This is a genomic window from Ornithinimicrobium panacihumi (assembly GCF_052073805.1).
GTDB classification, from domain to species: Bacteria; Actinomycetota; Actinomycetes; order Actinomycetales; family Dermatophilaceae; genus Ornithinicoccus; species Ornithinicoccus panacihumi.
Genome location: NZ_JBQGWG010000005.1, coordinates 1 through 195,358, shown reverse-complemented (window position 1 = coordinate 195,358; position 195,358 = coordinate 1). Strand labels below are relative to the sequence as shown.

The window sequence follows — 195,358 nt, the reverse complement described above, 5'->3', positions numbered from 1 at the left end:
GAGGGACCGGAGCTCTTGTTAGGGTGGGAGTGGGGTGGTTTGTCCCCCCCCCCCCCCCCCCCCCCCCCCCCCCCCCCCCACAACCCGGGGTTCCCTCGGAAGACTGTCGCTGCCTCACGCGGGGGACTCCCCGGAGCGACCGTCGCTGCCTCACGCGGGGGACTCCCCGGAGCGACCGTCACTGCCTCACGCGGGGACTCCCCGGAGGCGACCGTCGCCGGCTCACAGGGGCTGGCCGGTCCTGGCGGCGAGACGCGGGTAGGCGAGTAGCCGCATACCCGCAGAACCTGGTGGGGAGGACGCGGACGGGCCGCTAGAGTAGCCAGGTCCGTCTGACCCCTGGTGAGGAGACCATGGAAACCGCCGAGATCCGCCGCCGCTGGCTGTCCTTCTTCGAGAGCAAGGGCCACGCGGTGGTGCCCAGCGCCCCCCTGGTCCACGACGACCCCAACCTGCTGTTCGTCAACGCCGGCATGGTCCCGTTCAAGCCCTACTTCCTTGGCCAGCAGACCCCGCCGTGGGAGCGCGCCACCAGCGTCCAGAAGTGCGTGCGGACCCTCGACATCGAGGAGGTCGGCAAGACCACCCGCCACGGCACCTTCTTCCAGATGAACGGCAACTTCTCCTTCGGCGACTACTTCAAGGAGGGCGCGATCCGCGCCGCCTGGGAGTTCGTCACCGGCTCCCAGGCCGAGGGTGGTCTGGGCTTCGACCCCGACAGCGTCTGGGTGACGGTCCTGGGCCCTGGGCTCCTGCCGCACCTGCCCGAGGGGGACGAGGAGGCTGCCCGGCTCTGGAAGGAGATCGCCGGCCTGCCCGAGGAGCGCATCCAGCGCCGCGGGGTGGAGGACAACTACTGGCACATGGGCGTGCCGGGCCCCGCCGGGCCGTGCAGCGAGATCTACATCGACCGCGGCCCGGAGTACGGCCAGGACGGCGGCCCGATGGTCGACGAGGAGCGCTTCCTGGAGATCTGGAACCTCGTCTTCATGCAGGAGGAGCTCGGCGCGGTCCGGTCCAAGGCCGACTTCGACGTCATCGGTGAGCTGCCGAGCAAGAACATCGACACGGGTATGGGGCTCGAGCGCGTCGCCTACCTGCTCCAGGGCGTCGACAACCTCTACGAGATCGACGAGGTCTATCCCGTCATCGAGCGGGCCGAGGAGCTCTCGGGTCGCTCCTACGGGAGCAACGAGGAGGACGACGTGCGCTTCCGCGTCGTCGCCGACCACGTGCGCTCCGGCCTGATGCTCATGGGTGACGGGGTCACCCCGGGCAACGAGGGCCGTGGTTACGTCCTGCGCCGCCTGCTGCGTCGGGCGGTGCGCTCGATGCGTCTGCTGGGCGTGCAGGACGCCGCCCTGCCCGAGCTGCTCCCCGTGAGCAAGGACGTCATGAAGGCGTCCTATCCCGAGCTGGAGCGTGACTGGGCGCGGATCAGCGAGGTGGCCTACGCCGAGGAGGAGGCCTTCCGTCGGACCCTGGCCAGCGGCACCACGATCCTGGACACCGCCGTCGCCTCGGCGAAGAAGTCCGGCTCCAGCGTCCTGGGCGGCCGGGAGGCCTTCCAGCTGCACGACACCTACGGCTTCCCGATCGACCTGACCCTGGAGATGGCCTCCGAGCAGGGCCTGTCGGTCGACGAGGACGGCTTCCGCACGCTCATGGCCGAGCAGCGCGAGCGTGCCAAGGCCGACGCGAAGGCGAAGAAGCACGGCCACGGGGGCACCACCTCATACCGTGCGGTCGCCGACCGGCTGGGCCGCGAGGTCGAGTTCACCGGCTACGGCGAGATGGCGGGGGAGTCCACCGTGCTGGGCGTCTTCTCCGGTGGCGAGGAGGTCCAGCGCCTCGAGGCGTCGTCGCAGGACCTCGAGCAGGGCGGCGCCGAGGTCGAGCTGGTCCTGGCCAGCACCCCGTTCTACGCCGAGGCGGGCGGCCAGCTCGCCGACCACGGCACCATCCGCCTGGCCAACGGCGCGCTCGTGGAGGTCACCGACGTCCAGAAGCCCATCCCGGGGCTGATCGTGCACCGCGGACGGCTCCTGGAGGGTGAGGCGGTCGTGGGCCAGGACGCCCGGGCCGAGATCGACGTCCTGCGGCGCGCCTCGGTGTCCCGTGCGCACACCGCCACCCACCTGGTGCACAAGGTGCTGCGAGAGACCCTCGGTGACACCGCGACCCAGGCGGGGTCGGAGAACGCCCCCGGCCGGCTGCGCTTCGACTTCAAGGCCAACCGCGGCCTGTCGCCGGAGGAGCTGACCGCCGTCGAGGCCCGGATCAACGAGCGGCTCATGGACGACCTGCAGGTCACCGCCGAGCAGATGCCCCTGGAGCAGGCGCGCGAGATGGGCGCGATGGCGCTCTTCGGCGAACGCTATCCGGACATCGTCCGGGTCGTCTCCGTCGGCGGCCCCTGGAGCCTGGAGCTGTGCGGTGGCACCCACGTGCTCAACTCCGCCCAGCTCTCGCTGGTCAAGATCATGGGAGAGGCCTCCATCGGCTCCGGCGTGCGCCGGGTCGAGGCACTCGTCGGCGCCGACGCCTACCAGCACCTGGCGCGCGAGAACATCATCGTCAACCAGCTGACCGACACCCTCAAGGTCCGGCCCGACGAGCTGCCCGACCGCATCGGCGCGCTCGTGGCCCGGCTCAAGGACGCCGAGCGCGAGATCGCCAGGGCGCGCTCGCAGCAGGCCATGGCGGCCGCGTCCGGGCTCGTCGAGCAGGCGCGCGACGTGGCGGGCGTGCGCTTCCTGGGGCACGACCTGGGCGAGGGCGCCGGTGGCGACGACCTGCGCACGATGGCTCTCGACCTCCGTTCGCGGCTCGGCAACGATGGCCCTGTCGTCGTGGCCCTGGTCGGTGCGGCCGGTGGGCGCCCCAACGTGGTCGTGGCCACCAACGAGGCCGCCCGCGAGCGGGGCGTGCGGGCCGGTGACCTGGTCAAGGTCGCCGCCCAGACCCTCGGCGGCGGTGGCGGCGGCAAGCCCGACCTCGCCCAGGGCGGCGGCCAGGACGCCAGTCGCACCGGTGAGGCGCTGGCCGTCGTCGAGCAGGCCCTCCGGGGCTGAACGACGCCGGTTCGCATGGACGACGGAGCGACGCGGCAGGCACGTCCCGGGGTGCTCCTCGGGATCGACGTCGGCGAGGCGCGGGTCGGGGTCGCCGCCAGCGATCCCGAGGGGCTCCTGGCCCACCCCGTGGCCACCCTGAGGCGGGACCACGAGGGCGAGACCGACCTTGACCAGATCGTCTCGACGGTGCTGGAACGGTCCGCCGGGACCGTCGTCGTGGGGATGCCCCGGTCCCTGGACGGGTCGGAGGGGTTGGCGGCCCAGCGCGCTCGCCGCTACGCTATGTCGTTGCAGCGGCGTCTGGACGTGCCGGTGCGTCTGTGGGATGAGCGTCTGACCACCGTCGATGCCCATCGTGCGCTCCGGAGCAGCGGCGTTCGTGGTCGTGAGCAGCGTGGCGTCGTCGATCAGGCCGCAGCCGTGCTTATCCTCCAGGCAGCGCTGGACGCCCGCCGCTCCGGCCAGCCGGTCGGAGCCCCCCTGAGGGCTCGAAAGCCCCGGACCCGCCGGTCCGGCCGACGTGAGGACATCGATTGAGCCTGCCCCCTGAGCACGAATGGGATGAGTACGATGCCCGTGGGCGGGGGGCGGCATCCGGTGGCAACGACGGTTTCCTGGGTCTGGGCGACCCCCACGAGCACGACGAGACCCTGGCTGACGACGTCCTGGCGCCACCGCCGGAGGAAGGGACCTTCCGTCCCCGGAGGCGGCGTCGCCGCAACCCGGTCCTCAAGGCGATCGCCCTCGTCGTCGCGGCGGCCCTGGTGCTGACGGCCTCGGTCTACGCGATCGGCTCGTTGCGCGACCTCGTGCCGGACATCTCGTTCGGCGGCGAGGCGGCCCCCGAGGACTACGAGGGCCCGGGCACCGGTGAGGTCCAGATCGAGATCCCCGAAGGGGCCGGTGGCGGCCAGATCGCCGAGATCCTCGTCGAGGAGGACGTGATCGGGTCGGTGCAGGCCTTCACCGCCGCACTGTCGACGCACCCGCAGGGCGGCAGCATCCAGCCGGGCACCTACCGGATGGCCCGCCAGATGAGTTCCGAGGCCGCCATCTCGCGCCTGCTGGACGGCAACTTCCGGGAGATCAACGGGGTCACCATCCGTGAGGGCCTGTGGGTGGACGAGACCTTCGCGCTGCTGGCCGAGGCCACGGGCCACGAGGTCGCCGACTACGAGGCCGTCGATCCGGCGGAGCTGGATCTTCCCGAGGCGGCCGACGGGGAGCTCGAGGGCTATCTCTACCCGAGCACCTACGAGTTCGCCCCCGACGCGACCCCCACCGAGCAGCTCCAGCTGATGGTGCGCACGGGCAAGCAGGTCTACGAGCGCCTCGGCATCTCCGAGGGGGACCTCAAGGACGTCATCATCAAGGCCAGCATCGTCCAGGGCGAGGGCATGTTCGCCGAGGACCTGCCCAAGGTCGCCCGCGTCATGGAGAACCGCCTCGAGGGCGACTCCGAGACCAACGGCAGGCTCCAGATGGACTCCACCGTCCACTTCATCAAGCAGGAGCGCGGCAGGGCCGGCACCAGCGATGCGGACCGTGAGGTCGACGACCCCTACAACACCTACGTCCACCAGGGTCTGCCGCCCGGACCGATCAACAGCCCTGGCGAGGCCGCCATCCAGGCCGTGCTCAGCCCGACCGAGGGCGACTGGATCTACTTCGTGACGGTCAACCCCAGCACCGGCGAGACCAAGTTCGCCACGACCTTCAAGGAGCACCAGGCCAACGTGTCCGAGTTCCTCACGTGGTGCGAGGACAACCCCGGGCAGTGCTGAGTCAGGTCGTCCCGTCCCCGTGGAGCCGCGACCGAGGATGAGTGCCCCGCAGAGACGGGCCGGCGTGGTGGGCTCGCCCATCTCGCACTCCCTCTCGCCCCTCCTCCACCGGGCGGCCTACGCGGCCCTCGGGCTCGACGGCTGGAGCTATGACGCCTTCGAGGTCCGCTCCGGCGAGCTCGCCCGCTTCGTGGACACCCTCGGCCCCGAGTGGGTCGGACTCTCGGTGACCATGCCCGGCAAGGAGGAGGCTCTCGCGCTGGGGACGACGACCGGGAGCGCGGCCGAGCTGACCGGTGCGGCCAACACCCTCGTCCGGTGTCCGCAGGGCTGGTACGCGGACAACACCGACGTCCACGGACTGACCGAGGCCCTGCACGAGGCGGGGGTGAGCCGGCCTCGACGTGCCACCGTCCTCGGGGGCGGCGCCACGGCCAGATCCGCCCTCGTCGCACTCTCGGGCATGGGTGTCGAGGACATCACCATGGTGGTGCGGGACCGACCCCGCGCGGAGACGAGCGCGCTCGCCGAGCGCCTGGGCCTGGGCCTGCGGGTTCGCCGTCTCGGGGACGGGGCGATCGCACTGGGGCAGGACCAGGACGTCCTGGTCGGGACCCTGCCGGGCTCGGCCCCCGCGCCGGCGGTCACGCTCACCGGGGGTGCCGAGCCCCGCCCCGTCGTGCTCGACGTGGCCTACTCGCCCTGGCCCAGCGCGCTGGCGTCCGCCGTCAGCGCGCTGGGGCCCGGCGCGCCGACCGTCTGCCGGGGCACGGGGATGTTGCTCCACCAGGCCGCCCGACAGGTGCAGCTGATGACCGGCCATGATGGTCCGGTGGAGGCGATGAGGGACGCGCTGGGCCCGGGGGAGGGCATCGATGGGTGACCAGCTGCAGGACTGGGCGCCGCCGGTCGTCATGGCTGTGGTCGCGCTCGGCGTGGCGCTGCTCGGCCTGCCCGTTCAGCGCTGGCTGGCGGAGACCACCTACCGCAAGCCCGACGAGGTGGACGAGCCTGCACCCGGGCGACGGTGGTGGGTGCCTCCGGCTCTCGGGCTGAGCGCCGCGCTGGTCGTCCATCGGATCTGGTTCGTCGGTGACGAGGCGATCCCCACCGTCTGGGTCGCCGCCGTCCTGACCGCGACCTTCCTGCTCGTCGTCCTCGCGTGCGTGTGCCTGGCCGCCATGGACATGGACGTGCACCGCCTCCCGGACCGGATCATGTGGCCGACCATGGGCTTCCTGGCCATCGGGATCTCCGTCGCGGCCCTCGTCGGCGGCGGCGTCGAGCCGTGGGCACGGGCGCTGGGCTGGGGCGTGGGCAGCAGCGTCTTCTATCTCGCGCTCGCCCTGCTGGCGCTCGCCCGTGGCTCGGTGGCGCTGGGCCTGGGCGACGTCAAGCTGGCGGGGGTCCTGGGCGCGGCCCTGGGCTGGTTCGGCTGGCCCGAGGCCGTCACGGGGATCTACGCGGGATTCCTCGTGGGCGGCGTCGTCGCCCTCGTCCTGCTGCTGAGCCGCCGCGTCGAGCGCGGCGGGCACCTGGCCTTCGGACCGCCCATGATGGTCGGTGCCCTCCTGGGTCTGACCCTGGGCCCCGGTGTGGTCGCGGCCTTCGGCTGAGCGGCGACCCCGCTGAGACCCTCGCCGCGTCGAGGCCCCCGCACGGCCGAGGCACCGCACCGATCACCGGGAGCGAGGTGGGAGAATCGGGCGCATGCTGCGCTGGTTGACCGCCGGGGAGTCCCACGGCCCTGCCCTGACCGCCCTCCTGGAGGGACTTCCCGCCGGGGTCCGCATCGAGCGTGCCGCCGTCGAGGGTGCGCTGGCCCGTCGACGCCTCGGCTACGGCCGCGGGGCCCGGATGAGCTTCGAGGCCGACCGCCTGCACTTCCTCGGCGGCATGCGCCACGGGCAGAGCATCGGCTCCCCCCTGGCCCTGCAGATCGAGAACACCGAGTGGGCCAAGTGGGCCGCGGTGATGAACCCCGAGCCGGTCCCCGAGGACGACCTGCGCAGGGCGGACGACGTCGGGGCGCCGCAGGAGCTGGCGCGCAACCGCCCCCTGACCCGGCCCCGTCCGGGGCACGCCGACCTCGTCGGCATGACCAAGTACGGCTTCGACGAGGCCCGGCCCGTCCTCGAGCGGGCCTCCGCACGCGAGACCGCCGCACGCGTCGCACTCGGCGCGGTGGCCGCGGGCTTCCTGGAGCAGGCCGTCGGCATCCGGCTCGTCTCCCATACGGTGAGCATCGGTCGGGCGGGTGTCGCGGACCTGGACGCCGACGCCCCGGTCACCGACACGCTCCCGAGGCCCGAGGACGTCGAACGACTCGACGCCGACCCGGTCCGGACGCTGGACACCGACCTCTCGGCCCGGATGGTCGCGGAGGTCGACGCCGCCCGCAAGGACGGCGACACCCTGGGCGGAGTGGTCGAGGTCCTGGCCTACGGGCTCCCGCCCGGGCTGGGCTCCCACGTGCACTGGGACCGTCGCCTGGACGCGCGGCTCGCGGCGGCGCTCATGGGCATCCAGGCGATCAAGGGCGTCGAGGTCGGTGAGGGCTTCCGCACGGCCGCCCGCCGGGGCAGCCAGGCCCACGACGAGCTCGAGCGGGACGCGGACGGGCTGGTCCGACGTCTCACCCACCGCAGCGGTGGCACGGAGGGCGGGATGAGCACGGGAGAGGTCCTGCGCGTGCGGGCCGCGATGAAGCCGATCTCCACCGTCCCCCGGGCGCTGCGGACCATCGACACCACCACGGGCGAGGCGGCCACGGCCATCCACCAGCGCTCCGACGTGTGCGCCGTGCCGGCCGCGGGGGTCGTCGCCGAGGCGATGGTCGCCCTGGTGCTGGCTGACGCCGTGCTGGAGAAGTTCGGCGGCGACACCGTCGCCGAGGTGGCCCGCAACCATGCCGCATACCTGGAGACCGTGCCCACCCACCAACGGACGCCGGCGACCGAGGGGAGGGAGCGGCCGTGACGCTGGGTCGTCTCGCACTCATCGGCCCTCCGGGCTCCGGCAAGTCCACCGTCGGCGCGATCCTCGCCCAACGCCTGGGCGTCCCCCTCATCGACACCGACCAGGTCGTCGAGACCCGCGCGGGACGGGCGATCTCCGACATCTTCGTCGACGACGGCGAGCAGGCCTTCCGCGACATGGAGCGAGCGGCCGTGCTCGAGGCGCTCGACGCCGAGCAGTCGATCGTCTCCCTGGGTGGTGGCGCCGTGATGCAGCCCGAGATCGCCGACGCGCTCCGCGACAGCGACCACGTGGTCGTCTTCCTCGACGTCACCATCGCTGACGCGGCCTCCCGCGTCGGTTTCGACGCCTCGCGCCCCCTGCTCATCGTCAACCCGCGAGCCTCCTGGACCCGGTTGATGAACGCCCGCCGCCCGACCTACGAGGCGCTGGCCGACATCACCGTCGCGACCGGTGGACTCACGCCGGAGCAGGTCGCCGACGAGGTGCTCGAGGGGCTGGATCCGTGACCGCCCCCGTCGCCTCGCGGACGGTTCGGGTCGACGGACCGCAGGGGTATGCGGTGCACGTCGGCTCCGGGGTCCTCGCCCTCCTTGCCGAGCATGCGCGGCCGGAGCGGCGGGTGCTGGTGGTGCACCAGCCCGGTCGGGAGGCGCTGGCGGGCGAGGCCGCGTCGGTGCTCACGGCCGGCGGCGCCCGCCCCGTGGTGGTCGCCGTCCCGGACGCCGAGCTGGCGAAGTCGGCCGAGGTGCTCGTCTCCCTCTGGTCCAGGCTGGGGCAGGAAGGGTTCACCCGCGACGACCTGGTCGTGGGGATCGGCGGGGGAGCGGTCACCGATCTCGCCGGCTTCGTGGCGGCCTCCTGGCTGCGCGGCGTCGAGTCGGTCGTGCTGCCCACCTCCCTGCTCGGGGTCGTCGACGCCGCGGTGGGAGGAAAGACCGGCATCAACACCGCCGAGGGCAAGAATTTGGTCGGTGCCTTCCATCCTCCGCGGGCCGTCCTGTGCGACCCGACGTGGCTCCGGTCGATGCCGGAGGCCGACTACGTGTCCGGACTGGCCGAGGTCATCAAGTGCGGCTTCATCGCCGACCCGGAGATCCTGCGCATCGTGGAGGAGGACCCGGCTGCCGCGGCCGACCCCCTGGCAGCTCCCGAGCTGGTCGTCGAGCTCATCGCCAGGGCGGTCCAGGTCAAGGCCGACGTCGTCGCGGCGGATCTCAAGGAGGCCTCGCTCCGGGAGATCCTCAACTACGGGCACACCTTCGCGCACGCCATCGAGCTGGTCGAGGACTACACCTGGCGTCACGGGGACGCCGTCGCCGTCGGCATGGTCTACGTCGCCGAGGTGGCCCACCGGGCCGGGCTGATCGACGGGGCGCTCCTCGCGCGCCACCGCGCCGTCCTGTCCGCGGTCGGGCTGCCCATCTCCTACCGGTCCGGCAGGTGGGACGAGCTGCGGGCGGCGATGGCCAGGGACAAGAAGTCGCGCGGCAGCACCCTGCGCCTCGTCGTGCTGCAGGGGTTGGCCAGCCCGACGCGGCTGGAGGCCCCGTCGGAGAGCCTGCTCGAGGAGGCCTACGCGGCGATCACCGGCTGAGCGTCTCGCGAGGGGTGGGGATCATCCGTCGTGCAGGGCCTTGCCGACGACCACGGTCGAACGCTCCGTGGCCATCTGCTCCGGCGTCCGGTCGGTCGGGTGGTGAGGAGTCCTGCCCTTGGCCGACGTGGAGGGGGCCACCGAGCCACCCTGGGGTGCGGAGGCCATGAGCGCACGGATCTGCTCCTGCTGCTCCGGCGAGGGCAGACCCCACGAGGGGTCTTCGTAGCCGGCGATCTTCCACAACGGGGTGGACTCGCGGGTGCCGAGCAGGATGTCCACCATGTCGCCGCGGATCAGGCCGGGGTGCTCGACCCCGCACGCCTCGGCGACCTTGAGCATCTCGCGGCGCCAGGAGCGCAGGTAGTTGGTGGCCCGCACCGACTTCAGGTCCGGGTCGAGGCCGCTGGTGAGCCAGCGGTTCTGCGTGGCAACCCCGGTGGGGCACCGGTCGTCGTGGCAACGCTGCGCCTGGATGCAGCCGATGGACAGCATCGCCTCGCGGGCCACGTAGACCATGTCCACGCCCAGGGCGAAGGCCACGGCGGCGTTGTCGGGCAGGCCCAGCTTCCCGGCCCCCATCCAGACGACCCGGTCGGCGATGCCCCGGCGGGCGAAGGGCGCGTAGGCCGCCGGGAAGGCGAGGCGGAAGGGCAGGGAGACCGAGTCGGAGAAGGTCAGGGGGGCCGCGCCGGTGCCTCCCTCACCGCCGTCGATGGCGATGAAGTCGACCCCGCGGTCCCCGCGCTCCATGAGCGTGGCGATCTTGTCCCACACGCGGGGTTGACCGACCGCAGCCTTGATCCCGACCGGCACCCCCGTCGCCTCGGCGACCATCTCGACCCAGTCCAGCATGCTGTCGGGGTCGGAGAACTCCGCGTGCCGGGAGGGGGAGTGGCAGTCCTGCCCCATGGGGATGCCGCGGATCTGGGAGATCTCCTTGGAGATCTTCGCCGCCGGCAGCAGGCCGCCGAGCCCGGGCTTGGCGCCCTGGGAGAGCTTGACCTCGATAGCCTTGACCGGGTTGGCCGCCACCAGGTCCTTGAGGCGCTCGAGGTCGAAGCGGCCCTTCTCGTCACGGCAGCCGAAATAGGCGGTGCCGATCTGGAAGATGAGGTCCGCCCCGTGGCGGTGGTGGTCGGAGATCCCGCCCTCCCCGGCGTTGTGGAGCGCCCCGGCCTCGGCGCACCCGCGGTTCAGCGACTCCACGGCCGGCCCTGAGAGTGCGCCATAGCTCATCGCCGAGACGTTGATCGTGGACTCGGGGCGGAAGGCACCCCGGCGCCCTCGCGCCTCCCCGAGCACCTTCGCGCACGGCAGCGGGGTCTCCTCGCCCGCGTGGGGCATCGCGGCCGGCTGGACCCTGGCGAAGGTCCGGTGCTTGATGATCGCGTAGCCCTCGTTGTTCTCGACGTCGTTGTCGGTCCCGAAGCCGAAGTAGGGATTCTCCTTCTTGGAGGAGGCGTAGACCCAGCGGCGCTGGTCGCGGCTGAACGGGCGCTCGGAGTCGTTGTCGGTCACGATGTACTGGCGCAGCTCAGGCCCGATCGTCTCCAGGACGTAGCGTGCGCGGCCGAGAACCGGAAAGTTGTTCCGGATGGCGTGCTTCTTCTGCGTCAGGTCCTGGACGGCGAGTGCGGCGAGTGCGATGGCAGGGACGGCGATGGCCTTGCTCCACTTCATGGGCTCCACTGTGCCCCAGGGCAGGTGCGCCCGGCCAACCGGCCCTCCCGGCGCAGGTAGAATCGTCCGAGTTCGCACCGCATACCCGCAAAGGAACCCGAGAACGTGGCAACCACGAACGACCTGAAGAACGGCATGGTCCTGGACATGGACAACGGGCTGTGGCAGGTGCTGGAGTTCCAGCACGTCAAGCCCGGCAAGGGCCCGGCGTTCGTGCGCACCAAGCTCAAGAACGTCACCTCCGGCAAGATCATCGACAAGACCTTCAACGCCGGCACCAAGGTCGAGACCGCCACGGTGGACCGCTCGGACTACCAGTACCTCTACAACGACGGCACCGACTTCATCTTCATGGACGAGAAGACCTACGAGCAGGTCCCCGTCACCCCCGAGGCCATGGGCGACGCAGCCAAGTACCTCCTGGAGAACGGCCGGGCCATGATCGCCCAGCACAACGGTGCGGTGCTCTACGTCGAGCTGCCCCCGTCGGTGGTCCTGGAGATCACCCACACCGAGCCGGGCCTGCAGGGTGACCGCTCCACCGGCGGCACCAAGCCCGCCACCCTCGAGACCGGCGCCGAGATCCAGGTGCCGCTCTTCCTGGAGACCGGCACCAAGGTCAAGGTGGACACCCGCGACGGGTCGTACCTCGGTCGCGTGAACTGACGTGGCCGCACGCACCAAGGCGCGCAAGCGTGCCCTGGAGCTCCTCTTCGAGGCCGAGCAGCGGGGCATCAACATCGGTGCCCTGCTCGAGGAGCGCATCGCCGCCCCCACCACGCAGCACCCTCTTCCGGAGTATGCCGTGGAGCTGGTCCGCGGGGTGCTGGGGCACTGGACGGTCATCGACGAGGCCCTGACCACCTACTCCCAGGGCTGGTCCCTGGAGCGGATGGCCGCCGTCGACCGTGCCGCCCTGCGCCTGGGCACGTGGGAGATCGTCTGGAACGACGAGGTGCCCGACGCGGTCGCGATCAGCGAGGCGGTCGCTCTCGTCGAGACCATGTCCACCGACGACTCCCCGAAGTTCGTCAACGGCCTCCTGGCCCGGATCTCGGACGTCAAGGCCACCCTCCTCTGAGTGGGCCTCGCCCCAGCCGGGCGACAGGCTCTGCTGTCCACGGCGGCACATCCTGTCCCGCACCGGGTGGACCTCCCTTCTTAAACCTCCCCTTTTCGACCTCCCGTTTGTCCGCCATGGCAGACAAACGGGAGGTCGAAAGGCGACGGTCAGCTTGGGAGAGGGCCAACGGTCAGCCCAGGGGGAAGGGCCAACGGTCAGCTCGGGGGAGGGGGCCAGGCAGGGGTGAACTGGTTGTAGGGTGGAGCGACCGCGTTCAATCCTTTAACCACCGTCCTGCGAGGCGGGGAAGGAGCCGGGCCGTGAGTGTTGCCCACGCCACCCATCCACCGGGCCGTGAGGTCCTCACCAGCGACGACATCGCGCGCGCCCTGCGGCGCATCGCCCACGAGATCCTCGAGGGCAACAAGGGCGCCGACGGGCTCGTCCTGATGGGCATCCCCACCCGCGGCGCGCACCTGGCGCGCCGCCTGGCCGCCACCCTCCACGAGGTGGAGGGCGTGCAGATCCCGGTGGGGATCCTCGACATCACGATGTACCGCGACGACCTGCGCCGTCAGCCCACCCGCACCGTCGAGCCGGTGCTCGTCCCGCCCGGCGGGCTGGACGACAAGGTCGTGGTCCTGGTCGACGACGTCCTCTACTCCGGCCGCACCGTCCGGGCCGCCCTCGACGCGCTCGCCGACCTCGGACGCCCGCGCATCGTCCGCCTCGCCGTCCTCGTCGACCGGGGCCACCGCGAGCTCCCCGTGCGCGCAGACTACGTCGGCAAGAACCTGCCCACCTCGCACAGCGAGCGCGTCATGGTGCGGCTGGCCGAGATCGACCCGGCCCCCGAGGGCGTCACGATCGCCGGCCCCGCCGAGCCGCCGGCGCCCTCCGCATCCCCCGACTCCGGCGAGGAGGACCGAGCGTGAAGCACCTGCTGTCCATCGCCGACCTGAGCAGGGAGGAGATCGGGGCGATCCTCGACACGGCGGTCTCGATGCACGACGTGCAGAAGCGCGACGTGAAGAAGCTGCCCACCCTGCGCGGACGCACGATCATCAACTTCTTCTTCGAGGACTCCACCCGCACCCGGAGCAGCTTCGAGATCGCCGGCAAGTGGATGAGCGCCGACACCATCAACCTCACCGGCAAGGGCACCTCGGTCTCCAAGGGCGAGAGCCTGCGCGACACGGTCCTGACCGTCGACGCCATGGGCGTGGACATGATGATCATCCGCCACCCCGCCAGCGGCGCCCCCAAGCAGATCGCCGACTGGGTCCGCTGCTCGATCGTCAACGCCGGCGACGGCACCCACGAGCACCCGACCCAGGCCCTGCTGGACGCCTACACCCTGCGCAAGGAGTTCGGCGACCTCGAGGGGCGCCACGTCGCGATCGTCGGCGACCTGACCCACTCTCGGGTGCTGCGCTCCAACCTGCTGTGCCTGCGCACGCTCGGCGCCCGGGTCACGTTGGTCGCCCCGCCCACCTTGATGCCCAGCGGGATCACGGCCTGGGCCGAGCGCGACGGCTTCGCCACCAGCTACGACCTCGACGAGGTGCTCCCGCACGTGGACGCCGTCATGATGCTCCGGGTCCAGCGCGAACGGATGTCGGGGGGCTACTTCCCGACCGCCAAGGAGTATGCGGTCACCTACGGACTCTCGCCCCGCCGCCTCGATCTCCTCCCGGACCACGCGGTCATCTGCCACCCCGGCCCGATGAACCGTGGGCTGGAGATCTCCGCCGACGCCGCCGACGCCGTCAGCTCACGCATCCTGGACCAGGTCTCCGCCGGAGTCGCGGTCCGGATGTCGATCCTCTACCACCTGCTCGCCGGAGAAGACGCCCAGTGACCACCGATCCCCAGCCCTCGTCCCTGCTCATCCACGGCGCCGACGTCCTCGGCGAGGGCGTCCAGGACGTCCTCGTGGTCGACGGCGTGATCGCCGCCGTCGGTGCCGACGCCGGGAAGGACACGCCCCAGGGCACCCAGCGCACCGATGCCGACGGGCTCGTCCTCCTGCCCGGCCTGGTCGACCTCCACACCCACTTGCGCGAGCCCGGCCGGGAGGACGCCGAGACCGTCGAGTCCGGCTCCCAGGCGGCGGCCCTCGGCGGCTTCACCGCGGTCTTCGCGATGGCCAACACCACCCCCACGACCGACAACGCCGAGGTGGCCGAGCGCGTGCTCGACCTGGGCCGGCGTGCCGGCTACGTCGACGTCCACCCCGTGGGCGCGGTCACCAAGGGGCTGGCCGGCGAGGAGCTGGCCGAGCTGGGCCTCATGGCCCGCTCCCGCGCCCGGGTGCGCGTCTTCTCCGACGACGGGAAGTGCATCCACGACGCCCGGCTGATGCGCCGCGCGCTGGAGTACGTCAAGACCTTCGACGGCGTGATCTCCCAGCACAGCCAGGACCCCCGTCTGGCCGACGGGACCGCCTGCTGCCACGAGGGCGAGCTCTCCGGGCGCCTCGGGCTGCCGGGCTGGCCCTCCGTGGCCGAGGAGGTCGTCGTCGCCCGCGACGTCATGCTGGCCCGTCACACCGGCTCCCGCGTCCACGTCGCCCACGTCTCCACCGCGGGCAGCGTCGAGGTCATCCGCTGGGCCAAGCGCCAGGGGATCGACGTCACGGCCGAGGTGACCCCGCACCACCTCATGCTCACCCAGGACCTGCTCGGGGACTACGACCCCGTCTACAAGGTCAACCCGCCCCTGCGTCCGACCGAGGACGCCCAGGTCCTGCAGGAGGCGCTGGCCGACGGCACGATCGACATCGTCGCCACCGACCACGCCCCGCACGTGCGCCAGGACAAGGAGCACGCCTTCGTCGACGCGGCCTTCGGCATGCTCGGCCTGGAGACGGCGCTGCCGGTGATCAGCACCCTGATGGTCACCTCCGGCCGGATGAGCTGGGCCGACGTGGCACGCACCATGTCGGGCGCACCCGCCCGCATCGCCCGCCTGGACACCCAGGGGCAGGGCGTCGTGGCCGGGGCGCCGGCCAACCTCACGCTGGTCGACCCGACCCGCACGACCACCGTGGACCGCGCGCTGAGCCGCTCGCTGTCCCGCAACAATCCCTGGCACGGCCGTCAGTTGACCGGCGGGGTCCACATGACCATCCTGCGGGGCCGTGTCACGGCCCGCGAGGGACTGGTCTGGGGAGAGGAGCAGAAGTGAGCCAGGAGACCGCATACCCCGCGCAGCAGCGTGCGGACCTGCCCCAGGATGCGGTCCTCGTCCTGGAGGACGGCCGCACCTTCCGCGGCGAGTCCTACGGGGCCGTGGGCCGGACCGTCGGCGAGGCGGTCTTCGCCACCGCGATGACCGGCTACCAGGAGACCTTCACCGACCCCTCCTACCACCGCCAGGTCATCGTCATGACCGCGCCGCACATCGGCAACACCGGCGTCAACGGCGCCGACATGGAGAGCCAGCGCATCTGGGCCGCGGGCGTGGTCGTCCGCGACCCGGCGCTGCGTCCCTCCAACTGGCGCTCGCAGGGCGACCTGGGGTCGGCGCTGGCCGAGGCCGGTGTCGTCGGCATCAGCGGCGTCGACACCCGGGCCCTGACGCGCCACCTGCGCGACCGGGGTGCGATGCGGGCCGGGATCTTCTCCGGCGAGGACGCGCGCGCGACCACCGACGAGCTGCTCGAGGCGGTGCGGACCGCCCCCGAGATGACCGGCGCCGCCCTGGCCGCCGAGGTCTCCACCACCGAGACCTATGTGGTCTCTCCCCCCGAGGGGACGCCCGTCCGGTTCACGGTGGCGGCACTCGACCTCGGCGTCAAGGGCCGCACCCCGGCGCTGCTGGCCAAGCGCGGGATCGCGGTCCACATCATGCCGGCGGCCACGACCTTCGAGGAGCTCATGGCGATCTCCCCGGACGGCGTCTTCTTCAGCAACGGGCCCGGCGACCCGGCCAGCGCCGACCACGAGGTCGGGCTGCTGCGGCAGGTGCTCGACGCCGGCCTGCCCTTCTTCGGCATCTGCTTCGGCAACCAGCTGCTCGGCCGAGCCCTGGGCCTGGACACCTACAAGCTCGTCTTCGGCCACCGCGGCATCAACCAGCCGGTGCTGGACCGCACGACCGGCAAGGTCGAGGTGACCAGCCACAACCACGGCTTCGCCATCGCCTGGCCGCAGGGCGTGCCCACCAGCGAGCCGGTGCAGACCCCCTACGGCGCCGTGCGGTGCAGCCACGTCGCCCTCAACGACGACGTCGTGGAGGGCCTGGCCTGCGAGGACGTCCCGGCTTTCTCGGTGCAGTACCACCCCGAGGCCGCGGCCGGCCCGCACGACGCCGAGTATCTCTTCGACCGGTTCGTCCAGTCGCTGACCACCTACCACGACGAGCGGAAGAAGGACGCCAGTGCCCAGGCGTGAGGACATCAAGAGCGTGCTGGTGATCGGGTCCGGCCCGATCGTCATCGGCCAGGCGGCCGAGTTCGACTACTCCGGCACCCAGGCCTGCCGCGTGCTGCGCGAGGAGGGCGTCCGCGTCATCCTGGTCAACTCCAACCCGGCGACGATCATGACCGACCCGGGCGTGGCCGACGCCACCTACGTCGAGCCGATCACCCCCGAGATCGTCGAGTCGATCATCGCCAAGGAGCGTCCGGACGCCGTCCTGGCGACCCTGGGCGGTCAGACCGCGCTCAACACCGCGATCGCGCTGCACGAGTCGGGTGCCCTGGAGCGCTACGGCTGCCCGCTCATCGGTGCGTCGGTCCGGGCCATCCAGCTCGGCGAGGACCGGCAGCTCTTCAAGGACGTCGTGACCCGCTGCGGCGCCGAGAGCGCCCGCTCGATGATCTGCCACTCGATGGACGAGGTGCTGGCCGCCGCCGGGGAGCTGGGCTACCCGGTCGTGGTCCGACCCTCGTTCACCATGGGTGGGCTGGGCTCCGGCTTCGCCTACGACGAGGAGAGCCTGCGCCGCATCGCCGGCGCCGGTCTCCAGGACAGCCCCACCACCGAGGTGCTCCTGGAGGAGTCCATCCTGGGGTGGAAGGAGTACGAGCTGGAGATCATGCGCGACCGCGCCGACAACGTCGTGGTCGTCTGCTCGATCGAGAATCTCGACCCGATGGGCGTGCACACCGGCGACTCCATCACCGTCGCCCCGGCGATGACGCTGACCGACCGCGAGTTCCAGCGGCTGCGCGACATCGGCATCGCGGTCATCCGCGAGGTCGGCGTCGAGACCGGTGGCTGCAACATCCAGTTCGCCGTGAACCCGGTCGACGGCCGCGTCATCGTCATCGAGATGAACCCGCGCGTCTCCCGCTCCTCGGCGCTGGCGTCCAAGGCCACCGGCTTCCCGATCGCCAAGATCGCGGCGAAGATGGCCCTGGGCTACACCCTGGACGAGGTGCCCAACGACATCACCTCCCCGGCCAAGGCGCCCGGCGGCGACCAGCCGTTCTACTCGGCGGCGTTCGAGCCGACCCTGGACTACGTCGTGGTCAAGGTGCCGCGGTTCGCCTTCGAGAAGTTCCCGCTCGCCGACGCCACGCTGACCACCACTATGAAGTCGGTGGGGGAGGCCATGTCGCTGGGCCGCAACTTCACCGAGGCCCTGCAGAAGGCGCTGCGCTCGGTCGAGCGGAAGAACAGCTCCTTCCACTGGCGGGTGGAGGAGGAGCCGACGGCCGAGATGGCCCGCGCCCTGCTCGACCAGGCGCGCACGCCGACCGACGGCCGCCTCATCCTCGTGCAGCAGGCCATGCGCGGAGGCTGCACCGTCGAGGAGGTCCACGAGGCCACCGGCATCGACCCGTGGTTCCTGGACCAGATCGAGCTGATCAACCAGATCGCCGACCAGATCCGCAGCGAGGCCCGGGCCGACTCGGGCGGGCGGCTCACGCCGGAGCTGCTCCGGCTGGCCAAGCGCCACGGCTTCTCGGACGCCCAGATCAGCGAGCTCACCGGCCTGGTAGAGAGCGTGGTCCGCGGCGTGCGGCACGCCCTGGGGGTCCGCCCGGTCTACAAGACCGTGGACACCTGCGCCGGGGAGTTCGCCGCGCTGACGCCCTACCACTACTCCAGCTACGACGAGGAGACCGAGGTCGCGCCGCGCCAGCGTCCGGCCGTGGTGATCCTCGGCTCGGGTCCCAACCGCATCGGCCAGGGTGTCGAGTTCGACTACTCGTGCGTGCACGCCTCGCTCGAGCTGCGCGAGGCCGGCTTCGACACGGTCATGATCAACTGCAACCCCGAGACGGTCTCCACCGACTACGACACCTCCAGCCGGCTCTACTTCGAGCCGCTCACCCTGGAGGACGTGCTCGAGGTCATCCACGCCGAGCGGCAGGCCGGCCCCCTGGCCGGGGTGATCGTCCAGCTCGGTGGGCAGACCCCGCTGGGCCTGGCGGCGGCGCTCAAGGCCGAGGGCGTCCCGATCGTGGGCACCTCGCCCGAGGCGATCGACCTGGCCGAGGACCGTGGCGCCTTCGGCCGCGTCCTGGCCGAGACCGGGCTGGTCGCACCGCGGCACGGCATCGCCTACACCGTCGGCGAGGCGCTGGACGTGGCCCGCGAGATCGGCTACCCGGTCCTGGTCCGCCCCTCCTACGTCCTGGGCGGGCGGGGGATGGAGATCGTCTACGACGACCAGTCACTGGCCGAGTACGTCGGTCGCGCCACCCGGGCCATGCCCGACAACCCGGTGCTGGTCGACCGCTTCCTCGACACCGCCGTGGAGATCGACGTCGACGCGCTCTACGACGGGACCGATCTCTACATCGGCGGGATCATGGAGCACATCGAGGAGGCCGGGATCCACTCCGGCGACTCGGCCTGCGTCCTGCCGCCGTTCACCCTCGGCCGCAGCGAGATGGAGGAGGTCCGGGCGGCGACCCTCAAGCTGGCCGAGGCGATCGGCGTCCGCGGCCTGATGAACATCCAGTTCGCCCTCGCCCAGGACGTGCTCTACGTCCTGGAGGCCAACCCGCGCGCCAGCCGGACCGTGCCCTTCGTGGCCAAGGCCACCGGCGTGCCGCTGGCACGGGCCGCGGCCCGGGTGATGCTCGGCACCTCCATCGCCGAGCTGCGCGAGGAGGGCCTGCTGCCAGCCGAGGTCGACGGCGGGGCGATGCCGGGCGACGCGCCCTTCTCGGTGAAGGAGGCGATCCTGCCCTTCCGGCGGTTCCGCACCCAGACCGGCCAGGCGATCGACTCCATCCTCGGCCCCGAGATGCGCTCGACCGGCGAGGTCATGGGCATCGACGCCGGCTTCGGCGCGGCCTTCGCCAAGAGCCAGCTGCGCGCCGGCTCCGGGCTGCCGACCGAGGGCACGGTCTTCGTGTCGGTGGCCAACCGGGACAAGCGGTCGATGATCTTCCCGGTGAAGCGGCTGGTCGACCTGGGCTTCACCCTGATCGCGACCGAGGGCACGGCGGACGTGCTGCGCCGCAACGGTATCCCGGCCGAGGTGGTCCGCAAGCACAGCCAGGGCCACGGCGAGGACGGGGAGGCGACCATCGTCGAGCGGATCACGGCGGGCGATGTCGACATGGTGATCAACACGCCCTCGGGCCGGGACGCCCGTGTCGACGGCTATGCGATCCGCGCGGCCACCACGAGCCTCGACAAGCCGATCATCACCACGGTCCAGCAGCTCTCGGTCGCGGTGCTCGGCATCGAGGCCATGCGCGAGGGTCCGCTGCAGGTCGCCTCCCTCCAGGAGCACGCGGCCGCCCTGGACCTCTACAGCCGGCAGGCCGTGGGCACCGCCTCGGCGTGAGCGCTCACGAGCACGGGGTGAGGACGCCTCCTGGGGCTGGTCGGGCGGGCGTGACCGCCGTCGTCACGGCGGTCCGCCCGGCCGGCAGCCACGACGTCGTCAACCTCGTGGTGCCGGAGGACGACGCCAGGTGGAGCGCCGCGCGCCCGGGGCAGATCGTGGTCCGCCCGATCGACCCGGCCGCAGGGCGCCTCCTCCCGGAGGTCTTCTGGCTCGGTGGCGTCACGGTCGACGAGATCCACGGCACCAGCATCGAGCTGGTGCTGCCGCTCGAGCGCGAGACCTCCGTGGGGGAGCGGCTGCGGCTGCTGGGTCCCTTCGGCCGGGGCTTCGCCCCGCCCTCCCAGCCCGTCGACGCACTCCTGGTCGCCCACGAGGGCGGCGCCGTGCCCATGCGGTGGCTCGTGGAGATCCTCCGCGCCCGCGGGTGCGCCGTGCACGTCATCCTCAGCGCCTCCGACGCCCAGCACCAGATGGACCTCGCCCACCTGCGACGCCACGCCCGCACGGTGATCCTGGCCCTCCCCGAGGACCTCACGGCCACGGTCGACCGGGCGCTGGACGACCCCGTGATCGACCCTGCGGTGGTCTACGCGGCGGCGCCAGTCCCAGCGCTGAGGCAGATCGCCAGCTCCGCGGCGGCGCGCGGACGCAGCACCCGGGTCGCCGCCCTGGACCTCGCGGCCGGTGTGGTGTGCGGCACCGGCCTGTGCGGCGCCTGCGACCTCGACGTGCACGACGGGCGGTCCGCCTCCGTCCTGCGCCCCTGCCTCGAGGGGCCGGTCGTCCCGGGGGAGTGGCTCCTGCGAGGGGAGGCCGGATGAGCGGGCTCGAGCCGCATACCCTCCCTCCCGTCTGGTTGGGGCCCGGCGCCGTCAGCGACGCCCGTCCGTTGGCGCGCTGCGCCGACCTGACGGACGTGCCGGTGGTGGTCGGCCCCGTCGCCGCCGGCGCGGGGCGGGTCCGGACCGGGCGGACGGACCTGTTCTCCCTGGGGGTGGGAGGGGTCGAGTATGCGGACGCGCACCCGGTCGCTCCGGGCGCGGCCGAGGCGGTCCTCGCCTGGGCGGCCTCCCGCGGACTGTCGGTCGTCGTGGCCGTGCAGGGCGGGCGCACCACGGAGCTGGCCGCCGTGGTCCAGGGCCTGCGTCGCTGCGTGGACGCCGAGGCTCTCGTCGCCGTCGAGGTCGACCTGCGCACCGCGGACGACCAGACGGTCCTGCGCTCCATGGCCCGGGTGCGGGAGGCGGCTCCCCGGGACCTGCTGCTCCTCGCCCGCCTCGCCAGCGGCGAGCCGGACCTCGTGGGCCGGGCCCGGGCCGCCGTGGCGGGCGGCGCCGGTGTGGTCGTGGTCTGCGGGCAGGTGCGTCTGGGCCCAGACCGCTGGTGGGCCGGCCCCTCCACCCTGGCCCACACGCTCGCGGGCCTCAGAGAGCTCGCCACCGCCGCGGGGGAGCAGAGGTGGCCCGGTGCCCCGCTGGTCGCCTCGGGCGGCGTGCACGACACGGCGTCCGCCGAGGCCGCGGTCCGCGCCGGCGCGGACGCCGTCCAGCTCGGCACGGCCCTGTGGGCCGACCCCACCCTGCTCGACCCTCTCCGGGACGCGACCCTGCGGGCCCGGGAATCCCTGAGGAGAGATCGATGACCCAGCGCGTCGGCACCCACCACGCCGGGCCCCAGCACTTCGGGGCCCGCCTCGTCTCGGCGATGGCCAGCGCCGGACCCCTCTGCGTCGGCCTGGACCCGCACGCCGACATCCTGCGCGAGTGGGGCCTGCCCGACGACGCCGACGGCGTGCGGACCTTCAGCATGACCGTCCTCGAGGCGGTCACGGGGGCGTGCGTGGCGATCAAGCCGCAGTCGGCCTTCTACGAGCGCCACGGCTCCGCCGGGGTCGCTGTGCTGGAGACCGTCCTGGCGGAATGCCGGGACCGGGGCCTGATCTCCGTGCTGGACGTCAAGCGGGGTGACATCGGTTCGACGCTGGGCGCCTACGCCGAGGCCTACCTGGCCGAGGGGAGCCCGCTGGCGGCGGACTCCGTCACCGTCAGCCCCTACCTGGGCTACGGCTCGCTGCGTCCGGCGGTCGAGCTGGCCCGTCGGGGCGGCCGAGGACTCTTCGTCCTCGGGCTCACCTCCAACCCCGAAGGGGCGGACGTGCAGCTCGTCGGCGACCCCAGCGTCGCGGCCCGGGTGGTCGCCGACGTGGCCAGGGACAACGCGGGGCTCCAACCCTGCGGAGACATCGGGCTCGTGGTCGGAGCCACGCTGCCGCGCACGCCGGCGGAGCTGGGCATCGACCTGGTCTCGTCGGGGGCCCCGATCCTCGCCCCCGGGGTGGGCGCCCAGGGCGCCGACGCCGACGACGTGGCACGCGCCTTCGCCGGCGTGACCGAGCGCGTCCTGGTCCCCATCAGCAGGGGGATCCTGCGCGCCGGACCCGACCCGGCCTCGCTGCGGACCAGCGCGTCCACCTGGACCGAACGTCTCGGCGCGGCGCTGGGGCGCTGACCCGGGCCCGGCGCAGCACCTGGGTCGGTTGGCAGTGGCGCACGGAACTAGATAAGTTCGCTCACGTGGGCCTTCGACGCCCGCGCCCGAGCAATCCAAGGAGTGAGACCGTTGGCCCTTCCCCAGCTGACGCCCGAGCAGCGAGCCGAGGCGCTCGCGAAGGCTGCCGCTGCCCGTCGCGAACGCGCCGCCGTGAAGAATCGCCTCAAGAACGCCCAGGGTTCGCTCAAGGACGTCATCGCCGAGGGCAAGGCCAATGACGTCATCGGCAAGATGAAGGTCTCGGCGCTGCTCGAGTCCCTCCCCGGCGTGGGCCGCGTGCGTGCCCGCCAGGTGATGGAGGAGATCGGGATCTCCGAGAGCCGGCGCGTCCGAGGGCTCGGTGCCAACCAGATCGCCGCCCTGCTCGACCGCTTCGGCGACAGCTGAACGGCCAGCCAGCGCACGCTCCTGCGGACCCGGCGTCGGGGGAGCGAAGGCTGGTGGTGCTGGCCGGGCCCACCGCGGTGGGCAAGGGGACCGTGGCCGCCCACGTGCGGCAGCACCACCCCGAGGTGTGGCTCTCCGTCTCGGCGACGACCAGGCCACCTCGCCCGGGGGAGGTCGACGGGCACCACTACTTCTTCGTCGACGACGCCGAGTTCGCCCGCCTCGAGGAGGAGGGTCAGCTCCTGGAGTCGGCGGTCGTCCACGGCCGGGCGCGCTACGGGACGCCACGTGGCCCGGTGGTCCAGGCTCTGGCCGAAGGGCGCCCCGCGCTGCTGGAGATCGATCTGCAGGGGGCCCGTCAGGTGCGGGAGGCGATGCCGGAGGCGCTGTTCGTCTTCCTGGCCCCGCCGTCCTGGGACGAGCTGGTCCACCGTCTGGTCGGTCGGGGCACCGAGAGCGAGGAGGAGCGGGAGGTCCGGCTCCGCACCGCACGCACCGAGCTGGCCGCTGCGGACGAGTTCGACGTGATCATCGTCAACGACGATGTCGCCCGCGCGACCGAACAACTCGTATCATTGATGGTTGACCCCAACCCCGATAAGGATTCGTGACAGACGTGACCGGCTCCATCGCCCACCCGGACGGCATCACCAACCCCCCGATCGACGCGCTCCTGGAGCACGCCGACAGCAAGTACGCCCTGGTGATCTACGCCGCCAAGCGGGCCCGCCAGATCAACGCCTACTACGCCCAGCTCTCGGAGGGGCTGCTGGAGTACGTCGGCCCGCTCGTCGAGGCCGACGCCACCGACAAGCCGCTCTCGATCGCCCTCCAGGAGATCGAGCAGGGCAAGCTGCACGTCAGCCAGCCCGAGAACTGACCCACCGACGGCGGCCCCCAGCGTGCGCATCGTCCTCGGTGTCTCCGGCGGGATCGCGGCCTACAAGGCCGCGCTCGTCCTGCGTCTCCTCACCGAGGGCGGGCACCAGGTCCGGGTCGTGCCGACCGCGGCCGCCCTCCACTTCGTCGGCGCCGCCACCTGGGAGGCCCTCAGCGGCCAGCCGGTGACCAGCGAGGTCTGGGACGAGGTCCCCTCGGTCAACCACGTCCGGCTGGGCCAGGAGGCCGACCTGGTGCTCGTGGCCCCCGCGACGGCCGACCTGCTCGCCCGCGCGGCGCACGGCATCGCCGACGACCTGCTCACGAACACCCTCCTCACGGCCCGCTGCCCGGTCGTCATGGCCCCGGCCATGCACACCGAGATGTGGCAGCACCCCGCGACCGTCGCCAACGTCGCCCTCCTGCGCGAGCGCGGTGTCACCGTCATCGAGCCCGACTCCGGGCGTCTGACCGGCGTCGACACCGGCCCCGGACGGCTGCCGGAGCCCGAGGAGATCGTGCGAGCGGCCCTGGAGCGGGTCGAGGCAGGCACTGAGGGAGGCTCCGCGCACGAGCTCGACGGAGCCGCTGGGCAGCAGGACCTGTCCGGCCGGCACGTCCTCGTCTCCGCGGGTGGCACCCGCGAGGCGCTCGACCCGGTGCGCTTCCTCGGCAACCGCTCGTCGGGCAAGCAGGGGTATGCGGTGGCGGCCGAGGCCGCACGACGCGGCGCCCGGGTGACGCTCGCCTCGGCGAACGTCGAGCTGCCGGTGCCCGAGGGATGCACCGTCGTGCCGGTCGAGTCCGCCCGTGAGCTCCAGGAGGTCGTGACGGGGGCCGTGGCGGGGGGAGACGTCGACGTCGTGCTCATGGCCGCCGCCGTCGCCGACTTCCGTCCTGCCCACTACGTCGGGACCAAGATCAAGAAGACCCACGGCGAGGGCGACGAGAGCGCACCGGTCGTCGAGCTCGTGCGCAATCCGGACATCCTCGCCGGCCTGGTGACGGACCGCGGAGGCGCCAGCACCCCATACATCGTCGGCTTCGCCGCGGAGACGGGCGACGAGAGCGGTGACGTGATCACCCACGCCCGGGCCAAGCTCCGACGCAAGGGCTGCGACCTGCTCGTGGCCAACGAGGTCGGGGTGGACAAGACCTTCGGCGAGGACTCCAGCACCGTCCACATCCTGCGCCCGGGCAGCGAGGACGTCGTGAGCGTGGGACCGGCGCCGAAGACGCAGATCGCGCAGGCCATCTGGGACGCGGTAGCCCCCGAGCTGCCGTAGCGGCCCGCACCACCGCAGCCCCTCGACCACGACATCCACCTCCACCACCTCCACCACCTCTACCTCCTGGCCGGGTCTGTGGGAGGCCGGACGTAGACTTCTCACCTGTCAGTCAGCAGCCGCTGCACGCCGTCGAGGAGACCCATATGGCACGCCTGTTCACGTCCGAGTCCGTCACCGAGGGACACCCCGACAAGATCTGCGACCAGATCAGCGACGGGATTCTCGACGAGTTGCTCCGTCAGGACAAGCACTCCCGGGTCGCGGTCGAGACGATGGTCACCACCGGTCTGGTGCACGTCGCCGGGGAGGTCCGCACCGAGGGCTACGCGGACGTGGCGCGGATCGTGCGCGAGACGATCCTGTCGATCGGCTACGACAACTCCCACAAGGGCTTCGACGGCCGCACCTGCGGCGTCGAGGTCTCCATCGGCGAGCAGTCGCAGGACATCGCGGTCGGCGTCGACACGGCGCTGGCGAGCCGCTCCGACGACGCGGCCCACCGGTTCGATCTGCAGGGCGCCGGCGACCAGGGGTTGATGTTCGGCTACGCCTGCGACGATACCCCCGAGCTCATGCCGGTGCCGATCTTCCTGGCCCACCGCCTGGCCGAGCGTCTCTCGGAGGTGCGCAAGAGCGGCGAGCTGGACTACCTGCGCCCCGACGGCAAGACCCAGGTCACCATCGCCTACGACGGCGATCGCGCCGTGCGCCTGGACACCGTCGTGCTGTCCACCCAGCACGCCGCCGGCATCTCGCTGACCGACCAGCTCACCCCCGACATCCGCGAGCGGGTCATCACCCCGGTCCTCAACCAGGCGCGGGACACCGGGATCGACCTGGAGACCGACGGTTACCGGATGCTGGTCAACCCCACGGGGATCTTCACCATCGGTGGCCCGATGGGCGACGCCGGCCTGACCGGGCGCAAGATCATCGTCGACACCTACGGCGGCATGGCCCGCCACGGCGGCGGCGCGTTCTCCGGCAAGGACCCCTCCAAGGTCGACCGGTCCGCCGCCTACGCGGTCCGCTGGGTCGCCAAGCACGTGGTGGCCGCCGGTCTGGCCCGGCGCTGCGAGATCCAGGTCGCCTACGCCATCGGCACGGCCCAGCCCGTCGGCCTCTACGTCGAGACCTTCGGCACCGAGACCGTGCCGGTGGACCGGATCCAGGACGCCATCACCAAGGTCTTCGACCTTCGGCCTGCCGCCATCGTCGAGGAGCTCGACCTGCTCCGTCCGATCTACGCGCCGACCGCCGCCTACGGCCACTTCGGCCGGACCTCGGCCGAGGGTGTGGACGACGCCTTCACCTGGGAGCGTCTGGACCGCGTCGAGGACCTCCGCGCCGCGGTGTGAGCGCTGGCGAGCAGCTCTCGCTCGTGCCCGTCCCGCAGCCGCGGTCGGGCACCCGCTCCCGCCGCTCCGGGCCGGTCTCCGACCGTCCGGTCGCCGAGCGCGACCCGATCGCCAAGGTCCTGGTCGACACCGGCCTGGCCCACCTCGACCGGCCCTTCGACTACCTCGTCCCTGCGGACCTCGACGCGGACGCCCGGCCCGGTGTGAGGGTCAGGGTCCGCTTCGCGGGCCGGGACCACGACGGTTTCCTCGTGGAGCGTGCCGCCGCGGCCGAGCACGGGGGACGCCTCCAGCCGTTGCGCTCCGTCGTCAGCAGCGAGCCGGTGCTCACGCCCCCGGTCCTGGCGGCCGCCGAGCTGGTCGCCGCCCACTACGGAGGCAGCGTCGGCGACGTGCTGCGCCTGGCCGTCCCACCCAGGCACGCCCGTGCCGAGCGCTCGGTCCCGCCCGCCCCGGACGGGGCCGTCGGGCCGGCACCGGTTGAGGCTGACGTAGAGGGTGACCAGGCCGGGGCCGCTGGCCCCGAGAAGGTCCGCGACGCCTGGGCGACCTACCCGGCGGGCGAAGCCTTCCTGCGTCGGGTCGCTGCCGGAGAGGCGCCTGCGGCGGCCTGGACCGCGCTGCCCTGCCAGGCTCCGGACAACGACTGGCCGGCCGCGCTCGCCGAGGCCGTGGCCGCGGCCCGCGCCGGTGGCCGCGGCGCCGTCTGCGTCCTGCCCGACCACCGGGACGTCGACCGCGTGGTGAGCGCCATCGAGGCCAGGCTGGGGGAGGGATCCTGCGTCAGGCTCACGGCCGACCTGGGGCCGGAGGCGCGCTACCGGGCCTTCGTGCAGCTGCTGCGGGGCCACTCGCGGGTGGCGGTGGGGACACGGTCGGCGGCCTGGGCCCCGGTGACGGACGTCGGGCTGTTCTTCTGCTGGGACGATGGCGACGACCTCCATCAGGAGCCGAGGGCGCCCTATCCGCACGTCCGCCAGATCCTGCGGGCGCGGGCGGAGACCGAGGGTGCGGCGCTGCTCCTCGGTGGTCTGGTCCGCAGCGTCACGGTGCAGTCGTGGGTCTCCGAGGGCGTGGTCGCGGATGTCTCGCCCGCGCAGGCGCCGCTGCGTGCCGCGGCGCCCCGCGTGATCGTCGCGGGGGAGGGCCGGGCCGACGAACGGGATGCAGCCGCCCGCACGGCAAGGCTCCCGTCCGTCGCCCTGCGTGCCCTCCGTGAGGGTCTTCGCTCCGGACCGGTCCTGGTCCAGGTGCCCAGGGCGGGCTATCTGGTGTCGGTGGCCTGCGCGGACTGCCGCACCCCGGCCCGCTGCCCGGAGTGCCACGGACCCCTGGGCCTGTCGGCGGGGGGTTCACCGCCGACGTGTCTGTGGTGCACGCGCACGCCTCCGGGACCTCCGGGCTGCCGCAGCTGCGGGTCGACCCGGCTGCGGTCCCGAGGGGTGGGGGAGGAGCGGACGGCCGAAGAGCTGGGCCGCGCCTTCCCCGGCACCACGGTGATCCGCTCAGGTGGTCCGCAGGTCGTCGCAGGGGTGGGCAGCGCTCCTGCCCTGGTGGTGGCGACACCTGGTGCCGAGCCGGTCGCGGAGGTGGGCTACCGCGCCGTGGTGCTCCTCGACGCCTGGCGGCTCCTGGACCGGCCCAGCCTCGACGCCGGTGTCGAGTCGCTGCGGCGGTGGTGCGCCGCGGCCGGGCTCGCGTGCCCGGGAGCCGAGGTCGTCCTCTGCGGCGCACCGCCCCACGCGGGCATCCCGGCGGTCGAGTCCCTCGTGCGGTGGGACCCCGTCGGGCTGGCCGCCCGTGAGCTGGCCGAGCGGACGTCGCTGTCCTTGCCGCCCGTGCTGCGGCATGTCGGCGTCCGGGGCCCGGAGGACGCGGTGCAGCAGGTCGTGGCCCACCTGGACGCGGCCGGCCACCGGGCGCTGGGCCCCCAGGCAGCCGCTCCCGACGGCTCCTGCCGCGCGGTGATCCGAGAGGGTCCGGCGGGCGAGCTCGCCCGGTCCGTGCGTGAGGTGCGCGCGGGGCTGAGCCTGCGCAAGGCGGGCGAGGGCGTGCGCATGGTCCTGGACGCACCCGATCCGCTGGCGTGATCACCATCGGGTCACGGAACACTGAGTCAAGTCTCAAATACGTAACGATCCAGTCAACCTCCGGACGCATGGCTAGACCTGCGCGCGACAACGTGCCTAATGTCGTCAGCGCAATCCCCCCGGTTCGTGCTTTCAGGGGTGCGGCCATGGTGGCCGTCCCGGGGCACGGGCTACTCACTAGGAGGAACATTGAAGATCAGGCGCGCAACCATGGCGCTCGTTGCTGCCGGAGCCGTCGTGCTGGCCGGCTGCACGTCCGACCCCGAGACCGAGACCCCCGCCCCCGCCGCCACCGATGAGGGTGGCACCGACGAGGGCAGCACCGACGGGGGCGGCGCCACCGACGAGGGCGGCGCCACCGACGACGCGGGCTCCACCGACGGCGCCGGCTCCACCGAGGGTGGCGAGGGTGCGGCTGCTGGCTCGACCGGCAAGTCCGACCAGGAGTTCGAGACCAACGACGACACCGTCGTCTTCTCCACCGGTAGCGAGCAGTACAACGCCTACAACGGCGCGACCTCCTCCACCAACTCCACCTACAACTCGGTCGTCAACAACCAGCTGTTCGGTGGCTTCTGGTACTGGGGCACCGACGGTGCCATCTACCCGAACGAGTGGTTCGGCTCCTACACCGTGGAGTCCGAGGACCCGCTGACCGTCAAGTACACCATCTCCGACGAGGCTGTCTGGTCCGACGGTGTCCCGGTCACCGCCAACGACTTCCTGCTCGAGTGGGCCTCCAGCAACCCCGAGGCCCTCGGTGGCGTCGACGCGCTGGGCTTCGACCCCGTCTCGGACACCTTCGGCAAGTACGTCCCGGAGGCCCCCGAGACCGAGGTCGACTCCAAGGAGTTCACGATCACCTACCCCGAGGCCTACCCCGACTGGGAGCTCATGGTCTCCGGCGCCCTGCCCTCGCACATCGCGGCGCAGGAGGCCGGTCTGGAGCCCGCCGAGCTGGCTCAGGCGATCCTCAACGGCGACGGCGAGACCGTGGCCCAAGTCTCGGAGTTCTGGAACAAGGGCTGGCTGTTCCCGGACTACACGGTCACCGACCCCGCGCTGGTGCCCTCCTCGGGTCCCTACACGCTGGACGGTTCCACCTGGGAGGTGGGCGAGTCCCTGACCCTGGTCCCCAACGAGCAGTTCTACGGCCCGGCCCCGGCCACCGGCAACCTGCGCTTCGCGTTCGCCGCCCCGGAGACCCACGTCCAGGCGCTGCAGAACCTCGACATCCACGTCATCGAGCCGCAGGCCACGGTCGACACCCTGACCGAGCTGGAGGGCATGCAGGACACCGTCGGTGTGCTCACCGGTGACGAGATGACCTGGGAGCACCTCGACTTCAACTTCGCCGAGGGCAGCATCTTCTCCGACGAGGAGGGTGGCCTGGCCGCCCGCGAGGCCTTCGCCTACTGCGTCCCCCGCGAGAACATCGTCCAGAACCTGATCCAGCCGATCAACCCCGAGGCTGAGGTCATGAACCTGCGCGAGAAGTTCCCGTTCCAGGACGACTACCAGGAGGTCCTGGACGCGGCCTACGACGGCCGTTACGACACCGTCGACATCGAGAAGGCCAAGGAGAAGTTCGCCGAGGCCGGCCTCGAGGACGGCGTGGAGGTCCGGATCGGCTACTCCGGCCCGAACCAGCGTCGCACCGACGAGGTCACCGCCATCAAGGCCTCCTGCGACGAGGTCGGCTTCAACATCACCGACGTGGGCAACCCCGAGTTCTTCGAGGACGGCGGCACGCTCGCCAACGGTGACTACGAGGTCGCGCTCTTCGCGTGGGCCGGCTCGGGTCAGATCGCCTCTGGTCAGCCGATCTACTCCACCGGCGGTGGCCAGAACTTCGGTCAGTTCTCCAACGAGGAGGTCGACGCGGCCTGGGAGGCCCTGGCCACCTCGAACGACCCGGCCGTCCACCTGGAGCAGACCAAGATCATCGAGAAGCTGCTCTGGGACAACCTGTACGGCATCCCGGTGTTCGCGCACCCGGGCGTCGTCGGCTACGACCTGACGCTCGAGAACGTCCGCCACACCTCGGTCCAGACCGGTGTGTCGTGGAACGCCGAGCAGTGGGTCCGCGCCCAGTGATCTGACGGGACTTTCCCGCAGCCTGTGGTGAGGCTCTGAGCCGCACCACGTGTGCGCAACCAGCACGGGGCGGGAGGGCATGGCCCTCCCGCCCCGCCGCACGCCCAGCCCCTCCCGACACGCGTCCGACTCGTCGTCGACCCGGGTGACCACCACCGACGCGCCGCAGACTCCAGTGCTGTAGTCATCGCCCGCGAAGTGAAGTAGAGTCTCCCGGTCACACGCCACGCCGACGTGGCAACACCTGCAGGAAGGCCAGACCTCTCGTGCTCCAGTTCATTCTTCGCCGGATCGCCATCTCCGCGGTGGTCCTGCTCTTGGGATCAGCGTTGATGTTCTTCGCGACCATCAACGCCGGTGACCCGCTCGCAGACCTGCGGGAGAGCCGCAACGAGAACCGCGAACAGCTCATGGCGGCGCGGATCCGGAACATGAACCTCGACATGCCGTGGTACCAGCGGTACCTCACCTGGCTGGCCGGCGCGAGCAAGTGCCTGGTCCTGTCCTGCGACCTGGGCAGCTCCCGGGACGGTGCCAACATCAACACGCTCCTGGTGAACTCGGCGGGCGCCAGCCTCCGGCTCGTGAGCCTCTCGGTCGTGCTGGCGATCATCATCGGCATCACGCTGGGCGTGCTGTCGGCGATCCGGCAGTACTCCGGTTTCGACTACGCCATCACCTTCCTGGCCTTCATCTTCTACTCGCTGCCGGTCTTCTGGGCGGCCGTCCTGCTCAAGGTCTACGGGGCGGTCCGCTTCAACAACTGGATAGCCGATCCCGCCTTGAGCCTGACCACCATGGCGGTGATCGCGCTGGTCTTCGCGATCCTCGTCGCCTCCGTCCTCGGTGGCGACCTCAAGCGCCAGGTTCTCACCTTCCTGGTCACCGCAGGGGTCGTGTTCGGGGCCGTCTACTACTTCGACCAGATCGGCTGGTGGCGCCGTCCCGCCCTGGGCCTGCCCCTGATCATCATCGGCGGCGCCCTGGCCCTGGCCTTCTTCCTGACCATGACGGTCGGCCTGTCCCAGAAGAAGGTCACCACGGCCGGTGTCATCACCCTGGGGCTGGGCATCATCGCCTACTTCGTCACCGACCCGATCCTGGAGAACCCCACCTGGCTGGTCGTGCTCGGCCTGCTCGCCGTCGCGGTCCTCGTCGGGGCTGCCGTCGGCTGGTTCTTCGGCGGCTTCGAGCGCCGCACGGCGATGGCCGTGAGCATCGGCACCGCCGTCGCGTTCGGCTTCCTCATCTTCATGGACAACCTCCTGCGGGCCTGGTCCGGATTCCTCAAGCTCAAGCCGCGTCCGATCTCGACCATCGGCTCCGGCGTCCCCGGCTTCCAGGGGACCTTCTGGGAGGAGATCTTCAACTGGGGCGTGCAGCTCATCCTGCCCACCATGGTGCTGACCCTGGTCTCGATCGCCGGCTACTCGCGCTACACCCGCGCCTCGATGCTGGAGACGATCAACCAGGACTACATCCGCACGGCACGCTCCAAGGGCCTGTCGGACCGCGTGGTCTACACCAAGCACGCCCTCCGCAACGCGCTGATCCCGATCACCACGATCGTGGCCTTCGACTTCGCGGCCCTGCTGGGCGGCGCCGTCATCACCGAGACCATCTTCGGCTGGAAGGGCCTGGGGGCGATGTTCCGCGAAGGCCTGGACACCATCGATCCCGGTCCCGTCATGGCCTACTACCTGGTCGCCGGCGGCGCCGCCGTGCTGATGAACATGCTGGCCGACCTCGCCTACGCCTTCCTCGACCCACGGATCCGCCGGTGAGCGCCGCTGACGCCAGCGCTCCCCAGATCCCCCGACCGGCTCAGACCCGAAGGAACATGAGATGACCGACCGGCCCACCCCGCCCGAGGACAACCGTCCCGAGCCGCCGATCACCCCGACCGTCACCGACGTCGACAGCAAGTACTCCGTCGAGAAGCAGCTCGACCTCAGCCAGAAGTCCTACTCCCAGGGCCAGCTCGTCTGGCGGCGCTTCCTGCGCCACCGCGGCGCGATGGTCTCCCTCCTCATCCTGGTCGGGATCACCGTCTTCGCGTTCACCTCCATCGGCTACGGGATCATCCCGGGCTGGTGGGACAAGAACTTCTGGGAGGGTGGCCTGGTCGAGAACCGCGGCAAGCCGACCCTGAAGCTGTGGCCCTTCGAGGTGGGGGAGTATCCATTCGGCCAGGACAACGCCGGCAAGGACTACTTCGCCCTGACCATGCGTGGGACCCAGCGCTCCCTCATCGTGGCCTTCACCGTCGGCATCGTGTCCTCGATCCTGGGGACGCTCATCGGTGCGCTGGCCGGCTACTACCGCGGCTGGATCGAGTCGGTGCTGATGCGTCTGACCGACCTGTTCATCGTCATCCCGGTCCTGGTGCTGGCCGCCGTCTTCGGCAAGATGAGCGACGGCGGCATCTGGCCGCTGGCGATCCTGCTGAGCTTCACCGGCTGGGCCGGTCTGGCCCGTCTCGTGCGCGGAGAGGTGCTCTCCCTGCGTGAGCGCGAGTTCGTGACTGCGGCCGAGGCGATCGGCACCGGCTCCGGTCGCATCATCTTCAAGCACATCCTGCCCAATACGATCGGCACGATCATCGTCAGCGCCACGCTGGCCATCGCCGCCACCATCCTGGTCGAGTCAGCGCTGTCCTTCCTCGGCTGGGGCGTGCGGGCACCCGACACGTCGCTGGGCAAGCTGATCTCGGACTACCAGACCGCCTTCCAGACCCGGCCGTGGCTCTTCTGGTGGCCCGGCATGATCATCCTGTCCATCGCCCTGTCCGTGAACTTCCTGGGTGACGGACTCCGTGACGCCTTCGACCCCCGTCAGAACAGGACTGCTGACTGATGACGACCACCACTGACAACTTCTCCGGCCAGCACTACACCGGCTCCGGCACCCCGGGTGCCGACGAAGAGGTCGTGCTCGCCTTCGACGATGTCGACGTCCGGTTCAAGACCGAGTTCGGCAGCGTCCACGCCGTCAAGGGAGTCGACCTGAAGGTCCGTCCCGGCGAGGTCGTCGCCCTCGTGGGCGAGTCCGGCTCCGGCAAGTCGGTGACCTCGATGACCGCCATGCGCCTGCTGCCCAGCAACGCGCGCATCGGTGGCCAGGTCAACGTGGCAGGCAAGGAGGTCGGCCGCCTCTCCGAGCGCAACATGCGCCGGCTTCGCGGCAACGACGTCGCCATGGTCTTCCAGGAGCCGATGACGGCGCTCAACCCGGTGCTGACCATCCAGACCCAGATGATGGAGTCGATGGAGCTGCACGGCGTGGCCCGCGGCCAGGCGGCGGCGGACCGCGCGGTCGAGCTGCTGGGCATGGTCGGCATCCCCGAGCCCGAGCGGCAGATGAAGAAGTACCCGCACGAGCTCTCCGGCGGTCAGCGTCAGCGCGTGGTCATCGCGATGGCGATCAGCTGCGACCCCAAGATCATCATCGCCGACGAGCCGACCACGGCCCTCGACGTCACCGTGCAGGCGGACATCCTCGACCTGCTGCGGTCCCTGAAGGACAAGCTCAACACCGGCATCCTGCTCATCACCCACAACATGGGCGTGGTGGCCGACATGGCTGACCGCGTGGCCGTGATGTTCAAGGGCGAGATCGTCGAGCGCGGCACCGTCGAGGAGGTGCTCCTGCGCCCGCAGCACGAGTACACCCAGATGCTGCTCGCCTCGGTCCCGCGCATGGGCGCAGGCCGCGGCCAGATGGGGATCAACGTCAAGGAAGAGGTCGATGCGGACGCCCCGCTCGCGATCGAGCTGCGCAACCTGGTCATCGAGTACCAGCGCCTGGGCAAGCCGCCGTTCCGTGCCGTCGACGACGTCTCCTTCGACGTCCGCAAGGGCGAGATCGTCGGTCTGGTCGGCGAGTCCGGGTCGGGCAAGTCCACGATCGGCCGTTGCGCGCTGGGTCTGATCCCCGCAGCCAGCGGCGAGTTCCGCCTGCTCGGCCAGGACGTCACGTCCCTGGGCAAGAAGGAGAAGAAGGCCCTCCGCAAGCGGATCGGCGTCATCTTCCAGGACCCGGCCGCCTCGCTGAACCCGCGTCTGCCCATCGGTGACTGCATCGCCGAGCCGATGGTGGTGCACGGGGTGGGTGACCGCAAGAGCCGCCAGGACAAGGTCCACGAGCTGCTCGAGGCCGTCGAGCTGCCCCGCGAGGTCTACAACCGCTACCCGCACGAGGTCTCCGGTGGCCAGCGCCAGCGCATCTGCGTGGCCCGCGCCCTGGTGCTCGAGCCCGAGCTGCTGGTCGCCGACGAGCCGACCTCCGCCCTGGACGTGTCGGTCCAGGCCCGCGTGCTGAAGATCTTCGCCGACCTCCAGGACCAGTTCGGCTTCGCCTGCCTGTTCATCAGCCACGACCTCGCGGTGGTGGACCTGCTGGCGCACAAGGTCGTCGTGCTGCAGAACGGCAAGGTCGTCGAGGCCGGGCCGCGCGCCCAGATCATGGAGGACCCGCAGGAGGACTACACCCAGCGCCTGATCGCCGCGGCCCCGGTCCCGGACCCGATCGACCAGGAGCGCCGTCGCCGCGAGCGGCACGAGCTCCTGCGCGCGCAGGGTGAGGAGATCGCGGTCCTGCAGGTGGACGACCCCTCGCAGTTCCGCAGCTCCATCTCCGACGAGGCGGACCAGCTCTGACGGGGCCCGCGCGCTCGATCCGTAGGGCACGGCCGTCCGGCACGGCCCGATCGATGCGCACGGCACGATGAGGGTCGTCTTCGCCGGCACGCCGGAGGTCGCCGTCCCCTCGCTGCAGGCCCTGCTGGGCTCCCGCCACGACGTGGTCGGTGTGCTCACCAGACCCGACGCCCGGGCCGGGCGCGGGCGCAGCACGCGTCCCAGCCCGGTCAGGGTCGCGGCCGAGGAGGCCGCGGTGCCCGTCGCGACGCCGACGACGCTGCGCGATCCGCAGGCGCGCGAGGTCGTCGAGGCGTGGCAGCCGGAGGTGTGCGCGGTCGTCGCCTATGGTGGTCTCGTGCCGCCGGCGCTGCTCGACCTGCCCCGCCACGGCTGGGTCAACCTTCACTTCTCGCTGCTGCCCGCCTGGCGCGGAGCCGCACCCGTGCAGCACGCCATCCTCGCCGGCGACGACGTCACGGGTGCGGTCACCTTCCTCCTCGAGGAAGGCCTGGACACCGGTCCCGTGCTGGGACGGCTGACCGAGACCGTGCGCCCGGACGACACCAGCGGCGACCTCCTGGGACGGCTGTCGAAGTCCGGCGCCGGCCTGCTCGTCGCCACCATGGACGGTCTGGAGGACGGTGTGCTCGTGCCCGAACCCCAGCCGGCCGAAGGCGTCAGCCATGCGCCCAAGCTCGAGGTGGAGGACGGGCGGGTCGACTGGGGGCAGCCCGCCTTCGCGGTGGACCGCCGGGTCCGGGCGACCACGCCCGCGCCGGGCGCCTGGACGACCTGGCGTGGCGACCGGCTGAAGATCTTCCCCGTGGGACTGGTCGACGAGGCCGGTCCCGGCCCTCTCCCGGAGGGTATGCGGCTCGCGCCCGGCCAGGTGCACGCCACCAAGCGGGAGGTCGTGGTCGGCACCGGCACCGGTCCCGTGCGGCTGGGCCAGGTCCAGCCGCTGGGCAAGAAGACGATGGCTGCTGCGGACTGGGCCCGTGGCGTCCGTCCTGAGCAAGGAGAGCACCTCGGTGGCTGAGCGTGAGGAGCGCGGACGGCGCGGCCCCAGGCAACGGTCGGCGCAGCGGCCCGCCGCGCGGGTGCGGCAGGGGGACCCGGCGCGGGACACCGCATACCGGGTGCTGAGGGCCGTCGACCAGGACGGGGCGTATGCCAACCTCGAGCTTCCCCAGGCGCTGCGCAGGGCCAAGGTGCGGGGCAGGGACGCGGCCTTCGCGACCGAACTGGCCTACGGGACGATCCGGATGCAGGGGCTCTACGACGCGGTCATCTCCGTGGCCGCCGACCGGCCGGCCGAGCGCATCGACGGCCCCGTCCGTGACGTGCTCCGCCTCGGTGTCCACCAGCTGCTGGCCATGCGGGTGCCCGACCACGCCGCCGTGAGCGCCACGGTGGCGCTGGCCCGGCAGCACGTGAGCCAGGGGGCCGGTGGCTTCGTCAACGCGGTCCTGCGCCGGGTGGGCGAGCGCAGCCGGGAGGACTGGCTCGAGACGGTCGTGGCCGGCGTCTCCGATCCGGCCGAGGCGCTGGCGGTCGAGCACTCCCACCCGGTGTGGATCGTCCGCTCGCTGCGCGCGGCCCTGATCGCGCACGGTGCCACGGCGGCGGAGGCCGACGCCGAGCTGCCGACCCTGCTGGCCGCCCACAACGACCCGGGCCCCCTCACGCTGGTCGCCCGGCCCGGGCTGGTGCAGGACGACGCGCTCGAGCAGGCCGGGGCGACCCCGCACCCGATCGCACCCACGGCATGGTCGTTGCCCTCCGGCGACCCAGGTCAGCTCTTGGCCGTCCGCGACGGTCGTGCGGCGGTGCAGGACGCCGGCTCCCAGCTCATCCCGCTCGCCCTCGCCGCGGTCCCGCTCCACGATGATCCCGCCGCGGAGCCCGACCCCGCCCGTAGCCCGGAGCGCTGGCTCGACCTGTGCGCCGGCCCCGGCGGGAAGGCCGGCCTGCTGGCCGCCCTGGCGCTGCAGGCCGGGGCGAGCCTGCGCGCCAACGAGGTCAGTGCGCACCGGGCCGAGCTCGTGCGGCACACGCTCCAGGGCGCCGTCGCGGCCGGCGCGCAGGTGGAGGTCACCGTCGGCGACGGCCGAGAGGTCGGGGCCGAGGAGCCGGCTGCCTACGACCGCGTGCTCGTCGACGCCCCCTGCACCGGGCTGGGCGCGCTGCGGCGTCGACCCGAGGCCCGGTGGCGCCGCAGCCCGCAGGACCTGGCCGGGCTGGGGCCCCTGCAGCGCGAGCTGCTCGACTCGGCGCTCACCGCGGTGCGGCCCGGGGGAGTGGTGGTCTATGCCACCTGCTCGCCGCACATCGGGGAGACGACGCTGGTGGTCAAGGACGTGCTGAAGAGGCGCCCCGACGTCGAGGCGATCGACGTGCGCGAGCATCTGCGCGACCGCGAGGGGCGTCCGCTGGAGGGCGTGGGGGCGGCGGGTGAGTTGTGGGCGCAGCTGTGGTCGCACCGGCACGGCACGGACAGCATGTTCGTGGCCCTGCTCCGACGCCGCGCGGACGCCTCACTAGGGTGAGCGCCATGCCGGATCCCACGTTGCAGATCAGCCCGTCCATTTTGTCCGCCGACTTCGCCAACCTCGAGCGCGAGCTGGCCCGGATCGCCGACGCGGACTGGGCGCACGTGGACGTCATGGACAACCACTTCGTGCCCAACCTCACGCTCGGGCAGCCGGTCGTCGAGGCGCTGGTGAAGGTCAGCCCGATCCCGATCGACGCCCACTTGATGATCGAGGACCCCGACCGGTGGGCACCGGGCTACGCCGAGGCGGGGGCCCGATCGGTGACCTTCCACATCGAGGCTGTCCGCGACCCCGTGGCCACCGCGCGCGCCATCCGCGCGGCCGGTGCCCGCGCCGCCTTCGCACTCAAGCCGGGCACGCCCTTCGCGCCCTACGAGGAGCTGCTCCACGAGGTCGACATGGTGCTGGTCATGACGGTCGAGCCGGGCTTCGGGGGCCAGGCCTTCATGGCCGACCAGATGCCCAAGGTCGCCCAGGTCCGTGAGGCCGTGCGGCGCAGGGGCGGCGAGATCTGGGTCCAGGTCGACGGCGGGGTCTCCGCCGACACCATCGGTCAGTGCGTGGAGGCCGGGGCGGACGTGTTCGTGGCGGGCTCGGCGGTCTACGGGGCCGAGGACGTGCCGGCCCGGATCGGGCAGCTGCGCGACCTGGCGCGGACCCACCGCTGCGGCTGAGCCCGGGGGGCTAGACTGGCGGGGCAACACGTGCTCCGGGGTCGGTGAAATTCCGAGCCGGCGGTGATAGTCCGCGACCCGGCCGCAGCCAGCGGCCGGTTGACCTGGTGAAACTCCAGGACCGACGGTGAAAGTCCGGATGGGAGGCAGCACGCGAGCCGTCGCGCAGGCGGTGCCGGTATGAGGCGAACGTTCACCGCATACCCACCCGAGCCGTGGCGGACTCGTCCGCTTCACACGCACACCCCGGCGCCCACACCGTTCGTGGCCCGGGGTGTTCTCGTCCCGGCCACCTGATCCGCAAAGGATGCACGTCGTGGACGTCTGGAACGACCTGTTCAACGCTCAGCTGACCATCGCCGGTCACTCCATCGCCTGGCGCGAAGTCGTCGGCAACCTCTTCGGCCTGGCCTCGGCCATCCTCGGGATGCGCCGCAAGGTCTGGGCCTGGCCGGTGGGCATCATCGGCAACGCCCTGCTCTTCACCGTCTTCATGGGGGTCTGGTTCGCCAACCCCCAGGAGCACAGCCTGTTCGGGCAGGCCGCCCGGCAGGTCTTCTTCATCATCACCAGCGTCTACGGCTGGTGGGCCTGGAACCAGTCCCGCAAGGGACGCGCCAAGGACGCGCCGGCGATCACGCCGCGGTGGGCCACGGTGCGCGAGCGCACCGCCTACCTGCTGGCGGCCGCCGTGCTGGTCGTGGTGAGCCAGTGGGTCTTCGTCCAGGTCGGTGCCGGCTGGCCCGCCCCGCGCTGGTACTACTGGACCGACGCCTGGATCTTCGTCGGATCGATGCTGGCCACCTACGCCATGGCCCGGGGCTGGGTCGACTTCTGGCTGGTGTGGATCGCCGTCGACCTCGTCGGTGTGCCCCTGCTGTGGCACTCGGGCTACTACCCCTCGGCGATCCTGTATGCGGTCTACGGCGCCTTCGTGCTCTGGGGCTTCTTCGTCTGGAAGCGGGCCGCACGGGTGGAGGCGCCGACCGGGGCGGGGCCCAACCTGGCGGACGAGGACCGTACCCTGGTGGGGTGACCCAGCCTTCGACGCCGCGGCGCGCCGCCTACGACACCTTCCGGCCCAGCACGGGCCGGTGGGTCGCGGGCGGCGCCGCCCTGGCGACGTTGGTCATCTTCACGCTGGTGGCCGTCTACAGCCCGATGCCCCTGCGTTCCAACCCCGAGATGGAGCTGATGAACCGCATCAGCATCGCCCTGATCGGCCTCGGCATCGCCTTCTTCCTGAGCCGCTACGCCGTCATCCGGGCCGTGCCCTCGCGCGAGGGCCTGCGGGTGGTCAACCTCATCCGCAGCCACGACCTGGAGTGGGCCCAGATCATGCGCGTCGGCTTCTCCGGCGGCGCGCCCTGGGCGGTGCTCGAGCTCAGCGACTTCGACGAGATCTCGATCATGGCCATCCAGCGCGCCGACGGCGAGCGGGCCCGGGCCGAGGCCTCCCGGCTGGCGGCCCTCATCGAGCACCACTCCCGGCCCTCGGGCCCGACGCTGGACTGACCTCGCGCCGAGCGCGCCGGCCCACCCGCCGGGCGGCGCCGCACGTCAGCGGTCGGCCGAGTCCGGTCCGAGCTGGTCGCGCGTGGGCGGCACCCGTCTGCGGGCGTCGGCGGTGCTCATCCCGGAGAGCACGAGCAGGTCGACCACGGTCGAGCGGACCTGCCCGCGGATGATCTCGGCCGACAGGCCCGCACCCGTGGCGCTCCAGGTGGAGTCGCGGGCCAGGAGGACCAGGTCCTCCTGGGCATCCTCGAGGCGCTCGCGCTGCTCCAGCTGCTCCAGGATCCCGGCGCTGGCCTCCGCCAGCCCGGTCACCAGGTCCGTGTAGCGGTCCGGCACGGGCTGGTCCTCGAGCAGGGCCAGGTGTGCCTGACGGACCAGCACCCGCACGTTGCGGATCGCCAGGTCCAGGGGGTTCATCAGCGCGTGCACCTCCTGCACGTCGTCGCGGCTGTCGCGGGACAGCAGCGGCGCCAGCCGGGCGGCGGCCAGCGCCTCGGCGGTGGAGTCGCGCAGCGCCTCCAGCTGGGTCGACAGATCCCGGGCCCGCCCGAGGGCGGCCCGGGCACGCTCCGCGTCCCGGTTGCGCAGCGCCTGGGCGGTGTCGGTCAGGACCTCGACGAGGTTGCCGAGCACCATCGTGGCGCGCGCCCGGGGCCGCTCGGTGGTGGAGCGGACCGGGGCCAGCATGGCGATCCCGAGAGCCACCCCGCCGCCGACGACCGCGTCGAGCCAGCGGTTGAAGGCCTCGCCCTCCCCGGCCACCAGGGTGGTGACGATCACCCCCTGGATGCCGGCCTGCATCATCAGCATCTGGCCCGCCCCCGCCAGCACGGCCAGGGCCATGGCGACCACGCAGACGGCGAGGATCTGCCACACGCCGGATCCGAAGACGTGGACGAAGATGTCGGCGGTGAGGATCCCGATCGCCACGCCGATGGTCAGCTCGGCGATCCGCCGCACGCGGTCGCCGTAGGTCATCCCGAGGCAGATCATCGCGGTCACCGGGGCGAAGAAGGGCAGGGGATGCCCCAGCAGGTCGCGGGCGATCCACCAGGCGAGGGCGGCGCCCAGCGCAGCCTGGAGGATCAGCCACACGCGGGACCGGAGCCGGAGCACACGGGTCTGGGCCGCGGCTGGGGTGAGTTCGTCGCGCACCGGGTCCCAGACCAAGTGCCCGACGTCACGGGCGCGCCGCCAGCCGGAGGTCACCGTCCCAGTCTGTCCCAGGTGGCGATGCCCGTCTCGGTGTCGATGCGCACGTCGGCACGTGGTTGCCGCTCGGCCAGGAGCTCCTCCTCCTGCCGGGCCCACTGCTCCCAGTGCGGGGCGAAGACGTCCCCGTCACGCGCCAGCGCACGCTCCCGGCGGACCGGGGCGGGGGCGTCGAGCCAGAGGGACAGGTCCAGCAGGTCCGAGCAGGGGACCGCGTGGGCACCCACCCCCTCGACGATCACCACGTCGCAGGGCGCGATCTCGACGACGGGCCCGGCCTGGTGCCGGTGCCAGTCCCAGGACTCGTAGCGGCCCGGCAGCCCCTCGGACAGGGGCGAGAGCACGCCCTCGCAGAGCGGACCCAGCGCGGCGGCGAGGCCGGACCACCCGTGGTAGAGGTCGTCCAGGTGGACGGTGGTCACGTCCAGGCCGGCGGTGGTGAGCGGTCCGGTCAGCGTGGCGGCCAGCTCGGTCTTGCCGGACCCGCTGCGGCCGTCGACGGCCACGAGCACCGGCCGGCCCGACACCTGGGACCGCAGCGCCAGGATCGGCTGGACCAGGGCCCGGACGAGGTCGAGCTGCGTGGGGTCCGCGTCCGTGAGCCAGCCCGGGGCCGGTCGACGGTCAGACGGCACGCCGGTGACGACCGAGAGCGGCCACGTCCTCGGGGGCTCCCTCGACGTCGACCTGGGCGACCCGGTCGCGGCCGAAGGCGTGGAGCACCAGCTCCAGGGGCGTCCCCCGCAGGACCACCGTGCCGGCGCCCGAGGGCGGGCGGCGCAGCGAACGGCGCCCGTAGCCCTCCGCGACGGCCACCACGCCGACGGGGGCGCCGCGGTAGAGCACCGGCCCGGCCTTGGTCAGCGTCGACCACAGTCCCTCGAGGGTGGCCCGGTCCAGCGGGGTGGGGGACCAGTCGGGCTGGGCCCGGACCATGTCCTCCAGGTGGATGCTCAGCTCGGCGGTGTTGACCAGCCGGTCCAGCGCCGGGACGCGGGTGGGCCACCAGGACGGTGGGCCGGTCCGGACCTGCTCGGCGAGCTCCTCCATCGAGCTCTCCCGTGCCGTGGAGTCCTGCACCTGCCCGGTGTGCCGGGTCAGGGGCCCGAGGTCCAGGCCGATCCCGGGCAGGACGTCGGGACGGGACTCCCGTACCACCAGGTGGGCCAGGAGATCCTTGACCATCCAGGGGTCGCAGAGCGTGGGGGCCTCCGGCCCGAGGCGGAGCGCGGTGGTGGCGATGAGGTCTCGCAACGGTGAGGTGGACTGCATACCTCCATCTCATCACGGAGGTGCCACAATGGGTGGTTGCTCCCACCCGTCGTCGCCGGAAGGCTCTATTCGTCGTGACTGTCACCACCCCGGTCCCGCGCCCCAAACCCTCGCGAGCAGTGCTGCGGCGCGGTCTGAAGGTGATCTGGGGTGGCATCCGCACCGAGCCCCGCCCCTTCGCGTGGGCCGTGCTGGGCTCGGTCCTGTGGGCCGCAGCCACCGTCGGCACGGCCGGCGCGATCGGCTGGCTGACCGACAACGTCATCGAGCCGGCGGTGCTGGAGCGCACGGTGACCGCGACCGGCCTGTGGCTCATCTTCGGCGTCCTGGTCCTGGTGCTCCTGGTCAACGTCATCGGCGTCATCCTGCGGCGGGTCTACGCCACGATCGCCGGGTTCAACCTCCAGGCCCGCTACCGCCGCGACGTCACGCGGCAGTATCTTCGCCTGCCCCTGTCCTGGCACCACGCGCACCCCTCCGGGCAGCTGCTGTCCAACGCGCACGCCGACATCGAGGCGACCTGGCAGGTCTTCAACCCCCTGCCGATGGCCATCGGCGTCATCTTCATGCTGGTCATCGCCGGCACGATGATGGTGCTGGTCGACCCCTTCCTGGCCTTCATCGGCCTGCTCGTCTTCCCCGGCCTGTTCGTGGCCAACCTGGTCTTCCAGCGCTTCATGTCGCCGCGGATCACCCTGGCGCAGCAGCTGCGCGCCGAGGTCGCCCAGGTCGCCCACGAGTCCTTCGAGGCGGGCCTGGTCGTCAAGGCGATGGGCCGTGAGGACGAGGAGACCGAGCGCTTCCGGGTGGCCACCCACGACCTGCGGGACAGCCTCATCCGGGTGGGCCGCACCCGAGGGACGTTCGAGCCGGTCATCGAGATGATCCCGACGCTGGGCACGCTGGCCGTGCTGGGCACCGGGACCTGGCAGGTGGCCCGGGGCGAGCTGGGCGCCGCCGACGTGGTCCAGATGGCCTATCTCTTCTCCGTCCTCGCCTTCCCGGTCCGCGCGCTGGGCTGGGTGCTGGCCGAGATCCCCCGGTCCGTCGTGGGCTACGACCGGGTCCAGCACGTGCTCCGCTCGGAGGGGGGTATGGCGTACGGCACCACCACCCTCGCCGAGGGCACCGGCCCGGCGAGCAGCACCCTGGAGCAGGTGGTCTACACCCACCCGGGCGAGGAGACCCCCGCCATCCACGCCGTCGACCTCGACGTCCCCGCCGGTGCGACGGTGGCGCTCGTGGGTCCGACCGGGTCGGGCAAGTCGACCCTCACCAACATCGCGCTGCGCCTGGTCGACGCCGACTCGGGCACGGTGCTGCTCGACGGCGTCCGGGTCCAGGAGCTGGCCCAGGGGCAGATCCCGGCCCACGCGACCCTGGTCGCGCAGCAGACCTTCATGTTCGACGACAGCGTGCGCGGCAACGTCACCCTGGGCGCCGACTCCGACGACGAGTCGGTGTGGCGTGCGCTGCGGATCGCCCAGGCCGACGGCTTCGTGGGCGAGCTGCCCGACGGGCTGGACTCGGTGATCGGCGAACGGGGCGGGACGCTCTCCGGCGGCCAGCGCCAGCGCATCGCCCTGGCCCGCGCCGTGTGGCGTCAGCCGCGCCTGCTCGTGCTGGACGACGCGACCAGCGCCGTGGACCCCTCGGTGGAGCAGGCCATCCTCGCCGGCCTCCGCTCGGCCAGCGAGGGCATGACCGTGCTCGTGGTGGCCTACCGGATGGCCACGATCATGCTGGCCGACGAGGTGGTCTACCTCGAGCGGGGCACGGTTGTGGACCGGGGCTCCCACGAGGAGCTGGTGGCGCGCTGCCGCGGCTATGCCGACCTCGTGCACGCCTATGCGCGGGAGGCGGCCGAGCGCGCCGCCGTCGAACGCTCCGAGGAACCCGGCCGGGTAGGGGAGGAGGGCGCATGAGCACGAACGCCGACGCCCACGAGACCGGCAGCAGCCGGATCGACACCCAGAGCACGCTGGGCACGGTGCAGACGCTGCGCCGCGGCCTGCAGCTCTCGCCCGAGCTGCGCCAGGGCCTGCTCCTGACCGTCGTGCTCGCGGTGGTGGCCACCCTGGGCCGCGTCCTGATCCCGTTCGTGGTCCAGCAGACGACCGACCACGGGATCCTCGCCGCGGGCGGCCCCGACACCGGCTTCGTGGTCCGCGCGATCCTCATCGCCGCCGTCGTGGTCTTCGTCACCGCCTCGGCGCAGTACTTCGTCAACGTGCGTCTGTTCACCGCCGCCGAGAGCGGCCTGGCCACGCTGCGGATGAAGGCCTTCCGGCACATCCACGACCTGTCGGTGCTGACCCAGAGCACCGAGCGGCGCGGCTCGCTCGTCTCGCGCGTGACCAACGACGTGGACACCATCTCGATGTTCGTCCAGTTCGGCGGTCTGATGCTGCTGATCTCGACGGCCCAGATCGCGCTGGCCACCGCGCTGATGGTCTTCTACAGCCCGGTGCTGGCCCTGGTCGTCTATCTCTGCTTCGTCCCGCTGGCCTTCCTGGTGCGCTCCTTCCAGCCCGTGCTGGGACGTGCCTACGGTGCCGTGCGCGAGCGGGTCGGCGACATGCTGGGCGCGATCAGCGAGTCCATCGTCGGCGCCGTGACGATCCGGGCCTATGGCGTCGAGCAGCGCACCGCCGAACGCATCGACACCGCCATCGAGGCTCACCGCGCCTCGGCCGTCAGGGCCCAGATCCGCTCCGTCATGGCCTTCGTCTCGGGGCAGGCCTTCGCCGGCCTGACCACGGCGATCGTGCTGGTCGTGGGCACGGTCATGGCCACGCGGGGCCAGGTCAGCCTGGGCCAGCTGGTCGCCTTCCTCTTCCTGGTCAACCTCTTCACCCAGCCGGTGCTGATGGCCACCGAGATCCTCAACGAGATGCAGAACGCCGTGGCCGGTTGGCGCCGGGTCATCGGTGTCATCGACACCCCCGCCGACGTGTCGGACCCGGGCGACGACGGCGTGCGGCAGGAGCGTGGCCCGATCCGGGTCGCCTTCGAGGGGGTGGGCTATGCCTATCCCGGCGGCGAGCCGGTGCTCCAGGACGTCGACCTGGTCCTCGAACCGCATACCAAGGTGGCCATCGTCGGCGAGACCGGCTCGGGCAAGAGCACCCTGGCCAAGCTGCTCACCCGGCTCATGGACCCCACGGAGGGTCGCGTCCTGCTCGACGGGGTGGACCTGCGCACCATCGCCTTCGACTCGTTGCGGCGCCGGGTGGTCCTCGTGCCCCAGGAGGGCTTCCTCTTCGACGCCGACCTGGCCGAGAACATCCGCTTCGGCCGCCCCGAGGCCACCGACGACGACCTGGCGCTGGCGATCACCGAGCTCGGCCTGGACCCGTGGGTGGAGTCGCTGCCGCACGGGCTGTCGACCCAGGTCGGCCAGCGCGGCGAGTCGCTGTCGGCGGGGGAGCGGCAGCTCGTCGCCATCGCGCGCGCCTACCTGGCCGACCCCGACCTGCTCGTGCTCGACGAGGCCACCAGTGCCGTCGACCCCTCGACCGAGGTCCGGGTGCAGCGGGCCCTGGAGGGCCTGACCCGCGGCCGCACCTCGGTCGCGATCGCGCACCGGCTGTCCACGGCCGAGGCCGCCGACGTCGTGGTCGTCGTGGACGCCGGGCGGATCGTCGAGACCGGGCACCACCGCGAGCTCGTCGGGCGCGGTGGCGTCTACACGCGGATGCACGCCTCCTGGGCGGCCCAGCAGCGCTCGGGCGGATGAGACTCGACGCGCGGGGGGCCCGGCTCGCGGCGCTGGTCTGCGCGTCGTTGCTCCTCCTCGCGACGACGCAGCCGTGGCTCGACCTCGTCGTGCGCCTGGCGCCGGGGCTGCCGCGCACCGCCACGCAGGTGCAGCCCCCGCAGGTCTCCTGGGTTGCCGCCACCGCCGTGGTCGGAGCCCTCGGGCTGCTGGGGTCCCTGGTCCGGGCGCCCCGGCTGCTCCCCACGGTGGCGAGCCTGGGCCTGCTCGCCTCCTGCGCGGGCGTGCTCCTCGCGCGTGGGGCGCGGCCCTCCGGCGCCGGGGAGGTCCTGTCGGCCACCACGACCCCCTGGTATGCGGTCGCCCTCGCCTCCTCGGTCCTCGCCGCAGCCCTGGCCCTGCTCGCGCAGGGCCTGGCCCGGTCGGGTCGGCCGGTCAGGGGCGGCGACCGCACCGGGGACGGGCCGCGCGCGACGGCGACGCTCGACCCCCACGAGCTCGCGCGCCGGGCGCAGGCCCGCGCGTGGTCCGAGCTGTCCGAGGGCCGGGATCCGACACTCGGAGCCTGAGGGGGTCGTGCCGCCGGACCGGCCTGCTGGCACAATAGGTCCGAACCTGGCGCCGGGAGTTTTCACCCGGACGCCGCACCGACAGCATCTGGACGCACAAGGAGCACGCATGGACGCGCACGACAGCCACGGGCACAGCACCGCAGCCTGGATCGGCGTCACGGTGATGCTGATCGCCACGGCCATCGCGTGCTACGGCGTCGTCTTCGGTCCGGGCATGCTCCTGTGGATCGGCCTGGCGCTCTTCGCCGTCGGCGCGCTGGCGTGGTACATGCTGGAGCGCAACGACAAGAGCGGCGGCGCCCGTCACGTCGACGCGCTGGAGAGCCCCAGCACGCGCGCCTGAGCGTCCTGTCCCACCCTCCGGCTGCTCCGACCCGTGGTCGGAGCACCGCTTCTGGTCGCCTACCCTGGTGGGGTGTCGACCGTCCTTGAGCAGATCATCGAAGGGGTCCGCGAGGACCTCGCGCAGCGCCGTGCGGCCCTGCCCCTGGAGGAGCTGAAGGAGCGCGCGGTCACTGCCGCGCCGGCTCGTGACGTGCTCGCGGCCCTGCGCTCGGAGGGGATGCACGTCATCGCCGAGGTCAAGCGCAGCAGCCCCAGCAAGGGCGCGCTCGCGGCGATCGCCGACCCCGCCTCGTTGGCGGCCGACTACGAGGCCGGCGGGGCCAGCGTGATCAGCGTCCTGACCGAGGAGCGCCGCTTCGGCGGATCCCTGGCCGACCTGGACGCGGTGCGCGCCCGGGTGGACATCCCGATCCTGCGCAAGGACTTCGTCGTCGACCCCTACCAGGTGTGGGAGGCGCGCGCGCACGGCGCAGACCTGGTGCTGCTCATCGTGGCGGCGCTCGAGCAGGAGGTGCTCGTCGGGCTGCTGGAGCGGGTGGAGTCCCTGGGGATGCAGGCCCTCGTGGAGGTGCACGACGAGGGCGAGCTGCAGCGTGCGATCGCCGCCGGGGCGCGGATCATCGGCGTCAACAACCGCAACCTGCGCACCCTGGAGGTCGACCGGGACACCTTCGCCCGTCTGTCCCCCCTGCTGCCCGAGGGCGTCGTGCGCGTCGCCGAGTCCGGGGTGCGCGGGCCGTTGGACGTCATGGCCTTCGTGGCCGCCGGGGCCGACGTCGTCCTGGTGGGGGAGGCCCTGGTGACGGGGGAGTCGCCCCGAGAGGCCGTGGCCGAGATGATCGCGGCCGGGTCGCACCCGGCGGTGCACGGCGCGCCGGAGCAGGTCGAGGGTCGGTCGGGAGGAGCCCAGGCATGAGCGAGATCGGCAGGTTCGGCGACTTCGGCGGCCGGTTCGTCCCCGAGGCGCTGGTCGCGGCCCTCGACGCGCTGGAGCGGTCCTGGACCGAGGCGATGGCCGACGAGTCCTTCGTGGCCGAGCTGGAGCGTCTTCAGCGCGACTACACCGGACGTCCCTCGCCCCTGACGGAGGTGCCGCGCTTCGCCGAGCATGCCGGCGGGGCCCGGATCTTCCTCAAGCGGGAGGACCTCAACCACACCGGCTCGCACAAGATCAACAACGTCCTGGGCCAGGCCCTGCTGACGGTCCGGATGGGCAAGAAGAGGGTCATCGCCGAGACCGGGGCCGGCCAGCACGGCGTCGCCACGGCGACCGCGGCGGCGCTCCTGGGTCTGGAGTGCACCGTCTACATGGGCGAGGTGGACACCCGGCGCCAGGCGCTCAACGTGGCCCGGATGCGCCTGCTGGGCGCCGAGGTGATCCCGGTGTCGACCGGCAGCGCCACACTCAAGGACGCCATCAACGAGGCCATGCGCGACTGGGTGACCAACGTCGGCCACACCCACTACCTGCTCGGCACGGTCACGGGGCCCCATCCCTTCCCCACGATGGTCCGCGACTTCCACGCCGTCATCGGCCAGGAGGCCCGCGAGCAGGTGCTGGAGCGGGTCGGACGCCTGCCCGACGCCGTCTGCGCCTGCGTCGGCGGCGGCTCCAACGCGATGGGGATCTTCCACGCCTTCCGCGACGACGCCGAGGTGGCGCTGCACGGCTTCGAGGCCGGTGGCGAGGGCGTCTCCAGCGGTCGTCACGCGGCGCGCTTCTCCGGCGGCGTCCCCGGCGTGCTGCACGGGGCCGCGACCTACGTGCTCCAGGACGAGGACGGCCAGACGCTGGAGACGCACTCGGTCTCCGCCGGCCTGGACTATCCCTCCGTCGGACCCGAGCACGCCTTCCTCCACGACACCGGCCGGGCGACCTACGCGCCCGTGACCGACGACGAGGCGATGGAGGCCTTCTCCCTCCTGTGCCGGACCGAGGGCATCATCCCCGCGATCGAGAGCGCCCACGCGCTGGCCGGCGCGCTGCGGGTCGGGCCGGAGCTCGCGTCCCGCGCCGACGGGCAGGCGCCGGTGATCGTCGTCAGCCTGTCCGGGCGCGGCGACAAGGACGTGGACACCGCCGCCCGGTGGTTCGGCCTCATCGACGGGGCCGACCTGGTGGCGGCCGAGGAGCTCAAGGCCGCCGAGCCGGTGGCCGAGGCGGAAGGGAGCGGCTGGTGAGTGCGCTCGAGCAGGTCTTCGCCCGGTGCCAGGAGGAGGACCGGGCCGCCCTGGTCGCCTACCTGCCCGCGGGCTATCCCGACCTGGACGGGTCGCTGGCCGCCGCCCGGGCCGTCGTCGAGGCAGGCGCCGACGTCGTCGAGGTGGGCGTCCCCTACACCGACCCGCTCATGGACGGGCCGGTCATCCAGCAGGCCGCCACGCAGGCCCTGGACGGAGGCTTCCGTCTCGCGCACGTCTTCGAGGTCGTGCGGGCCGTCGCCGAGGCCGGCGCCGTGCCGGTGGTGATGTCCTACTACAACCCGCTGCTGCGCTACGGCCCGGACCACTTCGCCCGTGACCTCGCGGCGGCGGGCGGGGCCGGCGTCATCACTCCCGACCTCATCCCCGACGAGGCGGGGGAGTGGCTGGCGGCGGCGGAGCAGCACGGGGTGGACCCCATCTTCCTGGTCGCCCCCAGCTCCACCGACGCACGCATCGCGATGACCGTCGACGCGTGCCGTGGCTTCGTCTACGTCGCCTCGACCATGGGGGTGACCGGCACGCGCGCCCAGGTCGGCGACGGTGCCTCGCACCTCGTGCGGCGGGTCCGGGCGATCACCGGCACCGAGCTGCCCCTGTGCGTGGGGCTCGGGGTCAGCAGCGGCGCGCAGGCGGCCGAGGTGGCCGCGTTCGCCGACGGCGTCATCGTGGGCTCTGCGCTCATCAAGGCCCTGGGCGAGGACCCCGGCCTGGAGCGGCTGCGAGAGCTCACCGCCGAGCTGGCCGAGGGATGCCGCCGATGACCGCCGAACAGGACGTCCGCGCCTCGGCAGATCCCAGCGCCAGCAGCGCGGCGCGCGCGGGGATCCTGGCCGACCGTGCGGGCCTCGTGGGCCTGGTCGCCCGCCTCGTGCTCGGGGGCGTCCTCCTCGTGGCCGGCTGGCTCAAGGTCACCGACCTGACCGGATCGGTCCAGAGCGTGATGGCCTACGAGCTGTTCGACTACGAGACCTCGCGGCTGGTCGGCACCTTCCTGCCCATCATCGAGATCGCGGTGGGGCTCCTGCTCATCGTCGGGCTGCTCACCCGAGGGTCCGCCATCGTCGCCGGCATCCTGATGGTCGTCTTCATCGCCGGCATCGTCTCCGCCTGGTCCCGGGGACTGTCGATCGACTGCGGGTGCTTCGGCACCGGCGGCCCGGTCGCCCCCGAGGACACCGCATACCTGCCCGAGATCCTCCGGGACCTCGGTCTCCTGGCCGCCGCCGCCTGGCTGACCGTGCGTCCGCGCACGCCCCTGTCCATCGATGCACTCCTGATGAAAGGTCGCTGACCATGCCCCGTCCTCCCGCACCCCAGGTGAAGCCCGTCTCCCAGCGCGGACCGTCGATGGGACTCATCGGTGGCGTCGTCGTCGTGGCGGTCCTGCTCATCGCCGCGCTGGTCTGGGCCGCGACCCGGGGTGGCGGTCTTGACGCCACTGGCAGCAGCAGCACCCTTCCCGAGGGCGGTGGCGTCAGCCTCGGTCCCGGCGTGGACGCCGACGTGACCCAGGTCAAGATCTACGAGGACCTGCAGTGCCCGTGGTGCGGCGTGCTGGAGAACTCGATCGGCGAGGCTCTCACCGAGAAGGCCGCGGCGGGCGAGGTCAACGCGACCTTCATCATCATGTCCTTCCTGGACCAGAACCTGGGCAACGACTCCTCGGTGCGGGGCGCCAACGCCACGCTGTGCGCCGACGACGCCGACATCTTCGCCCCCTTCCACGCCTCGGTCTTCGCCAACCAGCCCGCCCAGGAGGGCACCGGCTTCACCGACGAGCAGTTCACCACCTGGGCCAAGGACGCCGGGCTCTCGGGCACCGAGCTGGAGACCTTCACCAGTTGCGTCGCCGACCTCACCCACCGCGACTACGTCGAGGACATGCAGCAGCGTGCCAACGAGGACGGCGTCAACGGCACCCCGCGGATGTATGTCAACGGCCAGGAGATCACCGACGAGGAGATGCGCGGCCTGATGGACGACGCGAGCACCCTCGACGCGGTCCTGACGGCCCACGCCGGCTGATCCGGAAGGGCCCGGACCAGCTGGGCCGCGAATCGATCAGGGCGCCCCGTGCCTCATGGCACGGGGCGCCCTCGTCGTCTGATGACGGAACGTCAACCTGATCCGGCTACTCTGTGCCCATGCGTCGAGCCAAGATCGTCTGCACCCTCGGTCCCGCCACCGACTCCTACGACCAGATCGAGGCCCTCGTGAGGGCCGGGATGGACATGGCACGCCTCAACCTCTCCCACGGCAGCCACGACGAGCACTACGAGCGCTACCTGCGCGTCCGCCGCGCCGGCGACGTCTGCAGTCACGCGGTGGCCGTCCTGGCCGACCTCCAGGGGCCCAAGATCCGCACCGAGACCTTCGCGGACGGTCCCGTGACCCTGGTGCCCGGAGAGCGCTTCACCATCACCAACCGGGACGTGGCGGGAGACCGCACGATCGTGGGCACGACCTACAAGGGCCTGCCCGGCGACGTGGCCGTGGGGGACGAGCTGCTCATCGACGACGGCAAGGTGATGCTGCGTGCGACCGAGGTGAGCGAGACCGACGTGGTCTGCACCGTCGAGGTCGGCGGGGTCGTCTCCAACCACAAGGGCATCAACCTGCCGGGTGCGGCCGTGAGCGTCCCTGCGCTGTCCGAGAAGGACGAGGAGGACCTGCGCTGGGCCGTGCGCTCCGGCGTGGACTTCGTGGCGCTGTCCTTCGTCCGGCGCGCCGAGGACATCACCCGGGTGCACGAGATCATGGACGAGGAGGGACGCCGCCTGCCGGTCATCGCCAAGATCGAGAAGCCCCAGGCCGTCGAGAACCTCGTCGAGATCGTCGACGCCTTCGACGGCGTCATGGTCGCCCGTGGTGACCTGGGCGTCGAGCTGCCGCTGGAGCAGGTGCCGCTGGTGCAGAAGGACGCCATCCAGCTGTGCCGCGAGAAGGCCAAGCCGGTCATCGTCGCGACCCAGGTCCTGGAGTCGATGATCGAGAACCCCCGGCCCACCCGGGCCGAGGCCAGCGACTGCGCTAACGCGGTGCTCGACGGCGCCGACGCGATCATGCTCTCGGGGGAGACCTCGGTGGGCAGGTGGCCGGTGGTGGCCGTCAAGACGATGGCCAACATCATCCACAGCACCGAGCGCCACGGCCTGGACCGGATCGCGCCGATCAAGACCAAGCCCCGCACCCCCGGCGGCGCCGTGACCCGGGCTGCGGTCTCCCTCGCCGAGGCTCTCGACGAGGTCAAGTATGTGGTGACCTTCACCCAGTCCGGCGACACCACCACCCGGATGGCGCGCATGCGCAACAAGGTCCCGATGCTGGCCTTCACCACCGAGCAGTCCACCCGCTCGCGCTTGGCGCTGACGTGGGGCGTGGAGACCTTCCTGGTGCCCTTCGTGTGGCACACCGACCAGATGGTGCTCCAGGTGGAGGAGGCCCTGCTGCGGGAGAAGCGGTGCCAGCGGGGAGACCTCGTGGTGATCGTCGCCGGCTCGCCCCCCGGCATCTCCGGCACGACCAACGCGCTGCGCCTGCACCGCGTCGGTGACCAGGTGCTCGGCGAGGCGCCCGCCTACACCGAGGATCCTGTCTGACCGGGCAGGTATGCTGTCCCGGTCGGTCCGACGCTCACCTGGCCGGGGTGGTGGAATGGCAGACACGGGGCACTCAAAATGCTCTGCCCGCAAGGGCGTGCGGGTTCAAGTCCCGCTCCCGGCACCAACTCTGACACCTCTCGACCCACCCTCCGACCGGGCAACGACCCGCTGGTCGGAGGCCGATACGCACAGATAGGCTAGCGTCGTGACCGATGCGAAGAAGCAGGCCGAGGCTCTGGACGCCCAGGCGGTGGAGCCAGACGTGGAGGCTACCGACGTCGAGGTGACCGCGGGGGAGGGCACCGGCGGTCCCGAGGGGGGCCTGCGCATCCTGCTCGCCGAGGACGAGGCGCTCATCCGCATGGACCTGGCCGAGATGCTCACCGAGGCCGGCCACCAGATCGTGGGTCAGGCGGCCGACGGTGAGCAGGCCGTGGCGATGGTCAAGGAGATCGGTCCCGACCTGGTGGTGATGGACATCAAGATGCCGGGGATGGACGGCATCTCGGCCGCCGAGCAGATCGGCAAGGAGGGCCTGGCGCCGGTGGTCATGCTCACCGCCTTCAGCGACAAGAACCTGGTCGAGCGGGCCCGCGACGCCGGGGTCATGTCCTATGTCGTGAAGCCGTTCAGCTCCGCAGACGTCCTTCCCGCGATCGACATCGCCCGGGCCCGCTGGGCCGAGCGCAAGGCGCTGGAGACCGAGGTCGCCGACCTGGGCGAGCGCTTCGAGACGCGCAAGCGCGTGGACCGCGCCAAGGGCCTGCTCATGGCCCAGCTCAAGCTGAGCGAGGCCGAGGCCTTCCGCTGGATCCAGAAGGCCGCGATGGACCGCCGCCTGTCGATGCGCGAGGTCGCCGACGCGGTCATCGCCGGCATGCCCTCCAAGAAGTAGTCAGCAAGAAGTAGTCAGCGCAGCCCGCCCACGAGGCTGACCAGCAGCGGGGCGACCAGCAGCGCCGGCAGCAGGTCACCGACCGGCACCGCCCGGATCCGCAGGAGCCGGAAGGCGATGCCGACCAGCAGCAGGCCGCCCACCGCGGTCAGGGCCGCGACGTGCGCCTCGGAGGCCACCTCGCCCAGCGTCATCCCGACGAGCGTGAGGCCTCCCTGCACCACGGCCACGGACACGGCCGACAGCAGCACCCCGACCCCGAAGGTCGAGGCGAAGGCGACCGAGGCGAAGAAGTCCAGGGCAGACTTCAGCGCGAGCTGCTCGATCCCCCGGCCCAGACCGTCGGACAGGGAGCCCAGGATGGTCAGCGGCCCGACGCAGAAGAGCAGCGAGGCGGTCAGCCAGCCCTCGATGAAGCGCTCCCTGGCCTCCTGGCCCTCCTCGGCCCCCGTCCACCGGTGCACGAGCCGCTGCACCTGGCCGGCCAGGGCCTCCAGCCGCTCCTCGATCCGCAGCAGGGAGCCGATGATCCCGCCCAGCAGAATGCTGCCCAGGACGACCAGGACCGGGGCACCCTGCCCTACGGCCTCGGCCAGGGCGGGGGAGGTCACGTCGAGGGCGGACAGGATCGCCACGAGCAGCGTCACGAGCCCGAGGGAGTCGGTGACCACGTCCCGGACCCTCTCGGGCAGACGGTGGCCGGCCACCATGCCCAGCGCGGCCCCGACGAGCACCGCGATGACATTGATCAGCGTGCCCAGTCCGGGGAAGGCGCCATCCATGGCGCAAGGGTAGGGCCTGCCGGCCCCGGACCCGTCACGCGCCCGGTGGCTTGTCCCTCAGCGCGCAGGTGAGGCGGGCGGTGCAGACCCGACGGTCCTGGTCGTCGGTGACGACGATCTCGTAGCTGGCGACCGAGCGTCCCAGCGACAGCGGGGTGGCCACCCCGGTCACCCAGCCCTCCCGGACGGCGCGGTGGTGCGTGGCGTTGAGGTCCACCCCCACCGAGATGCGGTCCGGTCCCGCGTGCAGCGCGGCGGCGATCGACCCCACCGTCTCGGCCAGCGCCGCCGACGCCCCGCCGTGCAGCAGCCCGTAGGGCTGGGTGTTCCCCTCCACCGGCATCCGCGCGGAGGTGCGCTGCGCACCGACCTCGAGAAGCTCCATACCCATCCGTTCGACCAGCGTTCCGCTGACGGTGAACGGAAAGTCCTCTGGGGTATGCGGTGCTGCGGCGGGGGTGCGGGCTGGGTCCTTGTCGGTCATGGGACATAGGCTGCCATGCGTGAGTCGACTGCTTCTGCTGGACGGACATTCGCTGGCCTACCGCGCCTTCTTCGCGCTGCCGGTCGAGAACTTCTCGACCACGACGGGGCAGAGCACCAACGGCGTCTACGGCTTCACCTCGATGCTCATCAACGTGCTGCGCGACGAGGTGCCCACCCACCTGGCGGTGGCCTTCGACCGGTCGAGGCAGACCTTCCGGACGCAGGAGTATGCGGAATACAAGGCCGGGCGCGCGAAGACCCCCAGCGAGTTCGTCGGTCAGGTTGACCTGGTCAAGGAGGTGCTCGACGCGCTGCGGATCCAGCACCTGGAGGCCGACGGCTACGAGGCCGACGACATCATCGCCACGCTGACCGCGCAGGCCCGTGCGGAGGGGATGGAAGTCCTCATCTGCTCCGGCGACCGCGACGCGCTGCAGCTGGTCGACGAGCGCACGACCGTGCTCTACCCGGTGCGTGGCGTCTCGGAGATGTGGCGGATGACGCCGTCGGCGGTGGAGGAGAAGTATGGCGTCCCGCCGGAGCGCTACAGCGACCTGGCCGCCCTCGTCGGTGAGAGCTCGGACAACCTGCCCGGCGTGCCCGGTGTCGGGCCGAAGACCGCCGCGAAGTGGATCACCCAGTTCGGCGACCTGTCCGGCATCGTCGACCATGCCGACCAGCTGACCGGCAAGGCCGGCCAGGCGACCCGCGACCACCTCGACCAGGTGCTGCGCAACCGTCGGCTCAACCAGCTCGTGGGCGACGTGGAGCTGCCCGTCACGGTCGCCGACCTGGAGGTCAAGGGCTGGGACCGGGAGGAGGTGCACCGCGTCTTCGACGGCCTGGAGTTCCGGGTGCTGCGCGAGCGGCTGTTCGCGACCCTGGAGTCCGCCGAGACCGAGGCGGAGGAGGGCATCGAGGTGCAGGGGACGCACCTGGGCGCCGGCGAGGTGGCGGCCTGGCTGGAGGAGCACGCCGGGCCGGACCAGCGCTGCGCCCTCGTCGTCCATGCCGACCCGCGCACGACAGCCGGGCCGGGCGGGGCGGCCGGCCTGGGGATGGCGGGGGAGGAGCACGGCGCCTATGTGGACCTGCTCGAGCTGACGACTGAGGACGAGCGGGCGCTGGCGGCCTACCTGGCCGACCCCGCCCGACCGAAGGTCCTGCACGACGGCAAGGGCCAGCTGGCCTCGCTGGAGGCGCGCGGCCTGCCCGTCGAGGGCGTCGTCAGCGACACGGCGCTGGCGGCCTATCTCGAGCGGCCGGACCAGCGGTCCTACGACCTGGCCGATCTGTCCCTGCGCTATCTGCGGCGCGAGCTGCGGTTGGACGACGAGCCCGGCGACCAGGGGACCCTCGACCTGACCTTCGGCGACGACGAGGCCGACCGGTCCGCGGCCAGGGCCGCCATGGTGCACGCGCGGGCGGTGCACGACCTCTCGCTGGCGCTGGACGAGCTGGCCGACGACGAGCAGCAGCGGCTGCTGCGCGACGTCGAGCTGCCGCTCGTGGGCGTGCTGCGTCGGATGGAGCAGGCTGGCATCGCGGTGGACCTGGACGCGCTGGAGGGGCTGGAGCGGGAGTTCGCCGACGCGATGGCCCAGGCGCAGCAGGATGCGTGGGCGGCCATCGACGACGACTCGATCAACCTGGGCTCGCCCAAGCAGCTCCAGGTCGTGCTCTTCGAGACGCTCGGCCTGCCCAAGACGCGCCGCACCAAGACTGGCTACACCACGGACGCCGACGCCCTGGTGGGGCTCTACGCCCAGACCGAGCATCCTTTCCTGGAGGCGCTGCTGCGGCACCGGGACAAGTCCCGGCTGCGGGTCACGGCGGAGGGGCTGATCAAGTCCGTGGCCGACGACGGACGGATCCACACCACATACCAGCAGACGATCGCAGCCACGGGCCGGCTCAGCTCGACCGAGCCCAACCTGCAGAACATCCCGATCCGCACCGAGGAGGGGCGCAGGCTCCGCGAGGTCTTCGTGGTGGGCCGCGACGGAGCCACGGAGCTGGACTACGAGTCGCTGCTCTCGGCCGACTACAGCCAGATCGAGATGCGGATCATGGCGCACCTGTCCGGTGACGAGGGACTCATCGAGGCCTTCCGGACGGGGGAGGACCTGCACCGCTTCGTCGGCTCCCGGGTCTTCGGCGTCGAGCCGCAGGACGTCACCGCCGAGATGCGGTCGAAGGTCAAGGCCATGAGCTACGGGCTGGCCTACGGGCTGTCGGCCTTCGGGCTGTCCAAGCAGCTGGGGATCTCCACCGGCGAGGCCAAGGAGCTGATGGAGGACTACTTCGAGCGTTTCGGTGGCGTGCGTGACTATCTGCGTGACGTCGTGGCCGAGGCGCGTCGGAGCGGCTTCACCGAGACCATCCTGGGCCGGCGCCGGCACCTGCCCGACCTGACCAGCGACAACCGCCAGCGGCGCGAGATGGCCGAGCGGATGGCGCTCAACGCCCCGATCCAGGGGTCGGCGGCCGACCTGATCAAGATCGCCATGCTGCGCACCGAGGCGGCCCTGCGCGAGGCGGGAGCGAAGTCCCGGATGCTGCTCCAGGTCCACGACGAGCTCGTCCTCGAGGTCGCCCCTGGCGAGCAGGAGCAGGTCGAGACGATCGTGCGTGAGCAGATGGGTGCCGCAGCCGACCTCACGGTCCCGCTGGACGTCAGCATCGGCGTCGGGCGCACCTGGCACGACGCCGCCCACTGACAAGCCAGGGGAAGATGAGAGGGCCGGGGGGAGGCTCGCAGATAACGATCGGGGCACAATCCGCGGCGGCGCGCCGTAGACCCTTGTGATCCGGGGTGGAGTTCTCTACCTTTCGTGGCACCCCCCCCGTGGCCGCGATGTGGCTGCCACTTGACTCATGAGGAGCAAAATGAGCTCGACTTCGCTTCGTCCTCGCGGATCCGTGCGGTCCCGCGGGATCGCGATCCTCGCTGCGTCCAGCCTGCTGCTTGCCGCCTGCGGCGGCAACGGGAATGGCGACGGCGAGGGCACCGACAGCCCCGGCGACGGTGGCACCACCGGTGACTCCGCGCCCGAGACCCAGGCGGCCGGCACCGCGGGTGAGCGTGACCTCACCCTCAAGGTGGGCACCGTCCTGCCGCAGACCGGCGCCCTCGCCTTCCTCGGCCCGCCCGAGGAGGCCGGTGTCCTCCTCGCCGAGAAGCACATCAACGAGGCCGACCTGGGCATCACGGTCGAGGTCACCCTGGGTGACTCCGGCGACCCGGACAACCGCGCCTACGCGACCACCGTGCCGGAGCTGCTCAACGCCGGCAACAACGTGATCGTCGGTGCCGCCTCCTCCGGTGTGTCCAAGCTGTTCATCGACGAGGTCGTCGCCGCCAAGCGCCTGATGATCTCCCCGGCCAACACCTCCCCGGAGTTCACCGACTGGGCCGACGACAACCTCTACTGGCGCACCGCGCCCTCGGACCTGCTCCAGGGCGAGGTGCTCGGCAACCTCATCGGCCAGGACGGTGTCCAGAACCTGGGCATCATGTACCTCAACGACGCCTACGGCACCGGTCTGGAGAAGGTCGTCACCGACACCTTCGAGGCGGCCGGCGGCACGGTGGTGGCCAGCGAGTCCTACAACGCCGGTGACACCACCTTCGACGCCCAGATCAGCTCGCTGTTGGCGCAGAACCCCGACGCGATCGCGATGATCACCTTCGAGGAGATCAAGACGATCCTCCCGGCGGTCGACGCCGCGGGCTTCGACATGAGCAAGCTGTACTTCGTCGACGGCAACATCTCCAACTACGGCGACGAGTTCGACGCCGGCCTCCTCGAGGGCTCCAAGGGCACCCAGCCCGGGCCGGACCTGGGCGACTCCTTCCGTGACGAGCTCAACGAGGTCTGGAAGGAGCACGACGGCAGCGAGCTGAAGGACTACAACTACGCCGCCGAGTCCTACGACGCCGTGGTCCTGGCCGCCCTGGCCGCACTGGCGGCCAACTCGGTCGAGGGCCCGGACATGGCCGGCAAGATGCAGGAGGTCTCCGGTGGCACCGGCGGCGGCGAGAAGTACGACAACTTCGCCGACGCGGCCCAGGCGATCGTCGACGGCAAGGTCGTGGACTACGACGGTCCGTCCGGCCCCATCACCTTCGACGAGAAGGGTGACCCCACCGAGGCCACCATCGGCATCTTCGAGTACGACGGCGAGAACAACCTGAACCGTCTGAACTGAGGCTGACGCGGCGGCCGTCCTCGTGGCGGCCGCCGCCAGCACCAGGCAACACGCACAAGCAGCAGAAGGCCCCCGGGAGATCCTCCCGGGGGCCTTCTGTCGTGCAGCGCGTGCGCTGCGATCGGTTCGTCAGTCCGTCAGCCTGTCAGTCCTGGCCGAGGGTGCCCAGGTAGAGGCCGATGACGCGCTCGTCGTTGAGCAGCTCCCGGCCGGTGCCGGTGTGGGCGTCACGGCCCTGGTCCAGCACGTAGGCGCGGTCGCAGATCTGCAGGCAGCGGCGGGCGTTCTGCTCGACCATGATGGTCGTGACGCCGGCCTGGTTGATCGAGGAGACCCGGATGAAGGCCTCGTCCTGCCGGACGGGGGACAGGCCGGCGGAGGGCTCGTCCAGGAGGAGCACCTCGGGCCGCATCATCAGGGCCCGGGACATGGCGACCATCTGGCGCTCACCACCGGACAAGGAGCCGGCGACCTGGCCGAGCCGGTCCTTGAGGGCCGGGAAGATGTCCAGGACGAACTCCAGGCTCTCCTTGATGAGGCCCGGCTTCTGGTAGGCGCCCATCTCGAGGTTCTCCAGGATGGTCAGCGTGGCGAAGACGTTCTCGGTCTGGGGGACCATGCCGACCCCCTTCTCGACCAGCTGGTTGGCCTTGAGGTTGGTGATGTCCTCGCCGCGCAGCGTGATGGAGCCGTCGCGGACGTTGACCAGCCCGAAGATCGCCTTGAGCAGAGTGCTCTTGCCGGCGCCGTTAGGGCCGATGATGCCGACCAGCTCGCCGTCGTAGGCCTGCAGGTTGGTGTCGGTGAGGATGTTGATCCCCGGCAGGTAGCCGGCCGTGACGCTGTTGACGTCGACGACCAGGCCGGCGCGCTCAGGCGCACCGGCCGGACGGTCGCGGGGCTCCTGGATGGTGTGCGTGGTCTCGCTCATCGGACCCTGTTGCCTTCCTCGTCGTAGCGGCCGGTGATGACGCCGATGTCCTGGTCGAGGTGACTGCCCAGATAGGCGTCGATCACGGCGGGGTCCTGCATGACTTCCTCGGGCGGGCCCTCGGCCACGACCCGGCCCTCGGCCATGACCACGACCCAGTCGGCGATGTGCCGGACCATGTGCATGTCGTGCTCGACGAAGAGGACGGTCATCCCCTCCTTCTTCAGGTCGAGGACGTGGTCGAGCAGCGACTGCACCAGGGCGGGGTTGACGCCGGCCATCGGCTCGTCCAGCAGGACGAACTCCGGCTCGGTCATCAGCGCGCGGGCCATCTCCAGCAGCTTGCGCTGGCCGCCGGACAGGGCGGCGGAGTAGTCGTCCTTCTTCGCGATCAGCTTGAACTTCTCGAGCAGGCCGAGAGCGCGCTGCTCGATCTGGTTCTCCTGCGAGCGCCACAGGAAGGGGAAGAAGCTGGCCAGCATCCGCTCACCGGTCTGGCCGGTCGCGCCCAGCTTCATGCTCTCCAGCACCGTGAGGCGCTGCAGGACCTTGGTGAGCTGGAAGGTGCGGACCTGGCCCATACGAGCGGTCTTGTAGGCTGGGATGCCCGCCAGGCCGCGCCCGTTGAACTCCCAGGTGCCGGTGTCGGGGGTGTCGAAGCCGCTGAGGAGGTTGAACAGCGTGGTCTTGCCGGCACCGTTCGGTCCGATCAGGGCCGTGATCGCATTCCGGGGGATCTCCACGTGCTCGACGTCGACGGCCTTGTTGCCGCCGAAGGACTTGGAGATGTTGTCCGCCACCATGATCGGGTCGCGCTTGGCCACGCCAGGGGCACCTGGCCCGGTGGCGAGGTCACGAGACTTCTCGACCAGGTGGGTGGGGGCGATGTCGAGGTCCTCGAGCAGCTCGTCGGCGTCTCCCGGGCGGGCCGTCTCCCCGAAGTCGCCCTCGTGGTCGAGAACCTCGACCTCGTCACGGGACTCGGGGACGGGCAGCTGGTCACTTGACAAAGGTCATCTCCTTCTTGTTGCCCAGAATCCCCTGAGGCCGGAAGGCGACCAGGAGCATGAGGGCCACACCGACCATGATGTAGCGCAGGTAGCCGGCCTGCGAGGTAGAGATCGGGATCCAGCCCTCGGCCGCCATCGCCGGCAGGAGGCCGGAGAGAAAGGCCATCAGGCCCCAGTAGATGATCGAGCCCAGCACGGGGCCGAAGAGGGTGGCGGCACCACCCAGCAGCAGCGCGGTCCAGACGAAGAACGTCAGGCTGGGCAGGTAGTACTGCGGGATCACCGCCGACGGCAGCGCGATGACCACGCCGCCGAGCGCGCCCAGGATGCCGCCCAGGATGAGGGCCTGCATCTTGTAGAGGAAGACGTTCTTGCCCAGCGAGCGCACGGCGTCCTCGTCCTCGCGGATGCCCTTCAGCACGCGGCCCCAGGGGCTGCGCATGAGCAGCCAGACCAGGAGGATGGCGACGGCGACGAGCGCGAGCCCGAAGATGCGGATCCACCAGTTGTCCGCGCTGTAGGTCCAGGGGCCGAAGCCGTAGTTGCCCGGGGGCAGCGGGTTGGCGCCGCGGAAGCCGGCGTGGTAGCCGCCCAGGCCGTCGGCGGAGTTGGTCCACTTCTCGAACAGCCGGGTCTGGAAGAGCAGGCGCACGATCTCGGCCGCGGCGATCGTCACGATCGCCAGATAGTCAGCTCGTAGCCGCAGCGTCGGGATGCCCATGATGAGGGCGAAGATGATCGCCCCGACGATGCTCACCCCGATGGCCAGCCACCAGGGCAGGCCGAAGGACAGGATGGAGATGGCGTAGCCGTAGGCGCCGATGGCCATGAAGCCGGCCATGCCGAAGTTGAGCAGCCCGGCATAGCCGAAGTGGATGGCCAGCCCGAGGGCGGCCAGCATGAAGCCGATGGTCTCGGGAGAGAGCATGAAGGCGGCCGTGTTGTTGAGGATGGAACCCCAGTTCATCGCAGTTCTCCCTTCCTATCCGATTCTTTCTCGTCGCCCCAGGATCCCTTGGGGTCGCACGAGCAGGATGATGATGAGGACGGCCAGGGCGCCGACGTACTTGATGTCGGAGGGGATCCACAGGGTCGAGACCTCGACGAGGACACCGATGACCAGCGCGCCGATGAGGGCACCGAAGGCGGTGCCCAGACCTCCGAGGCAGACCGCGGCGAAGATGAGAAGCAGGACCTGGACGCCCATGTCCCACTTGGTGCCAGGGCGGAAGTAGGCCCACAGGATGCCCGAGAGCCCGGCGAGGGCGCTGCCGGCGATCCAGACGATCCGCGTGACCGCCTCGACGTCGATGCCGCTCGCAGCCGCCAGGGGACGGTTGTCGGCGACGGCGCGGGTGGCCTTGCCGGTGCGGGTGCGCTGGAGCCAGTAGGCCACGGCCAGCAGGACCACGAGGCTGATGCCCATGCTGAGCATGTCGACCGTGGACAGCCGGATGGGCCCGAGGATCTGGTGCTTGACACCGCCGGAGCCGGGCAGCTGGTAGGTGCCGCCGCCGATGAAGAACTGGAAGATGAAGCGTCCCGCCAGCGACAGACCGATGGTGAGGATCATCAGCTGGACCAGGCCGGTGCCACGCCGCCGCAGGGGTCTCCAGATGCCCGCGTCCACGGCCCAGCCGAGCGCGCCGCTGAGGACCACCGCGATGATGATCGCGATCCACATCGGCAGGCTGAGGAAGACGCCGAAGACCAGCGCCATGACCGCGCCGAAGGTGATCATCTCGGCGTGGGCGAAGTTGGTCAGACCGGTCGTGCCGAAGATCAGGGACAGGCCGATGGAGGCGAGCGCGAGCATGAGGCCGAAGTTGAGGCCGTTCATCAGACGTTCGGTCAGCTGGGGCAGGAAGCCGACGGTCTGGCGCTCGCCCTCACCCAGGAAGAAGTTGGCCGGCTGGAAGAACTGGCTGCCGAACTTGACCTCGAGCGGGTTGTCCCCGGTGACCGTGATCCCGTCCGGCAGGCTCTCCTCGTCGATGAGGACCTCGTAGGGGTCGGTCGTCGGCACGCCGATCCGGGCCTGGCCGCGCTCGTTGGTCAGGGCCTCGGCCTCGAAGCCACCGCCGCTGACCACGACCCGCACGTCCTTGACGGGCTCGTTGTCGTTGCGCACGTTGACGGCGACGTTCTGGTCGTGCTCCTCGATGCCGACCTGGGAGGGGTCGTCACCACCTTGGGCGTGGGCCACGCCGACGGGTACGAGCGCCAGGAGGACGGCCGTGAGCCAGAGCACCGGCAGCTGCCAGAGTCTCCGGGCACGACGGTGCTCCCGGTGAGGGGTGGTGGGCGGCACAGCTCCTCCAGCCTGATGGGTCACGGGCACAGATAACCGTGGTGCATCCTTGCGACCACGGTGGAGGAGAGCATAGGCGAACCTCGGCCCGCTGCACAGATCTGCGCCCAGGTGTGTCCGGATCGTGACCTAAGCTGGTCGACGGGCCACGAAGATGGCGGTGCCCGGCAGCACCTCGCCCCGCGTCCGGCTCCACCCGCCCCACACGTGGTCGGCGTCGGCGGGCCACTCGGGCTCGACCAGGTCGACCAGCACCAGGCCGGCCCCGGCCACGGCGCGGACCAGGTCGCCGACGGTCCGGTGGTGCTCGGAGTAGGTCGCCCGCCCCGCCGAGGTCTCCTCGACGTAGGCCAGCCGGTCGAAGTAGGAGGACCGGGCGGTCAGGCCCTCGACGCCGGGGACGTCCGGGAAGGCCCACCGCACCGGGTGCGTCACAGAGAAGGCCAGCGTGCCGCCTGGGCGCAGCACCCTGGCCCACTCGCGCACGGCCCCGTCCGCGTCCGGGATGAAGGCCATCGCCCCGTGCGCGCTGAAGACGACGTCGAAGGTGCCGTCGGCGAAGGGCAGCCGGCCCCCGTCGCACTGGACGTAGGAGGGGACGGTGCGTGGCCGCATACCCCCGTCGATCCGTCTTCCGACCCGGAGCATGCCGCCCGACACGTCCGAGCTGAGTACGAGCGCCCCCTGGCCGGCGCACCAGCGCCCACCCTGGGCCGCGCCCGACCCGACCTCCAGCACCCGGCGGCCGGACAACGGACCGAGGAGGCCCAGCTGGGCCTCGGTCCACCCCTCGGGGCCCCACACCAGCTCCGCGTCGCCCAGGAAGTCGCCGTGCTCGGCGTAGTAGGCCTCCGCCTCGGAGTCCCACCACGCGCGTCCCGCGCGGACGGCCTCGGTATGGGGCAGCTCCCGGCGGACCACCCGGTCTGGGGCCGGGGGTGGCGGCTGGGGGACGGGCGCGGACGGCTGCGGGGGAGTGGGCACAGGCCATTTTGACCTGGCAGGTCACGGATCGGTAGTCTGGGCGGGCGTGTCACGTGCCATTTCGCGTGCCCGCAAGCAAGCACTTGTCCACCACTCATTCTCTGTCCACAATCGGAGCCCCTACTACATGACTGCCACTACGGCCGAGCAGGCCACTCAGATCGCCATCAACGACATCGGCACTGAGGAAGAGCTGCTCGCAGCGATCGACGCAACGATCAAGAACTTCAATGACGGCGACATCGTCGAAGGTGTCATCGTCAAGGTCGACCGGGACGAGGTCCTGCTCGACATCGGCTACAAGACCGAGGGTGTCATCCCCTCCCGCGAGCTCGCCATCAAGCACGACGTCGACCCGTCCGAGGTCGTTTCCGTGGGTGACGAGGTCGAGGCCCTTGTCCTCCAGAAGGAGGACAAGGAGGGTCGCCTGATCCTGTCCAAGAAGCGTGCGCAGTACGAGCGCGCCTGGGGCTCCATCGAGAAGGTCAAGGAGGAGGACGGCGTCGTCACCGGCACCGTCATCGAGGTCGTCAAGGGTGGCCTCATCCTCGACATCGGCCTGCGCGGCTTCCTGCCGGCCTCCCTGGTCGAGATGCGTCGCGTCCGCGACCTGCAGCCCTACGTCGGCAAGCAGATCGAGGCCAAGATCATCGAGCTGGACAAGAACCGCAACAACGTGGTCCTGTCCCGCCGCGCCTGGCTCGAGCAGACCCAGTCCGAGGTCCGCACGACCTTCCTCAAGGAGCTGCAGAAGGGCCAGGTCCGCTCCGGCGTCGTCAGCAGCATCGTCAACTTCGGTGCCTTCGTCGACCTCGGTGGCGGTGTGGACGGTCTGGTCCACGTCTCCGAGCTGTCCTGGAAGCACATCGACCACCCGGGCGAGGTCGTCGAGGTCGGCGACGAGGTCACCGTCGAGGTGCTGGACGTCGACATGGACCGCGAGCGCGTGTCCCTGTCGCTGAAGGCCACCCTCGAGGACCCGTGGCAGACCTTCGCGCGCACCCACGCCATCGGCCAGGTCGTGCCCGGCAAGGTCACCAAGCTCGTCCCCTTCGGTGCGTTCGTGCGCGTCGAGGACGGCATCGAGGGCCTGGTCCACATCTCCGAGCTGGCCGAGCGCCACGTGGAGCTGCCGGAGCAGATCGTCACCGTCGGTGGCGAGGTCTTCGTCAAGGTCATCGACATCGACCTGGAGCGTCGCCGCATCTCGCTGTCGCTGAAGCAGGCCAACGAGGCCGTCGCGGCCGAGTTCGACCCGACCCTCTACGGCATGGCCGCCGAGTACGACGAGGAGGGGAACTACAAGTACCCCGAGGGCTTCGACTCCGAGACCAACGAGTGGCTCGAGGGCTACGAGACCCAGCGCGAGAAGTGGGAGAAGGAGTACGCCGACGCCCACGCCCGCTGGGAGGCCCACAAGGCCCAGGTCGAGGCTGCTGCCGCCGCCGACGCCGAGGCCGGCGTCGAGGTCGTCCCGTCCTCCGCGTCCTACTCCTCGGAGTCCCAGGACGACGAGACCGCCGGCACCCTGGCCTCCGACGAGGCCCTGGCCGCGCTGCGCGAGAAGCTCACCGGCAACTGATCACGGGGTCGCGGCACCGCCGCTGACACCCTGATAGGGACGAAGGCCCGGCACCCACGACACCGTGGGGCCGGGCCTTCGGCGTGTCCGGGGGCGTGTCGGCGGGGGAAGCGAGGGAGAGGTGACGAGCGCCACATACCCGTCGAACCTTGAGATTGCCTGGGAGAGTATGTAGTCTGTGTCGCTGCTTTCTACGGAACCAGACCTCGACTACGCAAGGTGATCTCCATGTCCGCACCCGCAGCACCTCCACCGACCGCCGACGCACGCGACGATCACCCGCAGGGAGGGAAACGGACCGGCCTGGTCGCGCGGGTGTTCTGGCCCTCGGCCGCCCTGATCCTCGCCTTTGTGCTGGCCGCCGCCATCTTCCCCGAGGGGATGAACAAGGCGCTGGGCGATCTCAACAAGGTGGTGGTCGAGTCCATCGGCTGGTACTACGTCCTGCTGACCTTCTTCTTCGTCGCTTTCTGCCTCTGGCTGGCCGTCAGCGAGTACGGCAAGGTCAAGCTGGGGCGTGACGACGAGGAGCCGGAGTTCGGCTACCTGTCCTGGTTCGCGATGCTCTTCTCCGCGGGGATGGGGATCGGCCTGATGTTCTGGGGCGTTGCCGAGCCGCTCTTCCACTACGCGCAGCCGGCGCCGGGCTCGCTGCCCGACGGGGCGACCAGCGCCGACGCCGCCAACGCGGCCATGGGCAGGGTCTTCCTGCACTGGGGCCTGCACGCCTGGGCGATCTACATCGTCGTCGGTCTGGGCGTGGCCTATGCCGTCCACCGCAAGAAGCTGCCCGTCTCGATCCGCTGGGCGCTCAAGCCGCTCCTGGGCGACCGGGTGGAGGGGTGGATCGGTGACCTGATCGACATCGTGGCCATCGTCGGCACCCTCTTCGGCGTGGCGACCTCGCTCGGCTTCGGCGTCAGCCAGGTCGCGGCGGGTCTGGACTTCATGGGTCTGGCCGACGGCGGCAACCACTGGGTCCAGGTCGCCCTGATCATCGGCATCACGGTGATCGCGACCGCCTCGGTGGTGTCGGGCATCGGCAAGGGCATCAAGTGGCTGTCCAACATCAACCTGACCCTGGCCGGGCTGCTCATGCTCTTCGTCCTCATCGCCGGGCCGACCCTGTTCCTGTTCAACGACTTCGTGCAGTCCATCGGCTACTACCTGCAGAACTTCTTCCGGATGAGCTTCACGACCATGCCCTACCAGGCAGAGGGCCCGGCCTGGCTGGGCGGCTGGACCACCTACTACTGGGGCTGGTGGATCAGCTGGTCGCCCTTCGTCGGCGTCTTCATCGCCCGGATCTCCCGGGGACGGACGGTCCGGGAGTTCATCACCGGTGTGCTCCTGGTCCCCACCCTGCTGACCACCGCCTGGTTCGTGATCATGGGCGGCACCGCCCTCTACCGCGAGGTCTTCGGCGAGGGCGGCCTGGTCGGCGAGGACGGCTCCGTCTCCACCAACGAGGCGCTCTTCCAGATGCTCGACGGCCTGCCGGGCGGTCCGTTCCTGGCCGGGCTGGCGATCGTCATGATCGTCATCTTCTTCGTCACCAGCTCCGACTCCGGCTCCTACGTGGTCGACATGATCGCCAACGGCGGAGACCCGAACCCGCCGCTGTGGAGCCGCGTCATGTGGTCGGTGCTCGAGGGTGCCATCGCGGCGGTGCTGATCGTCGCCGGAGCCGCGGCCGGGGTCGAGGGCGGCGGGCTCAGCTCCCTGCAGACCATGGCCATCCTCACGGCGGCGCCGTTCACGATCGTCATGATCGGGATCTGCATCTCCCTGGTGAAGGCCTTCGCCGCGGAGATGAAGGAGGCCCGCCGGATCGAGCGGGCGCTGGCGGCGCGCGAGCTGGCCCTCGAGGCCTCGGAGCTGCAGAACCGCTAAGGTCGACCAGGTGTCTTTGAGCCTGGTCGATGCCCGCACCCGTGCCCAGATCGTCTCGGAGGTGGCCTACGAGATCCACCTCGACCTGAGGGACGCGACGGACCCCGGCGCCGGCGAGTTCACCGCGACCACGCGGGTGACCTTCGCCGCCACGCCGGGGGCCGTCTCCTTCCTCGACCTCCAGCACGCGCGGGAGGTCAGCGTCGAGCTGAACGGCAGGCCGCTCGACCCGGCGGTCGTCCACGACGTGGCGGGGGAGCGGGTCCAGCTGCCCGACCTCGAGGCGGAGAACACCGCGGTCGTGACCGCGCGGCTGCCCTACGTCACCGACGGCGACGGCCTCAACCGGTTCGAGGACCCGGCCGACGAGGCCGTCTACCTGGGCGCCTACGGCGGGATGGACGTGGCGCGGCGGGTCTTCGCCTGCTTCGACCAGCCGGACCTCAAGGCGAGCTTCACGCTGCAGGTGGAGGCCCCGACCGGCGCGACCGTCATCACGAACGCCCCCGCGGAGCGGCGTCCCGGCGCCGAGGACGACGGCCCGGGCACCTGGGTCTTCGGCACGACCCCGCCGATCTCGACCTATCTCTTCGCCGTCTGCGTCGGCCCGTGGGCCTCCCGGACCTGGGAGCACGCCGGCCTGGAGATGGGCTGGCACTGCCGCGCCAGCCAGGCCGAGGACCTCGACCGCGACCTGCCCGGGCTGCGGTCGGTGACCGAACGCGCCTACGACCACTACGCGCGGATCTTCACCGAGCCCTACGCCTTCGGGGCCTATCACCAGGACTTCGTTCCCGGCCACAACTGGGGTGCCATGGAGACCCCCGGCTGCGTGACCTTCCGTGACGAGCTCCTGCCGACCGGGTCGACCGACGAGGCCCTGGCCCGCGGCCGGGCGATGACGATCGCGCACGAGATGGCCCACATGTGGTTCGGCGACCTGGTGACTTTCCGCTGGTGGGAGGACACCTGGCTCAACGAGTCCTTCGCCGACTACATGGGCTTCGTCGTCGGCGGGGTGGCCCTGCCCGGCGAGAACGCCCTGGCCGAGTTCGACATCTCCCGCAAGGCCGGGGGCTACGCCGCCGACCTGAGGCCGAGCACCCACCCCGTCGCGCCGCGCCCCGAGGACGTGCCCGACGTGGACTCGGCGTTCAACAACTTCGACGCCATCTCCTACGCCAAGGGCAACTCCTGCCTGCGCCAGCTCGCCTTCTGGCTGGGCGAGGAGACCTTCCTGGCCGGCGTCAACGCCCACCTCGGTGCCCACCGCTTCGGCACCGCCACGCTGCAGGACTTCGTCGCCTCGCTGCAGGGGGTCACCGACCGCGACGTGGCCGGCTGGGTCGAGGCCTGGCTGCGCAGCACCGGTCACGACACGCTCGTGGTCGAGCGGTCCGAGGGACCGCCCGTCCTGCACCGCGAGGGTATGCGGCCCCACCGGGTCCGCGTGCGCGGTTACCTCTCGGGGGAGGCGGGTCGCCTCGACCCCGCGTGGGAGCAGGTCGTGGACCTCGCCGACGAGCCCGTCACCCTGTCCGAGGCGGACCTGGTCGTCCCCAACGCCACCGGGGACACCTTCGCCCGCGTCGTGCTGGACGACCGCTCCCGCACCGTGCTCGGCGGCGCGCTGAGCCGGATCCCGGACGAGCACACGCGGGTGATCGCCTGGGCCACGCTGCTGGACGAGGCGGTCCGGGCCGAGCTGGCCCCTGCCGACCTCGTCCCTCTCATCGAGGAGCACCTGCCGGCCGAGGAGGCCGCCGTGGCCGTGACGCACGTGCTCGCGCGTGGGCTCCTGGCGGTCACCGCGGTCGGGCTGCCCGAGGAGCTGCCGGGTCTATACGACCGGCTGGCGACCGTCGGCCTGCAGCTCCTGGCCGGCGACGACGAGCGCCCGGCCGTCGTCCAGTCGGCCGTCTCCGCGGTCCTGGCCACCAGCCACGACGCCGAACTGCTCGGACGGTGGCTGTCGGACGGCTCGGCCCGCGGTTCGCTGACGCAGGCGCAGCGGTGGCAGGCGGTCATCCGGCTGGCCGAGCTCGACGCGCTGCCCGAAGACCTGCTCGCCGCCGAGCTGGAGCGGGACGGCTCCAGCGTCGGCCGCCTGGCCGAGCTGTCCGCGCGGGCCGCGCGCCCCGACCCGGCCGCCAAGCGCGACGCGCTCGAGCACCTGGCCGCCGAGGGGACGTCCAACCGTGAGATCACCGCCCTCGCGCGCGGGCTGTGGGACCCGGAGCGGCGTGACCTGGTCGACGGGCTGGTCGGGGACTTCCTGACCGCCGGGGCGCAGGTGGCCCGGCGCGGCCAGGCGATCGGCCTCGTCGTGGGACGGGCCACGCCCGCCTTCCGATGGACGCCCCAGCAGCTGGCGGACCTGCGCTCCACGTTGACCGACGAGAGCCTCCCGCCGGTGCTGGCGCGCACCTGGGCCGACATCCTGCACGACCAGACCCGCACCCAGTCCGCACAGAGGTGAGCTGCCGCATACCCGCTGGGGTCGGGTCTGTCGGTGCGGGGGGTTAGCGTTGACGCCATGCGTCCCACCACCGACCTCCAGCGGACGGTCAACCCCTTCCGGGTGGAGTCCGACTTCCAGCCCAGCGGGGACCAGCCGACCGCCATCGCCGAGCTCGCCGACCGCGTCAACAGGGGCGAGGAGGACATCGTCCTGCTCGGCGCCACCGGCACGGGCAAGTCGGCCACGACTGCCTGGCTGATCGAGCAGGTCCAGCGACCCACCCTGGTGATGGCGCCCAACAAGACCCTCGCCGCCCAGCTGGCCAACGAGTTCCGCGAGCTGCTGCCGCACAACGCGGTGGAATACTTCGTCAGCTACTACGACTACTACCAGCCCGAGGCCTACGTCCCGCAGACGGACACCTACATCGAGAAGGACAGCTCGATCAACGACGAGGTCGAGCGGCTCCGGCACTCGGCGACCAACAGCCTGCTCACCCGACGTGACGTCGTCGTCGTCGCGTCGGTGTCCTGCATCTACGGCCTGGGCACCCCCCAGGAATATGTCGACCGCATGGTCCGCCTCAAGGTCGGGCAGACGATCGGGCGCGACGACCTGCTGCGGCAGTTCGTGACGATGCAGTACACCCGCAACGACATGGCCTTCACCCGCGGCACCTTCCGGGTCCGCGGCGACACCGTCGAGATCATCCCGCAGTACGAAGAGCTCGCGGTGCGCATCGAGTTCTTCGGCGACGAGATCGACGCTCTCTACACCCTGCAGCCGGTGACCGGCGAGGTGGTCCGCGAGGAGCAGGAGATGTATGTCTTCCCCGCCTCCCACTACGTCGCCGGGCCGGAGCGGATGGAGCGCGCGATCGGCGGGATCGAGGCCGAGCTGGCCGACCAGCTGGCCCGCTTCGAGCGCGAGGGCAAGCTGCTGGAGGCGCAGCGGCTGCGGATGCGCACCACCTACGACATCGAGATGATGCGCCAGGTCGGCTCCTGCTCCGGCATCGAGAACTACTCGATGCACATCGACGGACGTCAGCCGGGCTCGGCGCCCAACTGTCTCCTGGACTACTTCCCCGAGGACTTCCTCCTGGTCATCGACGAGTCCCACGTCACCGTGCCGCAGATCGGGGCGATGTACGAGGGCGACATGTCCCGCAAGCGGACCCTCGTCGACCACGGCTTCAGGCTGCCCAGCGCCATGGACAACCGGCCGCTGAAGTGGGAGGAATTCCTCGAGCGCATCGGCCAGACCGTCTACCTGTCTGCCACGCCCGGCTCCTACGAGCTGGCCAAGAGCGACGGCACCGTCGAGCAGATCATCCGTCCCACCGGCCTGGTGGACCCCGAGGTGGTGCTCAAGCCGACCCGGGGCCAGATCGACGACCTCCTGCACGAGATCGGGCTGCGGACCGCCCGCGACGAGCGCGTGCTGGTCACGACCCTCACCAAGAAGATGGCCGAGGACCTCACCGACTACCTGCTCGACAAGGGGGTTCGGGTGCGCTACCTGCACAGCGAGGTCGACACCCTACGACGCGTCGAGCTGCTCCGCGAGCTGCGGCTGGGGGAGTATGACGTGCTCGTCGGGATCAACCTGCTCCGTGAGGGCCTCGACCTGCCCGAGGTCTCGTTGGTGAGCATCCTGGACGCCGACAAGGAAGGCTTCCTCCGGTCGGCCCGCTCCCTGATCCAGACCATCGGGCGAGCTGCCCGCAACGTCTCGGGACAGGTCCACATGTATGCCGACACCGTCACCCCGTCGATGGAGGAGGCCATCGAGGAGACCAACCGGAGGCGCGAGAAGCAGCTCGCCTACAACCGCGAGCACGGGATCGACCCCACGCCGCTGCGCAAGAAGATCGCCGACATCACCGACATGCTCGAGCGGGAGGATGCCGACACCGAGGCCCTCATGGGCAGCGGGCGCCGGCAGTCCCGCGGGACCGGGCGAGGGCGGGCCGCCGCGGCCGCCGTCGGGTCCTCGGCGCTGGAGCGCCGCGCCACCGACGACCTGCCGGCGACCGAGCTCGCGGCCCTGGTCCACGAGCTCACCGACCAGATGCACCAGGCCGCCACCGACCTGCATTTCGAGCTGGCCGCACGCCTGCGCGACGAGATCGGTGAGCTGAAGAAGGAGCTGCGGCAGATGCGGGAGGCCACCTCCTGAGGCAGTCCCACGACACGGGCCCCGGTCGTTCGTGCACGGACCGGGCCGCCCCGGTGTGCCAGAATGTCAAGGTACATCGGAGGGGAGTATCCCCAAGCGGTTCCTTCGTCAGGACGGCGGCGGCGGCCCCAGCGGCAGCCACCACCCGGAGGACCGGCGCCGTGGCCCTGTGCGACGGACGTGGAGAGACCTCCGGTCCGCTTTGGCCTGACCGGAAGGTGCCCTACACATGATCGTGCCCACCTGGGTGTGGATCGTCACGCTCGTCCTCGTCGCGGCGATCTTCGCCTTCGACCTCATCGTCCTGGGGCGTCGGCCGCACGAACCCTCCCGCAGGGAGGTCACCGTCGCCCTGTCGATCTACGTCGGTCTGGCGGTGCTGTTCGGGATCGGCGTGCTCATCACCAACGGTGGGCAGCTCGCAGGTGAGTTCTTCGCCGGCTGGTTGACCGAGTACTCCCTCTCGATCGACAACCTCTTCATCTTCCTGATCATCATGGCCAAGTTCGGCGTGCCCAGGAAGTACCAGCAGTACGCCCTGATGGTCGGCATCGTGATGGCCCTGGTCATGCGCGCCCTCTTCATCCTGGTGGGTGCGGCCGCGATCAACCGGTGGTCCTGGGTCTTCTACATCTTCGGGCTCTTCCTGATCTACACCGCGGTCAAGCTGGCCAAGGAGAATCTCTCCGACGAGGGCGACCACGACGAGGACTTCCAGGAGAACGCGCTGCTGCGCGCCGTGGAGAAGCGCTTCCCGGTGACCCAGTCCTGGGAGGGCGGGACCAAGCTGCGGATCGTGGAGAACGGCAAGAAGGTCCTCACCCCGATGGCCATCGTCATCCTGGCGCTGGGCACCACCGACCTGCTCTTCGCCCTGGACTCGATCCCGGCGATCTTCGGTCTGACCCAGGAGCCCTACCTGGTGCTGATGGCCAACGTCTTCGCCCTCATGGGTCTGCGCCAGCTCTACTTCCTGCTCGGTGACCTGCTCAAGCGTCTGGTCTACCTGGGCCTGGGTCTGGCGGTGCTGCTCGCCTTCATCGGCGTCAAGCTGATCCTGCACGCGATGCACGAGAACAACCTGTCGTTCATCAACGGCGGCGAGCCCTTCCACGTCTGGGACATCCCGATCTGGTTCTCGCTGTCGGCGATCATCGTCATCCTGGGCGTCACCGCGGTGGCCAGCCTGCTGAAGACGAGCCGCGACAAGAAGAAGGTCGCCGCCGCCACGACGGGCACGGGCACCGCTGGCACGACGGGCTCGAGCACGGGCACCATCGCGGACCGCGACCGTCTCGACCTCGAAGAGGTCTCGATCCACGACTACGACCCGAATCGGGAGCACCCGGTGCAGGACCCGGTGGCCGACGACCAGGGCCCGGCCATCCCGCGTCCGCGCGACGGCGAGGACGGCTCGACTCAGGTCTGAGCCGACCCGTTCAGGGACCGGGGTCCGGGACCGGGCCGGGCGCCGCGGCTGGTGTCCGCTCTGGCCCGGACCCTCGTCCCAGGACCAGGATGCTGGCCAGCACGACCAGCCCCATCCCGACCAGCTGGGGGACGGTCAGCACCTGGCCCAGCACGAGCAGCCCGGCCAGCGCCGCGGCCGCCGGCTCCAGGCTGAGCAGGATCCCGAAGGTGCCAGAGCTCAGGTGGCGCAGGGCGAGGAGCTCGAGGCTGTAGGGGATGGCCGAGGACAGCAGGGCGATGCCCAGTCCTCGGACCAGGGCGTCCGGGCTCCAGAGCGCTGCGCCCGCGGTCATCAGTCCCCACGGGAGCGTGATGATGGCGCCGATGGCCATCGCGAGGGCGATGCCGTCCAGGCCCGGGAAGCGGGCGCCGGTGCGGCGGCTCAGCACGATGTAGGCGGCCCAGCAGGCTCCGGCGGACGCGGCCAGGGCGATGCCGAGATGGTCCAGCTCGTCCCACGGCGTGGTCATGGCCTCGGAGATCAGCACGATGCCGCCCAGGGCGGCGACCACCGCTGACAGGTCACGGGCCCGCCGTGAGACCGCCGCGGCCAGCGCCAGGGGCCCGAGGAACTCGATGGTCGTGGCGACGCCCAGTGGCAGGCGGTCCAGGCTGCCGTAGAAGGTCAGGTTCATCAACGACAGCGCCACGGCGAACATCCCCACCACGAGCCAGTCGGCCCGGCTGCGCCCGCGGATCGTCGGCCGCACGAAGACGCACAGGATGATCGCCGCGAGCACCAGCCGGATGCTGACCGATCCGACCACCCCGACCAGCGGCAGCAGGGTGACCGCCAGGGCCGCGCCGAACTGCACGGACACGATGGCCAGCAGCACCAGGACGACAGCGTGCACGCGTGGAGCGATGTCGGGGGAGATGGGCTCGCCTCTCAACTAGGGGCCTGGTGGCTATCGAGCAGAGTAGCCGCTAGCCGCTACGGAACCCGTCGAGGAGGAGATCGAGATCGATCGGTTGGCGAAGAGGGGGGTCAAGCGTGAACTAGTTGAGCTCGCAACTCACGTTGATCTGGACAGCATCCGGAGGAGTGCCAACCGTGAAGCGCGCCAGGAACTCGCCCGACTCGAGCTCGACCACGGGCTCGGCGTCACTCAGAGCCCAACGCTTCTTCCCCACGATCACCTCAGCCGCGAAGTGGCTGGGTGCTCCTGCTGATTCCTCCGTGACCCCGCCGACGACGAGGCCCACGTAGTCAGTCGCCGCTTGGTCGAGCTCTCGGTAGTTCGTCCCGAAGTGGGCGATGACGAAGTCGCCTCGTCGTATGCACTCCGCGCCGAGAATCGTGGACGTGCCCTCGCGCGCCTCGATCAGTGCCTGGCCCGGTCCGCAGTACTTGGTCGACTCTCCGCCGGCGGAGTCGACGGTGCTTCCGCATGCGGTGCTCCGGGTCGCAGCCTGCTTGTCGTCGCCGCCACGACTGCCCCGGGTTCTGTCCGTGGCCGTCTGTGGGGCGGCGTCATCAGCGACGTCAGTCGTCGCCACCGACGGATTCTCACTGACGGCGGACCCCGCCTGACTGCTGCTTGGCGCCTCCGGCGGAGATTGCCTCGCCGCGTCGGCGCAGCCTGGCAGAGACACCGCGACCAGGGCCAGCCCGATGAGGTGACTGGGCCGATGGCTCCTCAGGTCGACCCACTTCGAGGACCCGGATCCGCCATCCGGTCGGTAATAGCCCACCTGCTCGGGGTGAGCAGGGTCAGACACATCGATCAGTCGTGTGCCGTTCCCGTAGAAGGACTGGACCACGAGGTCGCCCTTCATCTCGAAGTAGTGCGCGGAACAGCCAGTGCGAGGGTTGGTGCCTTCCTGGCCCCAGGGCGAGAACTCGCCCACGATGTCCAATCGGTACGGGTTCTCAGGGGTAGAGCGCCATCCCTGCCCGTCGCGGCTGTCGCCCAGGGAGACGATCAGGAGGTTCCCGTCGGTCTCGCAGCTGGTGCTGAAGTTCTCGATCGTCACCAGCGCAAGATCCCCCGCCTCGTGTCCACCCAGGGACCTCGTGGGGCGCAGCGCGTTGTGTGCGAAGGAGCCGCCCGGGAAACCGACATCAGGCTGCTGGATGAACTTGCCGCCGGCATAGGGGATCGGGTCACTCGCCGTGGCGACGCGATGAGCTCGTGCGACGGGGTCCCAGTGACGACCCTTGGTCCAGTAGCCGCGGAGACCGCCCCGGCCCGAGACCCATGCAATGCCGGCCTCGTCGACCTGCACGTCGTGCGCGTAGTCCGTGACCCCGTCATTGCGGCCCAGGTCGACAGGATTCTTGTACACCTGGGGCTTCTTCGGGTTGCGGATATCCGTGACGAAGACGGGGCGGCCAGCCCAGTCAGCTGGCTGATCCTTGTCCTTCATCGGCCCGCCGGTCCACAGATACTTGCAGTCGTTGATGCAGGTCGTGGTGTGGCCGGCAGGGACGTCTGCAAAGCTCAGGATCTCCAGGTTGGCGGGGTCCCGCGCCGAGACGATGTAGATCCCTGACTGTCCGCTGTCCTGGGGCTGACCGAAGGCCCTCGGGTCCTGCGACAGGAAGACCCGCGTGCAGCCGGGAAACCCTGCACTATGTGCTATTGCACTGACGGTGTTTTGCGGGTAATCTCGCCCATCAGGGCCGTAGCCTGCAGCCATGATCAGGTCGATCAAAGACGATGACTGAGAGGGAAACCCCATGAATTCACCCATCAAGCGGTGGCGCAAGGCCTCGGGTGCCGCCACTGTCGCCGCAGCCACGGCGCTCGTGGTCACCGCCTGTGGCGGCGGGATCGGCGGCTCCGGCGGCGAATCGGAGGACGGCCCGATCAAGCTGGGCATGCTCGCGCCCTTCTCCGGGTCCGAGGCCGCGTTCGGCGACTACATGAAGAACGGTGCCCAGCTCGCGATCAGTGAGATCAACGAGGCCGGCGGCATCGACGGCCGCAAGCTCGAGCTCGTCGTCGAGGACGACGCCTGCGACGCCACCGCCTCCGTTGCCGCGGCGCAGAAGCTGGTCACCGCCGGTGTGCGGGCCTCCGTCGGCGGCTACTGCTCCGGCGCGACGCTGCCGACCATCCCGGTCTTCAAGGACGCGAAGATCCCGATGGTCATCCCCGCGGCCAACTCCAACGCGATCGTCGGCCAGGGCGCGTTCATGATCAACGGCACCGGTGCGCAGCAGGCCGAGGCGGGCATCAAGTTCGCCACCGACCTGGGCGTGACCAAGGTCGCGACCATCAACGACCAGACCGACTACTCCAAGGACCTGTCGGACACCTTCATCGCCGACGCGGAGGAGGCCGGCAACTTCGAGGTCGTCCTCGACGGCGCGGTCAACCCCGACGACAAGGACTTCTCGGCCAACGTGAAGGCCGTCATCGACGCCGACCCCGAGTTCGTCTACTGGACCGGTTACTACCAGGCCGGTGGCCTGCTCGTGCGCCAGCTGCGTGAGGCTGGCTACGAGGGCACCATCCTGGTCGGCGACGGCACCGTCGACGCGCAGTTCGCGGAGATCGCCGGCGACGGCTTCACCGACGACGTCTACGGCACCTTCACCAAGACCCCGGACATGCTCGAGGACGCCGACGACTGGATCGCGGCCTACGAGGAGATCTCCGGCGGCGACGCCCCCGGCCCATACTCCATCCAGAGCTACGACGCCGTCCGCGTCGTGGCCGAGGGGATCAAGAAGGCCGGCTCGACCGACGGCGACGCCGTCAACGAGGCGATCGCCGCGATCGACGGCCTCGAGCTGTCCTCCGGCCCGCTGAAGTTCACCGACGAGGGCACCCTCACCGGCGGTGGCTTCGTCATCGTCACGGTCGGCCCGGACGGCAACTTCGTCCTCCACGACGACCTGCAGGACTAAGCGCCCACCACCCCCGGGGCGCGGCGACGTCGCCGCGCCCCGGGGAGCGCCCGCTCCCTAGGACACTCATGAGTCAACTTCTCTGGAACGGCCTCTTCGTCGGCTCGTTCTACGCGCTGATCGCGCTCGGCTACAGCATGGTCTACGGCATCATCAAGCTGCTGAACTTCGCCCACGGCGACATCTACATGCTCGGCGCCTTCTTCTCCTTCGTCATCCTCGGCGGCATGACCGGGCTGCTCGGGATCGGCTCGATCCCCGTGCTGCTCCTCGTCATGCTCATCACGATGCTGCTCACCGGCTTCATGGGCGTCTTCATCGAGCGGGTGGCCTACCGCCCGCTGCGGGGCAGCCCACGGCTCTCGGTGCTCATCACCGCGGTCGGTGTCTCGTTCACCCTGGAGTACGCCGTCCGCCAGATCTTCGGCCCGAACCCCAAGGTCTTCCCGATCCGGCTGTCCGGCGAGCCCATCACCATCCTCGGCGCACGCATCACGCTGCCCCAGGTCGTGCTGATGATCGTCGCCGCGCTGCTGATGTTCGCCCTCCAGCGCTACATCATGAAGACCCGCGAGGGCCGCGCGATGCGCGCGATCGCGCTGGACCAGCGCGCCTCGCTCCTCATGGGCGTTAACGTCAACAAGGTCATCTCCCGCACCTTCTTCATCGGCTCGGCGCTCGCCGGCGCCGCGGGCGTGATGGCAGCGGCCTACTACGGCTCGATCGACTTCCTGATGGGCTTCGTCATCGGCCTCAAGGCCTTCACGGCGGCGGTCATCGGCGGCATCGGCAACATCTACGGCGCGATGCTCGGCGGCCTGGTCCTGGGCCTGCTGGAGTCCTTCGGCACCCACTTCTTCGGCGGAGAGTGGCGCGACGTCTTCGCCTTCGGCTTCCTCATCCTCTTCCTCACCTTCCGCCCGACGGGCATCCTGGGTGAGCGCGTCACGGAGAGGGTCTGACATGGCGACCGACAGCGCGCGTCTCCAGGCGCCCGAGCCGTTCATCCAGCGGCCCCCGCAGCCGACCGGCCCCCTCGCGCCGCAGACCTTCATGCGCGGCCTGGGCCTGATCTGCTTCGTCGCAGCCCTGGCCCTGCCCTTCATCTCGGCCTCGCCCTACCTGATCTCCATCCTCACCAGCGCGTTCATCTACATCGTGCTGGCGATGGGGCTCAACGTCGTCGTCGGGTATGCCGGTCTGCTCGACCTGGGCTACATCGCCTTCATGGCGGTGGGCGCCTACACCTCGGGCATCCTCACCACGACCTTCGGCTTCTCGATGCTCGAGACGATCCCGTTCGTGATCGTCGCCTGCATCATCGCGGGCATCATCATCGGCGGGCCGACCCTGCGCCTGCGCAGCGACTACCTGGCGATCGTCACCCTGGGCTTCGGCGAGATCGTCCGGATCACCGCCAACAACCTGTCGGTGACGGGCGGACCGACCGGCATCCACGGCATACCGACCTGGTCCTTCTTCGGCTGGTCCTTCGCCGACGGCCTCAACCTCTTCGGCCTCTACTTCAACTCCAAGATCCTGCTCTACTACTTCGTCCTCATCGTCGGCATCGGCGGCGGCGTCGTCGCCGCGGCCCGGCTGGGCAAGGGCAAGATGGGCCGGGCCTGGAAGTCGATCCGGGACGACGAGGACGTCTCCGAGGCGATGGGCATCAACGGCTACCGGACCAAGCTGATGGCCTACATCATCGGCGCGATCTGGGGCGGTTTCGCGGGCACCCTGATGGGCGCGCACCTCAGCGCGATCTCGCCCAACAGCTTCCTCTTCCTCTACTCCGCCCTGGTCCTCATGGCGGTGGTGCTCGGAGGTATGGCGTCAACGCCTGGCGTGATCATCGGTGCCCTCTTCGTCTCCCTGGCCCCGGAGTTCCTGCGTGAGTTCTCCGACTGGCGCTTCCTGCTCTTCGGCCTGCTGCTGGTGGTGACGATGGTCTTCCGCCCCAAGGGCATCTGGCCGGAGAACTCCGTGCTGCCCTTCCTCAAGAAACGAGAGGCGACCGAACCCGTGGACGACGAGAACGCCGAGGCGGTGAAGGGATCATGACCGCGCTGCTCCAGGTCGAGGACCTCGCCATCAGCTTCGGCGGCATCAAGGCCGTCGACGGCCTGTCCTTCTCGGTGTCGGAGGGCGAGATCGTCTCGGTCATCGGCCCCAACGGTGCCGGCAAGACCTCGGCGTTCAACTGCATCTCCGGGTTCTACCGTCCCAACTCGGGCAAGATCCTCTTCGACGGCGAGTCGATCATCCGCAAGAAGCCGTCGTTCATCACCCGGCGCGGGATGGCCCGGACCTTCCAGAACGTCCGGCTCTTCAACGACATGACCGTCCTGGAGAACGTCAAGACCGGGATGCACTCGAGGCTGCACCAGAACGTCTTCGACATCATGCTGCATACCCCGCGCTATCGCCGGAGCGAGGCGGAGTGCACGCGCGACGCCCAGGGCTGGCTCGACTTCGTGGGCTTCCGCTCCGACGACGAGCTGCTGGTCACCCAGCTCCCGTACGGCGAGCAGCGCCGGGTGGAGATCGCCCGCGCGCTGGCGACCCAGCCCAAGCTGCTCCTGCTCCACGAGCCGGGCGCCGGGCTGAACCACTCGGAGAAAAACGAGCTGATGGAGCTGGTCCGCAAGGTGCGCGACGCCGGCGTCGGCATCGTCCTCATCGAGCACGACATGGGCCTGGTCATGCAGGTCTCGGAGCGGATCGTGGTGCTCAATTACGGCAAGGAGATCGCCGACGGCACCCCCGAGCAGATCAAGAACGACCCCGTGGTGATCGCGGCCTACCTGGGGGAGGAGGAGGCATGAGGCTCGTCCTGGACAACGTCGACCTCTTCTACCACCGCGTCCACGCCCTGCGGGAGCTCTCGCTGGTCGTCGAGGAGGGGGAGATCGTCTCCCTGCTCGGCAACAACGGCGCGGGCAAGACCTCGACCCTCTCGCTCATCTCCGGCCTGGTGCGGGCGAAGTCGGGCACCGTCACGTGGGGCGACCACGGCCTCACGACTATGCGCCCGTGGGACATGGTCGGCGCCGGGCTGATCCACGTGCCCGAGGGCCGGCGGATCTTCTCGACGATGACCGTCCACGAGAACCTCCTGCTCGGCGGCTACCTCGTCGACGACCAGAAGCTCGTCCTCGAGCGCGCCGACCACGCCTACGAGCTGATGCCCCGGCTCGCCGAGCGTCGCAACCAGCACGGCGGCACCCTCTCCGGCGGTGAGCAGCAGATGCTCGCCGTCGGCCGGGCGCTCGTCAGCGGGCCCAAGCTCCTCCTCCTGGACGAGCCCTCGATGGGTCTGGCGCCGCTGATCGTCAAGCAGGTCATGGACGTCATCGAGGCCATCAACGCCGACGGCACCACCGTGCTGCTCGTCGAGCAGAACGCCCGTGCCGCGCTGAAGATCGCCCACCGCGCCTATGTCCTGGAGTCCGGGCGGGTGACCATGTCCGGCCCCGCTGCCGAGCTGGCCCAGGACCCCAAGGTGATCGAGGCCTACCTGGGTGTCTGACCGGTCATCCCGGTCAACTCCTCGCGGGGTCGCACCCGCCCGCCGCTAGTGACATGTAATATTGCACCAGGCATCGGCGCCGACTAGCCGAGGCCGCAGACCGCATCGGGAGAGATGACGACATGACCACCACCATGCGCGGCGTGTTCGCCGTGTCCACCACCCCGTTCGGGGCGGAGGGGGAGCAGCGGCTCGACCTCCTGACCCCGGGCCTGACCAGGGCGCTCGACGCCGGCGTCGACGGCATCCTCACCATGGGCGCGACCGGTGAGGCGCTGGCGCTGACCACCGCGGAGCGCGAGGACCAGATCCGCGCCACCGTCGAGACGGTCGACGGACGCGTCCCCGTCGTCGTCGGCTGCATGGCCTACCGCCCGGAGGACATGCTCGACCTCATCGCGCAGGCGGCCGCCGCCGGGGCCCAGGCCGCGATGATCACCCCGCCCTTCTACGGGGGACTGGCGCCCGAGGTCGCGGCCGAGGCGCTCGACCGGGTGCTGGAGCGCAGCGAGCTGCCGGTCATGGTCTACAACAACCCCGGCGCCACCGGGGTCGACCTGCTGCCCTCCCACCTCGCCCAGCTGCGCGGCCGGGAGGCGTTTTGGAGCGTCAAGGAGACCTCCGGCGCAGCGACCAGGGTCGCCGAGCTGCGGCAGGAGCTCGGGGAGGACGTGGAGATCTTCGTCGGTGCCGACGGGATCGCGCTCGAGGGCTTCGCCCAGGGTGCGTCCGGGTGGGTCGCCGCCTCCGCCTATCTCGCCCCTGCCTCCTGCGCCCGCCTCTGGAGGCTGGCCGACGCCGGCGACTGGAACGGAGCGGTGGAGCTCTGGCGCAGCTTCGGGATCCCGCTGGGCCAGATCGAGGGCAGCCCGGCCTTCATCTCCCTCATCAAGCAGGGACTGTCCGCCCTCGGTCTGGAGCAGGGCCCGGTCCGCAGTCCGCTCCCGACGGCGGACCACGACTCGGTGGCCGAGGTCGTCTCGGCCGTCACCGCACTGGAGCAGGAGGTTGGTTCTGATGACTGAACGCGCCAAGACCTTCGTCAAGGAGGTCCTCGACGGCGGTCTGGGGGTCCACATCGGTGGGCGACCGGCAGCAGGTGAGGGGACCGCGGTTGACCTGATCAACCCGGCGACCGGTGGCCTCATCGGCACCCTCCCCGGCGCCTCGGCCGACCAGGTCGACGAGGCCGTCCGGACCGCCCGCGCCAGCTTCAGCGAGGGCACCTGGGCCCAGGACGACGCCGGCCGGGCCGAGACGCTGCGCCGGCTCGCCGACACCGTGCACGCCCACGCCGACGACATCGCCTACCTGGACGCCATCGAGGCGGGCAAGGTCTTCCACCTCAGCGCGGCCGAGGACGTCGAGGACGTCGTCGCCAACCTGCGCTACTTCGCCGACCTGGCCGACCACCACGAGGGCCGCCAGTTGCAGGGCCCCAGCGGGTGGGGCTGGGTCCGGGGCGTGCCCATCGGCGTCGTCGGGGTCGTCCTGCCCTGGAACTTCCCGATCGCGATGCTGGGCTGGAAGGTGGCGCCGGCCCTGGCCGCGGGCAACGCCATGGTCCTCAAGCCCTCGGAGGACTCGGTGCTCTCGGCACTCTTCTTCGCCGAGCTCGCCCGCGAGGCCGGCGTCCCGGACGGCATCGTCAACGTCCTGGCCGGTGACGGCGAGAGCGTGGGCCAGGCCCTGGGCCGACACGACGACGTCGACATGCTCACCTTCACCGGCTCCGGAGAGGTGGGCCGGCTCTTCCTCACCTACTCCGCCGAGTCCAATCTCAAGCGGGTCTCGCTCGAGCTGGGCGGCCGCGCCGCATACATCGTCGACAGCGAGCACACCAAGGATGCCGGTGGCACGGCCGGCGACATCATCGGTGCCGCCTTCGGCAACGCGGGGCAGAACTGCACCGCGACCTCCCGGATCGTCTACGTCGGTGACGAGGAGGGCTACCGCTCCTTCGTCGACACCCTGACGGACGAGGCCCTTGCTTTCAGCGTCGGGGACCCGATGTCGGACAGCGCGGCCATGGGGCCGGTCATCAACGCCGAGGCCCGCGACCGCATCGTCACCTGGGTGGACCAGGCGGTCGAGGCGGGGGCGACGGTCCTGGCGCGGCAGCCGGACCTCCCCGAGGGCGACGGCTACTGGGTCGCGCCCACCCTGCTCGAGTCGGTGCCCGAGGGGACCGAGCTGAGCACGGGCGAGGTCTTCGGCCCGGTAGCCCAGGTCCTGCGCGTCGACTCCCGCGAGGAGGCGGTCCAGCTCGTCAACGGCGAGCCCTACGGTCTGGCCTCGACGGTCTGGTGCGAGGACCTGGCCACCGCCAAGTGGTGGACGGACCAGGTCAAGGTCGGCACCCTCGCCCTCAACGGCTACAGCGAGGGCACCGTCGCCACCCCCTTCGGTGGGCTGCGCCAGTCGGGCTTCTGGGGCCGGGACAACGGCCCCGAGGCACTGGACGGCTATCGCGAGCTGATGACCGTCTGGGTCAGCGCCCCCTGACCGTCCCCATCCTCTCGTCCCTTCCGGAGGTCCCGTGCGCGTCGTGGTGATCGGTGCCGGCATCGTCGGGGTCTCCTGCGCCCTGGCCGCCGCCCGTGCGGGCTGCGATGTCGTCGTGCTCGACCGCGGACAGGTCGGGTCCGGCACCACCAGCCGCGGCGAGGGCAATGTCCTCGTCTCCGACAAGCCACCCGGCCCCGAGCTGGACCTGGCCATCGTGAGCCGGCGCACCTGGCAGCGGTGGGGCGAGCAGCTCGGCACGGATGCGCTGGAGCTGGATCCCAAGGGCGGACTGGTCGTCGCCAGCCAGCCCGCGGCGCTGGACCCGCTGCGTGAGCTGGCCGCCGGCCAGGCCGCAGCCGGAGTCGAGGTGGAGGAGGTGCCGGAGCCCAGGCTCCTTGAGCCACACCTGGCGGAGGGGCAGGCCGGGGCCTTCCTCTACCCCGAGGACGCGCAGGTCCAGCCGGTCCTCGCCGCAGCCGCGATCCTGACCGAGGCCCGGCGCCTGGGCGCCGACTACCGGCCGAGCTCGCGGGTGACGGGAGCGCTCCACGGGCGCGACGGCAGGGGGACGGGCGTGCGGCTCGCCGATGGCGAGGTCGTCCACGCCGACGCCGTCGTCAACGCCGCCGGCACCTGGGGCGGGCAGGTCGGGGAGATCCTGGGGGCACCGGTGCCGGTGCTGCCCCGCAAGGGATTCATCCTCGTGACCCAGCCCGCCGGCCCACTCGTCCGCCGCAAGGTCTACTCCGCGGACTATGTCGCCAACGTGGCGGCCTCCACCGAGGGCCTGGAGACCTCGGTCGTGGTGGAGGCGACGCGCGCCGGCACCATCCTCATCGGTGCCAGCCGGGAGCGGGTCGGCTTCGACGCCTCGATGAGCGCCACCACCGTGGCCCAGCTCGCGGCCCAGGCGGTCAAGCTCTTCCCGGTCCTGGCCCAGCTGCAGCTCATGCGCGTCTACCGCGGCTTCCGCCCCTACTGCCCCGACCACCTCCCGGTCATCGGGCCGGACCCGCGGGTGCCCGGCGTCCTGCACGCCTGCGGCCACGAGGGCGCCGGCATCGGCCTGGCCCCGGCGACGGGGGAGCTGATCGCGGCCCACCTCACGGGTGCCGACCCGCACCAGACCGTCGGTGCCGACCCGACGCCCTTCCTGCCGGACCGGCTCCTCGACGGCGCAGGGCTGCCCCACGACGACGTAGTCGCGACGTCGCTGCCCGAGGGAGTATGACGTGACCCCACCCAGCTTCGGCACCCGACCGACCTTGGACACCCGACCCACGTTCGACCTCGACGGCCGCGCCGTCCCCTTCGTGCCCGGACAGACGCTCGGGGCAGCGCTCGTGGCCCAGGGCACCCTCGCCTGGCGGACGACCCGGCGGGACGGACGGCCCCGTGGCATCTTCTGCGGCATCGGGGTCTGCTTCGACTGCCTCGTCTCCGTCGACGGCGTGCCGGACCAGCGCGCCTGCCGGGTGCCGGCGGAGGAGGGCCAGGACGTGCGGACCAGCCAGGGCGACCTCGACCCCCGTGACCTGCCGGGGGAGGACTCGTGACGACATACGACCTGATCGTCGTCGGTGGCGGACCGGCCGGGCTGGCCGCGTCCGCGACCGGCGTGCTCGGTGGCCTGCAGGTGGCGCTGGTGGACGCGGGGAGCGGGCTGGGTGGCCAGTTCTGGCGGCAGCCGCCGCCCGGGTCGCCGGTCGGTCGGGGCGAGGACCTGCACCACGGTCTGGGGACCTATGACGAGCTGCTCTCGGTGGTCGCAGGAGGGGCGACGATTCGGTCCTCCTGCGAGGTGTGGACCGCCACGCGGGACGCCGTCAGCGGCGACATCTCGCTCCATCTGCTCGACCGCACCCCCGGTCCGGGTCGGGAGGCGTCGGCCACCATCACGGCACCGAGGGTCGTGCTGGCGACCGGGGCCTACGACCTGCCGCTCCCGTTCCCCGGCTGGGACCTGCCTGGCGTCTACACGGCGGGCGGGCTCCAGGCCCTGCTCAAGGGATCCGGCGTCGTCGCCGGCCGCCGGGTCGTGGTCGGGGGCACCGGGCCCTTCCTCCTGCCCGTCGCTGCCGGGCTGGCCGCCCGCGGCGCAGCGGTCGTGCTGAGCGAGGCCAACGATCCCCGACGCTGGCTGCCGGGGGCGCCGGCCGCGCTCGGGCTGCCCGGCAAGCTGCTGGAGGGGGCAGGGTATGCCGCTGCTCTCGCCCGGCACCGTGTCCCGGTGCACCTGCGGACGGCGGTCACGGCCGCCCACGGGACCGACCGGGTCGAGGCGGTGACGCTGTCGGTGCTGGACCGGGAGGGGTCCGTGGTGCCCGGTCGGGATCGGGTGATCCCGGCCGACGCCGTCGGGGTCGGGTGGGGCTTCGTGCCGCAGCTGGACCTGGCCGTCACCCTCGGCGCCGCGCTGTCCGGGCCGTGGGACGGCAACCAGGTCGTCCAGGTCGACGCCTGGCAGCGCACCTCGGTCGGTGGCGTCTACGCCGCCGGGGAGGTCTGCGGCGTGGGCGGCTCCGAGCTGGCGCTGCGCGAGGGGCAGGTCGCCGCGGAGGGTGTCCTCCGGGACTCCGGCCTGGGCGGCGTGACGGATGCTGCAGGCCTCCGCCGCGTGCGGGACCTGATCAAGCGCCACCGTCGATTCGCCGCCGCCATGGCCCACGCCCACCCGGTACCGCCTCGGTGGCAGTCCTGGCTCACGGACGCGACCACCGTCTGCCGCTGCGAGGAGATCGATGCCGGCCAGGTCCGGGCAGCCGTCGCCGGGGGAGCCACGGGGCCGCGCCAGGTCAAGCAGCTGACCCGGGCCGGCATGGGCTGGTGCCAGGGGCGGATGTGCGGGCCTGCGGTCCGCCGGCTGTGCGCCGAGCGAGCCGCCACGACCCTGCCCGAGGTGGAGGAACGGCTGGTCGCGACCCCGTTGCCCCTCGGCGCGCTCGCCCGAGCTATCGACCCCATACCCGGTCTCGACATACCCGGTCCCCACGCCCTACCCGACGGGACCGACCCCATACCCGACAGGACGGAGTGAAGTCATGCGTTCAACGGTCGTCTACCACGCCGTGGACTCCCACACCGAGGGGATGCCCACCAGGGTGATCACCGGGGGAGTCGGTGTCCTCCCGGGGGACACCATGTTCGAGCGGCGGCAGCGCTTCGTCGCCGAGCGTGACGACCTGCGGACCCTGCTGATGTACGAGCCACGGGGCCATGCCTCGATGAGCGGCGCCATCCTCCAGCCGCCGACGCGGCCCGACGCCGACTACGGGGTGCTCTACATCGAGGTCTCCGGCTGCCTGCCGATGTGCGGGCACGGGACGATGGGGGTGGCGACGGTGCTGGTGGAGACCGGCATGGTCGAGGTCACCGAGCCGGAGACCATCATCCGGCTGGACACCCCCGCCGGGCTGGTCACCACCCGGGTCGCCGTCCGGGACGGGCAGGCCGAGTCGGTGACCCTGGAGAATGTCGCCTCCTACTGCCACGCTCTCGACCAGGTCGTCGAGGTCCCCGGTTTCGGCCAGGTCCGGTATGACGTGGCCTACGGGGGCAACTTCTACGCCTTCGTGCGGCTCGAGGACCTGGGGCTGCCCTTCGACCGGGCCGAGAAGCAGCGTCTGCTCGATGCGGGTCTGGCGATCATGGACGCCATCAACGAGAAGAGCCCGGTCGCCCACCCGGAGAACCACGAGATCGACGTCGTCCACCACGTCTACCTGGAGACGCCGGGCTCCGACGCCCGCCACTCCCGGCACGCGATGGCGATCCATCCGGGGTGGTTCGACCGCTCGCCCTGCGGCACCGGCACCAGCGCCCGGATGGCTCAGCTGCACGCCCGGGGCGAGCTGGCGGTGGGGGAGGACTTCGTCAACGAGTCCTTCATCGGCTCGCGCTTCATCGGCCGCATCGCGGGGGAGACCTCGGTGGGGGACCGGCCGGGGATCCTGCCGCACGTCACCGGACGGGCCTGGATCACCGGCACGGCGCAGTATCTCCTCGACCCGACCGACCCGTTCCCCGCGGGCTTCCTGCTGTGAGGCACCCATGAGCGACCAGTTCTCCACGATCGACTACCACACGGGTGGCGAGCCCTTCCGAATCGTGACCGGGGGCGCCCCGGACCTGCCGGGCGCCACGGTGGCCGAGCGCCGGGTCCGGGCGATCGAGGACGACCGTGCCCAGTGGGTGCGGGCGCTGCTGTGCTCCGAGCCCCGGGGCCATGCCGACATGTACGGCTGCTTCCTCGTCCCACCCGACGACGACGGCGCCGACCTGGGCGTGCTCTTCTGGCACAAGGACGGCTTCTCGACCGCCTGCGGTCACGGCACGATCGCGCTGGGCGCGTGGGCCGTGGAGTCCGGTCTGGTGGAGGCGGAGCCGGACGGTGTCACCGAGGTCGTCGTCGACGTCCCCTCGGGCCGGGTCCGGGCACTCGTGCGCTGCGAGGGCGGCCAGGTGCAGGATGTGACCTTCGTCAGCGTCCCCTCGTGGGTGCACGCCCGCGACGTCGAGGTGGTCACGTCCCGGGGCACGGCCAGGGTCGACATCGGTTTCGGAGGGGCGATGTATGCCGTGCTGCCGGCGTCCGCGGTCGGCCTGGACGTCGTGGTGGGGGACTACCCGGCACTGATCGCGACCGGGCGGGAGATCCGGGACCAGCTCAACGACCGCGTCGCGGCCGAGCACCCTGAGGACCCCCGGCTGTCCGGCATCTACGGGACCATCTTCACCGCGCCCGGCAGCAGCGGCGACCCGCTCCACCAGCGCAACTGCACCGTCTTCGCCGACGGCGAGGTGGACCGCTCCCCGTGCGGGAGCGGCACCGCCGCCCGCGTGGCGCTGCTCGCCGACGCGGGTGAGCTCACCGAGGGCCAGGTCCTGCGGCACGAGTCGATCGTCGGGTCGATCTTCCTGGGGCAGATCCCGGAGCGGGACACGGTCCACGGTCGGCCTGCGGTCGTCCCGACCGTGACGGGCTCGGCGTATCGTGTCGGGACGAGCGAGTTCAGCGTCGACCCCCGGGACCCGATGTCTCCGGGATTTGTCCTGCGCTGAGCGGGACGATGGCCATGCCGGGTGAGGGTTGGAGGTAGCGGTGGACAGCGGCGACACCAGGTCCTTGCGGCTGCCCAACTACGGGGGACGCACGAGTCTCCGAGAGCTGGTGGCCGAAGCTTTGCGCGCACTGCTCATCAGCGGCCAGATGCGCCCCGGAGAGATCTACTCAGCCCCGTCCCTCGCGGCGGAGTTCGGTGTCTCCGCGACCCCGGTCCGGGAGGCCATGCTCGACCTCGTGACCGAGGGCCTGGTCGAGGTCGTCCGCAACAAGGGCTTCCGGGTGACCCAGCTGAGCGACGCGGAGCTCGATGCCATGGCGGAGCTCCGCGTCCTGATCGAGCCTCCGATCATGGGCCTGGTCGCCGAGGGCTGTGTCGGTGACACGGCGGTGGCCGTCGAGGGCCTGCGTCCCCTGGCCGACGAGATCGCCCTCGCCGCGGAGCGGGAGGACCTCGTCAGCTATATCGAGGCCGACACGGAGTTCCACCTGCGCTTCCTGGCGATCCACGGCAACGATGAGGTGGTCAAGGTCGTGCGGCGGCTGCGGAGGCGGTCCCGGCTGTACGGACTCACCGCGCTCCTGGGGACCGGCGTGATCCGCCGGCAGGTGGCCGAGCACACGGAGATGGTCGAACGCGCCCTGGCTCGTGACCGGCTCGGTATGGAGAAGCTGGTCGCCCAGCACATCGGCCACGTCCGGTCCGCGTGGGCCGGGCGGCACTGAGGAAAGTTTTCCGGAAAAACCGAGGCACGAAGGACTGGCGCTGTAGTACCATTGCACATGGCACAGTCGGATGCGCCGAGCATCCGGACGACGACGGGCGCGAAGGAGCGAACGATGAGGCGTGGACTGACCGGGATTGTCGTGGCGGGACTGGCGTTGAGCCTTGCTGCCTGCAGCGGGCAGGGAGGCCGCACCCCGTCCTCTCCCTCGGTGGGCGGAGGGCAGGACGGGACCACCCAGTCCGCCGGGGGCACCGGTGGCGGAGGTGGTGCCGAGCTCACCGACGACGGTTGGGCCCTGCGCACCGCGCCTGCGAAGGCCGGCGGCACGGTGACCGTGCTCGGCAACTCCGAGTTCTCCTATCTCGACCCGGTCAAGGGGAACGACGGCAATGTCAACAACTTCTACCGGCTGATCTACCGGACCCTGGTGACCCAGGCTCCCGGGACGGGAGCGGCGGGGAACGAGGTCGTCCCTGACCTCGCGACGGACACGGGCACCCCGAGCGAGGACATGAAGACCTGGACCTTCACCCTCAAGGACGGCATCGTCTACGAGGACGGGACCCCCATCCGCGCACAGGACTTCAAGTATGCGTTGGAGCGCTCGGCCGATGCCCAGCTGCGCCTGGGTTCCACCGACCACCTCCAGTACATCGAGGGCCTGGAGGCGTATGCCGGCATCTACGAGGACCCTGCCGGCCTGGATTCGATCGAGACGCCCGACGACAAGACCATCGTCTTCCACCTCAACCGGCCGATGCCCGGCTTCGCCAACATCGTGGCTGCCACCGCCACGACGCCCTTCCCCGAGGGGAAGGTGACGTCCGTGAACCAGCTGGACGAGAAGCCGATCAGCTCGGGGCCCTACAAGGTCGAGTCCTACCAGCGCGGGTCCAAGCTCGTCCTGACCCGCAACGATAAGTGGGACCCGAAGACGGACGAGGTCCGCACGGCCCTGCCGGACTCCTTCGAGTTCCTCTTCGGGCTGGACGCCTCCACCATCGACCAGCGGATGATCTCCGCCCAGGGTGCTGACGCCAACGCCATCGCGTCCTCGACCAACCCGCTGCAGGCGGCCTCGCTGCCCCTGGTCCTGGCGGACAAGGGGCTGATGGCGCGGACGGTCCGGGACCAGCCCACCTGCACCACCTATCTCACCCTCAACATGACCAAGGGGCCGCTGGACGACCTCAAGGTCCGCCAGGCCATCTCCTACGCCGTCGACAAGCAGCAGGTCCTCACCGCCACCGGTGGCCCCATGATGGCCACCGTGGCCAACGAGATGCTCCTTCCGGGCACCCCTGGGTGGGAGGACTTCGACCTCTACCCCAGCCCCGACAACGCAGGAGACCTCGACAAGGCCAAGGAGCTGCTGGCCGAGGCCGGCGTCGAGGAGGGCTTCAAGCTCACCATGGACGTCCGTGCCCTGCCCAAGTGGCAGGCGCAGGCCGAGGCGGTGCAGGACTCGCTGCAGAAGCTCGGCCTGACGATCGACCTGAACGTCATCGAGGCGTCCACGTACTACAGCACGATCTTCACGCCCAGCCAGCAGAACGACCTGGCGATCACCGGATGGTGCAGCTCGTGGCTGTTCGGCGAGGTCCTGCTCTCCCCGCTCTTCCACGGTGACCGCATCAACGAGACCGGGAACTACAACGTCTCTCAGCTGAACGACCCGGGCGTGAACGAAGCCTTCGACGAGATCGCGACCATGACCGACCTGGACGAGCAGAACGCTGCCTACTCGGACCTGAACCGCCAGATCCTCGAGCTGGCTCCGGTCGTGCCTCTCGTCAGGGACACCCCGCTGCAGATGGTCGGGCCGAATGTCGGTGACGCCTACTCGCACGCAGGGACGACCGGGTATGTCGACTACAGCAGCGTCGGCCTGATCAACCCCTGACGCCTGTGACCATCGGTCTGGAGCCTGCCCGGGAGGCGGACCAGCAGGCGGTCATCACCCCACCGCCCCGGCGGTGGGGGATGCTCCGCTACCTGATCCGCCGGCCGTCGGCCGTGGCCTCGATGACGGTGCTGGCGCTCGTCGTGCTGCTGGCCCTGCTGGCGCCGGTCCTGGCGCGCCTGAGCGGGAACGACCCGTTCTCGTTCAACCAGAGCGCGCTGGGGCCGGCCGGGCTCCCCGAGGGGCCCTTCGGCGGGATCAGCGCGGAGCACTGGCTCGGGGTCGAGCCCCTGAACGGGCGTGACCTGTTCTCCCGCATCGCCTACGGGGCTCGGACCTCGCTGCTGATCGCCACCGTGGCCACGCTGGTCACGATGGTCCTCGGGACCGTGATGGGTCTGGTCGCTGGCTACTTCGGCGGGTGGGTCGACCAGGTCATCTCCAGGGTCATGGACTTCCTGATGGCCTTCCCGCAGCTCATCTTCATGATCGCCATCCTGTCGGCCGTCCCTCAGGCGAACAGGATCATCATGCTGGTGACCGTCCTGTCCATCTTTGGCTGGCCGAAGGTGGGACGGGTGATCCGGAGCCAGGTGATGTCGTTGCGGCAGCGGGAGTTCGTCGAGGCTGCGGTCGCCTCCGGGGCCAGCCGCCGGCAGATCGTGTTCGGGGAGATCCTGCCCCTGCTGGCAGGCACCATCATCGTGTACACGAGCCTGACGCTCCCGTCCTACATCGCGACCGAGGCTGGCCTGTCCTTCCTCGGGGTGGGCGTCAAGCCCCCGGCTCCCTCGTGGGGACAGATGGTCTACGCCGCTGTCCCCTGGTACCAGACCGACCCGATGTTCTTCATCATCCCGGGGACCTTCCTGACCTTGACCGTCCTGTCGGCCATGCTCCTGGGAGATCACATCCAGACGTACACCTCGCGACGTGAGGCCCGTCGATGATCACCTTCCTGGCGCGTCGGCTGATCGGCGCAGCAGTCACCCTCTTCGGCGTCCTGCTCTTCACCCACATCATCTTCTTTCATCTCGCCGCCGACCCGGCGGTCCTGATCTGCGGTCAGACCTGCACGCCGGCCCGGATCGACTCCCTCCGTGAGGTGCTGGGCCTGGACCGGCCGTTCTGGGTGCAGTTCGGCACCTTCCTCGCCGGGCTCGTGGTCGGCCGCACCTACGGGGACGGCGCCACGGCCATCGAGTGCGCGGCCCCCTGCCTCGGCCACTCGTTCCAGACCAACCAGGACGTGACCGCCATGCTCATGGAGCGGTTGCCGGTCACCATCACCCTGGGCATCGGGGCCGGTGTGATCTGGCTCGTCTACGGGGTCGTCTCGGGCCTGATCTCGGCCTACCGGGCCGGGTCGTGGGTCGATCACGGCTTCAACGCCGTGGCGCTGGCCGGGATCGCGCTGCCCAACTACTTCGTGGCCCTGATCCTCCAGTACATCTTCGTGGTCCGGCTGCAGCTCCTTCCCTTCCCGACCACGGTCCGCTTCCAGGACGACCCGTCCCTGTGGTTCGACACCTATCTCCTGCCGTGGGTGGTGCTCGCGCTCATGTACGCGGCGATGTACACCCGCATCACGCGGGCCAACGTCCTGGACACCCTCAACGAGAACTACATGCGGACCGCGAAGGCCAAGGGCCTGCGACCGCGCACCGTGATCTTCCGGCACGCCCTGCGACCGTCGATGACCCCCGTGGTCACGTTGTTCGGCATGGACCTCGCAGCCCTCCTCGGGGGTGCCCTGATCACCGAGAGCGTCTTCGGCCTCAACGGCATCGGGAAGCTGGCCCGCGACGCGATCACCAACAACGACCAGCCAGTGATCATGGGGGTCACGCTGGTGGCCGCCTTCATCGTGGTGGTCGCCAACATCGTCGTCGACCTGCTCTACGCAGCGCTCGACCCGCGCATCCGGACGAGGGCGACATGACGGCTCCTCTCCTGCAGGTGCAGGACCTGTCCGTGTCCTTCCGCTCCCACCAGGGGCCGGTCACCGTCCTGGAGAAGCTCAGCTTCACCCTGGACCGGGGTCAGTCCCTCGGGATCGTGGGGGAGTCCGGTTCGGGCAAGTCGATGACGGCGCTGGCCATCATGGGGCTGCTCCCACCCGAGGCGACCGTGACGGGGAGCGTCCGTCTTCAGGGCGAGGAGATCACCTCGATGTCCGAGCGCCGGCTCAGGCCGCTGCGGGGTGACACGATGGCGATGATCTTCCAGGATCCGCTGTCGTCCCTGAACCCCTACTACACCGTCGGGCTGCAGATCGCTGAGGCCCACCAGGCGCACCGCGGTGGATCCCGGAGGGCCGCCAAGGCGGTGGCGGTCGAGGCGATGGAGGCGGTCCACATCCGTGACGCCCGGCACCGGGTGGACCACTACCCTCATCAGTTCTCCGGGGGTATGCGGCAGCGCATCATGATCGCCATGGCCCTCGCCTGCGAGCCGGACCTGCTCATCGCCGACGAGCCGACGACGGCCCTCGACGTCACCGTGCAGGCGCAGGTGCTCGACCTGATCGACGAGATCCAGGAGAGCATCGACGCCGCGCTCATCTTCATCACCCACGATCTTGCCGTCGTCTCGCAGGTCAGCGACCACGTGATCGTCCTGCAGAAGGGCACGGTCCGAGACTCTGGTCCGACCCGTGAGGTGTTCACCCGGACCACTGACCCCTACACGCAGCGTCTGCTGGCTGCCACCCCCCGGATCGACGATCCCGTCCCGGACCTGCTGACGCCGGAGCAGGTGGTCCTCGGCGCGGTACGTTCGACGGAGGATGCGAGGCCGAGCGATGGCTGATGCGGTGGCTCCCCTGCTCCGCACGGAGGAGATCGGGAAGACCTTCAAGGTGCAGCGACGTCATCGGCTCGTGACCAGGAACGTGGACTTCGTGGCGCTGGACAAGATCTCCTTCCAGGTCCGGCCGGGCGAGACGGTCGGGTTGGTGGGCGAGTCCGGCTCCGGGAAGTCGACGACCGCTCGGGTGGTCGCGAGGCTGCTCGAGCCGAGCACCGGACGACTCTTCTTCCAGGAGGAGGACATCACCCACGCCACCGGCAGCACTCTGCGCCGGATCAGGTCCCAGGTGCAGTTCGTCTTCCAGGACCCCTTCTCCTCCCTGAACCCTCGGCACACGGTGCAGCAGATCATCACCGCACCGCTGGTCTACCAGGGCCGGCCGGTGCCGGGCGGTGCGCGGAAGTTTGCCGGCGACCTGCTGGAGCAGGTGGGCCTGGACCCGGACCATGTCGACCGGTATCCGCACCAGTTCTCCGGTGGCCAGGCACAGCGCATCGGCATCGCCCGGGCGATCGCGGTGCGTCCCTCGCTGGTCATCTGCGACGAGGCCGTCTCTGCGCTCGACGTGTCCGTGCAGGCGCAGGTCATCGAGCTGCTCCGAGGACTGCAACGGGAGTACGGCTTCGCCTACCTCTTCATCGCCCACGATCTGGCCGTGGTGCGCCAGGTGGCGCATTGGGTCTGCGTCATGAGCGAGGGGCGGATCGTCGAGCAGGGGCACCGGGACGCCATCTTCGACCACCCGCAGCACCCCTACACCCGGACGCTCCTCGAAGCCGTCCCGCGCATCCCGAGCGACTGGGTCCTCCCGGGCCGCTCGGGTCACCACCCCGCACCTGCACAGAAGCACGAAGGAGAAGGATGACGGCGTCCAGCGAGCAAGCGGAGTTTGTCGAGCTCTACACCGCGGAGTGGGAGTGGCGTGCGGGCGAGCTCGGCCACCAGCCGGAGTGGCTGGACACCGAGCCGCCGTCCCTCCTCCCGGACGTCTCCGCCGACGCGCAGCAGCGGCGCTCCCGACGCTGGCGGGACGTGCGCGAGGCGGTGGCAGCGCTCGACCCGGAGCAGCTGGACCCACAGGCGCAGAGCGATCGAGCCGTCTACCTCTACCAGCTGGACACCCTCATCAACCAGGTGGAGCACCGTCAGTACGAAGCCCCGGTCAACTCGGACACGGCGTTCTGGCAGGACCTCCTGTCCCTGGCCCGCCGACCCTTCGGCACGGAGGAGCAGCTCCACGGCTACCTGTCGGTCCTCCGACAGGTCCCGGAGCACTTCTCGGCGCAGATCACCAACCTGCGAGCAGGGCTGGCTCGGGGCTTCGCACCTCCCCGCGTGAGCATGGTGGGGAGGGACGCCACCGCCCGGACCGTGGCCCTCGCGACCAACCCGGAGGAGACGGACCTCTACCGGCCCGTCCGTGACTACCTGGGCGCCGCGGGTGGTGGGGCTCCGGCCAGCCTCGGCAAGGAGGTCGCTGAGGCGATCGAGCTGGACGTGATCCCTGCCTTCCAGGAGCTGTCGGCCTTCCTGGCGGAGGAGTATCTGCCGGGTCTCCCTGAGCAGATCTCCGCCACCGAGCGCGTCGGCTCCGACTACTACCAGAATCAGCTGGCGGAGTTCTCTACCCTCGACCTGACGCCCTCGGAGATCCACCGACAGGGTCTCGACGCGGTGGCGGCGCTTCGTGAGCAGATGTCCGAGGTGGCCGGCACGGCCGGTTTCCACGGTGACGTCGACCGCATGCTCGAGCACATGCGGACCTCGCCGGAGTTCTACGTCGAACGGCCGGAGGACCTGCTCAAGGAGGCGGCCTGGCACGCGAAGAAGTTCGACGGCGTGGTGCACCGGTACTTCGGCCGGGTGCCCCGCCAGCGCTTCGGCATCGTCGAGCCCCCCGCCGATCTCGCGCCGTTCTACACCTTCGGCAGGGGTGGGGTGGACCGGTACGTGCTGAACACCTACTCCCTGCCGGACCGTCCGCTCTACTCCCTGCCGGCGCTCACACTGCACGAGGCTGCACCCGGGCATGCCTTCCAGATCCCGTTCTCCCTGGAGATGGAGCACCTGCCCCCGTTCCGCCGCTATGCCTACAGCTCGGCGTTCGGGGAGGGGTGGGCGCTGTACGGCGAGCACCTGGGTGTCGAGATGGGGATGTACGAGACCCCGTTCGAGATGATGGGCATGCTGAGCTTCCAGATGTGGCGGGCCGTGCGACTCGTGGTCGATCCAGGGATCCATGCCCTCGGGTGGAGCCGTGAGCAGGCCATCGAGTTCCTGTCGCAGAACACGGCCATCGGCCAGCACGAGGTCGTGACCGAGATCGACCGCTACATCTCCTGGCCGGGTCAGGCGGTCGCCTACTACCTGGGGAAGACGCAGATCCTGAAGGCACGTGAGCGTGCTGAGGCGGCGCTCGGTGAGCGCTTCACCCTGCCTGCCTTCCACGACCTGCTCATGTCCTTGGGGACACCTCCGCTGAAGGTCATGGACACCGAGGTGGACCGCTTCATCCGCGGCGGAGGCGTCTCGCCGTTCAGCGAGGTGACCCTGTGAACCTGACCATCCTGGATGCCCAGCTCGGCACTGGCGCCACAGACCGAGGGCGCGCCGGTGGTCGAGGACGCGTCGACCTCGAGATCGTGGACGGCGTCATCTCCGGTGTGACCCCGCACGACCCGGACACGTCGCGTCGTGCGACCGATCCGGGTTCGACAGTGATCGAGGCCGCCGGAGCGACCGTAGTTCCCGGCCTGATCGATGCCCACTTCCATGCCTACGGTGTGGGGCTGGACAGTCTGGAGATCAACGCCCAGCCGTTGAGTCTCGTGGGGATCAAGGGGGCGGCCCGCTGTGGCGCAGCACTGGCGCGCGGATTCACCACGGTGCGTGACGTCGCCGGCGGGGATGCCGGTCTGGCTGCAGCGATCAGCGAGGGGTTGGTCGCGGCGCCGGAGTATCTCTTCACCGGCCCGGCCCTCTCCCAGACCGGTGGGCACGGTGATGAGCACCCGGGCGTGCTCAACCTGTGCTCCGGTCACGGACACATGGGCGAGGTCGTGGACGGCGTGGACGCGCTGCGCACCGCGGTGCGCCGACGCTTCCGGATGGGTGCCCACGCCATCAAGGTCATGGCCTCCGGAGGCGTCGTCTCACCCACGGATCCGATCCGGTTCTCGCAGTACTCCGAGGAGGAGCTCCGAGCCGTCGTGGACGAGGCCGGCCGACGGGACAGCTACGTGGCCGCTCATGCCTATCCTGCCCAGGCGATCAGACGGGCCGTCCGGGCCGGCGTCAGGTCCATCGAGCACGGCAACCTGCTCGACCAGCAGGTCGCGGAGCAGATGGCCGAGGCAGAGGCCTTCCTGGTGCCCACCCTGATCGCCTACGACGCCATGAACAGACGGGGCGACGAGGCCGGCCTCTCAGCCGACGGCCTGCGCAAGAACAGGGAGGTCCTGCAGCGTGGCCAGGACGCCGTGCGGCTCGCTCTGGCAGCGGGGGTGCAGGTCGGCTGGGGGTCTGACCTGATGGGTTCGCTCGAGGACGAACAGCTGGGAGGACTCCGCCTCCAGGTGGACGCATCAGGCTTGGAGGAGACGCTCCGCTCAGCCACCGAGGTGAATGCGCGACTGCTCCAGCTGAGCGATCGCGGTCGCATCGAGGAGGGGCTGCGTGCGGACCTGCTCATCCTGCCTGGTGACCTCGCCGATGATCCGTCCCTGCTCTGGGAGGAGCGCCCGGGGAGGGTCGTGATCAAGGAAGGCAGGGTCGTGGCGCGCGACGGAAGGCTCCTGGGCCCGGACGGGAGCTGATCCTCCCTGTGGTGGCCGGGCCGTGGTGGCCGAGCCCGACGGCTACCAGCCGCGCGCCCGCCACTCCGCCAGGTGCGGCCGCTCCACGCCCAGCACGGTGTTGGCGCCGTGGCCGGGCAGCACGATGGCGTCGTCCCCGTAGACGTCGAAGACCCGCGTCTCCAGGTCGTCCATCAGGCTGGTGAAGTCGTCCGGAGTGGAGGTCTTGCCGGGGCCGCCGGGGAACAGGCTGTCGCCGGTGAGCAGGACGGTGGGCCGGTCCGGCACCTGGAGCGCCAGCGCGACCGATCCGGGGGTGTGGCCCCGCAGGCCGATCACCTGCAGCACGAGTTCACCGACGGTCACGGTGTCGCCGTGCCGGAGGCGCACGTCGGGAATGACCGGCAGCGCGTCGGCGTCCGCCTCACCGGCGAGCGTGCGGGCTCCGGTGCGCCCGACGACCTCGGCCAGGGCGCGGTGGTGGTCCCAGTGCTGGTGGGTGGTCAGGATCTGCGCCAGCCGCCCGTCACCCTTGACCGGGAGGTCCTGGTCCAGCACCGCGAGCAGGTGTGCGGCGTCGTCGGCGGCGTCGACGAGCAGCCGCTCCTGCGTGGCGGTGCACAGCAGGACGTAGACGTTGTTGTGCATGTCGGACACGCTGATCTTGAGCACCCGGGCGGCGCCCAGGCCGAGGATCCAGCCCGGGCCTCCGGGCTCGACATGGCCGGCGAGTTCCTGCTCCAGAGTCATGCCGGCGAGTCTACGGTCCGAAGGTTCTTTCCGGGCCCCTGCCGGGCCCTACGGGTTTGCTCGCCCACAGCGAGCAGCCCCGTAGGGGCGCGAAGAGCCTCACCCCGTCGTGCCGTCCGGTGCAAGAGCTAGCATCCGCCGGGCCGCCGCGAGCACCTCTCCGGGCTCACGCACCCGCGCGGCGGTGTGGGCGTCGGGACGCACCAGCCACAGGTCGCCCGGCTCCCAGCCCAGCCCCGTCATCGCCGGGCCGGCGCCGTCGAGCGTGCCCAGGTCGAGGTGCTGGACAGGTGTGCCCTCAGGAAGGCCCTCGGCGAGCTGGGACAAGGCCGCCTCGCCCCGGGCCGCGTCGTCGCTGACCACGGTCAGCCGGCCACGGACGAGCTCGCGCAGGCGTCGGCGGTCCGGGGGGGAGGCCGGTGAGTCCTCTCCAGCCGGAGCGCTGACGAGGGCGTCGGGCAGGCTGACCCCGGGCACCGGGGCCGGTGGCTCGCCGACCGGGGGCCGACCCGGCCACGCGCGAGCGGGATCGGGCGTGGTGAGGGGAGAATCCACATACCAGAACGCCTCCGAGAGGCGCCCGGAGTCGATCATCGGCCGGGCCTGGGGGTCGTGGAGCGCACGCTCGAGCAGGTCGCGGCGACGCACGACCGCCGACGGGTCGTAGGGCACGAGGAAGTCCATGGTGGCGCTGGTGACGGCGAGGTTCTCGCGGGCGGCAGCCATCCGCTCGGTCTCGTAGCTGTCCAGCAGGGCGTCCGGCGCCCAGCCGTGCAGCACGGCCGCCAGCTTCCACGCGAGGTTGTCCGCGTCGGCCACGCCCGAGTTGAGGCCGCGGGCGCCGAACGGGGCGACCAGGTGCGCGACGTCCCCGGCGAGGAAGGCGCGGCCGACCCGGAAGCGGGAGGCGATCCGGGCGTGGAAGTGGTAGATCGAGGACCACACCAGCTCGTAGTCCTGGGCCCCGATGATCTGCCGGATCCTGGTGCGGAGCCGGTCCGGGTCGAGGACCTCGGTGGGGTCCTGGTCCGCCGGCAGCTGCCAGTCGATCCGGTAGACCGAGTCGGGGCAGGGGTGGATGAGGACCTGGCGGCCGCGGTTCCAGTCCGGATCGAAGTAGAAGCGGCGCTCCTGCTCCCAGCCGGGCAGGTCGGCACGGATGTCGCAGATGAGGAACGAGTCCTCGAAGGTGCGACCCCCGAAGGTGACGTCGAGCAGGGTGCGGATGGTGCTGCCCCGGGCCCCGGCCGCCGCGACGGCATAGCGGGCCGCCAGCCGGACGTGCCCGCTGTCGGTCCGCGCCAGCACCTCCACCCGGTCGTGGGCGTGGTCCTGCCGGATCTCGACCACCTCGTGGCCCCAGCGCACCTCGACCAGCGGCTCGGCGGCGAGCAGCTCGTCGAGGATCTCCTCGGTGCGGGACTGGGAGATGTTGACGAACGGCGGCAGCGGACTCGCGCCGGGGTCCGGCAGGTCCACGGCGAAGAGGTCCTGGTCGCGGTAGAACGTCCGCGCCCGGGTCCAGGTCAGGCCCTCGTCCGCGATCGCCTGTGCACCGCACCAGGCCCACGTGTCGAGCACGTCGCGCTGCTGGCAGATCGCCTTGCTCCCGATGGGGTCCCGCCGGGGACGTGCGTCCAGGACGGTGACGGGGATGCCGTACCGCGCCAGCAGGAGCGCGGTGGTCTGCCCGACCGGACCGGCCCCGATGACCAGGACGGGACGGACGGTGCTGGCGACGCTGCCGACGCTGTCCATGGGGATCTCCTCCGCTCAGCCCTGGAGCTGGGCCCAGACCGCCCGGTCCCGCTCCGCGGTCCAGATGACCGGGCGCTCGATGCCGTCGAGCTCGTCCCAGAACCGGGCCACGTCGAAGGGGAGGGTGTGCTCGAAGATGGGCCACTGCCCGTATTCGTCCGCCAGCGCGGCGTAGGCCTCGTCGAAGGCCTCCTTGAGGCTTCCCCCGCGCTCGTGGACGGCGCTGACCGCCGTGATCATCTCGGAGAGGAAGTGGCGGGTCTGGGCGATCGCGTCCGTGACCCCGGAACCGGTGGCCACCGCCCCGCGGCCGCCGACCAGCTGGTCGGCGCCCAGGGCCTCGACCCGGTCGAGGGTGGCGCCCACCCAGTCGCGGTGGAAGGCGTCGCCGGTGTAGAGCGCCGCCTTGGACTCGACCAGGTCCCCGGCGAAGAGGATGCGGTGCCGGGGGAGCCAGGCCACGATGTCGCCCTCGGTGTGACCGCGGCCGCAGTACTGCAGCACGAGGTCGCCGCGGTCTCCACCCAGGGGGATCGTGAGACGGTCGCTGAAGGTGACCGTCGGCCAGGTGAGGCCGGGGATGGACTCAGGATCCTTGAAGAGGCGGGGCATGCGGCCGTACTCGGAGTCCCAGTCCTGCTGACCCCGCTCGGCCACCAGCTCCCGGGTGACCTCGTGCATGACGATCTCCTGCGCGTCGAAGGCGCTGGCACCCAGCACCCGGACCGCGTGGTAGTGCGACAGCACGAGATAGCGCACCGGCTTGTCGGTGTAGGTGCGCAGTTCGGCGAGCCACTCCTGCGCGGCGGCCGGGGTAGCCTGCGCCTCGAAGCACACCAGGAAGTCCTCGCCCTCGATGGCGCCCACGTTGGGGTCGCCCTCGGCGGTGCGGGCGTAGACACCCTCGGCCAGCACCTCGACGGTCGCCTTCTTCTCACCCAGGTCCTGGCTGGAGGCGAACGGCTTGCTCATCGGCTGGTCCTCTTCTCGTCGTAGGCGTCGACCGCGTGCGCGACCCGGTCGACCGAGTCCTCGGCCATCGTGGACGCGCTGCCGCCCAGGTAGGCGGCCTGAACGCGCGGGTCGTCGGTCAGCTCGGCCGGCGTCCCCTCGGTGAGGATGCCGCCACGCTCCATCACCACGGCCCGGTCGGCCACCGAGAACGCGGCGCGCAGGTTCTGCTCGATGAGCAGGACCGCCAGGGACCGCTCGTCGCGCAGCGTGCCCAGCACGGAGATGATCTCGCCCACCACCCGGGGCGCCAGCCCGAGGCTGGGCTCGTCCAGCACGATGACGGAGGGGTCCGCCATGAGCGCCCGGGCGATGGCGAGCATCTGCTGCTCGCCGCCCGACATCGCCCCGGCCTGCAGGTTGATGCGCTCGGCCAGGCGCGGGAAGAGCTCCAGCGCCTGGTCGCGACGCTCCTTGTAGCGCCCGTCCTTCTTCCGGTTCCAGCCGCCGAGCTGGAGGTTGTCCTCGACGGTGAGGGAGGGGAAGACGAGACGGTTCTCGGGGACGTGCGCGAGCCCCATACCGGAGATCTTCTCCGCACCCAGGCGGGTGATGTCCTGGTCGCCCAGGAGGACCTTGCCGCCCGTGGGCGGCAGGAGGCCCGAGACGCAGCGCAGGAGGGTCGTCTTGCCGGCTCCGTTGGAGCCGACCACGGCGACGATCTCGCCGGGGTCGACCCGCAGGCTGACCCCGTGGAGGACCCGCAGCCGGTCGTAGGCCGCGGTGAGGTCGGTGACGGTCAGGCTCACTGGTCTCCTCCATCGCTGTGCTCGACCTGCACGGCCGCGGAGCGGACCAGCTGGTCGTCGTCCTCGCCGGTGCCCAGGTAGGCCGCGATCACGGCCGGGTTGGCCCGGATGCTGGCGGGGTCGCCCTCGGCGATCAGGACGCCGTCGTCGAGGACGTAGATCCGGTCGGCTAGGGCCATGACGGCCGCGACATCGTGCTCGACCAGGAGCACCGACAGGCCGGCCTCCCGGACCCGCCGCAGCATGAGCGAGAGGTGGTCGCGCTCGGCGCCGGACAGACCCGCCATCGGCTCGTCGAGCAGCAGGAGGGTCGGGGCCAGCGCCAGGGCGCGGGCCACCTCCACCTGCCGCTGCTGACCGAAGCTGAGCGCGGTGATGGGGCGGTCGGCGTGCTGCTGCAGGCCGGTCGCCGTCAGCACCCCGTCGACCTCGCGGGCCGTGCGCCGCTCCTCGCCGGTGTCCAGCCCGAGCATGCCCGCGAGCAGACCTGCCTTGGTGCGCAGGTGGCGCGCCACCATGACGTTGCCGCGCACCGTCGTGCTCGTGAAGGTCTGCAGGTTCTGGAAGGTGCGGGTGGCGCCGAGGGCGGCGACCGCGTTGGGCCGCTTGCCGGTGACGTCCTGGCCGGAGATGTGGACCGAGCCCTCGGTCGGTGGCATGACGCCGGTGATGATGTTGAACGCGGTCGTCTTGCCCGCCCCGTTGGGCCCGATGAGCGCCACGATCTCGCCGGCGCGCACCTCCAGGTCCAGCGCCTTGAGCGCGGTGACGCCGCCGTAGCGCTTGGTCAGCCCCTGGACGGACAGCACCGCGCTGCCGGCCGGGGGAGGGCTGGCCTGCGCCAGCAGGTCGTCGAGCTCGGCACCCAGCGCGGCGGGGGTCTCCGACTCGTCGGCCCCCGGATCCTCGCGCTCGCCGCGGACCCGGCGCACGAGGCCGTTCCAGAGCTGGGCCAGGCCACCCGGGACCAGGATGACGACGAGGACCAGCACCAGGCCGAAGCCGAGCAGCTGCACCTCGCCGGAGGCGCCCGGGATGATCTGGGGGATCAGGGCCCGCATGCCTTCGTCGAGGGCCTCGACGAGCACGGCGCCGGTGAAGGCGCCCCAGATCGTGCCCAGGCCGCCGAGGACGACCATGAGCAGGAACGAGACCGACAGCGGGAAGTTGGACGCCTCCGGGCTGACCACGGCGAGCCAGTGTGCGTAGAAGGCACCGGCCAGCCCGGCGAAGCCGGCGGCCAGCACGAAGACCTTGACCCGCAGGCGGAAGGTGTCCACGCCGAGGCACTCGGCGGCGACCTCGGAGTCGTTGACGGCGCCCAGAGCGCGGCCGATGCGGGAGTTCTTGAGCTTGTTGCCCAGGGCGATGGCCAACAGGACCACAGGGGTCAGGAGCCAGAAGTATTCCGCGGGCGTGTTGTAGACGCGGCCGCCGAAGTCGGGCTTGGGGATGCCGTAGATGCCCGAGGTGCCGCCGGTGAACTCCAGCTCGCGCACCACGATGGTGACGATGATGCCCAGGCCGAGGGTGGCCAGCGCCAGGAAGTGACCGCGCAGCCGGAGCATGGGCAGGCCGACCACGAGCGCCAGCAGCATCGCCAGGAGGATCGCGACCGGCAGGGCCAGGAAGAGATTCCAGTCGTAGCGGGTGACCAGGATGGCCTGGGTGTAGGCGCCGACGGCGAAGAAGGCGGCGTGCCCGAGGCTGACCTGGCCGGCCAGCCCCATGAGCAGGCTCAGACCGACGGCCGCGATGGTGAAGATGAGGACGTAGACGCCCACGTTGACCACGCTGACCGGGGCGACCAGGGGGAAGACCGCCAGGACCACCGCGAGCAGGAGGTAGGGGAGCAGGGTGCGCAGGAGCCTCATACCCGCACCCCGCTCCCGCGCAGAGCCAGGCCCTGCGGTCGGATGATCAGGACCAGGACCAGGACGATGAAAGCCACCGCGTCGCGGTAACCGCTGTCGAGATAGCCGGCGACCCAGTTCTCCAGGACGCCGAGGAACAGACCGCCCAGGAAGGCCACACGGAAGGAGACCAGGCCGCCGAGCGTCGCGGCGACGAAGCCCTTCAGGCCGAGGGTCAGGCCCGACTCCCAGGAGGCGAAGTAGATCGGCGTGCCGATGACACCGGCGACCGCGCCGACCAGGCCGGCGATGGCGAAGGCGACCATGGTGCCCTGCCGCGGGGAGATGCCGACCAGGCGCGCCGCGATCGGCTGCTCGGCGCAGGCCCGCAGCGCCTTCCCGTAGATCGTGTGCTCGTAGAACCAGACGACGAGATAGCCCACGACGGCGGCGATGCCCAGGATCCACAGCTCCTGGGAGCGGATGCTGACGCCACCGACGAGCAGGTCCTTGCCGGGGAAGGTGGGCAGCGCGCGCCCCTCCGGCCCCCAGACCAGGAGCATGATCGCCTTGACCGCGGTCGAGACGCCGAGGGTGAGGATGATCGAGACCAACGGGGTCATCTTCTTGACCGGGGCGATGGCCACCCGCTCGATGAGCACCGAGACGAGGATGACGAAGGGCACCACGAGCACCACGGCCAGGAGCAGGGGCACCCCGGCGGCGACCGCGCTGATCGCCGACAACCCGGCCAGGGAGGCATATTCTCCCTGGGCCAGGTTGACGATCTCGCGGACCGCGAAGATCGCGACGAAACCGAGCGCGACCAGACCGTAGACGGCGCCCTGCGCCAACCCCGAGAAGGTCAGCTGCAGGAGGTCGGTCATCAGCGGCTGTCCTCCACGATCTTCCACTTCCCGTCCTCGACGGTGACGATCATCAGCGCGTCCTTGGTCAGGCCAGAGTGGTCCTCGGGGGTCATCGTGAAGACGCCCGAGACGCCCGGCCAGCCCTCGACGCTCTCCAGCTCGTCACGCAGCGCCTGGGGGTCGGTGCCGACCTCGTCCAGGGCGTTGACCGCGATCATGAAGCCGTCGTAGGCGTGGCCCGCGAAGGTCGAGGGCGCCTTGCCCCACTTGGCCTCGTAGTCGGAGATGAAGGTCGTCACGACCTCCTTCTGGGGGTCGTCGTCGGGCAGCTGGTCGGCGATGAGCATGCGGCCCAGGGCGGCGTGCAGACCGTCGGCGGTGTCGCCGGCGGCGTCCAGGAAGGCCTGGTTGCCGATGCCGTGCGACTGGTAGACCGGCTTGCCCAGGTTGAGCTGGGCGTAGGCCTTCTGGGCCAGCGCGGCTGCCGGCGGGATGCCCCAGATGAGGACGGCGTCCGGGTCACTGTTGCGGATGTTGACCATCTGGGCGGTGAAGTCGGTGGCGTCGGGGGCGAACTTCTCGACGGCCGCGATCTCGATGCCGGCCTCCTTGCCGATCTCGGTGAGCATCTCGGGGATGCCCTCGCCGAAGCCGGAGGCGTCGCGGGCCACGGAGACCTTCTTGTAGCCCTTGGCCTTCATGTCGTCGACCATCCGCTCGAGGACGACGCGGTCGTTCTGGGCGGTCTTGAAGACCCACTCGGAGCCGTCGACGATCTTCTGGTTGGCGGCCAGGGAGACCATCGGGATCTTGGCCTCCTCCGCCAGCGGGCGCATCGCCAGGCTGGGGCCGGTGCGGCTGGCGCCGACGAGGATGTGCACGCCCTCGGAGAGCAGCTTGCTGGTCGCCTTCGCCGCGCCGTCCTCGGTGGACTGGTTGTCCTCGATGATCACCTCGAGCTCGCGGCCGTCGATGCCACCCTTCTCCTTGACCTGCTCGGCCAGCATCTCGATGGTCTCGCGCTCGGCCACCCCGAGCGAGGCGCCGGCGCCGGTGATGTCCAGGACGACGCCCATCTTGATGGGGCCCTCGTCGTCACCACCGCCGCCGCCTCCGGTCGCTCCGCCGCCGTCTCCGGACGGGGTGCCGCTCTCCTCGGCGCAGCCTGCGGTCACCAGCACCAGGCCGGTGATGGCCAGGACGGACCAGATCTTGTGACGACTCATGGGGGCTTCCTCACTGCCTGTGCTCTATAGTCGAGCAACCTTTCCGGTAAACGAGTACGACAGACAGTAGAGGTAGACCCGACCCATGACAAGACCCCGCGCATGACGAATTCTTCGCGTCCCGAGCTGCCGGACGGGGTCGGCTCCCAGACCCTGGACCGCGGGCTGCACGTGCTGGAGGTCGTGGCGGCCGCCGAGGTATCCCTCCAGGTCGCCGAGATCGCGGAGCGCACCGGGCTGCACCGTTCCATCACCTACCGCATGGTGCGCACGCTCGAGCACCGCGGGCTCGTCGTCCGCGACGCGGAGGGTCGGTATGCGGTGGGAGCGCGCCTCGCCGTCCTCGCGCGTGCCGTGGTCAGCCCCACCCTCAGGGACGCGGCCGCCCCGCACCTGGCCGCGCTGGCCGAAATCACCGGCAAGACCGCCTTCCTGGTCGTGGCCGAGGGCGACTCGGCGATCACGGTCCACGTGGAGGAGCCACGCACGACCATCGCGCACATCGCCTACCGGCCTGGGGTGCGGCACCCGATCACCGCTGGCGGACCGGGGCTAGCGCTGCTGGCCGGCGGACCGCCGCTGCCGGGGGAGCGCCCCGAGGTGACCGAGGCGCGGGCGCGCGGGTGGGCGGTCTCCCACGGCGAGGTGATCCCCGACTACCGGTCGTGCGCGGCACCTGTCGTCAACCATGCGGGAGTCTGCGTGGGTGCCGTGGCTGTGGTCTTCGTCGGCAACGGCGCGCCGACCGAGGAGCTGGGACGGCAGGTGATGGCCGCGGCCGCCGCCGTCGGCGCCGACCTGCACGCCTGACCGTCCCGGACGGCCGCTGCCCGGGACGGTCAGGCGTGCCGTCAGACGGTCAGCGGACGGTCCGTGGGGCGGATCGGGGCGGGCAGGGTCGTCGAGCCCGTCAGGTAGCGGTCCACCGCGGCGGCGGCGGCCCGGCCCTCGGCGATCGCCCAGACGATCAGCGACTGGCCGCGCCCGCAGTCCCCGGCGGCGAAGACACCGTCCAGCGGGGTCGCGAACTCCCCGTCCCGCTCGTAGGTGTTGCGCGGGGTGCGGGGCAGCGCCGTGGCCGGCGCGGCGGACTCGTCCGGCCCCACGAAGCCCATGGCCAGCAGGACCAGCTGGGCGGGCAGGTCCCGCTCGGTGCCCTCGACGATCTGGACCCGTCCGTCGACGAAGCGGGCCTCGGCCAGACGCAGGCCGGTGACACGACCGTCCTCGCCGAGGACCTCCAGCGTGGACACGCCGTAGGTGCGCTCACCGCCCTCCTCGTGCGCCTCGGTGACCTTGTAGAGCATCGGGTAGGTCGGCCACGGCTGGTGGGCCGGGCGCTCGGAGGGGGGAGTGGGCAGGATCTCCAGCTGGGTGACGCTCCGGGCGCCGTGCCGGTGGGCGGTGCCCAGGCAGTCCGCCCCGGTGTCGCCACCGCCGATGATCACCACGTCCTTGCCCGCCGCGTCGATGCCGCGGTCGGCACCCAGCGCCTCCCGGTTGGCCGGGACCAGGTAGTCCATCGCGGGGTGGACGCCGTCCAGCTCCGCGCCGGGCACGTCCAGCAGGCGGGGGACCGTGGACCCGGTGGCCAGGACGACGGCGTCGAAGCGTTCGCGCAGCTGCTCCAGGGTCAGGTCGCCGTGCCCGTCCCCGCCGATGGTGACTCCGGTGACGAACCGGATGCCCTCGCCGCGCAGCTGGACCAGCCTGCGGTCCAGCACGGCCTTCTCCATCTTGAACTCCGGTATGCCGTAGCGCAGCAGACCTCCGACGGCGTCGGACCGCTCGTAGACCACGACCGTGTGCCCGGCCCGGCCCAGCTGCTGGGCGGCCGCCAGCCCGGCCGGCCCGGAGCCCACGACGGCCACGGTCTTGCCGCTGAGCCACTCCGGCTCCTGCGGGCTCACGCGACCGTTGAGGAAGGCCCGGTCGATGATCGAGACCTCGATCTGCTTGATCGTCACCGGCGGCTGGTTGATGCCGAGCACGCAGGAGGTCTCGCACGGGGCCGGGCACAGCCGCCCGGTGAACTCCGGGAAGTTGTTGGTCGCGTGCAGCCGCTCGATCGCGTCGGCGAAGTTGGCCCGGCGGGACAGGTCGTTCCACTCCGGGATGAGATTGCCCAGCGGGCAGCCGGTGTGGCAGAAGGGGATGCCGCAGTCCATGCAGCGCCCGGCCTGCCGCTGCAGCACGGAGGTCTCCTGCGCCCCGTGGACCTCCTTCCAGTCCATGATCCGGACGGGCACGGGCCGGCTGGGCCGGTCCTCGCGCTCGCGGTGGGTCAGGAAGCCTTTGGGGTCAGCCATGGGAGTCCTCCAGGATGAGTTGCCACGCGTGGGGGCCGTTGGGGTCCTCGCCGCGCTCCTCCACCTCGCGGCGTATGCGAAGCACGCTGGCGTACTGGCGAGGGGTGATGACGGTGATGCGGTCCGGCCAGGACGGGGAGTCGAGCAGCTCCGCGGCGACGGAGCTGTCGGTGAGGGCGAGGTGCTCCTCGAGCAGCGCGCGCACCTCCTCGACGTGGTCGGTCTCGCCCAGCGGGGACAGACCGAGATCTCCGGCGGACATGGCCAGGGGGTTCATCCGCGACGGTTCGAGGTCCAGGACGAAGGCGGTGCCGCCGGACATGCCGGCCCCCACGTTGCGCCCCGTCGGTCCGAGGATGAGGGCCCGGCCGCCGGTCATGTATTCCAGCGCGTGGTCACCCACCCCCTCGACGACGGCGGTCGCGCCGGAGTTGCGGACGCAGAAGCGCTCGCCGACGGTGCCCCGCAGGTTGACCTGACCCGAGGTGGCGCCGTAGCAGATGACGTTGCCGGCGATCACCTGCTCCGCGGCCACGAAGGGTGAGGCCTCCGGCGGTCGCACCACGATCCGTCCGCCGGAGAGCCCCTTGCCGACGAAGTCGTTGGCGTCGCCCACGAGCGTGAGCGTCACCCCACGCGGCAGGAAGGCTCCCAGCGACTGGCCGGCCGAGCCGGTCAGGCTCAGCTCGACGGTGCCGTCGGGCAGCCCGTCCGGGCCGGCGGCCCGGGTGACCTCGCTGCCCAGCATCGTGCCGACCGTCCGGTTGACGTTGGTGATCTCGAACGAGGCCGACACCGCCGTCCCGTCGGCCAGCGCCGGCGCCGCCGAGGCGATCAGCTGCTGGTCGAGGGCGACGTCGAGGCCGTGGTCCTGCTGCTCGGTGCACCGACGCGCAGCGCCCTCGGGCAGCTCGGGCACGTGCAGGAGCGGCTTCAGATCGAGGCCCTGGGCCTTCCAGTGCTCGACCGCGGCTCCGGGGTCGATGAGGTCGGCACGGCCGATGATCTCCTCCAGGCTGCGGTGGCCGAGCGAGGCCAGCAGCTCGCGGACCTGCTCGGCCAGATACTCGAAGAAGGTCACGACATGCTCCGCACGCCCCGCGTAGCGCTCACGCAGCTCGGGATTCTGCGTCGCGACACCGACCGGGCAGGTGTCCAGGTGGCACACCCGCATCATCACGCAGCCGGAGACGACCAGGGGCGCCGTGGCGAAGCCGAACTCCTCGGCGCCGAGCAGCGCCGCCACGATGACGTCCCGCCCGGTCTTGAGCTGCCCGTCGCACTGGACCACGACCCGCTCCCGCAGGCCGTTGAGGAGCAGGGTCTGCTGGGCCTCGGCCAGGCCGAGCTCCCAGGGGGTGCCGGCGTGCTTGAGCGAGGTCAGGGGGCTGGCGCCGGTGCCTCCGTCGTGCCCGGAGATGAGCACGACGTCGGCCTTGGCCTTGGCCACGCCGGCCGCGACCGTCCCGACGCCCACCTGGCTGACCAGCTTGACGTGGACACGGGCCAGGGGGTTGGCGTTCTTGACGTCGTGGATGAGCTGCTTGAGGTCCTCGATGGAGTAGATGTCGTGGTGCGGCGGCGGGGAGATGAGGCCGACGCCCGGGGTGGAGTGCCGGGTCCTGGCCACCCACGGGTAGACCTTGCCGGGCGGCAGCTGGCCGCCCTCTCCGGGCTTGGCGCCCTGGGCCATCTTGATCTGGATGTCGTCGGCGTGGACCAGGTAGGCCGAGGTGACCCCGAACCGCCCGGAGGCGACCTGCTTGATGGCGGAGCGACGCTCGGGGTCGAGGAGCCGCTCGACGTCCTCGCCGCCCTCGCCGGTGTTGGACTTGCCGCCGAGGCGGTTCATCGCGATGGCGAGTGTCTCGTGGGCCTCCTGCGAGATCGAGCCGTAGCTCATGGCGCCGGTGGCGAAGCGCTTGACGATCTCGCTCACCGGCTCGACCTCGTCGATGTCGATGGGCTCACGGTCCGGGCGCAGGGTGAAGAGCCCGCGCAGCGTCATGAGCCGCTCGGACTGGTCGTCGACCAGCCGGGTGTACTGCTGGAAGATGTCGTAGCGCTGCTCCCGGGTGGAGTGCTGGAGCCGGAAGACCGCCTCCGGGCTGAACAGGTGGGGCGGGCCCTCCCTGCGCCACTGGTACTCCCCACCCACGTCCAGCGTGCGGTGGAAGGGTGCGATCCCGGAGAGGGGGTATGCGGTGGCGTGCCGCAGCTCGACCTCGCGCGCGATCACGTCCAAGCCCACACCGTCGATCTGGCTCGTCGTGCCGGTGAACCACCGGTCGACCAGCTCGCGCGACAGGCCGACGGCCTCGAAGGTCTGCGCGCCCCGGTAGGAGGCGATGGTGGAGATGCCCATCTTGGACATCACCTTGAGCACGCCCTTGCCCAGGGCCTTGATCAGGTTGCGGATCGCGACGTCGGGGTCGAGCCCGTCCAGCTGCTTGCCGGAGGTGCACAGGTTCTCGACGGTCTCCATGGCCAGGTAGGGATTGACGGCGGCCGCGCCGTAGGCGACCAGCGTCGCGACGTGGTGGACCTCCCGGACGTCACCGGCCTCCACGAGGAGCCCGACCCGGGTCCGGGTGTTGTTGCGGACCAGGTGGTGGTGCACGGCGCTGGTGAGCAGGAGCGAGGGGATCGGTGCGTGCTCCCGGTCGGCGTGCCGGTCGGAGAGCACCACGAAGAAGTTGCCGCGCTCGACGGCGGCGTCCACCTCGGCGCAGATCTCCTCGAGACGGGCCTCGAGGGCGGCCGCACCCCCGTCGACCCGGTAGAGACCCCGCACCACGGTGGCACCGAGGCCGGGGTGGAGACCCTCGATGTCGATCCGACGCAGCTTGGCCAGCTGGTCGTTGTCGATCACCGGGAAGTCGAGCACGACCTGGCGGGCGTGCTCGGGAGTCTCGTCGAGCAGGTTCGGCTCGGGGCCGGACGATCCGGCCAGCGAGGTGACCAGCTCCTCCCGGATGGCGTCCAGCGGGGGGTTGGTCACCTGGGCGAAGGCCTCGACGAAGTAGTCGAAAAGCAGGCGCGGCCGGTCGGAGATGGCTGCGATCGGGGTGTCGGTGCCCATCGCGCCCAGCGGCTCGCTGCCGGCCTGGGCCATCGGGGCGAGGATGACGCGCAGCTCCTCCTCGGTGTAGCCGAAGATCTGCTGACGGCGCGTGACCGAGGCATGAGTGTGCCGGACGTGGACCTGGTCGGGCAGGTCGGCGAGGTGGACGAGATTGTCGTCCAGCCACTCCCGGTAGGGCGCCCGGGCGGCGAGCTCGCGCTTGAGCTCGACGTCGTCGACGATCTCGCCGCGCTCCAGGTCGACGAGGAACATCCGTCCGGGCTGCACGCGCCCCTTGCGGACCACCTTCTCCTCGGGGATCGGAAGCAGGCCGGTCTCGGAGCCGAGGACGACCAGTCCGTCGTCGGTGACCCAGTAGCGCGAGGGACGCAGCCCGTTGCGGTCCAGGACCGACCCGACCACCGTGCCGTCGGTGAAGACAAGATTGGCCGGACCGTCCCAGGGCTCCATCACCATCGAGTGGAACTCGTAGAAGGCCCGGACCGCCGGGTCCATGTCGGCGTGGTTCTCCCAGGCCTCGGGGATCATCATCAGCACCGAGTGCGGGAGCGAACGCCCCCCGAGGTGCAGCAGCTCGAGCACCTCGTCGAAGGTCGCCGAGTCGCTCGCGTCCGGTGTGCAGATCGGCAGCGCCGAGGACAGGTCGCCGGGGAAGAGGTCGCTGCGCAGCTGCGACTGGCGGGCGTTCATCCAGTTGCGGTTGCCCTTGACGGTGTTGATCTCGCCGTTGTGCGCGACCATCCGGTAGGGATGGGCGAGCGGCCAGGAGGGGAAGGTGTTGGTGGAGAACCTGGAGTGCACCACCGCCAGGGCGCTGGCGAAGCGCTCGTCGCGCAGGTCGGGGAAGTAGGCGGGCAGCTGGTCGGTCGTCAGCATGCCCTTGTAGGTGATGGTGCGCGTCGACAGGGAGACGGGGTATGCGGTGCTCGTCCGCTCGATCTGCTTGCGGCACAACCAGACCCGGCGCTCCAGCTGCAGGCCGTGCTCGTCCCGGTGCGCGGCCGCGGGGGCCAGGAAGAGCTGGCGCATGACGGGCATGACCGAGAGCGCCGTCGGGCCGATCATGTCGGCCACGACGGGGACCTCGCGCCAGCCCAGGACCTCCAGACCCGCACCGGCGGCGATCCCTTCGACGGCCTGGGCGACCTCGTCCGCCGTGCCGTCGGAGGGCAGGAAGACGATGCCGGCCGCGTAGCCACCCGGGGCGGGCAGCTCGAAGGGCAGGACCGCACGGAAGAAGGCGTCGGGCAGCTGGGTGAGGATGCCGGCGCCGTCACCGGTGTTCTCCTCCGAGCCGACCGCGCCGCGGTGGTCGAGGTTGTGCAGGGCGGTGAGGGCCAGGCTGACGATCTCGTGGGTCGGTCGCGCGTCCAGGGTGGTGACGAACGCCACGCCGCACGCGTCGTGCTCGTGCCGTCCGTCGTAGAGCCCCTGGGCGGTCGGGATGGGCACCGACGCGGTGGACGAGATGGGCACGGGGCGCAGGGCAGCGGGAGACGTGGGTCGGGGGTCGGGCAGCTGCATGGCGGTGACCGATCTCGTCAGGGCGCCCGGGGGCGCCGTCGTGGGGCGCGCCGGGGCGCCTGTGGCCCGCCGCTGAATTTGGGTGGGGTGAGCATACATATGCGAGGGCGCGCATGGCTACCCATTCGGGTACGGGTGTGTCGGTGCGGCGACCTACAGTGGGGGAGTGCCTTCTGCCAAGACCTCTCCCCGCCCGCGCCACGACCGTCTGGTCGTCCAGGGCGCGCGCGAGCACAACCTGAAGAACGTCTCCGTCGACATCCCGCGCGACGCGCTCGTGGTCTTCACCGGGCTGTCCGGATCGGGCAAGTCGAGCCTGGCGTTCGACACGATCTTCGCCGAGGGCCAGCGCCGTTACGTCGAGTCGCTGTCCGCCTACGCGCGGATGTTCCTGGGCCAGATGGACAAGCCGGACGTCGACTTCATCGAGGGGCTGTCCCCGGCCGTGTCGATCGACCAGAAGTCGACCAACCGCAACCCGCGCTCGACCGTGGGCACCATCACCGAGGTCTACGACTACCTGCGCCTGCTCTACGCCCGCGTGGGCCGCCCGCACTGCCCCGTCTGCATGGAGCCGGTGGGTCGGCAGACCACCTCCCAGATCGTGGACCGCCTGCTCGAGCTGCCGGAGGGCACGCGCTTCCAGGTGCTCGCCCCCGTCGTGCGCGGCCGCAAGGGGGAGTTCGTCGACCTCTTCGACGAGCTGCAGGCCTCCGGCTTCGCCCGGGCCCGGGTCGACGGTGAGGTCGTCTCCCTCAGCGCCCCGCCCGCGTTGGAGAAGCAGCGGAAGCACACGATTGAGGTGGTCGTGGACCGGCTGGTGGCCAAGGTGGGGGAGGGCGGGGCGACGGACACCGCATACTCCCGCCGCCTGACCGACTCCGTGGAGACGGCGCTGCGGCTCGCGGACGGCCTCGTCGTCGCCGAGTTCGTCGACGTCAAGGACGACGGGTCCGGCCTGCCACGCGAGCGGCGCTTCTCCGAGCGGATGTCCTGCCCCAACGACCACCCGCTGAGCCTGGACGAGCTCGAGCCCCGCAGCTTCTCGTTCAACAGCCCGTTCGGCGCCTGCCCCGCGTGCACGGGCATCGGTGCCGAGCTCGAGGTCGATCCCGAGCTCGTCATCCGGGGTGAGGAGACCTCCATCCTCGAGGGGGCGATCATCCCGTGGTCGACCACCTCGGGCCTCAACGACTACTACAAGCGGGTGCTCGGCGGGCTCGCCGACGACCTGAAGTTCAGCCTCGACGTCCCCTGGCGCCAGCTGCCCTCGCGGGCCAAGGACGCGATCCTGCACGGCTACAAGCACAAGGTGCACGTGCGCTACCGCAACCGCTTCGGTCGTGAGCGCAGCTACTCCACCGGCTTCGAGGGCGTGCTGCCCTATGTCAAGCGCAAGCACGCCGAGACCGACTCCCAGAGCAGCAAGGACCGCTACGAGAGCCTGATGCGGCAGGTGCCGTGCCCGACCTGCTCCGGGGCGAGGCTCAAGCCGGAGATCCTCGCCGTCCTGGTGGGTGGCAAGAACATCTCCGAGCTGTGCGCCCTGCCGATCGACGAGTGCGCCGACTTCCTCGCCCAGGTGGACTACACCGAGCGGGAGGCCTCGATCGCGGCGCAGGTCAACCGGGAGATCGCCGCCCGGCTCGGCTTCCTGCTCGACGTGGGGCTGGACTATCTCTCCCTCGACCGGCCCGCCGGCACGCTGTCCGGCGGGGAGGCCCAGCGCATCCGCCTGGCGACCCAGATCGGGTCCGGGCTGGTCGGTGTGCTCTACGTCCTCGACGAGCCCAGCATCGGCCTGCACCAGCGGGACAACCACCGCCTCATCGAGACCCTGACCCGGCTGCGCGACCTGGGCAACACCCTCATCGTCGTCGAGCACGACGAGGACACCATCGCCACGGCCGACTGGGTGGTCGACATCGGCCCCGGCGCCGGCGAGCACGGCGGCCACGTGGTGCACAGCGGGCCGGTGGCCGACCTGCTCAGCCACAAGACCTCCATCACCGGCCAGTACCTCTCCGGCCGCCGCGCCATCCCCACGCCGGCGACCCGTCGGCCCCAGGACGGTCGGGCGGTGACCGTGCGGGGGGCCCGGGAGAACAACCTGGCCAACATCGACGTCTCCTTCCCGCTGGGCAACCTCGTGGCCATCACGGGGGTGTCCGGGTCGGGCAAGTCGACGCTGGTCAACGACATCCTCTACCGGGTGATGGCCAACCAGCTCAACGGCGCCCGCCACGTCCCCGGCCGGCACCGCCGGGTCGAGGGCCTGGACCAGCTCGACAAGGTCGTGCACGTCGACCAGAGCCCGATCGGGCGCACCCCGCGGAGCAACCCGGCTACCTACACCGGCGTCTTCGACCACATCCGCAAGCTCTTTGCCGAGACCACCGAGGCGAAGGTCCGCGGCTACCTGCCCGGCCGCTTCAGCTTCAACGTCAAGGGCGGCCGCTGCGAGGCCTGCTCCGGTGACGGCACGCTGAAGATCGAGATGAACTTCCTGCCCGACGTCTACGTCCCCTGCGAGGTCTGCCACGGGCAGCGCTACAACCGCGAGACCCTCGAGGTGCACTTCAAGGGCAAGACCATCTCCGAGGTCCTGGACATGCCCATCGAGGAGGCCTCCGAGTTCTTCGCCGCGGTGCCGGTGATCAGCCGCCACCTCACGACGCTGGTCCAGGTGGGCCTGGGCTACGTCAGGCTGGGCCAGCCCGCCACGACCCTCTCCGGTGGTGAGGCGCAGCGGGTGAAGCTGGCCGCCGAGCTGCAGAAGCGCTCCACGGGCCGCACCATCTACGTCCTGGACGAGCCGACGACCGGGCTGCACTTCGAAGACATCAGCCGCCTGCTCGGAGTCCTCCAGGGCCTGGTCGACAAGGGCAACACGGTCCTGGTGATCGAGCACAACCTGGACGTCATCAAGTCCGCCGACTGGATCGTGGACATGGGGCCCGAGGGCGGCAACGGCGGCGGCACGGTCGTGGTCGAGGGCAGCCCCGAGCAGGTGGCTGCACACCCGAGCAGCCACACCGGTCGGTTCCTGGCACCGCTGCTGGCCGCCGGACGGCGGCCCGCCACGGTGTCGGCCTGACGCACGAAGATCACCACGACAAGCCATGAACGCGACGAGCACGAGGAGGACCAGAGGATGAATGCAGGACCTGGGCGACGGACGGTGCTGCGAGCCGCCGGGGCGGTCGCCGTGACCACCCCGCTGCTGTCGGCGTGCGGTGGCTCCTCGGGATCTTCCGGGGCCGCCACGACCGGCCCCGACGGTGCGGTCCGCCTGGACGTGGGCGGGATGGCTGTGGGGGAGTCGCGCTACTACCGCGACGCGCGCGTGATCCTGACCCGCTCGTCCGAGAGCGACTACGTGGTCTTCGACCAGACCTGCCCGCACCAGGGCTGCGCCGTCTCCGAGGTGAAGGAGGGCAAGCTTCTCTGCCCCTGCCACGGGAGCTACTTCGACCCGGTCTCCGGAGACCCGGTGCACGGACCTGCCGCGACCGCGCTGACCGTCGTCCCGTCGTCCCTGGAGGGCACGGAGATCGTCCTCCGTGGCTGACCCCGCCAGCTACCGGCCCCGACCGGGAGAGATCCCCACCGACCCGGGGGTCTACCGCTTCCGCGACCAGCACGGCCGGGTCATCTACGTCGGCAAGGCGCGCTCCCTGCGGCAGCGCCTGTCCTCCTACTTCCAGGACGTCTCCGGACTGCATCCCCGGACGCGCCAGATGGTCTTCACCGGCGCCAGCGTCGAGTGGACGGTGGTCCGCAACGAGGTCGAGGCGCTGCAGCTCGAATACTCCTGGATCAAGGAGTTCGATCCCCGGTTCAACGTCAAGTACCGCGACGACAAGTCCTATCCCTATCTGGCCGTGACGATGGGGGAGGCCTACCCCCGCGCGCAGGTCATGCGCGGGGCCAAGAAGCCGGGCACCCGCTACTTCGGTCCCTACACCCACGCCTGGGCGATCCGCGAGACGCTGGACACGCTGCTGCGCGTCTTCCCCCTCCGCACCTGCTCCGCCGGTGTCTTCCGCCGGGCCGAGCAGTCCGGCCGACCGTGCCTGCTGGGCTACATCGACAAGTGCAGCGCACCGTGCGTGGGCCGGGTCTCCGCGGACGAGCACCGCCGGATCGCCGAGGACTTCTGCGACTTCATGGCCGGTGACGCCGAGCGCTTCGTCCGCAGGATCGAGGCGGACATGCGGGCCGCCTCGGCCGACCTCGACTTCGAGAGCGCCGCCAGGATGCGTGACGACGTGGCCGCGCTGCGCCGGGCGCTGGAGCGCTCCGCCGTGGTTCTCCCCGACGCCACCGACGCCGACGTCTACGCCCTGGCCGACGACGAGCTCGAGGTCGCGGTGCAGGTCTTCCACGTCCGTGGCGGTCGGATCCGGGGTCAGCGTGGGTGGGTGAGCGAGAAGGGGCCGGAAGGCCTCGACTTCATCGTCGAGCACCTCCTGCAGCAGGTCTACGGCAACGAGTCGGGGGTCGACGTCCCGCGCGAGATCCTGGTGCCGGTCATGCCCACCGAGGCCGAGGATCTCCAGCGCTGGCTCTCCGAGCGTCGTGGCTCGCGGGTCACCGTCCGGGTCCCTCAGCGTGGCGACAAGCGCACCCTCATGCAGACGGTGGCACGCAATGCCGAGCAGGCTCTCGCGCGGCACAAGGTCGCCCGGTCCGGCGACCTGACCCTGCGGTCCCAGGCCCTTCAGCAGCTCCAGGACGCGTTGGAGCTGGACGACGCACCCCTGCGCATCGAGTCCTTCGACATCAGCCACGTCCAGGGCACGGACGTGGTCGGCTCCATGGTCGTCTTCGAGGACGGGGCCCCGCGCAAGGGCGACTACCGACGCTTCATCGTGCGCGAGAGCACCTCCGACGACACCGCGGCGATGCACGAGGTCCTCACCCGGCGGTTCCGCCACCTGCTGGCGGCGCCCACACCGCGGGACGAGATCGCGGAGGCCGGGCAGGCCGGGGATGAGCAGCGCGACCCGGAGGTGGTGCAGGACAACAAGTTCCGCTACCCGCCCAATCTCGTCGTCGTGGACGGCGGGCTGCCCCAGGTCAACGCGGCGGCCTCGGCGCTGGCCGAGCTCGGGATCAACGACGTGACCGTCATCGGCCTGGCCAAGCGGCTCGAGGAGGTCTGGGTGCCCGGCCAGGACTACCCCCTGGTGCTGCCGCGCACCAGCGAGGGGCTCTACCTGCTGCAGCGGGTCCGCGACGAGGCGCACAGGTTCGCCAACACCTTCCACCGGCAACGCCGTTCCCGCTCCATGACGGCCAGCGAGCTCGACGGCATCCCAGGGCTGGGCAAGGCTCGGCAGCAGGCGCTGCTGGCCAGGTTCGGCTCGGTCAAGGCCCTCCGGCGCGCCGAGGTGGAGGACCTGACGCAGGTCCCGGGCATCGGGCCCGCCGTGGCGGAGGCCGTCGTGACCCGGCTCCGCGGCACGGACCCCACCCCGGCGGTTAACCTGAGCACGGGCGAGGTCCTGGACGACAACTCCTGACCGCGGGCCGGTGGCCCACGCCACACCGAGGACGCCACCACGAGGACGACAGACGGAGCAGACAGTTGACGCCCCACGACGACATCCCCGCCCAGGCCGCCGAGCGGCAGGCGCCAGCAGCGGACCGGACCGGCCGCCAGGACGTGGTCATCGTCACCGGGATGTCCGGCGCCGGTCGGACCACCGCCGGCGACGTGCTGGAGGACCGCGGGTGGTATGTCGTGGACAACCTTCCCCCGGCCATGATTGTCCACCTCATGGATGCCACGGCCGACGACCCGCAGCGGCAGAAGGTGGCGGCCATCGTCGACGTCCGGAGCCGGGACTTCACCACCGAGCTCGCCCGGGCGCTGGAGGACCTCGGGGGTCTGGGCTACCGCCCGCGCGTGGTCTTCGTGGACTCCTCCGACGAGGCGCTCGTCCGTCGCTTCGACGCGGTGCGCCGCCCCCACCCGCTGCAGGGTGAAGGCCTCCTGCTGGACGGGATCCGACGGGAGCGCCGGATGCTCGCGGACCTGCGCTCCAACGCGGACGTCGTGGTCGACACCAGCAACTACAACGTGCACCAGCTCAGCGCCAAGATCGACTCGCTCGTCACGGCCGACAGCTCGCACTCCCTGCGGCTGTCCACGATGTCCTTCGGCTTCAAGTACGGCGTGCCGTTGGATGCCGACATCGTGCTCGACCTTCGCTTCCTCCCCAATCCCTACTGGAATCCTGAGCTGCGCGCCTTCACGGGCAAGGACGCGGCCGTGCGCGACTACGTGCTCGGGCAGGAGCTCGCCGGTGTCTTCCTGGACCACGCCGAGCATCTGCTCCGCACGGCGGTCAAGGGCTACCTGCTCGAGGGTCGACGCTTCGTGACGGTCGCGGTCGGGTGCACCGGCGGCAAGCACCGGTCCGTCGCCGTGGCCGAGAACCTCGCCCTTCGCCTGGGCGATCTCGTCGACCACGGGGTGCAGCTGACGACCTTCCACCGCGACCTGGGGCGTGAGTGATGAGGCCCCGGATCGTCGCCCTCGGTGGCGGCCACGGGCTGTCGGCGTCCCTGCAGGCACTGCGGCACGCCAGCGACGACATCACCGCGGTGGTGACGGTGGCCGACGACGGCGGCTCGAGCGGCCGCCTGCGGGAGCAGTTCGACATCCTGCCTCCCGGTGACCTGCGGATGGCCCTGGCCGCGCTGTGCGAGGACACCACCTGGGGTCACCAGTGGTCCTCGGTGCTGCAGCACCGCTTCGGCGGGGAGGGCGAGCTCGCCGGGCACGCGCTGGGCAACCTGCTCATCACCGCGCTCTGGGACCTCCTCCCGCAGCAGCAGGTGCGGGGTCTGGACCTGGTCGGGCGGCTGCTCAACACCCGTGGCCGGGTGCTGCCCATGTCCCTGGTCCCGCTCGACATCGAGGCGACGATGTGCGATCCCGGAGGGGACGGGGACCGTGTCACCGTGCGAGGCCAGTCGACGGTCGCCAGCCACCCGGGCCGCGTCGAGTCGATCCGGCTCCTGCCCGAGGCGCCGCCGGCGACGCCTGAGGCGCTGGAGTCCATCAAGCTGGCCGATGTCGTCGTGCTCGGCCCAGGGTCGTGGTTCACCTCCGTGATGCCGCACCTGCTCGTGCCCCAGCTGGCCCAGGCGATCCGGGACACCCCTGCGCAGCGGGTGCTGACCCTCAACGTGAGCCTCAACGACGACGAGGCGGCCGGCTACACGGCGGCCGAGCACGTCGACGTGATCGCCACCCACTGTCCGGACCTCACCTTCGACCACGTCATCGCCGACCCCAAGGTCGCCCGCACCGGAGCGGAACGTGACGCACTGGTGACCGCGGTCGACCGGCTCGGGGCCGAGCTGGTCCTCTCCGACGTCAGCAAGACCGGGGCCGCGGGGCTGCACGACACGCTCCGTCTCGCGGCGGCCTACCGCGACGTCATCATGGTGGGTCAGTGATGGGCGGCGGCACGACCCGCGCGGGCGCGGGTCCGGGAGGTACCCTGCCGGACGAGGTCGAGGCACAGGTCGGGCTCGAGGGCGAGCAGGACAGGACGGCTCCGCAGAGGAGCAGGAGGATGACGGCAGTGGCGATGACCGGCAAGGTCAAGGACGAACTGGCACGGCTGCCGGTCACGAAGACGTGCTGCCGCAAGGCCGAGGTCTCCACGATGCTCCGCTTCGCCGGCGGGCTCCACATCGTCGGCGGCCGGATCGTCATCGAGGCCGAGCTGGCCACCGCGCAGGCGGCCCGGCGGTTGCGGGCCTTCCTGGCGGAGGTCTACGGCAGCCCGAGCGAGGTCATCGTGATGAGCCCGGGCGGCCTGCGCAAGAGCACCCGCTATGTCGTGCGCGCCACCGGGGACGGTGAGTCCCTGGCCCGCCAGACCGGCCTGATCGACCACCGCGGGCGCCCGGTCCGCGGGCTGCCGCCCCGCGTCGTGGGCGCCTCGGTCTGCGACGCCGAGGCGGCCTGGCGCGGCGCCTTCCTGGCGCACGGGTCCATCACCGAGCCTGGGCGTTCCTCGGCACTGGAGATCACCTGCCCGGGCCCGGAGGCCGCGCTGGCCATCGTCGGGGCGGCCCGTCGCCTGGGGATCCAGGCCAAGGCCCGTGAGGTGCGTGGCGTCGACCGGGTCGTGATCCGCGACGGTGACGCCATCGGGGCCATGCTGACCAGGTTGGGCGCCCACGACGCGGTCCTGGCCTGGGAGGAGCGCCGTATGCGCCGCGAGGTCCGCGCGACCGCCAACCGCCTGGCCAACTTCGACGACGCCAACCTGCGCCGGTCGGCCAGGGCCGCGGTGGCCGCGGGCTCCAGGGTCGAACGCGCCCTGGAGATCCTCGGCGACGAGGTGCCCGAGCACCTGCGCGCGGCCGGGACGCTCCGTCTGCAGCACAAGCAGGCCAGCCTGGAGGAGCTCGGCCAGCTGGCCGACCCGCCGATGACCAAGGACGCGGTCGCCGGCCGGATCCGACGCCTGCTGGCCATGGCGGACAAGCGTGCCGAGGAGCTGGGCATCGAGGGGACCGAGGCCAACCTCACCCCGGACATGTTCGACGACTGACCACCCCTCCGCCGGGGGACCGGGCACCCGCCCCCGAGGTGTCGCCCGCTGGGGCACAACGATAGATTGGACCCTGGACGACGTCGTCTCGCGGCGCGCACAAGGGCTCGTCGCACCAACCCCGAGGGAAGGTTGTCTCATGACCGTACGCGTAGGCATCAACGGCTTCGGGCGAATCGGCCGCAACTTCACGCGCGCCGTGCTCGCCTCCGGAGCCGACATTGAGATCGTGGGGGTCAACGACCTCACCGACAACGCCACGCTGGCCCACCTGCTCAAGTACGACTCGATCCTGGGCCGCCTGGAGGGTGACGTCACCTCCAGCGACACCGAGATCACCGTGGACGGCAAGGCGATCAAGGCTTTCGCCGAGAAGGACCCGTCGGCGCTGCCCTGGGGCGACCTGGGCGCCGACATCGTCATCGAGTCCACCGGCATCTTCACCGACGCGACCAAGGCCAAGGCACACATCGACGCCGGCGCCAAGAAGGTCATCATCTCGGCCCCGGCCAAGAACGAGGACATCACCGTGGTGATGGGCGTCAACGAGAAGGACTACGACCCGGCGGCGCACACCATCGTCTCCAACGCGTCCTGCACCACCAACTGCCTGGCGCCGATGGCCAAGGTCCTCAACGACGAGTTCGGCATCGTCAAGGGCCTGATGACCACCATCCACGCCTACACCGCCGACCAGAACCTGCAGGACGGCCCGCACAAGGACCTGCGTCGCGCCCGCGCCGCGGCTCTGAACATCGTCCCCACCAAGACCGGTGCCGCCGCCGCCGTCGCCCTCGTCCTGCCCGAGCTCAAGGGCAAGTTCGACGGCTACGCGCTGCGCGTCCCCACCCCCACCGGCTCGGCCACCGACCTCACCTTCCAGGCTTCCCGCGAGGTCACCGTCGAGGAGGTCAACGCCGCGCTGAAGAAGGCGGCCGAGGGCGAGCTCAAGGGCATCCTGAAGTACACAGAGGACCCGATCGTCTCCAAGGACATCGAGACCGACTCCCACTCCTGCATCTTCGACGCCGGCCTGACCAAGGTCATCGGCGACCAGGTGAAGGTCGTCGGCTGGTACGACAACGAGTGGGGCTACTCCTGCCGTCTGGTCGACCTGGCCGTCCTCATGGGCGAGAGCCTCTGAGCCCGATGCGCACCATCGAGGACCTCAGCGCAGAGCTGGGCGGCCTTGCCGGTCGGACCGTCCTGGTCCGCAGCGACCTCAACGTCCCGCTGGACGGCTCGACGATCACCGACGACGGGCGCGTGCGCGCCTCCGTCCCGACGATCACCGAGCTGTCCGACGCCGGCGCCCGGGTGGTCGTGACCGCCCACCTGGGCCGCCCCAAGGGCACGCCGGAGGCCAGGTACTCCCTGGCGCCCGTCGCGGCCCGCCTCGGCGAGCTGCTCGGCCGCCCGGTCACCTTCGTCGAGGAGACCGTCGGCGAGAAGGCCACCGCAGCGGTGCAGGGAATGGCCGACGGCGATGTCGTCGTGCTGGAGAACCTGCGCTTCAACGCGGGGGAGACGGCCAAGACCGACCAGGACCGTGCGGACTTCGCGCGGCAGCTGGCCGGCCTGGCCGACGCCTTCGTCTCCGACGGCTTCGGCGTCGTCCACCGCGCCCAGGCGTCCGTGTATGACGTCGCGCGCCTGCTCCCGCACGCCGTGGGCGGGCTCGTCCGCTCGGAGGTCGACATCATGCACCGCCTCCGCGAGGACCCGGAGCGGCCCTACGCCGTGATCCTGGGCGGCGCCAAGGTCAGCGACAAGCTGGGCGTCATCGAGTCGCTCATCACCGTCGCCGACCGTCTGCTCATCGGTGGTGGCATGGTCTTCACCTTCCTCAAGGCCCAGGGCCACGAGGTGGGCAAGAGCCTGCTGGAGGAGGACCAGGTCGAGACCGTGAAGGGCTACCTGGAGTCCGCCGCCGAGCGGGGCGTGGAGATCGTCCTGCCGACCGACATCGTCGTCGCGGACGCCTTCGCGGCCGACGCCCGGCACGAGGTCGTCGCGGCCGATGCCATCCCCGCCGACATGATGGGGCTGGACATCGGTCCGGAGTCGGAGAAGCTCTTCGTGGAGAAGCTCGCCGACGCGCGCACCGTCTTCTGGAACGGCCCGATGGGTGCCTTCGAGATGGAGCCCTTCGCCTCCGGCACCAAGGCCGTCGCGGCCAGCCTGGTGGAGCGCACCAAGGACGGCGCCATGACCGTGGTCGGTGGTGGCGACAGCGCGGCAGCGGTCCGTGACTTCGGTTACGCCGACTCCGACTTCGGGCACATCTCCACCGGTGGTGGGGCGAGCCTGGAGTACCTCGAGGGCAAGGAACTGCCCGGACTCTCGGTGCTGGAGGACTGATGGCACACACCCGGATCCCGCTGATGGCGGGCAACTGGAAGATGTACATGGACCACCTCCAGGCGACCCACCTGGTGCAGAAGTTGGACTGGGCGCTCAAGGACGCCAAGCACGACTTCGGCGCCGTGGAGGTCGTGGTGCTCCCGCCGTACACCGACCTGCGGACCGTCCAGACGCTCGTGCAGGGCGACAAGATGTCGCTGAAGTACGGCGCCCAGGACCTGTCCGAGCACGAGGAGGGCGCCTACACCGGCGACATCCCTGGCGGCTTCCTGGCCAAGCTCGGCTGCACCTATGTCCTGGTGGGCCACAGCGAGCGGCGCGAGTACCACAGCGAGACCGACGAGCTGGTCGCCGCCAAGGTGCGGGCCGCGCTGCGGCACGGTCTCACGCCGATCCTGTGCGTGGGCGAGCCGCTCAACGTCCGCCAGGGCGGTGACCACGTCCCGCACGTGGTCTCCCAGCTAAAGTCGGTCCTCGACGACCTCGAGGCCGAGCAGATGCTCAAGATGGTCGTGGCCTACGAGCCCGTCTGGGCGATCGGCACCGGCGAGGTGGCCACCCCGGCCGACGCCCAGGAGGTGTGCTCCGCGATCCGTGGTGCCATCGCCGAGGCCTTCGGGGACGAGGTCGCCCAGCAGGTGCGCGTCCTCTACGGCGGCTCGGTCAAGCCGGGCAACGTCGCCGAGATCATGGCCGAGGAGGACGTCGACGGCGCGCTCGTCGGCGGTGCCTCGCTCTCGGCGGAGGATTTCTCGGCGATCTGCCGCTACCAGCAGCACCACGGCGGCTGAGTCGACACCGACCTGCCGTCACGGTGGCCCGGCGCTTCGGCGCCGGGCCACCACTGCGTTAGGCTGTCCTACGGCTCGCCGGGTCCTGCCGGTCGACGCCTCCGAGACCCGACGACGAAAGATGTGTCCCGCGTGGAGTACGTGCGCTGGTTCCTCAACGGACTGCTGATCCTGACCAGTTGCTTCCTGGTGCTGCTCATCCTCATGCACAAGGGGCGTGGCGGCGGCATGTCGGACATGTTCGGCGGAGGCATGAGCAGCAGCCTCGGTGGCTCCTCGGTCGCGGAGCGCAACCTGAACCGCATCACGGTCGCGGTCGCCATCGTCTGGGCGGCCACCGTCGTCGGACTGGGTGTCCTGGTCCGCTTCAGCTGACACGCGGACGCGCCGGGGCGCCCCGGGGGGATCGGTGCACCTCACGGGTTAGGCTTCGCTGGTCGGACGTCCCAGTGAAGGAGACAACCATGGTCGGCAACAACGCGATCCGTGGGAGCCGTGTCGGCTCCGGCCCGATGGGCGAGAGCGAGCGGGGGGAGGCCGCACCCCGTGTGCTGGTCAGCTACTGGTGCGGCAACGGCCACGAGACGCGTCCCAGCTTCGCGGTGGACGGCGAGCTGGAGATTCCCGAGCAGTGGGACTGCCCGTCCTGCGGGCTCCCGGCGGGGCAGGACAAGGACAACCCGCCGCAGGCGCCCCGGGTCGAGCCCTACAAGACGCACCTGGCCTACGTGAAGGAACGCCGCAGCGACAAGGACGGCGCCGCCCTGCTCGACGAGGCGCTGAACAGCCTGCGCGCCCGGGGCGTCGGCGGCGGCAGCAGCTAGTCGCTGTCAGCAGCGGTCAGCCGCCGTCAGCTCCCGCGGGTGCTGCGGCCTCGTCCACCCACCAGACGGTCTCCTGGGTGCCCGTGACACGGGCGGCAGGAAGGGGGTCTGCCCCGTCGGGTCGCCCGTCACCGCTGGCGGCCGCCAGGCTCTCGCGCACCGCGTCGGCCTTGTCCGCGCCGGAGACCACCAACCAGACGGCCCGGGCGGTGTTGAGGGCCGGGACGGTCAGACTCACCCGGTCCGGGGGAGGCTTGGGCGAGTCGCTGACCGGCAGGGTGGCCCGCACACGCTCCTGCAGCTCCGGTCGTCCGGGGAAGAGCGAGGCCACGTGCCCGTCCGGCCCCACGCCGAGCATGACCACGTCGAAGCGGGGCACTGCCACCGGGTCCTCGGTGGGCCCGGCCGGCGCCCGTGAGTCGGTGCCAGGCTGCGTCGGGACGCTGAGGGCGGCCGAGGCGAGGTGGGCGGCGTAGCGCGCCGCAGCGGCCTCCAGCCGCGCCGTGCCGGTCCCGGACGGGACCCGGTGCACGTGCTTCTTCAGCACGGGCAGGTCGCCCAGACCTGCATCGTCGGCCTGCTGGTCGTTGCGTTCGGCGTCGCCTGCGGGGACGAACCTCTCGTCACCCCACCAGAGGTGGGTGGAACGCCATACCTCCGCCTCCAGCTCACCGAGCCGGGCGCGACCGGAGAGCTCTTTCATCACCGCGGTCCCCATCGAGCCGCCGGTGAGCACGACGTGCGCCTCGCCCCGGGCGGCCACGGCGTCGGCGAGCCGGGAGCAGAGCTCGTCGACCACCGCGGTCGCCACCTCGGCCTTGCCGGGATGCACCCGGACGTCGACGTGACCCTTTTCGGCTCGGCGGCGGGAGGGGCGATCGTCGCGGGACACCTCCGCCGGGCCCGAGGGGACGATGCCGCCCCGAACGGCCTCGGTGCGGCTCGACCCGCGTCGCACCAGCCCCAGGCCTTCGCACAGGGTGCGGGCATAGACCTCGTCGGCGTCGAGCCGGCGCAGCTCCTCGGCCAACGCCTCGGCCAGCGACGGGGTGTGCAGGGCGACCAGCCGGGGCAGGCCGCCCGGTCGGCTGAGCGTCGCGGTGTCGCTGCCGTCCTCGGAACGGACCAGGTCGATCGGGCCCGACTCGCGGTCCAGGCGCACGCTGACCAGACCGCTGCCGGCGGCGCTGCGCACACGGGTCACCGGGACGCGCAGGCTCACGGCGAGCCAGGCCGCCAGCAGGTCGGCGCTGGGGTGGTCGTCCTCGGCGGTGACCGCGGCAGAGGTCACGGGCTCGAAGGGCGCTCCTTCCAACGAGGCCGCCAGGAGGGCGCGCCACCGGGTGGTGCGCGTCCAGGCCAGGTCCGTGTCACCGGGCAGATAGCTGCGCGAACGGCGTCTCAGGGCGGTCGAGGCCCGGCCGTTGGAGGCGGCGTCGGTGATCCGGCGGTGGGACATCTGGCCCACGGGCGAGGCCCCGACGTCGGCCGGCGCGTGCGCGGGCCACCAGGCCACGATGGGGGAGTCGGGCAGCAGGAGCGGGGTGACGACCGGCCCCAGCTGCTGGCTCAGGGCGCCGTACAGGCGGAGCACGACGATCTCGCTGGCACCGGCGTCCCCACCCACCCGGATCTGCGCGTCGAGGCGCCCCTTGCCCCGGCCGTTGCCGGAGACCAGCACCAGGATTCGGGCAGGGTGCTGGCGCGTCGCGTCGTTGGCGGCCGCGATGGCGGCGTCGGCCTGGTCCTCGTCGACGGCGACGAGGAGGGTGAGCACCCGGCCCATGGCCATCGCCCCGACGTCGTTGCGCAGTCGGACGAGCGCCTTCGAGACGGCGCTGGTCGTCGTGCTGGGCAGGTCGCGGATCACGGGAGCCTCCACTCACGTCCGTCTCGACGCATCAGGTCGTCGGCGGCCTCAGGGCCCCATGATCCGGCCGGATAGGGATGAGGCGGACGGTCGCTGCCCGCCCAGTGCTCGATGATCGGGTCGAGGATGCGCCAGGACAGCTCCACCTCCTCGTGCCGGGGGAACAGCGGCGGCTCGCCCAGGAGCACGTCCAGGATCAGGCGCTCGTAGGCCTCGGGGCTGGACTCGGTGAAGGAGGCTCCGTAGCCGAAGTCCATGGTCACGTCGCGGACCTCCATCTGGCTGCCCGGGACCTTGGAGCCGAAGCGCATCGTCACCCCCTCGTCGGGCTGGACGCGGATGACGACGGCGTTCTGGCCGAGCTCCTCGGTGGCGGTGTCGGTGAAGGGAAGGTGGGGTGCGCGCTTGAGCACGATCGCGATCTCCGTCACCCGCTTGCCCAGCCGCTTGCCGGTGCGCAGGTAGAAGGGGACACCCGCCCAGCGGCGCGTGTGCACGTGGACCTTCATCGCCGCATACGTCTCGGTGGTCGAGGACGGATCGACTCCGTCCTCGTCGAGATAGCCGCCGGCCTTGGCGCTGCCCTGCCAGCCGGCGGAGTACTGCCCCCGGCAGGTGGCCTCGTCCAGGTCCTCGGGCAGGCGGACCGAGGCCAGCACCTTCTCCTTCTCGCTGCGGACGGCCGACGCGGTGAACGCGACGGGGGCCTCCATCGCCGTCAGGGCGAGGAGCTGGAGGAGATGGTTCTGGATGACGTCGCGGGCGGCACCGACCTCGTCGTAGTAGCCGGCGCGGCCGCCGATGCCGATGTCCTCGGCCATGGTGATCTGCACGTGGTCGACGTAGTGGCTGTTCCAGATCGGCTCGAACATCTGGTTGGCGAAGCGCAGGGCCAGGATGTTCTGGACCGTCTCCTTGCCCAGGTAGTGGTCGATCCGGAAGACCGAGTCCGGCGGGAAGACATCCTCGACGATCGCGTTGAGCTCCTGGGCGCTGGCCAGGTCGTGGCCGAAGGGTTTCTCGATGACCACACGGCGCCAGGTGCCGGGCCGCGGGTCGGACAGCCCGGAGGCCTTGAGCTGGTGGCACACGGTGGCGAACCAGTCCGGCGGGATGGACAGGTAGAAGGCGTGGTTGCCCCCGGTGCCGCGCTCGTCGTCGAGCTCGCGGACCGTCCGGGCGAGCAGGTCGAAGGCGTCGGCGTCGTCGAAGGCACCCGGGACGAAGCGGAAGCCCTCGGCCAGCGTCCGCCAGACCTCCTCGCGGAACTTGGTGCGCGCATGGGTGCGCACCGAGTCGTGGACGACCTTGGCGAAGTCCTGGTCGGCCCACTCCCGGCGGGCGAAGCCCACGAGGGAGAAGCCCGGTGGCAGCAGCCCCCGGTTGGCGAGGTCGTAGATCGCCGGCATCAGCTTCTTGCGCGCCAGGTCGCCGGTGACGCCGAACATCACCATGCTGCACGGACCGGCGATCCTGGGCAGCCTCTTGTCGTCCGGGTCCCGGAGCGGGTTGTGCTCGGGGGTGACCGGCGCGGGGGCGCGCGTGTTCACCTGGCGAGCACCTCGCGCAGCTGCTGAAGACCGGCGACCTGGTCGGTCAGGTGCAGGCGCAGGACCGGGCGGTCGTGGTCGGCCAGGACCTTGGCGTCACCGGCGGCCTGGGCCGCGATGAACTCACCGAAGGTGAAGTCCTTCCCGGGCACGGCCAGGTCTTCGCGGGGGGCACCGGTCACCTGGAGGTAGACGCCCTGGGCGGGGCCGCCCTTGTGGTACTGACCGGTGGAGTGCAGGAAGCGCGGGCCCCAGCCGAAGGTGACCGGTCGACCGGTCCGCCGGACCAGGTCGTCCTGGACCTCCGCGAGGTCGGCGTGCTCGAGCCGGTCGAGGTAGACCATGAGGGACAGGTAGCCCCGGGCGGGATCGAGCCGGGCCAGGAGCGCGTCCACGGCCTCGGCCACCGAGGTGGTGCCCTCCGGGAGCCAACCCCCGCTCGCGCGCAGCTCGACCGCGCCGTCGGTGGCGAGGGGCTCGTCCGCGCCGCCGGCGCCCTCGGCCATGATCTCCCGGGCCGCGGACTTGGCGCTCTCGACGTCGGGCTGGTCGAAGGGGTTGATCCCTAGGAGCCGTCCGGCGACCGCGGTGGCGACCTCCCAGAGGAGGAGCTGGGCACCGAGGGGGCCGGCGACCGTCACCTGGGAGGTGGCGGGGGAGGAGGCGGGTATGCCGTCCTGCTGGCTCTCCGTGTCGTCCGCACCGTCATCCTCCTGCGGGGCCAGCACCACGACGGTGCTGTCGGAGGGGTCGGTGAGGCCGTCGGTGGCGGAGGCGTCCCGGGGCACGACGACCGGCAGCACGCCGGTGCCCTGCTTGCCCGTGGACTCGGCGATGAGCTGCTCGGCCCAGTCCGCCAGCCCGACGATGCCGGAGCCGGCATCGGTGAACAGCAGCTTGTCGCGCAGCGGCTCGGTGCCACCGAGCGCGGCGCCCAGCCGCAGGCCGGGGTTGGCCCGGTCGTCCTCGGCCAGGAGGTCGCTGACCATCTCGGCCTCGTCGAGGAGCTCGGCGACGTCCACCCCGGCCAGGCCGGAGGGGACCAGGCCGAAGGCGGTCAGCGCGGAGTAGCGTCCACCGACGTTGGGGTCGGCGTTGACGACGCGGTAGCCGTCTGCGCGGGACTGCTCGTCCAGGGGGCTGCCCGGGTCGGTGACGATGACGACACGCTCGGTCGGGTCGATGCCCGCGTCCCCGAAGGCCTGGATGAAGGCACGGCGCTGCGAGTCGGTCTCCAGGGTCGAGCCGGACTTGGAGGAGACCACCACGGCGGTCCGGTCCAGCTCGGTCAGTGCGCCACGGACCATGTCGGGGTCCGAGCTGTCGAGCACGACGAGGGGGACGCCGGCCGTGGCGCAGATGACCTCCGGCGCCAGCGAGGACCCGCCCATGCCGCACAGGACGACGCGGGAGACGCCCCGCTCGCGCAGCTGCTCGCGCAGCGCCTCGATCTCGCCGACCAGGGGCCGGGAGCTGCGCGCCAGACCGACCCAGGACAGCCGGATCGCGGACTCGGACTCGGCCTCAGGACCCCAGAGGGTCGCGTCCTGGGCGAAGAGGCGGGAGGCGAAACGCTCCTCGACGAGGGTGTCCAGGTGGGCTCCGACGGCGTCGGCGGCCGCGCCGACGGCCTCGACCATCAGGGTGCTCATGCGTCGCCCTCCGTCCCCGCGGCCTTGTCGAGCTCAGTCTGGACGCTGTCGAGCAGCTCGCCCCAGGACTTCTCGAACTTCTCCACGCCCTCGGTCTCGAGCAGGTCGACCACCTCGGTGTAGGACACGCCGACGCGCTCGAGGTCGTCCATCACCTGCTGGGCCTCGGCGTAGCCACCGGTGACCGTGTCCCCGGTCAGCTCGGCGTGGTCCACGGTGGCCTCGAGGGTCTTGCCCGGCATGGTGTTGACCGTGTTCGGGGCCACGAGGCCGGTCACGTAGAGGGTGTCCGGGTAGTCGGGGTTCTTGACCCCGGTGGACGCCCAGAGCGGGCGCTGGACGTGCGCCCCGTCGGCGGCGAGGTTCTTCCAGCGCGGGGTGGAGAAGGTCTCCTCGAAGGCCTGGTAGGCGAGGCGGGCGTTGGCCAGGCCGGCCTTGCCGCGCAGCTCCAGCGCCTCGGGCGTGCCGATCTGCTGCAGCCGCTCGTCGATCTCGCTGTCCACGCGGGAGACGAAGAAGCTGGCCACCGAGTGGATCGTGGACAGGTCGCGGCCCTGCTCCCGGGCCTGCTCCAGGCCGGTGAGGAAGGCATTCATCACGCCGCGGTAGCGGTCCAGGCTGAATATCAGGGTCACGTTGACGCTGATGCCCTCGGCCAGGGTCTGGGTGATGGCCGGCAGACCCTCGACGGTCGCCGGGATCTTGACGAGCAGGTTGGGACGGTCGATCTGGGCCCAGAGCTGCTTGGCCATCTCCACGGTGCCGGCGGTGTCGGCCGCCAGCCGCGGGTCGACCTCGATCGAGACCCGTCCGTCCACGCCGTGGGTGGCCTCGTAGACCGGCAGGAAGATGTCGCAGGCCTGCTGGACGTCCTGGGTGGTCAGGGCGAAGACGGCCTCGTCCACGCTGCTGCCCGCCAGCGTCCGCACCTGCTCGGTGTAGGCCTCGCCCTCGGCGAGCGCGGTGGCGAAGATGGTGGGATTGGTCGTCACGCCCAGCACGCCGCGGTCGATATAGCCCTGCAGGTCGCCGTCGGTGATCATCGGGCGGTTGAGATCGTCGAGCCAGACGGACACGCCGGCCTCGGCCAGCTCGTGCAGGGTGGTGCGGGCGGCCTCGGCGTCGGCGGTGGTGCCGCTCTCGGGGGAGGGGGTGGGCTTGTCGTCGCGCTTGTCGTCGGTCATCGTCGGATCACTCACTTCTGGGTCTCGTCGGTCGAACGGGTGCCGCCCTCGCCGGCGTCACCCAGGGTGCTCTCCTCGCCCTCCGGCTCCTCCGGCTGGCCCTCAGCGGGGGCCGCGTCGCCCCGGGCGGCCTCGAGGGACTCCCGGGCGGCGGAGACGACGGCCTCGGCGGTGATGCCGAACTCGGCGTAGAGACGCTCGTAGTCGGCGGAGGCGCCGAAGTGCTCCAGGCTGACCATGCGGCCGGCGTCGCCGACCAGCTCGCGCCAGCCCATCGCGATCCCGGCCTCGACGCTGACACGGGCGCGGACGGCGCGGGGGAGGACCTCCTCCTGGTAGGTGGAGTCCTGCGCGTCGAACCACTCGCGGCACGGCATCGACACGACGCGGGTGGGGATGCCCTCGGCCTGGAGGGTCTCCCGGGCCTGGACGGCGAACTGGACCTCCGAGCCGGTGCCGATGAGGATGACCTGCGGGTCGCCCCCCTCCGCCTCGGCCAGGACGTAGCCGCCCTTGGCCGTGCCGTCGGCCGAGGACATCGCGCCCTCGCCCCGCTCGAAGGTGGGAACGTTCTGGCGGGTCAGGGCCAGCGCGCTGGGGTGGTCGACCGTCTCCAGGATGGTGCGCCAGGCCACGGCCGTCTCGTTGGCGTCGGCCGGCCGCACCACGTCCAGGCCGGGGATCGCCCGCAGCGCCGCGAGGTGCTCGATCGGCTGGTGGGTCGGACCGTCCTCGCCCAGGCCGATGCTGTCGTGGGTCCACACGTAGACCACCGGCAGCTGCTGGATGCAGGCGAGCCGGACCGCCGGGCGCATGTAGTCGGAGAAGACCAGGAAGGTCCCGCCGTAGGGGCGGGTCAGGCCCTCTAGCGCGATCCCGTTGAGGATCATCCCCATCGCGTGCTCGCGGATGCCGAAGTGCAGCGTCCGGCCGTAGCGGTGCCCGGGGAACATCTCGGTGGACTTGCCCTCGGGGACGAAGCTGGGCTGGTCCTTCATCGTGGTGTTGTTGGACCCGGCCAGGTCGGCAGAGCCGCCCCACAGCTCGGGCATGACGGGGGCCAGGGCGGTGAGGACCTCGCCGGAGGCCTTGCGCGTGGCCATACCCTTCTCGTCGGCCTCGAAGGTGGGGATCGCCGCGTCGAGGTCGCTGGGCAGCTTCTGGTCCTGGAGCCGGTCCAGCAGGGCGGCCCCCTCCGGGTTGGCCTCGCGCCAGGCGTCGTAGCCCTGCTGCCAGGACGCGTGCGCCTCCTTGCCCCGCTCGACCACGCCCCGGGCGTGGGCCAGGACCTCGGCCTCCTCGGGGAAGTGGACCTCGGGGTCGAAGCCGAGGACCTTCTTGGTGGCGGCGACCTCGTCGGCGCCCAGGGCCGAGCCGTGCGAGGCGCCGGTGTCCTGGGCCTCGGGCGCCGGCCAGGCGATGATCGTGCGGAGGATGACGAGGGTGGGACGGTCACCGCCGCGCGAGCCCTCCAGGGCGGAGTAGAGCGCGTCGACGTCCTCGACGTAGGCGCCGGAGCGCTTCTCGTCGACCCGGTCCTCGGCGGCCTCGCCGCTCTCGCCGGTGCTGCCCCGCCAGTCGACGGTCACCACGTCCCAGCCGTAGGCCTCGTAGCGCTTGGCCACGTCCTCGCTGAAGGAGATGTCGGTGTCGTCCTCGATGGAGATGAAGTTCTGGTCGTAGACGACGGTGAGGTTGCCCAGCTCCTGGTGGCCCGCCAGCGAGCTCGCCTCGGAGCTGACGCCCTCCATGAGGTCTCCGTCGGAGGCGATCACCCAGACGTGGTGGTCGAAGGGGGACTCGCCCGGCGCGGCGTCCGGGTCCAGCAGCCCCCGCTGACGGCGCTGGGCCATCGCGAACCCGACGGCGCTGGCCATGCCGGAGCCGAGGGGACCGGTGGTGATCTCGACGCCGTCGGTGTGGTGCACCTCCGGGTGGCCCGGGGTCAGGCTGCCCCAGGTGCGCAGCGCCTTCAGGTCCTCCATCTCCAGGCCGTAGCCGGACAGGTAGAGCTGGATGTACTGCGTCAGGCTGGAGTGCCCGGCCGAGAGGACGAAGCGGTCACGGCCCAGCCAGTGCGGGTCGCTCGGGTCGTGCCGCATGACGTTCTGGTAGAGCAGGTAGGCCAGCGGGGCCAGGCTCATCGCCGTGCCCGGGTGGCCGCTGCCGCAGTGCTCGACCGCGTCGGCGGCCAGGATGCGCACGGTGTCGACGGCGCGCACGTCGGCGTCGGTCCACCCCACCGTGTCGGCGACGGGCCGGGACAGCTGCTCGTCTCGGCCGGCGGTGTAGGACGGGGCGTTCTCGGTCACGAAAGACTCCTGAGGTGTACGTGGACGGGCACCTGGACGACCGGTCCGCAGGGACCGGAAGGGCATGGTCCGACCCTACCCCCGCACTCAGGGGGTGTCTGCCGGGACGGGTCGACGGAGTACCATCGACGAAGACCTCAACAGCCCCCGGACCGCCGTCGCGGAGGGGGCCGTCCCTGCCGATCGTGACCCTAAGGACGCCGTGACCACGCTCGACCCTCAGCCCGAGACCGCAGTGCGCGGCTGGCGGGACGTGGTCGCCGACTACGTCTCGCTGATGAAGCCGCGCATCATCGAGCTGCTGCTGGTGACCACCTTCCCGGTGATGTTCCTGGCCGAGCGGGGCATCCCCTCGGTCTGGCTCATCGTGGCGACGCTCGTCGGCGGCTCCCTGGCCGCCGCGTCGGCCAACGTCCTGAATTGCTATCTCGACCGCGACATCGACGCGCACATGAACCGCACGTCCAACCGGCCGCTGGTGACGGGCACCGTCTCGCCGCGCAGCGCGGTCGTCTTCGGCCTCGTGCTCGGCGTCGCGTCCGTGCTGTGGCTGGGGCTGCTGGTCAACTGGCTCTCGGCCTGGCTGGCGCTGGGCGCGATCCTGCTCTATGTCGTCTTCTACACGATCATCCTCAAGCGCCGCACCGCGCAGAACATCGTCTGGGGCGGGCTCGCCGGCTGCATGCCGGTCCTCATCGGCTGGTCGGCGGTCACCAACTCCATGTCCTGGGCCGCGGTGATCCTCTTCCTGGTGGTCTTCTTCTGGACGCCCCCGCACTACTGGCCGCTGTCCATGCGCTTCCGCGACGACTACGCCAACGCGGGCGTGCCGATGCTCCCCGTGGTCGCCGAGGACGTCGCCGTCGGCCGGCAGATCGTCATCTACTCCTGGGTCACCGTCCTGGTCTCCCTCGCCCTGATCCCGGTGGCCCCGATGGGCTGGGTCTACACGGTGACCGCGGTGATCTCCGGGGCGCTGTTCATCGTCGAGGCGCACCGCCTGCACTCGCGGGCCAAGGCCGGCGTCCAGGGCAAGGCGCTGGGGGCAATGCGCCTGTTCCACTACTCGATCAGCTATCTCACGCTGCTCTTCCTGGGGGTCGCGGTCGACCCGCTGCTCTTCTTCGCCCTGCCGTTCTGATCCACGTCGCCTGATCCACGTCGCCCGTCCACTCCGATGCCCGAGAGGTGTTCCCGATGACCCAGACCACGTCGGAGGAGCGCGCAGGCCTGTGGACGACGGTCCGGGAGCGGCTCGCGCCCCTGGCCCGCACCGAGCCCGACGGCTGGGTCCGCGCCACGGCCTGGGCCAACGTGGTCGTCAACTGCCTCCTCATCCTCACCGGCGGCCTGGTCCGGCTCACCGGATCCGGGCTGGGCTGCCCGACCTGGCCACGGTGCACGGCGGACTCCTGGACCGCGACCCCGGAGATGGGCATCAACGGCGCCATCGAGTTCGGCAACCGCACGCTGACCGGCCTGGTCGGCCTCATTGCCCTGCTGGCGTTCGTCGCCGTGGTGCGCATGCGCCGGCAGCACCCGGACCTGTTCTGGCTCAGCCTGACCGTGGGCATCGGCGTCGTGCTCCAGGCGGGTGTCGGTGGCATCACCGTGCTCACCGGGCTCAACCCGTGGGTGGTCGGCATCCACTTCGTCATCTCCGCGATCATGATCGCGCTGGCCATGGTGATGGTGCTGCGCGTCCGGCGGCTCTCGCTCCCGGCCGTGGCGGCCGCCGAGCGTCCTGGTCAGGTCGTCGGCAGAGCCGGCCAGCACCTGCGGATCCTGGCGGTCCTGGTCGGGATCCTGGGCTTCCTCGTCGTGTACGTCGGCACCCTGGTCACCGGGACCGGACCGCACGCGGGGGACAGCGGAGAGGTGGCCAGGCACGCCTTCGACCCCTACTGGATCACCCGCTTCCACACCACCCCCGCCTACCTGCTGCTGGCCGCCGTCGTCGGGGGGCTCGTGCTGGGGGCCAAGGACGGCTGGCCCGCCACGCTGCGGCGCGCCTTCGCCCTGCTCGGCGCGGTGCTGATCGTCCAGGGCCTGATCGGCTACTACCAGTTCTTCAACGGTGTCCCGGTAGCCGCCGTGACCCTCCACCTGGTGGGCGCGGCCGTCCTGGTGGCGGTCGTGGCCACGGTGGTCGAGCGCTCGTTCGCGGTGTCGCGGGTGGAGGGGGAGCCGCTCGCCCCGGGGCGGCCAGGGGCGGAGGACCCGCGTCTTACCCCGGCCTGACCTGCTGGCCGTGACCCGGCCCGGCCTGCTGAGCCGAGGGTCGACCACGTTCGCCTCTGCCCCCTGCCAGGCCCCATCGCACGTCCCATCCGACGTCCGGTGGGGTTCAGGCCTTCGGCGGCGCCGGTATGCGGTTCCCCCTCGTCTGGGCCTCAGGGGCCCATCGAGATCCGCGCGGCCCCGTGTCGCCGGTGGAGAGCAGACCGTGTCGCCGGTGGGGGGCAGACCGTGTCGCCGGTGGGGGCAGAGCGTGTCGCCGGTCAACCGCAGCTCTCAGTCGGACCAGCGCAGGAGGCGACGGGCGAGGGCTGCGGAGAGAGCACCCCATACCGTCAGCAGTCCGAGCGGACCCCAGGCCACGGTGCCGTGGACGAGCGCGGTGCGGAGCACGTCCCCCAGGGCGGCCGAGGGCAGCAGGGACACGAGCGTGCCCACAGGGTCGGGGAAGGCCTGGGCCGGGAGGAGCACGCCACCGCCGGCCGCCAGGAGCACCCAGACGAGATTGGCCACGGCCAGGGTCGCCTCCGCGCGCAGGTAGCCGCCGACGCACGCCGCCAGCGCGGCGAAGGTGATCACACCCAGGACCACGGCGATCAGCGCGGGGAGCAGACCCGTGAGGGAGGGCCGCCAGCCCAGCGCCAGCGCGACGCCGCCGATCACCACGAGCTGCACGGCCACGACGACCAGCACCGAGAGCGCCTTGGCCGCCAGCAGGCCGCCCCGTCCCAGGGGCGTGGTGCCCAGCAGACGCAGCACGCCCCACCGGCGCTCGAACGCGAGCAGGATCGCCTGCCCGGTGAAGGCCGTCGACATCACGCACAGGGCGATCACGCCGGGGGCGAGGACGTCGATCCTCCGGGCGTCGGCGAACTCGCCCACGGCCAGATCGGGATAGGGCAGGAGGGCCAGGGCCACGAGCGCCAGGAGCGGCAGCACCATCGAGACCGTGAGCTGCTCGCCGTGGCGGAGCAGCCCGGCCGCCTCGAAGCGGGCCTGGGCCAGGATGCGCGAGGCGGGACGTGCGGGGGCGCTCATCGGGACTCTCCATCGGTGAGGGCGAAGTAGGTCTCCTCGAGCCCGCGGGCACCGGCGACCTCGGCCAGGGTGCCGTCGGCGACCGCCCGGCCGGCGACGATGACGACGATCCGGTCGGCGAGACGCTCGGCCTCCTCGAAGGAGTGGGTGGTCACCACGGTCGCGGTGCCCGCGTCGGCGGTCTCGCGGATGATCGCGTGCACCTCGCGGCGGGCGTGCGGGTCCAGGCCTGCCGTCGGCTCGTCGAGGAAGGCGACCTCCGGACGTCCGATCAGGGCGGCGGCCAGGGCGACCCGTTGACGCTGGCCCCCGGAGAGGCGGCGGACGGGGGTGGTCGCGTAGGCGTCGATGCCGAGCCGGGCCGCGAGGGCGTCGACGTCGGCAGGATCCTGCCAGAGCCGGGCCAGATGACGCAGGAGAGCCACCGGGCGCACCGACTGGGGGAGCCCGCCGTCCTGGAGCATGACCCCGACCCGGGCCCGGTGACCCGCGTCGGCGCCCCACGGGGCCGTCCCCAGCACCTGGACGGTCCCGCCGTCCGGACGCTGCAGGCCGGTGGCGATCTCGACGGCGGTGGTCTTGCCGGCCCCGTTCGGGCCGAGGACGCAGGTGACCTCACCGGGCCTGGCCCCCCAGGTGAGCCCGTCGAGGGCGACGGTCCGGCCGAAGCTGCGGCGGACGTCGCGCATGATCAGGGCGGGCTGCGCTGGGGGAGTCACGAGGGTGGAGTCTAGAGGGGCTTACAGGTGAGGCTCACCTATGTTGGACCTGCCCTGCCAAATAGGTCACAATGATCTGGTGAATTTTGCCGAGGAGCACGCCGAGTCCCGCACCAGGGACCGCGTCCGCCTCGCCGTGGGGGAGCAGGGGCCGGTGACCGCCAGCGCCCTGGCCAAGGAGCTGGGGCTGACCCCGGCGGCCGTGCGCCGCCATCTGGACGCCCTGGTCGAGGCGCAGCTGATCGCCGAGCACGAGGGCCCCCTCCCGGGTCGACGCGGCCGCGGCCGTCCGGCCCGGTCCTACGTCCTGACCCCGCTGGGCCAGGACCAGTTCCGCAGCGACTACGACGACGTCGCGACTGCGGCCCTGCACTTCCTGGCCGACCGGGCCGGGGAGGGCGCCGTGACGACCTTCGCGGCCCAGCAGATCGACGAGCTCGCCGAGCGCCTGCAGGCGACGGTGCAGGCCCAGCTGGAGCAGCAGGGCGCCGCACCGGACGATCTCGGGGCGCGCACCAAGGCGCTGGCCGTGGCCCTCTCCCGGGAGGGCTATGCTGCCACGGCCCGTCCGGTCGGACAGGGCACCGGCCTGGCCGGCATCCAGCTGTGCCAGGGCCACTGCCCGGTCCGTTCGGTGGCCACCGAGTTCCGCGACTTCTGCGACGCGGAGACCGAGGCGATCTCCCGGATCCTCGGCGTGCACGTGCAGCGGCTGGCCACCCTGGCCGGCGGCGAGCACGTGTGCACCACCTTCGTCCCGACCGGCGTCCTGGGCACCGGGCCGCCGACGGACGAGGAGCGAGCCAAGGCGCGCCCCTACGTCATATCCCGAGAAGACACCCACCCGACCGACCACCCCGCCGACGACGAGAGGTCAACGCGATGAGCACCAACATTGAGGAGCTGAACCCAGGGTTGAAGGACCTGGGTCGCTACGAGTACGGCTGGCACGACACCGACACCGCCGGTGCCTCGGCCCAGCGTGGTCTGAGCGAGGCCGTCGTGCGCGACATCTCCGGCAAGAAGGACGAGCCGGCTTGGATGCTGGAGCAGCGGCTCAAGGCGCTCCGCCTGTTCGACAAGAAGCCCATGCCGCACTGGGGCGCCGACCTGTCGGACATCGACTTCGACAACATCAAGTACTTCGTGAAGTCCACCGAGAAGCAGGCCACCAGCTGGGAAGACCTGCCCGAGGACATCAAGAACACCTACGACCGCCTGGGCATCCCGGAGGCCGAGAAGCAGCGCCTCGTGGCGGGTGTCGCGGCGCAGTACGAGTCCGAGGTCGTCTACCACCAGATCCGCGAGGACCTGGAGGAGCAGGGCGTCATCTTCGTCGACACCGACACCGGCCTGCGCGAGCACGAGGAGCTCTTCAAGGAGTACTTCGGCTCGGTCATCCCCTCCGGCGACAACAAGTTCTCCGCGCTGAACACCGCGGTCTGGTCCGGCGGCTCCTTCATCTACGTCCCCAAGGGCGTCAAGGTGGAGATCCCGCTGCAGGCCTACTTCCGGATCAACACCGAGAACATGGGCCAGTTCGAGCGGACGCTGATCATCGCCGACGAAGGCTCCTACGTGCACTACGTCGAGGGCTGCACCGCCCCGATCTACAAGACCGACAGCCTGCACAGCGCCGTCGTCGAGATCATCGTCAAGAAGGACGCCCGCGTCCGCTACACGACGATCCAGAACTGGTCCAACAACGTCTACAACCTGGTCACCAAGCGCGCGACCTGCGCCGAGGGCGCGACCATGGAGTGGATCGACGGCAACATCGGCTCCAAGGTGACGATGAAGTATCCCGCTGTCTTCCTCCTGGGCGAGCATGCCAAGGGCGAGACCCTGTCCGTCGCCTTCGCCGGCGAGGGCCAGCACCAGGACGCCGGCTCCAAGATGGTGCACGCCGCGCCGCACACCTCCTCGACCATCGTGAGCAAGTCGGTGGCCCGCGGCGGTGGGCGTTCGTCCTACCGCGGCCTCGTCCAGATCCTCGAGGGCGCCAGCCACAGCAAGTCCTCGGTGGTCTGCGACGCGCTCCTGGTCGACCAGATCTCCCGGTCCGACACCTATCCCTACGTCGACGTCCGCGAGGACGACGTCCAGATGGGCCACGAGGCCACGGTCTCCAAGGTGTCCGAGGACCAGATGTTCTACCTCATGTCCCGAGGCCTGTCCGAGACCGAGGCCATGGCGATGATCGTGCGCGGGTTCGTCGAGCCCATCGCGCGCGAGCTGCCCATGGAGTACGCCCTCGAGCTGAACCGCCTCATCGAGCTGCAGATGGAAGGAGCCGTCGGCTGATGTCGCTTCTGATCGACGAGAAGACCCACCAGGATCCCCAGGCCCAGATCGGGGGCGACCACCGCATACCTGACGAGTCGCGCGCGGCACGCCACCGCTCCTTCGACGTCGAGACCTTCGAGGTCCCGACCGGTCGTGAGGAGGAGTGGCGCTTCACCCCGGTCGACCGGCTCGGCAACGTCTTCTCCGACGCGCCGACCGACGACCGTGGCGAGGACTATGCGGCCGACTTCGCCGTGGACGTCCCCGAGGGTGTGACCATCTCGACCCTGGCCCCCGGCCAGGCCCCGCGCGGCACCGTGCTGGTGCCCGAGGACCGCGGCGCGGTCGTGGCGAGCAAGAACACCGAGCAGGCCCTGCACGTGCAGATCCCGGCCGAGGCGGAGTTCGACCAGCCGCTGCGCGAGACCGTCACCGGCCGTGGCGCCGGTCGCCGCTCCAACGCCCACTACGTGATCGAGGCCGGCGCCCACTCCAAGGCGGTCTACATCCTCGACCACGTCGGCTCGGCCGACCACACCGGCAACCTGGAGGTCATCGTCGGCGACGGCGCGGACCTGACGGTCGTCAGCCTGCAGCGCTGGGACGACGACGCGGTGCACCTGGGCCAGCACGAGGCGCTCGTGGGTCGCGACGCGACCTACAAGCACATCGCGGTCACCCTCGGTGGCGGCATCGTGCGGATGAACTCCAACGTGCGCTACGCCGGCCCCGGCGGCGACGCCACCCTGCTGGGCGTCTACTTCGCCGACGCGGGCCAGCACTTCGAGCACCGCTCCTTCGTGGACCACAACGCGCCGCGCTGCGAGTCGCTGGTCACCTACAAGGGTGCGCTGCAGGGCGACACCGCCCGCACGGTCTGGGTCGGCGACGTCCTCATCCGCAAGGAGGCCGAGGGCATCGAGACCTACGAGCTGAACCGCAACCTGGTCCTCACCGACGGCGCCCGCGCCGACTCGGTGCCCAACCTGGAGATCGAGACCGGCGACATCGCCGGCGCCGGCCACGCCAGCTCCACCGGTCGCTTCGACGACGAGCAGCTCTTCTACCTGATGTCCCGCGGCGTCGACGAGGAGAGCGCCCGCAAGCTCGTGGTGCGCGGCTTCTTCGCCGACATCATCGCCAAGATCGGCGTGCCGGAGGTCCAGGAGATGCTGATGGCCGCCATCGAGGCCGAGCTCGAGCTCACCCTGGAGCAGCAGGACGCATGAGCACCAGCCCCGTCCGCATCTGCTCGGTCGACGAGCTCCCCGGCCCTGCCGGGGCGGTCGTGGCCGACATCGAGGGTCGCCGGGTGACCATCGCCCGCGAGTCCTCCGGACGCCTCCACGCCTTCGACGACACCTGCACCCACGCCAACGTCTCGTTGGCCGAGGGGGAGATCGAGGGCGACCGGATCGAGTGCTGGCTGCACGGCTCCCAGTTCGAGATGAGCACCGGGATCCCCAAGCAGCTGCCCGCCACCGCGCCGGTGGCCGTCCACACCCTCACCATCGACGAGACCGACGGGTCCGTCTACCTGACCCTCGCCGACTGACCCGGCGCTACCGCATACCCATCGAGGAGAACACCCACATGACCACCCTGGAGATCCGCAACCTGCAGGTCAGCGTCGAGACCGAGGCCGGTGAGAAGGAGATCCTTCGCGGCGTCGACCTGACCGTCAACTCCGGCGAGACCCACGCCATCATGGGCCCCAACGGCTCGGGCAAGTCCACCCTGGCCTACGCGGTCGCCGGCCACCCCAAGTACGTCGTCACCGGCGGCGAGGTCCTGCTGGACGGCGAGAACGTCCTGGACATGGCCGTGGACGAGCGCGCCCACGCCGGCCTGTTCCTGGCCATGCAGTACCCCATCGAGGTTCCGGGCGTGACCGTGTCCAACTTCCTGCGCACCGCCAAGACCGCCATCGACGGGGAGGCCCCCAAGCTGCGCCACTGGGTCAAGGACGTCAAGACCGCGATGGAGGCGCTGCGGATGGACTCCTCCTTCGCCGAGCGCAACGTCAACGAGGGCTTCTCCGGCGGTGAGAAGAAGCGCCACGAGATCCTCCAGATGGAACTGCTCCAGCCCAAGATCGCCATCCTGGACGAGACCGACTCCGGCCTGGACGTCGACGCCCTCAAGGTCGTCTCCGAGGGCGTCAACCGCGTCAAGGAGAACACCGGCCTGGGCGTCATGCTCATCACCCACTACACCCGCATCCTGCGCTACATCAAGCCCGACCACGTGCACGTCTTCGTGGGCGGTCGCGTGGCCGAGTCCGGCGGCGCCGACCTGGCCGAGCGCCTGGAGGCGGAGGGCTACGACCGCTTCCTCACCTCTGCGGTCTGAGAGAAGAGGAAGCACACGGTATGACGATGGGCCGGCTCCACGCCTCTGTCCCGGCCGAGGGCCTCACCGGGGAGGAGCTCGCCGCCGTGCGCGGCGACTTCCCCCTGCTCTCCCGGACCGTGCGTGAGGGCCGGCCCCTCGTCTACCTGGACAGCGGCGCCACCTCCCAGAAGCCCCGGGTCGTCCTCGACGCCGAGCGGGAGTTCTACGAGCGCCACAACGCCGCGGTCCACCGCGGCGCGCACCAGCTGGCCGAGGAGGCCACCGAGGCGTTCGAGGGTGCCCGCGAGACCGTCGCGCGCTTCCTGGGGGCGCAGTCCGGTGAGATCGTCTTCACCAAGAACGGCACCGAGGGCCTGAACCTGCTGGCCTACGCCTTCTCCAACGCCGCCGCGCCGGGTGCTCTGGACGGCGCTCCGCAGGAGTGGGCCGACCGGCTCCGGCTGGGCCCCGGGGATGAGGTCGTGGTGACCGAGATGGAGCACCACGCCAACCTGGTCCCGTGGCAGGAGGTGTGCCGCCGCACCGGCGCGACCCTGCGGTGGATCGGGGTCACCGACGACGGCTACCTGACCGACCCGGCCGAGGTCATCGGCGAGCGGACCAAGGTCGTCTCGGTCACCCACGTCTCCAACGTGCTCGGCACGCTGGTGGACCTGGAGCCGGTGGTCGCGGCGGCCCGCGCGGCCGGAGCCCTGGTCTTCGTCGACGCCTGCCAGTCGGCCCCGCACCTGGACATCTCGGCCCTGACCGCCCCCGACTCCGGCGTGGACGCACTGGTCTTCACCGGGCACAAGACGCTGGGCCCCTCGGGCATCGGCGTGCTGTGGGCCCGTCGCGGCCTGCTCGAGGCGATGCCGCCCTTCCTCACCGGCGGCTCGATGATCGAGATCGTCCGGATGGAGGGCTCGACCTGGGCGCCGCCGCCCCAGAAGTTCGAGGCCGGCGTCCCCATGGCCGCCCAGGCCGTGGGCCTGGCAGCAGCCCTGGACTACCTGACCGAGCTGGGTCTGGACCGGGTGCACGCGCACGACCAGGCGCTCATGCGGCATACCCTCCAGGTCCTCGCGGAGCGACCCTGGGTCCAGGTGATCGGCCCCGCCGAGCCCGCCGACCGCGTGGGCGCGGTGTCGTTCACCGTCGAGGGGGTGCACCCGCACGACGTGGGGCAGATCCTCGACGACTCCGGGATCGCGGTGCGCACCGGGCACCACTGCGCCTGGCCGCTGCACCGGCGGTTGCGGCTGGCGGCCACCACGCGCGCCAGCTTCGGCGTCTACACCACGCCGGAGGAGATCGACGCCTTCGCCACGGCGCTGGACCGCGTGCCCGACGTCTTCGGGGTGGCCGGCTGATGGACCTCTACCAGCAGCTCATCCTCGACCACGCCAAGGCGCCGCAGCACGCCGGTCTGCGCGAGCCCTACGACGCCGAGGTCAACCACGTCAACCCGACCTGCGGCGACGAGATCAGCCTGCGCGTCCACCTCGCCGAGGGGGAGGCCGGGCCGGTGCTGACCGACCTGTCCTACGACTCCCTCGGCTGCTCGATCTCGATCGCCTCGGCCTCGGTCCTGGCCGAGGAGTCCGTCGGCCGGCCGGTCGGCGAGACGCTCGAGACCTACCGTGCCGTGCGGGCCATGCTGACCAGCAAGGGCGCCGATCCCGGCGACCCCGAGCAGATCGGCGACGCCGTCGCCTTCGCCGGCGTCGCGAAGTATCCCGCCCGCGTCAAGTGCGCCCTGCTGGGCTGGACCGCCTACCTGGACGCCCTGGCCCGGGCCGGCGTCGACATCTCCGCCGTCAGCGACGACGCCGCCGGCCCCACCACCTGAAACCCTGACCGCCCCACCCGCTCCACCTGGAGGAAAGATGACCCAGACCACCCCGCCCAACGTCGCGGACGTCGAGGAGGCGCTGCGTGACGTGGTCGACCCCGAGCTCGGCATCAACGTCGTCGACCTCGGCCTCGTCTACGGCGTGACCGTGGACGCCGCCTCGCACGCCGTCATCGACATGACCCTCACCTCGGCAGCCTGCCCGCTGACCGACGTCATCGAGGACCAGGTCGCCCAGAGCCTGGAGGGCATGGTCTCCAGCCACCGGATCAACTGGGTCTGGATGCCGCCGTGGGGCCCGGACAAGATCACCGAGGACGGCCGCGAGCAGCTGCGCGCCCTCGGCTTCAACGTCTGACCGAGTCCTCACCCATGAGCCCGACCCGCCCGGTCGAGGTCGCCCCCGCGCGACTTCCCGGGTGGGTCGAGCGCTTTTCCGCCTCCCACGGGGAGGTCATCTGGCGAGCAGACCGTGTCGCCGGTGGGCAGCAGAGTGTGTCGCCGGTCGGGGAAGAAGGGGCCTACGCGGGCGAGTGCTGGGTGGGGACGGCTGCCGACGGGTCGTGGGCCAGGCTCGAGGGCTGGGGGAGCACCGTGGGGGAGTTCGACCCCGCGGGCGGCTGGGTGGCGCCGCCAGGTCCCCTTCTCGTGGTGCTGGTCCGGCGCGGAGGGTATGCGGTGGCCGTCACCTCGCCCTCGGGCGAACTCATCAGCCACAAGGTCGGCACCCGCCACGTGCAGTCCCGGACGGCGGCAGGGGGATGGAGCCAGCAGCGCTTCGCCCGACGGCGGGCCAACCAGGCCGACGCGCTGGTCGAGGCGGTGGTCGGGCATGCCGCCCGTGTGCTGGAGGCGGGGGAGAGCGCCGTGGGTGAGGTCGGCGCGCTCGTCCTCGGCGGCGACCGGACCCTCGCGCACGAGGTGGCCGAAGAGCTGGCGAGGGGCCCGCTCCAGCGGCTGCACCGCATACCGCGTCGCGAGCTGTGGGATCTCGCCGACCCGAGGCGGACGGTCCTGGACGACGCGATCCGCCGGGCGCTGGCCGTGCGGGTCCTCGTCCACAACGCCGGTGGACGAGGACCCGCGGGCTGAGCTCAGGAGGTGCTGGCCGCGAGCTCGCCGTCGCGGCTGGTCTCCTCCGCGCGCCACGGGGTGCCGCGGCGGGGGGAGTTGTAGGCCTCCTCGTCCAGGATCCCCTGGCGCTTGGCCACGATGGTGGGGACCAGCGCCTGACCGGTGACATTGGTCGCGGTGCGCCCCATGTCCAGGATCGGGTCGACGGCCAGCAGGAGACCGACGCCCTCCAGCGGGAGCCCCAGGGTGGACAGGGTCAGGGTGAGCATGACGGTCGCGCCGGTCACGCCCGCGGTGGCGGCCGAGCCGATCACCGCGACGAAGGCGATGAGCAGGTAGTCGGTCAGCCCCAGGCTCATGCCGAAGAACTCGGCCACGAAGATCGCGGCGACGGCGGGGTAGATCGCGGCGCAGCCGTCCATCTTGGTCGTCGACCCCAGCGGGACCGCGAAGGAGGCGTAGGCACGGGGCACGCCGAGGTTCTTCTCGGTCACGGACTGGGTGACGGGCAGGGTGCCGATCGAGGAGCGGGAGACGAAGCCGAGCTGCATCGCCGGCCACACCCCGGAGAAGAACTGCCTGATCGACAGGCCGTGCATCCGCAGGAGGGCGGGGTAGAGGACGCCGACCACGATCAGCAGCCCGACGTAGACGGCCAGCGTGAAGCGTCCCAGGGAGCCGATCGTCTCCCACCCGTAGGCGACGATCGCGTTGCCCAGCAGCCCGACGGTGGCGATGGGCGCCAGGAGGATGATCCACCACAGCACCTTCTGGACGACGGCCAGGGCGGAGCGGGTGAAGGCGAGGAAGGGCTCGGCCTCCTTGCCGGTCTTGACCACGGCGATGCCGACGGCGATCGCCAGGACCAGGATCTGCAGGACGTTGAAGGACAACGAGACCTCGCCGTCCTCCCCGCCGCGGGCACTGAGGCCCAGCACGTTGGTGGGGATGATGCCGACCAGGAAGTCGAGCCAGCCACCGGTGCGGCTGGGTGCGGCGGCGTCGGCGGCCGTGACGCCGGCCCCGCGGGCGGGGTCGACGATCATCGCGGTGACGATGCCGATGGACACCGAGACGAGGGCCGTGATGGCGAACCAGAGCAAGGTGTTCCACGCCAGGCGGGCCGCGTTGGAGACCTCGCGCAGGTTGGCGATCGAGGACACGATCGCCAGGAAGACCAGCGGCGGGACGATGGCTCGCAGCAGGGTGACGAAAGAGGATCCGATGATCCTCAAGGTCTCCGAGAGCCAGGTGGGGTTGTCGGCCGAGGCCCCGGTGCTCCGGGCGACCAGGCCCAGGACGACGCCGAGGGCCAGACCGATGAGGACCTGGTTCCCGAAGGAGATGCGGGGGAGGGAGAGTCTGTTCAGCACGAGGGCGGCAACGGGGGTGCTGCGTCGAGCATTCCGCCCACTTATGGTGATCTGCACCACACGTTATGCCAGATCATCTGTTGCCCGCTGGAAAGGCGGACCGGCCGGGTGCGGTGCACCCGGCCGGTCACGTCGAAGGCGTGATGGACGCCGTCAGTTGTAGTCCTCGACGCTGTTGGCGCGCAGGACGTCGCACTGGCGGGGGTCGCCGGTCTCGTAGCCCTTCATGAACCAGCCCATGCGCTGCTCGGAGGAGCCGTGGGTCCACTTGTGCGGCTGCACCTGGCCGGTCATCTTCTCCTGGATGGAGTCGTCGCCGACCGAGGACGCCGCCGACAGGGCCGACTCGATGTCCTCACGGGTCAGCTTCTCCAGGAGGGCGCCGCCCTCGGAGTCCTTGGTCTTGGCGGCGTTGCCGGCCCACGCGCCGGCGAAGCAGTCGGCCTGGAGCTCGACGCGGACCGCGTTGGACTCGGGGCCGGTCCCGCCCTGCTGGGAGGCCTTCAGCGCGCCGGTGTAGTTCTGGATGTGGTGGCCGTACTCGTGGGCCAGGACGTACATCTCGCCGAAGTTGCCGCCCTTGGCGCCCAGCTGGCCCTCCAGCTGGTCGAAGAAGGCGGAGTCGAGGTAGATGCCCTCGTCGACCGGGCAGTAGAACGGGCCGACCTGGCTGCTGGCCTGGCCGCAACCGGTGTTGACGGCGCCGGTGAAGATGGTTGCGGTAGTCGGCTGGGCGTCGGGGAGCACCTGGGTCCAGTAGTCCTCGAGCGAGAGCATCGTGGCCTGGATGCGGCAGTCGACGTTCTCGTTGGCATCGGCACCGGTCTTGCACTCGTCGAGGTCTTCGTACTGACCCTGGCTGGGGGCCTGGCCCCCGCCGCCGCCCAGGATCGCACCCGGGTCGCCGCCGAGCAGCATCACCACGAGCGCGAGCAGCAGCGCGCCGAGCCCACCTCCGACGGCCATGCCGCCACCGCCGCCACCGCGCCGAGCCCTGCCCGTGCTGATGTTGGCGTTCTCCCTGAAGGTCATGCGTGCACCTCTGCCTTGCGCTTCGCGGCCGGTCGGACGACCTGGCTCTAGCACGTAGACTAATGACCTGCTCCCACGTGCGCATTCCCCGGGCGCCCCCGGCGCGCCGTGAGCCCGAGCTGACCACCCCGACCCACCGCAGCCCCCCGCGCTGCGGCACGCCTGCGAGGAGACCGGCATGATCACCGCCACCGGTGTCGAGATCCGCGTCGGGTCCCGACTCCTCATGGACGACGTGACCTTCCGCGTGGCCGCCGGCGACCGCGTCGGTCTGGTCGGCCGCAACGGGGCCGGCAAGACGACGCTGACCAAGGTCCTGGCCGGGGCCGGGGAGCCTGCGGACGGCACCATCACCCGGGTCGGCGAGGTCGGCTACCTGCCCCAGGACCCACGCACCGGCGACCTGCACGTGCTCGGCCGCGACCGGATCCTGTCGGCCCGCGGGCTGGACGAGGTCATCCGCGGGATGCGCGACGCCGAGGAGGTCATGGCCACCGGCGAGGGCGAGGTCCGGGACCGAGCCATGAAGCGCTACGGCCGCCTGGAGACCGAGTTCATCAGCCGGGGCGGGTATGCGGCGGAGTCCGAGGCGGCCTCGATCGCCGGCTCCCTCGGCCTGCCCGAGCGCGTGCTGGCGCAGGAGCTGCATACCCTCTCCGGAGGGCAGCGGCGCCGGATCGAGCTGGCGCGCATCCTCTTCTCCGGCGCCCAGACGCTGCTGCTGGACGAGCCGACCAACCACCTGGACGCGGACTCCGTCGTCTGGCTCCGCGACCACCTCAAGGCCTACTCCGGTGGGCTGCTGGTGATCTCCCACGACGTCGACCTGGTCGAGACGGTCGTCAACAAGGTCTTCTACCTGGACGCCAACCGGCAGGTCCTGGACGTCTACAACATGGGCTGGAAGAACTACCTGGCCCAGCGCGAGGCGGACGAGCGGCGCCGCAGGCGGGAGCGCGCCAACACCGAGAAGAAGGCCGCGGCGCTGCTGTCCCAGGCCGACAAGATGCGGGCCAAGGCCACCAAGGCGGTGGCCGCGCAGAACATGGCCCGCCGGGCCGAGCGGATGCTGGCCGGGCTCGAGGGTGAGCGGGTCGTGGACCGGGTGGCCAAGCTGCGCTTCCCGACGCCGGCCCCGTGCGGGAAGACGCCGCTCATGGCCGAGGGGCTCTCGCGCTCCTACGGGTCGCTGGAGATCTTCACCGACGTGGACCTGGCCATCGACAAGGGCTCCAAGGTCGTCGTGCTGGGCCTCAACGGCGCCGGCAAGACCACCCTGCTGCGCCTGCTGGCCGGGATCGACGAGCCGGACACCGGGGAGGTCGTGCCGGGCCACGGGCTCAAGCTGGGCTACTACGCCCAGGAGCACGAGACGCTCGACGTGGACCGCACCGTCCTGGAGAACATGAAGTCCGCGGCGCCCGACCTGGACGAGACCGAGACCCGCAAGGTGCTGGGCTCCTTCCTCTTCTCCGGCGACGACGTGGACAAGCCGGCCGGCGTGCTCTCCGGCGGCGAGAAGACCCGGCTGGCGTTGGCCACGCTGGTCGTCTCGGCCGCCAACGTGCTGCTGCTGGACGAGCCCACCAACAACCTGGACCCGGCCTCCCGGGAAGAGATCCTGGCCGCGCTGCGCTCCTACGAGGGTGCGGTCGTCCTCGTCAGCCACGACGAGGGGGCCGTGCGGGCCCTGGAGCCGGAGCGGGTGCTCCTGCTCCCCGACGGGGTCGAGGACCTGTGGGGTCGTGACTACGAGGACCTGATCGCCCTGGCGTGACGGCGCCGACCGGAGAGGAGCTGGCTGGATGAGCATGCACGGCGCGATGAGGGGCAGCTCGATCCGCAGCTTCGCCAAGGACCCCAGCGTCCGCTCGCACAGGGTCGGCCGGCAGACGGCCCGGCGCGTGCTGGGCTACGGCCGCCCGTTCGTCAGGGACATGGCCGTCTATCTGCTGCTGGCGGTGCTCTCCGGCCTGGTCGTGACCGTCGTCCCGCTGCTGCTGCAGCGGATCATCGACGACGGCGTCGTCCCGCAGGTGCGCGAGGTCGTGGTCCGCCTCGGGATCGTCGTGGCGGTGCTGGCCGTGGCCGACACCGTCCTCACCGTGCTGATCCGCTGGGTCAGTTCCCGGATCGGTGAGGGCCTCATCCTCAACCTGCGCCGCGAGGTCTTCGGGCACGTGCTGCGCCAGCCGATCGCCTTCTTCACCCGTGCCCAGACCGGCGCCCTGGTCAGCCGGCTCAACAACGACGTCATCGGCGCCCAGGCCGCCTTCACCTCGGTCCTGTCCGGGCTGGTCAGCAATGTCGTGCAGATCGTGCTCATCCTGGTGGCGCTCTTCTCCATGAGCTGGCAGATCACCGCCCTGGCGCTGCTGCTCCTGCCCCTCTTCCTGGTCCCGGCCCGGCTCATGGGCCCGCGCCTCTCCGCCCTCACGCGGGAGCAGATGAACCTCAACGCGGCGATGCAGACCCGGATGACCGAGCGCTTCAACGTCGGCGGGGCCCTGCTCGTGCGCCTCTTCGGGCGCCCGGCCCAGGAGGACGAGGAGTATGCGGTCTCCGCCCGCGGGGTGCGCGACGCCGGCGTCGCCATCGCGGTCAACAGGGTGATCTTCCTGGCCGGGCTCGGCCTGGTCGCGGCCCTGGCCACCGCCCTGGTCTACGGCGTCGGCGGCCTGATGGCCGTCGCCGGGCACCTGACGGTCGGGACCCTGGTCGCGATGGCGGCGCTGCTCGCCCGGCTCTACGCCCCGCTGACCGCGCTGTCCAACGTCCGGGTCGACATCATGACCGCCCTCGTCTCCTTCGAGCGGCTCTTCGAGGTGCTCGACCTGCGCCCGTTGGTGAGGGAGGCCGAGCGGCCGATCTCCATACCCTCCGGAGCCGTGGGCGTGGAGCTGGACGGGGTGTCCTTCGCCTACCCGAGCGCCGAGGACGTGAGCATCGCCTCCCTGGACCAGCGGACCAACGGGGAGACCCTCGACGGCCACGAGGTCGTCTCGGGGGTCGACGTAGACATCCCGGCCGGCTCGATGGTCGCCCTCGTCGGGCCCTCGGGCGCCGGCAAGACGACCCTGACGACGCTGGTCGCGCGGCTCTACGACCCGACCGCCGGCACCGTCCGGATCGGTGGGGTCGACCTGCGGGAGGCATCGCTCGACTCGCTGCGCGACACCGTGGGGGTGGTGACGCAGGAGGCGCACATGTTCAACGACACGGTGCGCGCCAACCTGCTCTACGCCCGTCCCGACGCGTCCGAGGAGCAGATCTGGAGCGCCCTGGAGGGTGCACGGATCGCCGAGCTCGTGCGGCGCCTGCCGGACGGTCTCGAGACGGTCGTGGGGGACCGGGGCCATCGGCTCTCCGGCGGGGAGAAGCAGCGCCTGGCGATCGCCCGCCTGCTGCTGAAGTCGCCCGCCGTCGTCGTCCTGGACGAGGCCACCGCCCACCTGGACAGTGAGTCCGAGGCGGCCGTCCAGCGGGCCCTGGACGAGGCGCTGTCGGGCCGGACCTCCATCGTCATCGCCCACCGCCTCTCGACCGTGCGCGACGCCGATCTCATCCTCGTGCTCGACCGTGGGCGCGTGGTGCAGCGTGGGACCCACGAGGAGCTGCTGGCGGCCGGCGGGCTCTACAAGGCGCTGCACGACACGCAGTTCCGCGACTAGGTCCTCGAGGACACCACCTGTCCGCCGGCGGTGGGAGGCTGGGCCCATGAGCACGGACATGGACCTGGTGCGACGCCTCCACGAGCAGCTGGACTGGCACTGGCGGGGCCAGGCCCGGCCCCGCATGGACGGCCTGACCGACGACGAATATCTCTGGGAGCCGGCCCCCGGCGCCTGGAGCCTGCGCCGGCGCGAGGAGCCCTCGCCCCCGAGCGCCAACCACCGGGTCGGTGAGGGGGAGTGGGTGTGCGACTACGGCTTCCCCGAGCCCACGCCCGCGCCGTTCACGACCATCGCCTGGCGGCTCGCCCACGTCATCGTCGGGGTCTTCGGCGCCCGCAACCACTCCCACTTCGGCGGCCCGGTCGCCGACTATCCGACGTGGGACTACGCGGGCAGCGCCGAGGAGGCGCTGCGGCAGCTGGACGAGGGTTATGCGGCGTGGTCTGCCGGGGTGCTCGCCCTCACCGAGAAGGACCTCCTCCGGCCGGTCGGGGAGGCGGAGGGGCCGTGGGCCGCCGAGCCGATGCTCACCCTGGTGCTGCACATCAACCGGGAGGCGATCCACCACCTGGCCGAGGTCGCGCTGCTGCGGGACCTCTGGGCTCACAAGGACCGGGTGGCGCCTCCGTCGACCGTGATGACCGAGCCGCTCACGTAGGACGCCATCGGCGAGGCGACGAAGGCCGTGACCGCGCCGAACTCCTCGGGCTGCCCGTAGCGCCCCAGCGGGATGCCCGCGATGGCCTTCTCCCGGACCGCCGCCGGGTCGGAGGCGCCGGACTCCAGCTCCTTGATGCGGTCGGTGTCGATCCGTCCCGGCAGGACGACGTTGACGCGGTGGCCCCGTGGGCCGTGCTCGTCGGCCAGGGTCTTGGCGACCATCGCCAGCCCAGGCCGCAGACCGTTGGAGATGCCCAGTCCGGCGATGGGGGAGCGGACCGAGGTGCTGAGCACGAAGGTCACCGAGATGGGGGCCTCGGCGCGCTCCAGGGCGGTGCGGGCCAGCCGCACGGCGCCGAGGAAGACGCTCTCGAAGGCCGCGCGCCACTGCTCGTCGGTGGCGTCGGTGGCCGAGGACCCGGGCGGGCCTCCCACGGAGATGACGACGCCGTCGAGGCGTCCGAACTGCTCGGCGGCCGCATCGAGCAGCCGCTCGGCACTGTCCTCCTCGGCCAGGTCGGCCGCGACGCCGACCGCGTGGCCGGTGCCGTTGGCGGTCAGGGTGGCCGCGGACTCCTCGACCGAGGCCTGGGAGCGGGAGGCGACCACGACATCGGCGCCGTCGGCGACGAGGTGCTCGGCGGTGGCGTAGCCCAGGCCGCGCGAGGCCCCGGTCACCACGTAGCACCGTCCGGCAAGTCCAAGATCCATCAGTAGTCCTCCTCGTCCCAGATGCGGGTCTTCTTCGGTCTCGGGGGCCTGGCTGCCTTCCCCCCGGTCGCGTCGTCTTCGTCGCGCGCGGTCTGGCGGGCCATGACCAGGACCAGGATGAGGCCGACCGGCACGGTCAGCCACCACTGGATGGCGTAGGCGAAGTGCGAGCCCAGCCCGGTGTCGGGGGGCTCCAGGGCTGCAGGGCGCTCGGCCGCGGGATCCTCGGTCTCGAGCACGAGGAAGGCCCGGTGCACGTCGGCCCCGATCGCCGACGCGACGCGGGGCAGGTCGATGGAGGCCAGCTGACCCTCGGGCAGGTCGCGGCCCAGGTCGCGCTCGGAGGGGCGCAGCCACCCGGTGACGGTGATCTCCCCCTCCGGGGCGGGCGGCACGTCCGGCAGGGTCGCGGCGTCCTCGGCGTTGCGCACCCAGCCCCGGTCCACGGTCAGCACCGACCCGTCGGGCAGGTGGAGGGGCACGAGCACCTCATACCCGAAGACACCCTGGTGCGGACGGTTGCGGACGAGGAGCTGGTCCTGCGGCGCATAGGTGCCGGTGGCGCTGACCCGGGTCCACTGGCGCTCGGTGCCGAGCGTGTCCTCGGGGCCGGCGAGGACGTCCTCGAGGGGAACCGGGTCGCCGAAGTAGTTGGCCTCGACGACCTCGCGGCGCTCCACCTTCTCCTCGTGGCGGGTCCACTGCCACAGGCCCAGGAGGGTCGCGACGATGCCGAAGACCACGGCGAGCACGAGGTAGAGGAGCCAGCGGGGGCGGCGCAGGACGGAGAACACCTAGCCGTCCGCCTCCGTCAGCTCGCCCACGCCGACGACCTCGATGAGGAAGCCGCGCAGCTGGACGAAGTCGCGCAGGTGGTCGCGGTGGTCGGGGCAGGCCAGCCAGACCTTGCGGCGGCCTTCCGCGTGCAGCCGGGGGTTGCGCCACACGACGGCGTCCGTGGCGTCGGCCCGGCAGCCCTTGGCGCTGCACTGGAGCTGCTCGGCGGGGCTGGTCATGAGGCCTTCTTCGGGAGCACCACGCGGGACGCCACGACGACTCCCTCGACGACGTGCCCCTCGGCGACGTGCGTGTCCGCCTCGGGCGTCCGGGCCTCGCCCGCGCCGAGGCCCTGGACGGGGGAGACGGGGCGCTCGAGGGTGGACTCGCCGCGGTGGTCGACGGCGTTGGCCAGCCCCACGGCCACCGACGGGATGAGCACGGCGGCGAGCATCAGCACGAAGCCCAGCACGACCTGGTCGGAGAGGAAGGCCCACACGGCCAGCGGGAAGGAGACGGTCCGGATCGCCATCGCGATCACGTAGACCTTCATCCGCTTGCGGCGGTCGGCATCACGGGACCGCGGTGCCGTCGTGACCCCCTGAGGTGCACGACGCGCCGGGTCCGGACGCGCTGGGTGGGTGGGCACCGCTCCACGATACGACTACGGTGTTCGCGTGAGCGACACCACCATGACACCTGAGCAGCCCAAGGCGGTCCTGGTCACCGGGGGAAACCGCGGCATCGGCCTGGCCATCGCCACAAACCTCGTCGAGGCCGGCCACGACGTGGTCATCACCCACCGCAGCGGCACCCCGCCCGAGGGCCTGCGGGGCGTGATCTGCGACGTCACCGACACCGACTCGGTCGACCGCGCCTTCACCGAGGCCGAGGAGCTCCTGGGCCGTCCCGTCGAGGTCCTCGTGGCCAACGCCGGGATCACCAAGGACACCCTCCTGATGCGGATGAGCGACGAGGACTTCGACGCCGTCATCGACACCAACCTCACCGGCGTCTTCCGCTGTGCGCGGCGGGCCGCCAAGGGCATGATCCGGGCCCGCGCGGGGCGGATCATCCTCATCTCCTCGGTCGTGGGGCTCTACGGCTCGCCGGGGCAGACCAACTACGCCGCGTCCAAGGCCGCGCTCGTCGGCCTGGCCCGCTCGATCACCCGCGAGCTGGGCGGCCGCGGCATCACCGCCAATGTCGTCGCGCCGGGCTTCATCGAGACCGAGATGACCGAGCAGCTCTCGGAGGACCTGCGCAAGAGCTATCTGGCCGGGATCCCCGCCGGGCGGTTCGCCAGCCCCGACGAGGTCGCCGGAGCCGTCCGCTTCCTGGCGGGACCCGACGCCGCCTACATCAGCGGCGCCGTGATCCCGGTCGACGGCGGCCTCGGCATGGGTCACTGACCCGGCCCGCCCGAGGCACTAGAGTTCCGGCCATGCTCCTCGACGGCAAGAAGCTCCTCATCACCGGTGTCCTGATGGACTCCTCCATCGCCTTCCACGTGGCCCGGCTGGCCCAGGAGCAGGGCGCGGAGGTGGTCCTGACCTCGTTCGGGCGCACCTTCAAGATCACCCAGGCCATCTCGCGCCGCCTGCCCCAGGAGGCGCCGGTCATCGAGCTGGACGTCTCCAAGGACGAGGACCTCGACAGCCTCGCCGACCGGCTCGGCGAGCACGTCGACCACCTCGACGGGGTCCTGCACTCGATCGGCTTCGCGCCGCAGGGGGCCTTCAACTTCCTGGAGGCGCAGTGGTCCGACGTGGCCACCGCGATGCAGATCAGCGCCTACTCCCTGAAGTCCCTGGCCGTCGCCTGCCTGCCGCGCATGCGCGAGGGCGGCTCGGTCGTGGGCCTGACCTTCGACGCGCAGTACGCCTGGCCCGTCTACGACTGGATGGGTGTCTCCAAGGCGGCCTTCGAGGCCACGAGCCGCTACCTGGCCCGCGACCTCGGCCCCAAGGGCATCCGCTCCAATCTCGTCTCCGCCGGCCCGATCGCCACCACCGCGGCCAAGTCGATCCCCGACTTCGAGCAGTTCGCCAGGTGGGGCGAGCACAGCCCGCTCGGCTGGGACGTCAAGGACCCGGTGCCCGCCGCGCAGGCCTGCGTCGCGCTGCTGTCCGACTGGTTCCCCGCCACCACCGGCGAGATCGTGCACGTCGACGGCGGCTACCACGCGATGGGCTTCTGAGAACCCCCTGCACAGGTATGGGGTGACGCACCCGCCCGGGTGCGTCACCCCATACCTGTGTCTGGTCTGTTGCGGACCGCGGTCAGTGCGAGATGACTGAGCCCTTCCCGACCACGACGATGCCGGAGTCGGTGACCGTGAAGCCGCGGGCGCGGTCGTGCTCGTGGTCGACGCCGATGTGCACGCCGGCCGGGATGAACACGCCCTTGTCGATGATGGCGCGGTGGATCTGGCAGGAGCGGCCCACCTGGACCCGGTCCATCAGCACCGACTTGGTGACGTGGCTGAAGCTGTGCACCGTCACGCGCGGGGAGAGCACCGAGTCGGAGACGGTCGAGCCGGAGATGACGCAGCCGGGGGAGACGGCCGAGTTGACGGCGTGCCCGATGCGGTCGCCGGAGCCGTGGACGAACTTGGCCGGCGGGTGCGGGCCGTAGTTGGTGTAGATCGGCCAGGCCTCGTTGTAGAGGTTGAAGACCGGGTGGACCGAGATCAGGTCCATGTGGGCGTCGTAGTAGGAGTCGATCGTCCCGACGTCGCGCCAGTAGCCGCGGTCGCGGTCGGTCGCGCCGGGGACCTCGTTGTTCTTGAAGTCGTAGACCCAGGCGTCGTTGTCGCGCACGAAGGCCGGCACGATGTCGCCGCCCATGTCGTGGCTGGTGTCCTCGGCGTTGGCGTCCGCGGTGACGGCGGCCTCGAGCGCGTCGGCGGAGAAGACGTAGTTGCCCATCGAGGCCAGGACCTCATCGGGGGAGTCGGGCAGGCCCTGCGGGTGCTCCGGCTTCTCCAGGAACTCGCGGATGCGGCGGGGCTCCTCGGGGTCGACGTCGATGACGCCGAACTGGTTGGCCAGGCTGATCGGCTGGCGGATCGCCGCGACGGTGCAGGCGGCCCCGGTCTCGATGTGCTGCTGGACCATCTGGGAGAAGTCCATGCGGTAGACGTGGTCGGCGCCGACCACCACGACGATGTCTGGCCGCTCGTCGTGGATGAGGTTGAGGCTCTGGTAGATGGCGTCGGCCGAGCCGGCGAACCAGCTCTTGCCGAGGCGCTGCTGGGCCGGGACCGAGGCGACGTAGTTGCCCAGCAGGGTCGACATGCGCCACGTCTTGGTGATGTGGGCGTCTAGGGAGTGCGACTTGTACTGGGTCAGCACGACGACCTTGAGGAAGCCGGAGTTGACCACGTTGGACAGGGCGAAGTCGATCAGGCGGTAGATGCCCCCGAAGGGCACAGCGGGCTTGGCCCGGTCGGCCGTCAGCGGCATGAGGCGCTTGCCCTCACCACCAGCCAGGACGATCGCCAGGACCTTGAGACGGGAGCTACGCGAGGCGGCCATGACACCAACCTATTGCCCCGCCGGGGTCGATGGCGAGGGGGATGGCACCGCACTAGGTTGGGCTTGTGCGCATCGACATCCTGACCCGTGAGTACCCGCCCAACATCTACGGAGGCGCGGGGGTGCACGTCGCCGAGCTGACCCGGGCCCTGAGGGAGGTGGATGGTGTCGAGGTGCAGATCCGGGCCTTCGACGAGCCGGTCGCCGAGGAGCAGACCCAGGGGTATGCGGTGCCCGCGGGCCTCGAGGACGCCAACGGCGCCCTGAAGACCCTCGGGGTCGACCTGCTCATGGCCAGGGATGTCGCCGAGGGCGGGGCGGACCTGGTGCACTCGCACACCTGGTACGCCAACATGGGCGGCCACCTGGGTGGCCTGCTGGCCGGGATCCCGCACGTGATCAGCGCCCACTCGCTGGAGCCGCTGCGGCCCTGGAAGGCCGAGCAGCTGGGGGGTGGCTACGGCATCTCCTCGATGGCCGAGAAGGTGGCCTACGAGGGGGCGGCGGGGATCATCGCCGTGTCCGCGGGCATGCGCGAGGACATCCTGCGCTCCTACCCGTCGGTGGATCCCGACAAGGTGCACGTCGTGCACAACGGCATCGACTCCGGGCTGTGGCAGCGCGACACCTCGCCGGAGGCGGCCGAGTTCGTCTGCTCCCAGGGCCTGGACCCGGACGCCCGCACCGCGGTCTTCCTGGGCCGCATCACCCGGCAGAAGGGGCTGCCCTACCTGCTCAAGGCGCTGCGCTCGGTCGACGACGACGTGCAGATCGTGCTGCTCGCCGGTGCCCCCGACACCAAGGAGATCGAGCAGGAGGTCATCGGCCTCGTCGACCAGCTGCGCTCCGACCGCGGCGAGGGTGCGGCGCCGGTCGTCTGGATCGGGGAGATGCTGCCGCGCACGAAGGTCATCGCGATCCTGTCGCACGCCACCGTCTTCCTGTGCCCGTCGGTCTACGAGCCGCTGGGGATCGTCAACCTCGAGGCGATGGCGTGCGGCGCGCCGGTGGTCGCGACGGCGACCGGCGGCATCCCGGAGGTCGTGGTGGACGGGGAGACCGGGTGGCTCGTCCCGATCGAGCAGGTCGGCGACGGCACCGGCACGCCGGTCGACGAGGAGAAGTTCGTCGCCGATCTCGGCGCGGCCCTGGTCGCGGCGCTGTCCGACCCGGAGGAGGCCGCCCGGCGCGGTGACGAGGGGCGTCTTCGGGCCGTCGACTCGTTCAGCTGGACCACGATCGCCGAGCGGACGCTGGAGGTCTACCGAGCGGTCCTGGAGGGCCGAGCCCCCGACCTGTCCCACTGACCTGGTGATCCACTGACCCGGTGAACCACGCTGTTCCGTCAGCCGGAAAGTGATCCTTCGTCCGGAAACAACCGGACGACGGTTCACTTTCCGGCCGATGGATTGTGGGGAGGTCAGGCCCGGAAGGTCTGGCGCGGGGGTCAGATCCGGAAGGCCAGGTGCAGGGCGGCGACGTTGGTGGCGTCCGAGAGCGCCGCGGCGGCCTGGGACTGGACGCGCCTGAGCAGCGTGCCCCGACGCTGGACCGTCGTGGCGTCCAGGGAGGCGTCGACCGTGTCGAGGCCGGCGTCTGCCAGGGCGAGGACCGTGCCGGCCAGCTCGATGACGCGGACCGCCCGTGGCGGCATCCCCTCCGGCAGCCCCCACGTGCGGGACGTCTGGGTGGCCATCCGGGCCCGCGCGGCCCGGCCGTCGGCCGCAGCACCGAAGGGCGTCGGCCCGGCCGTGGTCAGGGCCTCGGTGAGCTCGATGAGCTCCGAGCGCAGGAGCCGCTCGGTCTGGCCCAGGTCGAGCGCCTCCACGCGGTGCGTCGGGACCGGGTCGGCCGGGTGGGCGGTCCAGGTGGACATCCACCCCTGGTCCCCGGCGGGGCCGAAGGGCTCCAGGGTCGGGACCAGTGCACCGCCGAGGCTGGGGGCGTAGACGCACTCCTGGGCCTGCACCGCGGCGTCGATGAAGGAGGAGCCGCCGCGCGGCATACCTGTGAGGTCTCCCGGGCGGGGCAGGGCGACGAGCACCGCCCGCTCGCCGAGGCCCCGCCACAGCGCGATCCCCTCGACCAGACCGCGGCACTCGTCGAGGTCGGGCAGCGCCCGCGAGGCCAGCTCGGCGTCGGCCACCCGGCCGCCGAGCGCGAGGGTGCCCCACAGGGCGACGCGGACGCTGGCCGGGAGCTCGTGGTCGGACATGTCGACGATGGTAGGCACCGCTCGGCTCGCTAGAGTGATCCACCATGAGTGACGTCCTCGAATTTGCCGGTGTCGGCGTGCGCCGCGGCACCTCCGACCTGCTGCGCGACGTCACCTGGTCGGTCGAGGAGGGCGAGCGCTGGGTGGTCATCGGGCCCAACGGCGCGGGCAAGACGACCCTGCTCCAGCTGGCCGCCGCGCGCATGCACCCCACCACGGGTGTGGCGGGTGTGCTCGGCGAGGTCCTGGGCACCGTCGACGTCTTCGAGCTGCGGCCCCGGATCGGCGTCTCCAGCGCCGCCGTCGCGGACCGCATCCCCGACGAGGAGCGGGTCAGCGACGTGGTGGTCACGGCGGCCTACGGCGTGCTGGGACGCTGGCGCGAGGAGTACGACGAGTTCGACGAGCAGCGTGCCACCGAGCTCCTCGAGGCCCTGGGCGTCTCGCACCTGGCCGGCCGTCGTTTCGGGACGCTCTCGGAGGGGGAGCGCAAGCGCGTCCAGATCGCCCGGGCGCTGATGACCGACCCTGAGCTGATGCTGCTGGACGAGCCGGCCGCGGGGCTGGACCTGCGGGGCAGGGAGGACCTGGTCGGCCGGCTGAGCCTGCTCGCCGAGGACCTCGACGCCCCCGCGATGGTGCTGGTCACCCACCACGTCGAGGAGATCCCGCCGGGCTTCACCGACATCCTCATGCTCCGCGACGGCGAGGTCGTGGCCGCCGGGCCGATCGAGGTGACCCTCACCGCCGAGAACCTCAGCCGCACCTTCGACATCCCGCTGGTCGTGGAGCGCCACGGCCCCCGCTGGGCCGCCCGCGCCGCACAGCCCGCCGACGGCAGCGACGCGTGAGCCTGCTCGAGGTCGTCGCCATCATCCTCGCGGGGCTGGCGGCGGGCACGATCAACACCATCGTCGGCTCGGGGACGCTCGTGACCTTCCCGACCCTGCTCTTCTTCGGCTATCCGCCGGTCTCGGCCAACATCTCCAACAGCCTCGGCCTCGTGCCGGGTGGCATCACCGGGGCGTGGGGCTACCGGCACGAGCTGAAGGCCCTCGGCCCGATGCTCAAGAAGCTCGCGCCGGCCAGCTTCCTCGGCTCGGTGATCGGTGCGCTCCTGCTGCTGTGGCTGCCGCCGGAGGCCTTCGAGGCCATCGTGCCGATCCTGATCGCCCTGGCCCTGCTGCTCGTCATCTTCGGCCCCCGGCTGTCGAAGTGGGCGACGAGGCACCACGCAGACCACATCACGCCGCTGCGCTGGGGGATGCTGCTGCTCGGCATCCTGGTGGCGGGCATGTACGGCGGCTACTTCGGGGCCGCCCAGGGTGTGCTGCTGCTCGGGCTGATGAGCATCCTGCTGCCGCTGGGCATCCAGCAGATCAACGGCATCAAGAACGTCCTGGGGATGATCGTCAACTTCGTCGCCGCGATGGTCTTCCTCATCGTCGACCCGGCCCAGGTCAACTGGACGATCGTGCTCCTCATCTCGATCGGGTCGCTGCTCGGCGGCGTGATCGGCGCCAAGGTCGGGCGGGCCATGCCGCCCTGGCTGCTGCGCTCGGTGATCGTCGTCATCGGCGTCGTCGCCATCGTCTACCTCCTGGTCACCTGATGACGGGGTATGCGGACACCCCGGACCTGCCCGCAGGGTGCACCTGGGTGCAGGACGCTTCCGACGAACGGTTGCGCGACTACTTCTCGCTGACCGACGTCGCCCTGCGGCGCGTCATCGAGCCCGAGCGCGGCCTCTACATGGCCGAGTCGGAGAAGGTCATCCGGCGGGCGCTGTCCGTGGGGCACCGGCTCAGGTCGCTGCTCATGACGCCGCGCTGGGTGGACGAGTGGCCCGACCTCATCGAGGCGGCCCGGGCCCAGGGCGCTCCGGTCTACGTCGCGGCCCCGCCGGTGGCGCAGGAGATGACGGGGTTCCACCTGCACCGCGGGGTGCTCGCGGCGATGCACCGCCCGGAGCTGCCGCCGCTGGACCAGGTCCTGGACGGTGCCCGGCGGGTGGCGGTGCTGGAGGACATCGTCGACCACACCAACGTCGGTGCGGCCTTCCGGTCGGCCGCAGCCCTGGGCGTCGACGCCGTCCTCGTGACCCCACGCTGCGCCGACCCGCTCTACCGCCGCAGCGTTCGGGTGTCGATGGGTACGGTCTTCCAGGTGCCGTGGACCCGGGTCGAGCCCTGGCCTGGCGGCATCGAGGTCCTGCAGGAGATGGGCTTCACCGTCGCGGCGCTGGCCCTGGCGGAGGATGCGGTGAGCCTGGCCGACCTCGAGCGTGACCAGCCGGAGCGGCTCGCGCTGGTCCTGGGGACCGAGGGCGACGGCCTGTCCCACCGCACCGTCGAGGCGGCCGACCTCGTCGTGACCATCCCGATGGCCGGCGGAGTCGACTCGCTCAACGTCGCTGCGGCCTCCGCGGTCGCCTTCTGGGCCGTGCGCCCTCGTGCCGACACTCTTAACGACACCGTGTAGCAGCGCCTTCTTGTTCTTCCCCCACGGATACATCCGGCTGGAAGTGGAAGAAGGCGCTGCTACAGGGGGGAGGGGGCTACAGGGAATAGGCGAGGTCCGGCACGACCTCCGCGCCGGGCAGGTGGGCCGCCAGGGCACCGGGCAGCCGCAGCTTGGAGCGCCGCAGCCCCGACCCGATGATGATCTGGTCCCGCTCGAGGACGCGGGAGTCCACCAGCACCGGCCAGTGGGTGGGCAGCCCGACCGGGGTGATGCCGCCGTACTCCATGCCGGTCCGCTCCACCGCCTCGTCCATGGCCATAAAGGAGCACTTGCGCACGTCCAGGCGCTTGCGGATCGCCTTGTTGACGTCGGCGCGGGTGTGGCCCAGGACCAGAGCGGCGCAGACACGCTCCTCACCTGCCCGGGCACCGGCAACGACGATGCAGTTGGCCATGTCCTGCAGGTCGCCGCCGATCGCCTCGGTCAGGACGGCCGTGTCGGCCAGCTCGGGATCGATCTCGGCGACCCCGACCTGTCCGACGTCCAGCGGTGACCCGCCCGCGGCGGCGAGCTGCTGCATACCCTCCAGCGCGGAGCGCACCGGGGCAGCCAGCAACTCAGGCCGGCTCAGCGCTGGCACCCACTGCAGGATCACTGGGCGTAGGTCCCGGTGATCGACCCGCGCGCCAGGACGTTGCCGAGCGTCGCGAACTGGGCCTTGGCCACGGAGGTGTCGGCGTCCAGGCCGGTGTCCTCGGTGTCGAGCGCCCACACGGTGAAGACGTAGCGGTGCTCCGGGTCGCCCTCGGGCGGGGCGGCGCCACCGAAGTCCGCGGTGCCGTAGTCGTTGGTCAGGGTGGTCGCTCCCGGCGCGACCTCCTCGCCCTCGCCCCCGGCTCCCGCGTCCAGGGAGGTGACGTCGGCGGGGATGCCGTGGACGGCCCAGTGCGTGAAGCCGCCGATGACCGGCGCGTCCGAGTCGTGGCAGACCAGCAGGAAGGACTTGGTGCCCTCCGGGGCGCCCGTCCAGCTCAGCTGCGGCGAGCGGTTGCCCTGGGCGTAGCCGGCGTCCTGCGGCAGCGAGCCGCCGTCGCTGAAATCGGCGCTGGTCACGACCAGCTCGGCCGGGGCGGCCGGCAGGTGCTCGAGGGGGTGCGGGGGATAGGTGCGCTCGAGGTTCATGCTCCGACCTTAACCAGATCGGCCGCATGGCACAGTGTGAGCATGGCGGCGAGCGGGACGACGGTTGATGCCTCGCCCCGCTGTATCCTGCACCTGGACCTCGACGCCTTCTTCGCGGCGGTCGAGCAGCGCGACAAGCCCTCGCTCCGGGGCCGGCCGGTCGTCGTGGGCGGCACCGGGCACCGCGGCGTCGTCTCCACCGCCTCCTACGAGGCCCGCCGCTACGGCGCCCGCTCGGCGATGCCGACGGTCGAGGCGCGGCGTCGCTGCCCGGCCGACACCGCCTTCCTGTCGACGCGGTTCGAGGCCTACCGCGCGAGCTCGGTCATCGTCATGGACATCCTGCGGCGCCGCTCACCTCTGGTGGAGCAGGTCTCGGTCGACGAGGCGTATGTGGACCTGTCGGCCGCCACCGACCCGCCCGGGTGGGAGGAGGGTCAGCTGGAGCGGTTCTGCGAGGAGATCGGGGCGGAGATTCGCCGGGCCACCGGCGGCCTGACGGCCTCGATGGGGGTGGCGACCTCGAAGATGATGGCCAAGCTGGCCAGCGAGATGGACAAGCCGGACGGGGTGACCATCCTGCGCCCCGGGACCGAGGTGGAGGTCCTGCACCCCATGCCGGTGCGGGCAGTGGCGGGCGTGGGGCCGGCGACCGCGGCCCGGCTGCGGACCTTCGGGGTGGAGACCGTCGGGGACCTGGCGCGCGTCTCGGAGTCGGACCTGGTGGCGATCTTCGGGACGGCGCACGGTGCTGGCCTGTTCCGGCTGGCGCGGGCCGAGGACGAACGTCCGGTGGTCGTCGAGCGTGAGGCCAAGAGCATCTCGGTGGAGGAGACCTTCGAGACCGACATCCCCGACCGCGCCGTGCTCGAGCGGGAGCTCGCGACCATGGCCGATCAGCTCGCCGGGCGGCTGGAGTCGGCCGGGCTCTTCGCCCGCACCATCACGGTCAAGGCGCGGCAGCACGACTTCTCCACCCAGACCCGTTCGGCGTCCCTGCCCTTCGCGACCGGGGACGCGACCGTGGTGCTGCGGGAGGGGCGTCGCCTGCTCTCGGGCCTGGACGTCAGCGGAGGCCTGCGGCTGCTCGGGCTCGGGGTCTCCGGTCTGACCGCGCATGCCCAGGAGGAGCTGGACCTGCAGGCCGGCACGGTCTACCAGCTGGACCTCGTCGACCTGCCCGACGCCGCGGGGGCTCTGCCGGAGAAGGCCGCGGCGTTGGAGGCGTCTGACGTCGAGGACGGGACCAGCAGCACATCTGTCGGCCTGATCAGCCGGTCCCGCGCCGGCTGGCGCACCGGCCAGGACGTGGTCCACGCCGAGCACGGCGCCGGCTGGGTCTGTGGGAGCGGGCTGGGTCGCGTGACCGTCCGGTTCGAGGGGCCGCTCACCGCGCCCGGCCCGATCCGGACCTTCGCCGCCGACGACCCGGACCTTTCTGCGGGGCCACCTCCGGACTGGCGGACCGACGGCGAGTCTCGATGACGGAGCACCGCCTCCGGCGTGCTAATCTTGTCCGTCGTTGCCCGCTCCCCACGAGCGCGGTGACACACCCCTGTCCGGGTGGCGGAATGGCAGACGCGCTAGCTTGAGGTGCTAGTGCCCTTAACGGGCGTGGGGGTTCAAGTCCCCCTCCGGACACGTTTGTCCTGTCTCAGGACATAGGAAAGCCCCGAGCCCCCGGCTCGGGGTTTTTCTGTGGGTTCAGTGGTTGGTATCGCCTGGTGGGGTCGATGGTGAGCTCGCGTAGGAGTTCGCCGGTGGTGGCGTGGGCGATGCGGACGTGGTGGTTCTGGACGAGCATGATGACGGGGGTTCGGGCGTGGGTTCGGCCGACGGCGATCTTGTGGAGTTGGCCGGCGATGCGCAGGGTGACTTTGCCTGCGGTGTCGATCTTGTCGTGGCGGACTCGTTCGTGGGGTGTGGTCGTGGCGGCGGGGCTGGCTTTGGGGCGGGTCGTGTAGGCGGCGGCGGGGGTGCGTCCTGACAGGGCCCGGTGGGGGCGGTGCTGGTTGTACTCGGTGGCGAAGCGGGCCAGGAGGGCGTTGAGGTCGGCGAGGGTGGCGGGCTGGTCGGGTTGGGCGCGCAGCCATTTCTTCATCGTCTGCTGGAAGCGTTCGACCTTGCCGCAGGTGGTGGGGTGGTTGGGTCGGGAGTTCTTCTGGGTGATGCCGGTGATGGCCAGGTGGCGTTCCAGGGCGGTCCGGCCGCCGGTGCGGCCGCGGCCGGCGAGGCGGACGGTGTAGACCATGCCGTTGTCGGTCAGGGTGGAGGCGGGGCGTCCGTGCTGGTCACAGGTCTGGATGAAGGTGGTCAGGACGATCTTGGCGGTGACCGGGGCGTGGGCGGAGATGTGTAGGGCGTAGCGGGAGTGGTCATCGAGCCAGGTCAGGATCTCGGCGTCGGTGCCGTCGGTGAGGGGGTAGTGGGTGAAGTCGGACTGCCAGCACTCGTTGGGTTGGTCGGCCTCGAACCGGGTCCAGGACGACTTGGGGCGTTTGCGTGGCTGGGGACTGACCTGGGCGTGGCGGGTCAGGATCCGGTGGATCGTGGCCCGGGAAGGCATGGGGCTGGCACCAGCCTGCTTCAGGTGCCAGGCGATGGTTTCCGCGCCGGCGTCCAGGCCGCGTGCGGTCAGCTGCTCGCGGGTGTCCAGGACCAGCTGGACGATGTCGGGCGGGATGGCGTGGGGGTTGTTGCGCGGTCGTCGGCTGCGGGGTGTGAACGCTGCCTCGCCTTCTTCCCGGTAGCGGGTCAGCAGCTTGGACACCCACCCCGGGGAGACCCCGTAGGCCCGGGCGACCTCGGCCTGGGTCCGGTTCTCCAGGATGACGGCAGTGATGATCAGGCGCGGGTTGGTCACCTATGCAGGTTGCCGATGTCCTGAGACAGCACTCCAGCACGGGTTTCCGATGACGTGAGACAGGTGTTTCCTATGTCGTGAGATCACACACCCCTCCGGACACGTTGGTCCTGTCTCAGGACCGCGGAAGGCCCCCGAGCCAGGTGCTCGGGGGCCTTCCGCCGTCTGGGCGCGGGTGGGGGACTCAGTCCTGGGCCGCGTGGGCGCGGTCGAGAGCAGCGAGTCCGTCGAGTCCCCGCCGGACGACGTCCGGGTTGCCGGAGCGCAGCTGGGCGACGTGCCGCTTGACCGCTCCCGGGGATACCCCGGCCTCCTGCGCGGCGTCGAGGTTGGCGGGGGAGTCCAGGTGCATCGCGAGCACGACGTCGGCCTCGGCGCGCAGCTGCTGGGCGGTCGTGGCGGGGCGCATGGCCGTGGTGCTCGAGGTCGTGGTCGCCGCGGTGGCACCGGCTCCCGAGGTGCCGGGCCAGAAGACGTCGGCATAGCCCACGTTGCCGGCCCGGTTGGGGTGGTAGGACTCGTTGATCGGCCAGCTCAGCCCGTTGATCCACTCGGGGGAGTCGCAGACGGCGTGGCCCATGAAGGCGGGTCGGGAGTCGACGAAGGTGAAGCCGGCGGCGGCCGTGCGTCCCTCGATCAGCGTCGAGAGCTCGTCGACGGCGGCGTTGAGGCGGGACATCTCCGCCGCGCTGAAGAAGGTGCCGGCGTTGCAGTCGGTGCCGTTGAACAGGCGCGGGTAGTTGCCGATGACGACCTCGGCCGACGGCGCGCGGCTGGCGATGTCGGCGAACAGCGTGTCGTAGCGGCCGGCCATCTGGGTCCGCAGGGTGTTCAGGCCCTCGTCGATCTTGCCGTTGCAGTTGGACATCCACCCGGGCAGGGCGCACTGGGTGATGGTGGAGGCGAAGCCTAGGTCGTTGCCGCCGATCGTCATCGTCACGTAGTCGGTGCCGGCGGACAGGGCCTGCACCTGGTTGGCGTGGACATCGGCAGACACCGCGCCCGAGCAGGCCTGGTAGTCCAGCTCCAGACCGTGGGCGTCGGCGAGCAGCTGGGGATAGCCGTAGGGAGAGCGGTAGCACGTCGAGTCCGTGCTGGCGCGGGTGCCGGTGCCGGACGAGAAGGAGTCGCCCAGGGCGACGTAGGAGGACCCGGCCGGGACGGAACGGGACTCGGGGGCCGGCTGCGCGCCCGCAGCGGCTGCGCCCGAGAGTCCGGCGAGCACGGTGCCGGCCAGGGCGGTGGAGAGAGTGATGGACAGGGGGACAGGGGAGACACGTCGTCGGGTCATGACCCGATCCTTGGGCCAGTCGTCGCCCGACGACAAGGGAGGACGCCGCTTCTTGACGGGATCTTGAACGAGTCTTGACCCGCCCTTGACCCGTCCTTGACCGAGGGCCCTACCCGACGTCCTCGACCACGGCCCCCAGCGACTCCGCGAGCGCCATCGCCCCGGCGAGGTCGACCGTCGTGCCCCGGACGCGGACCGATGCCAGGTCTGCCCCGAGCAGGGTGGCGCCCCTCAGGTCCGCGCCGTCGAGGCGGGTGGAGCGCAAGGTGGCCCCGGACAGGTCGGCGCCTCGAAGATCTGCCCGGCGCAGGTCGGCCTCGGACAGGTCCGCCTCACGCAGCCGCGCGTCGCGCAGCACCAGCCCCTCCAGCTCGGCGCCCACGAGCGTCACGCCCCACCACGATCCACCCTCGACCCGCATCGGCCGGAGCGTGCAGCGCACGAAGCTGCTGCCGTCCAGCTTGCAGCCGCGCAGGGTCGCGTCGAAGAAGCTCGTCAGCGAGAAGGAGCACGCCGTGAAGGCGGTCTGCTCGTGGACCGTGGAGTTGAAGCGGCAGCGCTCGAAGGTGCACTCCTCGAAGCGGCAACCCTGCAGGGTCGCCTCGGTGAGATCCACCTCGACGAAGGTGCAGCGTTGCCACACGCGATCGGTGAGGTGTGCCGCATACCAGTCCTCGTCGACCAGACGCGCCCCGACGACGGGCGGCTCGCCCGTGGTCACCCGCCGATGGGGCGGCAGTCGCCACCGCAGTCGGACTCGTGCTGCGGCCCATGCGCCGCCGACCGGTGCAGGACGGCGTGCTGGGGCAGGATCCGCAGCTGGCCCTGGTCGTCGATGCGGCCGTCGCCGTCGATGATGAGGGTGTAGCCGGCCTTCTCCTTCGGCGGCAGCATCACCGTCAGCGCCGGGCGCTCGGGCAGGACGCGGCGGGCGGTCCCGGTCGGCTCGGCCACGACGATGATGCCGTCGATGAGCCGCGGGAAGATCTCGGAGACGTGGGGGCGCTCCTCGCCGGACAGCAGGAGGTATGCGGTGTCGTGGCGGCTCAGCGCCTCACCGAGGGCAGCGAGATCGACCGGGATGCTCATGGGGCCATCATGTCCGACAGACTGGGGGGATGTCTGCCCCTCCCGACCCCAGGACCACCGGACTGCTGCTCGCCGCCGGTGCCGGACGACGCTTCGGCGGACCCAAGGGCCTGGTGGTGCAGGACGGGGTCCCGTGGGTGGTGCGTGCCGCGCAGGCGCTCCTCGACGGCGGGTGCGGGGACGTGCTCGTGGTGACGGGTGCGGAGGCCGAGGCGGTCGAGGAACTGCTTGCGGGGTATGCGGCTCCTCAGGTGACGTCCGTACGCTGCGGCACGTGGGAGGAGGGGATGGGGGAGTCCCTGCGGGCGGGCCTGACCTCTCTCGTCACCCGTGGACGGACGGTCCCGAGGCAGGCTCTCGTGCACCTCGTCGACCTTCCCGACGTGGGCGCCGACGTGGTCGCGCGGGTCCTCGCCGCCGGGGGTCCTGGAGGGGGCGCGCTCGTGCGCGCGGGCTACCTCGGCGTGCCGGGGCATCCCGTCCTGATCGGTCAGGACCACTGGGACGGTGTGCTGGCGCGGGCGGTGGGGGACTCGGGGGCCAAGGCCTACCTGCGTCGGGCGCGGCCCGAGCTCGTCGAGTGCGGCGATCTCGCCACCGGCCAGGACGTGGACGTGCCGACGGCCTGAGGGGAGTCGGTCGGCCTCGCCCTAGACTCGATCCATGCAGGCCGACGCCGTCTTCGCCAGCCCACAGTCCCTGACCGAGGCCCTGTCCGGGACGGGCTACCTCGCCGACGAGGGGCTCGCGACCGTGGCCTGGCTCGCCCACGCGCTCGACCGGCCGCTGCTGCTGGAGGGTGAGCCCGGCACCGGGAAGACGGCCTTGGCCGAGGCGCTGAGCGAGCTGCTCGAGATCCCGCTGATCCGGCTCCAGTGCTACGAGGGGATCGAGGCCAGCCAGGCGCTCTACGACTGGGACTTTCCCCGGCAGATCCTGCACCTGCGGGCGGTCGAGGCCCTGGGGCGGGAGGGTGCCGATCCTGACGCGCTCGAGGCCGAGCTCTTCGACGAGCGATTCCTGCAGGCCCGGCCGGTCCTGCAGGCCCTGCGCGAGGCTCCCTGCGTGCTGCTCGTCGACGAGGTCGACCGGGCCGACGACGAGTTCGAGGCCTTCCTCCTCGAGGTGCTGTCGACGTGGGCGGTGACCATCCCCGAGCTGGGGACCGTCCGCGCCCAGACGCCGCCGATCGCGGTGCTGACCTCCAACCGCACCCGCGAGCTGCACGACGCACTGAAGCGGCGCTGCCTCTACCACTGGATCGAGCACCCCGGGCTGGAGCGTGAGCTGGCGATCCTCCGCGCCCGTCTGCCCGAGGTCGAGGAGGCGCTGGCCGCCGACGTCGTCGGGGTCGTGCAGCGGCTCCGTGCCGAGGAGGACCTGGTCAAGCCGCCCGGCGTCGCGGAGACCCTCGACTGGGCCCGGTCGCTGGAGGCGCTCGGGGTTAGCCGCCTCGACCCCGAGGTGGCCGCCGCCACGCTGGGCGCCGCGGTCAAGTACCGCGAGGACGCCGAGCGCGTCCGCGTCGCCCTCGACCGGATGCTCACCCGGTGACCTCACGCGACCCCACTCCGGTCGCGGGCTGGGGGATCACGCAGACCCTCGGGGGGTTCGCCCGCGCCTGCCGCGCTGCGGGTCTGCCGGTCACGGCGGACCGGGAACGCACCTTCCTCACCGCGTGCGCGGCCGTCGGGCTGGGGGAGCGGACGCACGTCTACTGGGCCGGGCGGGCCACCCTCACGGCCTCGCACGCGGACGTCGAGCCCTACGACCGGGTGTTCGCCAGCTGGTTCGGCGGTCGTCCCATGCACGCCGTCTCGCACCAGGACACGCCACGGCCCACCACGACGCAGGCGTCGCTGGACGAGCCGGACAGAGGTGACGGCCAGGATGGTGGCGAGGCGGATCTCGTGCGTGCGGCGGCCAGCAGCGCCGAGGTGCTGCGCCACCGGGACGTGGCCGGTCTGTCGCCGGAGGACAGGGCGGCGCTGCGGCGGCAGTTCGCCACGCTGCGCCCCCGGGTCCCCACCCGACGTGCGAGACGGCATACCCGAAGTCATCGGGGAGAGGTGGACGGGCGCGCGACGGTGCGCGCGCACCTGCTCAACCTCGGGGAGCCGGTGCGGATCCGCTTCCGGGACAGGGACGTCCGCACCAGGCGGGTGGTCCTTCTCGTCGACGTGAGCGGGTCGATGAGCGCCTATGCCGACGCCCTACTGCGGCTAGCGCACACCATGGTCCAGGCGGCGCCGAGGAGCACGGAGGCCTTCACGATCGGGACCCGGTTGACGCACATCACCGTGGCCCTGCGCGAGCGTGACCCCGACCGGGCGCTCCTGGCGGCCGGCGAGGTCGTGCCGGACTGGTCGGGCGGGACCAGGCTGGGCCAGTCGATCGGGGTGTTCCTGCAGCGCTGGGGGCGCCGGGGGATGGCGAGGGGAGCGGTCGTGGTCGTCTTCAGCGACGGGTGGGAACGCGAGGCCCCCGAACAGCTCGGCGAGCAGATGCGGCGTCTGCGTGCGCTGGCCCACCGGGTCGTCTGGGTCAATCCTCACCGGGGCAAGGTCGGCTATCTGCCGGTGCAGGCCGGGATCGTCGCGTGCCATCCCCACGTCGACGCGTTCGTGGCAGGGCACTCCCTGGCGGCCTTCGAGCAGGTGCTGGAGATCGTGGGCGACGCGGTGATCTAGGTCTCCGCACGACCTGGGTGCTGTCTCGGGCTGGGCAAGGACGAGGCCAGGACGGCGCGCGGGCGGGGCCATTTCCCGTCGGCACGACACGCTGTGGAAAAGCGGAGGCGTGTCGGACGTATGTTCTATAGTGGAGGCAGATCGACGAACACACCTCGAACATCTGACCTACGCGTTCGGTGCGGGTGGAGTCTGGGTGCGGGGCAGCGGAAGGCAGGGACGAGGAGGGGTCATGGGACTGTCATCGGCGCAGATGCTCAGTAGGCCCTTGCTGGCCAGTCCTCACGAGGCCGCGCTGGACCTGTTCGTCAGGGCGGCGACCTGGCGCTCGGCCATGGAGCTCGCCCACGAGCTCTGGTCGCACAGGTGGCGAGAGGATGGGGCCACCGACGCCGGCGGTGCAGCTGGACTTGATGAGGGGGCCGTGGTCGGGGCTGGCGGCCGCGTTGACGCACAGGGCTCCGTGTCGAGCCTCGATGCCGTCCGGGACGTCGGTGCCAACCGGTCCTACCAGGATGCCGAACTGCTGGAGGCGGTTGCCGCCCTGGTCGCTGAGACACAGGACGCGCTGGTGGAGAGGAAGGGGCTCGTCGGGGTCGAGCTGGGGGCAGGCCAGAAGCGTGACCTCGCGGGCCAGGTCAAGAAGGCAGCGGCGGCCGAGGTCGAGGTCGCCCTCGGGTTCAGTCCGCTCGAGGCCGGGCAGGTGGTGGCGGTCGCCACGTGCGCAGCCGACCTGCTCGAGGTCTTCCTCGGCGCGCTGCGCCGTGGTGCCGCCTCCTGGGCGATGGTTCGGCACTTCTGGGCGAGCTCGCACCGGCTCACCGGTCCCCAGCGCCTTCTGTGCGCACTGGCCCTGTTCGGGGACGAGGTCGGCCTCGCGCACGAGTCGCGGCTCGACCCGGAAGGGGAGTTGCTGGACAGGCCGTGGCCCCAGAGCGGGTTCCGCGCGGCCTGCGAGCAGGAGATCGCCGCCGCCGAGGGCACCGACCCCGAGGGTGAGCGGGCGCGTCGGCGCAGGGCCTACGACCGGCGGCGTGTCTCCGTCAAAGTGCACGACGACGGCACGGCAACTCTGATCAACACCGGTCCGGCCGCGACCATCCTGGCCGGCCTGGCCCGCCTCGACAAGGCTGCGCGCGCCCTTCGGCGGGCTGGTGACGAGCGCACCCTCGACCAGCTCAGGTCGGACCTCGACAGCGCGAACCGCATCTACAGCCGGCTGCGCCTGCCCGAGAGCATCGATCCTCCGCGCGCTGAGGCAGCGGCTGGCAGGTCGGGCCAGGATCAGCACGGCCAGGACCAGCACGGGCAGCACCGGCAGGAGCCGGCCCAGGAGGCCACCGGGCGCCAGAAGCAGGCGAGCCTGGATGACCAGGCCAAGCCAGGAGAGCTGGGCGAGCCGGGGGCGGAGCTGACGCTGTTCGAGCGCGCCATCGCTCCCGACGACATGGAGATGCTGGCACGGGTGATCAACGCCCAACCACCGGTCTCTCTGCAGGTGATCGTGCCCCATTCAGCGCTCATGGTCGGTGCCCCGGTCTGCGGTGAATGCGCCACCAGCATCACGGGGGAGAGCTCTGCCTCGGCGGTGCGAGGGGCAGGCCCACCGTCAGCACCAGCGACACAGACCCAGACACAGGCACACACGCAGGCACAGCCAGAGTCACTGCATCCACCGTCCCTGCATCCACCGACCTTGCACTCCCCGCCAGACAGCCCTGGCCGCGGTCAGGTGGCCGAGATCCTGGGGCCGCACCCGATGTCCATCACGCCCGGGCATGCACGGGAGCTTGCCCTCGTCCCGGGGACCGAGCTCTTCCGCCTCATGACCGATGCCGCGGACGGCAGGCTCGTCGAGCGCACCATCGACGGATATCGCCCCGACACCGACATGCGGCGCCAGGTCATCGCGGCCGACGTCTACAGCCGGGCGCCCGGCCGGCGGGTCGGGGCGCACGCGGGAGAGCTCGACCACGTCACCCCCTACGGGTGGGGAGGCGGCGCGACCAACGAGCTCAACCTCGCTCTCTTGGCCAAGACGCCCCACGACCTCAAGACCCAAGGCCTGTGGGAAGCCATCATCGGCCCGCTGCGGGACCTCACCTTCACCACCCTGCTCGGGCAGGTGGCCAGGACCCGGACGCACGACTACCGGCAGTACACCCGTGACCTCGACCCTGAGGACATCGACGAGATCCGCGACCGGGCCAACCGTGCCGCCTACGCAGCACTCGCCGCCGACCCGGCCCAGCGTTACCGCCCTCGACCAGGACCCGATGGGCGCCGGATCACCCTGACCCACACCACGAAGTCCGGGGAGACCAGGCACGGTCCTCCGCCCGACATGTCATCCTGAGCGCATGCGTGAGGTCCTGGACCGGCTCCTGCACTGGTGGGAGGCCGGCGACGAGGTGGCGATGGGCACCGTCATCGGCACCTGGAAGTCCGCCCCCCGCCCGGCAGGGGCAGCGATGCTCGTCGGAGCCGACGGTGAGGCGGTCGGCTCGGTGTCGGGCGGCTGCGTGGAGGGCGCGGTCTACGAGCTCGGTCACGAGGTGATCGCTTCCGGCGACCCCGTGCTGCGCCGCTACGGTGTCTCCGACGACGAGGCCATGGGGGTCGGCCTGACCTGCGGCGGGATCCTCGACATCTACGTCGAGAAGGTGAGCAGAGCCGCATACCCGGAGCTGGGGGAGGTCGCGGCCGACATCGAGGCGGGGCGGCCGGTCGCGGTCGCCACCGTCGTGGCCCATCCGGACCCGCAACGGGTGGGGGCCAGACGGGTCATTCGTCCGGAGGGGGAGCCCGCCACGGGGTCCCTGGGCAGCAGCCGCGCCGACGACGCCGTGACCGACGATGCCCGAGGGATGCTCGCCCAGGGGCGGACGGCGACGCTGGAGTACGGCCCGGACGGGGAACGACGCGGGGAGGGTATGCGGGTCTTCGTCGCCTCGTTCGCGCCCCGGCCCCGGATGCTCGTCTTCGGCGCCATCGACTTCGCCGCCGCGGTGGCCAGGGTGGGGACCTTCCTGGGCTACCGGGTCACGGTCTGCGACGCCCGACCGGTCTTCGCGACGAAGAGTCGCTTCCCGGATGCCGACGAGGTGGTGGTGTCCTGGCCGCACCGCTACGTCGAGGCCGAGATCGCCAAGGGGGCCTTGGACTCACGCACCGTGGCCTGCGTCCTCACCCACGACCCGAAGTTCGACGTGCCGCTGCTGCAGGTGCTGCTCGGAGAGGGCGCGCCGCCGCTGGCCTACGTGGGCGCGATGGGGTCGCGGCGGACCCACGAGGACCGGATGGCTCGGCTGCGCGAGGCAGGGCTGACCGAGGAGCAGCTGGCCGTGCTGCGCAGCCCTATCGGTCTCGACCTGGGGGCGAGGACTCCGGAGGAGACGGCCGTGAGCGTGGCCGCCGAGATCATCTCCGACCGCTGGGGCGGCCGCGGAGAGCCGTTGCGCGAGACTCAGGGCCCTATCCACCCGCACGGCTGAACGACCTTCGGGACGGGCAGGTCGGGTGCGAAACCGCTGATCAAGGTAAAGAATTGGCAAAGAATCCCCGGTATCAGCGGGTCCAGAATTTAAAGGAATGCCAAACCTCTTCCACTGACTCCCGCATGGGTCTACTCTCGCCCGTACGGCCCATTTGTTTGGGTCGACTGTTGTAGCAAATCCGAGTGCTGCAGCACCGACCGGCGGAGGGTGGTTGCCCATGGTGATGATCGACGACAGGCGTGGGCAGCAACCGCAGCCCCGCAAAGAGCTGGCGATCTCGAAGGGGTGGGTGCAGGGCGTCGCGCTCGTCTTCATCTTCGGGTTCTTCGTCATGGGGGTCCTGGCCTACCGGACCTACACGGCCTCGATGCCGCAACCGCAGGAGGTGGTGAGCGAACAGGGGGAGGTCCTCTACACCGGTGAGGAGATCACCAGCGGCCAGAACATCTTCCTGACCCGCGGCCTGCAGCAGTACGGCTCGATCGTCGGCCACGGCGCCTACCTCGGCCCCGACTACACGGCCGAGTACCTGCGGCTCAGCAGCGAGAACATCCTCGAGCAACTCACGACCGAGGGCGTCCAGGACCCCAAGGCCGCCGTCGCCGAGATGCTGCGCACCAACCGCTACGACGCCGACACCGGGACGCTGGTCTTCACCCAGGAACAGGTCGCGGCGTTCGAGGAGATCACCCAGCACTATGCGGAGTTCTTCGGCGACCCCACCACCAGTCACGGGCTCGTGCCGAACAAGATCACCGATCCCCAGGAGATCCACGAGCTGACCGCCTTCTTCAGCTGGACGGCCTGGGCCAGCGCCGCCGAGCGGCCAGGACTGGAGTACTCCTACACCAACAACTGGCCTCCCGAGCCGCGGGTCAACAACCACCCCACGGCCGACATCCTCGTGTGGTCCCGAATATCCCTGGTCGCCCTGCTGGCCGGCCTGGGCATCCTCTTCGCTCTCTACGGTCGGTGGAGCGCCAACCTGGGATGGAAGGGCAACGGCACCACCAGCCTGCGTTTCCTCCAGCCGGGCGAGGTCGGGATCACCAAGGCGCAGAAGTCCACCGCCTGGTTCTTCCTCGTGGTCTCGATCCTCTTCCTCATCCAGGCCACCGTCGGCGCCTCGGTCGAGCACTACCGCGTGGAGCTCGAGGGCTTCTTCGGCTTCGACCTGGCGCAGATCTTCCCGTTCAACCTCGCCCGGACCTGGCACGTGCAGCTCTCGCTGCTGTGGACGGCCGCCACCTTCCTGGCCGCGGCCATCTTCCTGGCGCCGATCATCTCCGGCCGCGAGCCCAAGGGGCAGCACTACCTGTCCTACGGCCTGCTGGGCGCCCTGGCGCTGGTGGTCGTCGGGATGCTCGGCGGGACTGCCGTCAGCATCTACGGCCTGGACTGGGCCAAGGACTCGATCTTCTTCTCCCAGCAGTGGGAGTACCTCGACCTGCCCAGGTTCTTCCAGATCCTGCTGACCATCGGACTGTTCCTGTGGTTCCTCATCATCGTGCGGGCGATCCGCTCGCGGCTGCGGACCGAGTCGAAGTTCAACATGCCGTGGCTGTTCACCTACGCGGCGCTGGCGATCCCGGCCTTCTACGCAGTGGGCCTGCTGGCGATGAACACCGTCCACCTGACGGTCGCCGAGTTCTGGCGCTTCTGGGTCGTCCACCTGTGGGTGGAGGACTTCCTGGAGCTGTTCACCACGGTGATGGTGGCCTACCTGTTCGTGATGCTCGGCGTCGTGCGCCGCAAGATCGCGATCCAGATCATCTTCCTGGACGTGATCCTCTACTCGGCCGGTGGCGTGATCGGCACGATGCACCACCTCTACTTCTCGGGCACACCGGTCGAGCACATGGCCCTGGGCGCGGTCTTCTCGGCGCTCGAGGTCATCCCGCTGACCTTCCTGACGATCGAGGCCTGGACCTTCCTGCAGCTCGGTGCTCGACAGGAGTCGCGCTCCAGCGCGCCCTTCCCGCACCGCTGGGCTGTCATGTTCCTGGTCGCCGTCGGCTTCTGGAACTTCCTCGGCGCCGGTGTCTTCGGCTTCCTCGTCAACCTGCCGATCGTGTCCTACTACCAGATCGGCACGGCGCTGACGGCCAACCATGCCCACGGGGCCATGATGGGTGTCTACGGGATGCTCGCGGTCGGCCTGGCGCTCTTCGCGCTGCGCTACATCATCCCGCCGGACCGGTGGCCCGACAAGCTCGCTCGTCTCTCCTTCTGGTCCCTGAACATCGGCCTGGGCTGGATGATGTTCGCCACCCTGCTGCCCCTGGGGACCCTCCAGCTGTGGGCGTCGGTCAGCCAGGGCTACTACGAGGCGCGCACCCTGGCCTACATCACCCAGCCCGGCAACGTGGCGCTGGAGTGGATGCGGATGCCTGGTGACGTCCTCTTCCTCGTGCCCGGCATCCTGCCCTTCATCTGGATCACCTGGCTCGGCGTGCGGCACGGCATCAAGCCGACCGTCACCCGGATGGAGCCCGAGACCCTCTTCGTCGTCGAGAGCGCCGCGGCGCATGCCGACCGCACCGGCCGGGTGGCCGAGCCGGTCGGGGCACCCGTCGTCGAGGAGGCCGGGAGCCTGCCCCCGAGCCGCTACGCCTCGGACCGGCGCGACGGTGAGGAGGGGTCGACGTCGTGAGCGCGATCGAGCTCCCCGCGTGGTTGGGGAGCGGCTACGCACTCGTCCTGCTGGTCATCGCCTACGGCATCGACCTGCTGGCCAGGCGCGCGCACACGGCCAACGAGGAGCACCAGACGCGCGGGTTCACCTACCACGAGGACCACGACGCGTGGCTGTGCCCCGAGGACCAGTGGCTGTGGCCGCAGTCCTTCGACCCCGACAACCGCGTGATGCGCTATCGCGGTCGCCCCAGCGTCTGCAACTCCTGCCCGGTGAAGGACAGCTGCACCAGCACCGACGACGGGCGTGAGCTGGGGCGGGCCGTGGATGCCTGGCCCTCCTCGGAGTCGGCGCGCTTCCATCGCGGCATCGCCTGCTCCGTCGCAGTCCTGGCCGTCGTCTTCCCCGTGGTCGTGGCCCTCACCGTGGACCGCTGGACAAGCCAGGTGCTGCTCCTGGGTGCCGCCCTGCTCGTAGGTCTGGGTGGAGTGCCGCTGTGGTCGCACCTGCGGCACAGCCCCGTGGACCCCGAAGGGGTGCTCTTCAAGTCGCTGGACGAGAACCTCGAGGAGCGCACCGCGGCGCTGGAGGCGCTGCAGCGGCGCCGGACCACCTACGGATCGGACCGGCGGGCGGAGCTGGAGACGCCGGGTGGGCCCGTGCCGCTCGCGCTGGGCCGGACCCGCTATGCCTCCGACCGCTATGCCTCCGAGCGCTTTGCCTCCGACCGCTATCCCTCCGACCAGAGAGAGGTGCAGGAGAATGCCTAGCTGGATGATCATCACCATCGTCGTCGCGGTGCTGCTCGTCGCGCTGCTCATCGCCTCGCTCAAGGTGGTGCGCGAGTACGAACGTCTCGTCGTCTTCCGGCTCGGGCGGCTGCGGGGAGCGCTGGGACCGGGCCTGGTCTTCATGCTCCCCTTCTTCGACCGGTCGGTCCGGGTGGACCAGCGGGTCGTCACCCTGACGATCCCTCCCCAGGAGGTCATCACCCGGGACAACGTCACCGCCAGGGTCAACGCCGTGGTGATGTTCAAGGTGTCGGACCCGGTGCGCTCGGTCATGGCCGTGGAGAACCACGCCGTCGCGACCTCGCAGTTCGCCCAGACGACGCTGCGCTCGGTCGTGGGCCGCGCCGACCTCGACACCCTGCTGGCCCACCGCGCCGACCTCAACGAGGACCTCTACCAGTCGATCGCCCAGCAGGCCGTGCCGTGGGGCGTCAACGTCGACGTGGTGGAGATCAAGGACGTCGAGATCCCCGAGATGATGCAACGGGCGATGGCCCGCCAGGCCGAGGCGGAGCGCGAGCGCCGCGCCAAGGTCATCAGCGCCCACGGCGAGCTCGAGGCCTCCGAGGAGCTCCGCGACGCGGCCAAGACGCTCAGCGAGGCACCCGCGGCGCTGCAGCTGCGCTACCTGCAGACCCTGCTCGAGCTGGGCGCGGACCAGAACTCCACGGTCGTCTTCCCGCTGCCGATGGACATCGTCGGCCCGCTGATGGGCGCCCTGGACCGCGTCTCCTCCGGCAAGCAGGCCGAGCAGCCCACATCCCCGATCTCTCCCTCCCGCAACGGCATGTCCGTCGTCGACGACCGCGTAGAAGGGCACACCCGATGACCAACACCCAGCCCCTGACCGAGCAGGACGACAGCCCGGCAGCTCCCGGCCGACCCGTGCGCCTGGTACCCACGCCTTCCGGCTTCTGGTTCGTCGCGGGCGGCATCGTGGTGGCGCTGCTCGCGCCCCTCTTCGGGATCCTCATCGGCAGCTCGATGGGCGCGGAGGATCCCAAGGCGCGGATGGTCCCTCTCTACTGGGGCTTCTTCATCGGATCGGCGATCGGGGCGCTCGGCCTGCTGTCGGCCGCGATCGGTGCGCTACGCCTCTTCCGCGGCGCACGCGGGGCAGGCGACCCCGAGGTAGGCGTCCACGAGGAAGACCTCCACGAGGTAGACGTCCACGAGGCGGACGGCCGCGAGGAAGAGGTGGGCCGGTGACCGCAGCGAGCGAGGTGAACGAGGTCAGCGAGGTGAGGACCGTCCCCGCGGCCACCGTCGGCGGCTTCCGCTCCGACGCCACCGCGGACCGGGCCATGCGGCGGGTGCTGGGGATCGACGGGGTCGACCGCAGGTCCAGCCAGGGGGCCCATCACGCCTTCCGGATCTCGGTGGTGGTCTCGGCCGTCCGGTGCATCATCACCTATGTCGCCGTCCCGATCCTGGTCCCGCTGCTGAGCCTGTCCGGCTGGGTGGCCGCTCCCGTCGGGCTGGCCCTGTGCCTCTTCGCCGCCGTCAACGGGGTGATCAGCCTGCGACGCTTCTGGAAGGCCGACCACCCCAGGCGCTGGACCTACACCATCTTCATCACCATCGTCTTCGCGATCCTCACGGTCGCGACCGTCACCGAGCTCAACCGGATCGGAGCAGCGCTATGAGCAGCATCCACGACGCGCGTCACACCGCCGCGCCCGCCCCGCCCGCACCCGCCGGGGTGGACGACTGGGTGCCCGAGGACCGCGCCCCCAGCGACGCGGAGAACAACTTCATGAGCTTCGCGCTGTTCGCCTTTCTCATCCTCTTCGGCCTGGGGTGCATGATCCTGCTCTGACCTGCCGATCTTTCGGTGCGCAACCCTTGCGGCGTGACCTGGGTCACGGCAGGATGACGAGGGACAGTGACGTCCAGCATCCCGTGATGGAGGAGCCGCATGACGAAGATCTCGGTGAAGGTCGACGGTGTGACCTACCAGGACGAGGTGGAGCCTCGCACCCTCCTGGTCCACTACCTTCGAGAACAGCTCGGCAAGACCGGCACGGTGGTCGGCTGCGACACCAGCAGCTGCGGGGCGTGCACGGTCCACCTGGACGGGCGCAGCGTGAAGTCCTGCAACGTCTTGGCCGTCCAGGCCGACGGCCGCGAGGTCACCACGATCGAGGGCCTGGCCGACGGCGACCAGCTGACCGACGTCCAGGAGGCCTTCCGCGACTGCCACGCGCTCCAGTGCGGCTTCTGCACCCCGGGGATGATCATGCAGGCCACCGACCTCCTCGCCGAGAACCCCGACCCGACCGAGGAGGAGGTCCGCCTCGGCCTAGAGGGCAACCTGTGCCGGTGCACCGGCTACCACAACATCGTCAAGGCCGTCCTCCAGGCGGCCGGCGGGCGCGCGGGCAGCACCGCGACCAGCACGAGCGGAGGTGACCAGTCATGACGATCAGCCCCGACGCCGTCGAGGACCTGGTGGAGGAGCGGGTCGACACCGACTCCTCCGACGAGCTCAGCGGCCGCGAGGTCGGCAAGGACCGCCGCCGCAAGGAGGACCAGCGCCTCATCACGGGTCGCACGAAGTGGACCGACAACCTGCAGCTGCCCGGGATGCTCCACCTGGCCATGGTGCGCAGCCCCTACGCCCACGCCCGGATCACCGGCATCGACAGCTCGGCGGCCACGGAGTCGCCCGGCGTCCACGCCGTGCTGACCGGCGAGGACGTCAAGGACCTGCAGGGCAGCCTGCCCTGCGCCTGGCCGATCACCGAGGACCAGAAGGCGCCGCCGCACCCGGCCATCGCCGTCGACCGCGTGGCCTTCTCCGGCGAGGTCGTCGCGGTCGTCATCGCCCGCAGCGCCGCGGCCGCCCGTGACGCCGCGGAGCTGGTGGACGTCGACTACGAGGAGCTGCCGGCAGCCCTGGAGCTCAAGGCCGCCGGCGCGGACGAGACCCTGGCCCACCCCGACCTGGGCACCAACAGGAGCGCCACCTGGATCTTCGACTCGGCCGAGGCCGGCACCGGCGAGAGCGCCGACGCCGCGATCGAGGCCGCCCGCGCCGACGGGATCGTCATCGAGCGCGAGTACCGCCAGCAGCGCCTCATACCCTCCTTCATGGAGCCGCGCTCCACGGTCGTCGACCCCACCGGCGAGCAGCTGGTCATGTGGTCCGCGACCCAGGTGCCGCACATCCTGCGCCTGATGCTGGCGATGACCCTCGGCATACCGGAGTCGAAGGTGCGCGTCATCGCACCCGACGTCGGCGGTGGCTTCGGCGGCAAGCTCCAGGTCACCCCCGAGGAGATCATCACCACGCTGGCGGCCCGGCACACCGGCAAGCCGTGCAAGTGGACCGAGACGCGCAGCGAGTCCTTGCTGGCCGCCCACCACGGCCGCGACCAGTGGCAGAAGCTCACGCTCGCCGCCACCAAGGACGGCACCGTCACCGGCCTCAAGGTCGAGCTGCTCGCCGACATGGGCGCCTACCTGGGCCTGGTCACGCCGGGCGTGCCGATCCTGGGCGCCTTCATGTTCAACTCGATCTACAAGTTCCCCGCCTACCACTTCGCCTGCACCAACGTCTTCACCAACAAGACCTGGACCGACGCCTACCGCGGCGCCGGGCGGCCGGAGGCGACCTTCGCCATCGAGCGGCTCATGGACGAGCTCGCGGCCGAGCTCGGCCGCGACCCGATGGAGGTGCGGGAGCAGAACTGGATCAAGAACGAGGAGTTCCCGTTCACCACGGTCTGCGGGCTCGAGTACGACTCGGGCAACTACGAGGCCGCCACCGACCGCGCCAAGGAGCTCTTCGGGTATGAGGAGCTGCGGGCCGAGCAGACCCGTCGCCGGGAGAGCAACGACCGGGTGCAGCTGGGCCTGGGCATCTCGACCTTCACCGAGATGTGCGGGCTGGCACCGAGCCGGGTGCTGGGCTCGCTGAGCTATGGCGCCGGCGGGTGGGAGCACGCCTCGGTGCGGATGCTGCCCACCGGCAAGGTCGAGGTCATCACCGGCTCCTCCGCGCACGGCCAGGGCCACGAGACGGCCTGGAGCCAGATCGTGGCCGACCAGCTGGGCGTGCCCTTCGAGGACGTCGAGGTGCTGCACGGCGACACCCAGATCAGCCACAAGGGTCTGGACACCTACGGCTCCCGCTCGCTGGTCGTCGGTGGACAGGCGGTCATCAAGGCGGCGCAGAAGGTCGTCGAGAAGGCCAAGCCACTCGCCGCCCACGTGCTGGAGGCCAACGAGGACGACCTCGAGTTCGCCGAGGGACGCTTCACCGTCAAGGGAGCGGGGGAGGACCAGGAGGGCATCGCGCTCTCGCAGCTGGCCCTGACCGTCTTCGCCGCGCACGACCTGCCCGACGGCATGGAGCCCAGCCTGGACGCCGACGCCACCTTCGACCCGGTCAACTTCTCCTTCCCGCACGGCACCCATCTGTGCGCGATGGAGGTCGACACCGAGACCGGTGAGAGCACGATGCGCTCCTACGTCTGCGTCGACGACATCGGCAACGTGGTCAACCCGCTCATCGTCGAGGGCCAGGTGCACGGCGGCCTGGTCCAGGGCATCGCCCAGGCGCTGTGGGAGGAGGCGGTCTACGACGACCAGGGCACGCTGGTGTCCGGCTCGTTCGTCGACTACACCCTGCCCAGCTCGGCCGACACGATCAGCTTCGTCACCGACCGCACCGTCTCACCCGCGACCTCCAACGACCTGGGCGCCAAGGGTGTCGGTGAGGCAGGCTGCATCGCCTCCACGCCCGCAGTGGTCAACGCCATCGTCGACGCGCTCCGCCCGATGGGCATCAACGACATCCTGATGCCGTGCACGCCCGAGCGGGTCTGGCGCGCCATCAACGACGCCGGCGCCGGCGGTCACACCCAGACCGAGGACGCGGCACAACCCCACTTCGACGAGGGCGCCGGCAACCAGGACTCCCTCACGACCTCGGAAGGCGGCAACGCATGATCCCCGCACAGTTCGACTACGCCGCCCCCAGCTCGGTCGAGGAGGCCCTCGGCCTGCTCGCCGAGCACGGTGACGACGCCAAGGTGCTCTCCGGCGGCCAGTCCCTCCTGCCCGTCCTCCGTATGCGGCTCAACGCACCCGGGATCATCGTCGACATCTCCCGGATCGAGTCCCTCAAGGGGATCACCGAGGAAGGTGACGCGATCCGGATCGGCGCGGGCGCCACATACCAGGACGTGCTGGGTTCCGATCTGGTCCAGGAGCACCTCGGGCTGCTGCACAAGGCGGTCCAGGAGATCGCCGACCCCCAGATCCGCCACCGCGGCACGATCTGCGGAGCCCTGGTCCATGCCGACCCGGCCGGGGACGTGGGTGCTCCGGTGCTCGCGCTGGAGGGCCAGATGGTCATCCAGGGACCCGACGGTGAGCGCACCGTGCCCGCCTCGGAGTTCTTCGTGGACCTCTTCGAGACGGCCGTGCAGGACGGTGAGCTGCTGACCGCGGTGGTGATCCCCAAGCACACCGGATGGGGGAGCCACTACGAGAAGTTCGTCCGCGTCTCCCACCAGTGGGCCATCATCGGCATCGCCGCGGCGGTCCGCGCCGAGGGCGGGACGATCGCCGAGGCCAAGGTCGGGCTGACCAACATGGGCAACACCCCGCTGCGCGCGAGCGCCGTGGAGGAGGCGCTGGTCGGCCAGGCCGCGACCGAGGAGGCGATCGGCGAGATCTGCGCCAAGGTCGGCGAGGGCACCGATCCGCCCTCCGACCTGAACGGTCAGGCCGACTACCGACGGCACGTGGCCGGCGTCCTCACCCGGCGGGCCGTGCTGGCCGCGGCGGGGGCGTGATCCCATGGCGATGGAGCTCAACCACAGCTTCACCGTGCCCGCCACGCCGGCGGACACCTGGGCGCTGCTGACCGACCTCAAGACCGTGGGTGGCTGCTTCCCCGGTGCGACGGTCACCGAGGCTGACGAGGAGACCTTCGCCGGCAACGTCAAGGTCAAGCTGGGGCCGATCGCGGTCACCTACGACGGCACCGGCAAGTTCCTCGAGCGTGACGACGAGGCACACCGGGCCGTCATCGAAGGCACCGGCAAGGGGCTGCGAGGCCTCGGCAACGCCGGTGCGACCGCAACCATGCAGCTGGCACCCGAGGGTGAGGGCACGCGCGTGGACGTCATCACCGAGCTGCACATCACCGGCAAGCCGGCGCAGTTCGGCCGTGGCGTGATGCAGACGGTCTCGGACAAGCTGCTGGGCCAGTTCGTGGCCTGCGTCGAGTCCAAGCTGGCCGGCGGGGGCCAGGAGGCCTGATGACCGAGGAGCCGACGGTCCCGCCCACCTCCGACGGTGGGCGGGACGGCTATCTGCGCGTGGGCGGGGACACCGGCGTCGATGGCGCCGGGGCGGGTGGCGCTGCCGGGTGGGAGAAGGCGCGCTCCACCTGCTCCGCCTGCGGCGCGGTCGGCATGCTGACCGAGGGCTTCCTGGACGACACCGGTGAGTCCTCGAGGGGCTATGTGCGCTGGGTGGACGGGCCGCGCGACACCAGCTTCTTCGGCGGCTTCTCCAGCATGGGCGCCACCCGCCTGCTCGTGCGGGCCTTCCGGTGCCGCGAGTGCAACCACCTGGATCTCTACGCCGAGCCCAACAGCTGAACCGGACGTCATACCCTGAGGTGCATGACTGACGCGGAACTGTCCCTGTCCACGACGCCGAGCTCGTCCACGCCCGAGGACGAGGCGGTGCGGATCTGCAAGGAGCTCATCCGCATCGACACGAGCAACTACGGCGACGGCAGCGGGCCGGGTGAGCGGGCTGCCGCCGAGTACGTCATGGGCCTGCTCCAGGAGGTGGGCCTGGACCCGCAGCTGACCGAGTCGGACCCCGGGCGGGCCAGCGTGGTCGTGCGCACCGAGGGCCGGGACAGCTCACGTCCCGGTCTGGTGCTCCACGGTCACCTGGACGTCGTGCCGGCCGAGGCCAAGGACTGGTCCGTCGACCCCTTCGAGGCGGTCGAGAAGGACGGCATGATCTGGGGCCGTGGCGCGGTGGACATGAAGGACATGGACGCGATGCTGCTGGCGAACCTGCGCCAGCTGGCCCGGTCGGGGGAGAAGCCGCCGCGCGACATCGTGTGGGCCTTCTTCGCCGACGAGGAGGCCGGCGGCAAGAAGGGCGCGGGCCACGTCGTCGCCGAGCACCCGGAATGGTTCGAGGGCTGCTCCGAGGCGATCAGCGAGGTGGGCGGCTTCTCGATCACGGTGCCGGACAAGATCACCGGCGCAGACACCCGCGCCTACCTGCTGCAGACCGCGGAGAAGGGCATCGCCTGGCTCCGGCTGCACGCACGTGGGCGGGCCGGCCACGGATCGGTCCCCAACGACGAGAACGCCATCGTGCGGCTCGCCGGGGCGATCGCCCGGATCGACGCCCACCGCTGGCCGCGGACCTACATCGCCTCGGTCCGAGAGCTCTTCGACGGCGTGGCCGACATCACCGGCGCCTCGTGGAGCTCGGACAGCGGCGAGTCGGTCGAGGAGATGCTCACCCGGCTCGGTGGCGCCCGCAGGTTCGTCGAGGGCACCCTCAGCGACACCTCGAACTTCTCCATGCTCTCCTCGGGCTACAAGATGAACGTCATCCCCCAGGCTGCCTCGGCCTCGCTGGACTGCCGTTTCCTGCCCGGCCACGAGGAGGAGCTCCTGGCCACCATCCGTGAGCTGGCGGGGGAGCACGTCGAGGTCGAGATCGAGCACAAGGACGTGGCTCTCGAGGCACCCAGCAGCGGCGAGCTCGTCGACTCGATGAAGCGGGCCCTGCTCAAGGAGGACCCCGGGGCCCGCGTGCTGCCCTACTGCCTCTCCGGCGGCACCGACAACAAGCACCTGTCCCGCCTGGGGATCACCGGCTACGGCTTCGCGCCGCTGCGCCTGCCGGCCGACCTGGACTTCGTGGGGATGTTCCACGGCGTCGACGAGCGGGTGCCGGTGGACTCGATCCGGTTCGGCACCAGGGTCCTGGCGCAGCTGGTCACCGACTGCTGAGCACGGACCGCCGAGGTCAGGCCGTCCTGCGCACGCGGATGATCTTGCGCCTGAGCACGACCTTGCGGACTCCACCCCAGAAGACACGCACCCGCGCCAGCTCCCAGTGGCCGTACTCGGCGTGCTCGGTCAGGGCCTGACGCACCTCCGACCGGCTCTGGTCACGGTGGAAGGTGAGCTCCTTGAACTCGTACTCGACCATGGTGAGGCACAGCATAGGCACGGACGGCACCGCGGTGCGATAACACCTGCCACGGAGGACGATTTCGCGCTACGGTCAGGCCATGACCGCTGACCCGCGCGCCGCCCTGTCCGACTTCGTCGCTGCCCTCGAGCGTCACCTGGAGATCGCAGCGGTCAAGCATGGGGACGAGGACCCCAACCTCGTCGAGGCCTACGAGCACGTCGCCGAGACCTTCTCGGCCTATGACGACGCCCTCATGGACGCCTACGGAGAGGTCACCCCCCTCGACGTCTACGACGAGGACCTCACCGAGGACGACCTCGACGACGAGGCGGACGACTCCGACTACGACGACGATCTGGACGACGACCTCGACGACGATGACGAGGACGATGACGACGACCTCGACGATGACGACGAGGATGACGACTACGACGATGAGGACGGCGAGGACGAGGACGACGAGGTTGCCGACCCCGAGTCCTCCCGGGGCTGAGCGGTGCGCCTGGGCCTGAGCTGCGGCTTCTTCGGGCAGGGGCGGGACGCCGACAACCTGGCGCTGGTCAGGCGCGCCGACGAGCTCGGCGTCGACGTCTTCTGGGCGGCGGAGGCCTACGGCCCGGACGTGGTCACGGTCCTGTCCTGGGTCGGGGCGCAGACCGAGCGGATCGGTCTCGGCGCGGGGGTCATGCAGATCCCGGCGCGGACGCCGGCCGCCACCGCCATGACCGCCGTCAGCCTCGACAGCCTGTCCGGGGGACGCTTCCGGCTCGGACTCGGGGTCAGCGGACCCCAGGTCTCCGAGGGCTGGCACGGGGTCCGGTTCGCCCGACCCTTGGGCCGCACGCGCGAGTACGTCGACGTCGTGCGCACCGCGCTGTCGCACCGTCCCCTCAGCTACGAGGGTGAGCACTTCACCCTGCCGCTGCCCGACGGCGCCGGCAAGGCCCTGCGGCTGACCCACACCCACCGCCGTCAGATCCCGATCTACCTGGCCGCGGTCGGGCCGAAGAATCTCGAGCTCGCCGGCGAGATCGCCGACGGCTGGCTCGGGGTGTTCGTGGCACCGGACTACTTCGCCGAGCAGCGCCGGCACCTCGAGGCAGGCCTGGCCCGCCGCGAACCGCCTCCCGCCGACCTCGACGATGTCACCTTCGACACCAGCGCGACGGTCGCCATGGCCACCGGCGACGACCTGGAGGCCTGCGTCCGCACCGTCAGCCCCTATCCGGCCCTCTACGTCGGTGGCATGGGCAGCCGGGAGCAGAACTTCTACCACCAGCTCGCCTGCCGGATGGGCTACGAGAAGGAGGCCGACCGGGTGCAGGACCTCTACCTCGACAAGCGCTGGGGGGAGGCCGCCGAGGCCCTCCCCGCGCAGTTCGTCGACGACACCTCCCTGCTCGGCGACGTCGACCGGATCACCGAACGGATGCGCCGCTACCAGGACGCAGGCATCACCACCCTCACCGTCGCACCGTGGGGCAGGGACCTCACCGCCCGCATGGACGCGCTGGAGATCGCCGTCGCCGCGCACGCCCGGCTGACCTGATGGCGATCTGCCTGCTGCTGCGCCACGGGCGCACCACCTCCAACGCCACGGGGGTCCTGGCCGGATGGACCTCCGGTGTGGCCCTCGACGACCTGGGGCGGGAGCAGGCGGCCGGCGTCGGGCGACGTCTGGCGGACACGGGCGTGGTCGCCGTGGTGGCCAGCCCGCTGCAGCGGTGCCAGGAGACCGCCGAGCTCGTCCTCGCCGGTCTCCCCGAGGACCGGCGTCCCGACCTCACCACCGAGGAGGGCCTGGGGGAGGCACGGTATGGGGCATGGACCGGTCGGTCGTTGAACGACCTCGCGAAGGAGCCGCTCTGGAAGGACGTCCAGGACCGCCCCTCCCAGGTGGTCTTTCCCGCCCACCCGGAGCACGAGCACGAGGGCCTGGCCCAGATGCAGGAGCGGGCGGTCCGCGCGGTGCGGGAGCACGACGCCCGGATCGAGGCCGAGCACGGGCCGGGCGCCGTCTGGCTGGCGGTCAGCCACGGCGACGTCATCAAGGCGGTCCTGGCCGAGGCCCTGGCCACGCCCCTGGACCACTTCCAGCGGATCGTGGTCGATCCCGCCTCGTTGAGCATCGTGCACCGGACCCCCTCGCGTCCCTTCGTCCTGCGGATGAACGACACCGGGACGGGCGCGGTCGACCTTGCCGCCCTGGTGGGACGGTTGGCCGCGGACGAGGCGAGCGGCGACGGGCCCAGCGGTGACGGGGCGGTCGGCGGAGGCGCCGGGACGTAGGGTGGGAGGCATGGTCGACCACGTCTACGACCCGCCCGAGCGCTGCGTCGCCGGGAGCGTCGGACCGCCCGGGCAGCGCACCTTCTTCGTGCAGGCCACCGACGGTGCCCGCCGCACGACCGTCTCCCTGGAGAAGGAGCAGGTCCGTCTGCTGGGCACCTCCCTCGTCCAGCTCATCGACGAGGTCGCCCCGAGGGAAGGGTCGGAGGAGGCCGCCGCGGCCTATCTGGACAACGCGCCGCTGGACGCACCCTTCGACGACGACTTCCGGGTGCAGCGTCTCTCGATCGCCTGGCAGCCCGAGCGGGAGCGGGTGGTCATCGAGGCCTACGACCGCCCCGACATCGAGGACCTCATGGGCCTGGACCCCGAGGGCGACTACCCGTGGGACGGCCTGCCTCCCCAGTCGCTGGCCATCGTCCTGGACGCGCCCCGGGCCCGCGCCTTCGCCAGCCGGTGCACCGCCTCCCTGGAGGGTGGCCGCCCGGGTTGCCCCTTCTGCGGGCAACCGCTCGACCCCTCCGGACACATCTGCCCCCGTGCCAACGGCTACCGGCGCTGACGGCGAGCTCGGTCTGCTGAGCACGGCCGGGCTGGCCCCGCTCGGCGTGCTCAGCGAGGCCTCCAACGTCACCGTCCTGGCCGACCTGCTCGGGCCGGACGACGGCCCGGGCGGGCGCAGGGCCGTCTACAAGCCGATCCGGGGAGAGCGCCCCCTGCGCGACTTCGCCGGCGGCACGCTCGCGCTCAGGGAGGTGGCCGCATACCTGATCAGCGAGCTTGGCGGCTGGCACCTCGTGCCGCCCACGGTGCTGCGGGACGGTCCGCTGGGGCCCGGCTCGGTCCAGCTGTGGGTGGAGGCCGACGACGTCGCCCGGCCGGCGAGCGGCCTCGTCGACGTGCTGCGGCCCGACGACGTCACCGAGGGCTGGCTGACCATCGTGGAGGCCCAGGACGAGACGGGTGCGCCGCTGGTGGTCGTGCACGCCGACGACCCCCGGCTCCGGTCCCTGGCGCTGCTGGACGTGGTGCTGGACAACGCCGACCGCAAGGCGGCACACATCGGGCAGGTGGGGGAGCGGCTGTGGGCCTTCGACCACGGGCTGTGCCTCAACGAGCACCCGAAGCTGCGCACCGTCCTGTGGGGCTGGGCCGGGCAGCCGCTGACCGAGGAGGAGCAGGGGCAGGTGGCCGCGGTGCTCGGTGCCGCCACCGACGACGGACCGCTGGCCGAGCTGCTGTCCCGCACCGAGCTGGACGTCCTGCGGCAGCGGTGCACCGACCTGCTCGCCGACCCACGCCTGCCGCTGCCCCCGGCGGATCGTTACCCCCTGCCCTGGCCACTGTGGTGAAGGGCCGTGGCGAACGACCTGTGATGAATGACTTGTCACCGACTGGGGCTAGGCTCCTCCCGTGAAGTCCTGGTCCTCCCCGTCCGTGCCCCGACTCTCCGGCTCCGGCGAGCCGCTGACGGTGCACGACACAGCCTCGGGCGGTCTGCGCACGGTGCACCCTGCGGAGCAGGCGCGGCTCTACGTCTGCGGCATCACGCCCTACGACGCCACCCACCTGGGGCACGCCGCCACCTACCTGACCTTCGACCTGGTCCAGCGCGTCTGGCTCGATGCCGGCCTGGAGGTCCGCTACGTCCAGAACGTCACCGACATCGACGAGCCGCTCCTGGAGCGGGCCCAGCGCGACGGCGTCCACTGGGAGGACCTCGCCGAGGGCGAGATCGACCTCTTCCGTGAGGACATGGAGGCGCTGCGGATCCTGGCACCGGACCACTACGTCGGGGCCGTCGAGGGCATCCCCGACGACGTCCACGCGGTGCAGAAGGTGGTGGCGAGCGGAGCCGCATACCGGATCCCCGTCTCCCAGGAGGAAGGCGCCGTCGAGACCGACGCGCACGACGTCTACCTCGACCTGTCCCTGCAGCCCAGCTTCGGCGAGGTCTCCGGGTGGACGCGGGAGCAGATGATGGAGGTCTTCGCCGAGCGCGGCGGCGACCCCGACCGCGAGGGCAAGCGGGACCCGCTCGACCCGCTGCTGTGGCGGGCTGCCCGCGAGGGGGAGCCCCACTGGCCGGGGGAGTCGCTGGGGGAGGGGCGGCCGGGCTGGCACATCGAGTGCTCGACGATCGCGCTGCAGCATCTCGGGCCCGGTTTCGACATCCAGGGCGGGGGCTCCGACCTGATCTTCCCGCACCACGAGATGAGTGCCGTCGAGGCGGCCGCGGTGGCCGGGCCGGACTCGTTCGCGCGGGCCTACGTCCACCAGGCGATGGTCGGCTACGAGGGCGAGAAGATGAGCAAGTCCAAGGGCAACCTGGTGCTGGTCTCCACGCTGCGCCGGGAGGGCGTGCACCCCATGGTCATCCGGCTGGCGCTGCTGGCGCGGCACTACCGCACGCCCTGGGAGTGGACCGATGCCGACCTGGCCGGGGCGCAGCAGCGCTGGGAGACCTGGCGGGCGGCCACGGCGCTGATCGACGACGCCCTCGAGGTCGGCGAGCGGGAGACCCGCACGGTGCAGGAGGTGCGGGCCCGTCTGGCCCAGGACCTCGACGCTCCCGGTGCGCTGGCCGCCGTCGACGCGTGGGCGAGCGAGGCGGTGCGGGTCGGCTCGGTCTCACCCGCCGTGCCGGCCGCCGTGGACGCGCTGCTCGGGGTCGACCTGGCCGGCTGACCTGGCCAGCTGAACTCCGGCCCGGCTCGTCAGCCCCGGGGGGAACCTTCCTCGCCGCGACGCCGCAGATAGCGCTCGAACTCGCGGGCGATCGCATCGCCGCTGGCCTCGGGCAGCTCGGCGGTGTCCTGGGCCTCCTCGAGGGAGGCGACGTATTCGGCCACCTCGTCGTCGGAGGAGGCCAGCTCGTCCACGCCCCGCTCCCAGGCCCGGGCCGCCTCGGTGACGTCGGTGTCGTCGATCACGCAGCCGAGGAGGTCCTCCAGGGCACCCAGCAGCGCCAGGGTGGCCTTCGGGGAGGGCGGACCGCCGGCGTAGTGGGGGACCGCGGCCCACGCCGACATCGTGGGCAGACCACGACGCTGGGCCAGCTCGGAGATCACCCCGATGATGCCGGTGGGGCCTTCGTAGGTGCTGCGCTCGGCCAGCCCCTGCTCGCGCAGGCCGTCGTCCTCGCTGGAGACGCTGACCGGGATGGGCCGGGTGTGGGGGACGTCGGCGAGGAGCCCGCCGAGGGTGATGAGCAGGCTGGGGTTGTGGGAGAAGCAGAAGTCGAGGATCTCGCTGCTGAAGCTGCGCCACCGGATCGAGGGCTCGATGCCCTGGATGAGCAGCACGTCCCGCCCGAGCGGGCTGTTGCGCGCGAGGTAGAGCCGGGTCGAGGGCCAGCGCAGCGACCGCTGCCCGTCGACGGTGACGACGGTGGGCCGGTTGACCTGCATGTCGTAGTAGTCCTCGGGGTCCACCGAGGCGATGAGCTCGGCGTCCCAGACAGTGCGCAGGTGCTCCAGCGCGCTCGAGGCGGACTCGCCCGCGTCGTTCCATCCCTCGAACGCCGCGATCACCACCAGGTCCCGCAGCTCGGGGACGTCAGCGAACTCCAACATGCTCCAGGCCTCCTGCTCGTCCGTCGGACCGGTGTGGCCACCCTACGTGTCTCCTACGATGGATCCGTGACTCCCACCCCGATGTCCCCCCAGCTCCCTGCGGCGGTCCTGTGGGACATGGACGGCACCATCATCGACACCGAGCCCTACTGGATGGCGGCCGAGACCGACCTGGTGGAGTCCTTCGGCGGGACGTGGACCCACGAGCAGGGCCTGCAGCTGGTCGGCAACCCCCTGGTGGTCTCGGCGGAGATCATCCTGGCGCAGACGCCCGTGACCGGGACGCCGGAGGAGATCGTCGACCTGATCCAGGGCCGGGTGCGCGCCAGGATGGCCGAGCAGATGCCTTGGCGGCCCGGCGCCCTCGAGCTCCTCACCGGGCTGAAGGAGCGCGGGGTGCCGTGCGCGCTGGTCACCATGTCCTGCACCGTCCTGGCCGAGGTCCTGCAGGAGGCGCTGCCCGAGGGCACCTTCGACGCGGTCATCACCGGAGACGTCGTCGCGCACGGCAAGCCGCACCCCGAGCCCTACCTGACGGCGGCCGCGCACCTCGGGGTCGACCCTGAGGACTGCGTGGCGCTGGAGGACTCGCCCACCGGCACCGCCTCGGCCGTGGCCGCCGGGGTGCCGACGATCGGGATCCCGCACATGGTCTCGATCGACGCCCGACCGGGCCTGCGGCTGGTGGACAGTCTCAAGGGGGTCGGGCCGGAGGACCTCTGGGGGCTCGCGACGGCGAGGACCTAGTTGTACTACGCCGCGAGGTTGGTGACAGTGTTCGGGACGCGGCTGACTGGGGGTCTGCCCTTGAGTGCGGTGTGCGGTCGAGTGTAGTTGTAGCGGTCCAGGAAGGCTTGGAGAGCGGCTGCTCGTTCGGCGTTGCTGGACCAGGCACGGCTGCGGGCCCATTCTCGGGACAGGGTGCGGTGGTACCGCTCGACCTTGCCGTTGGTCTGGGGACGGTAGGGCCGGGTCCACTTGTGGCGGGTACGGCTGACGGTCAGGGCCGCGTTGAACAGGAACGACCGGTAGCAGGAGCCGTTGTCGGTCAGGACCCGCCGGATCCGCTTGATCCCGTGCCGACGGAAGAACTTGACAGCACGCTCCCAGAACCCGGCCGCGGTCGCGCCCTTTTCATCGATGAGCTCCTCGGTGTAGGCCAGCCGGGAGTGGTCATCGACCGCGGAGTGCAGGTAGACGTACCCGGCACGGGCACCGGCGGCCTTGGAGGTGTCAGATGGTCTGTGTAAGTGCCGGGTCTCCGACCGAGAAGGAGATTGATTGTGAGCATGACGCACGACGAGATGAGGGCCGAGGACCTGGACCAGGTCGAGGTGGACCAGCGGGCCGAGGCTGCCCGGCTGCGTGAGGAGTTCTTCGACGACGAGCTGGTCGACAAGCTGCTCGCGGCGACCGGTGAGCGCGGGGTGTCCCTGACCGGGGCCGGTGGCTTCCTGCCCGAGATGATCAAGACCGTCCTGGAGCGCGGCATGGGAGCCGAGCTGACCGACCACCTCGGGTACGCCAAGGGCGACGCGGCCGGCCGACGTTCGGGGAACTCCCGCAACGGCACCACCCCCAAGACGGTGAGCACCGAGGTCGGCGACATCGCCCTGGACCAGCCCCGGGACCGCAACTCCACGTTCTCCTCGGCGCTGGTGCCCAAGGGCGCCCGCCGCCTGGGCGGGCTGGAGGACATGATCATCTCTCTGTACGCCGGCGGGATGACGGTGCGCGACATCCAGCATCATCTGGCCGCGACGCTGGGCACCGAGCTGTCCCACGAGACGATCAGCAACGTCACCGACGCCGTGCTCGAGGAGGTCAAGGCCTGGCAGTCCCGCCCGCTGGAGGCGTTCTACCCGGTGATCTACCTCGACGCCCTGGTGGTCAAGGTCCGCGACGGCGCGCACGTGACCAACCGCTCGGCGCACATCGCCGTCGGTGTCGACATGGACGGCATCAAGCACGTCCTGGGTATCTGGGTCCAGGCCACCGAGGGCGCGAAGTTCTGGGCCGGCGTGTGCGCCCAGCTGGCCAACCGCGGCGTCAAGGACGTGCTCATCGTCTGCTGCGACGGGCTGGCCGGCCTGGCCGAGGCCATCGAGGCGACCTGGCCGCACGCGATGGTGCAGACCTGCGTGGTGCACCTGATCCGGGCCTCGATGCGGTTCGTGTCCTACACCGACCGCAAGGCCGTCGCGGCGATGCTGCGCCCGATCTACACCGCCCCCGACGAGGACGCCGCGCTGATGGCGCTGACCACCTTCGCCGACTCCAACCTGGGCAAGAAGTACCCGGCCGCGGTCGCGACCTGGGAGAACGCCTGGGACCGGTTCACCCCGTTCCTGGCGTTCGGGCCCGCGCTGCGCAAGGTCATCTACACCACCAACTCCATCGAGTCGCTGAACTACCAGCTGCGCAAGATCATCAAGAACCGCGGCCACTTCCCCAGCGACGAAGCCGTGATCAAGCTGCTCTGGCTGGCGATCATGAACATCGAGGACAAACGAGCCCGCGAACGAGCCAAGCAGGCCGGCAAAGGCAAAGACCGAAAGTCCGTGCCCCGCCTGGTCGAAGGCGCCACCGTCACCGGCTGGAAAGCCGCCCTCGGCGAGCTCGCCCTCGTCTACCCCGACCGCGTAAACGCCTACCTCTAACCCAATGTGACCCACATCACTTACACAAACATCTTGACAAGCTC

Annotated in this window: 173 protein-coding genes, 2 tRNA genes, 2 pseudogenes and 1 riboswitch; of the genes and pseudogenes, 131 read left to right on the top strand and 46 right to left on the bottom strand. The window is 71.0% G+C overall.

The window, feature by feature from the left end:
- The first annotated feature begins 353 nt into the window (after window positions 1-353).
- From alaS to aroB, 8 genes are all read left to right on the top strand, one after another.
- Window positions 354-3,074, top strand: a complete 2,721-nt coding sequence (gene alaS / locus ACTMMA_RS07560) for an alanine--tRNA ligase (RefSeq protein ID WP_441189500.1) — start codon at window positions 354-356, stop codon at window positions 3,072-3,074.
- Window positions 3,075-3,089: 15 nt separating this feature from the next.
- Entirely contained in the window at window positions 3,090-3,614 is a 525-nt protein-coding gene (gene ruvX, locus ACTMMA_RS07555; protein WP_441189499.1) for a Holliday junction resolvase RuvX, read from the top strand.
- Entirely contained in the window at window positions 3,611-4,861 is a 1,251-nt protein-coding gene (gene mltG / locus ACTMMA_RS07550) for an endolytic transglycosylase MltG (protein ID WP_441189498.1), read from the top strand. Before ruvX ends, mltG begins: the two co-directional genes overlap by 4 nt.
- A 37-nt stretch (window positions 4,862-4,898) precedes the next feature.
- Window positions 4,899-5,744, top strand: coding sequence for a shikimate dehydrogenase (locus ACTMMA_RS07545; protein WP_441189497.1), 846 nt, complete (start codon window positions 4,899-4,901; stop codon window positions 5,742-5,744).
- Entirely contained in the window at window positions 5,737-6,477 is a 741-nt protein-coding gene (locus ACTMMA_RS07540; protein WP_441189496.1) for a prepilin peptidase, read from the top strand. The genes ACTMMA_RS07545 and ACTMMA_RS07540 overlap by 8 nt, the downstream gene beginning before the upstream one ends.
- 94 nt (window positions 6,478-6,571) lie before the next feature.
- On the top strand, window positions 6,572-7,840 hold the full coding sequence (gene aroC / locus ACTMMA_RS07535) for a chorismate synthase (RefSeq protein WP_441189495.1): 1,269 nt from the start codon (window positions 6,572-6,574) through the stop codon (window positions 7,838-7,840).
- Window positions 7,837-8,349, top strand: a complete 513-nt coding sequence (locus ACTMMA_RS07530; protein WP_441189494.1) for a shikimate kinase — start codon at window positions 7,837-7,839, stop codon at window positions 8,347-8,349. Before aroC ends, ACTMMA_RS07530 begins: the two co-directional genes overlap by 4 nt.
- Complete coding sequence (aroB, locus tag ACTMMA_RS07525; protein WP_441189493.1) at window positions 8,346-9,437, top strand: 3-dehydroquinate synthase; 1,092 nt, start codon at window positions 8,346-8,348, stop codon at window positions 9,435-9,437. The genes ACTMMA_RS07530 and aroB overlap by 4 nt, the downstream gene beginning before the upstream one ends.
- Before the next feature lie 21 nt (window positions 9,438-9,458).
- Here the strand turns inward: aroB and ACTMMA_RS07520 are convergent, their stop codons facing one another.
- Window positions 9,459-11,120: a glutamate synthase-related protein gene (locus ACTMMA_RS07520; RefSeq protein ID WP_441189492.1), complete on the bottom strand. Its 1,662-nt coding sequence runs from the start codon at window positions 11,118-11,120 to the stop codon at window positions 9,459-9,461.
- A gap of 105 nt (window positions 11,121-11,225) precedes the next feature.
- Here ACTMMA_RS07520 and efp point away from each other — a divergent pair, with 105 nt between their 5' ends.
- The 25 genes and pseudogenes from efp to ACTMMA_RS07395 all read left to right on the top strand — a co-directional run bounded on the left by efp (window position 11,226) and on the right by ACTMMA_RS07395 (window position 39,978).
- Entirely contained in the window at window positions 11,226-11,786 is a 561-nt protein-coding gene (efp, locus tag ACTMMA_RS07515; RefSeq protein ID WP_441189491.1) for an elongation factor P, read from the top strand.
- 1 nt (window position 11,787) lies between these two features.
- Entirely contained in the window at window positions 11,788-12,201 is a 414-nt protein-coding gene (nusB, locus tag ACTMMA_RS07510; RefSeq protein ID WP_441189490.1) for a transcription antitermination factor NusB, read from the top strand.
- Window positions 12,202-12,503: 302 nt separating this feature from the next.
- The gene (gene pyrR, locus ACTMMA_RS07505) at window positions 12,504-13,118 is read left to right on the top strand and encodes a bifunctional pyr operon transcriptional regulator/uracil phosphoribosyltransferase PyrR (RefSeq protein ID WP_441189489.1); all 615 of its coding nucleotides are present in this window, start codon (window positions 12,504-12,506) and stop codon (window positions 13,116-13,118) included.
- Window positions 13,115-14,044 carry an aspartate carbamoyltransferase catalytic subunit gene (locus ACTMMA_RS07500; RefSeq protein WP_441189488.1) on the top strand — a complete coding sequence of 310 codons (930 nt, stop codon included), beginning with the start codon at window positions 13,115-13,117 and terminating at the stop codon, window positions 14,042-14,044. Before pyrR ends, ACTMMA_RS07500 begins: the two co-directional genes overlap by 4 nt.
- Complete coding sequence (locus ACTMMA_RS07495; protein ID WP_441189487.1) at window positions 14,041-15,372, top strand: dihydroorotase; 1,332 nt, start codon at window positions 14,041-14,043, stop codon at window positions 15,370-15,372. Before ACTMMA_RS07500 ends, ACTMMA_RS07495 begins: the two co-directional genes overlap by 4 nt.
- Complete coding sequence (gene carA, locus ACTMMA_RS07490; RefSeq protein ID WP_441189486.1) at window positions 15,369-16,580, top strand: glutamine-hydrolyzing carbamoyl-phosphate synthase small subunit; 1,212 nt, start codon at window positions 15,369-15,371, stop codon at window positions 16,578-16,580. The genes ACTMMA_RS07495 and carA overlap by 4 nt, the downstream gene beginning before the upstream one ends.
- Window positions 16,567-19,941: a carbamoyl-phosphate synthase large subunit gene (gene carB / locus ACTMMA_RS07485; RefSeq protein WP_441189485.1), complete on the top strand. Its 3,375-nt coding sequence runs from the start codon at window positions 16,567-16,569 to the stop codon at window positions 19,939-19,941. Before carA ends, carB begins: the two co-directional genes overlap by 14 nt.
- Window positions 19,938-20,765: an iron-sulfur cluster-binding protein gene (locus ACTMMA_RS07480; protein ID WP_441189484.1), complete on the top strand. Its 828-nt coding sequence runs from the start codon at window positions 19,938-19,940 to the stop codon at window positions 20,763-20,765. The genes carB and ACTMMA_RS07480 overlap by 4 nt, the downstream gene beginning before the upstream one ends.
- Entirely contained in the window at window positions 20,762-21,586 is an 825-nt protein-coding gene (locus tag ACTMMA_RS07475) for a hypothetical protein (protein WP_441189483.1), read from the top strand. Before ACTMMA_RS07480 ends, ACTMMA_RS07475 begins: the two co-directional genes overlap by 4 nt.
- On the top strand, window positions 21,583-22,452 hold the full coding sequence (gene pyrF / locus ACTMMA_RS07470; RefSeq protein WP_441189482.1) for an orotidine-5'-phosphate decarboxylase: 870 nt from the start codon (window positions 21,583-21,585) through the stop codon (window positions 22,450-22,452). The genes ACTMMA_RS07475 and pyrF overlap by 4 nt, the downstream gene beginning before the upstream one ends.
- Before the next feature lie 111 nt (window positions 22,453-22,563).
- A complete protein-coding gene (gene mihF / locus ACTMMA_RS07465) occupies window positions 22,564-22,881 on the top strand; it encodes an integration host factor, actinobacterial type (RefSeq protein ID WP_441189481.1) in 318 nt (105 codons plus the stop codon).
- Between the two features lie 53 nt (window positions 22,882-22,934).
- Complete coding sequence (gene gmk, locus ACTMMA_RS07460; protein ID WP_441189480.1) at window positions 22,935-23,492, top strand: guanylate kinase; 558 nt, start codon at window positions 22,935-22,937, stop codon at window positions 23,490-23,492.
- Between the two features lie 5 nt (window positions 23,493-23,497).
- The gene (gene rpoZ, locus ACTMMA_RS07455) at window positions 23,498-23,761 is read left to right on the top strand and encodes a DNA-directed RNA polymerase subunit omega (protein ID WP_441189479.1); all 264 of its coding nucleotides are present in this window, start codon (window positions 23,498-23,500) and stop codon (window positions 23,759-23,761) included.
- Window positions 23,700-25,046 (top strand): annotated as a pseudogene (gene coaBC / locus ACTMMA_RS07450) (bifunctional phosphopantothenoylcysteine decarboxylase/phosphopantothenate--cysteine ligase CoaBC); the annotation flags it as partial. The gene rpoZ and the pseudogene coaBC, both read left to right, overlap by 62 nt.
- 146 nt (window positions 25,047-25,192) lie before the next feature.
- The gene (metK, locus tag ACTMMA_RS07445) at window positions 25,193-26,407 is read left to right on the top strand and encodes a methionine adenosyltransferase (protein WP_441189477.1); all 1,215 of its coding nucleotides are present in this window, start codon (window positions 25,193-25,195) and stop codon (window positions 26,405-26,407) included.
- Window positions 26,404-28,497, top strand: coding sequence for a primosomal protein N' family DNA-binding protein (locus tag ACTMMA_RS07440; RefSeq protein ID WP_441189476.1), 2,094 nt, complete (start codon window positions 26,404-26,406; stop codon window positions 28,495-28,497). Before metK ends, ACTMMA_RS07440 begins: the two co-directional genes overlap by 4 nt.
- A gap of 210 nt (window positions 28,498-28,707) precedes the next feature.
- Window positions 28,708-30,594, top strand: coding sequence for an ABC transporter substrate-binding protein (locus tag ACTMMA_RS07435; protein ID WP_441189475.1), 1,887 nt, complete (start codon window positions 28,708-28,710; stop codon window positions 30,592-30,594).
- 266 nt (window positions 30,595-30,860) lie between these two features.
- Window positions 30,861-32,378: an ABC transporter permease gene (locus tag ACTMMA_RS07430; RefSeq protein WP_441189474.1), complete on the top strand. Its 1,518-nt coding sequence runs from the start codon at window positions 30,861-30,863 to the stop codon at window positions 32,376-32,378.
- Window positions 32,379-32,439: 61 nt separating this feature from the next.
- Window positions 32,440-33,450 (top strand): ABC transporter permease, encoded by a 1,011-nt coding sequence (locus tag ACTMMA_RS07425; RefSeq protein WP_441189473.1) that lies wholly within the window; start codon window positions 32,440-32,442, stop codon window positions 33,448-33,450.
- Window positions 33,450-35,252 carry an ABC transporter ATP-binding protein gene (locus ACTMMA_RS07420; RefSeq protein WP_441189472.1) on the top strand — a complete coding sequence of 601 codons (1,803 nt, stop codon included), beginning with the start codon at window positions 33,450-33,452 and terminating at the stop codon, window positions 35,250-35,252. Before ACTMMA_RS07425 ends, ACTMMA_RS07420 begins: the two co-directional genes overlap by 1 nt.
- A gap of 67 nt (window positions 35,253-35,319) precedes the next feature.
- Window positions 35,320-36,273 (top strand): methionyl-tRNA formyltransferase, encoded by a 954-nt coding sequence (fmt, locus tag ACTMMA_RS07415; protein ID WP_441189471.1) that lies wholly within the window; start codon window positions 35,320-35,322, stop codon window positions 36,271-36,273.
- Window positions 36,266-37,783, top strand: a complete 1,518-nt coding sequence (locus ACTMMA_RS07410; protein ID WP_441189470.1) for an RsmB/NOP family class I SAM-dependent RNA methyltransferase — start codon at window positions 36,266-36,268, stop codon at window positions 37,781-37,783. Before fmt ends, ACTMMA_RS07410 begins: the two co-directional genes overlap by 8 nt.
- Window positions 37,784-37,788: 5 nt before the next feature.
- Window positions 37,789-38,463 carry a ribulose-phosphate 3-epimerase gene (rpe, locus tag ACTMMA_RS07405; protein WP_441189469.1) on the top strand — a complete coding sequence of 225 codons (675 nt, stop codon included), beginning with the start codon at window positions 37,789-37,791 and terminating at the stop codon, window positions 38,461-38,463.
- Between the two features lie 26 nt (window positions 38,464-38,489).
- Window positions 38,490-38,620, top strand: a riboswitch (FMN riboswitch).
- A gap of 159 nt (window positions 38,621-38,779) precedes the next feature.
- Window positions 38,780-39,499: a nicotinamide riboside transporter PnuC gene (gene pnuC / locus ACTMMA_RS07400; RefSeq protein WP_441189468.1), complete on the top strand. Its 720-nt coding sequence runs from the start codon at window positions 38,780-38,782 to the stop codon at window positions 39,497-39,499.
- A complete protein-coding gene (locus tag ACTMMA_RS07395; protein WP_441189467.1) occupies window positions 39,496-39,978 on the top strand; it encodes a PH domain-containing protein in 483 nt (160 codons plus the stop codon). The genes pnuC and ACTMMA_RS07395 overlap by 4 nt, the downstream gene beginning before the upstream one ends.
- Window positions 39,979-40,023: 45 nt before the next feature.
- Here ACTMMA_RS07395 and ACTMMA_RS07390 read toward each other — a convergent pair whose 3' ends face one another.
- From ACTMMA_RS07390 to ACTMMA_RS07380, 3 genes are read right to left on the bottom strand one after another with little or no spacing between them, the layout of a single operon-like run.
- Entirely contained in the window at window positions 40,024-41,190 is a 1,167-nt protein-coding gene (locus ACTMMA_RS07390) for an FUSC family protein (RefSeq protein WP_441189466.1), read from the bottom strand.
- Complete coding sequence (locus ACTMMA_RS07385) at window positions 41,187-41,828, bottom strand: nucleoside/nucleotide kinase family protein (protein WP_441189465.1); 642 nt, start codon at window positions 41,826-41,828, stop codon at window positions 41,187-41,189. Before ACTMMA_RS07385 ends, ACTMMA_RS07390 begins: the two co-directional genes overlap by 4 nt.
- Window positions 41,818-42,465 carry a TIGR03085 family metal-binding protein gene (locus tag ACTMMA_RS07380; protein ID WP_441189464.1) on the bottom strand — a complete coding sequence of 216 codons (648 nt, stop codon included), beginning with the start codon at window positions 42,463-42,465 and terminating at the stop codon, window positions 41,818-41,820. The genes ACTMMA_RS07385 and ACTMMA_RS07380 overlap by 11 nt, the downstream gene beginning before the upstream one ends.
- Before the next feature lie 74 nt (window positions 42,466-42,539).
- Between ACTMMA_RS07380 and ACTMMA_RS07375 the strand changes: the two genes are divergently transcribed.
- The 12 genes from ACTMMA_RS07375 (at window position 42,540) to ACTMMA_RS07320 (ending at window position 53,802) form a co-directional block, all read left to right on the top strand.
- The gene (locus ACTMMA_RS07375; protein ID WP_441189463.1) at window positions 42,540-44,390 is read left to right on the top strand and encodes an ABC transporter ATP-binding protein; all 1,851 of its coding nucleotides are present in this window, start codon (window positions 42,540-42,542) and stop codon (window positions 44,388-44,390) included.
- Window positions 44,387-46,204, top strand: coding sequence for an ABC transporter ATP-binding protein (locus ACTMMA_RS07370; protein ID WP_441189462.1), 1,818 nt, complete (start codon window positions 44,387-44,389; stop codon window positions 46,202-46,204). Before ACTMMA_RS07375 ends, ACTMMA_RS07370 begins: the two co-directional genes overlap by 4 nt.
- Entirely contained in the window at window positions 46,201-46,752 is a 552-nt protein-coding gene (locus ACTMMA_RS07365) for a hypothetical protein (protein ID WP_441189461.1), read from the top strand. The genes ACTMMA_RS07370 and ACTMMA_RS07365 overlap by 4 nt, the downstream gene beginning before the upstream one ends.
- Before the next feature lie 109 nt (window positions 46,753-46,861).
- Window positions 46,862-47,098, top strand: a complete 237-nt coding sequence (locus ACTMMA_RS07360) for an HGxxPAAW family protein (protein ID WP_441189460.1) — start codon at window positions 46,862-46,864, stop codon at window positions 47,096-47,098.
- Between the two features lie 72 nt (window positions 47,099-47,170).
- Window positions 47,171-48,016, top strand: a complete 846-nt coding sequence (trpC, locus tag ACTMMA_RS07355) for an indole-3-glycerol phosphate synthase TrpC (RefSeq protein ID WP_441189459.1) — start codon at window positions 47,171-47,173, stop codon at window positions 48,014-48,016.
- On the top strand, window positions 48,013-49,281 hold the full coding sequence (gene trpB / locus ACTMMA_RS07350; RefSeq protein WP_441189458.1) for a tryptophan synthase subunit beta: 1,269 nt from the start codon (window positions 48,013-48,015) through the stop codon (window positions 49,279-49,281). The genes trpC and trpB overlap by 4 nt, the downstream gene beginning before the upstream one ends.
- Complete coding sequence (trpA, locus tag ACTMMA_RS07345) at window positions 49,278-50,066, top strand: tryptophan synthase subunit alpha (protein ID WP_441189457.1); 789 nt, start codon at window positions 49,278-49,280, stop codon at window positions 50,064-50,066. The genes trpB and trpA overlap by 4 nt, the downstream gene beginning before the upstream one ends.
- On the top strand, window positions 50,063-50,596 hold the full coding sequence (locus tag ACTMMA_RS07340) for a MauE/DoxX family redox-associated membrane protein (RefSeq protein WP_441189456.1): 534 nt from the start codon (window positions 50,063-50,065) through the stop codon (window positions 50,594-50,596). The genes trpA and ACTMMA_RS07340 overlap by 4 nt, the downstream gene beginning before the upstream one ends.
- 2 nt (window positions 50,597-50,598) lie before the next feature.
- Entirely contained in the window at window positions 50,599-51,330 is a 732-nt protein-coding gene (locus ACTMMA_RS07335; RefSeq protein ID WP_441189455.1) for a DsbA family protein, read from the top strand.
- A 119-nt stretch (window positions 51,331-51,449) separates the two neighbouring features.
- Window positions 51,450-52,904, top strand: coding sequence for a pyruvate kinase (gene pyk / locus ACTMMA_RS07330; protein WP_441189454.1), 1,455 nt, complete (start codon window positions 51,450-51,452; stop codon window positions 52,902-52,904).
- Window positions 52,905-52,945: 41 nt separating this feature from the next.
- A tRNA-Leu gene (locus ACTMMA_RS07325) sits at window positions 52,946-53,031 on the top strand.
- A gap of 159 nt (window positions 53,032-53,190) precedes the next feature.
- Window positions 53,191-53,802, top strand: coding sequence for an ANTAR domain-containing response regulator (locus tag ACTMMA_RS07320; protein ID WP_441189507.1), 612 nt, complete (start codon window positions 53,191-53,193; stop codon window positions 53,800-53,802).
- A 14-nt stretch (window positions 53,803-53,816) separates the two neighbouring features.
- Here ACTMMA_RS07320 and ACTMMA_RS07315 read toward each other — a convergent pair whose 3' ends face one another.
- Window positions 53,817-54,584 (bottom strand): DUF554 domain-containing protein, encoded by a 768-nt coding sequence (locus ACTMMA_RS07315; RefSeq protein WP_441189453.1) that lies wholly within the window; start codon window positions 54,582-54,584, stop codon window positions 53,817-53,819.
- Window positions 54,585-54,618: 34 nt separating this feature from the next.
- Entirely contained in the window at window positions 54,619-55,068 is a 450-nt protein-coding gene (locus ACTMMA_RS07310; protein WP_441189452.1) for a hotdog fold thioesterase, read from the bottom strand.
- A gap of 19 nt (window positions 55,069-55,087) precedes the next feature.
- Between ACTMMA_RS07310 and polA the strand changes: the two genes are divergently transcribed.
- Together polA and ACTMMA_RS07300 are read left to right on the top strand one after the other, a co-directional pair.
- Entirely contained in the window at window positions 55,088-57,790 is a 2,703-nt protein-coding gene (polA, locus tag ACTMMA_RS07305; RefSeq protein ID WP_441189451.1) for a DNA polymerase I, read from the top strand.
- Window positions 57,791-57,992: 202 nt separating this feature from the next.
- Window positions 57,993-59,282: an ABC transporter substrate-binding protein gene (locus ACTMMA_RS07300; protein ID WP_441189450.1), complete on the top strand. Its 1,290-nt coding sequence runs from the start codon at window positions 57,993-57,995 to the stop codon at window positions 59,280-59,282.
- 145 nt (window positions 59,283-59,427) lie between these two features.
- On the opposite strand, the gene ACTMMA_RS07295 is transcribed toward ACTMMA_RS07300, so the two are convergent.
- The 5 genes from ACTMMA_RS07295 to ACTMMA_RS07275 all read right to left on the bottom strand — a co-directional run bounded on the left by ACTMMA_RS07295 (window position 59,428) and on the right by ACTMMA_RS07275 (window position 64,518).
- The gene (locus ACTMMA_RS07295) at window positions 59,428-60,213 is read right to left on the bottom strand and encodes an ABC transporter ATP-binding protein (protein WP_441189449.1); all 786 of its coding nucleotides are present in this window, start codon (window positions 60,211-60,213) and stop codon (window positions 59,428-59,430) included.
- Entirely contained in the window at window positions 60,210-61,016 is an 807-nt protein-coding gene (locus tag ACTMMA_RS07290; RefSeq protein ID WP_441189506.1) for an ABC transporter ATP-binding protein, read from the bottom strand. Before ACTMMA_RS07290 ends, ACTMMA_RS07295 begins: the two co-directional genes overlap by 4 nt.
- A gap of 196 nt (window positions 61,017-61,212) precedes the next feature.
- Window positions 61,213-62,190 carry a branched-chain amino acid ABC transporter permease gene (locus ACTMMA_RS07285; RefSeq protein WP_441189448.1) on the bottom strand — a complete coding sequence of 326 codons (978 nt, stop codon included), beginning with the start codon at window positions 62,188-62,190 and terminating at the stop codon, window positions 61,213-61,215.
- Between the two features lie 15 nt (window positions 62,191-62,205).
- Window positions 62,206-63,474, bottom strand: a complete 1,269-nt coding sequence (locus tag ACTMMA_RS07280) for a branched-chain amino acid ABC transporter permease (RefSeq protein WP_441189447.1) — start codon at window positions 63,472-63,474, stop codon at window positions 62,206-62,208.
- A gap of 189 nt (window positions 63,475-63,663) precedes the next feature.
- Window positions 63,664-64,518 (bottom strand): class I SAM-dependent methyltransferase, encoded by an 855-nt coding sequence (locus ACTMMA_RS07275; RefSeq protein WP_441189446.1) that lies wholly within the window; start codon window positions 64,516-64,518, stop codon window positions 63,664-63,666.
- 127 nt (window positions 64,519-64,645) lie between these two features.
- Here ACTMMA_RS07275 and rpsA point away from each other — a divergent pair, with 127 nt between their 5' ends.
- The 5 genes from rpsA (at window position 64,646) to ACTMMA_RS07250 (ending at window position 74,064) form a co-directional block, all read left to right on the top strand.
- Window positions 64,646-66,100 carry a 30S ribosomal protein S1 gene (gene rpsA / locus ACTMMA_RS07270; protein WP_441189445.1) on the top strand — a complete coding sequence of 485 codons (1,455 nt, stop codon included), beginning with the start codon at window positions 64,646-64,648 and terminating at the stop codon, window positions 66,098-66,100.
- Window positions 66,101-66,328: 228 nt separating this feature from the next.
- Window positions 66,329-67,993: a BCCT family transporter gene (locus tag ACTMMA_RS07265; protein WP_441189444.1), complete on the top strand. Its 1,665-nt coding sequence runs from the start codon at window positions 66,329-66,331 to the stop codon at window positions 67,991-67,993.
- Window positions 67,994-68,003: 10 nt separating this feature from the next.
- Window positions 68,004-70,472 carry an aminopeptidase N gene (gene pepN / locus ACTMMA_RS07260; RefSeq protein ID WP_441189443.1) on the top strand — a complete coding sequence of 823 codons (2,469 nt, stop codon included), beginning with the start codon at window positions 68,004-68,006 and terminating at the stop codon, window positions 70,470-70,472.
- A gap of 57 nt (window positions 70,473-70,529) precedes the next feature.
- Entirely contained in the window at window positions 70,530-72,635 is a 2,106-nt protein-coding gene (gene uvrB, locus ACTMMA_RS07255; RefSeq protein WP_441189442.1) for an excinuclease ABC subunit UvrB, read from the top strand.
- Between the two features lie 229 nt (window positions 72,636-72,864).
- Window positions 72,865-74,064, top strand: a complete 1,200-nt coding sequence (locus ACTMMA_RS07250) for a TerC family protein (RefSeq protein WP_441189441.1) — start codon at window positions 72,865-72,867, stop codon at window positions 74,062-74,064.
- Between the two features lie 10 nt (window positions 74,065-74,074).
- On the opposite strand, the gene ACTMMA_RS07245 is transcribed toward ACTMMA_RS07250, so the two are convergent.
- Window positions 74,075-74,959, bottom strand: a complete 885-nt coding sequence (locus ACTMMA_RS07245; protein ID WP_441189440.1) for an EamA family transporter — start codon at window positions 74,957-74,959, stop codon at window positions 74,075-74,077.
- 145 nt (window positions 74,960-75,104) lie between these two features.
- Window positions 75,105-76,763 (bottom strand): LVIVD repeat-containing protein, encoded by a 1,659-nt coding sequence (locus ACTMMA_RS07240; protein ID WP_441189439.1) that lies wholly within the window; start codon window positions 76,761-76,763, stop codon window positions 75,105-75,107.
- A gap of 25 nt (window positions 76,764-76,788) precedes the next feature.
- Here ACTMMA_RS07240 and ACTMMA_RS07235 point away from each other — a divergent pair, with 25 nt between their 5' ends.
- The 20 genes from ACTMMA_RS07235 to ACTMMA_RS07140 all read left to right on the top strand — a co-directional run bounded on the left by ACTMMA_RS07235 (window position 76,789) and on the right by ACTMMA_RS07140 (window position 98,323).
- On the top strand, window positions 76,789-77,964 hold the full coding sequence (locus ACTMMA_RS07235; protein ID WP_441189438.1) for a branched-chain amino acid ABC transporter substrate-binding protein: 1,176 nt from the start codon (window positions 76,789-76,791) through the stop codon (window positions 77,962-77,964).
- Between the two features lie 68 nt (window positions 77,965-78,032).
- Entirely contained in the window at window positions 78,033-78,926 is an 894-nt protein-coding gene (locus ACTMMA_RS07230; protein ID WP_441189437.1) for a branched-chain amino acid ABC transporter permease, read from the top strand.
- A 1-nt stretch (window position 78,927) separates the two neighbouring features.
- Window positions 78,928-80,028, top strand: coding sequence for a branched-chain amino acid ABC transporter permease (locus tag ACTMMA_RS07225; RefSeq protein ID WP_441189436.1), 1,101 nt, complete (start codon window positions 78,928-78,930; stop codon window positions 80,026-80,028).
- The gene (locus tag ACTMMA_RS07220) at window positions 80,025-80,792 is read left to right on the top strand and encodes an ABC transporter ATP-binding protein (protein WP_441189435.1); all 768 of its coding nucleotides are present in this window, start codon (window positions 80,025-80,027) and stop codon (window positions 80,790-80,792) included. The genes ACTMMA_RS07225 and ACTMMA_RS07220 overlap by 4 nt, the downstream gene beginning before the upstream one ends.
- On the top strand, window positions 80,789-81,496 hold the full coding sequence (locus tag ACTMMA_RS07215) for an ABC transporter ATP-binding protein (protein ID WP_441189434.1): 708 nt from the start codon (window positions 80,789-80,791) through the stop codon (window positions 81,494-81,496). The genes ACTMMA_RS07220 and ACTMMA_RS07215 overlap by 4 nt, the downstream gene beginning before the upstream one ends.
- A 122-nt stretch (window positions 81,497-81,618) precedes the next feature.
- A complete protein-coding gene (locus tag ACTMMA_RS07210) occupies window positions 81,619-82,521 on the top strand; it encodes a dihydrodipicolinate synthase family protein (protein WP_441189433.1) in 903 nt (300 codons plus the stop codon).
- A complete protein-coding gene (locus ACTMMA_RS07205; RefSeq protein WP_441189432.1) occupies window positions 82,514-84,001 on the top strand; it encodes an aldehyde dehydrogenase family protein in 1,488 nt (495 codons plus the stop codon). The genes ACTMMA_RS07210 and ACTMMA_RS07205 overlap by 8 nt, the downstream gene beginning before the upstream one ends.
- A 43-nt stretch (window positions 84,002-84,044) precedes the next feature.
- The gene (locus ACTMMA_RS07200) at window positions 84,045-85,235 is read left to right on the top strand and encodes an NAD(P)/FAD-dependent oxidoreductase (protein WP_441189431.1); all 1,191 of its coding nucleotides are present in this window, start codon (window positions 84,045-84,047) and stop codon (window positions 85,233-85,235) included.
- 1 nt (window position 85,236) lies between these two features.
- Window positions 85,237-85,560 carry a (2Fe-2S)-binding protein gene (locus ACTMMA_RS07195; protein WP_441189430.1) on the top strand — a complete coding sequence of 108 codons (324 nt, stop codon included), beginning with the start codon at window positions 85,237-85,239 and terminating at the stop codon, window positions 85,558-85,560.
- On the top strand, window positions 85,557-87,041 hold the full coding sequence (locus ACTMMA_RS07190) for an FAD-dependent oxidoreductase (RefSeq protein WP_441189429.1): 1,485 nt from the start codon (window positions 85,557-85,559) through the stop codon (window positions 87,039-87,041). Before ACTMMA_RS07195 ends, ACTMMA_RS07190 begins: the two co-directional genes overlap by 4 nt.
- Window positions 87,042-87,045: 4 nt before the next feature.
- Window positions 87,046-88,047 carry a proline racemase family protein gene (locus tag ACTMMA_RS07185; protein WP_441189428.1) on the top strand — a complete coding sequence of 334 codons (1,002 nt, stop codon included), beginning with the start codon at window positions 87,046-87,048 and terminating at the stop codon, window positions 88,045-88,047.
- 7 nt (window positions 88,048-88,054) lie between these two features.
- Complete coding sequence (locus tag ACTMMA_RS07180) at window positions 88,055-89,065, top strand: proline racemase family protein (protein ID WP_441189427.1); 1,011 nt, start codon at window positions 88,055-88,057, stop codon at window positions 89,063-89,065.
- A 40-nt stretch (window positions 89,066-89,105) separates the two neighbouring features.
- A complete protein-coding gene (locus ACTMMA_RS07175; RefSeq protein WP_441189426.1) occupies window positions 89,106-89,792 on the top strand; it encodes a GntR family transcriptional regulator in 687 nt (228 codons plus the stop codon).
- A gap of 114 nt (window positions 89,793-89,906) precedes the next feature.
- Complete coding sequence (locus tag ACTMMA_RS07170) at window positions 89,907-91,697, top strand: ABC transporter substrate-binding protein (RefSeq protein WP_441189425.1); 1,791 nt, start codon at window positions 89,907-89,909, stop codon at window positions 91,695-91,697.
- A gap of 5 nt (window positions 91,698-91,702) precedes the next feature.
- On the top strand, window positions 91,703-92,647 hold the full coding sequence (locus tag ACTMMA_RS07165; protein ID WP_441189424.1) for an ABC transporter permease: 945 nt from the start codon (window positions 91,703-91,705) through the stop codon (window positions 92,645-92,647).
- Window positions 92,644-93,639, top strand: coding sequence for an ABC transporter permease (locus ACTMMA_RS07160; RefSeq protein ID WP_441189423.1), 996 nt, complete (start codon window positions 92,644-92,646; stop codon window positions 93,637-93,639). Before ACTMMA_RS07165 ends, ACTMMA_RS07160 begins: the two co-directional genes overlap by 4 nt.
- Window positions 93,636-94,508, top strand: a complete 873-nt coding sequence (locus ACTMMA_RS07155; RefSeq protein ID WP_441189422.1) for an ABC transporter ATP-binding protein — start codon at window positions 93,636-93,638, stop codon at window positions 94,506-94,508. The genes ACTMMA_RS07160 and ACTMMA_RS07155 overlap by 4 nt, the downstream gene beginning before the upstream one ends.
- Complete coding sequence (locus tag ACTMMA_RS07150; RefSeq protein ID WP_441189421.1) at window positions 94,501-95,373, top strand: ATP-binding cassette domain-containing protein; 873 nt, start codon at window positions 94,501-94,503, stop codon at window positions 95,371-95,373. The genes ACTMMA_RS07155 and ACTMMA_RS07150 overlap by 8 nt, the downstream gene beginning before the upstream one ends.
- Complete coding sequence (locus ACTMMA_RS07145) at window positions 95,370-97,064, top strand: DUF885 domain-containing protein (protein WP_441189420.1); 1,695 nt, start codon at window positions 95,370-95,372, stop codon at window positions 97,062-97,064. The genes ACTMMA_RS07150 and ACTMMA_RS07145 overlap by 4 nt, the downstream gene beginning before the upstream one ends.
- Window positions 97,061-98,323 (top strand): metal-dependent hydrolase family protein, encoded by a 1,263-nt coding sequence (locus ACTMMA_RS07140; RefSeq protein ID WP_441189419.1) that lies wholly within the window; start codon window positions 97,061-97,063, stop codon window positions 98,321-98,323. Before ACTMMA_RS07145 ends, ACTMMA_RS07140 begins: the two co-directional genes overlap by 4 nt.
- A 42-nt stretch (window positions 98,324-98,365) precedes the next feature.
- Here ACTMMA_RS07140 and ACTMMA_RS07135 read toward each other — a convergent pair whose 3' ends face one another.
- From ACTMMA_RS07135 to ACTMMA_RS07105, 7 genes are all read right to left on the bottom strand, one after another.
- Entirely contained in the window at window positions 98,366-99,052 is a 687-nt protein-coding gene (locus tag ACTMMA_RS07135) for an MBL fold metallo-hydrolase (protein ID WP_441189418.1), read from the bottom strand.
- A 99-nt stretch (window positions 99,053-99,151) separates the two neighbouring features.
- A complete protein-coding gene (locus ACTMMA_RS07130; RefSeq protein WP_441189417.1) occupies window positions 99,152-100,810 on the bottom strand; it encodes an FAD-dependent monooxygenase in 1,659 nt (552 codons plus the stop codon).
- A gap of 15 nt (window positions 100,811-100,825) precedes the next feature.
- Complete coding sequence (locus tag ACTMMA_RS07125; RefSeq protein ID WP_441189416.1) at window positions 100,826-101,782, bottom strand: MBL fold metallo-hydrolase; 957 nt, start codon at window positions 101,780-101,782, stop codon at window positions 100,826-100,828.
- Window positions 101,779-102,570, bottom strand: a complete 792-nt coding sequence (locus ACTMMA_RS07120) for an ABC transporter ATP-binding protein (protein WP_441189415.1) — start codon at window positions 102,568-102,570, stop codon at window positions 101,779-101,781. Before ACTMMA_RS07120 ends, ACTMMA_RS07125 begins: the two co-directional genes overlap by 4 nt.
- The gene (locus tag ACTMMA_RS07115) at window positions 102,567-104,444 is read right to left on the bottom strand and encodes a branched-chain amino acid ABC transporter ATP-binding protein/permease (protein ID WP_441189414.1); all 1,878 of its coding nucleotides are present in this window, start codon (window positions 104,442-104,444) and stop codon (window positions 102,567-102,569) included. The genes ACTMMA_RS07120 and ACTMMA_RS07115 overlap by 4 nt, the downstream gene beginning before the upstream one ends.
- A complete protein-coding gene (locus ACTMMA_RS07110; RefSeq protein WP_441189413.1) occupies window positions 104,441-105,310 on the bottom strand; it encodes a branched-chain amino acid ABC transporter permease in 870 nt (289 codons plus the stop codon). Before ACTMMA_RS07110 ends, ACTMMA_RS07115 begins: the two co-directional genes overlap by 4 nt.
- Complete coding sequence (locus tag ACTMMA_RS07105; protein ID WP_441189412.1) at window positions 105,310-106,518, bottom strand: ABC transporter substrate-binding protein; 1,209 nt, start codon at window positions 106,516-106,518, stop codon at window positions 105,310-105,312. Before ACTMMA_RS07105 ends, ACTMMA_RS07110 begins: the two co-directional genes overlap by 1 nt.
- 102 nt (window positions 106,519-106,620) lie before the next feature.
- Here ACTMMA_RS07105 and ACTMMA_RS07100 point away from each other — a divergent pair, with 102 nt between their 5' ends.
- Complete coding sequence (locus ACTMMA_RS07100) at window positions 106,621-107,328, top strand: IclR family transcriptional regulator (protein ID WP_441189411.1); 708 nt, start codon at window positions 106,621-106,623, stop codon at window positions 107,326-107,328.
- A gap of 41 nt (window positions 107,329-107,369) precedes the next feature.
- On the opposite strand, the gene ACTMMA_RS07095 is transcribed toward ACTMMA_RS07100, so the two are convergent.
- Entirely contained in the window at window positions 107,370-108,827 is a 1,458-nt protein-coding gene (locus ACTMMA_RS07095) for a glutamate synthase subunit beta (protein ID WP_441189410.1), read from the bottom strand.
- Entirely contained in the window at window positions 108,820-113,436 is a 4,617-nt protein-coding gene (gltB, locus tag ACTMMA_RS07090) for a glutamate synthase large subunit (protein ID WP_441189409.1), read from the bottom strand. The genes ACTMMA_RS07095 and gltB overlap by 8 nt, the downstream gene beginning before the upstream one ends.
- Before the next feature lie 166 nt (window positions 113,437-113,602).
- Here gltB and uvrA point away from each other — a divergent pair, with 166 nt between their 5' ends.
- The 11 genes from uvrA to ACTMMA_RS07035 all read left to right on the top strand — a co-directional run bounded on the left by uvrA (window position 113,603) and on the right by ACTMMA_RS07035 (window position 126,000).
- Window positions 113,603-116,533 (top strand): excinuclease ABC subunit UvrA, encoded by a 2,931-nt coding sequence (gene uvrA, locus ACTMMA_RS07085; protein ID WP_441189408.1) that lies wholly within the window; start codon window positions 113,603-113,605, stop codon window positions 116,531-116,533.
- Window positions 116,534-116,590: 57 nt separating this feature from the next.
- Window positions 116,591-117,007: a QcrA and Rieske domain-containing protein gene (locus tag ACTMMA_RS07080; protein WP_441189407.1), complete on the top strand. Its 417-nt coding sequence runs from the start codon at window positions 116,591-116,593 to the stop codon at window positions 117,005-117,007.
- Window positions 117,000-118,964 (top strand): excinuclease ABC subunit UvrC, encoded by a 1,965-nt coding sequence (gene uvrC, locus ACTMMA_RS07075; protein WP_441189406.1) that lies wholly within the window; start codon window positions 117,000-117,002, stop codon window positions 118,962-118,964. Before ACTMMA_RS07080 ends, uvrC begins: the two co-directional genes overlap by 8 nt.
- Window positions 118,965-119,029: 65 nt before the next feature.
- Window positions 119,030-119,962 carry an RNase adapter RapZ gene (rapZ, locus tag ACTMMA_RS07070; protein WP_441189405.1) on the top strand — a complete coding sequence of 311 codons (933 nt, stop codon included), beginning with the start codon at window positions 119,030-119,032 and terminating at the stop codon, window positions 119,960-119,962.
- Window positions 119,962-120,912, top strand: coding sequence for a gluconeogenesis factor YvcK family protein (locus ACTMMA_RS07065; RefSeq protein ID WP_441189404.1), 951 nt, complete (start codon window positions 119,962-119,964; stop codon window positions 120,910-120,912). The genes rapZ and ACTMMA_RS07065 overlap by 1 nt, the downstream gene beginning before the upstream one ends.
- Window positions 120,913-121,040: 128 nt before the next feature.
- Window positions 121,041-122,021: a DNA-binding protein WhiA gene (gene whiA / locus ACTMMA_RS07060; protein WP_441189505.1), complete on the top strand. Its 981-nt coding sequence runs from the start codon at window positions 121,041-121,043 to the stop codon at window positions 122,019-122,021.
- A gap of 139 nt (window positions 122,022-122,160) precedes the next feature.
- A complete protein-coding gene (gene gap, locus ACTMMA_RS07055) occupies window positions 122,161-123,165 on the top strand; it encodes a type I glyceraldehyde-3-phosphate dehydrogenase (RefSeq protein ID WP_441189403.1) in 1,005 nt (334 codons plus the stop codon).
- A 5-nt stretch (window positions 123,166-123,170) separates the two neighbouring features.
- Window positions 123,171-124,382: a phosphoglycerate kinase gene (locus ACTMMA_RS07050; protein WP_441189402.1), complete on the top strand. Its 1,212-nt coding sequence runs from the start codon at window positions 123,171-123,173 to the stop codon at window positions 124,380-124,382.
- Entirely contained in the window at window positions 124,382-125,176 is a 795-nt protein-coding gene (tpiA, locus tag ACTMMA_RS07045; RefSeq protein WP_441189401.1) for a triose-phosphate isomerase, read from the top strand. The genes ACTMMA_RS07050 and tpiA overlap by 1 nt, the downstream gene beginning before the upstream one ends.
- A 132-nt stretch (window positions 125,177-125,308) precedes the next feature.
- Window positions 125,309-125,551, top strand: coding sequence for a preprotein translocase subunit SecG (secG, locus tag ACTMMA_RS07040; protein ID WP_441189504.1), 243 nt, complete (start codon window positions 125,309-125,311; stop codon window positions 125,549-125,551).
- Between the two features lie 89 nt (window positions 125,552-125,640).
- Window positions 125,641-126,000, top strand: a complete 360-nt coding sequence (locus ACTMMA_RS07035) for an RNA polymerase-binding protein RbpA (RefSeq protein WP_441189400.1) — start codon at window positions 125,641-125,643, stop codon at window positions 125,998-126,000.
- Between the two features lie 16 nt (window positions 126,001-126,016).
- Here the strand turns inward: ACTMMA_RS07035 and pgl are convergent, their stop codons facing one another.
- The 5 genes from pgl to tkt are packed head-to-tail and all read right to left on the bottom strand — an operon-like array spanning window position 126,017 to window position 134,634.
- Entirely contained in the window at window positions 126,017-127,882 is a 1,866-nt protein-coding gene (pgl, locus tag ACTMMA_RS07030; RefSeq protein ID WP_441189399.1) for a 6-phosphogluconolactonase, read from the bottom strand.
- Window positions 127,867-129,420 (bottom strand): glucose-6-phosphate dehydrogenase, encoded by a 1,554-nt coding sequence (zwf, locus tag ACTMMA_RS07025; RefSeq protein ID WP_441189398.1) that lies wholly within the window; start codon window positions 129,418-129,420, stop codon window positions 127,867-127,869. The genes pgl and zwf overlap by 16 nt, the downstream gene beginning before the upstream one ends.
- Window positions 129,417-131,072 carry a glucose-6-phosphate isomerase gene (locus ACTMMA_RS07020; RefSeq protein ID WP_441189397.1) on the bottom strand — a complete coding sequence of 552 codons (1,656 nt, stop codon included), beginning with the start codon at window positions 131,070-131,072 and terminating at the stop codon, window positions 129,417-129,419. The genes zwf and ACTMMA_RS07020 overlap by 4 nt, the downstream gene beginning before the upstream one ends.
- A complete protein-coding gene (gene tal / locus ACTMMA_RS07015; RefSeq protein WP_441189396.1) occupies window positions 131,069-132,256 on the bottom strand; it encodes a transaldolase in 1,188 nt (395 codons plus the stop codon). Before tal ends, ACTMMA_RS07020 begins: the two co-directional genes overlap by 4 nt.
- Before the next feature lie 11 nt (window positions 132,257-132,267).
- On the bottom strand, window positions 132,268-134,634 hold the full coding sequence (tkt, locus tag ACTMMA_RS07010) for a transketolase (RefSeq protein WP_441189395.1): 2,367 nt from the start codon (window positions 134,632-134,634) through the stop codon (window positions 132,268-132,270).
- Window positions 134,635-134,770: 136 nt separating this feature from the next.
- On the opposite strand from tkt, the gene ACTMMA_RS07005 reads away from it, so the two are divergent.
- Together ACTMMA_RS07005 and ACTMMA_RS07000 are read left to right on the top strand one after the other, a co-directional pair.
- Window positions 134,771-135,709, top strand: a complete 939-nt coding sequence (locus ACTMMA_RS07005) for a heme o synthase (protein ID WP_441189394.1) — start codon at window positions 134,771-134,773, stop codon at window positions 135,707-135,709.
- Window positions 135,710-135,765: 56 nt separating this feature from the next.
- Window positions 135,766-136,809, top strand: coding sequence for a COX15/CtaA family protein (locus ACTMMA_RS07000; protein ID WP_441189393.1), 1,044 nt, complete (start codon window positions 135,766-135,768; stop codon window positions 136,807-136,809).
- A gap of 273 nt (window positions 136,810-137,082) precedes the next feature.
- Here ACTMMA_RS07000 and ACTMMA_RS06995 read toward each other — a convergent pair whose 3' ends face one another.
- Together ACTMMA_RS06995 and ACTMMA_RS06990 are read right to left on the bottom strand one after the other, a co-directional pair.
- On the bottom strand, window positions 137,083-137,844 hold the full coding sequence (locus ACTMMA_RS06995) for an ABC transporter permease (RefSeq protein WP_441189392.1): 762 nt from the start codon (window positions 137,842-137,844) through the stop codon (window positions 137,083-137,085).
- The gene (locus tag ACTMMA_RS06990; RefSeq protein WP_441189503.1) at window positions 137,841-138,533 is read right to left on the bottom strand and encodes an ABC transporter ATP-binding protein; all 693 of its coding nucleotides are present in this window, start codon (window positions 138,531-138,533) and stop codon (window positions 137,841-137,843) included. The genes ACTMMA_RS06995 and ACTMMA_RS06990 overlap by 4 nt, the downstream gene beginning before the upstream one ends.
- A 109-nt stretch (window positions 138,534-138,642) precedes the next feature.
- On the opposite strand from ACTMMA_RS06990, the gene ACTMMA_RS06985 reads away from it, so the two are divergent.
- From ACTMMA_RS06985 to ACTMMA_RS06945, 9 genes are read left to right on the top strand one after another with little or no spacing between them, the layout of a single operon-like run.
- Entirely contained in the window at window positions 138,643-139,449 is an 807-nt protein-coding gene (locus ACTMMA_RS06985) for a helix-turn-helix transcriptional regulator (protein WP_441189391.1), read from the top strand.
- On the top strand, window positions 139,446-140,867 hold the full coding sequence (gene sufB, locus ACTMMA_RS06980; RefSeq protein WP_441189390.1) for a Fe-S cluster assembly protein SufB: 1,422 nt from the start codon (window positions 139,446-139,448) through the stop codon (window positions 140,865-140,867). Before ACTMMA_RS06985 ends, sufB begins: the two co-directional genes overlap by 4 nt.
- Complete coding sequence (gene sufD / locus ACTMMA_RS06975; RefSeq protein ID WP_441189389.1) at window positions 140,867-142,078, top strand: Fe-S cluster assembly protein SufD; 1,212 nt, start codon at window positions 140,867-140,869, stop codon at window positions 142,076-142,078. Before sufB ends, sufD begins: the two co-directional genes overlap by 1 nt.
- A complete protein-coding gene (locus tag ACTMMA_RS06970) occupies window positions 142,075-142,404 on the top strand; it encodes a non-heme iron oxygenase ferredoxin subunit (RefSeq protein WP_441189388.1) in 330 nt (109 codons plus the stop codon). Before sufD ends, ACTMMA_RS06970 begins: the two co-directional genes overlap by 4 nt.
- Window positions 142,405-142,442: 38 nt before the next feature.
- Window positions 142,443-143,201: a Fe-S cluster assembly ATPase SufC gene (gene sufC / locus ACTMMA_RS06965; RefSeq protein ID WP_441189387.1), complete on the top strand. Its 759-nt coding sequence runs from the start codon at window positions 142,443-142,445 to the stop codon at window positions 143,199-143,201.
- Between the two features lie 20 nt (window positions 143,202-143,221).
- Entirely contained in the window at window positions 143,222-144,556 is a 1,335-nt protein-coding gene (locus ACTMMA_RS06960; protein ID WP_441189386.1) for a SufS family cysteine desulfurase, read from the top strand.
- Window positions 144,556-145,035, top strand: coding sequence for a Fe-S cluster assembly sulfur transfer protein SufU (sufU, locus tag ACTMMA_RS06955; protein ID WP_441189385.1), 480 nt, complete (start codon window positions 144,556-144,558; stop codon window positions 145,033-145,035). The genes ACTMMA_RS06960 and sufU overlap by 1 nt, the downstream gene beginning before the upstream one ends.
- Window positions 145,036-145,072: 37 nt before the next feature.
- Entirely contained in the window at window positions 145,073-145,396 is a 324-nt protein-coding gene (locus ACTMMA_RS06950) for a metal-sulfur cluster assembly factor (protein WP_441189384.1), read from the top strand.
- A gap of 14 nt (window positions 145,397-145,410) precedes the next feature.
- Window positions 145,411-146,130, top strand: a complete 720-nt coding sequence (locus ACTMMA_RS06945; RefSeq protein WP_441189383.1) for an acVLRF1 family peptidyl-tRNA hydrolase — start codon at window positions 145,411-145,413, stop codon at window positions 146,128-146,130.
- Between the two features lie 2 nt (window positions 146,131-146,132).
- On the opposite strand, the gene ACTMMA_RS06940 is transcribed toward ACTMMA_RS06945, so the two are convergent.
- Together ACTMMA_RS06940 and ypfJ are read right to left on the bottom strand one after the other, a co-directional pair.
- Window positions 146,133-147,485: a dicarboxylate/amino acid:cation symporter gene (locus ACTMMA_RS06940; RefSeq protein ID WP_441189382.1), complete on the bottom strand. Its 1,353-nt coding sequence runs from the start codon at window positions 147,483-147,485 to the stop codon at window positions 146,133-146,135.
- Between the two features lie 153 nt (window positions 147,486-147,638).
- Window positions 147,639-148,517: a KPN_02809 family neutral zinc metallopeptidase gene (ypfJ, locus tag ACTMMA_RS06935; protein ID WP_441189381.1), complete on the bottom strand. Its 879-nt coding sequence runs from the start codon at window positions 148,515-148,517 to the stop codon at window positions 147,639-147,641.
- A 178-nt stretch (window positions 148,518-148,695) separates the two neighbouring features.
- Here ypfJ and ACTMMA_RS06930 point away from each other — a divergent pair, with 178 nt between their 5' ends.
- Genes ACTMMA_RS06930 through ACTMMA_RS06920 form a run of 3 tightly spaced genes read left to right on the top strand, consistent with a single transcriptional unit; the run spans window position 148,696 to window position 152,849 of the window.
- Entirely contained in the window at window positions 148,696-150,294 is a 1,599-nt protein-coding gene (locus tag ACTMMA_RS06930; RefSeq protein WP_441189380.1) for an ABC-F family ATP-binding cassette domain-containing protein, read from the top strand.
- Between the two features lie 28 nt (window positions 150,295-150,322).
- Complete coding sequence (locus ACTMMA_RS06925) at window positions 150,323-152,188, top strand: ABC transporter ATP-binding protein (protein WP_441189379.1); 1,866 nt, start codon at window positions 150,323-150,325, stop codon at window positions 152,186-152,188.
- Between the two features lie 46 nt (window positions 152,189-152,234).
- A complete protein-coding gene (locus ACTMMA_RS06920) occupies window positions 152,235-152,849 on the top strand; it encodes a DinB family protein (protein WP_441189378.1) in 615 nt (204 codons plus the stop codon).
- Here the strand turns inward: ACTMMA_RS06920 and ACTMMA_RS06915 are convergent.
- Genes ACTMMA_RS06915 through ACTMMA_RS06900 form a run of 4 tightly spaced genes read right to left on the bottom strand, consistent with a single transcriptional unit; the run spans window position 152,795 to window position 154,988 of the window.
- Entirely contained in the window at window positions 152,795-153,562 is a 768-nt protein-coding gene (locus ACTMMA_RS06915; protein WP_441189377.1) for an SDR family oxidoreductase, read from the bottom strand. The genes ACTMMA_RS06920 and ACTMMA_RS06915 overlap by 55 nt on opposite strands.
- Window positions 153,562-154,356, bottom strand: a complete 795-nt coding sequence (locus ACTMMA_RS06910; protein ID WP_441189376.1) for an SURF1 family cytochrome oxidase biogenesis protein — start codon at window positions 154,354-154,356, stop codon at window positions 153,562-153,564. Before ACTMMA_RS06910 ends, ACTMMA_RS06915 begins: the two co-directional genes overlap by 1 nt.
- A complete protein-coding gene (locus tag ACTMMA_RS06905; protein ID WP_441189375.1) occupies window positions 154,357-154,578 on the bottom strand; it encodes a hypothetical protein in 222 nt (73 codons plus the stop codon). It abuts the gene before it with no gap.
- Window positions 154,575-154,988 carry a DUF3099 domain-containing protein gene (locus ACTMMA_RS06900; RefSeq protein ID WP_441189374.1) on the bottom strand — a complete coding sequence of 138 codons (414 nt, stop codon included), beginning with the start codon at window positions 154,986-154,988 and terminating at the stop codon, window positions 154,575-154,577. Before ACTMMA_RS06900 ends, ACTMMA_RS06905 begins: the two co-directional genes overlap by 4 nt.
- A 43-nt stretch (window positions 154,989-155,031) precedes the next feature.
- Between ACTMMA_RS06900 and fabG the strand changes: the two genes are divergently transcribed.
- Together fabG and fabI are read left to right on the top strand one after the other, a co-directional pair.
- Window positions 155,032-155,751: a 3-oxoacyl-ACP reductase FabG gene (fabG, locus tag ACTMMA_RS06895; protein ID WP_441189502.1), complete on the top strand. Its 720-nt coding sequence runs from the start codon at window positions 155,032-155,034 to the stop codon at window positions 155,749-155,751.
- A gap of 32 nt (window positions 155,752-155,783) precedes the next feature.
- Window positions 155,784-156,539, top strand: coding sequence for an enoyl-ACP reductase FabI (fabI, locus tag ACTMMA_RS06890; RefSeq protein ID WP_441189373.1), 756 nt, complete (start codon window positions 155,784-155,786; stop codon window positions 156,537-156,539).
- Between the two features lie 82 nt (window positions 156,540-156,621).
- Here fabI and glgC read toward each other — a convergent pair whose 3' ends face one another.
- The gene (gene glgC, locus ACTMMA_RS06885; RefSeq protein WP_441189372.1) at window positions 156,622-157,878 is read right to left on the bottom strand and encodes a glucose-1-phosphate adenylyltransferase; all 1,257 of its coding nucleotides are present in this window, start codon (window positions 157,876-157,878) and stop codon (window positions 156,622-156,624) included.
- 65 nt (window positions 157,879-157,943) lie between these two features.
- Between glgC and glgA the strand changes: the two genes are divergently transcribed.
- Window positions 157,944-159,185: a glycogen synthase gene (gene glgA, locus ACTMMA_RS06880; RefSeq protein ID WP_441189371.1), complete on the top strand. Its 1,242-nt coding sequence runs from the start codon at window positions 157,944-157,946 to the stop codon at window positions 159,183-159,185.
- A gap of 140 nt (window positions 159,186-159,325) precedes the next feature.
- On the opposite strand, the gene ACTMMA_RS06875 is transcribed toward glgA, so the two are convergent.
- Window positions 159,326-160,093 carry an Rv1486c family protein gene (locus tag ACTMMA_RS06875; RefSeq protein WP_441189370.1) on the bottom strand — a complete coding sequence of 256 codons (768 nt, stop codon included), beginning with the start codon at window positions 160,091-160,093 and terminating at the stop codon, window positions 159,326-159,328.
- Window positions 160,094-160,137: 44 nt separating this feature from the next.
- Between ACTMMA_RS06875 and ACTMMA_RS06870 the strand changes: the two genes are divergently transcribed.
- The 3 genes from ACTMMA_RS06870 to ACTMMA_RS06860 are packed head-to-tail and all read left to right on the top strand — an operon-like array spanning window position 160,138 to window position 162,574.
- Window positions 160,138-160,944 (top strand): ABC transporter ATP-binding protein, encoded by an 807-nt coding sequence (locus tag ACTMMA_RS06870; RefSeq protein ID WP_441189369.1) that lies wholly within the window; start codon window positions 160,138-160,140, stop codon window positions 160,942-160,944.
- Window positions 160,941-161,705: a sulfite exporter TauE/SafE family protein gene (locus tag ACTMMA_RS06865; RefSeq protein WP_441189368.1), complete on the top strand. Its 765-nt coding sequence runs from the start codon at window positions 160,941-160,943 to the stop codon at window positions 161,703-161,705. Before ACTMMA_RS06870 ends, ACTMMA_RS06865 begins: the two co-directional genes overlap by 4 nt.
- On the top strand, window positions 161,705-162,574 hold the full coding sequence (locus ACTMMA_RS06860) for a TrmH family RNA methyltransferase (protein WP_441189367.1): 870 nt from the start codon (window positions 161,705-161,707) through the stop codon (window positions 162,572-162,574). Before ACTMMA_RS06865 ends, ACTMMA_RS06860 begins: the two co-directional genes overlap by 1 nt.
- Before the next feature lie 76 nt (window positions 162,575-162,650).
- On the opposite strand, the gene ACTMMA_RS06855 is transcribed toward ACTMMA_RS06860, so the two are convergent.
- On the bottom strand, window positions 162,651-163,196 hold the full coding sequence (locus tag ACTMMA_RS06855; protein ID WP_441189366.1) for a YbaK/EbsC family protein: 546 nt from the start codon (window positions 163,194-163,196) through the stop codon (window positions 162,651-162,653).
- A gap of 11 nt (window positions 163,197-163,207) precedes the next feature.
- A complete protein-coding gene (locus ACTMMA_RS06850; protein WP_441189365.1) occupies window positions 163,208-163,738 on the bottom strand; it encodes a YbhB/YbcL family Raf kinase inhibitor-like protein in 531 nt (176 codons plus the stop codon).
- Between the two features lie 42 nt (window positions 163,739-163,780).
- Between ACTMMA_RS06850 and ACTMMA_RS06845 the strand changes: the two genes are divergently transcribed.
- Both ACTMMA_RS06845 and ACTMMA_RS06840 read left to right on the top strand, forming a co-directional pair.
- Complete coding sequence (locus tag ACTMMA_RS06845; RefSeq protein WP_441189364.1) at window positions 163,781-165,223, top strand: DNA polymerase IV; 1,443 nt, start codon at window positions 163,781-163,783, stop codon at window positions 165,221-165,223.
- A gap of 72 nt (window positions 165,224-165,295) precedes the next feature.
- Window positions 165,296-165,379: transfer RNA gene (locus ACTMMA_RS06840), tRNA-Leu, on the top strand.
- Between the two features lie 13 nt (window positions 165,380-165,392).
- Here ACTMMA_RS06840 and ACTMMA_RS06835 read toward each other — a convergent pair.
- The 4 genes from ACTMMA_RS06835 to ACTMMA_RS06820 form a co-directional block, all read right to left on the bottom strand.
- The gene (locus ACTMMA_RS06835) at window positions 165,393-166,601 is read right to left on the bottom strand and encodes an IS481 family transposase (protein WP_441189363.1); all 1,209 of its coding nucleotides are present in this window, start codon (window positions 166,599-166,601) and stop codon (window positions 165,393-165,395) included.
- A 184-nt stretch (window positions 166,602-166,785) separates the two neighbouring features.
- A complete protein-coding gene (locus tag ACTMMA_RS06830; RefSeq protein WP_441189362.1) occupies window positions 166,786-167,892 on the bottom strand; it encodes an SGNH/GDSL hydrolase family protein in 1,107 nt (368 codons plus the stop codon).
- 109 nt (window positions 167,893-168,001) lie between these two features.
- Window positions 168,002-168,613 carry a pentapeptide repeat-containing protein gene (locus tag ACTMMA_RS06825; protein ID WP_441189361.1) on the bottom strand — a complete coding sequence of 204 codons (612 nt, stop codon included), beginning with the start codon at window positions 168,611-168,613 and terminating at the stop codon, window positions 168,002-168,004.
- Entirely contained in the window at window positions 168,610-168,981 is a 372-nt protein-coding gene (locus ACTMMA_RS06820; protein ID WP_441189360.1) for a hypothetical protein, read from the bottom strand. Before ACTMMA_RS06820 ends, ACTMMA_RS06825 begins: the two co-directional genes overlap by 4 nt.
- A 29-nt stretch (window positions 168,982-169,010) precedes the next feature.
- Between ACTMMA_RS06820 and ACTMMA_RS06815 the strand changes: the two genes are divergently transcribed.
- From ACTMMA_RS06815 to ACTMMA_RS06735, 17 genes are all read left to right on the top strand, one after another.
- Window positions 169,011-169,610, top strand: coding sequence for a nucleotidyltransferase family protein (locus tag ACTMMA_RS06815; RefSeq protein ID WP_441189359.1), 600 nt, complete (start codon window positions 169,011-169,013; stop codon window positions 169,608-169,610).
- A 34-nt stretch (window positions 169,611-169,644) separates the two neighbouring features.
- Window positions 169,645-170,535 carry an AAA family ATPase gene (locus ACTMMA_RS06810; protein WP_441189358.1) on the top strand — a complete coding sequence of 297 codons (891 nt, stop codon included), beginning with the start codon at window positions 169,645-169,647 and terminating at the stop codon, window positions 170,533-170,535.
- The gene (locus ACTMMA_RS06805) at window positions 170,532-171,671 is read left to right on the top strand and encodes a vWA domain-containing protein (RefSeq protein WP_441189357.1); all 1,140 of its coding nucleotides are present in this window, start codon (window positions 170,532-170,534) and stop codon (window positions 171,669-171,671) included. Before ACTMMA_RS06810 ends, ACTMMA_RS06805 begins: the two co-directional genes overlap by 4 nt.
- A 232-nt stretch (window positions 171,672-171,903) precedes the next feature.
- On the top strand, window positions 171,904-174,027 hold the full coding sequence (locus tag ACTMMA_RS06800; protein WP_441189356.1) for a hypothetical protein: 2,124 nt from the start codon (window positions 171,904-171,906) through the stop codon (window positions 174,025-174,027).
- Between the two features lie 4 nt (window positions 174,028-174,031).
- Entirely contained in the window at window positions 174,032-175,165 is a 1,134-nt protein-coding gene (locus tag ACTMMA_RS06795; RefSeq protein WP_441189355.1) for an XdhC family protein, read from the top strand.
- Between the two features lie 220 nt (window positions 175,166-175,385).
- Entirely contained in the window at window positions 175,386-177,821 is a 2,436-nt protein-coding gene (locus ACTMMA_RS06790; protein ID WP_441189354.1) for a nitric-oxide reductase large subunit, read from the top strand.
- A complete protein-coding gene (locus tag ACTMMA_RS06785; protein ID WP_441189353.1) occupies window positions 177,818-178,573 on the top strand; it encodes a hypothetical protein in 756 nt (251 codons plus the stop codon). The genes ACTMMA_RS06790 and ACTMMA_RS06785 overlap by 4 nt, the downstream gene beginning before the upstream one ends.
- A 4-nt stretch (window positions 178,574-178,577) precedes the next feature.
- Window positions 178,578-179,423, top strand: coding sequence for a slipin family protein (locus ACTMMA_RS06780; RefSeq protein ID WP_441189352.1), 846 nt, complete (start codon window positions 178,578-178,580; stop codon window positions 179,421-179,423).
- The gene (locus ACTMMA_RS06775; protein ID WP_441189351.1) at window positions 179,420-179,803 is read left to right on the top strand and encodes a hypothetical protein; all 384 of its coding nucleotides are present in this window, start codon (window positions 179,420-179,422) and stop codon (window positions 179,801-179,803) included. Before ACTMMA_RS06780 ends, ACTMMA_RS06775 begins: the two co-directional genes overlap by 4 nt.
- Window positions 179,800-180,240, top strand: coding sequence for a hypothetical protein (locus tag ACTMMA_RS06770; protein WP_441189350.1), 441 nt, complete (start codon window positions 179,800-179,802; stop codon window positions 180,238-180,240). The genes ACTMMA_RS06775 and ACTMMA_RS06770 overlap by 4 nt, the downstream gene beginning before the upstream one ends.
- Entirely contained in the window at window positions 180,237-180,413 is a 177-nt protein-coding gene (locus ACTMMA_RS06765; protein WP_441189349.1) for a hypothetical protein, read from the top strand. Before ACTMMA_RS06770 ends, ACTMMA_RS06765 begins: the two co-directional genes overlap by 4 nt.
- A 99-nt stretch (window positions 180,414-180,512) precedes the next feature.
- Complete coding sequence (locus ACTMMA_RS06760; RefSeq protein WP_441189348.1) at window positions 180,513-181,016, top strand: (2Fe-2S)-binding protein; 504 nt, start codon at window positions 180,513-180,515, stop codon at window positions 181,014-181,016.
- Window positions 181,013-183,550, top strand: a complete 2,538-nt coding sequence (locus tag ACTMMA_RS06755; RefSeq protein WP_441189347.1) for a xanthine dehydrogenase family protein molybdopterin-binding subunit — start codon at window positions 181,013-181,015, stop codon at window positions 183,548-183,550. The genes ACTMMA_RS06760 and ACTMMA_RS06755 overlap by 4 nt, the downstream gene beginning before the upstream one ends.
- Window positions 183,547-184,401: an FAD binding domain-containing protein gene (locus ACTMMA_RS06750; protein ID WP_441189346.1), complete on the top strand. Its 855-nt coding sequence runs from the start codon at window positions 183,547-183,549 to the stop codon at window positions 184,399-184,401. Before ACTMMA_RS06755 ends, ACTMMA_RS06750 begins: the two co-directional genes overlap by 4 nt.
- Before the next feature lie 4 nt (window positions 184,402-184,405).
- Window positions 184,406-184,870: an SRPBCC family protein gene (locus tag ACTMMA_RS06745; RefSeq protein ID WP_441189345.1), complete on the top strand. Its 465-nt coding sequence runs from the start codon at window positions 184,406-184,408 to the stop codon at window positions 184,868-184,870.
- Complete coding sequence (locus ACTMMA_RS06740; protein ID WP_441189344.1) at window positions 184,870-185,214, top strand: hypothetical protein; 345 nt, start codon at window positions 184,870-184,872, stop codon at window positions 185,212-185,214. The genes ACTMMA_RS06745 and ACTMMA_RS06740 overlap by 1 nt, the downstream gene beginning before the upstream one ends.
- A 24-nt stretch (window positions 185,215-185,238) precedes the next feature.
- Window positions 185,239-186,603: a M20/M25/M40 family metallo-hydrolase gene (locus ACTMMA_RS06735; protein ID WP_441189343.1), complete on the top strand. Its 1,365-nt coding sequence runs from the start codon at window positions 185,239-185,241 to the stop codon at window positions 186,601-186,603.
- A 16-nt stretch (window positions 186,604-186,619) separates the two neighbouring features.
- Here ACTMMA_RS06735 and ACTMMA_RS06730 read toward each other — a convergent pair whose 3' ends face one another.
- On the bottom strand, window positions 186,620-186,835 hold the full coding sequence (locus ACTMMA_RS06730; protein WP_441189342.1) for a DUF5703 family protein: 216 nt from the start codon (window positions 186,833-186,835) through the stop codon (window positions 186,620-186,622).
- A gap of 52 nt (window positions 186,836-186,887) precedes the next feature.
- Between ACTMMA_RS06730 and ACTMMA_RS06725 the strand changes: the two genes are divergently transcribed.
- The 6 genes from ACTMMA_RS06725 to mshC all read left to right on the top strand — a co-directional run bounded on the left by ACTMMA_RS06725 (window position 186,888) and on the right by mshC (window position 191,767).
- Window positions 186,888-187,283 carry a hypothetical protein gene (locus ACTMMA_RS06725; protein ID WP_441189341.1) on the top strand — a complete coding sequence of 132 codons (396 nt, stop codon included), beginning with the start codon at window positions 186,888-186,890 and terminating at the stop codon, window positions 187,281-187,283.
- 3 nt (window positions 187,284-187,286) lie between these two features.
- On the top strand, window positions 187,287-188,339 hold the full coding sequence (locus ACTMMA_RS06720) for an LLM class F420-dependent oxidoreductase (RefSeq protein WP_441189340.1): 1,053 nt from the start codon (window positions 187,287-187,289) through the stop codon (window positions 188,337-188,339).
- Complete coding sequence (locus tag ACTMMA_RS06715) at window positions 188,339-189,079, top strand: MSMEG_4193 family putative phosphomutase (RefSeq protein WP_441189339.1); 741 nt, start codon at window positions 188,339-188,341, stop codon at window positions 189,077-189,079. The genes ACTMMA_RS06720 and ACTMMA_RS06715 overlap by 1 nt, the downstream gene beginning before the upstream one ends.
- Before the next feature lie 10 nt (window positions 189,080-189,089).
- Entirely contained in the window at window positions 189,090-189,641 is a 552-nt protein-coding gene (locus ACTMMA_RS06710; RefSeq protein WP_441189338.1) for a DUF3090 family protein, read from the top strand.
- Entirely contained in the window at window positions 189,619-190,431 is an 813-nt protein-coding gene (locus tag ACTMMA_RS06705; protein WP_441189337.1) for an SCO1664 family protein, read from the top strand. Before ACTMMA_RS06710 ends, ACTMMA_RS06705 begins: the two co-directional genes overlap by 23 nt.
- Before the next feature lie 61 nt (window positions 190,432-190,492).
- A complete protein-coding gene (gene mshC, locus ACTMMA_RS06700) occupies window positions 190,493-191,767 on the top strand; it encodes a cysteine--1-D-myo-inosityl 2-amino-2-deoxy-alpha-D-glucopyranoside ligase (protein ID WP_441189336.1) in 1,275 nt (424 codons plus the stop codon).
- A gap of 29 nt (window positions 191,768-191,796) precedes the next feature.
- On the opposite strand, the gene ACTMMA_RS06695 is transcribed toward mshC, so the two are convergent.
- Window positions 191,797-192,654, bottom strand: coding sequence for a PAC2 family protein (locus ACTMMA_RS06695; RefSeq protein ID WP_441189335.1), 858 nt, complete (start codon window positions 192,652-192,654; stop codon window positions 191,797-191,799).
- Between the two features lie 66 nt (window positions 192,655-192,720).
- Between ACTMMA_RS06695 and ACTMMA_RS06690 the strand changes: the two genes are divergently transcribed.
- On the top strand, window positions 192,721-193,401 hold the full coding sequence (locus ACTMMA_RS06690; RefSeq protein WP_441189334.1) for an HAD family hydrolase: 681 nt from the start codon (window positions 192,721-192,723) through the stop codon (window positions 193,399-193,401).
- A gap of 5 nt (window positions 193,402-193,406) precedes the next feature.
- On the opposite strand, the pseudogene ACTMMA_RS06685 reads toward ACTMMA_RS06690, so the two are convergent.
- A pseudogene (locus ACTMMA_RS06685) lies at window positions 193,407-193,853 on the bottom strand (integrase core domain-containing protein); the annotation flags it as partial.
- A gap of 105 nt (window positions 193,854-193,958) precedes the next feature.
- Between ACTMMA_RS06685 and ACTMMA_RS06680 the strand changes: the two are divergent.
- Complete coding sequence (locus ACTMMA_RS06680) at window positions 193,959-195,314, top strand: IS256 family transposase (protein WP_441189501.1); 1,356 nt, start codon at window positions 193,959-193,961, stop codon at window positions 195,312-195,314.
- Window positions 195,315-195,358 lie beyond the last annotated feature (44 nt).

Excerpts from the sequence above, each read along its gene's own strand:
- ACTMMA_RS06950 (WP_441189384.1), top strand. The coding sequence starts at position 145,073 with ATGACCCAGACCACCCCGCCCAACGTCGCGGACGTCGAGGAGGCGCTG.
- ACTMMA_RS07295 (WP_441189449.1), bottom strand. The coding sequence starts at position 60,213 with ATGAGCGAGACCACGCACACCATCCAGGAGCCCCGCGACCGTCCGGCC.
- ACTMMA_RS06870 (WP_441189369.1), top strand. The coding sequence starts at position 160,138 with ATGAGTGACGTCCTCGAATTTGCCGGTGTCGGCGTGCGCCGCGGCACC.
- ACTMMA_RS07170 (WP_441189425.1), top strand. The coding sequence starts at position 89,907 with ATGAGGCGTGGACTGACCGGGATTGTCGTGGCGGGACTGGCGTTGAGC.
- ACTMMA_RS07360 (WP_441189460.1), top strand. The coding sequence starts at position 46,862 with ATGGACGCGCACGACAGCCACGGGCACAGCACCGCAGCCTGGATCGGC.
- ACTMMA_RS06945 (WP_441189383.1), top strand. The coding sequence starts at position 145,411 with ATGAGCCCGACCCGCCCGGTCGAGGTCGCCCCCGCGCGACTTCCCGGG.
- ACTMMA_RS07265 (WP_441189444.1), top strand. The coding sequence starts at position 66,329 with ATGTCCGCACCCGCAGCACCTCCACCGACCGCCGACGCACGCGACGAT.
- ACTMMA_RS06790 (WP_441189354.1), top strand. The coding sequence starts at position 175,386 with ATGGTGATGATCGACGACAGGCGTGGGCAGCAACCGCAGCCCCGCAAA.
- ACTMMA_RS07180 (WP_441189427.1), top strand. The coding sequence starts at position 88,055 with ATGAGCGACCAGTTCTCCACGATCGACTACCACACGGGTGGCGAGCCC.
- ACTMMA_RS07150 (WP_441189421.1), top strand. The coding sequence starts at position 94,501 with ATGGCTGATGCGGTGGCTCCCCTGCTCCGCACGGAGGAGATCGGGAAG.
- ACTMMA_RS06750 (WP_441189346.1), top strand. The coding sequence starts at position 183,547 with ATGATCCCCGCACAGTTCGACTACGCCGCCCCCAGCTCGGTCGAGGAG.
- ACTMMA_RS07475 (WP_441189483.1), top strand. The coding sequence starts at position 20,762 with ATGAGCGGGCTCGAGCCGCATACCCTCCCTCCCGTCTGGTTGGGGCCC.
- aroC (WP_441189495.1), top strand. The coding sequence starts at position 6,572 with ATGCTGCGCTGGTTGACCGCCGGGGAGTCCCACGGCCCTGCCCTGACC.
- rpe (WP_441189469.1), top strand. The coding sequence starts at position 37,789 with ATGCCGGATCCCACGTTGCAGATCAGCCCGTCCATTTTGTCCGCCGAC.
- ACTMMA_RS07335 (WP_441189455.1), top strand. The coding sequence starts at position 50,599 with ATGCCCCGTCCTCCCGCACCCCAGGTGAAGCCCGTCTCCCAGCGCGGA.
- ACTMMA_RS07235 (WP_441189438.1), top strand. The coding sequence starts at position 76,789 with ATGAATTCACCCATCAAGCGGTGGCGCAAGGCCTCGGGTGCCGCCACT.
- alaS (WP_441189500.1), top strand. The coding sequence starts at position 354 with ATGGAAACCGCCGAGATCCGCCGCCGCTGGCTGTCCTTCTTCGAGAGC.
- pyk (WP_441189454.1), top strand. The coding sequence starts at position 51,450 with ATGCGTCGAGCCAAGATCGTCTGCACCCTCGGTCCCGCCACCGACTCC.
- ACTMMA_RS06810 (WP_441189358.1), top strand. The coding sequence starts at position 169,645 with ATGCAGGCCGACGCCGTCTTCGCCAGCCCACAGTCCCTGACCGAGGCC.
- ACTMMA_RS06740 (WP_441189344.1), top strand. The coding sequence starts at position 184,870 with ATGACCGAGGAGCCGACGGTCCCGCCCACCTCCGACGGTGGGCGGGAC.
- ACTMMA_RS07135 (WP_441189418.1), bottom strand. The coding sequence starts at position 99,052 with ATGACTCTGGAGCAGGAACTCGCCGGCCATGTCGAGCCCGGAGGCCCG.
- ACTMMA_RS07020 (WP_441189397.1), bottom strand. The coding sequence starts at position 131,072 with ATGAGCACCCTGATGGTCGAGGCCGTCGGCGCGGCCGCCGACGCCGTC.
- tal (WP_441189396.1), bottom strand. The coding sequence starts at position 132,256 with ATGACCGACGACAAGCGCGACGACAAGCCCACCCCCTCCCCCGAGAGC.
- ACTMMA_RS06915 (WP_441189377.1), bottom strand. The coding sequence starts at position 153,562 with ATGGATCTTGGACTTGCCGGACGGTGCTACGTGGTGACCGGGGCCTCG.
- ACTMMA_RS07425 (WP_441189473.1), top strand. The coding sequence starts at position 32,440 with ATGACCGACCGGCCCACCCCGCCCGAGGACAACCGTCCCGAGCCGCCG.
- ACTMMA_RS06845 (WP_441189364.1), top strand. The coding sequence starts at position 163,781 with ATGGCGGCGAGCGGGACGACGGTTGATGCCTCGCCCCGCTGTATCCTG.
- ACTMMA_RS07215 (WP_441189434.1), top strand. The coding sequence starts at position 80,789 with ATGAGGCTCGTCCTGGACAACGTCGACCTCTTCTACCACCGCGTCCAC.
- ACTMMA_RS06695 (WP_441189335.1), bottom strand. The coding sequence starts at position 192,654 with ATGTTGGAGTTCGCTGACGTCCCCGAGCTGCGGGACCTGGTGGTGATC.
- ACTMMA_RS07155 (WP_441189422.1), top strand. The coding sequence starts at position 93,636 with ATGACGGCTCCTCTCCTGCAGGTGCAGGACCTGTCCGTGTCCTTCCGC.
- ACTMMA_RS07540 (WP_441189496.1), top strand. The coding sequence starts at position 5,737 with ATGGGTGACCAGCTGCAGGACTGGGCGCCGCCGGTCGTCATGGCTGTG.
- ACTMMA_RS07100 (WP_441189411.1), top strand. The coding sequence starts at position 106,621 with ATGACGAATTCTTCGCGTCCCGAGCTGCCGGACGGGGTCGGCTCCCAG.
- ACTMMA_RS07050 (WP_441189402.1), top strand. The coding sequence starts at position 123,171 with ATGCGCACCATCGAGGACCTCAGCGCAGAGCTGGGCGGCCTTGCCGGT.
- ACTMMA_RS07520 (WP_441189492.1), bottom strand. The coding sequence starts at position 11,120 with ATGAAGTGGAGCAAGGCCATCGCCGTCCCTGCCATCGCACTCGCCGCA.
- sufC (WP_441189387.1), top strand. The coding sequence starts at position 142,443 with ATGACCACCCTGGAGATCCGCAACCTGCAGGTCAGCGTCGAGACCGAG.
- ACTMMA_RS06755 (WP_441189347.1), top strand. The coding sequence starts at position 181,013 with ATGACGATCAGCCCCGACGCCGTCGAGGACCTGGTGGAGGAGCGGGTC.
- ACTMMA_RS07035 (WP_441189400.1), top strand. The coding sequence starts at position 125,641 with ATGGTCGGCAACAACGCGATCCGTGGGAGCCGTGTCGGCTCCGGCCCG.
- ACTMMA_RS06745 (WP_441189345.1), top strand. The coding sequence starts at position 184,406 with ATGGCGATGGAGCTCAACCACAGCTTCACCGTGCCCGCCACGCCGGCG.
- ACTMMA_RS07220 (WP_441189435.1), top strand. The coding sequence starts at position 80,025 with ATGACCGCGCTGCTCCAGGTCGAGGACCTCGCCATCAGCTTCGGCGGC.
- ACTMMA_RS07125 (WP_441189416.1), bottom strand. The coding sequence starts at position 101,782 with ATGAGCAAGCCGTTCGCCTCCAGCCAGGACCTGGGTGAGAAGAAGGCG.
- ACTMMA_RS06775 (WP_441189351.1), top strand. The coding sequence starts at position 179,420 with ATGACCAACACCCAGCCCCTGACCGAGCAGGACGACAGCCCGGCAGCT.
- ACTMMA_RS07310 (WP_441189452.1), bottom strand. The coding sequence starts at position 55,068 with ATGACCGACAAGGACCCAGCCCGCACCCCCGCCGCAGCACCGCATACC.
- tpiA (WP_441189401.1), top strand. The coding sequence starts at position 124,382 with ATGGCACACACCCGGATCCCGCTGATGGCGGGCAACTGGAAGATGTAC.
- ACTMMA_RS06970 (WP_441189388.1), top strand. The coding sequence starts at position 142,075 with ATGAGCACCAGCCCCGTCCGCATCTGCTCGGTCGACGAGCTCCCCGGC.
- uvrB (WP_441189442.1), top strand. The coding sequence starts at position 70,530 with ATGCGTCCCACCACCGACCTCCAGCGGACGGTCAACCCCTTCCGGGTG.
- ACTMMA_RS06830 (WP_441189362.1), bottom strand. The coding sequence starts at position 167,892 with ATGACCCGACGACGTGTCTCCCCTGTCCCCCTGTCCATCACTCTCTCC.
- ACTMMA_RS06815 (WP_441189359.1), top strand. The coding sequence starts at position 169,011 with ATGTCTGCCCCTCCCGACCCCAGGACCACCGGACTGCTGCTCGCCGCC.
- ACTMMA_RS07095 (WP_441189410.1), bottom strand. The coding sequence starts at position 108,827 with ATGGCTGACCCCAAAGGCTTCCTGACCCACCGCGAGCGCGAGGACCGG.
- ACTMMA_RS06990 (WP_441189503.1), bottom strand. The coding sequence starts at position 138,533 with ATGCGCGACGTCCGCCGCAGCTTCGGCCGGACCGTCGCCCTCGACGGG.
- ACTMMA_RS06960 (WP_441189386.1), top strand. The coding sequence starts at position 143,222 with ATGACGATGGGCCGGCTCCACGCCTCTGTCCCGGCCGAGGGCCTCACC.
- fmt (WP_441189471.1), top strand. The coding sequence starts at position 35,320 with ATGAGGGTCGTCTTCGCCGGCACGCCGGAGGTCGCCGTCCCCTCGCTG.
- ACTMMA_RS07365 (WP_441189461.1), top strand. The coding sequence starts at position 46,201 with ATGAGACTCGACGCGCGGGGGGCCCGGCTCGCGGCGCTGGTCTGCGCG.
- ACTMMA_RS06925 (WP_441189379.1), top strand. The coding sequence starts at position 150,323 with ATGAGCATGCACGGCGCGATGAGGGGCAGCTCGATCCGCAGCTTCGCC.
- ACTMMA_RS07340 (WP_441189456.1), top strand. The coding sequence starts at position 50,063 with ATGACCGCCGAACAGGACGTCCGCGCCTCGGCAGATCCCAGCGCCAGC.
- ACTMMA_RS06760 (WP_441189348.1), top strand. The coding sequence starts at position 180,513 with ATGACGAAGATCTCGGTGAAGGTCGACGGTGTGACCTACCAGGACGAG.
- sufB (WP_441189390.1), top strand. The coding sequence starts at position 139,446 with ATGAGCACCAACATTGAGGAGCTGAACCCAGGGTTGAAGGACCTGGGT.
- ACTMMA_RS06715 (WP_441189339.1), top strand. The coding sequence starts at position 188,339 with ATGGCGATCTGCCTGCTGCTGCGCCACGGGCGCACCACCTCCAACGCC.
- ACTMMA_RS07285 (WP_441189448.1), bottom strand. The coding sequence starts at position 62,190 with ATGAACTGGGGTTCCATCCTCAACAACACGGCCGCCTTCATGCTCTCT.
- ACTMMA_RS07160 (WP_441189423.1), top strand. The coding sequence starts at position 92,644 with ATGATCACCTTCCTGGCGCGTCGGCTGATCGGCGCAGCAGTCACCCTC.
- gltB (WP_441189409.1), bottom strand. The coding sequence starts at position 113,436 with ATGCAGCTGCCCGACCCCCGACCCACGTCTCCCGCTGCCCTGCGCCCC.
- gap (WP_441189403.1), top strand. The coding sequence starts at position 122,161 with ATGACCGTACGCGTAGGCATCAACGGCTTCGGGCGAATCGGCCGCAAC.
- trpB (WP_441189458.1), top strand. The coding sequence starts at position 48,013 with ATGAGCGAGATCGGCAGGTTCGGCGACTTCGGCGGCCGGTTCGTCCCC.
- ACTMMA_RS06735 (WP_441189343.1), top strand. The coding sequence starts at position 185,239 with ATGACTGACGCGGAACTGTCCCTGTCCACGACGCCGAGCTCGTCCACG.
- ACTMMA_RS06725 (WP_441189341.1), top strand. The coding sequence starts at position 186,888 with ATGACCGCTGACCCGCGCGCCGCCCTGTCCGACTTCGTCGCTGCCCTC.
- ACTMMA_RS07315 (WP_441189453.1), bottom strand. The coding sequence starts at position 54,584 with ATGGATGGCGCCTTCCCCGGACTGGGCACGCTGATCAATGTCATCGCG.
- ACTMMA_RS06765 (WP_441189349.1), top strand. The coding sequence starts at position 180,237 with ATGAGCAGCATCCACGACGCGCGTCACACCGCCGCGCCCGCCCCGCCC.
- ACTMMA_RS07435 (WP_441189475.1), top strand. The coding sequence starts at position 28,708 with ATGGCGCTCGTTGCTGCCGGAGCCGTCGTGCTGGCCGGCTGCACGTCC.
- glgC (WP_441189372.1), bottom strand. The coding sequence starts at position 157,878 with ATGGCCGCCTCGCGTAGCTCCCGTCTCAAGGTCCTGGCGATCGTCCTG.
- ACTMMA_RS06800 (WP_441189356.1), top strand. The coding sequence starts at position 171,904 with ATGGGACTGTCATCGGCGCAGATGCTCAGTAGGCCCTTGCTGGCCAGT.
- ACTMMA_RS06780 (WP_441189352.1), top strand. The coding sequence starts at position 178,578 with ATGATCATCACCATCGTCGTCGCGGTGCTGCTCGTCGCGCTGCTCATC.
- ACTMMA_RS07000 (WP_441189393.1), top strand. The coding sequence starts at position 135,766 with ATGACCCAGACCACGTCGGAGGAGCGCGCAGGCCTGTGGACGACGGTC.
- sufU (WP_441189385.1), top strand. The coding sequence starts at position 144,556 with ATGGACCTCTACCAGCAGCTCATCCTCGACCACGCCAAGGCGCCGCAG.
- ACTMMA_RS07250 (WP_441189441.1), top strand. The coding sequence starts at position 72,865 with ATGATCGTGCCCACCTGGGTGTGGATCGTCACGCTCGTCCTCGTCGCG.
- ACTMMA_RS06875 (WP_441189370.1), bottom strand. The coding sequence starts at position 160,093 with ATGTCCGACCACGAGCTCCCGGCCAGCGTCCGCGTCGCCCTGTGGGGC.
- ACTMMA_RS07210 (WP_441189433.1), top strand. The coding sequence starts at position 81,619 with ATGACCACCACCATGCGCGGCGTGTTCGCCGTGTCCACCACCCCGTTC.
- fabI (WP_441189373.1), top strand. The coding sequence starts at position 155,784 with ATGCTCCTCGACGGCAAGAAGCTCCTCATCACCGGTGTCCTGATGGAC.
- ACTMMA_RS07225 (WP_441189436.1), top strand. The coding sequence starts at position 78,928 with ATGGCGACCGACAGCGCGCGTCTCCAGGCGCCCGAGCCGTTCATCCAG.
- ACTMMA_RS07370 (WP_441189462.1), top strand. The coding sequence starts at position 44,387 with ATGAGCACGAACGCCGACGCCCACGAGACCGGCAGCAGCCGGATCGAC.
- ACTMMA_RS07185 (WP_441189428.1), top strand. The coding sequence starts at position 87,046 with ATGCGTTCAACGGTCGTCTACCACGCCGTGGACTCCCACACCGAGGGG.
- ACTMMA_RS07065 (WP_441189404.1), top strand. The coding sequence starts at position 119,962 with ATGAGGCCCCGGATCGTCGCCCTCGGTGGCGGCCACGGGCTGTCGGCG.
- ACTMMA_RS07145 (WP_441189420.1), top strand. The coding sequence starts at position 95,370 with ATGACGGCGTCCAGCGAGCAAGCGGAGTTTGTCGAGCTCTACACCGCG.
- ruvX (WP_441189499.1), top strand. The coding sequence starts at position 3,090 with ATGGACGACGGAGCGACGCGGCAGGCACGTCCCGGGGTGCTCCTCGGG.
- ACTMMA_RS07110 (WP_441189413.1), bottom strand. The coding sequence starts at position 105,310 with ATGACCGACCTCCTGCAGCTGACCTTCTCGGGGTTGGCGCAGGGCGCC.
- fabG (WP_441189502.1), top strand. The coding sequence starts at position 155,032 with ATGACACCTGAGCAGCCCAAGGCGGTCCTGGTCACCGGGGGAAACCGC.
- ACTMMA_RS07130 (WP_441189417.1), bottom strand. The coding sequence starts at position 100,810 with ATGGACAGCGTCGGCAGCGTCGCCAGCACCGTCCGTCCCGTCCTGGTC.
- ACTMMA_RS06680 (WP_441189501.1), top strand. The coding sequence starts at position 193,959 with ATGAGGGCCGAGGACCTGGACCAGGTCGAGGTGGACCAGCGGGCCGAG.
- ACTMMA_RS07115 (WP_441189414.1), bottom strand. The coding sequence starts at position 104,444 with ATGAGGCTCCTGCGCACCCTGCTCCCCTACCTCCTGCTCGCGGTGGTC.
- ACTMMA_RS07230 (WP_441189437.1), top strand. The coding sequence starts at position 78,033 with ATGAGTCAACTTCTCTGGAACGGCCTCTTCGTCGGCTCGTTCTACGCG.
- sufD (WP_441189389.1), top strand. The coding sequence starts at position 140,867 with ATGTCGCTTCTGATCGACGAGAAGACCCACCAGGATCCCCAGGCCCAG.
- rpsA (WP_441189445.1), top strand. The coding sequence starts at position 64,646 with ATGACTGCCACTACGGCCGAGCAGGCCACTCAGATCGCCATCAACGAC.
- ACTMMA_RS06905 (WP_441189375.1), bottom strand. The coding sequence starts at position 154,578 with ATGACCAGCCCCGCCGAGCAGCTCCAGTGCAGCGCCAAGGGCTGCCGG.
- ACTMMA_RS07105 (WP_441189412.1), bottom strand. The coding sequence starts at position 106,518 with ATGAGTCGTCACAAGATCTGGTCCGTCCTGGCCATCACCGGCCTGGTG.
- tkt (WP_441189395.1), bottom strand. The coding sequence starts at position 134,634 with ATGCCCTTCCGGTCCCTGCGGACCGGTCGTCCAGGTGCCCGTCCACGT.
- ACTMMA_RS06860 (WP_441189367.1), top strand. The coding sequence starts at position 161,705 with ATGACGGGGTATGCGGACACCCCGGACCTGCCCGCAGGGTGCACCTGG.
- ACTMMA_RS06930 (WP_441189380.1), top strand. The coding sequence starts at position 148,696 with ATGATCACCGCCACCGGTGTCGAGATCCGCGTCGGGTCCCGACTCCTC.
- ACTMMA_RS07545 (WP_441189497.1), top strand. The coding sequence starts at position 4,899 with ATGAGTGCCCCGCAGAGACGGGCCGGCGTGGTGGGCTCGCCCATCTCG.
- ACTMMA_RS06850 (WP_441189365.1), bottom strand. The coding sequence starts at position 163,738 with ATGAACCTCGAGCGCACCTATCCCCCGCACCCCCTCGAGCACCTGCCG.
- ACTMMA_RS07290 (WP_441189506.1), bottom strand. The coding sequence starts at position 61,016 with ATGGTGGCGGACAACATCTCCAAGTCCTTCGGCGGCAACAAGGCCGTC.
- ypfJ (WP_441189381.1), bottom strand. The coding sequence starts at position 148,517 with ATGACCTTCAGGGAGAACGCCAACATCAGCACGGGCAGGGCTCGGCGC.
- ACTMMA_RS06795 (WP_441189355.1), top strand. The coding sequence starts at position 174,032 with ATGCGTGAGGTCCTGGACCGGCTCCTGCACTGGTGGGAGGCCGGCGAC.
- ACTMMA_RS07205 (WP_441189432.1), top strand. The coding sequence starts at position 82,514 with ATGACTGAACGCGCCAAGACCTTCGTCAAGGAGGTCCTCGACGGCGGT.
- ACTMMA_RS07380 (WP_441189464.1), bottom strand. The coding sequence starts at position 42,465 with ATGCAGTCCACCTCACCGTTGCGAGACCTCATCGCCACCACCGCGCTC.
- ACTMMA_RS06710 (WP_441189338.1), top strand. The coding sequence starts at position 189,090 with ATGGTCGACCACGTCTACGACCCGCCCGAGCGCTGCGTCGCCGGGAGC.
- ACTMMA_RS07420 (WP_441189472.1), top strand. The coding sequence starts at position 33,450 with ATGACGACCACCACTGACAACTTCTCCGGCCAGCACTACACCGGCTCC.
- pyrF (WP_441189482.1), top strand. The coding sequence starts at position 21,583 with ATGACCCAGCGCGTCGGCACCCACCACGCCGGGCCCCAGCACTTCGGG.
- ACTMMA_RS06920 (WP_441189378.1), top strand. The coding sequence starts at position 152,235 with ATGAGCACGGACATGGACCTGGTGCGACGCCTCCACGAGCAGCTGGAC.
- ACTMMA_RS06820 (WP_441189360.1), bottom strand. The coding sequence starts at position 168,981 with ATGAGCATCCCGGTCGATCTCGCTGCCCTCGGTGAGGCGCTGAGCCGC.
- ACTMMA_RS06995 (WP_441189392.1), bottom strand. The coding sequence starts at position 137,844 with ATGAGCGCCCCCGCACGTCCCGCCTCGCGCATCCTGGCCCAGGCCCGC.
- metK (WP_441189477.1), top strand. The coding sequence starts at position 25,193 with ATGGCACGCCTGTTCACGTCCGAGTCCGTCACCGAGGGACACCCCGAC.
- ACTMMA_RS07080 (WP_441189407.1), top strand. The coding sequence starts at position 116,591 with ATGAATGCAGGACCTGGGCGACGGACGGTGCTGCGAGCCGCCGGGGCG.